The sequence below is a fragment of the Streptomyces sp. NPDC093071 genome, from assembly GCF_044754545.1.
GTDB lineage: Bacteria > Actinomycetota > Actinomycetes > Streptomycetales > Streptomycetaceae > Streptomyces.
In genome coordinates this window covers 225,825-453,320 of sequence record NZ_JBIVPH010000002.1, presented here as the reverse complement: position 1 = coordinate 453,320, position 227,496 = coordinate 225,825, and the positions used below count along the sequence as shown (strand labels likewise).

General features: G+C 74.3%; 194 protein-coding genes, 5 pseudogenes and 3 riboswitches (2 of these 202 running past the window's edge). Of the genes and pseudogenes, 104 read left to right on the top strand and 95 right to left on the bottom strand.

From position 1 onward, the window contains the following. Positions 1–591 carry the start of an NAD(P)/FAD-dependent oxidoreductase gene (locus ACIQD7_RS07875; RefSeq protein WP_402440503.1) on the bottom strand. The gene continues 789 nt to the left of window position 1, outside the view, so only the first 591 of its 1,380 coding nucleotides appear in the window; the start codon lies at positions 589–591; its stop codon lies off the left edge, out of view. A gap of 52 nt (positions 592–643) precedes the next feature. Here ACIQD7_RS07875 and ACIQD7_RS07870 point away from each other — a divergent pair, with 52 nt between their 5' ends. After that, positions 644–2,230, top strand: a complete 1,587-nt coding sequence (locus tag ACIQD7_RS07870) for a TrkA C-terminal domain-containing protein (protein WP_391054227.1) — start codon at positions 644–646, stop codon at positions 2,228–2,230. Positions 2,231–2,254: 24 nt separating this feature from the next. Here the strand turns inward: ACIQD7_RS07870 and ACIQD7_RS07865 are convergent, their stop codons facing one another. After that, entirely contained in the window at positions 2,255–3,421 is a 1,167-nt protein-coding gene (locus ACIQD7_RS07865) for a YncE family protein (protein WP_402440501.1), read from the bottom strand. Between the two features lie 204 nt (positions 3,422–3,625). Between ACIQD7_RS07865 and ACIQD7_RS07860 the strand changes: the two genes are divergently transcribed. Then, on the top strand, positions 3,626–4,057 hold the full coding sequence (locus tag ACIQD7_RS07860) for a protein phosphatase (protein ID WP_121833353.1): 432 nt from the start codon (positions 3,626–3,628) through the stop codon (positions 4,055–4,057). A 163-nt stretch (positions 4,058–4,220) separates the two neighbouring features. Here the strand turns inward: ACIQD7_RS07860 and ACIQD7_RS07855 are convergent, their stop codons facing one another. Together ACIQD7_RS07855 and ACIQD7_RS07850 are read right to left on the bottom strand one after the other, a co-directional pair. Beyond that, a complete protein-coding gene (locus ACIQD7_RS07855) occupies positions 4,221–4,793 on the bottom strand; it encodes a dienelactone hydrolase family protein (RefSeq protein WP_402440498.1) in 573 nt (190 codons plus the stop codon). A gap of 112 nt (positions 4,794–4,905) precedes the next feature. Continuing rightward, positions 4,906–5,253 (bottom strand): hypothetical protein, encoded by a 348-nt coding sequence (locus ACIQD7_RS07850; RefSeq protein WP_402440496.1) that lies wholly within the window; start codon positions 5,251–5,253, stop codon positions 4,906–4,908. Between the two features lie 194 nt (positions 5,254–5,447). On the opposite strand from ACIQD7_RS07850, the gene ACIQD7_RS07845 reads away from it, so the two are divergent. From ACIQD7_RS07845 to ACIQD7_RS07820, 6 genes are all read left to right on the top strand, one after another. Then, positions 5,448–6,656, top strand: coding sequence for an RNA ligase (locus tag ACIQD7_RS07845; protein WP_402440494.1), 1,209 nt, complete (start codon positions 5,448–5,450; stop codon positions 6,654–6,656). Between the two features lie 2 nt (positions 6,657–6,658). Next, on the top strand, positions 6,659–7,576 hold the full coding sequence (locus tag ACIQD7_RS07840; protein WP_402440492.1) for an AAA family ATPase: 918 nt from the start codon (positions 6,659–6,661) through the stop codon (positions 7,574–7,576). A 54-nt stretch (positions 7,577–7,630) separates the two neighbouring features. Then, complete coding sequence (locus ACIQD7_RS07835; RefSeq protein ID WP_402440490.1) at positions 7,631–8,335, top strand: RNase H family protein; 705 nt, start codon at positions 7,631–7,633, stop codon at positions 8,333–8,335. A 287-nt stretch (positions 8,336–8,622) separates the two neighbouring features. Beyond that, entirely contained in the window at positions 8,623–9,306 is a 684-nt protein-coding gene (locus ACIQD7_RS07830) for a GNAT family N-acetyltransferase (protein ID WP_121833972.1), read from the top strand. A gap of 110 nt (positions 9,307–9,416) precedes the next feature. Beyond that, a complete protein-coding gene (locus tag ACIQD7_RS07825) occupies positions 9,417–10,505 on the top strand; it encodes an enoyl-CoA hydratase/isomerase family protein (protein ID WP_402440488.1) in 1,089 nt (362 codons plus the stop codon). Then, positions 10,502–11,425 carry a glutaminase gene (locus ACIQD7_RS07820; RefSeq protein ID WP_402440486.1) on the top strand — a complete coding sequence of 308 codons (924 nt, stop codon included), beginning with the start codon at positions 10,502–10,504 and terminating at the stop codon, positions 11,423–11,425. Before ACIQD7_RS07825 ends, ACIQD7_RS07820 begins: the two co-directional genes overlap by 4 nt. A gap of 27 nt (positions 11,426–11,452) precedes the next feature. Here the strand turns inward: ACIQD7_RS07820 and ACIQD7_RS07815 are convergent, their stop codons facing one another. Then, positions 11,453–12,160, bottom strand: a complete 708-nt coding sequence (locus tag ACIQD7_RS07815) for a lysophospholipid acyltransferase family protein (protein WP_402440484.1) — start codon at positions 12,158–12,160, stop codon at positions 11,453–11,455. A 211-nt stretch (positions 12,161–12,371) separates the two neighbouring features. Here ACIQD7_RS07815 and ACIQD7_RS07810 point away from each other — a divergent pair, with 211 nt between their 5' ends. From ACIQD7_RS07810 to ACIQD7_RS07800, 3 genes are all read left to right on the top strand, one after another. After that, the gene (locus ACIQD7_RS07810) at positions 12,372–12,989 is read left to right on the top strand and encodes a hypothetical protein (RefSeq protein ID WP_402440482.1); all 618 of its coding nucleotides are present in this window, start codon (positions 12,372–12,374) and stop codon (positions 12,987–12,989) included. A 149-nt stretch (positions 12,990–13,138) separates the two neighbouring features. Beyond that, positions 13,139–15,427 carry a protein translocase subunit SecD gene (gene secD, locus ACIQD7_RS07805; RefSeq protein ID WP_402440480.1) on the top strand — a complete coding sequence of 763 codons (2,289 nt, stop codon included), beginning with the start codon at positions 13,139–13,141 and terminating at the stop codon, positions 15,425–15,427. 55 nt (positions 15,428–15,482) lie between these two features. Continuing rightward, positions 15,483–15,881 (top strand): DUF6193 family natural product biosynthesis protein, encoded by a 399-nt coding sequence (locus ACIQD7_RS07800; RefSeq protein WP_402440478.1) that lies wholly within the window; start codon positions 15,483–15,485, stop codon positions 15,879–15,881. A gap of 7 nt (positions 15,882–15,888) precedes the next feature. On the opposite strand, the gene mgt is transcribed toward ACIQD7_RS07800, so the two are convergent. Further along, the gene (mgt, locus tag ACIQD7_RS07795; RefSeq protein WP_402440476.1) at positions 15,889–17,085 is read right to left on the bottom strand and encodes a macrolide-inactivating glycosyltransferase; all 1,197 of its coding nucleotides are present in this window, start codon (positions 17,083–17,085) and stop codon (positions 15,889–15,891) included. 277 nt (positions 17,086–17,362) lie between these two features. On the opposite strand from mgt, the gene ACIQD7_RS07790 reads away from it, so the two are divergent. From ACIQD7_RS07790 to ACIQD7_RS07780, 3 genes are all read left to right on the top strand, one after another. Continuing rightward, entirely contained in the window at positions 17,363–18,130 is a 768-nt protein-coding gene (locus ACIQD7_RS07790; RefSeq protein ID WP_402440474.1) for an NPP1 family protein, read from the top strand. Between the two features lie 84 nt (positions 18,131–18,214). Continuing rightward, on the top strand, positions 18,215–20,200 hold the full coding sequence (locus ACIQD7_RS07785) for an NAD-binding lipoprotein (protein ID WP_402440472.1): 1,986 nt from the start codon (positions 18,215–18,217) through the stop codon (positions 20,198–20,200). A 94-nt stretch (positions 20,201–20,294) separates the two neighbouring features. Then, positions 20,295–20,738 (top strand): ATP-binding protein, encoded by a 444-nt coding sequence (locus ACIQD7_RS07780; protein ID WP_121832652.1) that lies wholly within the window; start codon positions 20,295–20,297, stop codon positions 20,736–20,738. 38 nt (positions 20,739–20,776) lie between these two features. Here ACIQD7_RS07780 and ACIQD7_RS07775 read toward each other — a convergent pair whose 3' ends face one another. After that, complete coding sequence (locus tag ACIQD7_RS07775; protein WP_351972205.1) at positions 20,777–21,547, bottom strand: response regulator; 771 nt, start codon at positions 21,545–21,547, stop codon at positions 20,777–20,779. Between the two features lie 107 nt (positions 21,548–21,654). Between ACIQD7_RS07775 and ACIQD7_RS07770 the strand changes: the two genes are divergently transcribed. Both ACIQD7_RS07770 and ACIQD7_RS07765 read left to right on the top strand, forming a co-directional pair. Then, positions 21,655–23,262 (top strand): ATP-binding protein, encoded by a 1,608-nt coding sequence (locus ACIQD7_RS07770; protein WP_402440469.1) that lies wholly within the window; start codon positions 21,655–21,657, stop codon positions 23,260–23,262. Continuing rightward, a complete protein-coding gene (locus ACIQD7_RS07765) occupies positions 23,259–24,461 on the top strand; it encodes a PP2C family protein-serine/threonine phosphatase (RefSeq protein WP_121832655.1) in 1,203 nt (400 codons plus the stop codon). The genes ACIQD7_RS07770 and ACIQD7_RS07765 overlap by 4 nt, the downstream gene beginning before the upstream one ends. 7 nt (positions 24,462–24,468) lie before the next feature. Here ACIQD7_RS07765 and ACIQD7_RS07760 read toward each other — a convergent pair whose 3' ends face one another. Continuing rightward, positions 24,469–25,239 (bottom strand): class I SAM-dependent methyltransferase, encoded by a 771-nt coding sequence (locus ACIQD7_RS07760; RefSeq protein WP_402440466.1) that lies wholly within the window; start codon positions 25,237–25,239, stop codon positions 24,469–24,471. A 137-nt stretch (positions 25,240–25,376) separates the two neighbouring features. On the opposite strand from ACIQD7_RS07760, the gene ACIQD7_RS07755 reads away from it, so the two are divergent. Further along, on the top strand, positions 25,377–26,543 hold the full coding sequence (locus ACIQD7_RS07755) for an alpha-hydroxy-acid oxidizing protein (RefSeq protein ID WP_402440464.1): 1,167 nt from the start codon (positions 25,377–25,379) through the stop codon (positions 26,541–26,543). Positions 26,544–26,561: 18 nt separating this feature from the next. Here ACIQD7_RS07755 and ACIQD7_RS07750 read toward each other — a convergent pair whose 3' ends face one another. Further along, on the bottom strand, positions 26,562–27,839 hold the full coding sequence (locus tag ACIQD7_RS07750) for an aromatic acid exporter family protein (RefSeq protein ID WP_402440462.1): 1,278 nt from the start codon (positions 27,837–27,839) through the stop codon (positions 26,562–26,564). Between the two features lie 254 nt (positions 27,840–28,093). On the opposite strand from ACIQD7_RS07750, the gene ACIQD7_RS07745 reads away from it, so the two are divergent. Next, positions 28,094–28,771 (top strand): HAD family hydrolase, encoded by a 678-nt coding sequence (locus ACIQD7_RS07745; RefSeq protein WP_121832659.1) that lies wholly within the window; start codon positions 28,094–28,096, stop codon positions 28,769–28,771. On the opposite strand, the gene ACIQD7_RS07740 is transcribed toward ACIQD7_RS07745, so the two are convergent. The 5 genes from ACIQD7_RS07740 to ACIQD7_RS07720 all read right to left on the bottom strand — a co-directional run bounded on the left by ACIQD7_RS07740 (position 28,702) and on the right by ACIQD7_RS07720 (position 35,317). Beyond that, complete coding sequence (locus tag ACIQD7_RS07740) at positions 28,702–31,329, bottom strand: LuxR C-terminal-related transcriptional regulator (protein ID WP_402440460.1); 2,628 nt, start codon at positions 31,327–31,329, stop codon at positions 28,702–28,704. The two genes, ACIQD7_RS07745 and ACIQD7_RS07740, sit on opposite strands and share 70 nt — an antisense overlap. 120 nt (positions 31,330–31,449) lie before the next feature. Further along, the gene (locus ACIQD7_RS07735) at positions 31,450–32,328 is read right to left on the bottom strand and encodes an alpha/beta hydrolase family protein (protein ID WP_402440458.1); all 879 of its coding nucleotides are present in this window, start codon (positions 32,326–32,328) and stop codon (positions 31,450–31,452) included. A gap of 185 nt (positions 32,329–32,513) precedes the next feature. Continuing rightward, entirely contained in the window at positions 32,514–33,341 is an 828-nt protein-coding gene (locus ACIQD7_RS07730) for an aldo/keto reductase (RefSeq protein WP_402440456.1), read from the bottom strand. Positions 33,342–33,379: 38 nt separating this feature from the next. Further along, a complete protein-coding gene (locus ACIQD7_RS07725; RefSeq protein ID WP_402440454.1) occupies positions 33,380–34,579 on the bottom strand; it encodes an MFS transporter in 1,200 nt (399 codons plus the stop codon). 357 nt (positions 34,580–34,936) lie between these two features. After that, positions 34,937–35,317: a hypothetical protein gene (locus tag ACIQD7_RS07720; RefSeq protein ID WP_402440452.1), complete on the bottom strand. Its 381-nt coding sequence runs from the start codon at positions 35,315–35,317 to the stop codon at positions 34,937–34,939. A gap of 263 nt (positions 35,318–35,580) precedes the next feature. Between ACIQD7_RS07720 and ACIQD7_RS07715 the strand changes: the two genes are divergently transcribed. Together ACIQD7_RS07715 and ACIQD7_RS07710 are read left to right on the top strand one after the other, a co-directional pair. Next, the gene (locus ACIQD7_RS07715) at positions 35,581–36,702 is read left to right on the top strand and encodes a hypothetical protein (RefSeq protein ID WP_402440450.1); all 1,122 of its coding nucleotides are present in this window, start codon (positions 35,581–35,583) and stop codon (positions 36,700–36,702) included. 60 nt (positions 36,703–36,762) lie between these two features. Continuing rightward, a complete protein-coding gene (locus ACIQD7_RS07710) occupies positions 36,763–37,422 on the top strand; it encodes an MSMEG_1061 family FMN-dependent PPOX-type flavoprotein (RefSeq protein WP_402440448.1) in 660 nt (219 codons plus the stop codon). Between the two features lie 61 nt (positions 37,423–37,483). On the opposite strand, the gene ACIQD7_RS07705 is transcribed toward ACIQD7_RS07710, so the two are convergent. Next, entirely contained in the window at positions 37,484–37,822 is a 339-nt protein-coding gene (locus ACIQD7_RS07705; RefSeq protein WP_402440446.1) for a thioredoxin family protein, read from the bottom strand. Positions 37,823–37,918: 96 nt separating this feature from the next. Between ACIQD7_RS07705 and ACIQD7_RS07700 the strand changes: the two genes are divergently transcribed. Beyond that, the gene (locus tag ACIQD7_RS07700; RefSeq protein ID WP_402440444.1) at positions 37,919–38,461 is read left to right on the top strand and encodes a GNAT family N-acetyltransferase; all 543 of its coding nucleotides are present in this window, start codon (positions 37,919–37,921) and stop codon (positions 38,459–38,461) included. A gap of 61 nt (positions 38,462–38,522) precedes the next feature. On the opposite strand, the gene ACIQD7_RS07695 is transcribed toward ACIQD7_RS07700, so the two are convergent. Further along, on the bottom strand, positions 38,523–39,461 hold the full coding sequence (locus ACIQD7_RS07695) for a GlxA family transcriptional regulator (RefSeq protein WP_402440442.1): 939 nt from the start codon (positions 39,459–39,461) through the stop codon (positions 38,523–38,525). A 215-nt stretch (positions 39,462–39,676) separates the two neighbouring features. Here ACIQD7_RS07695 and ACIQD7_RS07690 point away from each other — a divergent pair, with 215 nt between their 5' ends. The 3 genes and pseudogenes from ACIQD7_RS07690 to ACIQD7_RS07680 form a co-directional block, all read left to right on the top strand. Next, positions 39,677–40,366: a DJ-1/PfpI family protein gene (locus ACIQD7_RS07690; protein ID WP_402440440.1), complete on the top strand. Its 690-nt coding sequence runs from the start codon at positions 39,677–39,679 to the stop codon at positions 40,364–40,366. Between the two features lie 57 nt (positions 40,367–40,423). Next, positions 40,424–40,741: a hypothetical protein gene (locus ACIQD7_RS07685; RefSeq protein WP_402440438.1), complete on the top strand. Its 318-nt coding sequence runs from the start codon at positions 40,424–40,426 to the stop codon at positions 40,739–40,741. After that, positions 40,738–41,046, top strand: a pseudogene (locus tag ACIQD7_RS07680) (hypothetical protein); the annotation flags it as partial. The gene ACIQD7_RS07685 and the pseudogene ACIQD7_RS07680, both read left to right, overlap by 4 nt. Before the next feature lie 133 nt (positions 41,047–41,179). Here ACIQD7_RS07680 and ACIQD7_RS07675 read toward each other — a convergent pair. Both ACIQD7_RS07675 and ACIQD7_RS07670 read right to left on the bottom strand, forming a co-directional pair. Next, positions 41,180–42,097, bottom strand: a complete 918-nt coding sequence (locus tag ACIQD7_RS07675) for a recombinase family protein (protein WP_402440436.1) — start codon at positions 42,095–42,097, stop codon at positions 41,180–41,182. A 249-nt stretch (positions 42,098–42,346) separates the two neighbouring features. After that, positions 42,347–43,837 (bottom strand): SulP family inorganic anion transporter, encoded by a 1,491-nt coding sequence (locus tag ACIQD7_RS07670; protein WP_402440434.1) that lies wholly within the window; start codon positions 43,835–43,837, stop codon positions 42,347–42,349. A gap of 414 nt (positions 43,838–44,251) precedes the next feature. Between ACIQD7_RS07670 and ACIQD7_RS07665 the strand changes: the two genes are divergently transcribed. Beyond that, a complete protein-coding gene (locus ACIQD7_RS07665) occupies positions 44,252–44,665 on the top strand; it encodes a MerR family transcriptional regulator (RefSeq protein WP_402440432.1) in 414 nt (137 codons plus the stop codon). 8 nt (positions 44,666–44,673) lie between these two features. Here ACIQD7_RS07665 and ACIQD7_RS07660 read toward each other — a convergent pair. Continuing rightward, positions 44,674–45,849 (bottom strand): annotated as a pseudogene (locus tag ACIQD7_RS07660) (transposase). Positions 45,850–46,000: 151 nt separating this feature from the next. Between ACIQD7_RS07660 and ACIQD7_RS07655 the strand changes: the two are divergent. Together ACIQD7_RS07655 and ACIQD7_RS07650 are read left to right on the top strand one after the other, a co-directional pair. Continuing rightward, complete coding sequence (locus ACIQD7_RS07655; protein WP_402440430.1) at positions 46,001–47,194, top strand: ABC transporter permease; 1,194 nt, start codon at positions 46,001–46,003, stop codon at positions 47,192–47,194. A 103-nt stretch (positions 47,195–47,297) separates the two neighbouring features. Continuing rightward, on the top strand, positions 47,298–47,801 hold the full coding sequence (locus tag ACIQD7_RS07650) for a hypothetical protein (RefSeq protein WP_402440428.1): 504 nt from the start codon (positions 47,298–47,300) through the stop codon (positions 47,799–47,801). A gap of 25 nt (positions 47,802–47,826) precedes the next feature. On the opposite strand, the gene thpR is transcribed toward ACIQD7_RS07650, so the two are convergent. From thpR to ACIQD7_RS07630, 4 genes are all read right to left on the bottom strand, one after another. Beyond that, on the bottom strand, positions 47,827–48,471 hold the full coding sequence (gene thpR / locus ACIQD7_RS07645; RefSeq protein ID WP_402440426.1) for an RNA 2',3'-cyclic phosphodiesterase: 645 nt from the start codon (positions 48,469–48,471) through the stop codon (positions 47,827–47,829). 143 nt (positions 48,472–48,614) lie between these two features. Next, on the bottom strand, positions 48,615–50,045 hold the full coding sequence (locus ACIQD7_RS07640; RefSeq protein ID WP_402440424.1) for a choice-of-anchor A family protein: 1,431 nt from the start codon (positions 50,043–50,045) through the stop codon (positions 48,615–48,617). A gap of 54 nt (positions 50,046–50,099) precedes the next feature. Further along, positions 50,100–51,038, bottom strand: a complete 939-nt coding sequence (locus ACIQD7_RS07635) for a peptidoglycan-binding protein (RefSeq protein ID WP_402440422.1) — start codon at positions 51,036–51,038, stop codon at positions 50,100–50,102. 266 nt (positions 51,039–51,304) lie between these two features. Then, the gene (locus ACIQD7_RS07630; protein WP_402440420.1) at positions 51,305–52,279 is read right to left on the bottom strand and encodes a helix-turn-helix transcriptional regulator; all 975 of its coding nucleotides are present in this window, start codon (positions 52,277–52,279) and stop codon (positions 51,305–51,307) included. Positions 52,280–52,411: 132 nt separating this feature from the next. On the opposite strand from ACIQD7_RS07630, the gene ACIQD7_RS07625 reads away from it, so the two are divergent. The 3 genes from ACIQD7_RS07625 (at position 52,412) to ACIQD7_RS07615 (ending at position 55,629) form a co-directional block, all read left to right on the top strand. After that, the gene (locus ACIQD7_RS07625; protein ID WP_402441373.1) at positions 52,412–52,807 is read left to right on the top strand and encodes a RidA family protein; all 396 of its coding nucleotides are present in this window, start codon (positions 52,412–52,414) and stop codon (positions 52,805–52,807) included. A gap of 146 nt (positions 52,808–52,953) precedes the next feature. Next, positions 52,954–55,020, top strand: coding sequence for an NAD-dependent DNA ligase LigA (gene ligA / locus ACIQD7_RS07620; RefSeq protein ID WP_402440418.1), 2,067 nt, complete (start codon positions 52,954–52,956; stop codon positions 55,018–55,020). A gap of 150 nt (positions 55,021–55,170) precedes the next feature. Continuing rightward, positions 55,171–55,629 (top strand): SRPBCC family protein, encoded by a 459-nt coding sequence (locus tag ACIQD7_RS07615; protein ID WP_402440416.1) that lies wholly within the window; start codon positions 55,171–55,173, stop codon positions 55,627–55,629. On the opposite strand, the gene ACIQD7_RS07610 is transcribed toward ACIQD7_RS07615, so the two are convergent. Next, complete coding sequence (locus ACIQD7_RS07610) at positions 55,592–56,428, bottom strand: YqjF family protein (RefSeq protein WP_402440414.1); 837 nt, start codon at positions 56,426–56,428, stop codon at positions 55,592–55,594. The genes ACIQD7_RS07615 and ACIQD7_RS07610 overlap by 38 nt on opposite strands. Before the next feature lie 244 nt (positions 56,429–56,672). Beyond that, the gene (locus ACIQD7_RS07605) at positions 56,673–57,659 is read right to left on the bottom strand and encodes an MBL fold metallo-hydrolase (protein ID WP_402440412.1); all 987 of its coding nucleotides are present in this window, start codon (positions 57,657–57,659) and stop codon (positions 56,673–56,675) included. 245 nt (positions 57,660–57,904) lie between these two features. On the opposite strand from ACIQD7_RS07605, the gene tsaD reads away from it, so the two are divergent. The 5 genes from tsaD (at position 57,905) to ACIQD7_RS07580 (ending at position 66,266) form a co-directional block, all read left to right on the top strand. Then, positions 57,905–58,966: a tRNA (adenosine(37)-N6)-threonylcarbamoyltransferase complex transferase subunit TsaD gene (gene tsaD / locus ACIQD7_RS07600; RefSeq protein ID WP_402440410.1), complete on the top strand. Its 1,062-nt coding sequence runs from the start codon at positions 57,905–57,907 to the stop codon at positions 58,964–58,966. 53 nt (positions 58,967–59,019) lie between these two features. Then, on the top strand, positions 59,020–61,665 hold the full coding sequence (gene alaS, locus ACIQD7_RS07595; RefSeq protein WP_402440408.1) for an alanine--tRNA ligase: 2,646 nt from the start codon (positions 59,020–59,022) through the stop codon (positions 61,663–61,665). A gap of 420 nt (positions 61,666–62,085) precedes the next feature. After that, on the top strand, positions 62,086–63,033 hold the full coding sequence (locus tag ACIQD7_RS07590) for an isopenicillin N synthase family dioxygenase (RefSeq protein ID WP_402441372.1): 948 nt from the start codon (positions 62,086–62,088) through the stop codon (positions 63,031–63,033). Between the two features lie 108 nt (positions 63,034–63,141). Continuing rightward, the gene (locus ACIQD7_RS07585; RefSeq protein WP_402440406.1) at positions 63,142–64,635 is read left to right on the top strand and encodes an amidohydrolase family protein; all 1,494 of its coding nucleotides are present in this window, start codon (positions 63,142–63,144) and stop codon (positions 64,633–64,635) included. A gap of 185 nt (positions 64,636–64,820) precedes the next feature. Beyond that, positions 64,821–66,266 carry a nucleobase:cation symporter-2 family protein gene (locus ACIQD7_RS07580; RefSeq protein WP_402440404.1) on the top strand — a complete coding sequence of 482 codons (1,446 nt, stop codon included), beginning with the start codon at positions 64,821–64,823 and terminating at the stop codon, positions 66,264–66,266. Between the two features lie 54 nt (positions 66,267–66,320). Here the strand turns inward: ACIQD7_RS07580 and ACIQD7_RS07575 are convergent, their stop codons facing one another. The 5 genes from ACIQD7_RS07575 to ACIQD7_RS07555 are packed head-to-tail and all read right to left on the bottom strand — an operon-like array spanning position 66,321 to position 71,785. Then, on the bottom strand, positions 66,321–67,094 hold the full coding sequence (locus ACIQD7_RS07575; RefSeq protein WP_402440402.1) for an enoyl-CoA hydratase: 774 nt from the start codon (positions 67,092–67,094) through the stop codon (positions 66,321–66,323). Beyond that, on the bottom strand, positions 67,091–68,056 hold the full coding sequence (gene mmsB, locus ACIQD7_RS07570) for a 3-hydroxyisobutyrate dehydrogenase (RefSeq protein ID WP_402441371.1): 966 nt from the start codon (positions 68,054–68,056) through the stop codon (positions 67,091–67,093). Before mmsB ends, ACIQD7_RS07575 begins: the two co-directional genes overlap by 4 nt. Beyond that, positions 68,053–69,135: an enoyl-CoA hydratase/isomerase family protein gene (locus tag ACIQD7_RS07565; protein WP_402440400.1), complete on the bottom strand. Its 1,083-nt coding sequence runs from the start codon at positions 69,133–69,135 to the stop codon at positions 68,053–68,055. Before ACIQD7_RS07565 ends, mmsB begins: the two co-directional genes overlap by 4 nt. Beyond that, the gene (locus ACIQD7_RS07560; protein WP_402441370.1) at positions 69,132–70,268 is read right to left on the bottom strand and encodes an acyl-CoA dehydrogenase family protein; all 1,137 of its coding nucleotides are present in this window, start codon (positions 70,266–70,268) and stop codon (positions 69,132–69,134) included. The genes ACIQD7_RS07565 and ACIQD7_RS07560 overlap by 4 nt, the downstream gene beginning before the upstream one ends. 17 nt (positions 70,269–70,285) lie before the next feature. Next, positions 70,286–71,785, bottom strand: coding sequence for a CoA-acylating methylmalonate-semialdehyde dehydrogenase (locus tag ACIQD7_RS07555; RefSeq protein ID WP_402440398.1), 1,500 nt, complete (start codon positions 71,783–71,785; stop codon positions 70,286–70,288). A 210-nt stretch (positions 71,786–71,995) separates the two neighbouring features. Next, positions 71,996–72,181: riboswitch (cobalamin riboswitch) on the bottom strand. Positions 72,182–72,261: 80 nt separating this feature from the next. Between ACIQD7_RS07555 and ACIQD7_RS07550 the strand changes: the two are divergent. Then, positions 72,262–73,017 (top strand): annotated as a pseudogene (locus tag ACIQD7_RS07550) (short-chain fatty acyl-CoA regulator family protein); the annotation flags it as partial. On the opposite strand, the gene ACIQD7_RS07545 reads toward ACIQD7_RS07550, so the two are convergent. From ACIQD7_RS07545 to ACIQD7_RS07520, 6 genes are read right to left on the bottom strand one after another with little or no spacing between them, the layout of a single operon-like run. Beyond that, positions 72,982–73,470, bottom strand: a complete 489-nt coding sequence (locus tag ACIQD7_RS07545; RefSeq protein WP_351974339.1) for a DUF4430 domain-containing protein — start codon at positions 73,468–73,470, stop codon at positions 72,982–72,984. The pseudogene ACIQD7_RS07550 and the gene ACIQD7_RS07545 overlap by 36 nt on opposite strands. 33 nt (positions 73,471–73,503) lie before the next feature. Continuing rightward, positions 73,504–74,259, bottom strand: coding sequence for an ECF transporter S component (locus ACIQD7_RS07540; protein WP_402441369.1), 756 nt, complete (start codon positions 74,257–74,259; stop codon positions 73,504–73,506). Between the two features lie 53 nt (positions 74,260–74,312). Continuing rightward, positions 74,313–75,971: an ABC transporter ATP-binding protein gene (locus ACIQD7_RS07535; RefSeq protein WP_402440395.1), complete on the bottom strand. Its 1,659-nt coding sequence runs from the start codon at positions 75,969–75,971 to the stop codon at positions 74,313–74,315. Then, positions 75,968–77,158: an energy-coupling factor transporter transmembrane component T gene (locus tag ACIQD7_RS07530; RefSeq protein ID WP_402440393.1), complete on the bottom strand. Its 1,191-nt coding sequence runs from the start codon at positions 77,156–77,158 to the stop codon at positions 75,968–75,970. Before ACIQD7_RS07530 ends, ACIQD7_RS07535 begins: the two co-directional genes overlap by 4 nt. Positions 77,159–77,162: 4 nt before the next feature. Then, a complete protein-coding gene (locus tag ACIQD7_RS07525) occupies positions 77,163–78,122 on the bottom strand; it encodes a hypothetical protein (RefSeq protein ID WP_402440391.1) in 960 nt (319 codons plus the stop codon). Beyond that, the gene (locus tag ACIQD7_RS07520; protein ID WP_402440389.1) at positions 78,119–80,908 is read right to left on the bottom strand and encodes a prenyltransferase/squalene oxidase repeat-containing protein; all 2,790 of its coding nucleotides are present in this window, start codon (positions 80,906–80,908) and stop codon (positions 78,119–78,121) included. Before ACIQD7_RS07520 ends, ACIQD7_RS07525 begins: the two co-directional genes overlap by 4 nt. A 122-nt stretch (positions 80,909–81,030) precedes the next feature. Then, positions 81,031–81,104, bottom strand: a riboswitch (cobalamin riboswitch). Between the two features lie 151 nt (positions 81,105–81,255). Next, positions 81,256–81,331: riboswitch (cobalamin riboswitch) on the top strand. Positions 81,332–81,455: 124 nt separating this feature from the next. Here ACIQD7_RS07520 and ACIQD7_RS07515 point away from each other — a divergent pair. Continuing rightward, positions 81,456–82,868 carry a hypothetical protein gene (locus ACIQD7_RS07515; protein ID WP_402440387.1) on the top strand — a complete coding sequence of 471 codons (1,413 nt, stop codon included), beginning with the start codon at positions 81,456–81,458 and terminating at the stop codon, positions 82,866–82,868. Positions 82,869–82,889: 21 nt separating this feature from the next. On the opposite strand, the gene ACIQD7_RS07510 is transcribed toward ACIQD7_RS07515, so the two are convergent. After that, positions 82,890–83,180: a hypothetical protein gene (locus ACIQD7_RS07510; RefSeq protein ID WP_402440385.1), complete on the bottom strand. Its 291-nt coding sequence runs from the start codon at positions 83,178–83,180 to the stop codon at positions 82,890–82,892. Between the two features lie 81 nt (positions 83,181–83,261). Beyond that, positions 83,262–83,846 (bottom strand): helix-turn-helix domain-containing protein, encoded by a 585-nt coding sequence (locus ACIQD7_RS07505; protein ID WP_402440384.1) that lies wholly within the window; start codon positions 83,844–83,846, stop codon positions 83,262–83,264. A 167-nt stretch (positions 83,847–84,013) separates the two neighbouring features. Between ACIQD7_RS07505 and ACIQD7_RS07500 the strand changes: the two genes are divergently transcribed. Beyond that, on the top strand, positions 84,014–84,850 hold the full coding sequence (locus ACIQD7_RS07500) for an EamA family transporter (RefSeq protein ID WP_402440382.1): 837 nt from the start codon (positions 84,014–84,016) through the stop codon (positions 84,848–84,850). 61 nt (positions 84,851–84,911) lie between these two features. Continuing rightward, positions 84,912–85,619 (top strand): B3/4 domain-containing protein, encoded by a 708-nt coding sequence (locus ACIQD7_RS07495; RefSeq protein ID WP_402440380.1) that lies wholly within the window; start codon positions 84,912–84,914, stop codon positions 85,617–85,619. Positions 85,620–85,642: 23 nt separating this feature from the next. On the opposite strand, the gene ACIQD7_RS07490 is transcribed toward ACIQD7_RS07495, so the two are convergent. Together ACIQD7_RS07490 and ACIQD7_RS07485 are read right to left on the bottom strand one after the other, a co-directional pair. Beyond that, the gene (locus tag ACIQD7_RS07490; RefSeq protein WP_402440378.1) at positions 85,643–86,689 is read right to left on the bottom strand and encodes a mechanosensitive ion channel family protein; all 1,047 of its coding nucleotides are present in this window, start codon (positions 86,687–86,689) and stop codon (positions 85,643–85,645) included. Positions 86,690–86,777: 88 nt separating this feature from the next. Beyond that, positions 86,778–88,175 (bottom strand): MFS transporter, encoded by a 1,398-nt coding sequence (locus ACIQD7_RS07485; RefSeq protein WP_402440376.1) that lies wholly within the window; start codon positions 88,173–88,175, stop codon positions 86,778–86,780. Between the two features lie 120 nt (positions 88,176–88,295). Here ACIQD7_RS07485 and ACIQD7_RS07480 point away from each other — a divergent pair. The 4 genes and pseudogenes from ACIQD7_RS07480 to ACIQD7_RS07465 all read left to right on the top strand — a co-directional run bounded on the left by ACIQD7_RS07480 (position 88,296) and on the right by ACIQD7_RS07465 (position 91,191). Next, a pseudogene (locus tag ACIQD7_RS07480) lies at positions 88,296–89,213 on the top strand (LysR family transcriptional regulator). A gap of 84 nt (positions 89,214–89,297) precedes the next feature. Next, positions 89,298–89,570, top strand: a complete 273-nt coding sequence (locus ACIQD7_RS07475) for a hypothetical protein (protein WP_402440375.1) — start codon at positions 89,298–89,300, stop codon at positions 89,568–89,570. Between the two features lie 143 nt (positions 89,571–89,713). Then, a complete protein-coding gene (locus tag ACIQD7_RS07470) occupies positions 89,714–90,733 on the top strand; it encodes a metallophosphoesterase family protein (RefSeq protein WP_402440373.1) in 1,020 nt (339 codons plus the stop codon). Positions 90,734–90,840: 107 nt separating this feature from the next. After that, the gene (locus tag ACIQD7_RS07465) at positions 90,841–91,191 is read left to right on the top strand and encodes a serine protease inhibitor (protein WP_402441368.1); all 351 of its coding nucleotides are present in this window, start codon (positions 90,841–90,843) and stop codon (positions 91,189–91,191) included. Here the strand turns inward: ACIQD7_RS07465 and ACIQD7_RS07460 are convergent. Next, positions 91,188–91,844 carry a hypothetical protein gene (locus ACIQD7_RS07460; RefSeq protein ID WP_402440371.1) on the bottom strand — a complete coding sequence of 219 codons (657 nt, stop codon included), beginning with the start codon at positions 91,842–91,844 and terminating at the stop codon, positions 91,188–91,190. The two genes, ACIQD7_RS07465 and ACIQD7_RS07460, sit on opposite strands and share 4 nt — an antisense overlap. A 206-nt stretch (positions 91,845–92,050) precedes the next feature. Here ACIQD7_RS07460 and ACIQD7_RS07455 point away from each other — a divergent pair, with 206 nt between their 5' ends. The 3 genes from ACIQD7_RS07455 to ACIQD7_RS07445 are packed head-to-tail and all read left to right on the top strand — an operon-like array spanning position 92,051 to position 96,103. Continuing rightward, on the top strand, positions 92,051–93,532 hold the full coding sequence (locus ACIQD7_RS07455; protein ID WP_402440369.1) for a sugar porter family MFS transporter: 1,482 nt from the start codon (positions 92,051–92,053) through the stop codon (positions 93,530–93,532). Then, a complete protein-coding gene (zwf, locus tag ACIQD7_RS07450; RefSeq protein WP_121831772.1) occupies positions 93,529–94,959 on the top strand; it encodes a glucose-6-phosphate dehydrogenase in 1,431 nt (476 codons plus the stop codon). Before ACIQD7_RS07455 ends, zwf begins: the two co-directional genes overlap by 4 nt. A 52-nt stretch (positions 94,960–95,011) precedes the next feature. Then, complete coding sequence (locus ACIQD7_RS07445; protein ID WP_402440367.1) at positions 95,012–96,103, top strand: aromatic acid exporter family protein; 1,092 nt, start codon at positions 95,012–95,014, stop codon at positions 96,101–96,103. Positions 96,104–96,133: 30 nt separating this feature from the next. On the opposite strand, the gene ACIQD7_RS07440 is transcribed toward ACIQD7_RS07445, so the two are convergent. The 3 genes from ACIQD7_RS07440 to ACIQD7_RS07430 all read right to left on the bottom strand — a co-directional run bounded on the left by ACIQD7_RS07440 (position 96,134) and on the right by ACIQD7_RS07430 (position 99,992). Then, positions 96,134–98,524, bottom strand: a complete 2,391-nt coding sequence (locus ACIQD7_RS07440; RefSeq protein ID WP_402440365.1) for a SpoIIE family protein phosphatase — start codon at positions 98,522–98,524, stop codon at positions 96,134–96,136. A gap of 176 nt (positions 98,525–98,700) precedes the next feature. Then, on the bottom strand, positions 98,701–99,759 hold the full coding sequence (locus ACIQD7_RS07435) for a hypothetical protein (protein ID WP_402440363.1): 1,059 nt from the start codon (positions 99,757–99,759) through the stop codon (positions 98,701–98,703). After that, the gene (locus ACIQD7_RS07430) at positions 99,756–99,992 is read right to left on the bottom strand and encodes a hypothetical protein (protein ID WP_402440361.1); all 237 of its coding nucleotides are present in this window, start codon (positions 99,990–99,992) and stop codon (positions 99,756–99,758) included. Before ACIQD7_RS07430 ends, ACIQD7_RS07435 begins: the two co-directional genes overlap by 4 nt. 139 nt (positions 99,993–100,131) lie before the next feature. Between ACIQD7_RS07430 and ACIQD7_RS07425 the strand changes: the two genes are divergently transcribed. Then, positions 100,132–101,004: a maleylpyruvate isomerase N-terminal domain-containing protein gene (locus tag ACIQD7_RS07425; protein WP_402440359.1), complete on the top strand. Its 873-nt coding sequence runs from the start codon at positions 100,132–100,134 to the stop codon at positions 101,002–101,004. Positions 101,005–101,013: 9 nt separating this feature from the next. Here the strand turns inward: ACIQD7_RS07425 and ACIQD7_RS07420 are convergent, their stop codons facing one another. Beyond that, positions 101,014–101,493, bottom strand: a complete 480-nt coding sequence (locus tag ACIQD7_RS07420; protein WP_402440357.1) for an HIT family protein — start codon at positions 101,491–101,493, stop codon at positions 101,014–101,016. Positions 101,494–101,504: 11 nt separating this feature from the next. Further along, positions 101,505–102,182 (bottom strand): VanZ family protein, encoded by a 678-nt coding sequence (locus ACIQD7_RS07415; RefSeq protein ID WP_402440355.1) that lies wholly within the window; start codon positions 102,180–102,182, stop codon positions 101,505–101,507. Between the two features lie 181 nt (positions 102,183–102,363). Here ACIQD7_RS07415 and ACIQD7_RS07410 point away from each other — a divergent pair, with 181 nt between their 5' ends. Continuing rightward, on the top strand, positions 102,364–103,044 hold the full coding sequence (locus ACIQD7_RS07410) for a DUF4230 domain-containing protein (protein WP_402440353.1): 681 nt from the start codon (positions 102,364–102,366) through the stop codon (positions 103,042–103,044). A gap of 181 nt (positions 103,045–103,225) precedes the next feature. After that, positions 103,226–104,332, top strand: a complete 1,107-nt coding sequence (locus tag ACIQD7_RS07405) for a glutamate--cysteine ligase (RefSeq protein ID WP_161373982.1) — start codon at positions 103,226–103,228, stop codon at positions 104,330–104,332. 82 nt (positions 104,333–104,414) lie between these two features. Here ACIQD7_RS07405 and ACIQD7_RS07400 read toward each other — a convergent pair whose 3' ends face one another. From ACIQD7_RS07400 to ACIQD7_RS07385, 4 genes are all read right to left on the bottom strand, one after another. Beyond that, positions 104,415–104,681, bottom strand: a complete 267-nt coding sequence (locus ACIQD7_RS07400; protein ID WP_402440351.1) for a DUF4235 domain-containing protein — start codon at positions 104,679–104,681, stop codon at positions 104,415–104,417. Positions 104,682–104,749: 68 nt separating this feature from the next. After that, positions 104,750–105,523, bottom strand: a complete 774-nt coding sequence (locus tag ACIQD7_RS07395; protein WP_402440349.1) for a hypothetical protein — start codon at positions 105,521–105,523, stop codon at positions 104,750–104,752. Beyond that, positions 105,520–109,878, bottom strand: coding sequence for an SNF2-related protein (locus ACIQD7_RS07390; protein WP_402440347.1), 4,359 nt, complete (start codon positions 109,876–109,878; stop codon positions 105,520–105,522). The genes ACIQD7_RS07395 and ACIQD7_RS07390 overlap by 4 nt, the downstream gene beginning before the upstream one ends. Positions 109,879–110,007: 129 nt before the next feature. Continuing rightward, entirely contained in the window at positions 110,008–111,243 is a 1,236-nt protein-coding gene (locus ACIQD7_RS07385) for an NAD(P)/FAD-dependent oxidoreductase (RefSeq protein WP_121832539.1), read from the bottom strand. 268 nt (positions 111,244–111,511) lie between these two features. On the opposite strand from ACIQD7_RS07385, the gene ACIQD7_RS07380 reads away from it, so the two are divergent. Further along, positions 111,512–112,639, top strand: coding sequence for a serine/threonine-protein kinase (locus ACIQD7_RS07380; RefSeq protein ID WP_402440344.1), 1,128 nt, complete (start codon positions 111,512–111,514; stop codon positions 112,637–112,639). A 9-nt stretch (positions 112,640–112,648) separates the two neighbouring features. On the opposite strand, the gene ACIQD7_RS07375 is transcribed toward ACIQD7_RS07380, so the two are convergent. Both ACIQD7_RS07375 and ACIQD7_RS07370 read right to left on the bottom strand, forming a co-directional pair. After that, positions 112,649–113,563: an oxygenase MpaB family protein gene (locus tag ACIQD7_RS07375; protein ID WP_402440342.1), complete on the bottom strand. Its 915-nt coding sequence runs from the start codon at positions 113,561–113,563 to the stop codon at positions 112,649–112,651. A gap of 49 nt (positions 113,564–113,612) precedes the next feature. Further along, a complete protein-coding gene (locus ACIQD7_RS07370; RefSeq protein ID WP_161372465.1) occupies positions 113,613–114,035 on the bottom strand; it encodes an SsgA family sporulation/cell division regulator in 423 nt (140 codons plus the stop codon). An 818-nt stretch (positions 114,036–114,853) separates the two neighbouring features. Here ACIQD7_RS07370 and ACIQD7_RS07365 point away from each other — a divergent pair. From ACIQD7_RS07365 to ACIQD7_RS07355, 3 genes are all read left to right on the top strand, one after another. Continuing rightward, positions 114,854–115,072, top strand: a complete 219-nt coding sequence (locus tag ACIQD7_RS07365) for an MbtH family NRPS accessory protein (protein ID WP_053642736.1) — start codon at positions 114,854–114,856, stop codon at positions 115,070–115,072. A gap of 404 nt (positions 115,073–115,476) precedes the next feature. Further along, complete coding sequence (locus ACIQD7_RS07360; RefSeq protein WP_402440340.1) at positions 115,477–130,140, top strand: amino acid adenylation domain-containing protein; 14,664 nt, start codon at positions 115,477–115,479, stop codon at positions 130,138–130,140. Next, the gene (locus ACIQD7_RS07355; protein WP_402440338.1) at positions 130,137–137,690 is read left to right on the top strand and encodes an amino acid adenylation domain-containing protein; all 7,554 of its coding nucleotides are present in this window, start codon (positions 130,137–130,139) and stop codon (positions 137,688–137,690) included. Before ACIQD7_RS07360 ends, ACIQD7_RS07355 begins: the two co-directional genes overlap by 4 nt. Here ACIQD7_RS07355 and ACIQD7_RS07350 read toward each other — a convergent pair. Then, complete coding sequence (locus tag ACIQD7_RS07350) at positions 137,687–138,205, bottom strand: 2'-5' RNA ligase family protein (RefSeq protein WP_402440337.1); 519 nt, start codon at positions 138,203–138,205, stop codon at positions 137,687–137,689. The genes ACIQD7_RS07355 and ACIQD7_RS07350 overlap by 4 nt on opposite strands. Before the next feature lie 232 nt (positions 138,206–138,437). On the opposite strand from ACIQD7_RS07350, the gene ACIQD7_RS07345 reads away from it, so the two are divergent. Beyond that, positions 138,438–138,842 (top strand): SRPBCC family protein, encoded by a 405-nt coding sequence (locus ACIQD7_RS07345; RefSeq protein ID WP_402440335.1) that lies wholly within the window; start codon positions 138,438–138,440, stop codon positions 138,840–138,842. A gap of 20 nt (positions 138,843–138,862) precedes the next feature. Next, a complete protein-coding gene (locus tag ACIQD7_RS07340; RefSeq protein ID WP_402440333.1) occupies positions 138,863–140,041 on the top strand; it encodes an ABC transporter permease in 1,179 nt (392 codons plus the stop codon). Between the two features lie 84 nt (positions 140,042–140,125). Here the strand turns inward: ACIQD7_RS07340 and ACIQD7_RS07335 are convergent, their stop codons facing one another. The 3 genes from ACIQD7_RS07335 to ACIQD7_RS07325 all read right to left on the bottom strand — a co-directional run bounded on the left by ACIQD7_RS07335 (position 140,126) and on the right by ACIQD7_RS07325 (position 142,536). Further along, positions 140,126–140,851, bottom strand: a complete 726-nt coding sequence (locus ACIQD7_RS07335; protein ID WP_402440331.1) for a hypothetical protein — start codon at positions 140,849–140,851, stop codon at positions 140,126–140,128. A gap of 19 nt (positions 140,852–140,870) precedes the next feature. Continuing rightward, entirely contained in the window at positions 140,871–141,428 is a 558-nt protein-coding gene (locus ACIQD7_RS07330) for a hypothetical protein (RefSeq protein WP_402440329.1), read from the bottom strand. A 76-nt stretch (positions 141,429–141,504) separates the two neighbouring features. Further along, the gene (locus ACIQD7_RS07325; RefSeq protein ID WP_402440327.1) at positions 141,505–142,536 is read right to left on the bottom strand and encodes a GlxA family transcriptional regulator; all 1,032 of its coding nucleotides are present in this window, start codon (positions 142,534–142,536) and stop codon (positions 141,505–141,507) included. Positions 142,537–142,662: 126 nt separating this feature from the next. On the opposite strand from ACIQD7_RS07325, the gene ACIQD7_RS07320 reads away from it, so the two are divergent. The 3 genes from ACIQD7_RS07320 (at position 142,663) to ACIQD7_RS07310 (ending at position 145,539) form a co-directional block, all read left to right on the top strand. Then, the gene (locus tag ACIQD7_RS07320) at positions 142,663–143,586 is read left to right on the top strand and encodes an NADP-dependent oxidoreductase (protein WP_402440325.1); all 924 of its coding nucleotides are present in this window, start codon (positions 142,663–142,665) and stop codon (positions 143,584–143,586) included. A 109-nt stretch (positions 143,587–143,695) separates the two neighbouring features. Beyond that, positions 143,696–144,466 carry an SDR family NAD(P)-dependent oxidoreductase gene (locus ACIQD7_RS07315; RefSeq protein WP_402440323.1) on the top strand — a complete coding sequence of 257 codons (771 nt, stop codon included), beginning with the start codon at positions 143,696–143,698 and terminating at the stop codon, positions 144,464–144,466. Positions 144,467–144,642: 176 nt separating this feature from the next. After that, positions 144,643–145,539, top strand: a complete 897-nt coding sequence (locus ACIQD7_RS07310; RefSeq protein ID WP_402440320.1) for a DMT family transporter — start codon at positions 144,643–144,645, stop codon at positions 145,537–145,539. 15 nt (positions 145,540–145,554) lie between these two features. Here the strand turns inward: ACIQD7_RS07310 and ACIQD7_RS07305 are convergent, their stop codons facing one another. Continuing rightward, a complete protein-coding gene (locus ACIQD7_RS07305) occupies positions 145,555–146,937 on the bottom strand; it encodes an STM4012 family radical SAM protein (protein ID WP_402441367.1) in 1,383 nt (460 codons plus the stop codon). 264 nt (positions 146,938–147,201) lie between these two features. On the opposite strand from ACIQD7_RS07305, the gene ACIQD7_RS07300 reads away from it, so the two are divergent. The 4 genes from ACIQD7_RS07300 (at position 147,202) to ACIQD7_RS07285 (ending at position 150,114) form a co-directional block, all read left to right on the top strand. Further along, complete coding sequence (locus ACIQD7_RS07300; RefSeq protein WP_402440319.1) at positions 147,202–148,299, top strand: DUF1152 domain-containing protein; 1,098 nt, start codon at positions 147,202–147,204, stop codon at positions 148,297–148,299. An 82-nt stretch (positions 148,300–148,381) separates the two neighbouring features. Next, complete coding sequence (locus ACIQD7_RS07295; protein WP_402440317.1) at positions 148,382–149,203, top strand: alpha/beta fold hydrolase; 822 nt, start codon at positions 148,382–148,384, stop codon at positions 149,201–149,203. Continuing rightward, positions 149,200–149,709, top strand: a complete 510-nt coding sequence (locus ACIQD7_RS07290) for a hypothetical protein (protein ID WP_402440315.1) — start codon at positions 149,200–149,202, stop codon at positions 149,707–149,709. Before ACIQD7_RS07295 ends, ACIQD7_RS07290 begins: the two co-directional genes overlap by 4 nt. A 168-nt stretch (positions 149,710–149,877) precedes the next feature. Next, positions 149,878–150,114, top strand: coding sequence for a hypothetical protein (locus ACIQD7_RS07285; RefSeq protein WP_402440313.1), 237 nt, complete (start codon positions 149,878–149,880; stop codon positions 150,112–150,114). Positions 150,115–150,129: 15 nt separating this feature from the next. Here ACIQD7_RS07285 and ACIQD7_RS07280 read toward each other — a convergent pair whose 3' ends face one another. The 5 genes from ACIQD7_RS07280 to ACIQD7_RS07260 form a co-directional block, all read right to left on the bottom strand. Then, positions 150,130–150,933, bottom strand: coding sequence for a phosphatase PAP2 family protein (locus ACIQD7_RS07280; protein ID WP_402440311.1), 804 nt, complete (start codon positions 150,931–150,933; stop codon positions 150,130–150,132). A 48-nt stretch (positions 150,934–150,981) separates the two neighbouring features. Then, complete coding sequence (locus ACIQD7_RS07275) at positions 150,982–151,959, bottom strand: YihY/virulence factor BrkB family protein (protein ID WP_402440310.1); 978 nt, start codon at positions 151,957–151,959, stop codon at positions 150,982–150,984. After that, positions 151,925–153,670 carry a diacylglycerol kinase family protein gene (locus ACIQD7_RS07270; RefSeq protein ID WP_402440308.1) on the bottom strand — a complete coding sequence of 582 codons (1,746 nt, stop codon included), beginning with the start codon at positions 153,668–153,670 and terminating at the stop codon, positions 151,925–151,927. The genes ACIQD7_RS07275 and ACIQD7_RS07270 overlap by 35 nt, the downstream gene beginning before the upstream one ends. Before the next feature lie 130 nt (positions 153,671–153,800). Beyond that, positions 153,801–154,553, bottom strand: a complete 753-nt coding sequence (locus tag ACIQD7_RS07265; RefSeq protein ID WP_390756784.1) for a D-Ala-D-Ala carboxypeptidase family metallohydrolase — start codon at positions 154,551–154,553, stop codon at positions 153,801–153,803. A 295-nt stretch (positions 154,554–154,848) separates the two neighbouring features. After that, positions 154,849–156,033: an AI-2E family transporter gene (locus ACIQD7_RS07260; protein WP_402440306.1), complete on the bottom strand. Its 1,185-nt coding sequence runs from the start codon at positions 156,031–156,033 to the stop codon at positions 154,849–154,851. 166 nt (positions 156,034–156,199) lie between these two features. On the opposite strand from ACIQD7_RS07260, the gene ACIQD7_RS07255 reads away from it, so the two are divergent. Next, the gene (locus ACIQD7_RS07255; protein WP_402440304.1) at positions 156,200–157,054 is read left to right on the top strand and encodes a DMT family transporter; all 855 of its coding nucleotides are present in this window, start codon (positions 156,200–156,202) and stop codon (positions 157,052–157,054) included. Positions 157,055–157,188: 134 nt separating this feature from the next. Continuing rightward, complete coding sequence (gene ppk2, locus ACIQD7_RS07250) at positions 157,189–158,184, top strand: polyphosphate kinase 2 (protein WP_402440302.1); 996 nt, start codon at positions 157,189–157,191, stop codon at positions 158,182–158,184. A 15-nt stretch (positions 158,185–158,199) separates the two neighbouring features. On the opposite strand, the gene ACIQD7_RS07245 is transcribed toward ppk2, so the two are convergent. Further along, entirely contained in the window at positions 158,200–158,526 is a 327-nt protein-coding gene (locus ACIQD7_RS07245; protein ID WP_402440300.1) for a helix-turn-helix transcriptional regulator, read from the bottom strand. 103 nt (positions 158,527–158,629) lie between these two features. On the opposite strand from ACIQD7_RS07245, the gene ACIQD7_RS07240 reads away from it, so the two are divergent. Next, positions 158,630–159,025, top strand: a complete 396-nt coding sequence (locus tag ACIQD7_RS07240; protein ID WP_402440298.1) for an STAS domain-containing protein — start codon at positions 158,630–158,632, stop codon at positions 159,023–159,025. Here the strand turns inward: ACIQD7_RS07240 and ACIQD7_RS07235 are convergent. Further along, a complete protein-coding gene (locus ACIQD7_RS07235) occupies positions 159,022–160,209 on the bottom strand; it encodes a phosphatidylserine/phosphatidylglycerophosphate/cardiolipin synthase family protein (RefSeq protein WP_121829175.1) in 1,188 nt (395 codons plus the stop codon). The genes ACIQD7_RS07240 and ACIQD7_RS07235 overlap by 4 nt on opposite strands. Positions 160,210–160,564: 355 nt before the next feature. On the opposite strand from ACIQD7_RS07235, the gene ACIQD7_RS07230 reads away from it, so the two are divergent. Further along, entirely contained in the window at positions 160,565–161,875 is a 1,311-nt protein-coding gene (locus tag ACIQD7_RS07230; RefSeq protein WP_402440295.1) for a phytase, read from the top strand. 76 nt (positions 161,876–161,951) lie between these two features. Here the strand turns inward: ACIQD7_RS07230 and ACIQD7_RS07225 are convergent, their stop codons facing one another. Beyond that, a complete protein-coding gene (locus tag ACIQD7_RS07225) occupies positions 161,952–162,992 on the bottom strand; it encodes a vWA domain-containing protein (protein WP_402440293.1) in 1,041 nt (346 codons plus the stop codon). A gap of 75 nt (positions 162,993–163,067) precedes the next feature. Further along, complete coding sequence (locus tag ACIQD7_RS07220; protein WP_402440291.1) at positions 163,068–163,379, bottom strand: hypothetical protein; 312 nt, start codon at positions 163,377–163,379, stop codon at positions 163,068–163,070. A 126-nt stretch (positions 163,380–163,505) separates the two neighbouring features. Here ACIQD7_RS07220 and ACIQD7_RS07215 point away from each other — a divergent pair, with 126 nt between their 5' ends. Together ACIQD7_RS07215 and ACIQD7_RS07210 are read left to right on the top strand one after the other, a co-directional pair. Further along, positions 163,506–163,799 (top strand): hypothetical protein, encoded by a 294-nt coding sequence (locus tag ACIQD7_RS07215; protein WP_402440289.1) that lies wholly within the window; start codon positions 163,506–163,508, stop codon positions 163,797–163,799. Between the two features lie 118 nt (positions 163,800–163,917). Continuing rightward, entirely contained in the window at positions 163,918–164,226 is a 309-nt protein-coding gene (locus ACIQD7_RS07210) for a hypothetical protein (protein ID WP_121829170.1), read from the top strand. A 28-nt stretch (positions 164,227–164,254) separates the two neighbouring features. On the opposite strand, the gene ACIQD7_RS07205 is transcribed toward ACIQD7_RS07210, so the two are convergent. Then, positions 164,255–164,479 carry an EF-hand domain-containing protein gene (locus ACIQD7_RS07205; RefSeq protein WP_402440286.1) on the bottom strand — a complete coding sequence of 75 codons (225 nt, stop codon included), beginning with the start codon at positions 164,477–164,479 and terminating at the stop codon, positions 164,255–164,257. Between the two features lie 243 nt (positions 164,480–164,722). Between ACIQD7_RS07205 and ACIQD7_RS07200 the strand changes: the two genes are divergently transcribed. Beyond that, positions 164,723–165,547 carry a class I SAM-dependent methyltransferase gene (locus ACIQD7_RS07200; RefSeq protein WP_402440285.1) on the top strand — a complete coding sequence of 275 codons (825 nt, stop codon included), beginning with the start codon at positions 164,723–164,725 and terminating at the stop codon, positions 165,545–165,547. On the opposite strand, the gene ACIQD7_RS07195 is transcribed toward ACIQD7_RS07200, so the two are convergent. Then, positions 165,507–166,064 carry a TspO/MBR family protein gene (locus tag ACIQD7_RS07195; RefSeq protein ID WP_402440283.1) on the bottom strand — a complete coding sequence of 186 codons (558 nt, stop codon included), beginning with the start codon at positions 166,062–166,064 and terminating at the stop codon, positions 165,507–165,509. The two genes, ACIQD7_RS07200 and ACIQD7_RS07195, sit on opposite strands and share 41 nt — an antisense overlap. Positions 166,065–166,212: 148 nt before the next feature. On the opposite strand from ACIQD7_RS07195, the gene ACIQD7_RS07190 reads away from it, so the two are divergent. From ACIQD7_RS07190 to ACIQD7_RS07170, 5 genes are all read left to right on the top strand, one after another. Continuing rightward, on the top strand, positions 166,213–166,812 hold the full coding sequence (locus ACIQD7_RS07190; RefSeq protein WP_402440281.1) for a lytic transglycosylase domain-containing protein: 600 nt from the start codon (positions 166,213–166,215) through the stop codon (positions 166,810–166,812). Between the two features lie 106 nt (positions 166,813–166,918). Further along, positions 166,919–167,371 carry an SRPBCC family protein gene (locus ACIQD7_RS07185; protein ID WP_402440279.1) on the top strand — a complete coding sequence of 151 codons (453 nt, stop codon included), beginning with the start codon at positions 166,919–166,921 and terminating at the stop codon, positions 167,369–167,371. A 187-nt stretch (positions 167,372–167,558) separates the two neighbouring features. Continuing rightward, a complete protein-coding gene (locus ACIQD7_RS07180) occupies positions 167,559–167,885 on the top strand; it encodes a WhiB family transcriptional regulator (protein ID WP_402440277.1) in 327 nt (108 codons plus the stop codon). Between the two features lie 240 nt (positions 167,886–168,125). Next, a complete protein-coding gene (locus ACIQD7_RS07175; protein ID WP_402440275.1) occupies positions 168,126–168,947 on the top strand; it encodes a response regulator transcription factor in 822 nt (273 codons plus the stop codon). Positions 168,948–169,165: 218 nt separating this feature from the next. After that, the gene (locus ACIQD7_RS07170) at positions 169,166–171,034 is read left to right on the top strand and encodes a glycosyl hydrolase family 18 protein (protein WP_402440273.1); all 1,869 of its coding nucleotides are present in this window, start codon (positions 169,166–169,168) and stop codon (positions 171,032–171,034) included. 106 nt (positions 171,035–171,140) lie between these two features. On the opposite strand, the gene ACIQD7_RS07165 is transcribed toward ACIQD7_RS07170, so the two are convergent. After that, a complete protein-coding gene (locus tag ACIQD7_RS07165) occupies positions 171,141–171,800 on the bottom strand; it encodes a DedA family protein (RefSeq protein ID WP_402440271.1) in 660 nt (219 codons plus the stop codon). Between the two features lie 273 nt (positions 171,801–172,073). Here ACIQD7_RS07165 and ACIQD7_RS07160 point away from each other — a divergent pair, with 273 nt between their 5' ends. Together ACIQD7_RS07160 and ACIQD7_RS07155 are read left to right on the top strand one after the other, a co-directional pair. Continuing rightward, positions 172,074–172,307, top strand: a complete 234-nt coding sequence (locus ACIQD7_RS07160) for a DUF5133 domain-containing protein (protein ID WP_383410333.1) — start codon at positions 172,074–172,076, stop codon at positions 172,305–172,307. 174 nt (positions 172,308–172,481) lie between these two features. Next, positions 172,482–172,682, top strand: coding sequence for a cold-shock protein (locus tag ACIQD7_RS07155; RefSeq protein WP_383410330.1), 201 nt, complete (start codon positions 172,482–172,484; stop codon positions 172,680–172,682). A gap of 126 nt (positions 172,683–172,808) precedes the next feature. Here the strand turns inward: ACIQD7_RS07155 and ACIQD7_RS07150 are convergent, their stop codons facing one another. Next, the gene (locus tag ACIQD7_RS07150; protein ID WP_402440267.1) at positions 172,809–173,237 is read right to left on the bottom strand and encodes an SRPBCC family protein; all 429 of its coding nucleotides are present in this window, start codon (positions 173,235–173,237) and stop codon (positions 172,809–172,811) included. Between the two features lie 801 nt (positions 173,238–174,038). On the opposite strand from ACIQD7_RS07150, the gene ACIQD7_RS07145 reads away from it, so the two are divergent. The 7 genes from ACIQD7_RS07145 to ACIQD7_RS07115 all read left to right on the top strand — a co-directional run bounded on the left by ACIQD7_RS07145 (position 174,039) and on the right by ACIQD7_RS07115 (position 181,054). Further along, complete coding sequence (locus tag ACIQD7_RS07145; protein ID WP_402440265.1) at positions 174,039–174,488, top strand: subtilase-type protease inhibitor; 450 nt, start codon at positions 174,039–174,041, stop codon at positions 174,486–174,488. Positions 174,489–174,666: 178 nt separating this feature from the next. Next, a complete protein-coding gene (locus tag ACIQD7_RS07140) occupies positions 174,667–175,875 on the top strand; it encodes a serine hydrolase domain-containing protein (RefSeq protein WP_402440263.1) in 1,209 nt (402 codons plus the stop codon). Between the two features lie 161 nt (positions 175,876–176,036). Then, positions 176,037–177,722, top strand: a complete 1,686-nt coding sequence (locus ACIQD7_RS07135) for an ABC-F family ATP-binding cassette domain-containing protein (protein ID WP_402440261.1) — start codon at positions 176,037–176,039, stop codon at positions 177,720–177,722. Positions 177,723–177,825: 103 nt separating this feature from the next. After that, positions 177,826–178,638, top strand: a complete 813-nt coding sequence (locus ACIQD7_RS07130) for a universal stress protein (RefSeq protein WP_402440259.1) — start codon at positions 177,826–177,828, stop codon at positions 178,636–178,638. Positions 178,639–178,888: 250 nt separating this feature from the next. Next, entirely contained in the window at positions 178,889–179,557 is a 669-nt protein-coding gene (locus tag ACIQD7_RS07125) for a hypothetical protein (RefSeq protein WP_402440257.1), read from the top strand. A gap of 58 nt (positions 179,558–179,615) precedes the next feature. Continuing rightward, positions 179,616–180,377, top strand: coding sequence for a hypothetical protein (locus ACIQD7_RS07120; protein WP_402440255.1), 762 nt, complete (start codon positions 179,616–179,618; stop codon positions 180,375–180,377). 62 nt (positions 180,378–180,439) lie between these two features. Further along, entirely contained in the window at positions 180,440–181,054 is a 615-nt protein-coding gene (locus tag ACIQD7_RS07115) for a hypothetical protein (RefSeq protein WP_402440253.1), read from the top strand. Here the strand turns inward: ACIQD7_RS07115 and ACIQD7_RS07110 are convergent. The 3 genes from ACIQD7_RS07110 to ACIQD7_RS07100 form a co-directional block, all read right to left on the bottom strand. Continuing rightward, positions 181,047–182,252, bottom strand: a complete 1,206-nt coding sequence (locus ACIQD7_RS07110; protein ID WP_402440252.1) for a VWA-like domain-containing protein — start codon at positions 182,250–182,252, stop codon at positions 181,047–181,049. The genes ACIQD7_RS07115 and ACIQD7_RS07110 overlap by 8 nt on opposite strands. Positions 182,253–182,410: 158 nt before the next feature. Beyond that, positions 182,411–183,697 carry an AAA family ATPase gene (locus ACIQD7_RS07105; protein ID WP_402440250.1) on the bottom strand — a complete coding sequence of 429 codons (1,287 nt, stop codon included), beginning with the start codon at positions 183,695–183,697 and terminating at the stop codon, positions 182,411–182,413. 111 nt (positions 183,698–183,808) lie between these two features. Then, a complete protein-coding gene (locus ACIQD7_RS07100) occupies positions 183,809–185,269 on the bottom strand; it encodes a hypothetical protein (protein WP_402440248.1) in 1,461 nt (486 codons plus the stop codon). Positions 185,270–185,537: 268 nt separating this feature from the next. On the opposite strand from ACIQD7_RS07100, the gene ACIQD7_RS07095 reads away from it, so the two are divergent. Next, on the top strand, positions 185,538–186,083 hold the full coding sequence (locus tag ACIQD7_RS07095) for an EF-hand domain-containing protein (RefSeq protein ID WP_402440246.1): 546 nt from the start codon (positions 185,538–185,540) through the stop codon (positions 186,081–186,083). 24 nt (positions 186,084–186,107) lie between these two features. On the opposite strand, the gene ACIQD7_RS07090 is transcribed toward ACIQD7_RS07095, so the two are convergent. Next, entirely contained in the window at positions 186,108–187,025 is a 918-nt protein-coding gene (locus tag ACIQD7_RS07090; RefSeq protein WP_402440244.1) for an alpha/beta hydrolase, read from the bottom strand. Positions 187,026–187,284: 259 nt separating this feature from the next. Here ACIQD7_RS07090 and ACIQD7_RS07085 point away from each other — a divergent pair, with 259 nt between their 5' ends. Continuing rightward, positions 187,285–187,620: a metalloregulator ArsR/SmtB family transcription factor gene (locus ACIQD7_RS07085; RefSeq protein ID WP_121833116.1), complete on the top strand. Its 336-nt coding sequence runs from the start codon at positions 187,285–187,287 to the stop codon at positions 187,618–187,620. 131 nt (positions 187,621–187,751) lie between these two features. Beyond that, complete coding sequence (locus ACIQD7_RS07080) at positions 187,752–188,126, top strand: hypothetical protein (protein WP_030207566.1); 375 nt, start codon at positions 187,752–187,754, stop codon at positions 188,124–188,126. A gap of 206 nt (positions 188,127–188,332) precedes the next feature. On the opposite strand, the gene ACIQD7_RS07075 is transcribed toward ACIQD7_RS07080, so the two are convergent. Next, positions 188,333–188,548, bottom strand: a complete 216-nt coding sequence (locus tag ACIQD7_RS07075; protein ID WP_402440241.1) for a ferredoxin — start codon at positions 188,546–188,548, stop codon at positions 188,333–188,335. A gap of 5 nt (positions 188,549–188,553) precedes the next feature. Beyond that, a complete protein-coding gene (locus ACIQD7_RS07070; protein WP_402440239.1) occupies positions 188,554–189,747 on the bottom strand; it encodes a cytochrome P450 in 1,194 nt (397 codons plus the stop codon). Positions 189,748–189,865: 118 nt separating this feature from the next. Here ACIQD7_RS07070 and ACIQD7_RS07065 point away from each other — a divergent pair, with 118 nt between their 5' ends. Beyond that, the gene (locus tag ACIQD7_RS07065; RefSeq protein WP_402440237.1) at positions 189,866–190,537 is read left to right on the top strand and encodes a TetR family transcriptional regulator; all 672 of its coding nucleotides are present in this window, start codon (positions 189,866–189,868) and stop codon (positions 190,535–190,537) included. A gap of 16 nt (positions 190,538–190,553) precedes the next feature. On the opposite strand, the gene ACIQD7_RS07060 is transcribed toward ACIQD7_RS07065, so the two are convergent. Both ACIQD7_RS07060 and ACIQD7_RS07055 read right to left on the bottom strand, forming a co-directional pair. Continuing rightward, positions 190,554–190,955: an NTP pyrophosphohydrolase gene (locus ACIQD7_RS07060; protein WP_402440235.1), complete on the bottom strand. Its 402-nt coding sequence runs from the start codon at positions 190,953–190,955 to the stop codon at positions 190,554–190,556. A gap of 73 nt (positions 190,956–191,028) precedes the next feature. Beyond that, a complete protein-coding gene (locus tag ACIQD7_RS07055) occupies positions 191,029–192,285 on the bottom strand; it encodes an extracellular solute-binding protein (RefSeq protein ID WP_402440233.1) in 1,257 nt (418 codons plus the stop codon). Between the two features lie 207 nt (positions 192,286–192,492). Between ACIQD7_RS07055 and ACIQD7_RS07050 the strand changes: the two genes are divergently transcribed. Then, entirely contained in the window at positions 192,493–193,374 is an 882-nt protein-coding gene (locus ACIQD7_RS07050; protein ID WP_402440230.1) for an aldo/keto reductase, read from the top strand. A 157-nt stretch (positions 193,375–193,531) separates the two neighbouring features. On the opposite strand, the gene ACIQD7_RS07045 is transcribed toward ACIQD7_RS07050, so the two are convergent. Next, positions 193,532–194,065 carry a DoxX family membrane protein gene (locus ACIQD7_RS07045; protein ID WP_402440227.1) on the bottom strand — a complete coding sequence of 178 codons (534 nt, stop codon included), beginning with the start codon at positions 194,063–194,065 and terminating at the stop codon, positions 193,532–193,534. Between the two features lie 207 nt (positions 194,066–194,272). On the opposite strand from ACIQD7_RS07045, the gene ACIQD7_RS07040 reads away from it, so the two are divergent. Further along, positions 194,273–194,509 carry a DUF2283 domain-containing protein gene (locus tag ACIQD7_RS07040; RefSeq protein WP_402440225.1) on the top strand — a complete coding sequence of 79 codons (237 nt, stop codon included), beginning with the start codon at positions 194,273–194,275 and terminating at the stop codon, positions 194,507–194,509. 21 nt (positions 194,510–194,530) lie between these two features. On the opposite strand, the gene ACIQD7_RS07035 is transcribed toward ACIQD7_RS07040, so the two are convergent. The 3 genes from ACIQD7_RS07035 to wecB all read right to left on the bottom strand — a co-directional run bounded on the left by ACIQD7_RS07035 (position 194,531) and on the right by wecB (position 197,401). Continuing rightward, on the bottom strand, positions 194,531–195,910 hold the full coding sequence (locus ACIQD7_RS07035) for a glycosyltransferase (RefSeq protein ID WP_402440222.1): 1,380 nt from the start codon (positions 195,908–195,910) through the stop codon (positions 194,531–194,533). A gap of 88 nt (positions 195,911–195,998) precedes the next feature. Continuing rightward, complete coding sequence (locus tag ACIQD7_RS07030; protein WP_161371850.1) at positions 195,999–196,172, bottom strand: hypothetical protein; 174 nt, start codon at positions 196,170–196,172, stop codon at positions 195,999–196,001. An 89-nt stretch (positions 196,173–196,261) separates the two neighbouring features. After that, positions 196,262–197,401 carry a non-hydrolyzing UDP-N-acetylglucosamine 2-epimerase gene (wecB, locus tag ACIQD7_RS07025; RefSeq protein ID WP_402440218.1) on the bottom strand — a complete coding sequence of 380 codons (1,140 nt, stop codon included), beginning with the start codon at positions 197,399–197,401 and terminating at the stop codon, positions 196,262–196,264. A 435-nt stretch (positions 197,402–197,836) separates the two neighbouring features. On the opposite strand from wecB, the gene ACIQD7_RS07020 reads away from it, so the two are divergent. Then, complete coding sequence (locus tag ACIQD7_RS07020; RefSeq protein WP_402440215.1) at positions 197,837–198,268, top strand: hypothetical protein; 432 nt, start codon at positions 197,837–197,839, stop codon at positions 198,266–198,268. Between the two features lie 166 nt (positions 198,269–198,434). On the opposite strand, the gene ACIQD7_RS07015 is transcribed toward ACIQD7_RS07020, so the two are convergent. Next, positions 198,435–199,235, bottom strand: coding sequence for an SGNH/GDSL hydrolase family protein (locus ACIQD7_RS07015; RefSeq protein ID WP_402440212.1), 801 nt, complete (start codon positions 199,233–199,235; stop codon positions 198,435–198,437). Positions 199,236–200,032: 797 nt separating this feature from the next. On the opposite strand from ACIQD7_RS07015, the gene ACIQD7_RS07010 reads away from it, so the two are divergent. The 3 genes from ACIQD7_RS07010 (at position 200,033) to ACIQD7_RS07000 (ending at position 201,828) form a co-directional block, all read left to right on the top strand. Next, complete coding sequence (locus tag ACIQD7_RS07010) at positions 200,033–200,944, top strand: S1 family peptidase (RefSeq protein ID WP_402440210.1); 912 nt, start codon at positions 200,033–200,035, stop codon at positions 200,942–200,944. A 123-nt stretch (positions 200,945–201,067) separates the two neighbouring features. Beyond that, positions 201,068–201,277, top strand: coding sequence for a helix-turn-helix domain-containing protein (locus ACIQD7_RS07005; protein ID WP_078968169.1), 210 nt, complete (start codon positions 201,068–201,070; stop codon positions 201,275–201,277). Then, entirely contained in the window at positions 201,277–201,828 is a 552-nt protein-coding gene (locus ACIQD7_RS07000; RefSeq protein ID WP_402440206.1) for a Clp protease N-terminal domain-containing protein, read from the top strand. Before ACIQD7_RS07005 ends, ACIQD7_RS07000 begins: the two co-directional genes overlap by 1 nt. 158 nt (positions 201,829–201,986) lie before the next feature. On the opposite strand, the gene ACIQD7_RS06995 is transcribed toward ACIQD7_RS07000, so the two are convergent. Further along, positions 201,987–202,421, bottom strand: a complete 435-nt coding sequence (locus ACIQD7_RS06995; RefSeq protein ID WP_402440203.1) for a DUF6892 domain-containing protein — start codon at positions 202,419–202,421, stop codon at positions 201,987–201,989. A gap of 328 nt (positions 202,422–202,749) precedes the next feature. Here ACIQD7_RS06995 and ACIQD7_RS06990 point away from each other — a divergent pair, with 328 nt between their 5' ends. Both ACIQD7_RS06990 and ACIQD7_RS06985 read left to right on the top strand, forming a co-directional pair. Then, the gene (locus ACIQD7_RS06990) at positions 202,750–203,166 is read left to right on the top strand and encodes a hypothetical protein (RefSeq protein WP_402440200.1); all 417 of its coding nucleotides are present in this window, start codon (positions 202,750–202,752) and stop codon (positions 203,164–203,166) included. Further along, on the top strand, positions 203,058–204,224 hold the full coding sequence (locus ACIQD7_RS06985) for a protein kinase (RefSeq protein WP_402441366.1): 1,167 nt from the start codon (positions 203,058–203,060) through the stop codon (positions 204,222–204,224). Before ACIQD7_RS06990 ends, ACIQD7_RS06985 begins: the two co-directional genes overlap by 109 nt. 115 nt (positions 204,225–204,339) lie before the next feature. Here ACIQD7_RS06985 and ACIQD7_RS06980 read toward each other — a convergent pair. Continuing rightward, positions 204,340–204,678 (bottom strand): annotated as a pseudogene (locus ACIQD7_RS06980) (TetR/AcrR family transcriptional regulator C-terminal domain-containing protein); the annotation flags it as partial. Between the two features lie 412 nt (positions 204,679–205,090). On the opposite strand from ACIQD7_RS06980, the gene ACIQD7_RS06975 reads away from it, so the two are divergent. Then, on the top strand, positions 205,091–205,240 hold the full coding sequence (locus ACIQD7_RS06975; protein WP_158718995.1) for a hypothetical protein: 150 nt from the start codon (positions 205,091–205,093) through the stop codon (positions 205,238–205,240). Positions 205,241–205,987: 747 nt separating this feature from the next. Here the strand turns inward: ACIQD7_RS06975 and ACIQD7_RS06970 are convergent. After that, complete coding sequence (locus ACIQD7_RS06970) at positions 205,988–206,494, bottom strand: DinB family protein (protein ID WP_402440196.1); 507 nt, start codon at positions 206,492–206,494, stop codon at positions 205,988–205,990. Between the two features lie 442 nt (positions 206,495–206,936). Here ACIQD7_RS06970 and ACIQD7_RS06965 point away from each other — a divergent pair, with 442 nt between their 5' ends. Further along, a complete protein-coding gene (locus ACIQD7_RS06965) occupies positions 206,937–207,644 on the top strand; it encodes a peptidase inhibitor family I36 protein (RefSeq protein WP_402440193.1) in 708 nt (235 codons plus the stop codon). Next, positions 207,641–209,236, top strand: coding sequence for a phosphodiester glycosidase family protein (locus ACIQD7_RS06960; RefSeq protein WP_402440190.1), 1,596 nt, complete (start codon positions 207,641–207,643; stop codon positions 209,234–209,236). The genes ACIQD7_RS06965 and ACIQD7_RS06960 overlap by 4 nt, the downstream gene beginning before the upstream one ends. Positions 209,237–209,897: 661 nt before the next feature. Here the strand turns inward: ACIQD7_RS06960 and ACIQD7_RS06955 are convergent. Continuing rightward, the gene (locus ACIQD7_RS06955) at positions 209,898–210,446 is read right to left on the bottom strand and encodes an RNA polymerase sigma factor (protein WP_402440187.1); all 549 of its coding nucleotides are present in this window, start codon (positions 210,444–210,446) and stop codon (positions 209,898–209,900) included. 714 nt (positions 210,447–211,160) lie between these two features. Between ACIQD7_RS06955 and ACIQD7_RS06950 the strand changes: the two genes are divergently transcribed. From ACIQD7_RS06950 to ACIQD7_RS06930, 5 genes are all read left to right on the top strand, one after another. Then, the gene (locus ACIQD7_RS06950; RefSeq protein ID WP_402440184.1) at positions 211,161–211,496 is read left to right on the top strand and encodes a hypothetical protein; all 336 of its coding nucleotides are present in this window, start codon (positions 211,161–211,163) and stop codon (positions 211,494–211,496) included. A 668-nt stretch (positions 211,497–212,164) separates the two neighbouring features. Beyond that, a complete protein-coding gene (locus tag ACIQD7_RS06945; protein WP_402440181.1) occupies positions 212,165–213,208 on the top strand; it encodes an acyl-CoA dehydrogenase in 1,044 nt (347 codons plus the stop codon). Next, positions 213,201–214,010 carry a PIG-L deacetylase family protein gene (locus ACIQD7_RS06940; RefSeq protein WP_402440178.1) on the top strand — a complete coding sequence of 270 codons (810 nt, stop codon included), beginning with the start codon at positions 213,201–213,203 and terminating at the stop codon, positions 214,008–214,010. Before ACIQD7_RS06945 ends, ACIQD7_RS06940 begins: the two co-directional genes overlap by 8 nt. Then, positions 214,007–214,660: a class I SAM-dependent methyltransferase gene (locus ACIQD7_RS06935; protein WP_402440175.1), complete on the top strand. Its 654-nt coding sequence runs from the start codon at positions 214,007–214,009 to the stop codon at positions 214,658–214,660. The genes ACIQD7_RS06940 and ACIQD7_RS06935 overlap by 4 nt, the downstream gene beginning before the upstream one ends. Continuing rightward, positions 214,657–215,391: a glycosyltransferase gene (locus ACIQD7_RS06930; protein ID WP_402440172.1), complete on the top strand. Its 735-nt coding sequence runs from the start codon at positions 214,657–214,659 to the stop codon at positions 215,389–215,391. The genes ACIQD7_RS06935 and ACIQD7_RS06930 overlap by 4 nt, the downstream gene beginning before the upstream one ends. Before the next feature lie 282 nt (positions 215,392–215,673). Here the strand turns inward: ACIQD7_RS06930 and ACIQD7_RS06925 are convergent, their stop codons facing one another. The 6 genes from ACIQD7_RS06925 to ACIQD7_RS06900 form a co-directional block, all read right to left on the bottom strand. Then, entirely contained in the window at positions 215,674–217,890 is a 2,217-nt protein-coding gene (locus ACIQD7_RS06925; protein ID WP_402440170.1) for a GAF domain-containing SpoIIE family protein phosphatase, read from the bottom strand. Further along, positions 217,887–218,297, bottom strand: a complete 411-nt coding sequence (locus tag ACIQD7_RS06920; protein ID WP_402440167.1) for an STAS domain-containing protein — start codon at positions 218,295–218,297, stop codon at positions 217,887–217,889. Before ACIQD7_RS06920 ends, ACIQD7_RS06925 begins: the two co-directional genes overlap by 4 nt. 187 nt (positions 218,298–218,484) lie before the next feature. Beyond that, entirely contained in the window at positions 218,485–218,766 is a 282-nt protein-coding gene (locus tag ACIQD7_RS06915) for an STAS domain-containing protein (protein ID WP_402440164.1), read from the bottom strand. Beyond that, positions 218,766–222,878, bottom strand: a complete 4,113-nt coding sequence (locus ACIQD7_RS06910; protein WP_402441365.1) for a SpoIIE family protein phosphatase — start codon at positions 222,876–222,878, stop codon at positions 218,766–218,768. Before ACIQD7_RS06910 ends, ACIQD7_RS06915 begins: the two co-directional genes overlap by 1 nt. Before the next feature lie 442 nt (positions 222,879–223,320). Then, the gene (locus ACIQD7_RS06905; protein ID WP_402440161.1) at positions 223,321–223,932 is read right to left on the bottom strand and encodes a transposase; all 612 of its coding nucleotides are present in this window, start codon (positions 223,930–223,932) and stop codon (positions 223,321–223,323) included. Positions 223,933–224,135: 203 nt separating this feature from the next. Next, complete coding sequence (locus ACIQD7_RS06900) at positions 224,136–224,837, bottom strand: TetR/AcrR family transcriptional regulator (RefSeq protein ID WP_402440158.1); 702 nt, start codon at positions 224,835–224,837, stop codon at positions 224,136–224,138. Between the two features lie 116 nt (positions 224,838–224,953). On the opposite strand from ACIQD7_RS06900, the gene ACIQD7_RS06895 reads away from it, so the two are divergent. Continuing rightward, complete coding sequence (locus ACIQD7_RS06895) at positions 224,954–226,165, top strand: saccharopine dehydrogenase family protein (RefSeq protein ID WP_402440156.1); 1,212 nt, start codon at positions 224,954–224,956, stop codon at positions 226,163–226,165. A gap of 106 nt (positions 226,166–226,271) precedes the next feature. Here ACIQD7_RS06895 and ACIQD7_RS06890 read toward each other — a convergent pair whose 3' ends face one another. Beyond that, complete coding sequence (locus ACIQD7_RS06890; RefSeq protein ID WP_121828594.1) at positions 226,272–226,541, bottom strand: GlsB/YeaQ/YmgE family stress response membrane protein; 270 nt, start codon at positions 226,539–226,541, stop codon at positions 226,272–226,274. Positions 226,542–227,235: 694 nt separating this feature from the next. Next, positions 227,236–227,496 carry the 3' portion of a hypothetical protein gene (locus tag ACIQD7_RS06885; RefSeq protein WP_402440152.1) on the bottom strand. It continues 27 nt past the right edge of the window, so the window shows 261 of its 288 coding nt (coding positions 28–288); its start codon lies beyond the right edge, outside the window — the gene reads right to left on this strand; its stop codon occupies positions 227,236–227,238.

Genomic DNA, 227,496 nt, shown 5'->3' with positions numbered 1-227,496 from the left:
CGGGTCGAGCCGGGGGTAGCGCTTGACCGCGTTGTGGGTGAGCAGTTGGAGGCAGGCCGCCGTCTCCGTCCCGGCGTAGCCGCCGCCGACCACCACGAACTGCAGCCGCGCGGCCCGCTCCGCGTCGTCGTTGCTCGCGTCCGCCAGGTCCAGCTGGGCGATGACGTGGTCGCGGACGTACACGGCCTCCGCCAGCGTCTTCATCCCGCGCGCGTGCTCGGTGAGCCCCGGGATGTCGAAGGTCCGGGTCACGCTGCCGGGCGCCAGCACGAGATGGTCGTACGGCTCGTTCACGTACTCCCCGGAGATCGTCCGCACCACGCAGACCTTCGCGGCCGTGTCGATGCCGACCACCCCGCCGGGGACGATCCGGGTCCGGTGCCGTTCGCTGCGCCGCAGCGACAGGGCGACCGACTGCGGGGTCAGCACCCCCGCCGCGACCTGGGGGAGCAGCGGCAGATAGAGCTGGTACGAGAACGGCGAAAGGAGCGTGATGACCGCCTCCCGCTCCGCCAGCCGCCGTTCGAGCCTCCGTACGCAGGCCACTCCGGCGAAGCCGGCGCCCACCACGAGAATCCTCGGTCGCGTCACGCTGTCCGCCCTTCCGTATGAGCGTGCAAGGAGCCACTGGTTGTGGCTGAGTATGACCATGTGGCAATTTTTCGCTGACTATCCTTGGTTTACCCTTTTTATCGTCATTGCTGCAGGATCGCTCTTCGGCATGGTCCGCTTCGGTCCCGTGCGGCTCGGGGCCGCCGGAGTCCTCTTCGCCGGACTGCTGCTCGGCGCGCTCGACCCCGACATCGGTCCGGCCGTCCCCGCGGGCCTCTCCGTCCTCGGCCTCGCCCTGTACGTGTACACGGTCGGCCTGGAGGCGGGTCCCGCGTTCTTCCGCGAACTCCGCCCGCAACTGGCCGTGATGACCGGAGCCGTCGTCGCCCTCGTCCTCACCGCCCTCGCCGTCGGCTTCCTCGGCAGCACCGTCTTCGGCATCGACGGCCCCTATCTGGCGGGCGGCTACGCGGGCATCGGCACCACCACTCCGGGTCTCGCCGCCGCCCAGGCCTCCTCTCCCGATCCGGCCCAGCCCGCCACCGGTTACGCCATCGGCTACCCCCTCGCGGTCGTTCTCACCATCCTTTTCGTGGCCGGTGTCGCGGCCGTGCGGAACTGGCCCTCCCGCCGCGACCCCGGCAGCGGCCTCCCGGCGGAGTTGATCACCCGTACCGTCGAGGTCACCCGGCCGGTCCGCTGGGCCGACGTCCCCGGCGCCGCCGACGGCCGGCTCCTCGCCAGCGCGGACCGCCCGGCGGGCGGCGTCCCCCGGGTCGCCCGCTCGCTCGACGCCCTCGCCCCGGGCGACCAGGTCGTGCTCGTCGGCGGCCCCGAGGCCGTCGCCGCAGGCGTCGAGGCCCTCGGCACCCTGGCCCCCGCCCACCTCCTCGACCGGCGCGACGTCGTCGACTACCGGCGCGTCCTGCTCACCAACCCCGACCTCGCCGGCCGGACCGTGGCCGAACTGGGCCTGGGCGACCGCTACGGGGCCAAGGCCACCCGCGTCCGCCGCGGCGACCAGGACCTCTTGGCCCACGACGACCTGTTGCTCCGGCTCGACGACCGGATCCGCGTCGTCATGCCCCGCGAACGCACCGCCGAGGTCACCGCCTTCCTCGGCGACACCGAGGCCAGGGTCAGCGAGGTCAGCGCCGTCAGCATGGGCCTCGGTCTGGCCGCCGGATTCCTCATCGGCATCCCGAAGCTCACCGTCGGCTCCACGGTCCTCTCCCTCGGCACCGCCGCCGGACCCCTCGTCATGGCGATGGTCCTCGGCCGCCTCCGCCGCACCGGCCCCCTGGTGTGGGTGCTCCCCACCCGGGCCAACCTCACGCTCCGCCAGATCGGCCTGCTGCTCTTCCTCGCCTGCGTCGGCCTCACCTCGGGCTACGCCTTCCGCCGGGAGGCCTTCTCCCTCTTCGGCCTGAAACTCCTCGCCGTGCTCTTCGTCGGCGCCCTGCTCAGCTACGCCCTGATGGTCCTCGTCGCCCGGCTCCTCGGCCAGAGCAGGCCCCGCACCATGGGGCTCCTCGCCGGCTACGTGGGCAACCCCGCCATCACCGCGTACGCCAACAGCCGCGTCTCCGACGGGCGGGTCAACACCGGCTACGCGACCCTCTTCGCCCTCGCGATCATCGTCAAGATCATCTGCATCCAGTTGATCGTCGGCCTCTGAGGCCCGCCCCGGACCCGGCGCCGCTCAGAAGACCACGATCCCCAGCGGCCGCGACCCCGCCGCCAGCCGGTGGGAGTCGCCCGAGGCGAGGTCCACGACCGTCAGGCCGTCCCAGGAGCCGTCCCGGGTGAACCCGCCGGTCACATAGGCCGTGCGGTCGTCCCGGGACACGGCCACGCTCTCGTGCGGCCCCTCCAGCGGATACACCCGCTCCGTCCCGTCCGGCGCGCGCACCGTCAGGGACGGACCCCGGTCCGCGTCCGGGTCGATCGGCCCCGTGCCCACGGCGAGCAGCGTCCCGCCGGCCGTCACGGCCACCCCGTGCTGATGGGTGTTCGCGGTCATCGGCTCGATCTCCGTCCGCCCCGTCCGGGGATCGACCACGGCGAGCCGCTCGCCCTCGAACGGCAGCAGCAGCCTCCCGTCCGAGGGCCGCACCGCCGCGTAGTGCGGCTTGAGCCAGGAGCCGAGCCCGCCCTCCGTGCCGTACGGGGCGACCTCCACCCGCCGGGGCTCCAGCGTCCCCGCCGCGATGACCGTGACGTCGAAGGAGTCGTGGTTCGTCGCGTACACCTCGGCGCCGTCCCGCGACACGTCCACGTCGAACGGGCGCCGGCCGACCGGCACCGCGTCCGTCACCCGCAGGGCCGCCGTGTCCACCACCTCCAGGGCGCCGTTCCCGCCGGGCACGTTGACCCCCACGTACGCCCGGCGCCCGTCCGGCGCGAGCGCGATGCCCATGCCACCGCCCCGGTACTCGCCGGTGGTCACGGGCCCGGTGTCCGTCCGGTACGGGATCAGGGCGAGCCGCTTCCGGGCCGCGGTGTCCACCACCGCCACCCCCTCGGCGGTCGCCACCCACGCGCGCCCGTCGGCGCCGAGCGCCAGACCGTACGGCGCGGTGCCCACCTCCACGGACCCGGTGGCCCCCCGCGCGGGATCGACGAAGGTGACCGTGTCGGAGCCGAAGTCGGTGACGAGCAGGGTGCCCGGGGTGGGCCCGCCATCGGGGGAGGACGTCGCGGTCGCGGGGGAGGAGGCCGCCTTGCCGGGCGTCGCTTCGCCGGACCCCGACGGGCCCGTCCCGGCCGCGCCCCCGGAGCCCTGGGCGCATCCGGTGAGCAGGGCGGCGGCCAGTACGCCGGGCAGCAGGACCCGGGCGGTACGGGACGGACGGCGGGACTTCGTCATGACGGACTCCTCGGTACGGCGACCGCGCGGACGCCCCGGTGAGTCGGCGGGTCCGCGCCCTGTACCGATCCTCCGCCCGGCCCCGCCCCCGTACGGTCCGCCGGGCGGCCCCCGTCCGGTGGCGGGTCGGACGACACCGGGGTCGGCCGAACGGACGATCCCGTTTCGGCCGTGGAGGCGCGGTTCCATGGTTACGGTGGCGCGATGACCGAGCTTTGGCAGGAGTCCGCCCCCGGCGTCCTGAGGCTGCCCTCCGGGCGCCTGGTGCGCGGCCGGGGCCTGCGCCACCCGCTGCCCGGGGGCCCCGCCCCGACGTACGCCGTCCACCTCCTCGGCCGGACGCCCCCCGAAGTGCCCTGGGAGTCCGTCTGGCTGCGCTGGCCGGACTTCCGGCTCCCCGCCGACCGGGACGCGGCCCGTACCGTCCTCGCCGGGGCGTGGGAACGCGCCGCCGGGGAGCGCGTCGAGGTCGCCTGCGGCGGCGGCCGGGGCCGTACGGGCACGGCCCTGGCGGTCCTCGCCGTCCTCGACGGGGTCCCGGCCGGGGAGGCGGTCGCGTACGTGCGCCGCCACTACGACCGGCACGCCGTGGAGACGCCCTGGCAGCGCCGCTATGTGAGCCGGTTCACGGTGTGATACAGGTCCCGGGCCGGATTACGGGGTGAGACGGGGCCCGGGCCGGATTACGGGGTGAGACAGGTCCCGGGCCGGATTGCGGTGTGAGACAGGTCCCGGGCCGGATTGCGGGGTGAGACGGACCCCGGGCCGGATTGAGGGGTGAGACGGACCCCGGGCCGGTTCACGCCCCGATGTCCTCCAGGAAGGACAGCGCCCGCTCGGCGCACAGCGCCGTCGCGTCCGGCACGTGGGACGGCGTGCCGCGCTCCGTGAACAGGTGCGCGGTCCCCGGGTACAGGAAGAGCTCCCGGTCCGCCGCGCCCGCCACCAGCTCGCGCGCCGCCGCCAGGTCCCCCTCGCCGGCGAAGTAGGGGTCCGCGTCCATCCCGTGCACCTGCACGGGCACGCCCTCCGGCCACTTCTCCGCGAAGACGTCCACCGGCAGACAGGCACTGATCAGAAGGGCGCCGAGCGCCCCGGGGCGGGTCTGCGCCAGTCGCTGGGCCGGCATCACGCCGAGCGAGAACCCGGCGTACACCAGGGCTTCCGGCAGCTCTGCGGCGATCCGGTCGGCGCGCTCCGTGAAGCCGGTCTCCGAGGAGTGGGCGACCCCGGTCTCCAGGTCGTCGAAGACGCGCCCGTCGTACAGGTCGGGCGCGTGCACCGTGTGCCCGGCGCGCCGCAGCCCGTCCGCGAAGGCGCGGACGCCCTCCGTCAGCCCGAGCGCGTGGTGGAAGAGCAGAACCTCGGCCATGTCGTCGTCCCCTGGTCGCCGTGCACGGCCCGCGCCCTCGTGGCGCGAGCCTCCCGGGAGGCAGCATGGCGCACGGCACCGACAACGCCCCGGCACGGGGCGAGGGGGACGGTTACCGCTGCGGCCGGTGCGCGACGACGGCGCCCGCCGCCTGGCCCACGACGCCCATGGGGCCGGTGACGCCCATCGGACCGCCCGCACCGCCCGGACCGCCATGGCCCATCGGACCCCCGGCACCCATCGGACCGCCCTGACCCATCGGGGCACCGGCCCCGGCGTGCGGCGCGCCCGCGTGCGCGACGCCGCCCTGGGGCGCGGGGGCGCCCTGCGGAGGAACCCGGATGACCCGGCTCAGGTCCCGCAGGACCTCCTCCGCGGTCTGGCGGACGTCACCGGGAACATCCCCCCGTTCCCGTATGAGCTCGGCGTAGATCGGTGCCGTGCCGTCCGCGTGGTTCATGGGGCTCGCTTCCTTCGTCTGCGCCGGCGTCCGTCACCGACAGGGCGACGGCGAGTCTACGGGGCACCACCGACACGACCGGGCCCGGGAGCCCGCTCGTCACCCCGACGGACGCCTCCCGGTCCGATAATCACTGTTCTTCGTGTCCCTTCCGTCCGAGAATGGATCATCGAACACCACGGGAGGGGACCCCCATGAGCCAGGACACCCTGACTCTGCACGACCTGATGCCGTCCGACGAGCTCGCCGCCGCCCTCGCCGACGGGCACGTGACGCGGAAACCGCACCCCGAGCTGCCGCTGTCGATCTACACGTACACGCGCGCGTGCCAGTACGCCCAGCACTGGAACCGGGCCACCCTCCGCTGCCGCGGCCTCGTCGCCGACGACACCACCGGGCGGATCGTCGGACTGCCCCTCCCCAAGTTCTTCAACCTCGCCGAGCACGCCACCGGCAGCCCCTACGCGCCCCCGCTGCCCGACGAGCCCTTCGAGGTGTACGACAAGGTCGACGGCAGCCTCGCCGTGGTCTTCCACTACGCGGGCCGCTGGCACGCCGCCTCCAAGGGCTCCTTCACCAGCTCCCAGGCCGTCTGGGCGCAGCGCCGCCTCGACGCCGCCGACACCACGGGCCTGGTGCCCGGCACCACGTACCTCGCCGAGATGCTCTACCCGGGCAACCGGATCGTCGTGAACTACGGCGAGCGCCGCGACCTCGTCCTGCTCGCCGCCTTCGGCCCGGACGGCACCGAGGTGCCCCTCGCCGGGGCCGCCGCCTCCTGGGCACCCCTCGGCAGCGTCGTCCGCACCTGGTCCGTCGCCACCCTCGACGAGCTCGTCGCCCTCACCGAGTCCAACACCCTGCCGGGCGGCCGCCCCGCCACCGGCACCGACGCCGAGGGCTTCGTGCTGCGCTTCGCCTCCGGTCTGCGCGCCAAGGCCAAGCTCAGCGAGTACGTCCGGCTCCACAAGGTGCTCACCGGCGTCACCGAACGGGACATCTGGCGCGGCCACGGCATCCAGCGCTTCGCCGGCCTGCCCGCCACGCAGGTCGCCAAGGGCCTCGGCTGCTCCGTCGCCGACGTCGAGGCCTCCGGCGGCAAGCCCCTCGACGCCCTCCTGGAACAGGTCCCCGACGAGTTCGACCAGTGGGTGCGCGGGGTGATCGCCGGCCTGGAGACGGCCGCCGCCGACCGCGAGCGGGCCGTCGACGAGGCCTACGCCCGCCTGGCCCACCTCACCGGCGACCGGGCCGCCTTCGCCCGCGCCGCCGCCGCGCTGCCCGACAAGGGCCTGCGCGCCGCCCTCTTCCAGCGCCTCGACGGGCGCCCCACCGACCTCCTCCTCTGGCGGCAGGTCCGCCCCGAGGCCACCGACCCCTTCGCCCACGACCAGGAGAACTGACCGTGCCCGTCATCCACGTCATGACCGGCCTTCCCGCCTCGGGGAAGACGACGGCCGCCCGCGCCCTGCAGGCCGACGCCGAGGGACGCGTGCGCCGCGTCAACCTCGACGACCTGCGCACCATGCTCGACCTGCCCGACCCCGAGCGCGGCCGCTCGCACACCCGGGAGCAGACCGTCCTCGCCGTCCAGGACGCCGCCGTCCGCGCGGCCGTCGACGGCGGCTTCGACGTCGTCGTCGACAACACCCACCTGACCCCGCACATCCCCAAGCGGCTCAAGGCCGCCGTCGCGGGCCTCGACGTCACCTTCGCCGTCCACGACTTCACCGGCGTGCCCGTCGAGGAGTGCGTCCGCCGCGACGCCGCCCGCGAGCGGCCCGTCGGCGAGGAGATCATCCGGATCCTCGCCGACAAGCACGCCAAGGCCACCCGGAGCGGCTGGCGCCTGACCGCCGACTGGCTGAACGACCGGCCCGCCACCGAGCCCTACGTCGCCGACCCGGCGCTCCCCACCGCCGTCATGTGCGACATCGACGGCACCCTCGCCCTGCGCGTCGACCGCGGCCCGTACGACTTCACCCGCTGCGACCGCGACGTCCTCAACGTCTCCGTGCGCGACGCCCTGCGGGCCTTCCGAAGCGCCGAGCGCGACCGGATCGTCCTGCTCTCCGGACGCAGCGAGGACCACCGCGCCCTCACCGAGGAATGGCTCGCCCGCCACGAGGTGCCGTACGACGAGCTGTGGATGCGGGCCTCCGGCGACGGCCGGGGCGACGACCTCGTCAAGGCGGAGCTCTTCGACGCCCACGTCCGCCACCGCTACGCCGTCCGCGTCTCCCTCGACGACCGCGACCGCGTCGTGGCCCTCTGGCGCCGCATGGGCCTCCCCACCTGGCAGGTCAACTACGGCGCCTTCTGACCGGCGGCCCGGGGGCGGCACCGGCCGCCCCCGGCGCCGTGTCAGGATCGTGGGATGGTGGAAAAGATCATCGCGGCGTGCGACGGCGCGTCGAAGGGAAACCCCGGCCCCGCGGCCTGGGCATGGGTCATCGGCCGGGCCGACGGATCGGTCGACCGCTGGGAGGCCGGACCGCTCGGCCGGGCGACCAACAACGTGGCCGAACTCACGGCCCTGGAAAGACTCCTGGAGGTCCTCGACCCCGGCGTGCCCGTCGAGGTCCGCATGGACTCGCAGTACGCCATGAAGGCCGTCACGACCTGGCTGCCCGGCTGGCGCCGCAAGGGCTGGAAGACCGCCTCCGGCAGCCCCGTCGCCAACAAGGAGCTGGTGGTCCGCATCGACGCGCTCCTCACCGGCCGCGACGTCGACTTCGTCTACACCCCGGCCCACCAGGTGGACGGCGACCCCCTCAACGACGCCGCCGACCGCGCGGCCAGCCACACCGCCCGCACCCAGGAGGCCGCGAGCTCCGCCGCGGGCACCTCGCTGCCCCCGCCGGAGGCGCCCGCCAGGGCCTCCGCGCCCCGCCCGCGCTCCTCCGCGCCGTCCGGCTCCCGGACCGGGTCCGCGAGCGCCTCCGCCACCCGCCGGACACGCCCGTCCGGCGGCACGCTCAAGGCGAGATTCGCGGGCCGCTGCCGCTGCGGCAAGGCCTACGACAAGGGCGAGACCATCAGTAAGAACCCCGACGGCTGGGGCCATCCCACCTGCGTCTGAACGACGGGGCCGTCCGACTGGCGGGCGGCCCCGTCCGTTGCGTGAGACCGGCGCGTCCGGGGCGCGCGAGAGGCTTCACCCACCCGTGTACGCGGGTTCGTCCGGGGTTCTGTTCTCCGAGCGGCCGGGGCTGCATACTGTCCTCCTCGCACCGGTGACGAACCGCTCCCACCTGCTCATTCGTCGTTCTCACGACATGGTCGGCACCGGCGAGAACCTCCCTCCAGCTACCGCCGCGGACCCTCCGCGACGGGAGCCTTCCCTGCCCGTGAAAGACCCGAGGTTCCGTGCCAGTACCTGTTCTCCTGACCGGGCGTTCCGTGCGCCTGGAGCCGCTGGCGATGCGGCACGCCGAAGCCCTCGCCCGGGCCGGCGGGGCGGACCGATCGGCCTACGCCTTCACCCCCGTGCCCGACGGCCTCGAATCGGCCCTCGACTACATCGCCCGCGCCCTCGCGGACCAGGCGGCGGGCCGGTGCCTGCCCTTCGCCGTGGTCAGTACGGCCGACGAACGGGTCGTCGGATCGACCCGCTTCCTCGAACTCGACTACTGGCGGGGCCCGCTGGTCTGGCCCCCCGTCCCCGGGATGCCCCACGGCGATCCGCTGACCGCCGTCCCGGACGCCGCCGAGATCGGCAACACGTGGATCGCGGGCGCGGCCCGGGGCACCGGCATCAACACCGAGGCCAAGTACCTCATGTTCCGGCACGCCTTCGAGGTCTGGGGGGTCCGGCGCATCACCCTGCGCGCCGACGCCCGCAACACCCGCTCCAGGGTCGCCATCGAACGCCTCGGCGCGACCTGCGAGGGCGTCCGCCGCGCCCACTCCCGCGGCCTCGACGGCGCCGTCCGCGACACGGCCTTCTACTCGGTCCTCGACGACGAGTGGCCCGCCGTCCGCGACATCGTCGAACTCCGCCTGTCCGCCCCGCGCCGGGTCCGCGTCCCCCAGGACCTGCTCCCGGCCTGAGGCCGTGACGCCGGACGCCCGCGACCGCCGCCCCGGCTCTCCGGGGCGGCGGTCGCGGGCGCCCCGGTACGGTGGCCGGGACAGCGAGCCGTACCGCCCGAAGGGACCGAGTGACCGTGCCGACCGCAACCACCGACGTACTCCTGCGGACGGAGGGCCGCGCCGGGTTCGTCACCCTGAACCGGCCCCGCGCCATCAACGCGCTCACCCACGCCATGGTCCTCGCCGTCGACGCGGCCCTCACCGCCTGGGAGCACGACCCGGCCGTCGAGACGGTCGTGATCGAGGGGGCGGGCGAGCGCGGTCTGTGCGCGGGCGGCGACATCCGCGCCATCCACGACGACGCCCGCGCCGGAGGCTCCGCCTCGGCGGACTTCTGGCGCGACGAGTACCGGCTCAACGCCCGGATCGCCCGCTACCCCAAGCCGTACGTGGCGCTCATGGACGGCATCGTCATGGGCGGCGGCGTCGGCCTCTCCGCCCACGGCTCCCACCGCGTCGTCACTGAACGTTCCAGGGTGGCCATGCCCGAGACCGGCATCGGCTTCGTCCCCGACGTCGGCGGCACCCACCTCCTCGGACGCGCCCCCGGCGAACTCGGCACCCACCTCGCCCTCACCGGCGGCCCCGTCGGCGCCGCCGACGCGATCCTCACCGGCCTCGCCGACCGGTACGTCCCCGCCGCCGAACTCCCCGCCCTGGCCCGGGACCTGACCCGCCTCCCGGCCGACGAGGCCCTCGCCCGCCACGCCGCCACGCCCCCGCCCGGCGTCCTGGACGGACAGCGGGAGTGGATCGACGCCTGCTACGCCGCCCCGACCGCCGAAGAGATCGTCGAGCGCCTCCTCGACACCGGCGTGCCCGCCGCCAAGGAGACCGCCGCCACCCTCCTCACCAGGTCCCCCGCCGCCCTCAAGGCGACCCTGGCCGTCCTCCGCCGCTCCCGCGCCCTCGCCACCCTGGAGGAGGTCCTGGACCTGGAGTACCGCGTCTCCTGCGCCGCCCTCGCCACCCCCGACCTCGTCGAGGGCATCCGCGCCCAGGTGATCGACAAGGACCGCGACCCGCACTGGACCCCCGCCACCCTCGAAGAGGTCACGGACGAGGACGTCGCCCGCTACTTCGCCCGGCCGGCCGGCGGAGACCTGGGCCTCGCCGCCGAGGGGGCGACCGGCCGGGCCCCCGGGGCCCGCGCATGACCACGACCACCTCCTTCCAGCCCGTACTGGACCGCATCGCCGAGGAGGTCGCGGAACTCGCCGACCGGGGCACCCCCGCCGACTACATCCCCGCCCTCGCCGCGGGCGACCCGGCCGACTTCGGCATGGCCGTCGCCGAACTCGACGGCACCGTCTACGGGGTGGGGGACTGGCGCCGCCCCTTCTCCACCCAGTCCGTCACCAAGGTCTTCACCCTCGCGCTCGCCCTCGCCGGAGAGGGCGACACCCTCTGGACCCACGTCGGCCGGGAACCCTCGGGCGACCCGTTCAACTCCCTCGTCCAGCTGGAGTACGAGAACGGCATCCCGCGCAACCCGTTCATCAACGCGGGCGCCCTCGTCGTCACCGACCGGCTGCACCGCCTCACCGGCGACGCCTCCGGAAGCCTCCTCGCCTTCCTGCGCGCCGAGAGCGGCAACCCGGACCTCGCCTTCGACGCCGGCGTGGCCGCCTCCGAAGCCGCCCACGGCGACCGCAACGCGGCCCTCGCCCACTTCATGGCCTCCTACGGCAACATCACCGGCCCCGTCCCCGACCTGCTGCGCGAGTACTTCCGCCAGTGCTCCCTGGAGGCCTCCTGCGCCGACCTGGCGCTCGCCACCGGCTTCCTCGCCCGGCACGGCCTGCGCGCCGACGGCGCCCGCCTGCTCACCCGCAGCCAGGCCAAGCAGGTCAACGCGGTCATGCTCACCTGCGGCACCTACGACGCGGCCGGGGAGTTCGCCTACCGCGTCGGGCTCCCGGGCAAGAGCGGCGTCGGCGGAGCCGTCGTCGCCGTCGTCCCGGGCCGCTGCACCCTGTGCGTCTGGAGCCCCGGCCTGGACAGCCGGGGCAACTCGGTGGCGGGCGTCGCCGCCCTCGACCGGTTCACCACCATCACCGGCCTGTCCGTCTTCTGACCCGGGGCCGGACGGCGAGCACGGGCCTCAGCCCCGGCGGCGCGCCCGCGGCGACTCGACGGGCCTCCCGCAGGCACCCAGGGCGGCCGGCTCGCCCAGCGCCCCGGCCGCCGTCCGCCAGGCCTCGGTGACGGCCCCGTGCGCGAGCGCCGTCGCCTCCGCGACGTCGGCGGGCAGCGTCAGCGGCGCCCCGATGTGGACGTGCAGGCCGGGCCTGCGGACGGGCGCCGTGAGCACCCCGGCGAGCTGCTTCGTCCGCCCGCCGGAGGTGATCCGCCGGGCCCCCGCCTGACCGATCGGCACCACCTGCGCCCCGGTGGCCAGGGCGAGCCGGGCGAGCCCGGTCCGGAACGCCTCCGGCGGGTTCTCGGCGGAGTCCCGGCGCGGCGGGATGCGCCCCTCCGCGTACAGCATCACGTGCCGCCCCGACGCGAGCGCGACCGCCGCCCGGTCGAGGGCGGCCGCCGCGTGGGCCGTGCCCCGGTGCACGGGCACGTGGCCCTCGCGGGTCAGCGCCCGGCCGAGGACCGGGATCCGCCAGAGTCCCGAGGTGGCCATCAGGACGGGCTCGACCGCGAGCCGCCGGCGGAGCGCGGCCAGGACGAGCGCCGGGTCCGCGAGCGAGGTGTGGTTCACGACCAGGATGCTGCCGGGCGCGAGGGACGTCCCCGGGTCGGCGGTGACGGTCAGTCGCCCGAAGAACGGGACGACGCGGGCGGCGATGCGGCTGAGCACGGACGGGCCCCCTGGAGCCGAGGACGATGTGTTGACCCCGTCATCGTCGCGGGACCGGGGCGGCCCCGGCATGGGCGGCCGTACTCAGCCGTCGCGCCCCGTCGTACTCAGGACGGGAGCCGGTGCCCGGGCGCGCTCCCCGCCGGTCTACGCTGAGCCGCGGACGGCCCGGCGCGACGGGCCGCCACGGACGAGGGGGAGGTGCCGGACGGTGGAACGCTCCGCGCGACGCCTCGCGGCCCTCGTCCCCGCGCTCCTCTGCGCGATCTGGTCCCTCCTCCTGACCCCTCCGGCGACCGCCGGCCCGGCCACGCCCCGTACGACCCAGGCCTCTCCGCCCGGGGCCGGGGCCACGACCCCCGCCTCCCCGGACCGGACCCCCGGGGCCCGTACGGCCCCGGTCTCCCCGCGCTCGGACCCGACCCGTACGGACCCGGCCGCGATCCCCCTCCTCCCGGATCCGACTCCGGCGGTCCGTACGGCCCCGGCGTCCGCTCCGGCCTCCCCGAGCCCGGCCCCCGTCCCGGCCCCGGCCCGTACGGCTCCCGCCCTTCCGGTCCCGGTTCCGGCCCCCGTCCCCGTCCCCGTCCACCGGTTCGTCCCGCCGGAGCCGCACCTCGCGCCCGCCGCCGTCGTGGGGCTTCCGGCCGTCGTCGAGCACTCCGTACGGTTCCCGGCGGCGCCCGCCGCCCCCGCGGCCGTACCCGTCGACCTCTCCCTCCCGCCGCGCGGCCTCCTCGCCGGCGATCCCCGCCGCGAGCGGGCGCCGCCCGGCGGGCCGCACGTCCCGAGGGACCCCCGGGGCCCTCCCTCCACCCGGCACCGCTGACGTTCCCACGCGTCGCCGTCCGGGACCCCGGCATGTCCACGGACCGGTCGCCGACGCGCTTCCGACCGTACGCCCGCCACGGGAACGGCCCCCGCGCGCGTCCTCAGGGACCGCGTCCGCCGACCCGTGCGCCGCCCGTGGAGACACCCATGTCCTCTCGTGCCACCCTCTGGCGCGCGCTCCTCGCGCTCGCCGTCGTCGCGCTCTCCCTCTGGATCGCCCTGACCACCCCGCCCCGCCTCGGACTCGACCTGCGCGGCGGCACCCGCATCGTCCTGCAGACCGAGGACGGACCCACCGTCCGCGCCGACGCCGCGGCCACCGACCGCGCCCTGGAGGTGCTCCGCAAGCGCGTCGACGGCCTCGGCGTCGCGGAGCCCTCCCTCGCCCGCTCCGGCGAGCGCCGCATCGTCGTCGAACTCCCCGGCCTGCGCGACCCGCGCAAGGCCGCCGAGACCATCGGCCGCACGGCCCAGCTCACCTTCCACGCCGTCACCGGCGGAACGGAGGGACCGGCCGGACCGGCCGCCGCAGACGGCACCCGCGTCCTCGCCGACCCCGACGCGCCCGGCCGCTTCCTCGTCCTGGCCGCCCCCGCCCTCACCGGCGACGGCGTCGAGAACGCGGAGGCCGTCCTCGACACCACGAGCGGCCGGGGCTGGACCGTCGACCTCTCCTTCCGCGACCGGGCCGCGGGCGACTGGGCGCGGATCACCGGCGCCGCCGCCTGCGCGTCCCCCGGCGACCCGGCCCGCAGGGTCGCCATCGTCCTCGACGACCGGATCGTCTCCGCGCCCGCGATGCAGACGGGCGTCCCCTGCGGGGCGGGCATCGGCGGCGGCTCCGCGCAGATCACCGGCGGCTTCTCCGGCCAGGAGGCCCGCGACCTCGCCGCACTCGTCCAGGGCGGCGCGCTGCCCGTCCCCGTGACGACGGTCGAACAGAGCACCGTGGGCCCGACGCTCGGCGCCGAGGCGATCCGGGCCAGCGCCCTGGCGGCGCTGATCGGCCTCGCCTGCACCGGCCTCTTCGTCATCGCCGTCTACCGGCTCCTCGGCCTCCTCGCCACCGTCGCCCTGCTCCTGTACGGCCTGATCTCGTACGCCGCCGTGGTCGCCCTGGGCGCCACCCTCACCCTGCCCGGCCTCGCCGGCTTCGTCCTGGCCATCGGCATCGCCGTCGACGCCAACGTCCTGGTCTTCGAACGGGCCAGGGAGGAGTACGCGGCCCTGGGCAGGACCGCCGGGCGCGATCTGCGGCGGCCGGTGACGACCGCCTTCGGCAAGGTGTGGAGCGCGGTCGCGGACTCCCACGTCACCACCCTGCTCGCCGCCGGACTCCTGTTCGTCTTCGCCACGGGGCCGGTCAAGGGCTTCGGCGTGACGCTCGCCGTCGGCGTCGTGACCTCGCTCCTCACCGCCATGGTGATCACCCGGCTGCTCGCCGACGCGACGCTCCGCCTGCCCGCCGTGCGCAGGCGGCCGGCCGTGACCGGCATGGCCGGACTCGGCCGGCTGCGGACCCGGCTCACCCGGCGCGTCCCGCGCCTGACGGTCCACCGCCGCCGCTGGCTGACCGGCTGCGCCGCGCTCCTCCTGGTGGCCCTGGCCGGAATCGGCGTCCGGGGCATGGAGTTCGGCGTCGAGTTCACCGGCGGCCGGGTCGTCCAGTACGCGGCCGACCGCCCGGTGGACGCCGACGCGGCCCGCGCGGCGGTCGCGGACGCCGGCTTCCCCGACGCCGTCGTGCAGACCACCGGCGACGGGGACGTGTCGGTACGGGTGAAGGAGACCGGCGACGGCGAGCAGCGGGAGATCAGGGAGGCGCTCACCGGGGTCGCCGGACCCGTCACGGTCGAGCGCGACGACCTGATCGGCCCGAGCCTGGGCAGCGAGCTGCGCACCCACGCCCTGCTCGCGCTCGGCCTGGCGGTCGCGGCCCAGCTCCTCTATCTGACCGTGCGGTTCCGCTGGACGTACGCGACGGCCGCCGTCGCCGCCATGACCCAGGACGTGCTGCTGGTGATCGGCCTGTTCGCCTGGCTGGGCAAGCCCGCGGACAGCGTGTTCCTGGCCGCGCTGCTGACCGTCGTCGGCTACTCGGTGAACGACTCCGTCGTGGTCCTCGACCGGCTGCGGGAACTGCGGCGGCGCGGCGGCGGCACACCGCTGACCGACCTGGCCGACCGGGCGGTCGCCCAGACCCTTCCGCGCACGGTCAACACGGGCATGGGCGCGCTCTTCGTCCTGGTGGCGCTCGCCGTCCTGGGCGGGGACTCGCTGACGGACTTCTCGGTCGCGCTGCTCGCCGGCGTCGTCCTGGGCATGGCGTCCACCGTCTTCACCGCGATCCCGCTGGCCGTGACCCTGGAGACCCGCCGTCCGGCCCCCGCCCCGAAGGCCCCCGCGCCGCACCGCCGTACGGGCGCCGTCGTCTGACCCCCGTCCCCGTCGCCCCGCCGTCCACGGCGGGGCGACGGGGGAGAATCGGGCCATGACGACGAACACCCCGAGCGCCTCCGTCGTGGAGGCGGCGTGGCGCGAACTGTTCGCCTCCGACCGGGTGAGCGCCGACCTGGTCGCGGCGGCGTACGCCGAGCCGCGGCTGCGGCAGCTCTTCCCCTGGACCGGCATGTGGGAACTGCACTTCAGCCGCTGCACCGAGCAGCGCTGGACGTGGGACGTGCCCTACATCGGCCCGACGGCGGCCGGCCCGGATCACACCGGGCCGTACTACGTCGAGGGCCCCTCGCGGACGCGGAGGGTCGGCGAGGTCGGCACGGCGCGGGAGGCGGTCGCCATGGTCGTCGAGCGCCTCCCGCCCGGCTGCGGCCCGGCCTTCGTCGGCACGCCCGGGGAACTCGCCGCGTACGAGAGCGGGCAGGAGGCCTGACCGCCCGTCACCTCGGCAGTTCGGTCTCGATCAGGTCGGCGGCGTGCCGGGCGCCGCCCTCGCGGGCCATCGACTCCTGGATCTCGCGCGCCCGGCGGGCCACCTCGGGGTCGCCGGCGAGCGCGAGGACGGACTCCCGCAGCCGCTCGGGGGTCACCTCCTCCAGCGGCAGGTGCCGTGCCACGCCCAGGGACCGGAGCATGTCGGCGTTCCCGAACTGGTCGGTGGCCAGCGGCACGGCCACCATGGGGGTGGCGGTCGCCAGGCCCTCCTGGCTGCCGCCCGCGCCCGCGTGGGTGACGAAGGCGTCGGCCTGCCGCAGGATCGACAGCTGGGGCACCCAGGAGTGCACTTCCACGTTGTCGGGCAGGGCGCCCAGCTCGGACGGGTCGACGAACTTGCCGATCTGCAGGACGACGTGCCAGCCCGGCAGGTCGCCGAAGGCCTCGACGCAGGCCCGGTAGAAGCCGGGCTGCTTGGTGAAGGCGGAGCCCAGGGAGACCAGGAGCACCTTCTCCGCGCCGGCCGGCCGCCGCCACTCGCCCTGGTCGGCGCGCTCGCCCTGGCAGGCGCCGACGAAGGTGTAGACGGACTCGTCGACCCGGTCGGCCTGCGGCTGGAGCGCGCGCGGGATGAGGACGATCGCGCGGCGCGGCCGGGCGACGAACCGGTCGGGGTGGGTGTCGATGCCGTGCCCGGCGAGCCACTCCTCGAAGCGGGCGTAGTACGCCTTGCCGCGCGGCGAGACCTTGAGCTCGGCGTACATCGGCTCGGCGACCTCCTCCTCGTACCCCTCCCACGGCACGAGGTTCGGCCAGAGGGAGACGGCGGGGACGCCCCACGCGTGGGCGAGGACGGGGGCCGGGTACGAGGTGATGTCGTGGAGCACCAGGTCCGGCCGGTCCCCGTCGAAGGCCTCGGCGAGCTGGGGGAGCGCCTGCACGGCGTCGGCCAGGAACGGCTCGATGTTGTCGATGAGTTCGGTGCCCCAGGCCTCCGGGTCCGCGTCGGTGGGCAGCGTCGAGGTGTAGACGACGGGGGTGGCCCCGGTCTCCGCGACCTTCGCGGCGAAGGAGGCGGGGACGGCGTAGCTGACGCGGTGGCCCCGGGCGACGAGCTCGCGGATGACTTCCAGGCTGGGGTTCACGTGGCCGTGGGCGGCGATGGAGAACATGGCGATGTGGGCGGGGGAAGCGGTGGTCATGACGCTCACCTTAGACGAGACGATACGTATCGTCTAGACATTTTCTCGAAAGGCCGGGTCTGCCGGTCCGGCGTCCGGCGGGTTTCTTTCGGCAGGTGCCGTCGGACGGCCGGCGTTCACCGTCCCGAGCGGTCGACGTCTCCCCTTATTGACGAGGTCATGCCACGATGGCGCGTGCCGTGCGGCGCCCCGCGACGCCGTACGCCCCCGCAAGACCCCGCACGCCCGCAAGACCCCCGCACCCCCGCCCGACGCCGTCCGACCCAAGGGGACGCAGTTGAAGACACCCGCGTACGCCGCCCGGGGCGCCCTCGCCCTCGCCGGCGCCCTCGCGCTGATCGTCGCCCTCCCGAGCAGCGCGCTCGCCGCACCGCCCCCGGCCCTGCCCGGCAACGCCGACGCACTGGAGCAGGCCTTCCAGCCGGCCTTCGACTATGACACGGACGGCTGCTACCCCACCGCCGCCATCGGCCCCGACGGCACCCTCAACGGCGGCCTCAAGCCGTCCGGCGCCCTCAACGGCCAGTGCCGCGACGCCTCCGACCTCGCCGCCACCAACGGGTACTCCCGCGCGAAGTGCGACAACGGCTGGTGCGCGATCCTCTACGGCCTCTACTTCGAGAAGGACCAGGCGGTGGCCGGCAGCGGCCTCGGCGGACACCGCCACGACTGGGAGCACGTCGTGGTGTGGGTGCGCGACGGCCGGGCGGAGTACGTCTCCACCTCCGCCCACGGGAAGTTCCACGCCTACGCCCGCGACCGGATCCGCTGGGACGGCGACCACCCCAAGGTCGTCTACCACAAGGACGGCATCGGCACTCACTGCTTCCGTCCCGCCAACGCCAACGACGAACCGCCCGAGAACCACCGGGGCACCTGGCAGTTCCCGACCCTGGTCGGCTGGAACGGCTACCCCGCCGGCATCCGCGAGAAGCTCGTCTCCGCCGACTTCGGCAGCGCCCACTTCGGCCTCAAGGACGGAAGCTTCGCCGACCACCTCGCCAAGGCCAAACCCGCCGGGATCACCTTCGACCCGAACGGCTGACCCGCCTCCCTCCGGACGATCACGAAGGGATGAATCCACGGCGATGGCGCCCCGCCGGGCACGACGGGGCGCCACGCTGCCGACGTGCGCAAAGAAGGCAGCAAGGTCGTTCCCGGACAGCGGAACGCCGCACGGGGGCCCGGAGCGGACCGGGCCGCGAACACCGCGAACGCCCGGCCCCGGCCGCCGTACCCCGCCCCCTCCGCGGAGGCGCGCCTCCGCTACTGGTTCGACACCACCCTCGCCCGCGGCATACCGGCGCTCTGCGGCTGGCTCGCCCTCGGCTGCCTGGCGCTCGTCGTCCCCGTCAGCGCCCTCCTCGTCTGGACCGACCAGCGCGCCCCCGCCACCCTCGGATCGAGGATCGCGGCGGTCTGGCGCAGCACCGGACAGACCATGCGCCTGGGCGGCGAGGTCGGACCGCCCCTGCGCGTCGCCCTGTCCGTGCTCCTCGCCCTCATCGCCCTCCTCTACGTCTCCACCCTGGTCAGCCTGATCACCACCGGCCTCACCGACCGCCTGATGGCCCTCGACCGGGGCCGGGCCGTGATCCTGGAGCGCGGCCACACCGTCGTCCTCGGCTGGTCCGAACAGATCCCGACCGTCGTCTCCGAACTGGTCGCCGCCCGCACCGGCCGGTACCGCCGCGTGATCGCGGTCCTCGCCGACCGGGAGAAGGCCGCCATGGAGGAGGACCTGCACACCACCGCCCGCGCCGCGGGCCGCACCCGCGTCCTGTGCCGCACCGGCCGTCCCGCCGACCCCGTGGCCCTCGCCCGGGTGAGCCCGGCCACCGCGGACTGCGTCCTCGTCCTGCCGCGCGACGACCCCCGGGACGACGCCGAGACCGTCAAGACCCTGCTCTCCCTCTCGGCCGCCCTGGGGGAGGACCGGCGGGTCCGCGTCGTCGCCGCCGTCCGCGACGACCGCCACCTCACCGCCGCCCGGCTGGCCGGCGGCCCCCGGACCACCGTCCTGGACGTGGACGACATCTCGGCCCGGCTCGTCGTCGACTGCGCCCGGCAGCCGGGGCTCTCCCTCGTCCACCAGGAACTCCTCGACTTCGCCGGACACGAGTTCCACACCCTGCGCGACCCCCGCCTGCCCGGCCTGACCTTCGAGGAGGCCGCCGGGTCCTGCCCGGAGTCCATCGCCGTCGGCATCGCCCACGACGACGGCACCGTGACGCTCAACCCGCCCCTCCCCGCCCGGTTCCGGGACGGCGACGACCTCCTCGTGATCGCCCGGGACGCGTACTCCACCCGGCTGACCGACCTCCCCGTGCCCCACGACCCGAGGGCCCTCACCCACGCCCCGCCCCCGGCCCCCGCCCCGGCCGAACGCGTCCTCCTCCTCGGCTGGAACCGCAGGGCGCCCCGGATCCTCGACCAGCTGTCACGGCGCACCCCGCCCGGCTCGACCCTCGACGTCGTGGCCGCGCCGCGCGCCGCGACGACCGCCGCCGTCCGGTCCGCCGCCGAGGCCCTCGCCCCCCGCACCCGGGTCCGCCACCACCCCGGGGACCCCGCGCTGCGGTCGACCACCGACGCCCTCGACCTCACCGGCTACGACGTCGTGATCGTGCTCGGCCCCGACCCCCGCCCCGGCCGCGGCGACCCGGACGACCGGACGCTCGTCACCCTCCTCCACCTGCGGGCCCGGGAGGAGGAGAACGGCCGCTGCGTGCCCGTCGTCACCGAGATGACCGACGACCGCAACCGGCTGATCGCGCCCCGGTCCTCCGCGGCCGACTTCGTCGTCAGCGGCAGGCTCGTCGGCCTCCTCATGACCCAGATCTCCCAGAACCCCCACCTGACCGCCGTGTTCGAGGAACTCCTCTCCCCGGCTGGCAACACCCTCCACCTCCGCCCGGCCGCCCACTACGTCACCACCGGCCGGACGACCTCCTTCGCCGCCGTCGCCGCGTCGGCCGCCCGCCGCGGCGACGGCGCCATCGGCTACCGCTCCGCGACCGCGCCCGACCACGGGATGCGCCTCAACCCGCCCAAGACCCGCGTACGGTACTGGCACGCGGGGGACCAGGTCGTCCTCATCGCGCCGGGCGACTGACACCCGGACCGGCCCCCTCGGCCGCATCCGGGAACACCTATGGTGGACGACGACGTCATGGCGGGTGGACGCGCGCGTGAACACGGGGGAAACGATGACGACGAAGGCCGGCGACGGCGACGACTGTGCCGTGCCCGAGGGCGGCCTCATGCAGGTCGGATACGCGTGGGACGAGGGCGAAGGGCTCATGGCCGAGGCCCGCGACCGTGCCACCGCCTTCCTGGAGAAGGCCCGCACGGTCTGGGGCGTGCCCGTCTCCCCGCGCGCGACGGAGCTGACCCAGCTGGTGGTCAGCGAACTGGTCACGAACGCCCGCAGGCACGCCCCGGGCCCGGTCCTGCTGCAACTGCGCATCGGCGCCGGGACCGTGGACGTCGTGGTGTGGGACAGCGAGCCCACGGTACCCGAGGCCCACGGCGCCGATCCGGACCGGGTCGGTCAGCACGGCCTGGAGATCGTCAAGGCCGTCGCCCTCGACCTCCGCGTCCGCCGGGAGCCGGTCGGCAAGCGCATCACGGCCCGTATCGACCTGGCCTGAACCCGCCCCCTCCCGGACGTCGGGAGCGGGGACGGACGTCAGGGACGCGGACGGGCGGCGGTGTCGAGGTAGAAGGCGTCGATGCTCTGGACGGCCTGCTCGAACTCCTCCAGGTTGACCGGCTTGGTCACATAGGCGTTGGCGTGGCTGCTGTACGCTCCGGTGACGTCGTCGGGCGCCGTCGACGTGGTCAGGACGACCACGGGAATGGTCTGGAAGCTCTCGTCGGACTTCAGGACCTTCAGCAGCTCCCGGCCGTTCATCCGGGGCATGTTCAGGTCGAGGACGATCAGGTCGGGCCGCGCCGTGTCCGGGGCGCGCAGGTGCTCGAGGGCGGCGACCCCGTCGGTGACCTGGACCAGGTTGCGGGCCCCGCGCTCGGAGAGTGCCTCCTCGATGAGCATGGCGTCGGCGACGTCGTCCTCGACGAGCAGGACGTCGAAGGGGCGGGCGGGGGTGGTCATGATCGGTCGCTCCGTGGGTTTGTCGTGTGAGTGGTCGAAGAGCCCGGGCCAGCGGCGGCGGGCACCCTGGCGGGTCATGCCGCAGGCCGCGCCGAGCTGCGGATAGCCGGCTCCCGCACGGGCACCGGCCTCGACCGCTTCCTGCTGGAGCCGTTCGGCGGCCTTCTGGACGTGGTCCAGGACGTGGAGCAGGGCCAGGGCCTGCGCACGGTCGTCCGGTGCCGGGCGCGAGTGATCGTTCAGGAGACGCTGGACGAGGCGCTGCGCGAGCTCGCCGACCGCCGCCTCCGCTGCGGCGGCCGTTTCCTGCGGAGTGGTCCGCAACACGAAGTTCTTGCCTGGCACACCCGGCACTCTAGGTCCCCGGGCCGCCCGGCGACAACAACCGTTGTCGCCCATTACAGTGATCGCGCCGCACCTTCGGCGGCTTTCGCAGTGAAGGAGTCCACACCATGACCGGCGATGGGAAGCGACCGCGCGAGCGGGGACTGTCCGCATGGACGACCCGGCGGTGGCTTCGCGTGGGCGCGGCCATATCCCTGGTCGTCCTGACCCTGCTCGGAGTGACGGGCGGCTGGATCCTTCTGCGCACCGAGTCCCTCAGCAAGGAGCTCGTGGACGTGCGGTCCCCCGCGCTCACCACGGCCATCCGCCTGGAATCGGCGGTCCTCAACCAGGAGACCGGGATCCGCGGCTACGGCCTGACCGGCACCCCCGGCTTCCTCACCCCCTACCGGGAGGGACTCGCCGAACAGGAGTCGCGCACCGCGCAGCTCTCCGAGCTCCTCTCCGGCGAGCGGGCGGCCCTGGCCGACCTCGGGACCGTGCGCGATGCCCTGACCAGGTGGCAGGAGCGGATCGCGCGGCCGATCGCCGCCGCCCCGCCCGGCTCGTCCTCCCCGCTGGCCGTCGAGCGGGCGGCGGAGGGCAAGAAGACCTTCGACGCCGTACGCGCCGCCCTGGGCGCGCAGCAGGAGCGCCTGCGGGCGGACCGCGTCCGCACCAGGGACGACCTCATGACCATGATGGGCGTCCGGAACTGGGTGTTCGGCGCCATCGGGGTGCTCATCGCCGTCCTGACGGCCCTGATCTTCGAAGGGCTGCGCCGGGGCATCAACGAACCCCTCGACCGGCTCGGCTCGGACGCCCGGACCATCGCGGGCGGCGACTTCGAGCACCCCATCACCCCGTCCGGCCCCGCCGACCTGCGGCGCCTCGGCGAGGAGATCGACTCCATGCGCCGCCGCCTGGTGCGGGAACTGGCCTTCACCGAGGAGGCCCGGATGCGCCTCGACGCCCAGGCCGCGGACCTCCAGCGCTCCAACGCCGAACTGGAGCAGTTCGCGTACGTCGCCTCGCACGACCTCCAGGAGCCGCTGCGCAAGGTCTCCAGCTTCACCCAGCTCCTCCAGCGGCGCTACGGCGGACAGCTCGACAGCCGGGCCGACCAGTACATCGACTTCGCCGTCGACGGGGCGAACCGGATGCAGATCCTCATCAACGACCTGCTCGACTTCTCCCGCGTCGGACGCCTGCACAACGCCCACCAGAGCGTCGACCTCGACGACGTCCTGGAGCGGACCCTGTCCGCGCTGAGCGTCGGCATCGAGGAGGCCGGGGCGACGATCACGCACGACCCGCTGCCGGCCCTGGTCGCCGACCCCACCCAGATGGGGATGCTCTGGCAGAACCTGATCGGCAACGCCGTGAAGTTCCGCCGCCCGGACGAGGCCCCGCGGATCCGCGTCACGGCGGCCCGGGAGGGCGAGCTGTGGCGGTTCACCGTCACCGACAACGGCATCGGCATCGCCCCGGAGTACGCCGACAAGGTCTTCGTGATCTTCCAGCGGCTGCACACCAAGGACGTCTACTCCGGCAGCGGCATCGGCCTCGCGATGTGCAAGAAGATCGTCGAGTTCCACGGTGGCACCATCGCCGTCGACACCGAGTACCGCGACGGAGCGCGCATCACCTTCACCCTGGCGCCCGAGCCGCCGGAGGCGTCCGCCCCGGCCGTCGTGGCGCAGGCCGACCGCTCCGGCACGGAGCACAAGCGATGACCACGACCGCGATCGGCCGGGCCACCGCGCCCCACGAGCCGACGTACCGCATCCTCCTGATCGAGGACGACCTGGGCGACGCCCTGCTCGTCGAGGAACTCCTCCACGACACGGGGCTGCGCTTCGAGCTGACCACCCGGACCTCCCTGGCCGAGGCCCGCGCCGAACTGGCCGGAACGCCGATCGACTGCATCCTGCTCGACCTGCACCTGCCGGACGTGTCGGGCACCGACGCGGTCACCACGGTCCGGGCCATGGCCCCGCACACCGCGGTCATCGTCCTGACCGGCCTCGCCGAGGCGCAGGCGGGCCCCGACGCCATGGCCGCCGGAGCCCAGGACTACCTCGTCAAGGGAAAGGTCGAGGCGGACCTGCTGCACCGGACGGTCCGCTACGCCGTCTACCGGAGCGAGACCGAGCGCGCGAGCTCCGAGGCCCAGGCCGCCCGGCTGCGGGCGGAGGAGAACGCCCGCCTGGAACGCGGTCTGCTGCCCCAGCCGATCCTCGACACCTCCGCCGTGAAGGTGACCTCCCGCTATCTGCCCGGCGCCTCCCTGGCCCTGCTCGGCGGTGACTTCCTCGACGTGGTCGAGGGGGACGACGGGCTGCTGCACGCCGTCGTCGGCGACGTCAGCGGACACGGGCCCGACGCCGCCGCGCTCGGCGTCTGCCTGCGGATCGCCTGGCGCTCCCTCGTGCTCGGCGGCCACCGCGGCGACGACCTGCTGCACCTGATGGAGCGCATCCTGCTCGCCGAACGGGGCGGCCAGCAGATGTTCGCCACCTGCACCCTCCTCACCCTCGACCAGAACGCGGGCACCGCCACCCTGCACCTCGCCGGCCACCACGAGCCCCTCCTCACCACGCCCGAGGGGACCCGGGAACTGGAGGCCGCCCACGGCATCGCCCTGGGCATCTTCCCCGGGCCGCACCGCTGGCCCGCCACGGTCGTCCCGCTCCCCGCCACCGGCGCCCTGACCCTCTACACCGACGGCCTCACCGAGGGCCACAGCGGGACGGCGAACGAGCGGCTCGGCGTCGAGGGGCTGCTCGACCTGATCGCGACCCTGCCGGCGGAGGACCCGGCCGTCCAGGTCGACCTCCTCATCAAGGAGACCCACGAGCTGAACGCCGGCCGGCACTCCGACGACCTCGCCGTCCTGCGCCTCGACTGGGGGATCCCGCCGCCGCGCGCCTGAGCGGGTCTCACCCCCGCCGTACGGTGGGCTTCCGCGCCTCGATCAGGGTCCGGGCGGAGTGGGCGACGAACGGCCCCTCCGCCCGGATCAGGGCGTCGAGCTCGCGCAGCCGGGACAGATGGGCGTCGACCGTGAACCCGGGCACGATCCAGATCACCTTGCGCAGGAACCAGACGACCGCGCCGACGTCGTGGAACTCCATCCGCAGCCGCTCGGTGCGCAGGTCCACCACGTCCAGCCCGGCCGCCCGCGCCGCCGCGGCCTCGTCGTCGGGGTGGCGCGCCCGGGCCGCCTCCGGCTGCGGACCGAGGAAGTACTCCACCACCTCCCAGACGCTCGCGGGCCCGACGTGCTGCGCGAAGTAGGTGCCGCCCGGCCGCAGGACGCGGGCGATCTCCGACCACCACACGGTCGCCGGATGCCGGCTGGTGACCAGGTCGAAGGCGGCGTCCCCGAAGGGCAGCGGCGGCTCGTCGGGATCGGCCACCAGCACCACCCCGCGCGGATGGAGGAGTGCGGTGGCCCGGGCCACGTTCGGGGGCCACGACTCGGTGGCCGCCGTCGTCGGCGGCAGCACCGGCATCCCGGCCAGGACCTCACCGCCGCCCGTCTGGACGTCCAGCGCCGCCGAGGCGGCGGCCAGCCGCTCGGCCAGGAGCCGGTGGTAGCCCCAGGAGGGGCGCCGCTCGGTCGCCCGCCCGTCCAGCCAGGAGAAGTCCCAGCCGTCGACCGGGGCCTCGGAGGCCTCCGCCACGAGTTCTTCGAAGGTGCGCGTCATCCCCTCATCATCCGCCGGGCGGCCCGGACGGGGGACACAGGGCCGACCCATGGTCACGGAGGCCCGCGACGGGCACCCTGGACGGCACCGCGGCGGACGGCCCGAGCGCCCCGCCCACGACGGGAAGGGACGGCCCCATGCCCCCGCACTTCGGCGACTACCAGAACGAGATCTACTTCGAGGGCCTCTTCGGCACCGTCCCCGCACTGCCGATGACCTTCGCCGAACTGGAGTCGAAGGCGCGGGCCGCCCTGCCGCCCTCGCTCTGGTCGTACGTGGCCGGCGGCGCGGGCGACGAGCACACCCAGGAGGCCAACGCCGCGGCCTTCCGCAGGTGGGGGCTCGTCCCGCGCATGATGGTGGGCGCCGCGCGGCGCGACCTGTCGGTCGACCTCTTCGGCATGACGCTGCCCTCGCCGCTGTTCATGGCCCCCGTCGGCGTCATAGGCCTCTGCGCCCAGGACGGACACGGCGACCTGGCGACCGCCCGCGCCGCCGCCCGCACCGGAGTGCCGATGGTCGCCTCCACGCTCACCGTCGACCCCCTGGAGGAGGTCGCCGCCGCGCTCGGCGACACCCCGGGCCTCTTCCAGCTCTACACGCCCACCGACCGGGCCCTCGCGGAGAGCCTGGTGCACCGCGCCGAGGCCGCCGGCTTCCGGGGCATCGTCGTCACCCTCGACACCTGGATCACCGGCTGGCGCCCCCGCGACCTCGCCACCAGCAACTTCCCCCAGCTGCGCGGGCACTGCCTGGCCAACTACACCTCCGACCCCGTCTTCCGGGCCCGGCTCCCCAAGCCCCCCGAGGAGGACCCGCGCGCCGCCGTCGTGGAGTGGGCCGGGATCTTCGGCAAGCCGCTCGTCTGGGACGACCTCGCCTGGCTGCGCTCCCTCACCGACCTGCCGATCCTCCTCAAGGGCATCTGCCACCCCGAGGACGTCCGCCGCGCCCGGGACGGCGGCGTCGACGGCGTCTACTGCTCCAACCACGGCGGACGCCAGGCCAACGGCGGCCTGCCCGCCCTCGACGCCCTGCCCGGGGTGGTCGAGGCCGCCGACGGCCTGCCCGTCCTCTTCGACTCCGGCGTCCGCACCGGCGCCGACGTCGTCAAAGCCCTGGCCCTCGGCGCCACGGCGGTCGGCGTCGGCCGCCCGTACGCGTACGGACTCGCCCTCGGCGGTACGGACGGCGTCGTCCACGTCCTGCGCTCGCTCCTCGCCGAGGCCGACCTGATCATGGCCGTCGACGGCTACCCCGCCCTCGGCGACCTGCGCGCCGACGGAGCCCTGCGCCCCGTCTGACCCGCTCCGGGGGAGGGGTCAGGAGGAGCGGCGGACGCGGCGGCCCGCGAGGGAGGCGACCTTGCGCCGCCGCGCCTCGCGCTCCCGCGTGTGCCGGTCCAGCTCCTCCATGAGGCGGCGGCCCCGGTGGTCCGGGTCGAGCTCGTTCAGGACGCGGTCGATCTCGGCCAGCAGGGCGCCGTACAGCTGCCAGCGCCCCGGGTCGTCCGCCGCCTCCGCCCGCAGCATCCCGGCGACCCGGTCGCGGGCCTCGCGGGCCGCGTCGAGCTGCTCGGCGAGACGGTTCTCCGCCGTCTCCGCGCCGGAGCTGGAGTGCGAGGTGACCAGGACCGCGAAGCTCACCAGGGTGTCCCCGAGGTGCCGCACCGCCTCCTGGAGGGTGCGGGCCGTCTCCGGGCGGAAGAGCGCCGCCCCGTCCCGCTCCCGGGCCAGGTCCGTCAGGGTCCGGGTGAGGACGCGCAGCACCACGGCGGAGATCTCCAGGGTGTCGAGCCCCGTCCGCAGCACGATCCGGTGCAGCAGCCCCTCCTTCACGCGCGGGTTCAGCCGCAGGCTGTCCTCCGCCTGCCGCAGGGCCGCGTCCACGTCGGCGACGTCGTTGTCGAGGCGCCGCGCCTCGTAGAGCCGTGCCGCCGCCAGGTCCACGGACGTCGGCCCGTCGAAGTCCCCGAACGGATCGGGCTCGCGGGGCACGGCGGGATCCGTCAGCTCCTCCCCGAGGCCCAGGAGGAGCTGGCGCATCCGCCGGGCCAGGTCCACGATCGAGTCCCCGGCGGTGTCCACCCAGACCGGCGGCACGAGCACCATGTTGAAGACCATGCCGACGATCGCGCCGATCAGGGTCTCCAGGACGCGGTCCCAGGCCGTGTCGGCGACCTGGGTGACCCCGAGGACCAGCATCGCGCTGATCGCCACCTCGGCGACGAACTCCTCCACCCGGACGAACCGCCCCACCACGAGGGCCGCCAGGATGACCATCGCGAGGCTCCACCACGTCAGACCGACGAGCACGCTGAACGCGATGGCGATGAGGACGCCGACGACGACGGAGTTCACCCGCCGCAGACTCGTCACGAGCGTCGAGTACAGCGTCACCTGCACCACGAGCAGCGCCGTCAGCGGCGCGGTCAGCGGCGCCGGTTCGGAACTGAGCTGGAGGGCGACGACGTACGAGATCGTCGCCGCCGCGGTGGAACGCAGGGTCTGGACCACGAAGGGGTCCCGCCGCTGGCGCTCCCACCACTGCCACAGACGCCCTTGGCGCAGCGAGGCGAGCGATACGGAGCGGTGGGGCATGAAGTACTCCTCCTCCGGTGGGCGAGGGACGCGTCCCGGGTCGGGCGCGATCTTGTGCGCGCCTACCCGCCCGACGCCTCCGCACCGCGATGCTCCGTGCTGCCGCCCCGCGAAGGCGCTCCGACGCGCCGACGGGCCCCGAGGAATCCCGCGGGCGGAGAGGCGGCCGGGGCGGCGACTGAACGGAGGCGTTCCGGGTAGCCGCCGGGTGCCCGTCCCGCACCACACCCGCGCCCCGTGAGGAGACCCCGACCATGGACCGCGACCGCGCAGCGCTCTTCGACGTCGACGGCACCCTGGCCGACACCAACCACCTGCACGCCGTCGCCTGGTGGGAGGCGCTCCGCCAGGGCGGCCACCGGGTCACCCTGCACGCCGTGCACCGGTCCATCGGCCTGCCCGGCGGGCGGCTCCTCGACCACCTGCTCGGGCAGGACCGCGACCGCTCGGACGACGAGCGCCTGAGCACCGCGCACGACACCCTCTACGGGACGTACTTCGAGCGGCTCCAGGCCTTCGACGGAGCCGCCGACCTGCTGCGCGAGCTCGCGGGCGACGGCTGGAAGGTGGTCCTGGTGACCTCGGCCAAGAGCCGGGAGCTGACGGCCCTGCGCCGGGCGATCGACGCGGACGACGCCCTCACCGACACCGCCACCTCCGACGACGTCGACGAGGGCAAGCCCGCCCCCGACCCCGTCGAGCACGCCCTCTCCCTCGTGGACGTGCCGGCCGACCGGGCCGTGTTCGTCGGCGACAGCGTCTGGGACATGAAGGCCGCCACCCGCGCCGGAGTGACCGTCGTCGGGGTGCTGTGCGGCGGCATCCCCGAGGCCGAGCTGACCGGGGCGGGCGCTGCCGCCGTCTACGACGGCCCGGCCGACCTCCTCGCCCGGCTCGACACCAGCCCCTTCGCCTCCGTACCGCCGGCCTGAGCCGGGAGGCCCGCGCCGACCATCCCCGGGAGCTCCACCCGGGAGCGGATGCCCAGCCGGGCGAACACGCCCCGGAGGTGGTGGTCGACCGTGCGCGGGCTCAGCGTGAGCCGGCCGGCGATCTCCCGGTTGGTGGCGCCCTGCGCGGCCAGCCGGGCGATCCGCTGCTGCTGCGGCGTGAGCAGCCCCCACGCCGTCGGATCGGCGGCCCCGCCGCCCGCGCCGCCCGTGGCGCGCAGCTCCGACCGGGCGTGGTCGGCCCAGCCGTCCGCCGCCGCCCGCTCGAAGGTGACGAGCGCGTCCCGCAGCGGCCCCCGCGCCGCGCCCGGACGCCGCCGGAGCCGCAGCCACGTCCCGTACGCGAGGAGGGTCCTGGCCCGCTCGAAGTCGTTGCCGCAGCCGTCGTGACGGCGGACGGCCTCCCCGAACCAGTACGCCGCCTCCCCGTCCTCCCCGGCCTCCCCGCCCCCTCCGCTCCGGGCGAGCAGCGCCCGGCAGCGGGCCAGCAGGGCCGGTGCCGCGCCGTCGACGCCGTACGCCGCCCAGCCCGCGTACTCCCCGGCCGCCGCCCGGGCCTCGGCCGTCCGACCCGCCGCGACGGCCGCCTCCACGAAACAGGGCACCACCAGCATCCGCAGCGCGAAGTGACCGCCCCGGGGCCCGGCGCGGACGAGCGGGGCGAGCCGCGCGGCCGCCTGCGCGGCCGGTCCGCGCCCCCGCTCGTCCCGGGCCAGCGCCCACTCCGCGAGCGTCGCCGCCTGGGCGAGGCCGTGCGTCCGCGCCGTGTCGAGGGCGAGCCCCGCGTGCTCCGCCACCGCGTCACCGTCGCCCGTCACCGAGGCCACCAGGGCCAGGACGGCGTGCTGGTGGGCGGCGACGTTCCGCTGCCCCGTGCGCTCCGCCGCCCGCAGCCCCTCCCGGGCCGTGCGCGCGGCCCCGCTGTACCGCCCGTCCCGCAGCTCGGCGTACGCGAGGTGTTCGAGGGCGCGCGGCAGCAGGGCCGTACGGTGCTCCGCGCGGGCCCGGGCGAGCGCGCGGGCGTGCACCCGGGCGGCCGCCGCGGTGTCGCCGAGCACCAGCGCGGCCGACCCCGCCCGCAGCAGCAGCCGGGGATCGTCCTCGGCGCCGTCCCGCGCGACCACCCGCGCCAGGGGCGGACGGGCCTCGTCGAACCGCAGGGTCAGGGCGGCGGCGAGCCCGTCGAGGAAGTCGCGCTCCGTCCCCCCGGCGTCCCCGCCGAGGCCGAGCGCGGCCAGGCAGGCGTCGGCGTCGCCCCCGGCCCAGGCGGCCTCCATCGCGAGGAACCGGGCGTCGGACGCCTCCGCCGGGGCCCGGCCCCGCAGCAGCTCCGCCGCCCGCAGGAGCGCCTCGTGCGCGTCCATGACCGGCCCGTCCGCCAGCGCCGCCAGACCCCGTACGAGGTGCGAGCGGCCCCGGACCACGGGGGTGAGGGCGCGCGCGGCGGCGGGCGGTCCGAGCCGGTCGGCGCGGTGCCGCTCGCCCCGGGCGAGCGCCGACGCCGTGCGGGCCGCACCCGCCCGCTGGGCCCTGTGGTGCGGGGAGGCCGGGGCCGCCGCGAGGACGGCCCGCCCGAGGAACGGGTCCTCGAAGCGGAGCAGTCCGTCGGCGCGGCGCAGCAGCCCGTCCGCGACCAGGCCGTCCAGCGGCTCCACGGGGGTGCGCGTCGCCCGCGCGCCGTCGAGGACGGCGTCGACGGCGACACCGCCGGGCCGGACCGCCGCGCGACCGGTCCGGCCCGCGAGCGCCACCACCGTGAGCAGCCGCCGGGAGTCCGCCGGCAGGTGCTCCAGGAAGCCGCCGTACACCTCCGTGAGGACGGCCCCGTCGACCGGCGGTTCCGGGAGGGGCGCGGTGCCCGCGAGCCGGGCGGCGCCGAGGCGCCGCACCGCCGCGACGAGGACGCCGGGGTGCCCCGCCGCCTCCTCGACGAGGCGCCGTACGACCGGCGGCGCCGGGGGAGGGGCGCACAGGTCGCCGAGGAGGGCCCGCGCGCCCTCCGGACCGAGTCGCCCGAGCCGTACGGTCTCCGCCCCCGGCACGCCGGGCGGCCGGTGGTGGCGGGCGGCCGACACGAGCCAGCGGGGCCCGGGGCGGCCCGGCAGGGGCCTCCGCCGCCACGCCGCGGCGAGCGCGGCGCGCGAATGGGCGTCCCAGAGGTGCAGGTCGTCCAGGCAGAGCAGGACCGGACGGTCCCCGAGGAGCCCGGACACGGCCGCGGCGACGCCGTCCTCGCCCCGCGCGGTCCGCAGCGCCCGGCGTGCGTCCGCGGCGCCGGGCGCGAGGGCGGCGAACAGGGCCCGCGCACCGCTCCACGGCACCCGGTGGCCGGGCGCGGCGACCCGGTGCGCGGCGCCGGGGAAGTCGTCGGCCGCCCGGGCGAGCAGGACGGAACGGCCCTCGCCGGGGCCTCCGGTGACGAACAGGATCCTGCCGTCCCCGGTACCGGGGGGCTCTGAGAGGCGGGCCACCGCGGCGAGTTCGGCCGCGCGGTCGTACAGGCGCGGGCCCGGGGCGGTGCCGTGCGTCGTTCCGCTCACCCCGGTCACGTTACCGATCCGTACGGTACGGACCGGCGGAAGGCTCCCGGGTCTGGTCGGCCGCCCAGACCCGGGAGCCCCGCCCTGTGACGGCGCACAGACGACGGTGTGCGGGGCCTGTCAGGAGCCGAGCGGGCAGCTGCCCCGGTACTCCTCGATGGTGAGGCTCGGTCGCGGCAGCGGGCAGAGGAACTGCTCGTAGCGGGTGTCGTCGTCGACGAAGCGCTTGAGCCACGCGATGCTGTACTTCGCGATCGTCGTGTTCGAGGTGTTCGGCGTGAAGTGCGTGGCGCCGTTCAGCTCCAGGTACGCCTTGTCGAGCGAGTTCGGCAGGCTCTCGTAGAAGGGCTCCGAGTGGGTGGCGACGGGCGCGACCGTGTCGCCGTCCGCGCCGATGACCAGGGTGGGGGTCTTGATCTCGGGCCAGGTCTTGTCGGTGTTCCAGCCGGTGAGGGGGACGGCCGCCTTGAGGGAGGGCCGGCTCTTGGCGGCTTCGAGGCTCCCTCCGCCGCCCATGGAGTGCCCCATCACCCCGAGGCGACCCGCGTCGACCCGGCCCCGCACGGCGCTGCGCTGCGTCAGGTGGTCGAGCGCGGCGAGGAGCTGCCGGCCCCGGCTGTCGGGCTGGTCGAGCGTGGTGAGGGTGTCGATGGTGAACACCACGAACCCCTGCGAGGCGAGGCGGGGCCCGAGCCAGGCGATGGAGGACTCGTACGCGGTGAACCCCGGCGAGATCACCACCGCGCCGAAGGTGCCGTCGGCGGTGGACGTCGGGTAGTAGATGGTCCCGCCTCCGAAGCCGGTGGCGGAGAGGGAGGAGACGGTGGTCTGCGAGACGGCGTAGGGGCCCCGCAGGGCCTCCACGCTCGCCTGGGTCGGCGCGGGGCCGCGCTCGTACGGATTGGCCGCCGAGGCGTCGGCGGCCTGGACGCCGGGGGCGAGGAGCAGGGTGAGGGAAGCGGCGGTGGCGGCCGCGATTGCGGGAAGGTGTCGTCTCACGACGGAGTCGTCCTCTCGTGTCGTGCGGCGGCCGCCCTCCGACGGGAACGTGAACGGGAGCGAGAACGGAGGGCGGCCGGGCCTTGGACTGGCCCGGCCACTCTCCGCGTCCGGCGCCCGGCCGGCATCGGCGGAACCACCGGCCTTCGCCGCCGGTTCCGCCGGTTCCACCGGCCCCGCCGGGCTCAGTTCAGGGTGTCGGGGTCCGGCCCGGTGCGCAGGCCGCGGTCGAGGCCCGCCATCGCCGTCATCTCCTCCGGGGAGAGGACGAAGCCGAAGACGTCGAGGTTCTCGCGGATGCGGGCGGGGGTGACGGACTTCGGGATGACGACGTTCCCCAGCTGGAGGTGCCAGCGCAGCACCACCTGGGCGGGGGACTTCCCGTGCCGGGCCGCGATGCCGGTGATGACCGGGTCGGCGAGGACGGCGCCCTGGGCGAGCGGGCTCCACGCCTCGGTGACGATCCCGTGGGCGGCGTGCAGCTCGCGGAGCTCGCGCTGCTGGAGCCCGGGGTGCAGCTCGATCTGGTTGACGGCGGGCACGGGGCCGCCGTCGAGCAGCCGCTCCAGGTGCGCGGGCTTGAAGTTGGAGACGCCGGCGGTGCGGACCCGTCCGTCCGCGACCAGCGTCCCGATGGCGCGCCAGGTGTCGACGTACAGGTCGCGGGCCGGGGTGGGCCAGTGGATCAGGTACAGGTCGACGTGGTCGAGGCCGAGCTTGGCGAGGCTGTCGTCGAAGGCCCGCAGGGTGGCGTCGTACCCCTGGTCGGCGTTCCACAGCTTGGTGGTGACGTACAGCTCGTCGCGGGCGATGCCGGAGTCGGCGAGCGCCCGGCCGACACCGGCCTCGTTCCCGTAGACGGCGGCGGTGTCTATGGAGCGGTATCCGGCGTCCAGGGCGTGGGCGACGGCGGTGGTGGTCTCGTCGTCGGGCACCTGGAAGACGCCGAAGCCGAGCTGGGGGATCTCGGTGCCGTCGTTGAGGGCGACGGTGGGCACGTGGGGGAGGGACATGGGGGGTGCGGCTTTCTCTCGGGGTGATGGAACGGAGGTCAGTGGTGTACGGGGACGCGGGCGCCGGCCTCGACGGCCTCGGCCTTGCCTGCCGGGGCCCGGCGCTCCAGCGCGGCGGACCAGAGGGCGAGGCCGAGCGCGGCGGCGGCGAGGAGCGCGCCGACCCAGTTCGGGGCGGTGTAGCCGAAGCCGGCGGCGATGACGATGCCGCCGAGCCAGGCGGCGAGCGCGTTGCCGAGGTTGAAGGCGCCGATGTTGACGGCGGAGGCCAGGGTGGGCGCGCCGTGCGCCTGGTCGAGGACGCGCTTCTGCAGCGGCGGCACGGTGGCGAAGCCGAGCGCCCCGACGAGGAGGACGGAGAGCGCGGCGAGGACCTTGTCGTGCGCGGTCACGGTGAACAGCGCGAGGACGACCGCGAGCCCGCCGAGGGTGGTGTAGAGCAGGGGCATCAGGGCACGGTCGGCGAAGCGGCCGCCGAGCAGGTTGCCGAGGAACATGCCGGTGCCGAAGAGGACGAGGAGCCAGGTGACCGCGCCCTCGGAGTAGCCGGCGATCTCGGTCATCATCGGTGCGATGTAGGTGATCGCGGCGAAGACGCCTCCGAAGCCGAGCACGGTCATCGCCATCGCGAGCAGCACCTGCGGGTTGCGGAAGGCCTTGAGCTCCCCGCGCAGACGGGTGCCTTCGGGCCGGGGCATGGCGGGCACGAGCCGGGCGATGCCGAGCAGCCCGACCACGCCGAGCGCGGCGACGATCGCGAAGGTGGTGCGCCAGCCGATCGCCTGCCCGATGAGGGTGCCGAGCGGCACGCCGACGATGTTGGCGACGGTCAGCCCGGTGAACATGGTGGCGATCGCGCCGGCCTTCTTGTCCGGGGCGACGAGACCTGCGGCGACGACGGACCCGATGCCGAAGAACGAACCGTGGGCGAGCGAGGCGACCACGCGGCCGGTCAGCATCACCCCGAAGCTCGGGGCGAGCGCGGAGAGCAGGTTGCCGACCACGAAAAGCCCCATCAGCAGCATGAGCATCCGCTTGCGGCTCACCTTGTTCCCGAGGACGGTCAGCAGCGGCGCACCGACGACGACACCGAGCGCATAGCCGGTGACCAGCAGGCCCGCGGTGGGGATGGAGACCCCGTAGTCGGCGGCGATCCCAGGCAGCAGACCCATGATCATGAACTCGGTCGTACCGATGCCGAAGGCCCCGATGGTCAGAGCGAGTAGCGCGAGCGGCATGGCTCGCCCCCTTCCAGAATTGCTTGAGCGATCCCTTTGCACGCCTTCACAATAGTTGCACACGCGCTATATATGCAAACGCGGGTAGGGGGTGTGATCTGGATGGAGGTGGTCGCGGGCGAAACCGGATCGAGGGGTGCGAGGCCTGCGCGGCATTAATGCGGGCGGGGAGTGATCACCTGTACGACTTCTCTGCGCGGCCAGTACGTACCGGGGTGGCGCGCTGAGTCGTTTCCCGCGTGCGGGGTACTGGTCGCGGACATGCGTCGGCGGCCGCGGTCAGTACGGTCGCGCACTGTCGAATCCGCTCGCGCGCCCGTCGGATGCCGCGCCGTATGGTCGGCGACCGGCCGGCCGTCAGGCCGACCAGACGAGTCGGCCGTCCACGACGGCCGGGAGGGACGTGGGCATCTCGTCGGTGACCCAGGCGAACTCCAGGGCCGCGAGCGTGGCTCCCCGGTCCGTCCATACGAGGACCTCGCCGACGTAGGCGCCCGAAGGGTCGTGGACGTGTGCGTCCACGTGTACGAGGGCCTCCGGCAGTGCCGCGTGCTCACGGGGTTCCCGGACCCGCAGGTCGACGCTCACGGATCCCGGCCCCCAGACGGCGATCACCTCGGTACAGTCCAACTGGCTCCGCAGGCTTGATGCGCCGGCGAACTCCGCCGACAGGACGTGTTCGAGCACTGCGCGCTCGTCGGCGTTCAATGGGCGGGGGTCGATGGGAAGAGGAGCCATGCCCTCATTCTGGGGTGGGAGCGACCATCCCAACCGCCCGTAGTGCCCTCGGCAGGGCGCCGCCGCCCCGGTCGACGGTTCAGGAACCTGCGGGCGAAGAAGGGCCCCTTCGCAGAACAATCGCGCGGGACGCGCTGGAGGGCAGCCCAACGGGGCCTGTCCCGAACGAGGTTCGGTTACCAAGTTGCTTTGCCAAGAGGGCAGCGGCAGCGCCCGGGACCTGGGAACCTTGCTGGACACCGACCCGCCCAGGAGGACCGATCATGACCGACACCCTGATGGACGCCGTTGATGCCGGTGGTGACGACGACGCCGACCGGGAAGAGGTCGAGCGCGAGCGGGCCGAGATGCGGGACTTCGTCAAGGGGCTGAGCCCGGACGACATCAAGTCGGGCAACTGGTTCACCCGGCTCCTCACCCAGGCCATGAGTTCCTACACCGAGAAGGTCGACTGGCAGTACTTCCAGGAGCGGTACGAGGGCGTGCCCGCGGACGCCGTCGTCGATCAGCGCATCAAGATGGCGGCCCGCTACGCCGCGCTCGAAGGCGGGCTGTCCGCCGGGGCCTACTCGGCGGCCGTCGCCGCCACCATCGGGAGTCTGGGAGGCGCCTCGCCGGCGACCGTCCCGGCCGCCGTCGCGACCTTGATGGTCGACGTCGTGTTCATCACCCGGCTCCAGCTCCGCCTGGCCTATGACATCGCGGTCCTCTACCGCGTCCCGCTCGACCTGTCCGACCCCGAGGACATGTGGAAGCTCATTCGGGTGGCCTTCACGATCAAAAGCGGGGAAGTGGCCCGGGGGAGCGTGGGCAAGGCGGTCCCGCTCGTCGTACGGCCGCTGGTCAAACGCTTCTACTCCGGAGCGGTACTGGGCGCCGCGAGGAGCTTTCCCGTCGTCGGAAGGTACCTCCTGCAGCGGAACATCATCAAGATCGGCATCCCCGTGATCGGTGTCCCCCTGGCGGTGGTGCTGAACCGCTACACGACACTGCTCGCGGGACGACACGCGCAAGCCGTCTTCCGGAACGAGGCGCGGGTGATCGAGATCGCCGAGGAGCTGAGCGAGCGGAGCCGGCACCCGCAGTCGATGCTGTGGGTGGCGTGGCTCGTCCTCAGGGCGGAGCAGAAGATCGCCGACGACGAGGCGCTGCTGATGAGGCACTTGGTGAGGCTGGTCCGGGACCGGCATCAGGTGGTCGACGAACGGCTCGCCCGCCTCGTCGACATCGATCCCGCCGAGGTGTGGCGGCGCCTGGCCGCCGAGCCGGGAGACCTGAGCGACCTCCTCGACGCGGCCGACCGGGTGGCCGCGGTGGCCGGTGACGTCAGCACGCGGCGGAAGACCGTCCTTTCCGAACTCCGGGACCGCTGCCGCCGAGTGTGACGTCGACCTGCTTCGACGGCGGAAGGGCCTCGATACGAGCGGCCCCATAAGGTCGGAGGCATGACGACATCCCTCACCGGCAGTGCCTTCGACTCGCTCCACATCGACGCCGTCTCCGACCAGGAGGCGCTCCGCCGGGTCTACGAGCTTCCCAAGGACGCGGCGCTGCGCAAGCAGATGACCGAACTCACCGGGCAGACGAGGCGGTTGATCGGGTGTTCGTCGCTGGTGCTGGTCGCCAGCGCGGACGCCGAGGGCAACTGTGACGTCTCCCCGCGCGGCGGCCCCGCCGGATTCGTCGCCGTTCTGGACGCGCGGACGGTGGCGATACCGGACGCGACCGGCAACAAGCGCCTGGACACCCTGCGGAACGTCGTCGCCACCGGGCGGGCCGGGCTGCTGTTCGTCGTCCCGGGGCGCACCACGACGCTCAGGGTGAACGGCCGGGCCTGCGTCTCCACCCGCCCGGAGCTGCTGTCGCAACTGACCGCCGTGGGCAAGCCGCCGGCCAGCGCGCTGGTGGTGGGGATCGAGGAGGTCTACCCGCACTGCCCCAAGTCGCTCCTGCGCGGCGGCGCCTGGAAGCCGGAACAGTGGCTGCCGGCGGACGCCCAGCCGACCTCCGCCGAGGTGACGCTGGCCCAGCTGCGGATGCCGGAGCTGACGATCGCCGACATCGAGCGGGCGGAGGCGGAGTCGCTGAAGTACCGGTACGAGTGACGGGCCGGTCGGGGATCGGCAGGCCGCCTGTACGCCCCGGGGCCGGTCGTGGAATGGCCCGTCAGAGGTGGGCGGCCAGGAGCTCCCGGATCTCCGTGGTGGTCATGATTCCCGTGCCGTGCGCCACCGCCTCCCCCTCCTTCAGGAGGACGTAGGACGGGGCTCCGGTGATCCCGTACCGCCCGGTCGAGGCCGGGCAGCGCGTGATGTCGGCGCGGACGGCCGTCAGGCGGCCCGCGTACTCGTCGGCGATGCCGCCCACGACGAGGTCCATCGCCCGGCAGGCCTCGATCGCCTTGGGCCACGTGCCGATGAAGTACGCGAGGACCGGGACTCCGCTCATCCTGAGGATGAAATCGAACTCGGCGTCCTCGCGGGGCTGGTGAACCCGCTTCGCCATGGAAGCTCCTGATCTCGTGCCGCCTTCTTCCGCCCCCATCATCCCCCGCCCGGCCCGGACGGCCGCGCCCGGCGGGCGCGCGATAGGTTGCCCGCCATGACCGGACCGCTCCCCGTCACCTGGCCGCCCGCTCCGATCGGGACCGCGCGGCTCGTGCTCCGTACGTCCGAGGCCCGGGACCGCGCGGCCTTCCTCGAACTGTTCGCGTCGCCGGAGGTGGGCACCCACATCGGCGGGTCCCGGCCGCGCGAGGAGCTCGAAGGCGCGATGCCCGAGGTGCCCGGACGGCGCCCCGGCCTGTTCGTGGTCGACCTCGGCGGAGCGATGATCGGCGTGATCACGCTCGACCGGCGCGACGTGGAGCGCCCGGGAGCCGGAGGGGTCAGAGGGGTCGAACTCGGCTTCATGCTCCTGCCGGAGGCGTGGGGACACGGGTACGCCGCCGAGGCCTGCGCGGCGGTCCTCGACTGGCTCGCCGGGGAGCTTCCCGGCGAGCCGGTGGCGCTCCGCACCCGGGCCGCCAACGACCGCGCGATGCGCCTCGCGGCAGAACTGGGGTTCACCGAGGTGGAACGGTTCGAGGAGTACGGCGCCGAACAGTGGTCCGGCCTGCGGTCCCCGGCCGTGCCGTCCGGCTGAACCCGATCGGCCGTGCGGATCCACGGGGCCGGCGCCCGGCCGTCGACCCCCGCGCGCCGGTTCAGCCGAAGGTGCGTCGGTAGGTCTGCGGGCTGACGCCGGTGGTGCGTTTGAAGCGGTCGCGGAACGTGGTGGGCGAGCCGAAGCCGACCTGGCCGCCGATGCGCTCCACGGAGTGCTCCGTGGTCTCCAGCAGGTGCTGTGCCTGGCGGATGCGGGCCCGGTGGAGCCACTGGAGCGGGGTGGTGCCGGTCTGGTCGCGGAACCGCCGGATCAGGGTCCGGGTGCTGGTCCCGGCGCGCGCGGCGATGTCGGCCAGGGTGAGGTCGCGGGACAGGTTCTCCCGCAGCCAGGCGAGCAGCGCCTCCAGCTCGGAGCCCTGCGGCGCGGGGGCGTGGTCGTGGACGATGAACTGCGCCTGGCCCCCCTCGCGTTCGAGCGGCATCACCGACAGGCGGGCGGCGTCGGCCGCGACCGCCGACCCGTAGTCCCGGCGGATCATGTGCAGGCACAGGTCCAGGCCCGCCGCCGCGCCCGCCGAGGTGAGGAACTGGCCGTTGTCGACGTAGAGGACGTCCGGGTCGACGTCCACGTCCGGGTGGAGGGAGGCCAGCAGCCCGGCCGCCCGCCAGTGTGTCGTGGCGCGCAGCCCGCCCAGGAGCCCGGTGGCGGCCAGGGGGAAGGTGCCCACGCAGAGGGACGCGATCCGGGTGCCGTCGGCGGCGGCCGACCGCAGCGCGTCGCGTACGGCGGGGGAGAGCGGAGCCGCGGGATCGGCGACGCCAGGCACGACGACCGTGTCCGCGTCCCGGAGGCCCTCCAGGCCCCAGGGTGCCCGCAGGGCGAAGGCCCCGGCGTCGACCTCGTCGCGCTCGGCGCACACCCGCACCTGGTAGCCGGGCCGCCCGTCGGGCAGGCGGGTCCGCGAGAACACCTCGATCGGAGTGGACAGGTCGAACGGGATGACCTGGTCCAGCGCGAGAACGGCGACGGTGTGCATGGCCAGAACCTACCTCTTCGCCGTACGCCGGACCTGGGACGGTATCCGGACATCCCCATGTCACCGTACGGGCAGACCCTTCGAAAGCTCGTGGCGATTTCCCGTTGAAACCTGTCACTCCTGCCACTGGGCGGCCGGACCGGCGGACGGTTGACTTCAGCGTGCCGGAAAGCCGGAAAGAGAGAACGGCCCCGAACAACCCCGGAGGAACGCCCGTGCACGTCCAGATCGTCCTGTTCGACGGGTTCGACCCGCTCGACGTCGTCGCCCCCTACGAGGTGCTGTACGCCGGCGGCACGGCATCGGGCGGGGCGGTGACCGTCGAGCTGGTCTCCGCCGAGGGCCCCCGCGAGGTGGTCGGCGGCACCGGAGGGCTGGCGCTGCGCGCCACCGGCACCCTCGACCCGGGGCGGGCGGACGTGGTGCTGGTGCCCGGCGCCTCGGGCCGCGTGGGCGAGCCCGGCGAGGTGCCGGAGGAAGAGGCGGGCGCCGACGAGCGGCGGCGGGACGAGTTCGTTCCGGTGCTCCTTGCCCGCACTCTGACCACCGGCCTCCCCGCGCTCCTCAAGCGGGCGATGGACGACCCGGACGTCACCGTCGCCGCCGTCTGCGGCGGCTCCCTCGTCCTGGCCATGGCAGGACTGCTGGAGGGCCGTCACGCCACCACCCACCACCTGGGCCTGGACATGCTGGACGCCACCGGCGCCCGCGCGATCCGCGCCCGTGTCGTCGACGACGGCGACCTGGTCACCGGCGCCGGCGTCACCTCCGGACTCGACCTGGGTCTGTACCTCCTCGAACGCGGCCCGGGCCCCCGCATCGCCCACGCCGTCGAGGAGCTGTTCGCCCACGAGCGGCGCGGCACCGTCTGGAGCGCCCGGGGCCCGGCCCCCGCCGCCCTCTGAACCCCACCCGCTTTTTCCCTTGTCCATCCGCGTCGCACCGTCAGGAAGAACGACACCATGTCCGTCGAAGGCACCTGGAATCTGTCCGTCTCCACCCCCATCGGCACGGTGAAGGCCGTGGTCGAACTCCGTGAGCGGGACGCCGTCCTGACCGGCGTCGCCCACGGAGCGGGCGAGGAAGTACCGCTCCACGACCTCGCCCTCGACGGCGACCGGCTCACCTGGAAGCAGTCCGTCACCAAGCCCGTGCGGCTGAACCTCGCGTTCGACGTGACGGTCGACGGCGACACCCTCCGGGGGACCTCCAGGGCCGGCCGCCTCCCGGCCTCGAAGGTCACCGGCGAGCGCCGGACCGCCCCGGAGGACCGGGCGTGACCGACCTCCTCCTCTCCCTGCACGTCCTGGCCGCCCTCGTCGCCGTGGGCCCGGTCACCGTCGCCGCGAGCATGTTCCCCGCGACGCTGCGCCGCGCCCTCGGCGACCCGGTCGACGGCGACGCCCGGACGACCCTGCGCACACTGCACCGCATCTGCCGGGTCTACGCCGGAGTCGGCACCGCCGTCCCCGTCTTCGGCTTCGCCACGGCCGGCGTCCTCGGCGTCCTCGGCGACACCTGGCTGATCGCCTCGGTCCTGCTGACCGCGGCCGCCGCCGGCGTCCTCGTCCTGCCCGCCCAGGACCGCCCTGCTCTCGTATAGCTACGGCCAACGGACATGTAGCGCTGCGTGACGCTCGGGGCCGGCCTCGCTGTGAAGGCCGGCGGTACACGGCCTCGGACATCGGTACAGCGGTTGGCGCTGAGAAGGATCATGGTCAGGGTGTGAGTGCGCTGACCCGGTTCTCGTACTCGCGGCGGGCCTTGCGCTGGGCCGGGACCGCGGGGATGCCCTGGCCGCCGTCGAGCGGCTGGCAACGGACGAGGAGCTGGCGGTGGACGGCGGGGACGGCGCTGACGCGCAGGGTGTAGCCCTGGCCGCGCCGTACGGCCACCCCTTGGTCGAGCGCGGCCCGCTCGGCGGGCTCCAGCTCGGTGCTGCGGAGGTGGTCGGCGACCTTGCCCGGCATGTCGAGCGTGACCGGCAGCTCCGGGGCGGCGGCGTCCTCCTCGCTGGCGGTGTGCTCGGGCAGGAGGTCGGCGACGGCGGTACGGATAGCGCCGCGGCTGACCTGGTGCTCGCGGGCGAGGGCGGCGATGGAGCGCCCTTCCAGGTACGCGGTGCGCACGTCGGCGGCCGTCGCGGCCGCCACCGCAGGGCGGCGCCCGCCCTTCGCTCCCTTGGCCTCGGCGGCGCGCAGACCGTCGTACGTCAGCTCGCGCTGGAGGTCGCGCTGTAGTTCGCCGGCGGCGGCGAGGGTCCGCACCATGAACTTCACGGTGGACAGCAGCTCGCCGGTGCGCGGGTGGCGGGCGGTGAGGTCCATGGCGGAGAACGCGCCGTCGTGGATGCGCAGGGCGAGGCGGTCGCGGTGCAGGACGTCGAGCACGTCGAGGATGTGCTGGTTGCCGCGCACGAGGCGGAACATCTCGGAGATGTGCACGGTGTCGCCCGGCCGCGCGTAGGTGAGCAGCTCGCCGAACTTCGGACGCTGGAGGGGGTGGAGGCGGCTGGAGGTGCCGGCCTGCTCCTCGAAGACGACCGGGTCCTCGATCCCGGCCTCGCCCAGGACGAGGTCCTGCCGGGCGGTGGACCGCTGGTCGGTCGAGACCCGCTTGTAGACCAGGTTCGCCACCGAAGGTCCCCTTCCGTACGGAGGATCGGACCCTATCTGTCGTCAAACCCTGTCAGCAATCGCCATCGGATCTGATGGGATTCGGGCCGCCTCGAACCCCCTGATTGCGTGGGTTCATTGGACGCGCGGCTTGCCTGTCGTCAAACGAATCGTTTGACGACAGTGCCTTGTCTTGTGCAGCGCGATGGCGAAGCGGAAGGACCCCGCCCTGTTGGGTCGGGGTCCTTCCGCTGGTGCGTGTGACGGGGGTCAGTGGCTGCCGGCGAGCTCGCCGGTGAGCTTGCCGTGGAGGTCGGCGCTGGGGTCGTTCAGGCCGGTGATCTCGACGGTCTTGCCGCGCTGCTTGTACTTGGTCTCGATGGCGTCGAGGGCGGCGACGGAGGAGGCGTCCCAGACGTGGGCGGCAGACAGGTCGACGATGACCTTGTCGGGGTCGCCTGCGTAGTCGAACTGGCCGACGAGGTCGTTGGAGGAGGCGAAGAACAGCTCGCCGGTCACGCTGTAAAGGACGCTCGTGCCGTTCGGGGCGACGAGCCGGGTGACCTCGGCGAGGTGGGCGACGCGCTTGGCGAAGATGACCATGGCGGTGATGGAGCCGACGACGACGCCGATGGCGAGGTTGTGGGTGGCGACGACCGCGGCGACGGTGATGACCATGACGCCGATCTCGCCCGCGGGCATCCGCTTGAGGGTCTTGGGCGCGATGGAGTGCCAGTCGAAGGTGGCGAAGGACACCATGATCATGACGGCGACGAGGGCGGCCATGGGGATGTCGGAGACGACCGGGCCGAAGGCGATGCACAGCACCATCAGGAATGCGCCGGCGAGGAAGGTGGACAGGCGGGTGCGGGCGCCGGAGACCTTCACGTTGATCATCGTCTGTCCGATCATGGCGCAGCCGCCCATGCCGCCGAAGAAGCCGGTGACGATGTTGGCGGTGCCCTGGCCGATGGACTCGCGGGTCTTGTTGGAGTGGGTGTCGGTGATGTCGTCGACCAGCTTGGCGGTCATCAGCGACTCCATGAGGCCGACCAGCGCCATGGCGAACGCGTACGGGGCGATCGTCGTCAGCGTGTCGAGCGTGAACGGCACGTCGGGAAGGCCCGGCACCGGGAGGGACGAGGGCAGCGCCCCCTTGTCGCCTACGGTCGGCACCGCGATGGCCGCGCCGACGGTGATCACGGTCAGGATGACGATGGAGACGAGCGGGGCGGGGATCACGGTGGTGATCTTCGGGAAGAACACCATCAGTGCCAGCCCGCCGATGATCAGCGGGTACACCGCCCAGGGGACGTCGGTCATCTCCGGGACCTGGGCCATGAAGATCAGGATGGCGAGGGCGTTGACGAAGCCGACCATCACCGAGCGGGGGATGAACCGCATCAGCTTCGCCACGCCGACTGCGCCCAGGATCACCTGGAAGGCGCCGGCGAGGATGACGGCGGCGATCAGGTAACCCAGGCCGTGCTCTCGGTTGAGCGGGGCGATGACCAGGGCGATGGCGCCGGTCGCGGCGGAGATCATCGCCCGTCGGCCGCCGACGATCGAGATGACCACGGCCATGGTGAAGGACGCGAACAGGCCGATCGCGGGGTCGACACCGGCGATGATCGAGAACGAGATCGCCTCGGGGATCAGCGCCAGGGCGACGACCAGGCCCGCGAGGACCTCGGTGCGCCAGACCTTGGGGTTGTTGATCCAGTCGGGCTTGAGGCCGCGCAGCCGCGCGGCGGGAGACACAGCAGCAGAAGACAAGGAAACGCGTACCTGTCGTGCTCGGGCACACCCCTACGGCAGGCCGGGGCGTGCGGGAAGGACATGCGGGGGCCGGGCCGGCACCCCACGGACGGCCCACTGGACGGGGCCGGAAGTCGTGGAAGGCAGATGTGAGGCAGCGCACGGAGGCGGTCGGCTCACATCGGAGGGCGAAGGGTCACGGCGGGCAGGCGGCGGCGGTCGGCGTCATGGGCTCGCGCACGCTCTCTCCTGCAAGAATCGGATCTTCGCCGGGGGCGCCATCGGCCCCGGAAACGGCAGCGGCGGGGCAGCCGAGCCGCCCTCGCCTTCATCAACTCTACCCTAACGTTAGAGTAGAGGGCGGTGGGGTCGCACGGGACGCGGCCAGCCACGACGGGAAGGGTCAGGGACACGGGCGTGGACGACAAGCACATGCAGATCGGCGAGGTCGCCGCGCGGACGGAGCTGTCCCTGCGCACCATCCGGCACTACGAGGAGACTGGCCTGGTCATCCCCTCCGCCCGCTCCCAGGGCGGCTTCCGTCTCTACACCGAAGCCGACGTCGCCCGCCTCATGGTCATCCGCCGCATGAAGCCCCTCGGCTTCACCCTGGACCAGATGCGCGACCTCCTGGACGCCACCGACCGCCTCGACGACGGCACCGGCCTCGACGCCGACGAGCGCGAAGCCCTCCAGGAGCGCGTACGGACCTACCGGCAAGCCGCCACGGAGCAGGTGGAGAAGCTCCGCGTCCAGCTGGCCCGCGCTGAGGACTTCGCCGACACCCTGGGTGCCCGCCTGGAGCAGAAGGCTTCGGCCGCCCGTGCCTGAACCGGGCATCACGTCCCGGCCGGTGCCGCCTCGTCCTGTGGGCGGCGTGGGCCGGGCACCGACCTGGCCGTGGCGGTCAGGTCCAGCTCCAGACGGCTGTTCATGTCCAGCTCGAACCGGCCGTAGGGGTTCACGTGCGTCCAGAACAGCGCGGACAGGGCCCGCCGGTCGGCGTCGGTGAGCATGTCGGCCCACTTCGGATCGGCGAGGAGCTGCTGCATCAGCAGTGTGTTGACGTGCACGGGGGCGGACTGGAGCAGGTGCAGGGCGAGCATGGGCACCTCCTGGGACTCCTTGTCCGCCCCGGCCAGGTCGCCGTCCTTGCCGTAGAAGAGGTCCTTGTTCGCCGAGTTCCAGTTCTCCACGACCTGCAATCCCTCGTGGACCTCCTGGCGCAGTTCGACATCGGCGAGGTAGTCGCAGACGAATGCCGTACGCACCGTCCGGCCGAGTTCCTCGATCGCCTGGTAGGCGGGGTGCTTGGGGCCGCCGCGGGTGAAGCGGCGCAGGACCTGCTCGGCCTCGGCGGTGCCCAGGCGCAGGGCGGTGGTGTACTTCACGATCTGGTCGTACTGCTGGCGGATCAGGTCCCAGTTGATCGTCTTGGTCGACAGCACCGGCGCGAGGTTCGGCCAGTTGTCGTCCTCGCCTGCGGCCGGCCGGTACAGCCGGGCGGAGCCGATGTTCTTCAGCCTGGGCATCAGCTTGAAGTCGAGCATGTGGGCGAAGGCGAAGCCGACGATGGACGCGCCGTGGGTGTCGGTGTACTGCCGGTCGACCTCCATGTCGGTGCAGTGCCGCAGCACGCCTTCGATCATCGAGGCGACCTCGGAGGTCGAGCAGGACGTGAGCTGGGAGTAGATGCACACCGACTTCCGCTCGACGTGCCAGTAGATCATCACGCCGGGGCCGCGGTAGCGCTGGTGCCACTCGGTCATCAGGTTCGAGGACCAGGCGCCGAACTTGCGGCTGTCGGACGCGCACGCGGTGCTGCTGCCCTACAAGATCTCGTCGCGGGCGGCGAAGGTGGCGTTGACCAGTTTCACCAGCGCGGCGCGCATGTTGGCCCGGTTGACGAACAGGTGCCGCACCCGGCGCAGCGTTGCCTCGGACTCGCCGTGCCTGTCGGTGACCGCGACGCGCTTGATGCCCATGTTGGTGCCCAGGCCGAACAGGACCAACAGCAGCTGACCGGCGCAGGACGTCCTTGGATAGGTTTTCGCGGAACGAGATCGCGGCCTCGCTGCCGCGCCGGATCCGCTTCAGGGACGGCGGGATCGTCTCGGACATCCGCGCCGCCCACCGCCCCGGCCCCCGTACGGAGGTGGCCGGTCCATGAGGAACGACCCCAGGCCCTCCCGGCTCGCGCCCGGAGACGTCCTCCGCGTCGGCGCGGTCGGCCTCCGCGCCCGGCGCGCCCGCGTGGTCCTCTCGGCGCTCGGCATCGCCCTCGGCATCGCGACCGTGGTCGCGGTCGTCGGCCTGTCCGAATCGAGCCGCGCCGACCTCATGGCCCGGCTCGACCGCCTCGGCACCAACCTCCTCACCGCCGAGGCGGGCAAGGACGCCACGGGCAACAGGGTCCGGCTGCCCCGGAACGCGGTCGCGATGGTCGAGCGCATCGGGCCGGTGCGGCACGCCACCGCCACGGCCGACGTCGACGCCCGCGTCCGCCGCAGCGACATGGTCCCCGAGGAGCGCACCGCGGGCGTCACCACCCAGGCGGCCCGCACCGACCTGCTGACCGCGCTCGGCGGCGAGGTCGACCGGGGCGTCTGGCTGGACCGGGCCCGCGAGCGCCTCCCCGTCACGGTCCTCGGCGCGGTGGCGGCGGACCACCTCGGCGTCACCCGGCCCGGCGAGACGATCATGATGAACGACACGCGCGTGGTCGTCGTCGGCATCCTCGAGCCGATCGAACTGGTCCCCACCCTGGACCGGGTGGCCCTGATCGGATTCCCCGCCGCCGAACGCCACTTCGGCTTCGACGGGCATCCCACCACCGTCTTCGAACGGTCCACGGACGCCTCGGTGGAGGACGTACGGGCGGTCCTGGCCCGCACCCTCAGGCCCGGGGACGAGGCGGGCGTCACGGTCTCCCGCCCCTCGGACACGCTCGCCGCCAGGGCCGCTGTCGACGAGGGCCTGACGGCCCTGATGCTCGGCCTGGGCGCGGTCGCCCTCCTGGTCGGCGGCGTGGGCGTCGCCAACACCATGGTCGTCTCGGTCCTGGAACGGCGCCGGGAGATCGGCCTGCGCCGCGCGCTCGGCGCGACCCGGAGCGCGATCCGGCTCCAGTTCCTCACCGAGTCGCTGCTGCTCTCGGCGCTGGGCGGGGTGACGGGCGCGGTCCTGGGCGCGGCGGCGACGTACGGCTTCGCCCGCTTCCAGAGGTGGACGCCGGTGGTCCCGCCCTGGTCCCTGGCGGGAGGACTGGCCGCCACCCTCCTGATCGGCGCGGCCGCCGGCCTCTACCCGGCGATCCGGGCCTCCCGCCTCCACCCGACGGAGGCCCTGAACGCGACGTGAGCCGGCCCCGGGGTCCGTCCGGCCACGGGCCCCGGTTCACTCGTCACGGTGATACGGGCCGGGCCGCCTCCCCGTCCCGTACGGGCTCGGGCAGCGTGGCCCCATGCACGCCCGCCGCACCGCGTACCTCCTGACCGCCGCGCTCCTCACGGCCGGCTGCGTGGCCGTCCCGCACGGCCCCGCGCCGCGCCCGCCGGACCGCCCCGCCGCCCTCGCCCCGGCCGCCGAACGGGCCCCCGCGCCGCTGCCGACCTGGCCGGCGCCCACGCAGGCGGCCCCGCGCGAGGCGCTCGCCACCACGGAACCCCGGGGCGAACCCGCGCGAACGCCGGCCTCCGACCGCCCGGCACCGAAGAAGAAGGAGAAACCGAAGCCGACGAAGAAGAGCACACAGCAGAAGAGCACACAGCAGAAGAAGGGGACGCAGAAGAAGGGGACGCGAGCCGTTCCCCGTACCCCGAAGAAGAAGCCGTCCCTCCGCACCCACCGCCGCCCGTCCGCCCCCGCCGCCGGACAGCCCGAGATGCGCCGCCTCTGCCGCCAGGCCGAACGGATCGGGGCCCCGATGGGTGCGGCCGACCTCTGCCGGGGAATGTATGGCCCATGAGCACCCGCCCCCGGACAGGGCGGGTTCAGACCCCGGCGAAGGGCCAGGACTCGATGTCGCGGTAGCGGATCGGCCCCGGGCCGCGCCCGAAGTCGCTGCCGACCAGATGCAGGCGCGCGGCCCGCCACGGGCGCCCGGTGAACCCGGCGAGCCCGGTGGCGATCTCCGGCACGGAGGCCGGATCGTCGCGGCGGGCGCGGGCCAGCGTCAGATGCGGGCGCAGCGGCCGGTGCTCGAAGGGGATCCCGCACGCGCCGACCACGGCGCGCACCTCGGCCGCGAGCCCGTGCAGCCCGTCCAGGTCCCCGTCGATCCCGGTCCACAGCACCCGGTCGTCGAAGTGCCCGCCGCCGCGCAGCGCCAGTTCGACCGGCCGGCGCGCGGCCGCGAGGTCCGCGAGCGGCGGCCGGAGGGGCGGAACGGCCGCGACCGGCAGCTCGCCGAGGAACGCCAGCGTGATGTGCCAGTCCTCGATGCGGTTCCACCGCAGGCGGGGGTACGCCGCGTAGGCCGGGCCCAGCACCTCGGCCAGCTCGTCCTTCGCGTCGTCGGGCGGCGCGAGCGCGATGAACACGCGTACGGTCGCGGACCGCCCCCGCACGTCCCCGCCGGGCTCGGTGTCCCCGACGGACTCGGCGGCCCGTGTCCTCTGCCCGGGCTCCTCGCCCATCTTCCGTTCCCCACTCGTCGTGCGTCCGGCCGCCGCGCCCCGCCGGAACGGGACGGAGCGCCGCTCCGGGGCGAGGGTACGCGGCCGGGGCGCCGCTCCCGGCACCGGCCCCGCTCGGTGCCGGTGCCGGGAGCGGCTTCGCCTCAGTGCCGGCCGAGGGCCCGGCGACGCCGGGTGAGCAGCAGGATCCCGGCGCCCGCGGCGGCGAGGACTCCGGCGGCCACCGCGTACGGGGTGAACTGCGCTCCCGTGGTCGCGAGCGAGCCGTCACCGGTGCCGGTGGCGGACGGCGAGGGCGCCGTCGTGCCGGGCGCGGCAGGCGCGGAGGCGTCCTCGGTGGGCGGCGCGGAGGGCCCGGAGGTCCCCGGAGCCGTCGTCCCCGGCGCGGCCGGAGTGGTGCCCTCGCCGGTGGGCGGCGCGGTGGAGGGCGCCGGGGCGGAGGGCTCGGTCCCGGGCCGCGTGGACGTGGGCGTGGGCGTGGTGCCCGGGCCGCCCGGCGTCGGCTTGCAGGAGAAGGTCGAGGAACCGTTCCACGGGTAGTTGTGGGTCTCGTTGCCCGAGCCGTGGGTCCGCAGGTCCCCGCCGACGTAGACGCGGCCGTTCGTGCTGGCCGTCAGGTCGGCGGACGCCACGGGCGCGAGGATCGAGCCCATGAAGTTCCCGCCGCCGCCGAGGGTGAGCGACGGGGACGCCTCGAAGTTGTAGAGGATCCGGGACGCGGCCTCGCCGAAGCGCGCCGAGCCGTACGCGTCCACGCGGTCGCCGTTGAAGCCGACGGACAGCGGGGAGATGCCGACCGCCCGGTCGCCCGTCACGTTCACCACGACCGGGGCCCCGTCGGGGATCGACCGGAAGTCGAAGGACGAGGCGCCGTCGAGCTTCCCGGCGGCGATCTCGAACACCTGCGGGCTGCCGGAGCCGCCGCCCTTGAAGGAGACGGTGTCGCCCGAACGCTCGCTCGTGCCGGTGGGCTTCAGCGCGCCCAGGGACGCCGACTCGCCCCGTATGGTCTCGCCGAAGGCGTCGTACGGGGCGAGGGCGGCCCGCGCGCCCAGGTCCGAGGCGCGGCTGCCGCCGTTCGTCTCCAGGTCGCCCTTGTCGTCGATCTTCCCGCCGACGCGGACCGCGCCGCCGTAGCGGGGGCCGGCCGTGAGGCCGTGGCCGACGTCGACCCGGGTGCCCCGGGCGATCGTCAGGTTCCCGCCCACGGAGAGCATGACCGCCCCGGAGTCCGGCAGGATGCCGGAACCGGCGCCGACGCGGCCCACGTTGAAGGTGCCGCCGGAGGCCTTGGCGAAGGTGGCGTTCCCGCCGATGACGAGCAGGCCCTCGGCCTCGGCGGTGCCGCCGTCGGCGGTGTAGTCGCCGCCGGCGTAGAGGGCCACGTTGGCGTCGAGGAAGCGCGGCTCGTGGCCGATCCCGGGCTCCTGGCCGGGAGCCGGGCACGTCCGGGCGGTCCCCGGCGCGGGTTCCCGGGGCGCGGCCAGGGCGTCGCCCGCGCCGGTGAGGCCGAGGACGAGCGCGACGGCCACGGCGCCGCTCAGCCGCGTGCCTGCTCTTCCGGTGTAGCTCATGTGCGTGAACCTTTCTGGTTTCCTGTGAGGGGGGTGGGTGGTCCGGGGGTGGGGTCAGTCGGTCTCGGCCCGCAGGACGGCGCGGGTCAGGGGGCCGTAGACGCCGTCCTCCTGGGGGATGTTCCGCGCCACCTGGTAGCGGCGCAGGGCCACTTCCACGGACTCGCCGAAGACGCCGTCGGCCGGGCCGATGTAGAGCTGGAGCCGCTGGAGCCGCCGCTGGAGGTCGACGACGTCGGGGCCGGTGCTTCCCCGCCGCACCCCGTCCCGCCCGCTCCCGTCCCGGTCGTTCCACCCGTCCCGGTCCCGGTCGTCCCGGTCCCGTCCGTCCTCGTCCCGTCCGTCCTCGTCCCGGTCGGGGTGCGAGGGGCGGTGGCGGCGGTCCGACGGCGACAGCGTGGGCGCCGGAGCGCTCGCGGCGGCCGAAGAGGGCGTGGCGCCGGGGGAGGCGGCGCCCGTGGGGGAGGCGGTGGTGGGGTCGGGGGACGGCGTCCCGGACGCGGAGGGACCGGCCGGGGGAGAGACGGAGCGCGACGTCGGCGCGGCGCCCGCCCCGGCGGACGGCGGCGCGCCGGACGCGGTGTCCGGGGCGGGAGGCGGGACGTGCGTCGCGAGGACGGGGAGCGAGACGGACGGGTTCGACGCCGGTACGGCGTCGGGTTCGGCGGAGAGCCACACCGCAAGGGCGGCACCGAGCCCCGCGGAGAGCGCGCCCGCGAGCATCAGGGGGAGCGGCATGGACCGCCACGCCGGAGCTGCCGGGCGGGCACGCCGGGACCGCCGTGACGCGGGGGCGGGCGCGGTGTCCCCGGCGGGGACCTTCGGCAGCCGCACGGTCGCGTCGAAGAGCTCGATGTCCTGCCCCCGCGCCCCCGTCTCGCCCCGGTCCGGCTCCGCGACCTTCCCGAAGACGCGGTCGCCCCGGTGTTCCGCGCCCGCCGATCCACCGGTGGCGGAAGTGACCGCTGTGATCGGGGCAGCCCTGTTGCGCATCAAGTGCTCCAGATGAGGTGAAGCCGAGGGAGGTGTGGCGAAGTCGTGGAGATCTTGACCGCTGTTCAAAGCAAGCGTCAACTGTGCTCGAACTGGTGCAAATTGGGCCTTCTGAGACCTTGTTTCTTAAAGGACTTTTAACGCGTGACGCAGGTCACAGGGGGAGGGGCGTCGGGACGGCCCCTCCCGCCGGTGACGCGACCGATCCGGCGATCGGTCCGGCGCCCGGTCCGGCGCCCGATCCGGCCACCGGTCCGGCGGTCGTCTCAGGACGAGGGGCCGTACCGGGCGGCCAGCGCGACGGCACGGTCGTGCAGGGAGGCGCGCAGCGTCCGCGGGCTCAGGGCCTCCGCGTCCGTGCCGAGCCGCCACAGCGCCCACTCGGCGTGCCGGAGGTCCTGGAAGGTCACTTCCAGCCGCAGCCGTCCGTCCGCGTCGGGCTCTTCCGCGCGGACGGCGAGCACGGTGTCCAGCAACTCCTCCCGTCGCGCCGGGTCCACCCGCACCGACACGGCGACGTGGTCGCCGCCGGCGAGGAACCGCGCGGAGCGCTCCCGCCAGATCCGGTCCAGGTCGACCCGGCCCGGCCGCCGCGCCGCCTCGGGGAGTTCCTCGGCGGTCAGCACCCGCGACAGCCGGTAGGTGCGGTCCTCGCCCGAGCGCGTGGCCAGCAGATAGGCCCGGTCGCGCACGGTGACCAGGCCGATCGGGTCCACCGTGCGCCACCGCGGTTCCTGGCCAGCGGCCGCGTAGTGGATGCGCAGCCGGTGTCCGGCGAGCACGGCGCGCCGGACCACGGTCATCGTGGTGTCGGGCACCCCCTCGGTGACCGGCCGGCGGGAGAGCAGATCGGTCTCCGGGTCGACGAGGAAGCGCTGGGCCGCGTCGTCCGCGGTGGCCCGGTGGCTCTCGGGCAGCGCGTCGACCACCTTCCGCAGGGCCGAGGCGAGCGCCGGGCCGAGGCCGAACACCTGCTCGCCGCGCCCCGATCCGGCGGCGAGGAGGGCGAGCGCCTCGTCGTGGTTCAGGCCGGTGAGCTCGGTCCGGAAGCCGGGCAGCAGCGCGAAGCCGCCGTGCCGGCCGCGCTCGGCGTAGACCGGGACGCCGGCCGCGGACAGCGCCTCGATGTCGCGCAGCACGGTGCGGGTGGACACCTCCAGCTCGCGGGCCAGCGCCCCCGCGGTCAGCCGGCCGTGCCGGCGCAGCAGGAGCACCAGCGAGACCAGCCGATCCGCGCGCATGGCGGGAACCGTACCGAATACGTGACGGGGGGTGTCACGTTTCGCTGGAAGGCTCCTGATCACGACGCCGAAGCCCGGCGGCCGCCCGGCCGCCGGGTGCGCGTACCCCTACCGAAACGAGCTGATGTGACGATGGAACGAACGGCGGTCAACCCGGTGACGTGGTCCAAGGAACTGGGGTTCAACCAGGGCGAGCTGGTGTCCGGACACACCCGGACCCTCTACGTCTCGGGGCAGACCGCGACGAGCCGCGAGGGCAGGCCCGAGCACGACGGCGACATGGCGGCGCAGTTGGCGCTCGGCATCGACAACCTGGAGGCCGTGCTCGCCGAGGCCGGGATGTCCCTCGCGAACCTCGTCCGCCTCAACGTCTACACGACCGACGTCGACCTGCTCTTCCCGCACTACGGCGTGCTGGCGGCGCGGCTGGGCGCCGCCGGGGTGGCACCGGCCACCACGATGCTCGGGGTGACGCGACTGGCGATCCCCGGCCAGATGGTCGAGCTGGAGGGGACCGCCGTGGCGTGAGGCGACCGCGCCGCCCGCGCTCCCCGTTCCGGAAGGGGGAACGGGGAGCGCGGGCGGCGCGCGGAACGGCCTCGGCGGCGGCGCGAAGTCCTCGGGCCGGGAACGCCGTTCCGGGCGTTGTCAGACCCATGGGCAAGGATGTTCCCATGACGAACGTTTCCGCCGCTGAGGCGTCTTTCCGCATGTCCGGCCGCGCCGAGTACGAGGCCGCCGTCCAGCGCCTGCGCGAGGCTTCCCACACCTATTACGGCGCGGGCTACAGCCTCATGGACGACGCCGCGTACGACCGGCTGCGCCTGGCGGTGCTGGACTGGGAGGCGGAGCACCCCGACGAGACCGCCCCCGACTCGCCCACGGACCTGGTCGCCGACGGCGCCGCCCCCGCCGGAGACGTCGCCCACACCTCGCGCCTCCTCAGCCTCGACAACGTCTTCGCCCCCGAACAGCTCGTGGCCTGGGGCGCCTCGCTCCAGCGCCGCCTGGGACACGAACCGGAGGGCGGGTTCACCGTCGAGCCGAAGATGGACGGCGCCGCCGTCGCCGCCCGCTACCGCGACGGCCGCCTCGTGCAGATCGTCACGCGCGGCGACGGCACCCACGGCGAGGACGTCAGCCACGTCATCGGCACCGTCGTCGGCCTCCCCGAGCGGTTGCCCGTGCCCGCCACCTTCGAGGCCCGGGGCGAAGTCCTCTTCACCCAGGAGCAGTTCGAGGCCGCCAACGAGACGCGCACGGCGCACGGCGCCACCGTCTTCGCCAATCCGCGCAACGGAACGGCCGGCACCCTGCGGGCGAAGGACCGCCCGTACCGGCTCGCCATGACCTTCTGGGCGTACGGCGCCGTCGAACTGGACGGCGTGCCCTTCCTGCCCGCCGGGACCGGCCACGCCGAGACCCTCGCCGCCGTCGCCCGGACCGGCGTGCGGACCACGGCCGACACCCCGGCCGGGCTGCACACCGTCGCCACGCTCGCCGAGGCGCAGGAGAGGGTCGACGCGATCGCCGCCCTGCGCGCGAGCCTGCCGTTCGGCATCGACGGCGTCGTCGTCAAGGCCGACAGCGCCACCGAGCAGGCCACGGCCGGCTTCGGCACCCGCTTCCCCTACTGGGCCGTCGCCTACAAGCTGCCCGCCGTCGAACGGCAGACCGTGCTCCAGGACGTGTTCTGGGAGGTCGGCCGCACGGGCGTGCTCGCCCCCACCGCCGTGCTCGCCCCGGTGGAGCTCGACGGCTCCACCGTCACCCGCGCCACCCTCCACAACCCGGCCGACATCCTCCGGCGCGACCTCCACCTCGGCGACACCGTGACCGTCTACAAGGCCGGCGACATCATCCCGCGCGTCCAGGCCGCCGTCGTCGAACTCCGCCCGGAGGGCGCCGTCCCCGTCCCGCTGCCCCAAGCGTGCCCCCACTGCGGCGGCGGGATCGACAAGAGCCAGGAGCGCTGGCGCTGCGCGAAGGGCACCGCCTGCGCGCTCGCCCCGCTCATCGAGTACGCCGCCGGCCGCGACATCCTCGACATCGACGGCCTCGGCAGGAAGTACGTCGACGCGCTGATCGCCTCCGGTGACGTCGCCGACGTCGCCGACCTGTTCACCCTCACCGAGGAGCAGCTCACCACCGCCTCCGGCAGCGCCAAGCGCGGCGCCAAACTGGCCGAGCAGATCCGCACCGCCAAGTCCCGCCCCCTCAGCCGCGTCTTCTGCGCCCTCGGCATCCCCGGCACCGGCCGCAGCATGTCCCGGCGCATCGCCGCCCACTTCGGCACCATGGACGCCATCCGCGCGGCCGACGCCGACACCCTCCAGGACGTCGAGGGCATCGGCCCGGAGAAGGCCCCGGTCGTCGTCGGGCAGGTCGCCGCGCTCGCCCCCGTGATCGACAAGCTGATCGCGGCCGGCGTCACCATGACCGAGCCGCGCCCTGAGCGGGACGAGGACGCCGTCGAGGGGCCGCTGAGCGGGAAGACCGTCGTCGTGACGGGGAAGATGACCGGCCCCCTCGACGGCTGGGGGCGTTCCGAGATGGGCGCGCTCATCGAGAGGGCCGGCGGCCGCATGGGCGGCTCCGTCAACTCCCGGACCGCCTTCCTGGTCGCCGCCCCGACCGCCGGAGGCAAGCCGAGCTCCAAGGCGGTCAAGGCGCGGGAGGCGGGCGTCGAGGTCCTCACCCCGGAGGACTTCGCCACCCTGGTCGCCGACCACCTGGACTGAGTACGACCTCCGGGCCCCGGGGCACGACCGGCCGGGCCGCCGCTCGCCGTGCGGGCGGCCCGGAGGTCGCATAGGGTCGCGGTGCCGTCGCGACCGGACCGGAGGCACGACGCGGGGGAGGGGCACGGCCGGGCCGACCGGAGGAGACCCGTGTCAGGACAGTTCGAAGCGACGACCGAGATCGACCGGCCGGTCGAGGACGTGTTCGCGTACCTCGCCGACGGACGCAACGACCCCCAGTTCAGCCCCAGGGTCCTGCGGATCGACCGCATCCCCGACGGCCCCACCGCCGTGGGCACGGTCTTCCGCAGCACCGTGAAGGACGCCGGAATGAAGTCCGCGCGGGAGTTCCGCATCACCGCCCTCGACGCGCCGACGCGGATCCGGTGGGCCGAGGTCTCGAAGAACAGCGTGACGGCCCGCGAGGGCGGCTACGACCTGGAGCCGCTCCCCGGCGGGGGAACGCGGGTCCGCATCTTCAACGTCCTGGAGGGCCACGGGCTCGGCAAGCTCCTCGTCGGCCTCGCGCTCGCCGCCGTCCGCAAGGACGCCGACGCCTTCGCCGCCCGGATCAGGGCAGCGGCCGAGGCGGCGATCCCTCCCCGCTGACCGGCCGGTCCCCGTCCCGCCGGGGCCGCGGCACGACCGGCCCGGCCGGGAGCCGGGGCGGAGCGCCGAACCGTACGGGCACGCCCGGCGAGTAGAGCACGCTGACGGGCTCCCCGAGGGACCCGCGCAGACCGGCGGCCGCGAGCAGCGTCTCGTCGCAGTGCAGCAGCCGGGCCCGGTGCAGCGGCCACCGGGGATGGGTGTTGGGCAGGTAGAGCGGACGCCCCCGGAACGCGCTGTGCATCCCCCAGCGGGCCGTCAGGAAGTGTTCGAGCGGGGTGGGTTCCCCGACCCGCTCCCCGACCTCCACGGCGAGCGAGCTGCGCGCCCCCCGGGGCCCGGGCCACCGCCGGCTGCTCTCGTACGCGACGGTCGTCCCGTCGTACCGGACGGACATCCGCGACCACACGTACGGGATGCGGAAGGCCCACCGCCCCACGGCCACCGGGATCAGCCGGGACGCGTCGAGGGACCGGAAGACGACGCCCCGGCGCCCGTGGGCGTCCACCGAGTACAGCCGCACGTTGGTCTCCGGGAAGCTCCCGAGGTAGGGGAGCCCCGGCAGCCGGAACCACCCGACGCGATGCATCCGGAAGGCGACGAGCCCCACGTACGTCACTCCGTCGAGGGTGTCGGGCACGGTCCCGGCCGGCAGCAGCGGCGCCACCTCGGCGGGCTCCACCGGCCAGTGCAGGAACGCCAGGTCGAGCCAGGACTGGGTGAGCAGGGTGCGGCCCGCACGGGACGGGGGATCGGCGGAGACGGGCTCGGGCTCGGGGGCGGTCTGCGTCGGCGGCATCGCAGAAGTATCCGGCAGGACGGGCGGCCGGGGAAGCGGCGACCCCCGGGGCGCACGGCGCCCGCACGCCCGGGCCCCTCACCACACGGCACCCGCGCGCCCGGGCCCCTCGCCGTGCTCGACCGTCCGCGGGAGCCGGAGGCCTCTGCCGTGCCGCTCGGCGACGGCGAGGCGGTGCCCGCGACGGCGAGGCGCTGCCGCGCCGGGCGACCGCCCGAACCCGGCCCTCGCCGCGCGGCGCCCGTCAGCGCGGCTCCGGGACCGGCCACGCGCGCGGGTACGGCACCCGCAGCGACCCGGCCGGTACGGGGGTGTGGTCGGCGGACGCGTACAGGCGCCCGTCCCGCAGGACGACGGCGCCGCTGCCCCGCATGGAGGTGACCAGCTCGGTGGCCAGCGCCTCCGGCGCGAGGTCCAGGAGCCGGGCCGCGTCGGTCAGCCAGGCCCGGGCCCGCAGATAGGGCTCGACCTCGCCGGCCGGGATGCCGTCGCGGATCATCAGGGCGAACGCGAAGATCCGCCGGGCGCCGTACCACACGGCCCCGGCGGGATCGTCGACCAGGCGCCGCGCCCGGCGCAGGGCGGCGGCGAAGGCGGCGGCCGGGTCGGCGGGGACCGGGCCGTGGGACGGCAGGACCACGCGGGCACCGAGACCGGCCATCCGTTCGAGGGAGGTGAGCGCGGTGGCGGCCGCCCCGGGGCCGTCGAGGGCGGGGTTCACCCAGCCGACGTCGTAGTCCGACAGCGCGTCCCCGACCACGAGCAGCCCCTCGTCCGGCTGCCACAGGGCCAGATGGCCCGGCGTGTGCCCGGGCGTGCGGACGACCTCCCAGTCGGCGTCCCCGAGCCGGAGCACCTGCCCGTCGTCGAGCGACACGTCGACGGTGTACGGGGCCACCGGCTGGTCCAGGTACTCCGCCGCGCAGCAGCCGGGGTCCCGGCGCGCGAGCGCCTCGGCCTCCGGCGCCCCGGCGGCGATGCCCGCGCCCCGCGCCTGGAGGAGCGCGTTGCCGCCGACGTGGTCGGAGTGCCAGTGGGTGTTGACCACCAGGTCGACGCGGCCCGCACGGGCGCGGACCCAGTCGGCGGTCTCCTCGGCGTGCCCCGTGAAACCGGAGTCGACCAGGGCCAGCCGCCGCCCGTGGAGCAGCAGCGTGTTGGCGTCGGGGAAGGGCCGCTGCCACCAGGTGACCCAGGAGGGCAGCGGGGGCGGGGCCTGTCGCGCGCTCACCGTCCGGCCCCTTCCTGCCGTATCCGGTCTTCCACGTGCTCTCCTCCGATGGCAGCCGACGGACGTCACGGACGACGGGCGGGCGGCGGCACGGGCCCACCGGCCCCGGGCACCTGCCCGTGACGATCATCATGTCATCGCACGCCGCCGGGATCCGGGCCTTCGACGGCCCCGGTCCGTTCGTCCCCGCACCCCTTGTTGCACATATATTGCAAGTGCAGAGATAGTGCAGAAGGAGTGGAACGGTGAGCGGACCAGTAGTCCTCGGGATCGAGTCCTCGTGCGACGAGACCGGGGCGGGAATCGTGCGGGACGGGAAGCTGCTCGCGCACGTCGTCGCGACCAGCATGGACGAGCACGCGCGGTTCGGCGGGGTCGTGCCCGAGATCGCCGCCCGGGCGCACCTGCACTCCTTCAACCCCGTCGTCCGGGAGGCCCTCGACCGGGCCGGGCTGCGGCTGGGCCAGATCGACGCGGTCGCCGTCACCACCGGCCCCGGCCTCTCCGGCGCCCTCCAGGTCGGACTCGCCGGGGCGAAGACACTGGCCTACGCCGCCGGAGTGCCGCTCTACGGAGTGCACCACCTCGCCGGACACGTCGCCGCCGACACCCTGGAGCACGGCCCGCTGCCCACCCCCTGCGTCGTCCTCGTCGTCTCCGGCGGCCACACCTCCCTCCTCCTCGTCCGGGACCTGGTCCGCGAGCCGATCCTGCACCTGGGCGACACCCTCGACGACGCGGCCGGGGAGTGCTTCGACAAGGTCGCCCGCATCCTCGGCCTGCCCTACCCCGGCGGGCCCGCCGTCGACCGGGCCGCCCGGGACGGCGACCCGCGCGCGGTGGCCTTCCCCCGGCCGCTGACCCGGGGCGGGGACGACCCGTACGCCTTCTCCTTCTCCGGCCTCAAGACCGCCGCCGCCCGCTGGGTCGAGAAGCACCGCCTCCAGGGCCTCGACGTGCCCGTCGCCGACGGCGCCGCCGCCCTCCAGGAGGCCGTCGCCGACGTCCTCAGCCGCAAGGCCCTCGCCGCCTGCGAGGCGTACGGCGTCAAGACGCTGATCGTGGTCGGCGGCGTCGCCGCGAACTCCCGCGTCCGCGCCCTCACCGAGCGGCGGTGCGCCGCCGCCGGGATCGAGCTGCGCGTCCCGCCCATGACCCTGTGCACCGACAACGGCGCCATGATCGCCGCCGTCGGCGACCTCCTCGTACGCTCGGGAGCGGAGCCCGCGCCGCTGGACGTGTCCATCGACCCGTCCGCGCCCCTGGAGTACGCCTCCCTGACCCCGCTCCCCGCCCGGGCCGCCTGACCGCCCCCCCGCCGGAACCCGATCGTCCCCCTCCACCGGAAGCAGTGAGAACCTTGCGTACCGCCGACATCCGCCAGCGCTTCCTCGATTACTTCGCCGCCCGGGGGCACACCGTCGTACCCAGCGCGCCGCTGCCCACCCCCGACCCCACCCTGCTGTTCGTCAACGCCGGCATGGTCCCCTTCAAGCCGTACTTCACCGGCGAGGCGGCCCCCCTGTGGCAGCGGGCCGCGAGCGTACAGAAGTGCGTGCGGACCCTGGACATCGAGGAGGTCGGCAAGACCACCCGGCACGGCTCCTTCTTCCAGATGAACGGCAACTTCTCCTTCGGGGACTACTTCAAGGAGGAGGCCATCGCCTTCGCCTGGGACCTCTCCACCAAGCCGTGGACCGAGGGCGGCTACGGGCTCGACCCGGAGAGGATCTGGGTGACCGTCCACCACTCCGACACCGACGCCCGGGGCATCTGGCGCGAGGTCGCGGGCCTGCCCGACGAGCGGATCGTGGCGCGCGGCGACGAGGACAACTTCTGGTCCATGGGCGTCCCCGGCCCCTGCGGCCCCTGCTCCGAGCTGTACTACGACCGGGGCCCGGCCCTCGGCCGCGAGGGTGGACCCGCCGTCGACGAGGACCGGTACATGGAGTTCTGGAACCTCGTCTTCATGCAGTACGAGCGCGGCGAGGGCCCCGGCAAGAGCGGCTACCCGATCCTCGGCGAACTGCCCCGCCGCAACATCGACACCGGCATGGGCCTGGAGCGGATGGCCACCCTCCTCCAGGGCGTCGACAACCTCTACGAGATCGACGAGACCCGCCCCGTCCTCGACCGGGCCGCCGCCCTCGCCGGCGTCCGCTACGGCGACGACGAGCGGGCGGACGTACGGCTCCGCGTGGTCGCCGACCACGTCCGCACCGCCCTCATGCTCCTCGCCGACGGCACCGCCCCCGGCAACGAGGGCCGCGGCTACGTCCTGCGCCGCATCCTGCGCCGCTCGGTCCGCTCCATGCGCCAGCTCGGCTTCCAGGACCCCGCCCTGCCCGAACTGCTGCCCGTCGCCCGCGACTGCATGGCCCCCGGTTACCCCGAGGTCGTCGCGTCCTACGCCCGGATCTCCGACCAGGCGTACGGCGAGGAGGACGCCTTCCGCGCCACCCTCAAGCAGGGCACTACCGTCCTGGACACCGCCGTCGCCGGGGTGAAGGCGGACGGCGGCCGCTCGCTGCCCGGCGCGCAGGCCTTCCTCCTCCACGACACCTACGGCTTCCCCATCGACCTCACCCTGGAGATGGCCGCCGAACAGGGCGTCGAGGTCGACCGCGAGGGCTTCACCGCCCTCATGAACGAGCAGCGCGAGCGGGCCCGCGCCGACGCCCGCGCCCGCAAGTCCGGCGGCACGGCCGACACCGCCGCCCTCCGCACCGTCCTGGACGCGCACGGCCCCACCGACTGGCGCGCGTGGGACACCCTCACCACCGAGTCCCGCGTCCTCGCCCTCCTCGGCACCGGGGGACCCGTCCCGGTGGCCCGCACCGGCGACCTCGTCACCGTCGTCCTCGACCGCACCCCCTTCTACGCCGAGTCCGGCGGCCAGGACAGCGACGCGGGCCTGCTCTCCGGCGCCTCGGCGGAGGCCGAGGTCGTGGACGTCCAGAGGCCCCTGCCCGGCCTCGTCGTCCACCGGGTCAGGATCACGGCCGGAGAACTGGCCGTGGACGACACCGTGCACGCCGCCGTCGACCCCGAATGGCGCCTCGGCGCCCGCCAGGCCCACTCCGGCACCCACGTCCTGCACGCGGCCCTGCGCGAGGTCCTCGGCCCCACCGCCCTCCAGTCCGGCTCCTACAACCGGCCCGGCCACCTCCGCCTCGACTTCCCCTGGCGCGGCGCCCTCTCCCCGGCCGTCCGGAGCGAGGTCGAGGAGGCCGCCAACCGGGCGCTGCGGCGGGACCTCCCGGTCGGCGTCCGCTGGATGACGCTGCCGGAGGCCAAGGAGCAGGGCGCCCTCGCCCTCTTCGACGAGACGTACGGGGAGAAGGTCCGGGTCGTGGAGATCGGCGGGGCCTGGTCGCGCGAGCTGTGCGGCGGCACCCACGTCGACCACGCCTCCCAGATCGGCACGGTCGCCCTCACCGCCGAGTCCTCCGTCGGCGCCGGAATGCGCCGCCTGGAGGCGGCCGTCGGCATCGAGGGCTTCGGCTACCTCGCCCGCGAGCGGGACCTCGTGGGCCGGATCGCCGAGCAGCTGAACGCGCCCCGCGCCGAACTCCCCGAGAAGATCGCCGGCCTCCTCGACCGGCTCAAGGCCGCCGACCGCGAGAACGCCCGCCTCAAGGCCCGGGCCACGGCCGCCCACGCCGCCGAACTCGCCGGGCAGGCCGTCGAGGCGGGGGACGCGCTCGTCGTCACCACGACCGTCGACGGCCCCGCCGACGAGGCCCGCGCCCTCGCCCTCGCGGTCCGCGACCGCCTCCCGCACGAGCGCCCCGGCGTGGTGGCCGTCGCCACCTCCTCGGGCGGACTCGTCCTGACCGTCAACGCCCCGGCCCGCGAGACCGGCCGGGACGCCTCCGCGACCGTCAAGCGGCTCCTCGGCGGCCGGGGCGGCGGCTCCCCGGAGATCGCCCAGGGCGGCGGCGTCCCCGCCGGGGACCTGGCCGCGATCCTGGCGGACCTGCCCCGGGTCGTGGCCGGCGGCTGAACGAGCGGCCCCGGCTTCCGCGCCCGGCCCCGGGCGCGGAAGCGGGACCGAGCCGGGGCCGGGCGGCCTTCTCCACGGGCGAGCCTTGACGCGCGTGACCATTTACGCGTGTGACACCGGGCGTAGCAGGCCCGTAACACCGGGCCGGGAGACTTCTCGGCATCGCGCAGCACCCGGAGGCCCCGAGGAGGGCCGGGGGGCTGCCAGTTCACGACGCGTCGGCAGCAAGGCCGTACGCGAGCGTGCCCGGTCCGCCGCGAGCGGACCGGTGGAAGCGCCGGGGGCGGTGACCGCGCTTCGTTCCCCCGCGCGTCCGGCACGGCCCGGCACGCGCCCCGAACAGGGAGAACCACGTTGACCACCCAGCACCACGACCCGCGCACCCCGAACGCCGAGGCGGAACTCGACCGGGAGCGGCGCATGGGCCGCGCCACGGGCACCGCGACGGCGGCCCGGGAGATCAAGGTCGTCGATCTGACGGACTTCGAGGACCGGCGCGCCCGGATCACCGAGGAGCTGTGGCAGGCCGCCACGGAGACCGGCTTCTTCCAGCTCTCCGGCCACGGACTCACCCGCGCCGAGACCGACGCCGCGTTCGCGGCGGCCGAGGCCTACTTCGCGCTGCCGGAGGAGACCAAGCGCGGACACGCGCTGAAGAAGGGGCTCAACGCCGGCTGGGAGTACCGCAGCCAGGTGCGCCCCTCCACCGGCACGCCGGACGAGAAGGAGTCGTACCAGCTCACCCGCCCGCACATGGCGGGCCTGTGGCCCGGCGAGGAGGAACTGCCCGGGTTCCGCGACACGCTCCTGTCCTTCGAGGCGCGCTGCCACGCCCTCGCCCAGCGGGTCCTGTCCTGCTTCGCCGAACGCCTCGGATTCGAGCGGGACTTCTTCGCCGAGCGCCACGACCCGGCCGGACCGCTGCACCAGAGCACGCTGCGGCTGCTGCACTACTACGCGGTCCCCGAGGCGGCCCGCGGGCGGTCCGACGGCACCTGGCGGGCCGGTGCGCACACCGACTTCGACTGCCTGACCCTGCTGTTCCAGCGGGACGGACAGGACGGGTTGCAGGTCTGCCCCGGCGGCGAGGCCGACATCCGGGCCTGGACCCCGGTGCCCGCCCGCGCCGACCTGGTCACCTGCAACATCGGCGACATGCTGATGCGGTGGAGCGGCGACCGGCTCCTGTCCAACTTCCACCGCGTCGCCCCGCCCGCGCCCGACGGCGACCAGGGGCCGCGCTACTCCATCGCCTACTTCGCGCAGGCCGACCGGGACGCCGTGATCACCTCGCCGGACGGGCGTCACGCGCCGATCACCGCCGAGGACTACCTGCGGCAGCGCATCGCCGCCAACTTCGGCGGCTGAACCTCCCCTTCCTCCGTCTCCCCTCCCGGAGACCGCCGCCGCGCCCGCGGTCACGCGCGGGTCGCGGCGGCGGTCCCGGCACCCCCGGACCGAAAGCGGGGCACGCCCATGCCCGAACAGTCTCCCGATCCCCTGTCCGATCCCCTGCTCGGCTCCCCGGCCGGCTCTCAGCTCCCGCCGCGCCCCTGCGCGCTCCTGCTGTCCGGCGCCCAGGTCGTCACCGTCGACGACGAGCGGACCGTATACACCTCCGGCTCGGTGGCCGTCGACGGCGACCGGATCGTCGACGTCGGCCCGGCCCGCGAGGTCGAGGCCCGCTGGCGCCCCCGCCGCACCGTCGACTGCCGGGGCCGCGCGATCCTGCCCGGCTTCACCGACGCCCACACCCACCTCTTCCAGTCCTTCGCCCGCGGCATCGGCGACGGCGAGCCGATCCGGCCCTGGCTCAACCACTTCATGTGGCCCTACGCCGTCCACCTCGACGCGGAGGACGCCCTCACCGCCGTACGCCTCGGCGCCGTCGAGGCGGCCCGGGCCGGCATCACCACCGTCGTCGACCACCACTACGCGCCCGCCGACCCCGAGACCGTCCTCGCCGTGGCCGACGCGATCGAGGAGGTCGGGCTGCGCGGCGCGGTCGCCCGGGGCATGACCGGCGACCGTACGAAGATCGCCGACGCGCGCGGCCTGCCCGACGCGCTGTACCGCCACGGCACCGCCGAGGACCTGGAACTGACCCGGCAGTGCATGGCGGCCCGCGGCCCCGACGCGCGCGTCCGGGTCTGGCCGGGCCCGCTCAACCTCTCCTACGGCGACCGGGACCTGGTGCGCGGCGCGGTCGCCCTGGCCCGGGAGCACGGGGTCCGCTGGCACACCCACTGCAGCGAGGGCGCCGGGGACCCGCTGGGCTACCTGGAGGCCCACGGCGTCCGCCCGGTGACCTGGCTGGCGCGCGAGGGCCTGCTCGACGCGCGGGCGACGCTCGCCCATGCCGTCTGGCTGGACGAGGAGGAGACGGCCGCGGTCGGCGCGGCGGGTGCCGGCGTCGCCCACAACCCCTGCTCCAACGCCTACCTGGCCTCCGGCACGATGCCCTGGCTGCCGCTGCGCGAGGCGGGCGCGGTCGTGGCCCTGGGCACGGATGGGCCGAGCGCCGGCGGCCGGCAGGACATGTTCGAGGTCATGAAGCAGACGCTGTTCGCGCAGCGCCTGGCCTCGCTCGACCCGGCCGGGGTGCGCTGCGAGGACGTCCTGGAGGCGGCCACCCGCGACGGGGCCCGGTACGCGGGCGTCCGGGACGCCGGTGCCGTCCGCCCCGGGGCCCTCGCGGACCTGGTGGTCGTGGACCTCTCGGGGACGGCGGTCCAGCCCGTGCACCGGGCCGTGTCGACCCTGGTGTACGCGGCCCGGGCGGGCGACGTGGTGATGACGCTGGTCGGCGGGAGGGTCGTCTACGAGGACGGCCACTGCCCCGGCATCGACGAGGAGGCACTGGGCGCGCGGGCCCGCGAACGGGCGGCCCACCTGGTGGAACGGGCCGGCTTCGGCCCACTGACCGTGCCGTGGCGGCACCGGGAGCGACGACTGGGGAGGACCTCATGACGGATGCGACACGAGCGCCGGGCGGGAGCGCCACGGCGGATGCGGCGCGGTCACTGGGCGGCACCGCTGCGGCGGGAGTGACGGGGCCACCGGCCGGGAACACCACGACGGATGTGACGCGGTCACCGGATGGAACTGCAACGACGGACGGGACGCGGTCACTGGGCGAGACCGCCACGGCGGATGTGACACGAGCACCCGGCAGGACCGCCCCGGCGGACGTGGTCCAGCGGCCGGGAGGCGCCGCTTCTCAGCCCGCCGTGCGCGGCGCGGACACCGCGGGCCCGGCCCCCGCCTACGCCCCGCCCGCCTGGTGGCGGCTGGTGGCGCTCGGTCTGCAGCACGTGCTGGCCTTCTACGCGGGTGCCGTGGTCATGCCGCTCCTGGTGGCGCAGGGCATGGGGCTGTCCGAGGCCGACACGGCCTCGCTGGTGAACACCGCGCTGGTCGCCTGCGGCGTGGCGACCCTGCTGCAGACCGTGGGCCTGCCCGGCGTCGGCATCCGGCTGCCGGTGGTGCAGGGCATGTCGACGGCGGCCGTGCCGTCCCTGGTGTCCGTCGGCGTGGCGGCGGGCGGTGCGCGCGCCGGGCTGCCGACGGTGTTCGGGGCGGTGATCGCGGCCGGGCTCGTGCTCTTCCTGGTGGCCCCGGTCTTCGGCCGGCTGGTGCGCTTCTTCCCGCCCCTGGTCACCGGCACGATCGTCACCGTCGTCGGGGTGACCCTGATGGCGGTGGCCGCCCGGCAGGTGGGCGGCGGGAACCCGGACGCGGCCGGCTTCGGGGCTCCCGTCCAGCTCGGTCTGGCCGCCGTCACCCTGGTGGTCGTGGTCGTGCTGTACCGGTTCGCGAAGGGCTTCGTCGCCTCGGTCGCCGTCCTGCTCGGCCTGGCGGCGGGCACGGTGGTCGCGGCACTCGCCGGACGGGCCGACTTCTCCCGCGTCGGCGACGCCGCCTGGTTCGGGATACAGGCCCCGCTGCACTACGGCGCGCCCCGCTTCGACGTGATGGCGGTCCTCGCGATCGTCCTCGTCATGGTGATCATCGCGGTGGAGTCGATCGGCCAGTTCTTCGCCGTCGGGGAGATCGCCGGACGCGAGGTGGACGAGCGGTCCGTCGTCCGCGCGCTGCGCGCCGACGGCCTGGCCACGGTGGCGTCCGGGCTGCTCAACTCCTTCCCCACCACGGTCTACAGCCAGAACGTGGGGCTGCTGCGGCTGACCGGGGTGACGTCCCGCCGGGTCGTCGCGACCGGCGGGGTGATCATGCTGGTCCTCGGCACGGTCCCCAAGGTGGGCGCGGTGGTCGCGGCGATGCCGCCGGCCGTCCTGGGCGGTGCCACCGTCGTCCTGTTCTCGACGATCGCCGTCGTGGGGATGCAGATCCTCGTCAAGGCCGACCTGTCGGGCGCGCGGAACACGGTCCTGGTGGCCGCGAGCCTCGGCGTCGGCTTCCTGCCCACCGCGTATCCGCAGTTCGCCGAGCACATGCCGACCCGGCAGCTCCAAGTCTTGTTCGAGAGCGGCATCATGCTGGGGACGCTCACCGCGGTCGTCCTCAACCTGTTCTTCCACCACCTCCCGTCGTGGCGCGGGCCCCGCCGCGGCGCGGCGCCCGCGACTGACGCGGTCTAGGAGCGGAAGGACGACCGGCCGGGCGGGGGAGGCCCCCGCCCGGCCGGTCACGCGTCAGCCGTGGACGAACCCCGGAGGCCGCTTCTCCACGAACGCGGACATGCCCTCCTTCTGGTCCTCCGTGGCGAACACCGCGTGGAACAGGCGCCGTTCGAAGCGCACGCCCTCGGCGAGCGTGGTCTCGAAGGCGCGGTTCACGGACTCCTTCGCCATCATCGCGACCGGCTTGGACATCGCCGCCACTGTGCCGGCGACCTCCCACGCCTCGGCGAGGAGTTCGTCCGCCGGCACGATCCGGGACACCAGCCCGGCCCGCTCGGCCTCGGCGGCGTCCATGGTCCGGCCGGTCAGACACAGCTCCATGGCCTTCGCCTTGCCGACGGCCCGGGTCAGCCGCTGGGAGCCGCCGATGCCGGGGATCACGCCGAGCTTGATCTCCGGCTGTCCGAAGACCGCCGTGTCGGCGGCCAGCAGGACGTCGCAGAGCATCGCCAGCTCGCAGCCGCCGCCCAGCGCGTACCCGGCGACCGCCGCGACCGTGGGCGTACGGACCTGTCCGAGCCGGTCCCAGGCCGTGAACCAGTCGGAGAGGTACATGTCCATGTAGCTCCGCGGGCGCATCTCCTTGATGTCGGCGCCCGCGGCGAACGCCCTCTCCGACCCGGTCAGGACGACGCAGCCCACGCCGGGGTCCCGGTCCAGCTCCTCGAAGGCCGCCACGACCTCCTCCATCACCCGGAGGTTGAGGGCGTTGAGCGCCTCGGGCCGGTTGAGCGTGACGAGCGCGACGCGGTCCTTGCGCTCGACCAGGATGGTCTCGTAGGTCATGGGGCCGTTCCGTCCGTAGTCGTTTCCTTCGTGGATGCCGCAGGTGCCGCAGATGCTGCGGACGCCGTGGCCGCCCCGGACCCCCGGATCGTCCGTACGATCGCCGAGAAGTCGAGCCCGGCGCCGTCCCCCTCCGCGAAGGCCGCGTACAACTCGGCCGCCTTCAGGCCGAGTTGCGCGTCCACGCCGCCGGCCCGCAGGGCGTTGGCGGCGAGGTTCAGGTCCTTGGCCATCAGGGGCGCGGCGAAGCCCGGCCGGTAGTCGCGGTTGGCCGGGCTGCCCGGCACCGGTCCCGGCACCGGGCAGTTGACGGTGAGCGCCCAGCACTGCCCGGAGGCCGTGGACGCCACGTCGTACAGCGCCCGGTGGTCCAGGCCCAGGCTCTCGGCGAGGACGAACGCCTCGCTGACGCCGATCATCGAGATCCCGAGGATCATGTTGTTGCAGATCTTCGCCGCCTGCCCGGCCCCGGCCGACCCGCAGTGCACGACCTTCCCGCCCATGGCCGACAGGAACGGCTCGGCCTCCGCGAACTCCTCCGCGCCGCCGCCCGCCATGAAGGTGAGCGTCCCGGCCTCCGCCCCCACCACCCCGCCGGATACGGGGGCGTCGAGCGCCCGGTGCCCGGCGGCGCGCGCCGCCGCGTGCGCGGCGCGGGCGTCGGCCACGTCGATGGTGGAGCAGTCGACGAACAGCGTGCCGGGCCGCGCCGAGGCGAGCAGGCCCCGCTCGCCGTAGAGCTCCAGGACGTGCCGGCCGGCCGGCAGCATGGTGATCACCACGTCCGCCTCGGCCGCGGCCTCCGGCGCGGATCCGGCGGGCTCCACCCCGGAGGCGGCAGCGGCGGCCAGGGCCTCCGGCACCACGTCGTACCCGAGGACGCGGTGTCCGGCCTTGACGAGGTTGGCGGCCATCGGACCGCCCATGTGGCCGAGTCCGACGAAGGCGACGGTACGGGTCACCACGGTACCTCCTGGAGGGATCCGGGCCCGGCGAGCCGCAGTTCGCGGTCGCCGAGCGGGGCGAAGAAACGGTCCACGTCCGCCGCGCCCACCCCGGCGAGCGTCGCGGGGGACCAGCGGGGGGCGCGGTCCTTGTCGATCACCTGGGCCCGGATGCCCTCCACCAGGTCGGGGGAGGACAGGGCGGCGCAGGAGACGCGGTACTCCTGCTCCAGGACCCGCTCCAGCGGGCCGAGCCGCCGGGCCCGGCGCACCGAGGCCAGGGTCACCTTGAGCGCGGTCGGGGACTTGGCCAGGAGCAGGTCGGCGGCCTGCTTGGCCGCGGGGACGCCGCTGTCGGTCAGCCGGGCGAGGACGTCCTCCACGGTGTCCGCCGCGTAGCAGCGGTCGATCCACTCCCGGGCGGCGGCCAGTTCGCCCGGCGGGGGCGTCTGGACGTGCCGGGCGAGGGCGCCGTGGACGGAGGTCCGCGCGAGGTCGTCGGCCAGCTCCGGCAGCCGCTCCGAGGGGACGAAGTGGTCCGCGAGCCCGCACAGCAGGGCGTCGGCCGCGCCGACGACGGCACCGGTCAGGGCGAGGTGGACGCCCAGCTCCCCCGGCGCGAGCCCGAGGAGGTACGTGCCGCCGACGTCGGGCACGAAGCCGATGCCGGTCTCCGGCATGGCCACCCTGGAGCGCTCGGTGACGACGCGGACCGTGCCGTGGGCGGAGACGCCGACGCCACCGCCCATGACGATGCCGTCCATGAGGGCCACGTACGGCTTGGGGTAGCGGGCGATCCGGGCGTTGAGCCGGTACTCGTCCCGCCAGAAGTCCGCCGACGCCGTCCCGCCCGTACGGGCGTCCTCGTGGATGGCGCGGATGTCGCCGCCCGCGCACAGACCGCGCTCGCCCGCCCCCCGGATCACGACCGTCTCCACGGCCGGATCGCGCTCCCACGCGGCCAGGGCCCCGTCGAGACGGAGGACCATCGCGTGGGTGAGCGCGTTGAGCGCCTTCGGACGGTTCAGGGTGAGGTACCCGGCCCGCCCCTCGACCCGGACGAGGACGTCCCCGGAATCGTGCTCTCCGGCGCTCACCGCAGCGCCTCCGTGAGCCCCCGGGCGACGATGACCTGCATGATCTCGTTCGTTCCTTCCAGGATCCGGTGCACCCGCAGATCGCGGACGATCTTCTCGATGCCGTACTCGTTCAGATAGCCGTAGCCGCCGTGCAGCTGGAGCGCCCGGTCGGCGACCGCGTACCCGGTGTCCGTGGCGAACCGCTTGGCCATCGCGCACAGCCGAGGGGCCTGCGGGTCGCCCCGGTCCAGGGCGTCCGCCGCCTGCCGCACCAGAGCGCGGGCGGCGGCCAGTTCGGTGGCCATGTCCGCGAGGCGGAACTGCAGCGCCTGCGCGTCGAGCAGCCGGGCCCCGAAGGCCTCCCGGTCCGCGAGGTGCGACAGGCTGCGGTCCAGGGCGCTCTGCGCGCCGCCCAGCGAGCAGGCGGCGATGCCGAGCCGGCCGCCGTTGAGGCCGTGCATGGCGATGCGGAAGCCCTCGCCCTCGGCGCCGAGGCGCCGGCCGGCGGGGATCCGCACCCCGTCGAGGACGACCTGCCGGGTGGGCTGCGCGTTCCAGCCCATCTTCCGCTCGTTGGCGCCGAAGGAGACCCCCGGGTCGTCGCGCTCGACGACGAAGGCGGTGATCCCGCCGGGCCCTTCGGCGCCCGTACGGGCCATGACGACGTACACGTCGGAGGCGCCCGCCCCGGAGACGAACTGCTTCACGCCCGTCAGGACGTAGTCGTCGCCGACGCGCTCGGCCCGGGTCCGCAGCGCGGCGGCGTCGGACCCGGCGCCCGGCTCGGTCAGGCAGTAGCTGCCGAGCCTGCGGGCCGAGCACAGGTCCGGGAGCCACCGCCCGCGCTGGGCGTCGTCGCCGTACCGGTCGATCATCCAGGCGACCATGTTGTGGATGGAGAGGTATCCGGCGATGGAGGGGCAGCCGGTGGCCAGGGACTCGAAGACGAGGACGCCGTCGACCCGGCCGAGACCGGAACCGCCGTGCTCCTCGCGGACGTAGACGCCCCCGAGGCCGAGCTCGGCGGCCCTGCGCAGGACGTCGACCGGGAAGTGCTTGTCCCGGTCCCAGGCGACGGCGTGCGGGCTCAGCTGCTCCTGCGCGAAGTCGAGGGTGACCTCCGCCAGGGCGAGCTGGTCCTTCGTGAGCATGGTGGTGGACACTCCGCTCACCCCATCGTCGGCATGGTGAAGCTCGCGCCCTCCTTGACCCCGGAGGGCCAGCGCGAGGTGACGGTCTTGGTGCGGGTGTAGAAGCGGATCGAGTCCGGCCCGTGCTGGTTCAGGTAGCCGAACCCGGACGCCTTCCAGCCGCCGAAGGTGTGGTACGCCACCGGGACCGGGATCGGCACGTTGACGCCGACCATGCCGGTGTCGACCCGGCGCGCGAACTCGCGGGCGGTGTCGCCGTCCCGGGTGAAGACGGCGACGCCGTTCCCGTAAGCGTGCTCGCTGGGCAGCCGCAGCGCCTCCTCGAAGTCGGCGGCGCGCACAACGCACAGCACCGGGCCGAAGATCTCCTCGCGGTGGATGCGCATCTCCGGGGTGACCCGGTCGAAGAGCGTGGCCCCCGCGAAGAAGCCGTCCTCGTGGCCGGGGAGGGTGAAGCCGCGTCCGTCGACGACGAGTTCGGCCCCCTCCTCCACGCCGATGTCGACGTAGCGGGTGACCCGCTCCAGGGCGTCCCGGCTCACCAGCGGCCCGAAGTCGGCCTCCGGGTCGTCGGAGCGGCCGATCCGGAGGGCGGCGACGCGCTCCTTGAGCGCGGCCACCAGCCGGTCGGCGGTCTCCTCGCCGACCGGCACGGCGACGGAGATCGCCATGCAGCGCTCGCCCGCCGAGCCGTAACCGGCCCCCACCAGGGCGTCGACGGCCTGGTCGAGGTCGGCGTCGGGCATCACGATCATGTGGTTCTTGGCGCCGCCGAAGCACTGGGCGCGCTTGCCGTGGGCGGCGGCCGTCGCGTAGATGTGCGCGGCGATCGGGGTGGACCCGACGAAGCCGAGGGCCTGCACCCTGGGGTCTTCGAGGAGGGTGGTGACGGCCTCCTCGCCGCCGTTGACGACGTTGAGGACACCGGCCGGGAGCCCCGCCTCCAGGAACAGCTCCGCGAGCCGCAGCGGCACGGAGGGATCGCGTTCGGACGGCTTGAGGACGAAGGCGTTCCCGCAGGCCAGGGCGGGCGCGGCCTGCCACAGCGGAATCATCGCGGGGAAGTTGAACGGGGTGATGCCGGCGACGACGCCGAGCGGGCTGCGCAGGGAGTGCACGTCGATGCCCGTTCCGGCGTTGTCGGTGAACTCCCCCTTGAGCAGGTGGGGGATGCCCGCGGCGAACTCCACGACCTCCAGGCCGCGTTGCAGGTCGCCGTGCGCGTCTGCGACGGTCTTGCCGTGCTCGGCCGACAACAGCCGCGCCAGCGCGTCGCGTTCGTCCTCGACGAGCTGGAGGAACCGCAGCAGCACGCGGGCCCGCCGCTGCGGGTTCCACGCGCCCCACTCGCGCTGGGCGGCGACCGCGTCCGCGATCGCGTGCTCGGTGTCGGCACGGCCCGCGAGCGGGACGCGGGCCCGGACGGTGCCGGTGTTGGGGTCGTACACGTCGCCGAAGAGGCCCGACGTGCCGGCGGTGTGCTTGCCGCCGATGAAATGGGTGAGTTCACGGACCATGGGGGCCTGCTCTCGTCAGGTCGGATCCGGGGATGGCACGGCGGACCGCCGGTCGCACCGGGTGGGTGCGCCGAGGGGGAACGCCGTGGGACGGGGCGGCGCGGGGCCGCCGAAGAGCTAGGTGAGAGCGGGGGTCGCCGCTCGCTCCGCCGGATCACCAGGGTCGTGGGTACGGACCGGTGCCATGCGTGTCTGCTCCATCCTCGTGGACAACACGGAACGTTCCGCGGCCGGTATCCTGACTCCCGGATCTCCGCGTGCCGCCCGTCTTCCCGACAGACCTCGTCAGTGACGTGTGGACGGCGGCACGCTCCCCGGTCACAGTGGCGGGACCGTGCCGGATTCACACCGGCTTCCCTGCACCGCGGACCTTGTGCCACGAACATATAGTTGGACGTCCTAGTAAGTCCACCCCCTCATCCCGCCGATGGCGCGTGTCGGACCGGAGTCGGCCCGCGCCGGCGGCGGTGGTCGGCGGCCACCACCACGACGCCGCCCGGGGCCTGCTGTTCCTGTCGCCCTGGCTCAGCGACGGACAGCGCGCCTTCCGGCTCGCCACCCAGCTCGCCCTGCTCGAACGGGGCGACCCGATCGACGAGGCGATCCGCCCGGCCGCGTTCTCCTCCGCACGGGCCACCGGCCTCGCCCGCATCGGACTCGCCACCTACTTCGCGGGCGCGCTGCTCCTGCCGTACACGGCCTTCCGCGACGCCGCCGAAGGCGTCCGCTACGACGTGGAGCTGCTCCAGCGGCCCGGCCACCGGGGCGTGCCCTTCTCGTTCCTGCGCGTGGACCGCGCCGGCGACATCTCCAAACGCCAGTCCGCCACCGACTTCCACTTCTCCCGGCTCGGCGGCACCTGCCCGCTGTGGACGGTGTACGAGGCGTTCTCCTCGCCCGGCCGCATCCTCACTCAGGTCGCCGAGATGCCCGACGGCAAGCGGTTCTTCCGGGTCGCCCGCACCGTCCACAGGGGCGGCCACGGACACCGTGCCGCACGGGCCGAGTTCGCCGTCGCCCTCGGCTGCGAACTCCGCCACGCCCACCGGCTCGTCTACGCGGAGGGCGTGGCGCTCGACGACCCGCGCGCCGCCACCCCGGCCGGCGCGCCCACGTGCCCTATCCGCTGGTCACGGACGGCTGACGGACGACCCCGGAGGCCGGCACCGGTGCCGGCCCCCGGGGGAGGGCGAACGTCAGAAGGACGTCCAGGTGAACGTCACCTGGTCCCCGTTCTCGATCTCGAACTGGCAGCCGCCGACCGGCGTCGACACCCCGTTGACCGAGATGTTCCAGTACGCGGAGCCGCCGCCGCTCACGCCCTTGACGGTCTCCACCGCGTAGTCGTCGAAGGACGCGTACCAGGTGCCGTCCCACGAGAAGGAGTTGCGCTTCGCCGCGTGGTCCAGGGCGGCCGTCGGCGTCGGGACCTTCGTGGCGTGGGCGCCGCCGTTGGTGCCGTCGCACTTGTGGGTGCCGCCGGTCGCCGTGGTGACGTCGTGGCCCCACGTGAAGATCTTCTTCTTGAAGAGCAGCCCGTCCGGGCCCTGGACGGTGACGGTCACCCGCACCGGCGCGTTCGTGAACGCGGCGGGGGAGTGGGCCTGGGCGGCCGGGGCGGTGGTGAGGGCGAGGCCGAGGGCCGCGGTGGTCACGGCGGCACGGCGTAGCAGGGTCTGGCGCACGGATTTCCTCTCGGTGAAGGGATGGAGCGGGAATCAGCCGGTCGCGTCGCCCCGGCCCGCGAAGCGGACCGGAGCCTGGAAACGGGCCTTGCGGGCGGCGCGGCGGAAGACGGTGAGGACGGCGGGGCCGGCCAGGGTCACGCAGACGAAGTTGGTGACGGCCCGACCGGTGTCCCACCCGAGCGAGGTCGCCAGGTCGAACGCCAGATAGCGCTGGAACTGCTCGGTGAACGGCAGCCCCGGCAGGTACGCGATCGAGCTGTTCGGATCCAGCGAGAACGGCCAGAACGACAGGTTGAGCAGGAAGCCGAACAGGTACCCGGAGAGCGAGCCGTAGACGGCGAGCATCAGGACCTCCCGCCGGCCGGTCGCCTTCGGGAGGAACCCGGCGAGCATCCCCACGAAGGCGCAGCCGAACATCTGGTACGGCATCCAGGGCCCGACCCCGCCGGTGATCAGCGCCGAGGCGAACAGGGACGTGCAACCCAGGGTGAAGCCGAACCCGGGGCCGTACACCCGCCCCGCGAGCACCAGCAGGAAGAAGACCGTCTCGATGCCGGCCGTGCCGGCGCCGAGCGGCCGGACGGCCGCGTTGACGGCGGACAGCACCCCCAGCATGGCGAGCGCCTTGGAGTTGATGCCGCCCTCGGCGATCTCGGAGATCACCACGCAGAGCACGATCACCAGGAGCACGCCGAAGATCAGCGGCGGGGCGTAGTGCGACCCGAACTTCCCCGGCGCGACGAGGAACGGCCAGAAGAACGCGACGAGCCCGAGGAAGGCGGCCATCGCGATGACGATCCCGGCGCGCGGCCCGATCCGGATGGCCGTGACCTGCCCGCTCACGCGCCGCGCTCCGTCCGGGGGGCGTCCTCGAGGACGGCGGCCACCTGCGCGACCGTCAGATAGGGCAGCGGGCCCAGGATCTTCGCGGTCTGCGGGGCGAAGACGGGCGAGGCCACGATCACCTCGGCGGTCGGTCCGTCGGCCACCACGTCCCCCTCGGCCATGACCACGACCCGGTCGGCGGCGCGCGCGACGAACTCCACGTCGTGCGTGGAGACCACCACCGCCCGCCCCTCGGCGGCCAGGTCGTCGACGATCCGGATCAGCTCCTCCTTGGCCCGGTAGTCCAGGCCCCGGGTGGGCTCGTCCAGGAGCAGGACCCTCGGCGCGGCGGCCAGCTGCACGGCCAGGACGAGCGCGAGCTTCTGCCCCTCGGACAGGTCCCTCGGATGGGTGGTGTCCTCGATGCCGGGGGCGAGCCGGTCCAGGATCTCCCGGGCCGGGGTCCCGCCCGCCGAAGTCCCCGACTCGGCGTCCGCCTGGTCCAGCTCCTGCTTCACGGTCTCCAGGTAGAGCAGGTCCGTGGGGGTCTGCGGCACGAGGCCCACCAGCCGCCGGGCCTCGCCGGCCGGCAGCTTGCGCGGATCGGCGGACGCCCCGGGCTCCGCCCCCGGTATCCGCACCGAACCCGCCGCGCGCGAACCCGAGCCCTGGAGCGCCCAGAGCAGCGAGGACTTCCCGGAGCCGTTGCGGCCCATCAGGGCGGTCACCTCCCCGCCGTACAGCCGCAGGTCCACCTCCCGGACCGCGGGGACGCCCCGGTAGGAGACCGTCACCCCGCGCGCGGTCAGCAGCTCCGGGCGTTCCTCCGGCAGCGGCGGGCGGGCCGGTCCCGGCACGGTCCCGGCGAGGCGGGCGCGCAGCGGGGCGGCGGCCCGGCGGGCGTCGCGGATGGTCAGCGGGAGCGGGGACCAGCCGGCGGCGCGGCCGAGCTCGACGACGGGCGGGGCGATGGACGTGGTGCGGAAGACCTCGGCGGGCGGCCCGGAGACCACGCGTCCGTCGCCGGGCAGGTGCAGGACCCGGTCGGCGTACTGCACCACCCGCTCCAGGCGGTGTTCGGCGAGGAGCACGGTGACGCCGAGGTCGTGGACGAGCCGGGTGACGGCGGCGAGCACCTCCTCGGCGGCGGTCGGGTCGAGCGCGGAGGTGGGCTCGTCGAGGACGAGGACCCGGGGGTGGGCGGTCAGGACGGAGCCGATGGCGACGCGCTGCTGCTGCCCGCCGGAGAGCTCGTGCAGGGCCCGGTGGCGCAGATCGGCCAGACCGAGCAGATCGAGGGTCTCCTCCACCCGCTTGCGCATGGTCGCCGGAGGAACCGCCAACTGCTCCATCGTGTAGGCGAGTTCCTCCTCGACGGTGTCGGTGACGAAACCGTCGAGGGGGTCCTGTCCGACCACGCCGACCACGTCGGCGAGTTCGCGCGGCGGATGGTCGGCGGTGTCCCGGCCGTCGACCGTCACCCGGCCGTACAGGGTGCCGCCGGTGAAGTGCGGGACGAGGCCGTTGACCGCCCCGAGGAGGGTCGACTTGCCGACCCCGGTGTGGCCGACGACGAGGCAGAGCTCGCCCTCCTCCACGGTGAGGTCCACGTCCCGCAGGACGGGCGCGTCCGTGTCCTCGTACCGGACGGTGACCTGGTCGAAGGTGATCACTCGGTTTCCTCGGTGCGCTGTGCCGGGACGGCCGGCCGGACGGGCGGGCTCGGGGGAGGGGACAGGAATCCCGCGGTCCCCGCCAGGAGGATCGCGGCGGCCGGCACCAGGGGCAGGGTGGGCCAGCTCAGCGGATAGATGGACGGGTTGAGCTCGGCCGCGTCGAAGCCCGCGTTGCTGAAGAGCAGCACGGCCGAGAGGACCCCGCAGCCGGCGACCGCCCACTCCGGGAACCGCCACGGGTCGGGCCGGTAGGTGGTACGGGTCACCCGCCGCCCGCCGAGCCGCAGCCCCCCGAAGCAGAGCAGGATCCCGACGCCCGTCGCCGGCAGGCCGAGCAGGGTCGGCGCCGTCGCGTCCAGGAGCCCGTACGCCCCCGCGCACAGACCGCACATGCCGAGCAGCATCAGGGCCCCGGTGGCGCGGCGCGAACCCCGGGTGGCGGTCCCGGCCCGGCCGTAGCCGCGCGAGTCCATGGCGGAGGCCAGCCGCAGCGAACGCTCCAGGGCGTCTTCGAGGACGGGCACGACGAGGGAGCGCAGGGCCCGGAACCCCTTCGCGCGCCCGGCCCGCAGCCGGCGCGCCCGGTGCACGCGCTGGACGCTCTGCACCAGTTGGGGCGCGACGCTGATCGACACCGTGACGGCGACGCCCAGTTCGTACAGGGCGCCGGGCAGCACCCGCAGCGCGCGCTTCGGGTTGGCCAGGGTGTTGGCGGCGCCGATGCAGCACAACATGCACGCGAGCCGCAGCCCGTCGGTGGCGGCCGAGAGCAGCGCCTCCAGCGACACCGGGCCACCGATTCGGATGCCCGCGTACCAGTTGGGCGTGGGGAGGTGCGGCAGGGAGAAGAGGAAGTGGTCGTGCGGGGTGATGCCGGTCGCGAACACCGCCCGGAACACCACCCGGATCGCCACCACGGTCAGCGCCAGGTAGAGGTAGTACTTGAAGCCGCGCGCCCAGGGGGCCTCGGTGCGGCGCACGGTGATGACGTAGCCGAGGACCGCGAGGACGAGGAAGAGCAGCAGCGGGTTGTTGGTGCGGCTGACGGCGGTGGCCAGGGCGAGCGCCCAGATCCACCAGGCCACCGGGTGGAGCGTACGGGGCAGCCGCCGGCCGCCCGTGTCCGGAGCGGTGTCCGGACGGGACGGCCCGGCGGTGGCCACCGGGGGCGCGGTGCGGGGCACGCGGCTACTCCGTGGGGCGGCGCTTCGCCGCGTACCAGGCGGCGCCGCCGATCAGCAGGACCAGCGCGCCGGTCGCGACGGCGGGCAGGAAGGAGCCCGCGTCGTGCTTCGCGTCGGCGCTGGGGGCCGCGTCGACGACCCGGGGCCCGGAGGCGGCCGCGCTCGCCGTGGGCGCGGGGGTGCTCGGCGCCGGAGTGGTGGCGGGCGGAGCGCTCGGGGTCGTGGACGTCGCCGTGGGCGTGGGCGTCGGTGCCGGGGCGCTGGTGGGCGGCGGGGTGGTGGGCGCGGGCGCGGTGGTGCGGGGCGGGTCCGACGGCACCGGCCGCCCGGGCGCGGGCCCGGTGTCGGTGCCCGGCGGCAGCGGGGCCGCGGTCCGGGTGTCCCGGGGGGCGGGGGCGCTCCCGCCCGTCGGCCGGGTGTTGCGGGCGCGCAGCTGGTCCGGGGTGACGGTGGGCCGTCCCTGGGTGCCCTCGATGTTCGTCCCGCCGAAGATCCACAGGTCGACGCTGCCCGGCTTCGGCTTGTAGAGCATCGCGCCGAGCTGGCTGTACGTCCAGGTGTTCTGCCCCGGGTCCGCGTGCCAGTACGACCAGTACGCGGAGGCCGGCGGGGTGAGGACGCAGTCGTCCTGCTGGGGCGTCGGGTACTGCCTGCCGCCCTGGTGGCCGCTGTAGCCGATGCGGCAGATGAAGGCGGGGCCGTCGTGTCCGGTGCCCGTGGTGCGCCAGCCGCCCTGGTTGAGCAGCTCGTACCCGGTGGTGGGGGTGGTTCCGCAGGAGCGGTAGATCGGGCCGCCCCAGTGGCTGAAGTCGACCGCGAGGACCACGCCGGAAGCGGTCGTGCACTGCCCCATGGGCTGCGGGGCCGCCGCGGCGGGGGCCGCGGTGGCGGCCAGGGCCGCCACCGTCAGGCCCAGCGCTCCGGCCGCCCGTCCGAGGAGCGCGCGGAAGGAGGGGGTCCTCATGCCTGCTCCCCGGGGGCGGTGCGGCGCCGGCGGGCGGCGCGGGTGGTGCCGTATCCGGCGAGGACGAGGAGGAGCGCGGCGGCGGCGAGCGCCGTGGCCCGCGTGCCGGTCGCGGCGAGGCTGCCGCCGGTGCCGTTGCCACCGGTTCCGCCGTTGCCACCGGTTCCGCCGGCCTCGCCCGGGGTGACGATCACGGGCGTGGTCGGGCTGCCGCTGGGCGCGGGCGGCGCGGTGGTGCCGTCCAGGCTGCGGCTGAGGGTGCCGAAGGAGATGCCGGTGGTGCCGCCGAGGGCCTGCGTGGAGGCACGGACGTCGGAGCCGGGCTGGCCGCCCTTCGCCACGTTGAAACCGCCGTCGGCGTTCTGCTGGGAGGCGAGGAAGGCACGGGCCTTCGCCATGTGCTTCTCGTACGACGGGGCGTCGAGGGCGAGGCCCTGGATCGCGAGCGCCGCGGAGTTGACCGAGTTCCCGGAGGCGCCGGGGAAACCGCCGTCGGTCTTCTGCTGGGAGGCGAGCCAGACCAGCGCCTTGTCCACGGCCGCCTGAGAGGCAGCGTCGGGGAGCAGGTCGAGGGCCATGGCGGCCATCGCCGTGGAGTCCACCTCGACCCCGCTCGGCTCGCCGATCAGGCTCGGCCAGGCGCCGGACGGCTCCTGGAGGCTCCGCAGATAGGCGGCGGGGTCGGCGGCGGCCGCCGACTCGCCGGCCCGAACCTGGGCGATGACGCCGAGGGACTGGGAGAAGACGGAGGTGGCGTAGGCGTAGTTGCCCCTGGCCGCGCAGGAGCGGTCCGGCGCGGGGGTCTTGGCGGCGCAGACCGCCTCGGCGAGCGCCGCGATCAGGTTCCGGCCGCCGAAGTTCCGGGGGTCGCGGCCCACGGCCTCGGCGAGCACCGCCGCCTTGCCGATCGAGCCGCCGCCCGCGTACTCCGTGCCGATGCCGGTCCAGTCGTGCAGGCCGCGGCCGGTGCCGTCCCGGCCGTTCTTGTCGAGGAAGTCCACGACGGCGCGCAGGGCGTTGTCGTCGGTGCCGGTGGCGGCGAGCGCGTAGGCGCCGTCGATGGTCAGGCCGAAGTCGGCCATACCGGTGCCCGGGGTGTTCTCGTAGTACCGGCCCCGGAGGAGCCGGGACGGGTCCGTGAGGTAGGCCGTGCCCTTCGCCAGGTCGGGGGAGGGGCCGGACGGCTCGTTCGGCCCGGTCGGCGTCGGGCGGGTCGGGGTGGGCTCGGTGGGCTCCGTGGGCGTCGGCTCGGGGGTCCCGCCGGTCAGCGTCACCAGGTCGCTCTTGGCGCCCGCGATCACGGCCGGGGTGGTGGCGTAGAGCAGGGCGTCGCCGCCCTCCTCGAAGGGGAAGCCGCCGTCGCCGAGCTGCTGCCGGGACAGCCAGGACACGGCGGCGTCGGCCCGGGCCGTGTCGCCGAGGGCCCGCAGGGCCTGCGCGGCGAAGCCCGTGGCGTACGGGCTGCCCGTGGTGTTGTACCAGACGGCGGGCAGCGCCCCGGTCGGCAGCTGGGCCTTCCGCAGGTAGGCGCGCGCGTCCTTCACGACGGTGTCGTGGCCGCCGGCCCGCTGGAGCGCGAGCACGGCCAGGCCGGTGGCCCCGGCCTCGCTGTCGCAGGCCCCGAGCGGCGGGATCAACATGCTGCTGAAGCCGCCGTCCTCGCACTGGAGCTCGGTCAGCCGGGTCACCGGCCCTGCCGGGGGCGTGACCCCGCCGCTCAGCAGGGCGACGAGGGCGAGGGCCTGTCCCTCGGCCTGGTCGTTGGTGGTGCGGAAGTCGCCCTCGTGGGCGCAGCCGGGCACCGGCGCCGGCGCGTCCGAGCCGGTCTCGCAGACGTTCTTCAGCAGGTCGGCGAGGAGGTCGCGGCCGCCGAAGGAGCGCGGGTCGCCGCCGGTCGCCTCCGCGACCAGCGCGAGCCGGGCCGCGGCCGTCGTGTCGGGCGCCGCCTTGTCACCCTCGGGATGGAGGTACGCGTCGGTGACCTCGGGCCGGGCGAGGTACGCGGCGGCCTTGCGGGCGGCCGGGCTCTGGGCGTCGACGGCGGTCAGCGCGAGGGCGATCTCGGCCGTGGCCTGGTGGTTGCGGTACTCGCTCGGCTCGTCGCTGACGCGCTCGCCGTCGGTGAGCCGGCCGGCCAGCCAGCGGGTGGCGTTCTCCAGGGAGACCGCGCCCGGCGGGACCTGGGGGACCGACGGGTCCGTCGGCTCGGGCGGGGTGACCGTGCCCGCCCGCACGTCGGCGGGGGTGAACTTCGGCCGGCCCTTGGTGCCGTCGATGCTGGTCGCGCCGAACACCCACGCGTCGACGTCGCCGTGCTTCGGCTGACGGGCCATGGCGCCGAGCGGGCTGTAGGTCCAGTTCTTCTGGCCGGGGGAGGCGATCCAGTACGACCAGTAGGCGCTCGCCGGCGGGGTGACCTTGCACGCCTCGGCGGCCGGGGTCGGGTACTGCGTACCGGAGTTGAAGGAGGGCTTGCCGATGCGGCAGATGAACGCCGGGCCGTCCTTGACGGTTCCGGCGGTCGTGAACCCGGCGTCGCGGAGGAGCTCGTAGCCGGTGGTCGGCGTGGCGTCGCAGCCGCGTTCGAGCTTCCCGCCGAACGGGCCGAAGTCGACGGCCACGATCGCGCCGGTGGTCGCCGTGCACTTCTCGAGGGGGTCCGCGCTCGCGGGCGCGGCCGGAGTGAGGAAGGTCACCGCCCCGCCGGCGGTGAGCAGCCCCGCCACCAGGGCGGTCGGCCGCCGTCTCCCGCCCGTCCGCCGACTGCCCCACCGCTCGGTCCCCACGGCCCCTCGTCTCTGCCGGGCGGCCGGACGCGTGGCGATACGACCCCCCGGAGACGCCCGGAGGGACGGTGACGACCACGCCGTAGTCCGCGACGGCGTTCTGCGCTCGTTCACATCGCTCCGGGCAATCCGGCTCGCCCGGGACGGTGCCGGGCCTACGGTTGCGGGTCAGCGCCGGAATTCGACCGGCTTCCCCCAGAGGTGAGTGCTTATCAGCGGGTCATGGAACACGCATCCGGAGACCGCGTCAAGGTGAGCCGCGTCTCAGCCGCGCGGCGCCCGTTCCGCGCTGTTCACGCGGCTGGCGGACCGGTGACCGCTCGGGTAGCGTCCGGTCCCGCCAGATGGGGGAACCCGGTGCGAATCCGGGGCTGACGCGCAGCGGTGTGGAACGGCGGGGGCCGTGTCCGAGCCCGAATGCCCATACGGCGCAGCAGCAACAGGAAGCCGTACCACGCGACTCGGACGGCGGCCCCCGGCTCCGTGTGCCCCGGCACCCCGTCCGAAGCCCGGTGCGGTCGGCGTCCGCCGATTCCAGGAGCAGGCCATGTCCCGTCCCCGCACCCCCCGTCGCCTCGCGCTCACCACGACGGCGGCGCTCGGCGCCCTCGTCCTCACCGCGCTGCCGGCCTTCGCGACCTCCACGCCCGCCCAGATCGCCACCTCCAGGGCCAACGGCGTCGCCTACCTCAAGTCCCTCCAGGCGGCGGACGGTTCCTACGCCGGTTCGGGGCTCTCCAACGAGTGGGCGTTCAGCGCCTTCGCCGCCGCGGGTACGGCCGTCGTCGACGTGGCGCCCGGCGGCGACACGACGAAGAACGCGCGCACCGTCTACCGCAACCTGCTCTCCACGTCCGGCTGGCCCTCCGCCTCCCCGGTCGTCACCGACTACGAGCGCGGCGTCCTCAACGCGTACGCCGCAGGCATCGACCCGGCCCGCGTCTCCGCCTCCCGCAACCTGATCGCGCACGTCTACGGCTACTGGCAGACCGCCGAGCCGGGCTACTTCGGCCCCTCCGGCAACTTCAACGGCACCGTCTTCGCCGCCCTCGCCCTCGGCGGCGCCAAGACCCAGGCGGGCGGCGCCCGGGTGCCGCAGGCGCTCACCGACGCCCTGGTCGCCCGCGTCCGCGCCAACCAGCACAACGACGGCGGCTGGACGTACCAGAAGGTCGAGGGCGACCCCACGGCGCTCAACACCGCGAGCGACATCGACATGACGGGCGCCGCCATGGCCGCGCTGTGCGCCTCGGGCGTCCCGAACACCGACACCGACGTCGTCCAGGCGAAGAACTTCCTCAAGGGCAAGCTCGTCTCCTCCAGCGGCGCCTTCAACTCCCTGTACGGGGTGAACACCAGCTCCAACGGCTGGGCGGTCTCCGGCCTCAACGCCTGCGGCATCAACCCGCAGTCCGCCGACTTCACCACGGTCCCCGGGAAGACCCCGATCGACTTCCTCCTCGCCAACCAGTACAACCCGGGCGGCGGGTTCAAGTACAAGCCGGCCGACACCACTCCTTCCGCCTACTCCTCGATCGACGCCCTGCGGGGCGTGGTCGGCGGGGGCTTCACCGCCGCCCCGCCCACCCCGGTCACCCCCGGCGCCCCGAAGTGGGTCGCCCAGTCCTCCTTCACCGCCGGTACGGCCACCAAGCTGGCCCTGACCGTCGACGACGGCGCGGGGAACCTGAAGGTCTGCTCGGTCTCCTTCACGCCCACCGGCACGACCACCACCCTCGGCGACGTCCTGGGCGCCGCGACGACCGGCGCCACCCCCGCCGGCTGCGTCACGAGCGTCACCCCCGCCTCCGGCACCGGCACGATCACGGCCGTCAACGGCAAGGCGAACAGCGGCTCCCAGACGTGGAAGGTGAGCGTCGACGGCTCCGCGTTCGCGGGCGCCACCCGCGACAAGGTGATCAACGTGGGCGACACGATCGCGCTCCGCTGGGGCGCGTGACCCCGGGCCGGGGCCTCTTCCCTAGGAGGCCCCGGCCGCGTTCCTGAGCCGCCGGGCGCGGATCTCGCGCACCGACAGGAGGACGGCCGCCAGGTTGAGGGGGAAGGCGACCGCGTCCGCGACCTCGCGGACGCCGACGGAGCGCAGGAGGCTCGCGGCGAGCGCGAGCAGGAAGAGGGCCGGCGGCAGGAAGCGCCGCCACGCCGGAAGCTCCCGCATCCGTGCGACGGTCACGGTGCACAGGACGAGCGAGCCGAACACGGCGATGCCCGCGAGGGCGACGAGGACGAGCACCGGGACAGCCTCGCCCACCGGACCCCTTCCGTCATGGGTGCCGCCACCCGTCTTCGGCACGGGTCGGAACGCGGAGGCCGGTCGGGACGTGGAGACCGGTCAGGGCGCGGAGGCCGGGCCCGGCGGCAGGTGGACGGTCATGATCAGGTGGCAGGTCCCGGTGCCGGCGCCCCGGTAGGCGTGGGCGGCGTCGCCGTCGAAGACGGCGGTCTGGCCGGCCCCAACCGGGTGCTCGACGCCGTCGACGACCAGGACCATCCGGCCCGAGGTCACGCTGACGGTCTCGACGACCCCGGCCTGGTGGGGGTGGCTGGGGTACTCCTCGCCCGGTTCCAGCCTCCAGCGCCAGACCTCGACCGGCGCCGGGCCCGGGGTCGTCAGCATGAGCCGGGCCTCACCGCCCTCCGGACCCGTCCACAGCGGCGTGACGCCGGCGGAGTCCACCACGCGGACGCGGTCCTCCGCCGGACCCTCCAGCAGGGCGGACACCGAGACCCCGAGGGTGTCGGCCAGCCGGACCAGGGTGGCGAAGTTGGGGTTGCCCTGGGCCTTCTCCAGGCCCACCAGGGCGCCCTTGCTGACCTTGGCGCGCCGGCCGAGCTCGTCGAGGGACAGGCCCGCGCGGACGCGCGCCGCCCTGACGTTCTGCGCGAGCGTCCGCAGGGCCGCCTCTGTCTCGGCCAATCCGATCACCCTTTCCGCTCCCCGCGAGCCGCTCCCCGCGAGCCGATCCCACGAGCCGATTCCCGCGAGTGGATCACTGGAATGTACCGCCCGGTCGATCGGTTGACACATGGCGGTCGTTTTGTTGTACGGTGCGGTCGTTCCAGTGAAACAGTGAGGAATGTTCCGTGATCGCTCTGCTGCTGGCCCTGGGCAGCTCCCTCGCCTACGGCTGCGCCGACTTCCTCGGCGGCCTGGGGGCCCGCAAGGCCCACGTCCTGCGCACCGTGATGGTCGCCGCCCCCGCCTCCCTCGCGGTCGAGCTGCTGCTGTGGCCGTTCCTCGGCGCCTCGTTCAACGCCGGGGCCCTCGGCTGGGGAGCCGCCTCCGGCGTCGCCTCGGCCGCCGCCTTCGTGCTGCTCTACCGGACCCTGGCCCTCGGCCCGATGAACGTCCTGTCGCCCGTGACCGCCCTGGTCTCCGCCGTCCTCCCGGTCGGCGTGGGCCTCCTCCAGGGCGAGCACCTGGGGGTCGCCGGCCTCCTCGGCCTGCCGCTCGCCCTGGTGGCCGTGGTGCTCGTCAGCGCCGGGCACGGCGCCGGATCCGCCCGCCCCTCCCGTACGGCCCTGCTCCTCGCCCTCGGCGCGGGCGCCGCCATCGCCCTGCAGCTGGTCTTCCTCCACCAGGCGCCCTCCGACAGCGGGGTGGCCCCGCTGATCGTGGGCCGGGCGGTCTCCTCGGCCGTCACCCTGACCGCCGCCGGACTGATGTACCGCAGGCTGGGCCCCGAGAAGCCCGCGTACGCGGTGTCGGCCGCTGCCGGGGTGCTCGACTCGGTGGCGAACCTGCTGTTCCTGCTCGCCGCCCGCGGCGGGGACCTCGCCGTCGTGGCCGTGGTCACCGCCCTCTACCCGGCCGGCACGGTGCTGCTCGCCCGCGGCGTCCTCGCCGAACGCGTCCACCGGGGCCAGCTCGTCGGCCTCGGCACGGCCGCCGTCGCCGTCAGCCTCCTCGCCCTGACCTGAGCACCCGGGCCGCACCGACCCCGTACGCACCCGCACCGACCCCGAAGGAAACGAGCCTCCCATGGTCACCTTCCGCCTCGCCCCCGCCGTCGCCGACGCCTTCCCCGGCACCTGCGTCGCCCTGGTCACCGCCACCGGCCTGCGCGGCCGCGAGCCCTGGCCCCGCACCGCCACCGCCGTGGAGGAGCTCGAACGGCGGCTCGCCGACGGCACCTGGAGCCCCGCCGACGAGACCGACCCCCGCGTCGAGGCCTGGCACGCCGCGTACCGCTCCTTCGGCACCAACCCCCGCCGCGTCCGCCCCAGCGTCGACGCGCTCGGCCGCCGCCTCGCCAAGAAGGGGGTCCTGCCGCGCGTCAACCCGGCCGTCGACTCCTACAACGCCGTCTCCGTCCGCCACGGCCTGCCCGCCGGAGCCTTCGACCTCGACCGCGTCACCGGCGACGTCGACATCCGCCCCGCCCACGGCACCGAGACCTTCACCCCGCTCGGCGAACCCGACGCCGTCGAGACCCCGAAGCCCGGCGAGATCGTCTACGCGGACGCCGCCGGGATCCTCACCCGCCACTGGAACCACCGCGACGCCCACCGCACCCGCGTCACCGAGGACTCCGCCCGGGTCGTCTTCGTCCTGGAGACCCTCCGCGCCGACCGCGACGGCGGCCTCCTCGACACCGCGGCGGACGAGCTGCGGACCCTGCTCGCCCCGCACGCGGAACGGACCGCGGTCCACCACCTGGACCCGGCCCGCCTCCACGCCACCGTCTGAACTCCGCCCGTACACCCGCCGGGTCAGGCCGCCTCGCCGGGCGCGGGAGCGGTGACGACCCGGGGCAGGGCGCCGGGGTGCTCCCGGGCGAGCCACCGCACGAGCTCCTCCCGTACGGCGCAGCGGGTCGTCCACAGGTCGTCGGCGTCCTTGGCGGTCACGATCGCGCGGACCGTGATCGAGGTCGGCGACGTGTCGGTGACGGCGAGGTCCCAGCCCCGCCCGTCCCAGCTGGAGCAGCCGGCCAGGAACTCGCGCAGGTGCGCCCGCATCAGCGCGACGGGCGTCGAGTGGTCGCAGTGGACGAAGACCGACCCCGTCATCTGGGCGCCGCCCCGCGACCAGTTCTCGAACGGCCGGGAGGTGAAGTACGAGACGGGCAGCGTGACCCGGCGCTCGTCCCAGGTCCTGACGGTGAGGAAGGTCAGCGTCACCTCCTCCACCATGCCCCACTCGCCGTCGACGACGACCGTGTCCCCGATGCGGACCATGTCGCCGAAGGCGATCTGGAAGCCGGCGAAGAGGTTGCCGAGCGTCGACTGCGCCGCCACGCCCGCCACGATGCCGATGATTCCGGCCGAGGCGAGCAGGGACGTGCCGAGGGTGCGGAAGGAGGGGAAGGTGACGAGGGCGGCGGCGCCCGCGAGCACCCCGACCGCGACCGACACCACCCGCATGATCAGCGTGACCTGGGTACGGACCCGGCGCAGCCGCGCCGCGTCCCGCGCACGCCCGGCGTAGCGCGCGTACGAGGACTCGACGACGGCCGAGGTCGCCCGGATCGCCAGCCAGGCGCTGCCGCCTATCAGGCACAGCAGCAGCACGTGGTCGACCAGCCGGGCGTGCTCCTCCAGCACCGAGAAGGTCGATGCCGGATAGGTCCAGCGGAGCAGGGCGGTCAGCAGGACGACGAACAGCGGTGTACGACAGCGGCGCAGTAGCCCCCACAGCGGCGTCTCGTGGTGCCGCGCGTCCGCGTGACGCGCCAGCAGGTCCGCCGCGCGGACCACGACGAACGCCACGAGGGCCGAGCCGCCGACGGAGGCCGCCAGCCGAAGAACGCTCTCCATGTGCTCCCCACTAGATGAGTCGGACGGGTTCGTCGAGGACGCCTGACCGCCGACCGGCACCCCAAACATCCCGCCGGTGTCGCCGGGGTCACCCCACCGGGACCTTCCGCGCCCCGCCGCCGCGCCACCACGCGAGGGCGACGAGGGACCCGGCCAGGACGAGGCCCGCGACGACCCGGAAGCCGAACGACATCGCGGCGGAGAAGACCTCCGAGCCCTGGGAGGACAGGGACGTCCCCATGACGGCGACGCCCAGCGCGCTGCCGATCTCGCGGGTCGCGCCGTTCAGGCCCGAACCGAGACCCGCCCGGTCCTGCGGCAGGGAGGACATGACGGCGGCCGACAGGACGGGCACGCACAGGCCCATGCCCAGGGAGAGGGCCACCAGGCAGAGCGCGTAGAGGACGTACGGGGTGGAGGCGGTGGCGAAGGACATCAGGACGAGCCCGGCGACGATCCCGGCGAGACCGGCGGCGACGACACCGTCGCCGAAGCGGGCGGCCAGCCGGATGCTGTGCCGCGAGGCGACCATCATGCCGACCGCGAGGGGGACGATCGCGCAGCCCGCGACCAGCGGCGAGTACCCCTTGGCGTACTGGAGGTACTGGGCGTTGACGTAGAAGAGGGAGAACAGGCCGAAGAACGCGACCCCGACGCCGAGCGCACCGGCCCGCAGCCTGCGGACGCGGAAGACGCGCGGATCGAGCAGCGGACGCTCCGCGCGCAGCGAGCGCGCCGTGAACAGCGCGAGCAGGGCGGCCGAAAGCAGCAGCCCGCCGATCACCCGCACGGACGCCCAGCCGGACGAGGGCCCCTCGATGATCCCGTACAGCAGGGCTCCGACGCCCGCGACGAGCAGGGCCGAGCCGACCGGGTCCGGGGCGGCGGGCCGCCGCTCGCCGCGCGGCGCGAAGCGGGCGGCCAGCAGGCCGAGGACGGCGGCGAGCGGCGCGACCGCCAGGAACAGGCCCTGCCACGGCAGGTACTGGAGGGCCAGACCCCCGCCGACGTTCCCGACGACACCCGCGATGCCGGTCGCGGCCGTCCAGACGGCGACCGCCTGCGGCCGCCCGGCCGGTTCGGTCACCTCCAGCATCAGCGACAGGGTGGCTGGCATGACGAGCGCCGCCCCGACGCCGGTGACGGCCCGCCCGGCGATCAGGACGGCCGTGCCGGGGGCCGCCGCCGAGACGAGGGCACCGGCCGCGACCAGCGCGAGACCGGTCAGCAGCGCGCCCTTGCGGCCGTACCGGTCGCCGAGCGCGCCGGCGGGGATCAGCAGACAGCCGAACACCAGCACATAGGTGTCGACGATCCACAGCAACTGGCCGGGGGAGGGCGCGAGCGCGCTCGCCGCCAGCTTCGGTATCGCGAGATTGACCGCCGCCACCAGCGACACCACCAGCACGGAGCACGCCGCCATGACGGCGTACACGGCCCGGCGGCCGACGGGATGCGGCGCGGAACGCACTTCGTCCAGGGACATGGGAAGGATCTTTCGTTCGAGGAGAACCGAAGGAGGAGGGGCCGGCCGACCGCACCGCCACGGTAGGGTCGCAGCGGACTTGCCTTCAAATGCAACTTCACGAAGAGATAAGTGCACGCCATGCAACTGAACCTGGACCTGAACCTGCTGGTCGCCCTGGACGCCCTCCTGGAGGAGGGCAGCGTCGGCGGCGCCGCCGACCGGCTCAACCTGTCGTCGCCCGCGATGAGCCGGACCCTCGGCCGCATCCGGCGCGCCCTCGGCGACCCCGTCCTGGTCCGGTCCGGGCGGGCCATGGTCCCCACCCCCCGCGCCCTGGCGGTACGGGCCGAGGTCCACGAACTGGTCGTACGGGCCCGCGCCGTCTTCGCGCCGGCCGGCGAGGTCGACCCGGCCCGCCTCGAACGGGTCTTCACCGTCCAGGCGGACGAGTCCCTCGTCGTCCGCCTCGGCGCGCCGCTCCTGACCCGGATGCGGGCCGAAGCGCCGGGCGTCTCCCTCCGGTTCCTGGGGGAGGGGCCGCAGGACGTGCAGTTCCTCCGCGAGGACCTGGCCGACCTGGAGATCGGCAACATCGCCGGAACCGGCCCCGAGACCCGGATCGAACCGCTCCTGGAGGAGCGCTTCATGGGCGTCGTCCGCGCCGGACACCCGCTCCTGGACGGCGGGGTCACCCTCGCCGGGTTCGCCGCCGCCGACCACCTCAACCACTAGCGCCGGGGCCGGTTCACCGGACCGATCGACACGGCACTGGCCGCACACGGTCTGACGCGAAGGGTCGTGGCCGTCTACCCGACCTTCGCCTCGGCCCTCCTCGCCCTGCTCGACACCGACTTCGTCGGCATCCTCGGGGAACACGTCCACGCGGCCACGGCCCGCCGCTTCGGCCTGGCCACCTTCCCGATCCCCCTCGACCTGCCACCCCTCCGCCTCTCCCTCGCCTGGCACCCCCGCTACGAGGCCGACCCCGCCCACACCTGGCTGCGCGGCCTGGTGACCGAGGTCGTCAGGAGCGAACTGGGCCCCGCCCCCGCCTGAACCCGCCCCGCTCCAACGAGAGTTGGACCCGAGTTAACCCTCCGTCCATTTGGGCCGATCACCCTCCGGCGTACATTTCGGCGCATGGACGTCCCCGTCGCATTCCGCTGGATCTTCGCCGCCCTGGCGGTCCTGCACCTCCTCACCCTCATCCCCGTCATGCGCCGCCTGCGCGCCCCCGAGCCGGGCCCCCGCGCCGAAGCGCGCTTCACCCTCCTCGACGCGGCCTGCAGCCTGACGGCCTTCGCCGGCATCGCCTTCGAGGTCTTCCCCCTCACGCTGTGCGGCCTGACCGCCCTGGCCCTCCTCTACGCGGTGAAGGGAATCCGCTGGTACCGCACCCGCGAACGGGCCTGACCCCCGGAGCGGCCTCCCCGCCTCCCCGCCGCGACGCGTTCACCCCGCCGACACCCGAAGCCGGACGGCGGTCCAACAAGGTCGCGTACACATAACGGGTCCGGTCCGAAGCGCGGCGTCGCCGCAATCGAAAGGAACCCCCTGTGGATCGCAGGTCTCTCCTCACCGCCGCGACGGGAGCGGTGGGCGCGGTCGCCGCCTCCCAGGTGCCGGCGGGCGCGGCGTCCCCCGGGTACGCCGGGCCGGGGCGTCCCGTCGCCGTCTTCAACGTCATCAGCGACATCCAGGGCGACCTCCGGGACCTCGGCACGGCCCTGGAGGACATGAACCGGACCAATCCCCGGAGTTCGGGGCTCGCCGTCGCCGGGGACATCACCCCGCGCGGGTACGACGCCGAGTACGCGGAGGTCGCCGCCGAACTCGCGCGCCACACCCACGCCCGTACCGTCGCCTGGGCCGTGGGCAACCACGAGTTCTACGTCCCCAAGTGGCGCGACCCGTCGACCCTCGCGCAGGACACCTGGCCCAACGGCACCACCGAGGACTCCCTGTTCCGCGGCTTCTACCGCTTCGCCCGGCGCGGCACGGTGTACGCCGAGCACTCCTTCGGCGGCGTTCCCGTCCTAAGCCTCGGCACCGAGAAGTACATGCACTACCACGACCCGAAGCTCTGGGACGAGGTGTGGCTGAGCGAGGCGCAGCTCACCTGGCTCGAACAGCGCCTCGCGTACTGGGCGCGCCGCCGCAAGCCCGTCATGGTCGTCACCCACCACCCCCTGCCGAACACCGTCTCCGGCAGCCACAACCGGCTCTACTCCCGCGACTACCTCCAGGCGGACCGGCTCCTCGGGATCCTCGGCCGCCACCGCGACGTCTTCCTCTTCTGCGGGCACACCCACTGGGACCTCGCCCTGTCGGACTGGTACGTCCGCAGGGTCGTCCCCGGCACCGCCAACCTCGACGGCTTCTCCGTCGTCAACACGGGCGCCGTGCAGACCGGGTACACCAACGACGGCAAGGGCGGCGAGGTCTCCGTCCCCGGCACGTTCAACCAGGGACTCCAGGTCGAGGTCTTCCACGACCGCGTCGTCGTCAAGGCGCGCGACTTCGCCGCCGGCCGCTGGCTGAAGCGGATCACGGTCCCGCTGTCGACGGGCATCTGACGCCCCGGGCCCACCCGGCGCCGCCGCCGGGTCGGCCGTACAGGTGATCGAAAGTCCGTCCGCGGTGACCGCCGGAGCGGCGAATCGTTCTGCCGGACGTGAAGAAGATGCTCCTCGCGGCCCTCGCGGCCGCCTCCGCCACCGCCCTGATCGCCCCGGCCGCCGCCACCGCGGCCCCGGGCACCGCCGACGCCACCGCCACCGTGGTCCCCGCCGCCCCCGACGCGGCCGTCCCGCCCGCCCGCACGACCGACCCCGCCGAGACGAGGACCGAGTGGCCCGAGACCCTCGGGCTGCCGAAGGCCTGGGCCGAGAGGGTGATCCTGCGGGACCGGCCCGACCTGGAGATCGTGCACGTCCCCGAGGGCGCGCTGGTCACCATGGAGTACAACGAGAAGCGCGTGCGGATCGTCCACAACGCCTTCGGCCTCGTCACCCAGGTCCCCGCCGTCGGCTAGAGACCGTCCGGCCAGTCCAGGCACTCCTCGTGGAACCGCCCCGCGAAGGCGTTCCGCGCGTGGGTCCGCATCCGCGGGCCGTACACGGGATCCGCGGCGAGCGAGGAGTAGCCCCCCTCCGCCCGTGCGACGAGGCCCGCCGTCTCCGCCAGGTAGACGTCCAGGCCCGGGTACATCAGCTCGACGCACGGCAGGTCGTCCACGTCGAGCGCGAACACCGGGTACTCGCCGTACGCGTCCGGCTCGCCCGTGGCGAGGACCCGGCGCGAGTCGGAACCGCCCGGGAGCAGGAAGCACTCGCCGAAACGTTCCGACAGCGCCTCGAACGGCGCTCCCCAGCCGTCGCCGAACTCGTCGCGGCCGATCCGCCCCAGCGTCCGGGGGGTGAAGCGCGACTCCCCGTCGAGCCAGCCGAACCGGCGCAGCAGACCGCTGTCGAACGCCAGCCACCGGCGCAGACTGGGCGGCAGCGGACGCCCGCTGGGGAAGACGGCCTTCGCGAGCACGTCGTCGGCCAGCGGCTCGGCCGCCCCCGTCACCCAGGGACCCGCCCACGCGTTGTAGTCCAGCACCGGCCGCCCCGGATCGGCACGCACCGAGGCGATGACGCGGTCGGTCAGCGGAACGCCGTGCTCGGCGGAGGGGTTTCCCATGGCGGATCGTCCTGTTCGCGGGTACGGCCGGCCGGTGCCGGTTCGGCCCCAACCTACGGCCACCCACCGACACGCGACGCGCCTTCCGCGTCACCCGATTGCCCGCACAGATGTCGTCACCGCCACCGCGCGGTGACGATGACCGCATCGGGCATCGAGAAGACGGTCGCCGAGAAGACCGGTCATCGAGGAGACGAGGGCGTCGCATGGTTCAGGGCTTCTCCAGGGAACCGGGGACCCACGGTCCGCTCACCGAAGTCGCGCCGGAGGGCATCCGGAGGATCACCCTCTGGGCGGCCGCCATCGCACTGGGCGGCTTCCTGTTCGGCTTCGACACCGGCGTCGTCTCCGGCGCGCTGCTGTACATCAAGGAGGACTTCGACCTCAACTCCTTCGAGCAGGGCAGCGTGGTCAGCGTCCTGCTCATCGGCGCCGTGGTCGGCGCCACCTCGGCGGGCCGCCTCGCCGACCGGCTCGGCCGGCGCAAGGCCCTGCGCCTCATCGGCGTCGTGTTCGTCGTCGGCACCGCGATCGCCGCCCTGGCGAACGGCTACCTGACGCTCATGGCGGGCCGGATCGTCCTCGGCCTCTCCGTCGGCGCCGCCTCCGCCACGGTGCCGGTCTACCTCTCGGAGATCTCGCCGACGAGGATCCGCGGCCGGCTGCTCACCATGAACCAGCTCATGATCACGATCGGCATCCTCGTCGCGTACCTCGTCAACCTCGCCTTCGCGAGCAGCGAGGCCTGGCGGGCGATGTTCGCCGTCGGCGCGATCCCCGCCCTCCTCATGATCGCCGCCACGCTGTGGCTGCTGCCCGAGTCGCCGCAGTGGCTGATCGCCCACGGCCAGGAGGACGTGGCCCGCCGGGGCATCGCCGACCTGACCGACGAGGCGACCGCCGACGAGCTGATCAGACGGGGCCGGCAGCGCATGGCCGAGGACCGCGAGAAGCAGAGGCGCAACGAGGCGGCGGGCGGAAAGGGAACCCGGCGGCTGCTCGCCCCCGACGTGCGGCCCGCCCTGATCGTCGGACTCACCCTCGCCGCCGTCCAGCAGTTCGCCGGCATCAACACGATCATCTACTACGCGCCAACCATCATCCAGCAGACCGGCCTCGACGCCTCGAACGCCATCCTCTACTCCGTCTTCATCGGCCTCATCAACCTCGTCATGACCCTGGTGGCGATCCGGCTCGTGGACCAAGTGGGACGACGGCCCATGGTCCTCGTCTCGCTCGCCCTGATGACGGCCTCGATCTTCATGCTGGGACTCGCGTTCGTCGTCGGCATGAACTCGGAACTGACCCTGGTGTTCATGGTGATCTACATCGCCGCCTTCGCGGGCGGCCTCGGCCCCGTCTTCTGGACGCTGATCGGCGAGATCTTCCCGCCGTCCGTCCGGGCCGAGGGATCGAGCCTCTCCACCGCCGTCAACTGGGTGTCCAACTTCGTCGTCAGCCTCGCCTTCCTGCCCCTGGCCAACCTCATCGGCCAGGGCGAGACCTTCTGGATCTTCGCGGGGATCTGCCTGTTCGCGTTCCTCTTCGTCGGCCGCTACCTGCCCGAGACCCGCGGCCGCGACCCCGAGCAGATCGAAGAGGCCCTCGACGCCCGCTTCAAGCACGAGCCCGACCACCCGGACCGCCCAGGGAAGACGGCATCCCCGCAGAAAGGACGCTCGCGATGAGCGACACCCTCCTCGGTCCCGACGACCTCGAGACGGCCGACGCCCTCGTCCTCTTCGGCATCACCGGCGACCTCGCCAAGAAGATGCTGCTCCCCGCCCTGTACCGGCTCACCGAGGACGACCGGCTCACCGTCCCCGTCATCGGCGTGGCCGCCGGGGACTGGGACGACGAGGCGCTGCGCCGGCACGCCCGGGAGGCGGTCGCCGCCGCCGTCCCCGACCTCGACGAGGAGGTCTTCGCCCGGCTCGCGGCGAACCTGTCGATCGTCACCGGCGACTTCACCGACAAGGCCACCTTCGAACGGCTCCGCGAGGCCGTCGCCGGACACGGCTTCGTCACCCACTACCTGGCGATCCCGCCCTCCCTGTTCACCACCGTCGCCCGCGCCCTCGCCGAAGCGGGCCTCAACCGCGACGCCCGCCTGGTGGTCGAGAAGCCGTTCGGCCACGACCTGGACTCCGCGCGCACGCTCCAGGAGGAACTGAACGCCTGCTTCGACGACCACCACCTGCTGCGGGTCGACCACTTCCTCGGCAACGCCGCCGTGGAGAGCCTGATGGTCGCCCGCTTCGCCAACACCCTCCTCGCCCCGATCTGGCACCGCGCCTACGTCGACAACGTCCAGATCACCCTCGCCGAGGACTTCGACGTCGCCGACCGCGGCTCCTTCTACGACGCCGTGGGCTGCCTGCGCGACGTCGTCCAGAACCACCTGCTCCAGGTCCTCGCCTTCCTCGCGATGGACCCGCCCAGCGCCTCCAACGCCCGCGCCCAGGGCCTGGAGAAGTGGCGGGTCCTGCACGCCGCCCGCACCATGGAGCCCGCCGCCACCGTCCGCGGCCAGTACGAGGGCTACCTCGGCGTCGAGGGCGTCGAGCCGGACTCCACCACCGAGACGTACTTCGCCACCCGCCTGTTCATCGACAACTGGCGCTGGGCCGGCGTCCCCTTCTACCTGCGCAGCGGCAAGGCGCTGGCCGTCACCGCCACCGAGGTGATCGTCCAGCTCCGCACCCCGCCGCTCGAACTCTTCGGCGGCGACGCGACGGAGACCCCGCCCAACCTCATCCGCTTCCGCATCGACGGCGACACCGGCATCCGGGCCGACCTGATGCTCCGCAAGCCCGAGGAGGGCGTGGAACGCCCGGTGACCGTGCCCATCGGCGTCGACTTCGCGAAGGTCCTCGGGCGGCAGGAACTGCCGTACGAGAACATCCTCCGGGGCGCCGTCGTCGGCGACCCCGAGACCTTCGCCTTCTTCCCCACGATCCTGGAGTGCTGGCGGATCGTCGGGCCCGTCCTCGACCCCGCCGAGCCGCCCCTGCCGTACGCCCCCGGCACCTGGGGCCCGGAAGCCGCCGACCGGCTCCCCGAGCTGACGCACTGGCACCAGCCGGGCCGCCGCCTCTTCGAGGACCTCGGCTGACGGACCGCCACCCCACGGGCGAGGGCGGCGGGAAACGGACGGGAAGGGGACGATGGCCAAGGCCCTGAGGCGCGTGGGGGACAACCTGTGGCCGGTGCTCCAGCAGGCCGTGGCCGCCGCCCTGTCCTGGTGGATCGCGGACGACCTCATCGACCACCACGTCCCCCTGTTCGCCCCGATCGCCACGCTCGTGGCCCTCAACACCCCCCTGGGCGGACGCGGCACCAACACGGTGCGGGTCCTGGTCGGCGTCATCAGCGGCGTCGTCGTCGGCCAGCTCGCCTTCACCCTCCTCGGCCACGGCTCCGTCACCGTCGGCGTCGCCGTGCTGTGCGCGCTCCTTGCCGCGCTCGTCCTCGACGGCCAACGCATCACCATGGCCCAGGCCGCCGTCGGCGCCGTCATCTGCGTCGCCGCCGGACAGCAGGCCGGCACCGACCGCGTCCTGGACGCCCTCGTCGGCGGCGCCGTCGCCCTCGTCTTCAGCCAGCTCCTCTTCCCCGTGCACCCCCTCACCCTGCTGCGGAAGGCCGAGTCCACCACCCTGTCCGGCCTGGCGGACGCCCTCGCCCTCACGGCGCGCGAGATGGACGCCGAGGACGACGAACGGACCGTCCGCACCTGGGACGAGGTCCGCACGGTCTACACGCTCCTCGACGACCTGGGCCGGGCGCGCGCCGACAGCGTCGCCGTCGCCGGCCGCACCCTCCACCGGCGCGGCGGCAGGGAACCCCTCACCCGGGAGACGGCCACCGCGCTGCAACTGGACCTGCTCGGCAACAGCTGCTTCACCCTCGTCCGCCGCGCCCTCGCCCTGGACACCCGGCACCGTCAGGAGTTCGCCCCCACCCTGCGGGCCCTGTCGGGCGCCCTGGACGCGCTCGCGGCGGCGCCCGGCAGCCGCGCGGTCCGCCGGCACGCGACCCGCCGGGCCCTCGACGCCGTCCGGGACGCCCCGGACGCCGGACTCACCTCCACGGTCACCGTGTGGGAGACCGTACGCCTGGTCGCCCAGGACGTCCTGGTCTTCGCGGGCGTCGACGCGGAGGAGGCCGGACGGGCCGTCCACGAGGGCGTCACCGAGGTCGCCGTCCCCGAACCGCCGCACCGCCGCCGCGCCCCGTCGCTCCGGCGCCGCCCGTGACCGGACGGAGGCCGGTGGCCCCCGCCGCTCCTACCGCGTCGGGTCCGTCCCCTCCGGGATCTCCTGCTCCGCCCAGATCGTCTTGCCGTGCCGCGTGTAACGGCAGCCCCACCGGGTGGTGAGCTGCGCGACCAGGTACAGGCCCCGGCCGCCCTCGTCGGTGAGCAGGGCCCGGCGCATCCGGGGCTGGGTGGCGCTCGGGTCGGAGACCTCGCAGACCAGACGGCCCGCCCGGATCAGACGCACCTCCACCGGACCGCCGGCGTACCGGATCGCGTTGGTGACCAGCTCGCTCAGGACGAGCTCGGTGGTGAAGGCCAGCTCCGCCAGGCCCCAGTCGTCCAGCTGCCGCGCCGCCGCCCCGCGCACCTCGGCCACGGCGGCCGGATCGGCGGCCACCGGCCAGACGACGTGGTCGTACGACGGGACCGCGCGGGTACGGGCGAGCAGCAGGGTGATGTCGTCGGTGAGGTGATGGGCGGGGCGGCCGGCGACGATCTCGCGGCCGAGCCGCCGCAGCGGCGTGTCGAAGACGCCCGGCTCCGCGAGACGGCGGGCCAGGTCGGCCATGCCCTCGTCGACGTCGCGCTCCCGGCTCTCGATCAGGCCGTCGGTGTAGAGGGCGAGGATGCTCCCCGGCTCCACGTCGACCTCGGCGATCTCGAAGGGCAGCCCGCTCACGCCCAGCGGAGGCCCGGGGTTCAGCGGGACGAAGGCGACGGTCCCGTCCGGGGCCGCCACGGCCGGCGGCGGATGCCCGGCGGAGGCCATGGCGATCCGCCGGGACACCGGGTCGTAGATCGCGTACAGACAGGTCGCGCCGATCGGATCGGTCCGGGGCCGGGCGGGCCCCGTCGCGTCGTCGGACTCGTCGCTCCCGTCGGTCTCCACGCCCAGCTGGGAGACCAGGTCGTCCAGGTGCACGAGCAGCTCGTCCGGCTCCAGGTCCAGGTCGGCGAGGGTGCGGACCGCGGTCCGCAGCCGGCCCATCATCGCCGTGGCCGAGAGCCCGTGGCCGACGACGTCACCGGCGACCAGGGCGACCCGGGCGGACGAGAGCGGGATGACGTCGAACCAGTCGCCGCCGACCCCGGTGCCCGTGTCGGCGGGCAGATAGACCCCGGCGGTGGTCACGGCGACGTTCTCGGCCTCCGAGGGCGGCAGCAGACTGCGCTGGAGCCCCACCGACGCGCGGTGCTCGCGGGTGTAGCGGCGGGCGTTGTCCAGGGCGAGCGCGGCGTGGCCGGCGATCTCGTGCAGCAGATGCAGGTCGGCCGCCTCGTACGGCGGTTTCCCGGCGTCGCGGTGGACGGTCATGCGCCCGAGGACGCTGCCCCGGGCACGCAGCGCGACGGTCATCGAGGTCAGCGGGTCGGCCGGCTGCGCGGGGGCGTCGGGCCTGGCCAGGACGACGTGGTCGAGGGGGGCCTCCGCCGTCCTGTGCCCGGCCACGGCGGTCCGGCGCAGCGGCATACTGCCGTCCGGGCCGGGAGTGGGCTCCTCGCCGGTGAACACCTCCTCCGCGATCTCCACCACGGCGAGGTCGCCGACCGCGGGCACCAGCGCCGCCGCCAGGTCCTCGGCCGTGCCGACGACCGACAGCGAGCCGCCGACGGCCGCGGTCACGCGGTGCAGCACGGACAGCCGCTCGCTGGTGCGGCGCAGCTCGGTGACGTCCGTGAACAGCGCGGTCACCCCGAACACCTGCCCGTCGGGCGCCTGCAGCCGGAACGCCGAGATGGCCATCACCGCCCCGCCCCCGGGCTCCCGGAGGGTGCGGACCGTCTGCTCCGCCCGCACGAGCGGCAGCCCCGTCCGCAGCACCTCGTGCAGCTGCCGCTCGATGGCCGCCGCGTCCTCCGCGTACAGGAAGTCCATGAGCCGCCGGCCCCGCAGGTCCGGCGCGAGCCCGGTGTACGGGAGGAGGTGGGTGTTGGTCCTGACCAGGCGCAGGTCCAGGTCGAAGACGGCGAGACCGAGCCGGTCCTGGAGGAACAGCTCCGTGGTGAACGCCTGGTCCTGCCGCCAGCGGGCCGCCGTCCCCTCGGGGGCCGCCAGGACGAAGTACCGGGCCGCCCCGGCACACGCGCCGGCGTCCGTGAGCGGCAGGACCTGGAAGTCGACCCTCAGCTCCGCGCCGCCGCCCGTGAGCACCTCGGCCACGCCCGACCAGGCCTCCGGCCTCCCGCCGGGCGGCGGAGAACTCCGGGTGGCCGGGTCCTTGAGCAGGTCCCCGATGTGCCGCCCGCAGGCCCGGTCGGCGGACAGCGAGAGCAGCTCCTCCGCCGCGCGGGTCCATCCGATGATCCGGCCCCCGGCGTCGAGCAGCGCGCCCGCGGCCTCACCGGCGAAGGGCAGCCCCCGGTACTCCGGTGCGAAGGGCGGGATCTCGTCGTCCACCTCGTGCTCTGCCTCCCTCACGCGGCACGGCACCCGCCGCGCGGGCTCACCCCGAGCGTTTCCGCCATGCCGCCACGGGCCCCCTGCTGCGCGGGGCCGGACCTCCATCATCCCTCCGCGCGCCCCGCCCGCCAGTCGACCGGACCCGTCCGGCGGACCGGGCACCGGGGCTCGGGGCCCGCCCGGCGGACCGGTCCCTAGTCGCCGCCGCCCCCGCCTCCGCCGTCACCGCCGCCGTCGCTCCCGCCGGAGTCCCCGCCGCTGCCGCCGTCCGATCCCCAGCCGTCGTTGCCGCCGGGTTCGTTGTCCTCGCGCCCGCCGCCGAGGTTGCTGTACCAGGGGCGGTCCCAGCACGCGTCGACGACGATCGGCTCGGCCCCGTCCGATGCGGCCGGCCGCGACCGGAAACGGGCCGTGCCCGTGGTGTCCCCGAGGCCGAAGGCGGTGGCGAAGAGATGCGCCACGGCGGCGTCCAGCGGGTCGGAGGTCTCGTACCGCACCGGGGCGAGCGGCAGCAGGAGCGTGCCCGGTGCGAGCACCGGCCGGGACGGCGGCCGGGTCAGCAGGGCGACGCGCCGCCCGTCGCGCAGCAGCCGGGAACCGCCCGAGCCCTCGCGCCGCAGCTCCCAGTGCTGTCCGGGCAGCCACGCCTCCACCGAGCTCCTGGACTTGCGCAGCTTCTTGGTGAGGACGAGCCTCGCCTCGGCGTCGCCGACGGTCAGGGACAGGCCCTTGGACGGGTCGGGGGAGTCGGCCCGGAAGCCCCCGGGCGCCCGGAGCCGTACGACGGGGGCGTGCGCGCCGAACACGTCCACGCGCACCAGGCGCCGGTCCACGGCGACGACGACCGGCCCGGCGGGCCCCTCCGCGTACCGCCGCGCCATCCACAGCGGCACGTCCTCGGCCCGGGCCCGGGCCGCCAGCTCGGCCACCCGCTCCGGCCCGCCGCACCGCCGTACCGCCAGCCCGCCCAGGGCACGGGCGAACTCGGCGGCCCGGCGCACCTTCACCGGCGTGCTGGTCCCGGTGACACGGGTCACCGGCACTATCCCCGGCCCCTCCGGCAGCCCGTCCAGCGGGCGTTCCGCACCGCCGCCCCCGAGCCACCGGCCGCGCAGGAAGGCCTCGGCCGTCGCGGCGAGGTTCAGCTCCTCCAGGGGAGTCGTCCTGCCGCCCCTGCGCAGACCGTCCCCGGACAGCCCGACGACCCGTGCCAGCGGATTCCACGACTGCTCGTCATAGAGCGCCTCGCTCACGACAACCCCCCGTACGTCCGTTGTCCGACCGAGGCTACCGGCCGGGGTACCGGCGACTGGAGGCGCTTCGAGCTGCGCGGGGTCTTGGCGTGGTAGCCGTTGCCGTCGAGCCGGGAGACGCCGCCGACGTCGCCGACGGTGGGTCCGTTCTGCGCCGCGACACCGGTCAGCGGCAGGACGTCCACGCCCTGGCGGGAGCGCGCCGTGCCGTCACCCGACCTGTCCGAGGACAACAGGGGGTGGCGCGCGGTAGCCCAGCACCGTCCGCACGGAGCCGGAGCAGTCCAGTCGTCCTCCTCGCTCCCGGAGGGCTGTCGCAGCCGTGCTACCCGGCGGTAATCTGCGGCTCCGTACGCGACTTGGGGGAGTGGTATGGGCACCGTCACGACGTTCGATCCCGTCACCGAGCACGAGAGGGCCCGCGCCGCGCTGGCCGCCGCGATCCCGCGCCTGGTCGGGCTGCTCCGCGCCGTGCCCGACCCGGACGTGGGATCGGGCGTCCCCGTCTGGTCGGTCGGCGACGTCGGCACGCACCTGGCGGCCGTCTACCTCGCGTACACCGCCCTCGTCTCGCCCGAAACGGCAACGGAGTGGAAGGACGTTCTGGCGTCCGCCGAGGGGGCGCTCGCCGGGGGTACGTTCGTCGAGCGGATCACGGCCATGAACGCCCGCTCCGTCACCCTGTTCGGCCGTGAGGAGCGCGCCGGGACGGCCGACTTCGTCGCGGAGCGGGGCGAGACGTTCCTGCGCGTCACCGAGGGCCTCGCCCTGGACACCCCCGTCTCCGCGCCCTGGTACGGGGACGTGCCGGTCACCCTGGCCACGGTGACCGGCCTGATGCTCAGCGAGACCCTCGTGCACGGACTGGACATCGCGCGCGGCGCCCGCCTCCCCTGGTCGATCGGCCGGGACGAGGCCCGGCTCGTCCTGGGGCAGTCGATGCCGACGATGATGGCGGCGGCCCTGGACCCGGTGAAGGCGCGGGGCGTGCGCATCGCCTTCGACCTCGCGATCGAGGGGGGTCCGCGCCTCGCGGTCGTCGTCGACGACGGGACGGCGACGGTGACCCGCGACGCCCCGCCGCGCGCCTACGACTGCCGGATCGTCGCGGATCCGGTCACCTTCCTCCTGGTCTCCTTCCGGCGCACGCCGGTCTGGAAGGCGGTCGCGAGGGGGCGGATGCGGGCCGGTGGCCGCAGGCCGTGGCTGGCCGCGCGGCTCGGCCGGCTCGTCGCCGGCCCCTGACCCCGGCCGTCAGACCGCCGCCCGCAGCCGGTCCAGCTCGCCGCCGATCGCCTCCCGCAGCACGTCGTGCCGGGGACCGAGCCGGAACCGCTCCTCGCTCCACCGGCCGGGCGGGTACAGCCACACCGGCTTGCCCGCCAAGCCGGCCGGTTCCCACGCGAACCGCGGCCACACATGGGCGTGCAGGAACGGATCGGTGTTCCCCAGGATCTCCAGGTTGACCCGGCGGAAAGCCGGATCCAGCCGCAAGCAGACCCGCTCGACGGCCTCACCGAGCCGATCCATCTCGGTGAGGAACGCCAGCCGCTTCGCCCTCGGCAGTTCGGACAGCCGCCGGACCCCCGGATCGTCCACCAGGAGCACCGAGTAGCCCGGCAGGAACTGCACGTCGCCGATCACCGCGAATGACGCGTCGAGCCGCCGCAGCACCGTCGGGTTCTCGCCCCGCAGCGCGGCCCCGATCCGGTCCGCCCGCCAGTCGTCCGTCATGCCGGGGGAGCCTACCGGTCGGTGGCCAGGACCTGTTCGGACCCCTTCTGCCGGGCGGGGCGCCGCTGCCACCACCGGCGCCGGACCCGCGGGTGCACCGCGCGGCCCAGACGCCGTCCGACGAGCAGATAGCCGAGCAGCGCGCCGGTGGTGTTGAGCAGGACGTCGTCGATGTCGAAGGCGCGTCCCGTGATGAGGGCGCCCTGCACCAGCTCGACGAGCAGCATCGTCACGATCGTGAGCAGGGCCACCCGCACCAGCCCGCGCGTCTTCCGAGAGAACAGCGGCAGCAGCACGCCGAACGGCACGCCGAGCAGCACGTTGCCGCCGAGCTGCTTCACCGTCTCCAAGAACGCCGGCTGCTCCAGGTACGCGCGGATGGAACTGCCCGGCGTCAGATTGCTGTGCGTGAGGGGCACGGACGCCGGCGACGCGTTCAGGGTGAGCTTGGCCAGGACGATCGCGAACGCCACCATGCCCACGAGGGCGACCAGCGCCACCAGCGCCCGGACCGCCCGGCCGGGCCCCCGCCGCTCCTCCGCCTCCGCCTCGCGGACCGGCCCGCGCGGCTCCTCGGCCTCGCGGAGGGCCTCGCGGGGCGGCTCTGGCGGCGGCACGGGTGCGGCGGGCACGGAACCGCCCGCCTTGGTCGCCACGGCGCCGTCCGCGCTCCGGTCACGTCTCCACATCCTCATGTTCCGCCCCCATCGTCGGCCTCTCCGAGGGAAAGCGGCTACCCGGGAAGCGGCGCCGCAACCCACGCGCGCCGGGGCCGGCACGACAACGGCCACAGCCGCCCCGTACACCCCAACGAGCCGTGAACCGGGGCGGGTTCCGCATGGGCGGAGGCGCAGCGGGCACGAGACGCGCATGGAACAAGACACGGAGAGCAGACCCTCGCGCGAGCCCCGGCGGTCCGGACGCGCCACCCGCGGGTGGCCCCTCGCCGCCGTGCTCCTCACCCTCATCCTGGTGCTGGTCCTGCTGGGCCGGTTCTTCCAGCCACCCGGCCTGGGCGACCTGTTCGGGAGCAACACCAAGGACCGCACCGGCCCCGCCGTCCTGAAGTCGATCCAGGACATGAACCGCCACGAGGGTGCCGCCGGCGCCTACCAGGTCGTGGTCGACCTGGAGAAGGACGCCCGGTTCCTGCCCGACGCGATCCGCGGCACCCGCACGCTGTACGTCGCCAGCGGCAGCGTCAGCGCCTACGTCGACTTCTCGGGCCTCGGCGAGAACGCCGTCACCGTCGACGAGGAACGCACCACCGCCACCCTCCGGCTGCCGCACGCGCGACTGGACCGGCCGTTCCTCGACCCCGAGCGCTCCTACACGGTGTCCAAGCAACGCGGCCTCCTCGACCGGCTCGGCGACCTCTTCTCCGACAACCCGGCGGGCGAGCAGGCCGTCAACGTCCTCGCCGCCCGGCACATCGGCGACGCCGCGAAGGAGAGCGACCTCACCACCCGGGCGGAACGCAACACCACCGCCATGCTCCAGGGCCTCCTGCGCGCCCTCGGCTTCGAGAAGGTCACCGTCACCTACGGCTGAGCCGGCCCGGACTCCGTCCCGTAACCGCGGAGTTGAAAACTCCTGCTGAGAGGGGTGGTCCCAGGTGCGTCACGGACGCGGAAGCGGGCATACGCGGGAGAGAGAGTTCCCGTCTCGCACCGCTCACGGCCCCTTCCGGCGGCCGGCGGCGCGGGACGTTCACCGATGTAGGGGAGAGTCGATGCGCACGGTAGGAGTCGAAGAAGAGCTGATGCTCGTCAACGCCAGGACGGGCGAGCCGTTCGCCGTGTCGTCGGCGGTCCTGGCGTCGGCGGCCCTGCGCGGCGACGAGGCGGGGGAGGTCTTCGAGAAGGAGCTGCACCAGGAGCAGCTGGAGTTCTCCACCCAGCCGCTGACGGACATGGCGGAGATGCGGAAGGAGATCGTACGGTGGCGGGGCGAGGCCCTGCGCTACGCCCGGGAGTCCGACGCGGTCGTCGCCGCCCTCGCCACCTCGCCCGTCCCCGTCGAGCCATCCCGCCACCGGGGCGAGAGGTACCGGTGGATGGCCGAGCAGTTCGCCCTCACCACCAAGGAACAGCTGACGTGCGGCTGCCACGTCCACGTCGCCGTCGACTCCGACGAGGAGGGCGTCGCCGTCCTCGACCGGATCCGGCCCTGGCTCTACCTCCTGAACGCGCTCAGCGCGAACTCCCCCTTCTGGCAGGGGGAGGACAGCGGATACAGCAGCTACCGCAGCCGGGTCTGGAACCGCTGGCCGTCCGCCGGCCCGTACGAGCTGTTCGGCAGCCCGGACGTGTACCACCAGCAGGTCGAGGCCATGGTGGAGACCGGCGTCCTGCGCGACCCCGGCATGATCTACTTCGACGCCCGCCTCTCCGCGAACTACCCGACCGTGGAGATCCGGGTCGCCGACGTCTGTCTGGAGGCCGACACCACCGTCCTCATCGCGACCCTCGCGCGGGGGCTCGTGGAGACCGCCGCCCGCGCCTGGCGCAAGGGCGAGCCCCCGGCGCCCGTCTCCGCCGGACTCCTGCGGCTCGCGTCCTGGCGCGCCGCCCGGTCCGGCCTCCGGGGGCCGCTCCTCCACCCCCTCACCCTGAAGGAGACCTCCGTCGAGGCGGCGTACGAAGCCCTCCTCGACCACGTCGAGGAGGCCCTCGCGGACACCGGCGACCTCGACGACGCGCGGAAGGGGATCGCCGCCCACCTGGCCCACGGCGGCGGGGCGGACCGCCAGCGCGCCCTGCGCGACGAGGGCCTCGACCTCCACGAGGTCGTGAAGGCCTGCGCCCGGATCACCACCGCCACCGAGGAGACCGAGTAGGTAGATGGAAGGGCCCGAACGGACCGGAGCGCCGCCCCCGTGGAAAAGGGGCGGCGCTCCGGTTCGTCCGTGCGGTACGGAATCAGGCGGGCCAGCTGCCCGTCACCCGGCGCACCGCCGTGGCCCCGCCCCGGTCGACGGCGGCCTTCACCAGGGCGAAGATCGCGCCGTGCAGCGCCGCGGCGAGCAGGACCTCGCCCCAGCCACGGTGCTCGTCGGTGGCGTCGGGGGTGTCGTCGTCGTGCCCCAGGATCTGCCACGTCTTCTTGAACGCGGCTCCCGCGAGCACACCGGTCCCGGCGCTCACGGCGAGCGAGAGCGGCTTGAACACGAGACGTGACGGTTTCATGGTGGTTTTTCCTTTCCTCCGGTCACTGCCCCGGCTACCCCGGCGGCCGGTCCACATGCGCCCCGCGATCAGCGCCGCTGCCGCAGGGCGAGACGGGCGGCCCGGTACGCGCGGGCGGGGTCCCCGTGCGGTCCGGCGACCGGCTGCCAGGTGCCGTGGAGGTCGGCGTACGGATACCAGCGCCCGTCCGGGCCGTGGCGCAGCTGCACCCCGGCGGGCGGGTCGGTGAGCCGGTCGCGGTGGCGTTCGAGCGGGGCGCCGGGGGAGGGGCGCAGCGGCCGGATCGCGGCCTCCGCCGCGGCGAGCGCGGCCGGATGGGCGGGCCGGGGGGAGAGGCAGGCGGCGGCACCGTGCGGACCGCCGTGGTGGTAGGCGGCGGTGAGGTGCCGCATCCGGAGCGGCGTGAGGCCGAGGTGGGCGGCCGCGGTCTCCAGGTGGTCGCCGCCGGCGCCGACGGTGAAGCGGACGATGTCGGCGACGGTGTCGTGGGCCTCGGGGACGTGGCCCTGGAGGAGTGCGGCGGCGCGCCGGGCGGCGTCCCGGACGAGCGCGCGCAGGACGGCGAGCTCCGGCAGCGGGGCGGGCGGTTCGGCGGTGACCGCGTCGAGGACCGGCACGGCTCCGTGGAGGTCGAGCGGCGGGAGCGGCGGCAGGGCCCCGGTCCGTACGCCCTGGGTGGGAAGGACCGGCGCCCCGGCGGCCTCGGCCGGGGTTGCCCCCGGGACTGTACGGGCGTCGGTCGCGGTGCCTCCCTCCGGGGCCTCCACGGGAGGGCGCGTACGAGAGGGATGTTCGGCGGTGGCGGTGGTGGTGGCGCGCCGACGGGGCGGGATCGTGGTCATCCGGGTGCTCCCAGGCGGACGAGTTCCGCGAGTTCGTGGTCGGTGAGGCGGGCGAACCCGGTGCCGCCGGAGGCCAGGACCGTGTTCTGCAGGGTGCGCTTGTGGGCGAGGAGCTGGTCGATCCGGTCCTCGATCGTGCCCCGGGTGACGAGCCGGTGGACGGTGACGGTCCGCCGCTGGCCGATCCGGTGGGCGCGGTCGGACGCCTGGTCCTCGACCGCCGCGTTCCAGCTGCGGTCGAAGTGGACGACGTGGCTGGCCCGGGTCAGGTTCAGGCCGGTGCCCCCGGCCCGGAGGGAGAGGACGAGCAGGGGCGTCCCGCCGCGCTGGAAGGCGTCCACGACCTCCTGCCGCCGCCCGGCGTCCAGACCGCCGTGCAGGGACAGCGGGCGGTGCCCCAGGTGCGTGAGGTGCTCCTCCAGGAGCCGGCCCATGGCGACGTAGCTCGTGAAGACGAGGGCGGCCTCGCCGCGCCGGGCGATCGTCCCGGTGAGTTCGGCGAGCGCCTCCAGCTTGGCCGACCGCCGGCCGAACCGCCGTACCTGCGCCAGGCCGGGATGCGCCTCCCGGAGGTAGTGGGCGGGGTGGTTGGTGATCTGCTTGAGCGCGGTGATCAGCTTCAGGACCAGACCGGAGCGGGTGGCGGCGGAGGACCCGGCGATCTGGTCCATCGTCTCCCGCACGACGGCCTCGTACAGGGCGACCTGCTCGGGCGTGAGCTCGACGATTCTACGCGTCTCGACCTTGGCGGGCAGCTCGGGCGCGATGCCCGGGTCGCTCTTGGTGCGGCGCAGCACGAACGGCGCGACCAGCCGGGCGAGCGCCTGGGCGGCGGGCCCGCCGGGCTCGCGCTCGGCGGCGGTCGCGTAGCGGGCCCGGAACGCCTTCAGCGTGCCGAACAGGCCCGGGTTGGCCCAGTCGATCAGCGACCACAGCTCGGAGAGGTTGTTCTCCACGGGCGTTCCGGTCAGGGCGAGCCGGGCCGTGGAGGTGAGCGCGCGCAGGGCCCCGGCCGTCGCCGACGCGTGGTTCTTGGTGTGCTGCGCCTCGTCGGCGACGACCAGGTCCCAGGCGGTGGAGGCGAGTTCCGCGTCCCGCCGCAGCACGCCGTAGGTGGTGAGGACGACCGTGCGCCCGCCGACGGGGTCCAGGCTCCGGCCGGCGCCGTGGTAGCGGACCACGTCCAGGTGCGGGGCGAACCGGTCGATCTCCCGCTGCCAGTTGGTGACCAGGGAGGACGGGCACACCACCAGGACGGGACCGTCGTGCCCGGTCTCGTGGCGGTGCAGGACGTACGCGATGGCGGTGAGGGTCTTGCCGAGGCCCATGTCGTCGGCGAGCACGGCGCCGAACCCCGCGCCGCCGGTGTGGGCGAGCCAGGCCAGGGCGCGTTCCTGGTAGCCGCGCAGCACGGCCCGCAGCCGGGCCGGAACGGCGACGGGGGAGACGTGCTCGCCCCGGCGCAGCGCGGCGACGACCCCGGCGAGGTCCCCCGCCGCCCGGCAGGCGACCTGCCGGCCGTCGACGCCCACGGTGCCGGTGAGCGCGGCGGCGAGCGCGTCGATCCCGGCCAGCCGGCCGATCTCCCGGCGGCGCGCGCGGGCGCGCACGGTGGGATCGAGCAGCACCCACCGGCCGCGCACCCGGACCAGGGGGCGGGCGGCCTCGGCGAGCGCGTCCATCTCGGCCTCGCTCAGCGTGTCGTCGCCGAGCGCGACCTGCCACCGGAAGTCCAGCAGGGCCCGCAGGTCGAACCGGGGCGCCCCGGCGCCCCCGGCGTCCGTCGCGGTGCCGACGACCGCGTACGAGGTGAGCCCCCGGCGCAGGCGGTCCGGCCAGCGCAGCCGCATCCCGGCGGCGGCCAACTCCTCCTCCGCCCGCAGGAGCCGGGTGGTCCCCGTCGCGTCCACGGTGAACGCCTCGGGCCGCGAGGCCAGTCCCGCGAGGCCGGGGCACAGCCGGTCCAGCCGCTCCAGGAGGCGCCCGACCCGCTCCCGCGACCGGTTCCGGTCGACACCCCGGAGGAAGGCGCGCCCCGACCACAGCGGACCGGCCGCGACCTCGCCCCCCTCCCGTCCGGGCCCGGCGTCGATCAGGAGGCGCCCCGTCAGACGCCCGTCCAGGGCCTCGCGTTCGGAGGGCTCCCGCATCTCCAGGACGAGGCCGGGCGGCGGGCCGTCGTCCAGCCGGTCCTCGACCGCGTCGAGCCAGGGCCGCACCGCCCCGGCCACGGCGTCCGGAACACGGCCCCCGGCGGGGCCCGTGAACGGGCCGGAGCCGAACATGACCGCCGCGGGTGTCCGCACCAGGCCGTCGGCCACGGCGTCCAGGAAGACCAGGACCGCCTCCCGCGCGGGCAGGGCCTCCTCCCGCGCCGACGGGGCGGACCCGCCGCCGGTGACGGCGTGGGCGTGCGGCGACATGTGGTGCGCCAGCTCGTCCACGGCCTGTAAGGCGGCATCCGGAAGGGGGCCGACCCGCCACCGGCCGACCCCGTCCGGGCCGAGCGCCGGACGGACGAGCCCGGCGGCCACGAGCCGTACGCCCAGGCGCGCCGCCTGCTCCCACTCCACGGCCGTCGGGTGCCACGCGGCGAACCGGGACCGGCCGAGCAGGAGCGGCACGGCCTCGGCGAGGGGCAGCCGCCAGCCGGTCACCTCCACGGGCCCGTCGGCCGCCGGCACGACGAGCCGGCGGACGGTCGCGGCGAGCGGCGCGGGCAGCGGCACCTCGGGCATCGGCGCGCCGTCCGCCCGGTACAGCAGCATCCCGGCCACCGGCTCGCCGCCGGTCGGCGGGACGAGGGAGAGCGCGCACCCGGCCGCGAGCGCCTCACCGGCCACGGCACCGGCCGACAGCCCCTGCCCCGGCGGCTCCGGCACGTCCGGCGGCGCGGGGTTCTCCGTGCGCGGCGCGGGCAGGACGACCGCCGGCCGCGCGGGCCGGGGCCTCGGGATCACGACGGGCACGGCGGGACGCGGCGGTACCGGAGGCGCGGACCGCTCCGACCGTACGAGCTGCTCCTCCCGTACGGGCTGCTCCTGCCGTACGGATTGCTCCGGCCGTACGGACCGCCCCTCCCGTACGGGCCGTTCCGGCCGCCTGGCGGTCTCCGCCTCCAGCCGGGCCAGTTCCTCGATCAGGGCCGCGGCCGCCTCCCGGCGCGCGTCCCCCTTCACGCGCGCCGTGCCCGTCGCCCGTACCGTCGTGCCCGTCGCCACGTGCCGGCAGGTGTACGCGCAGACGATGCGCCTGGGCGAGGAGGTGACGGTCGGCTCCGGCTTCGTGATCACCTCCAGCTGGGTGTACTTGTTCAGGTACTTCACCGGATCCGCGCCCCGCGGAACCGGCTGGATCCGGGGCGGGGCCTTCCGCGGCTTCTCCTCGACCAGGTCCCGGGGCTCGGGCAGCCCGCACAGCAGGGCGAGGAGGGCGACCGCGGCGCCGTGCAGGGACGTGCGCCGGTCGTCGGAGACCCGCTCGGGGCCCGTAAGGACCCGGCCGTCGGCCTCCTCCCAGCTCCACGCCGAGGCGAAGCCCCCGGGGCGCTCCACCGTCGTGTGACGGAGTCCGGCCCGGCAGGCCTCGGCCCGCCACTGGAGCAGGGTCGCCGCCGACGGCGGCATCCGCGCCGTGTGGTCGAGGGCGAGCAGCCGGACCTCCTGCCAGCCGGGGGCCGTCGTGCCGAAGAGCAGCCGCAGGGCGTCGCGGTGCCGCAGCCGCGAGGCGGTCGCCCGCCGCACGAGTTCGGCGTGGAGCTCCTCGCCCGGCTCCGCCGCGCTTTCGAGGCGCGTGCCCAGGAGCGAGTCGAACAGCTCCGCCGTCATCCCCGGAAGCCGCAGCCGCTCCGTCCCGACGCCGGCCAGGGCCCGGAGCACGGCGTCGGCCGCCGCCCGGCGGGCCGACCCCGCGGAAGGGGCCGTGCGGACGGGCCCGTTCGCGACCGCGTCGGCCGGACCGATCCGGAGCTCCGCCCGGTGGAGGGTCTCCCCGTCCGGCAGCGGCTCCGAGGACTCCGCGTACGCGGGCGGCGCCCACGCCTCCAACTGCGCGTGCAGGGCCAGCACCTGCTGCGGCACCTCCGGACGCTCCCCCAGGGCCGCGACCGCGCGCCTCCGGGCGGGAAGCCACCCGGGGTGGTCGTCCGTCAGGAGGAGCAGGGCCCGGAGGTCCCGCGCGCTCAGCCCGCCCGCGAGCGCCAGCTCCTCCGCCTCCGCCGCGAGGCGCGGATCGAACCCGCCGAACGCGACGACGTCCCGGGCCCGTTCGTGCCACGGCGCTCGGGAACCGTCGGGCGGAAATGAGGAGGGGGGTGAGGAGGAGCCGACACCGGCCGTCCGGGACTGCGTACCCAACAAGAGACTCCCTGCACAGTGCGTGACGCGACGAACACGTAAAGGATACGAACCGTCACCCCCGGCTCGCTCCGATACGGCACTCGAAAAGCGCCAACCCTCGGTGCGGGTCAAGCCATGGGGCGCGCGTCACAGGTCGGCCAGGACCTCCCGGGCCGTGCGGGTGCCGGAGGCCAGGGCGCCCTGGACCGAGCCCGTCGCCCGGTGGTCCCCGCACACGTACCGGCCGGGGGAGACGCGGCCGGTGCGGGAGAGGGGGAGGGGCGGCGGCATGGCCGGGAGGGCGTCGCGCACCACGACGCGGTGCACCGGCTCCCAGGCCCCGGCGTCCGTGCCGTAGACCTCGGAGAGGGCGGCGAGGACCGCCCCCTCCCGCTCCGCGTCCGGGTCCCCGAGGACGGAGGTCGATACCAGCGCCCGGCCGTCCGCGGAGAAGCCGCGGTGCACCTCGGTCAGGACGCAGGTGTTGAGGAAGCGGCGCCGCGCGTCGACCACCAGGGTCGGCTCGGACAGCGGAGAGCGTTCCGCCGCGTGGTACAGGGTCGTGACGACGCGTCCGTCCGGCACGTCCGGGCCGGGGAGCAGCCGGGCGGCGTCGCGCGGACCGGTGGCGACCACGACCGCGCGGGCGGACACCTCGCCGCCCCCGGCCAGGGCCACGCCCCGGTCGGTGAGCGACGCGACCGGCTCCCCGGTGCGCAGCACGCCGCCGGGCAGACCGGACGCCAACTGCGCGGGTACGGCCCCGATGCCGTCGGCCGGCAGGCACAGGGTGCCGCGCAGCATGGTGCGCCAGACCAGGTGGAAGAAGCGGGCGGAGGTCTCCAGCTCGTCCTCCAGGAAGACCCCCGACAGGAACGGCCGGAAGAAGGTCTCCACCAGTTCCGCCGAAATCCCGGCGTCGGCCAGGGCGGTGAGGGTGGTGGCGTCGGGCCGGTTCCGCAGGTACCGGACCGGTGCCAGGACGTCCCTCGCCGACAGCACGCCCAGGGCGGCCAGGTCCCGGGCCGAGGCCAGCCGGCCGGGCAGCAGGTCCCGGCCCTCGCGGGGCCGCCGGGTGGGGTCGACGAAGCGGCGGAACCCGTCGTCGGTGTGCACGAGCACGCCCGGCGTGAACGGCCTCAGCCGCAGGGCCCGCAGATCCAGCCGCCTCTTCACCTGCGGATAGGAGGTGTTGAACACCTGGAAGCCGCGGTCGACGGTGAAGCCCGCGACCCGGTCGGTCCGCATCCGGCCGCCCACGGCGTCCGAGGCCTCCAGCAGCCTCACCCGGAGCCCGCCCGCGACCAGATCGGCCGCACAGGCCAGACCGGCCGCCCCCGCGCCGACGACCACCGCGTCCACGTTCTCGTCCCTCTGCCCCATGAACGTCGTCACTCCTCAACGGACCGCCGGACTCCGGCCCGCCACGTTACGGCGGACCCCCGGCCGGGGACGGGAGGGCGCGCCGCTCTTCCGGGGACCCGCCCCCCTCACCGAATCGCCCGGCGCCGCACGGGGATGGTCCGGCGTTCCCGGGGCACGCGTACTCCCGTGCCCGCGCACGGACGGGGCCCGGAGCGTACGGCCGCCGGGTCCGGCGCGTACCGGCGGGCGAGCGGCGGAAGACGGCAACGGAACGCAGGGAGCGTCGATGATGGTCCGTCCATGGTCGGTCCGACCGGATCTCCGGCTCACGGCCCACGCGGTCGCCGGGCGGTACCGGCTGGACGGTCTGCTGGGGAGCGGGGGAGCCTCCGACGTGTACGAGGCGCTGGACCTGCGGTTGCGGCGACCGGTGGCGGTCAAGATCTTCCGTCCGGGCGGCGAGGGCCGCACGGAGGAGCGCTTCGACGACGAGGGCCGCCTGCTGGCCCGGATGCGGCACCCCGGCCTGGTGACCCTGTACGACTCCGGACGCGAGGAAGGGCGGCCCTACCTGGTGATGCAGCTCGTCAGGGGAACGACCCTGCGCCGCCGCATCGCCGCGACCCCCCTCACGCTCCGCGAGACCGTCCGGACCGGCGCCGCGCTCGCCTCCGCGCTCGCCCACGTGCACGCGGCCGGCGTCGTGCACCGCGACGTGAAGCCGTCGAACGTCCTCCTGGACGGGGAGGGTTCCCCGTACCTGACCGACTTCGGCATATCCCGGCCGTTCGACCCCGAGGCCCGCGTCGAGACCGGCCCCGTGGTGGGAACCGCGGCCTACATGGCGCCGGAGCAGGCCCTGGGCAGGGGAGCCGGCCCCGCGGCCGACGTCTACAGCCTCGGCCTGGTGCTCCTGGAGTCCCTGAAGGGCGAACTCGAGTACGCGGGCGCCCCCTTGGAGTCCGCGCTCGCGCGGCTGCACCGGCCTCCCGTGATCCCGCCGGGCCTTCCCCCGGCCCTCGCCGAGCTGATGGCGGCCATGACGGACCCGAACGAGGGCGGCCGGCCCGACGCCGACGCCTGCTTCCGCGTCCTGACGGCCGTGCCGGACGAGGTGCCCGCGCCCGCGACCACGTCCACGTCCGTGCCTGCGTCCGCTTCCGTGCCTGAGCCTGCGCCTGTGCCGCCCCGTGAGCCCCCGCTTCCCGGCGGCCGCCGCCCGGATTCTGTGTCCCGCCGCTCCGGCCGCGCCCTCACCGCCTGCGCGGCGCTGACCGTGCTCGGAGCGACGCTGACCGGCTCGATCGGCGCCCCGACCGCGAGCGGGGAGACGCCGACCCGGTCACCGCACCGGCCCGCGATCGCGTCGCCACCGCTGGGGACCGCGACCGTATCGCCGTCTCTCGGGAACTGACGCCGTCCGTCACCCGAGCCCGGCTCCGGGCGGTCCGTCGTGCCGTCTCGGCGGAACGGCGGGCGGAGGAGGGCGCATCGCCCAGCGGATCCCCCCGGTCGCCAGCCGTCCGCCCGTCCGCGCCGCCGCCCTCGCGGGCCGGGAGAGCGACGGAAGGCCCAGCTCCCCGAGGGCCCATGGCGGCAGCAGCTCCACCGCGGCCGCCGTGAGCAGGGCGTACGGCACGCGGGCCGGGCGGGGGATCGGCGGGTCCCGGAGCAGGAAACGGGCGGTCTCCCGGGCCTCGGGGGTGCCGCCGAGCTCGTGCCGGTACGACTCCAGCCGCCGGGCGAGCCCGGCCAGGCTCCGGGGCGGGTCCTCCGCTCCCAGCTCCTCGGCGATCCGGGCCGCGTCCGCCACGTAGCCGTCGTAGTCCGCCCGGGTGAGCGGCGAGGCGCCGTAGCGCAGGTGCGCCCGCAGGAAGCCGTGGACCTCCGCCACGTGCACCCAGCCCAGGAGGTGCGGATCGGAGGCCCGGTACGACCGTCCCTCCGACGTCGTGCCCCGCACCCGCTCGTGGACCGCGCGGACGCGCTCCACCGCGTGCCGCGCGTCGTCGGCCGTGCCGAACGTCGTGACCGCGAGGAAGGTGCTGGTCCGCTGCAGCCTGCCCCACGGGTCGCCCCGGAACCCCGAATGGGCCGCCACGGCCGCCATGGCCGACGGGTGCAGCGACTGGAGCAGCAGCGCCGTCAGGCCCCCGACGAACATCGACGCGTCGCCGTGGACCGTGCGGATCGGCCGGTCGGGGCCGAACCACCGGGGCCCGGGGGTGCCGTGGACGCGGGCGCGCGTCTTCTCGCCCGAGGGCCCGGCGACGCGTCGGAAGAGCTCGCTCCCGAGCCGTTCCCTCAGGTCGTCCACGAAGGGCGGCGACCATTCCACAGGGCCAGTATGCGCCCGTCCCGGTGGAGGCCCCCGCCGCCCGCCGGGGTCAGTCGGCGAGGACGTCGAGGAGCGGCCGCCAGTCGATGTGGGAGCTCTCGCTCCCGGCGGGCACGACGGTGTACGTCGTGTTCAGCCAGCGCAGCGCCGGGCCGCGTCCGAGGCCGATCAGGGCGGCGCGGGAGGGGTCGCCCAGGCGCAGGACGACCTGGTCGTAGGGGGCGGGACGGATGTGCACCTCACCGATGCCGACCGGCTCCTCGGTGCCGGCGAGGAACATGTCGCGGTCCAGGTGCCACACCGTCTCGCCCGCCGGGGTGTGGAGGGTGAGCTCGATGACGAAGGGAGAGCGGGACCGGTAGCGGACGGTGGCGCCGAGCGGGACGCGGCAGGAGTCGGTGATCAGGAAGGCGGTGGTCCTCCACTTGATCTCGCGGCAGACCGGCGGGACGGGGGAACTGGAACGGGACACGGAGGCTCCAACCTCGGACGCCACCCGGGGCGGTGACGCTTCACCACGCGGTTACCCCGTGAGCCGTGATCACTCCCCGAAAGTGTGTGATGACGGAGGGGAGTGTGTCGAGGACTTGTGAGGAGCGTCAACCGACCGCGACGGATGTCCTCCTCCCGGGTGGCCCGACCGGGGCGGGGGAGGCGGCCGAGGCGGGGGAGGCGGGGGGCGGCCGTGCGGATGATGGCCGACGGCTTCCGGTTCGGCGCTCCGGAGTGTCGTCAACCGGCCGTCCGGAGGGCGTCGTGATGGCCGGACGGACCACTTTTTCCGGCTGGAGGTTGCCTTTCGGGCGGGGCGCATGGACGGCGCATGGGAGCGCGGCACGCTTCCGGGGGGCGTACCGGGGAACCGGAGGGTGCGTCGGGCGGTCAGCCGGAATGGTGCGGGTGATAAGCGGGCGAGTAGGGATTAAGCGGACTTCGGGTGGCTGGATATCCGATCGGGAGCCGCTCTTGGCATATGACCCTCGCCCTTACCGAGCTTTCCACTTGATGAATTACTCGAAAGTAACATGAAGGCTCGCATCCTTGGCCGAGGAGGATCCTTTAATGTGACCGGAGTGAGTTCGGTTTTAGGGGGAAGTCTTGGCCGGGGGTGCTCGTCTCCCCCGTCCGGAGCGGAGCGGACCGCCCGCCTCCGGGGTCGTGCCGGGCTCCCCTCGGAGGAGCGGCGTACGCGCCGCGCCGTACGGGGAAATCCCGTTTCGGTCGCCCGGTGAAGCCGGGTGGGCCGCGCGTGAAAAAGACTGGAACAAGATATCGAGAACGGGTGGGAACGTGAGCAATCCCTTCGATGACGAGTCGGGTCGCTTCGTCGTGCTGGTGAACCGCGAAGCCCAGTACTCCCTCTGGCCCGCACATCTCGACGTCCCCGGCGGCTGGGACCGCGAGGGCGTCGAGGGGTCGCGCCAGGAGTGTCTGGAGCGGATCGAGAGCGTCTGGACCGACATGCGTCCCGCCGGCCTGGTGGCGGCGATGGAGGCCGAAGCGCGCTGACGCGCCACCGGGGCCACCGGGGACGCCACGCAGGTCAGGCGGCCCTTCCGGTGGTCCGGGTGTCAGCTTCGTTCGCGTAATGAGCAGTTCCGCTCAAAAATAATCCCCTGTCGGTCATGTGTGGTCGACAGGTGTCCGTGGCGCCCTGGAAGCCCCCTCCGGAAGCCGGTGGTGGGGCGCCCCGCGACCTCCTTCTTCTCCCGTACGGATCGCACGGACCGCGCGATCCGTACGGGGCGGGCACGTCCCCGCGCGAGATCTCCACAGCACCCGCGGTGAAATCCGCGCGGTGTCTCCCCCTGTGTGCCGCCCCCGCGCGAAAAGGGCCGTCCACGATCTCGGCGCGCCGAATGCCCGCCCTCCGCTCACCGTCCCCGTGAAACCTCACCGAAGGTGTCGTCGGCATGTCTGAAAACCTCGCCTTTCCGTCGGAAGAATCATCCCCCGAATACCTCGAACTGACTACGGCCCAGCAGGGTGTGTGGTACGGGCAACTGGTCGACCCGGGCAGCCCGAAATACAACATCGGGGAATGCCTGGAGATTCGCGGGGGGCTCGACGAGAGATTATTCTCCGCCGCGTTCAACCGGGTGGCGCACCTCTGCGACAGCCTGAACCTCGCGTTCGTCACCGACGACGGGCCGGTCCGGCAGCGCGTCGTCCGCCCGGTGGCCGAGACGGACAGGCTGCGCCGGGTCGACCTCACGGGAGCCGACGACCCCGTCGCGGCGGCGGAGCGGTACATGGCCGACGACATGGCCGCCGTCGACCGCCTCGAAGCGCCGTCCCACCACTTCGCGCTGCTGCGGCTCGGCCCGCGGCTCCACTACTGGTACGTCCGCTACCACCACATCGCCGTCGACGGCCTCGGCGGAGCGCTCCTGGCCCGGACCGTGGCCGATTTCTACGCGCGTGCGGCACGCGGCGAGGACCTCGCGGAGCTGGAGCCGCCCACCGGCCCCCTGCGCGACCTCGTGGCCGACGAGGCCGCCTACCGCGCCTCCGGCCGGCTGGAGGCGGACCGCGCCTACTGGACCGGAAGATTCTCCGACCGTGCCGCCGACGGGCACGGGGCCGAGGGCGGCGACGCGGGCGGGAGCCCCCTCCTCAGGAGGCGCACGGACCGCCCCGACCGCGCCGACCTGCCCGGAACCACCGCCCTGCCCGACCCCACCGCCCTGCCCGACCCCACCGCCCTGCCCGGACCCGCCGGCCGGTCCGGGAGCGACGACCGCCCCGAACCCGTCGACCGGTCCGGCCCCGGTGCCGTCGACCTGCACACCGGCGAGACCCTCCCCCCGGCCGTGCTCGACGGCCTGCGGCGCCTCGCGACCGGCAACCGCACCACCTGGAGCGCGGTCCTCGTCGCGGCCGTCGCCGCCTACACGGCGCGGGTCACCGGACGCCGCGAGGTCTGCGTGGGCCTCGCCTCCCACGGCCGCCACGGCGCGCTCCGGCACGTGGTCGGCATGACCTCCACCGTCCTGCCCCTGAGGCTGGCCGTCGACCCCGGCACGACCGTCGGGGACCTCGTCCGGAGCGTCGCCGCCGAGATGCGCGGAGCCCTGCGCCACCGCCGCTTCTCGCGCGAACAGCTCGCCCGCGAGCTGAACCTGGCCGACGGGGCGGCCCGCCTGACCGACCTCGTCGTGAACGTCATGGGGTACGACTATGACCTCGACTTCGGCGGCAGCCCCGCCACCTCCCGCCTGCTGTCCATCGGCCCCGTCGACGACGTGTCCCTGTTCGTCTCCGAACGGGCCGAGGGAACCGGCCCGCTGATCGGCTTCGACACCAACCCGGCGCTCTACCACCCCGACGACGTCCGGCTCCACCAGCAGGCCGTGGTCGGCTTCCTCGCCGCGCTCGCCGGAGCGGACTCCGGCATACCCGTGCGCGACCTCCCGCTGCTCGACGCGGAGGCCGCCGAGACCCTCCTCGACCACGGGCGCGGCGCGGCGCTGCCGGCCGGGACCACGGCGACGAGCCTGCCCGAGGCGTTCGCCGCACGCGTCCGCACGGCCCCGGGCGCCCCCGCCGTCGTGGACGGCCCCACCACCCTCTCGTACGGGGAACTCGCGGAGCGGACCACGGCCCTGGCCCGCGCCCTCACCGGCTGGGGGCTCGGCCCCGAGGACGGCGTCGGCGTCCTCGCGGCCCGCTCGGCGGCCGTCGTGACCGCCTCGGTCGGCGCGGCGGCCGCGGGCACCGCGTACGTGCCGATGGACGCCGACTGGCCGGCCGAACGCCTCGACCGCGTCGCCGGGACCGCCCGCGTCCGGGCCCTGGTCGTCGACGAGGAGGCCGCCGGACGCGACTGGGTGAAGGTGGCCGCCACCCGGCTCCCCGTCCTCGTGGTCGACGCCACGGGCACCGTCCTGAGGGGCGGCCCGGACCGGCCCGGCCCGCTGCCGGGCCCCGTCCACGGCGACCGGCTCGCCTACGTCATGTTCACCTCGGGCTCCACCGGCCTCCCCAAGGGCGTCGGCGTCCGCCACGCCGACGTCCTCGCCCTGGCCGCCGACTCCGCCTGGACCGGCGGCACCTGCGACGCCGTCCTCATGCACTCGGCGTACGTCTTCGACGCGTCCACGTTCGAGATCTGGGTGCCGCTCCTCACCGGCGGCCGGATCGTCGTCGCCCCCACCGGACTCCTCGACGCGCGCAGGCTCAAGGAGACGACCGCCACCCACGGCGTGACCGCCGTCTTCCTCACCACGGCCCTCTGCAACGTCATCGCCGAGACCGACCCGACGGCCTTCGACGGCCTGCGCCTGGTCGCCGCGGGCGGCGAGGCCGCCGCCCCCGACCTGATGGGACGGATGGCCGCCGCCGCGCCCGGCACCCGCGTCCTGCACGTGTACGGACCCACCGAGACCACCACGTTCGCCTCCCGCCACCCGGTCCCGGCCGGCGCCCCGGGCGTCCCGCCCATCGGGCGGCCCCTCGACGGAACGCGCCTGTACGTGCTCGACGACTCCCTCCGCCCCGTGCCCCCCGGCGTCGTGGGCGAGCTGTACGTGAGCGGCGCCGGCGTCGCCCGCGGCTACCTGGGCCGGCCCGGCCTCACGGCGACCCGGTTCGTCCCCGACCCGTATGACGGGGACGGCGGCCGGATGTACCGCACCGGCGACCTGGCGCGCTGGACGGCGCACGGGGACGTCGAGTACGCGGGACGGACCGACGGACAGATCAAGCTCCGCGGGTTCCGGATCGAACCGGCCGAGATCGAGAACGCCCTGCTCGCCCGCCCCGGCGTCCGCGACGCCCGCGTCCTGGTGCGCGAGGACGCGCCGGGCGACCGCCGGCTCGTCGCCTACGTCGTCCCGGCCCCCGGGGCGCGGCGGCCGGACGGCCCGGAGCTCGCCCACGCCCTCGCCCGCGTCCTGCCCGCGTACATGGTGCCCGGCGCGTTCGTCCTCCTCGACGCGCTGCCCCTGAACGCCAACGGCAAGGTCGACCGGCGGGCCCTGCCCGCGCCCCAGGCCCCCGCCGTCCGGGGAACCGCCCCGCGCACCCCGCAGGAAGAGCTCCTCGCCGGCCTGTTCGCCGACGTCCTCGGGGTGCCCGCCGTGGGCGCCGACGACAACTTCTTCTCCCTGGGCGGCCACTCCCTGCTCGCCACCCGGCTCGTCGCACGGATCAGGGCCGCCACGGGCGCCGACACCGAACTGCGCGACCTCTTCGAGCACCCCACCGTGGCCTCCCTCGCCACCACCCTCGGAACCACCGGGGAGGCCCGGCCGGCCCTCGTCCCCAAGGACCGGCCCGACCCGCTCCCGCCGTCCTTCGCCCAGCAGCGGCTGTGGTTCCTCAACCGTGCCGAGGACGCGGGGGACACCTACAACGTGCCGCTCGTCCTCGACCTCGAAGGCCCCCTGGACACCGACGCGCTGCGCGCCGCCCTCGCCGACGTCGTCGCCCGGCACGAGAGCCTGCGGACCGTGCTCGCCGAGCACGACGGCACGGCCCGCCAGGTCGTGACCGACGCCCGGACCGCCGCGTCCCTCGTCCCCCTCGCCGTCGAGACGCCCCCGGCGGGCGAACCGGCCGGGGACTGGGCCGAACGGACGGTGCGCCGCCTGACCTCCGCGCCCTTCGACCTCACCACCGACCTCCCCGTACGTGCCGGGCTGCTCGCCACCGGCCCCGACCGGCACGTCCTGGCGCTCGTGCTCCACCACGTCGCCGCCGACGGCTGGTCGCTGGCCCCGCTCTGCCGCGACCTCGGCTCCGCCTACCGCGCCCGGACCACGGGCACCGCCCCCGACTGGCCCGAACTGCGCGTCCAGTACGCCGACTACACCCTCTGGCAGCGCGAACTGCTCGGCGACGACGGCGACCCGCAGAGCCCGGTGGCGCGCCGCCTCGACTTCTGGCGCGACGCCCTGCGCGGCGCCCCCGACCTCCTCGAACTGCCCCTGGACCGGCCCCGCCCGACGGTCCCGGACCACCGGGGCGACGCGGTGCCGTTCGACCTGCCCGCCGACGCGTACGCCCGGCTCGGCGCGCTCGCCCGCGACGCGGGCTGCACGCCCTTCATGGTCCTCCAGGCGGCGCTCGCCGTGACCCTCCGCGCGCACGGCGCGGGCACCGACATCCCGCTGGGGACCGCGGTGGCCGGCCGGACCGACGAGGCCCTGGACGAACTGGTGGGCTTCTTCGTCAACACCGTCGTGCTGCGCACCGACCTCTCAGGAAACCCCACCTTCCGCGAACTGCTGCGCCGCGTCGCCGCGTTCGACCTCGCCGCCTTCGACCGGGCCGACCTGCCGTTCGAGCGGCTGGTCGAGGAGCTCAACCCGGACCGGTCCGGCGGCCACCACCCGCTCTTCCAGACCATGCTGGTCCTCCAGAACCAGCGGGGGGCCGAACTCGACCTGCCCGGCGTCACCGTGCGGGACAGGTCCCGGCACACCGGCATCAGCAAGTTCGACCTGACGTTCTCCCTCGTGGAGGTCCCGGAAGCCGACGGAGCCTCCCGGCTCGGCGGCCACCTCGAATACGCCACGGACCTCTTCGAGGACGCCACCGCCCGCGCGCTCGCCGACCGGTTCGCCCGCGTCCTCGCCCACGCCGTGGCCGAACCCGACCGCGCCGTCGACGACTTCGACCCGCTCACCCCGGACGAGCGCGCCGGCCTCCTGGAGCGGGGGCGCGGCGAACGGCGCCCGCTGCCCGCCCTCACCGTGCCCGAGGCCGTGGCGGAATGGGCCGCCCGCACCCCGGACGCGCCCGCCGTGCGCGACCCGCGCACCACCCTCACGTACGCGGCCCTGCACGCACGGGCCGATGCCCTCGCCCGCGTGCTGCGCGAGCGCGGCGCAGGCCGCGACACCCTGGTGGCGCTCGCGGTCCCCGCGTCGGCCGACACCGTCGTCGCCATGCTGGCCGTGCTGCGGGCCGGAGCCGCGTACGTGCCCGTCGACCCCGAGTACCCCCCCGCCCGCATCCGCCAGATCCTGGACGACGCGCGCCCCGTACTGCTCCTCACCGGGACGGACGTCCCCGACGGCATACCGACGGGCGGCATACCCCGGCTCTCCTTCAACGACCCGGTCGTACGAGCCACCGACCCGCCCGTACGAGCCGGGGACGAGGCCGTACCCGCCGCGCCCCTACCGGCCGACGCCGCCTACGTCATCCACACCTCCGGGTCCACCGGCCGCCCCAAGGGCGTCGTCGTCCCCCACGTGGCCCTCGCCAACCACATGGCCTGGATGGCGCGCCACCTGGACCTCACCCCGGACGACCGGGTCCTCGCCCGCACCTCCACCAGCTTCGACGCCTCCGTCTGGGAGCTGTGGCTGCCGCTCGCGCACGGCGCCCAGGTCTGCGTGGCACCTCCCGGCGCCAACCGCGAACCGCGCGAACTCCTCTCCTGGATGCGGCGCTTCGACGTCACCCTGGCCCAGTTCGTGCCCTCCCACCTCGAACTCGTCCTCGCCGAGGAGACCGGCACGCCGCCCCCCGCCCTGCGGGCCGTCCTGTGCGGCGGCGAAGCCCTCCCGCGCGCCCTCGCCGACGCCGTCGCCGCCCGGTGGCACGCCGCACCGCACAACCTGTACGGGCCGACCGAGGCCACCATCGACGCCACCGCCCACCGGGTGGACCCGGCGGAGCCCGCCCGCCCGGCGCCCGGCGGCTCCGTGCTCATCGGACGGCCCGTCGACGGGATGCGCGCCTACGTCCTCGACGAGCGGCTGCGCCCCGTCCCGCAGGGCGTCACCGGCGAGCTGTACCTGTCGGGCCCCAACCTCGCCCGCGGCTACCTCGACCGCCCGGGACTCACCGCCGCCCGTTTCGTCGCCGACCCCTTCGACGCGCCCGGCGCCCGCATGTACCGGACCGGCGACCTGGTCCGGTGGAACCGCGACGGCCTCCTCGACCACGTGGCCCGCGCCGACGACCAGACCAAGCTGCGCGGCTTCCGCGTCGAACCGGGCGAGGTGGCCGCGACCCTCCTCGGCCTGCCCGGCGTCACGGCCGCCTGCGCGGTGGTCCGCGAGGACGCCCCCGGACGGCGCCGGCTCGTCGCCTACGCCGTCACCGCCGACCCGGCACCGGGGGCCACCGCCCTGCGGGACGCGCTCGCCGGGACGCTGCCGCACCACCTGGTGCCCGAGGCGGTCGTCGTCCTCGACGCGCTCCCGCTGCTGCCCAACGGCAAGATCGACCGGGGCGCCCTGCCCGCGCCCGACGAGGACCCCGCGCAGACGCCCACCGGCCCGCGCACCCTCCGCGAGGACCTGATCGCGGGGATCTTCGCCGACGTCCTGGAACGCCCGGCGGTCGGACCGCACGACGGCTTCTTCGACATCGGCGGACACTCCCTCCTCGCGATGCGCGTCGTCAGCCGCGTCCGCTCCGTCCTCGGCGCCGACCTCGCCGTACGGACCCTCTTCGAGCACCCGACGGCCGCCGCCCTCGCACGGGTCCTGGACTCCGAGGGACCGGCCCGCCCTGCGGTGACGCCCGTCCGGCGGCGCCCCGACCCCCTGCCGCTGTCCTTCGCGCAGAGCAGACTGTGGTTCCTCAACCGCTTCGAAGGGCCCAGCTCCACCTACAACGTCCCCCTCGTCCTGGAGCTGCGCGGCACCCTGGACGCGGGCGCCCTGCGCGCCGCCCTGCGCGACGTCGTGGAGCGCCACGAGTCGCTGCGCACGGTCTTCCCCGAGCGGGACGGAGTGCCCCACCAGACGGTGCTGCCCGCCGCGACCACCGCGCCCCGGCCGCCCGTCGAGAGCACGGCCCCCGCGGACCTGGAGGCCGCCGTCCTCGCCGCCGTCCGCGAACCGTTCGACGTCCTCACCGACCCGCCGCTGCGCGCCCGGCTGCTGCGCGCCGCCCCCGAACACCACGTCCTGGTCCTGGTCCTCCACCACATCGCGGGCGACGGCTGGTCCCTGGGGCCGCTGACCCGGGACCTGGGCGACGCCTACCGGGCCCGGCTCGCCGGCCGGGCGCCCGAACCCGCGACCGGCACCCCGCTCCAGTACGCCGACTACGCCCTCTGGCAGCACAACCTCCTCCAGGAGGACGGCGACGTGCTGGAGCGGCAGCTCGACCACTGGCGCGGTGCGCTCGCGGGCCTGCCCGAACTGGTCGACCTGCCCCTCGACCGGCCCCGGCCCGCCGTCGCGGACCCCCGGGGCGCCGTGGTCGCCTTCGACGTGCCGCCCGCCCTGCACGCGGACCTCCTCGACCTGGCCCGCGCCTCCGGCAGCACCCTCTTCATGGTGCTCCGGGCGGCCGTGGCCGCGCTGCTGCGCCGGCACGGCGCGGGCGACGACATCCCGCTCGGATCACCGGTCGCCGGCCGCACCGACGAGGCCCTGGAGGACCTGGTCGGCTTCTTCGTCAACACGCTCGTCCTGCGCACCGACCTGTCGGGCGACCCGACCTTCCGCGAACTGCTCGGACGGGTGAGGGAGTTCGACCTCGCGGCCTACGCCCACCAGGACGTGCCGTTCGAGCGGCTCGTCGAGAGCCTCAACCCCGTCCGCGCCCGGGACCACCACCCGCTCTTCCAGACCATGCTGGTCCTCCAGAACCAGCGGCCCGTCCGCCCCGACCTGCCCGGCCTCACCGTGGAACACCGCCTGGTCCACAACGGACTGAGCAAGTTCGACCTCACCTTCGCCTTCGGCGAGGACGAGGAGGGCGGCGGTCTGTCCGCGGGCATCGAGTACGCCACCGCGCTGTTCGACCGCGCCACCGTCGAGGCGCTCGCGGCCCGGCTCGTCCGGCTGCTCGAACAGGTCGTCGCCGCACCGGACCGGCGCCTGTCCGGACACGACCCGCTCACCCCGGAGGAGCACCTCCGCGTCACCCGCTGGGGCACCGGCCGCGCCCTCCCCGCCGAAGCCGGAACGGGAACGGGAACGGGAATCGAAGTCGGTGCCGGTGCCGGTGCCAAGACCGGATCCGGGCTCACCGACGGCACCCTGCCCGCCCTCTTCGCCCGGTGGGCTCGCCGCACCCCCGGCGCCCCGGCCGTCGTGGACGGCGCCACCACCCTCTCCTACGCCGAACTCGACCGGACCTCCGCCGCCCTCGCCGCCGCCCTCGCCGGTCTCGGCGTCGGCCCCGAGGACTCCGTCGGCGTGCTCCTGGGCCGGTCGCCCGCCGTGGTCGCGGTCTCCCTCGGCACGGTCCGCGCGGCCGCCGCCTACGTGCCGCTGGACGCGCGCTGGCCCGGCGAACGGCTCGACCGGGTCGCCGCCGTGGCGGAGCCCCGCGTCCTGGTCGTCGACGAGGAGAACGCCGCCTCCGCCTGGGTCACCGCACGGGCCGGCGGCCTGCCGGTCCTCGTCGTGGACCGGCTCGGACGCGTCCTGCGCGGCGCCCCGGACCGCCCCGGCACCCCGGTGCCCGTACCGGCCCCGGACGCCCTCGCCTACACCATGTTCACCTCCGGCTCCACCGGCCTCCCCAAGGGCGTCGGCGTCGGCCACGCGGACGTCGTCGCCCTTGCGCACGACGCGGCCTGGGCGGACGGCGCCGCCGACGCCGTCCTGATGCACTCCGCGTACGTCTTCGACGCCTCCACCTTCGAGATCTGGACCCCGCTCCTCAACGGCGGCCGGGTCGTCGTCGCACCGGAAGGACTCCTGGAGGCCCGCACCCTCGACGCCGCCGTCCACGAACACGGGGTGACGGCCGTCTTCCTGACGACCGCCCTGTTCAACGTCGTCGCCGAGACCGACCCCGGGGTCTTCGCCGGACTCCGCACGGTGTGCGCGGGCGGCGAACTCGCCTCCCCCGACGCCATGCAGCGGGTCGCCTCGCTCGCCCCGGACACCCGGGTCCTGCACGTCTACGGCCCCACCGAGACCACCACCTTCGCCACCCGGTACGCCGTCGCCGCCGACCTCCCCACCGGACCGCCGCCCATCGGCCGCCCCCTGGACGGCATGAGCCTGTACGTCCTGGACGACGCCCTCCGCCCGGTCCCGCCCGGCGTGACGGGCGAGCTCTACCTCGCCGGACGCGGCGTGGCGCGCGGCTACACCGGGCGCCCCGGCGCGACCGCCAACCGGTTCGTCGCCGACCCCTTCGCGGCCGACGGCGGCCGCATGTACCGCACCGGCGACCTCGTGCGCTGGACCCCGGACGGCCACATCGCCTACGTCGCCCGCGCCGACGGCCAGGTCAAGCTGCGCGGCCACCGCGTCGAACCCGGCGAGATCGAGAACGTCCTCGCCGGACGCCCCGAGGTCGCCGACGCGTTCGTCCTGGTCCGCGAGGACGTGCCCGGCGACCGCCGGCTCGTCGCCTACGTCGTCCCGGCCGCCGGAGCGCGCCCCGATCCCGGCGAACTGGCCCGCGAGGTCGGCCGCGCCCTGCCCGCCTACATGGTGCCCGGCGCGATCGTCCCGCTGGATGCGCTCCCGCTCACCCCCAACGGCAAGGTGGACCGGGCCGCCCTCCCGGCGCCCGCCCACGACGCCCCGGGCCACGGCCGGGCCCCGCGCACCGCCCGCGAGGAGATCGTCTGCGGCCTCTTCGCCGACCTGCTCGGCCTGCGGACGGTGGGCGCCGACGACGACTTCTTCGCCCTCGGCGGCCACTCCCTGCTCGCCACCCGCCTCGCCGCCCGGCTGCGCACCGTCCTCGACGTGGAGATCGAGGTCAGAACGGTCTTCGAACACCCGACGCCCGCCGCCCTCGCGGCCGTCCTCGACGGTGCGGGCGCGGCCAGGGCACGGCTCGAACGGGTCGCCCGCCGACCCGACCCGATGCCCCTGTCGTACGCCCAGCAGCGCCTGTGGTTCCTGCACCGCTTCGAGGGCCCGAGCCCCACGTACAACGTGCCGCTCGTCCTGCGCCTCGACGGCCCGCTCGACCGGGACGCCCTGACCCGCGCCCTCACCGACGTGGTCGAACGGCACGAGAGCCTGCGGACCGTCTTCCCCGACACCGGGGGAGTGCCCGGTCAGCGGGTGCTCGACGCCGCCGGAGCCGACATCGACCTGACGCCCCGCGACGTCGCACCGGACCTGCTCGACGCGGTCCTCGGCGCCGAGACCGCGTACGCCTTCGACGTCGGCGCCGAACGGCCGGTACGGGCCCGGATGCTCCGTCTCGGGGACGACTCCCACGTCCTGGTGCTCCTCGTCCACCACATCGCGGGCGACGGCTGGTCCCTCGCCCCGCTCGCCCGCGACCTCGGCACGGCCTACCGCGCCCGCGCGGTGGGGGAGGACCCGTCCTGGACCGAACTCCCCGTCCAGTACGCGGACTACACCCTCTGGCAGCGGGCGCTCCTCGGCGACGAGGAAGACCCGTCCGGCACGGCCGCACGCCAGCTGAAGTTCTGGCGGACCGCGCTCGCCGGACTGCCCGACCTCCTCGACCTGCCGCTCGACCGGCCGCGCCCGGCCGTCGCCACGCACCGGGGCGACGCGTTCGCCTTCCCCGTCGACGCCGCGACCCACCGCGCCCTCGCCGACCTCGCCCGGTCCCGGGGATGCAGCCTCTTCATGGTGCTCCAGGCCGCGCTCGCGGTCCTGCTCCGCGCCCACGGCGCCGGGGAGGACGTGCCGCTGGGCACGCCCGTCGCGGGACGCACCGACGAGGCCCTCGACGACCTGGTCGGCTTCTTCGTCAACACCCTGGTCCTGCGCACCGACCTGAGCGGCGACCCCACGTTCGCCCAGGTCCTGGACCGGGTGCGGGAGTTCGACCTCGCGGCCTACGCCCACCAGGACGTGCCCTTCGAACGGCTCGTGGACGCGCTCGACCCCGAGCGGGCCCAGAACCGCCACCCGCTCTTCCAGACCATGCTCGTGCTCCAGAACCACGCCGGGGCGAGCGTGGACCTGCCGGGCCTCACGGTGACGGAGCAGCCGGTCCGCACCGGCATCAGCAAGTTCGACCTGACGTTCACGTTCACCGAGCGCCGGGACGGGGAGGGCCGCCCCGCCGGCCTCGACGGGAACCTGGAGTTCGCCACCGACCTCTTCGCCCACCCCACCGCGCACGCCCTCGCCGCCCGGCTGACCCGGCTCCTCGGCGCGCTCGCCGCCGCCCCGGACCGGCCGATCCGCGCGGTGGAGGTCCTGACGGCGGACGAGCGGACCGCACTCGTCCGCGGCGGCCACGGCCCCGCCCGTACGGTACGGGCCCGGACCGTGCCCGAGGCGTTCCGCGCCCAGCGCGACCGCACCCCCGGGGCCGTCGCCGTACGGGACGGCGAACGGAACACGACCTTCGCCGAACTGGACGAACTCTCCGACGCCCTGGCCCGGCTCCTGCGCGGGCGCGGGATCGGCCGCGGGGACGTGGTGGCGCTCGCGATGCCCGGCACCACCCACCAGGTGGTGGCCATGCTCGCGGTCGCCAAGGCCGGTGCCGCGTGGCTGCCGGTCGACCCGGAGTACCCCGCCGCCCGGCTCGGCTTCGTGGTCGACGACGCCCGGCCCGCCCTCCTCGTGACCACGGCGGCGACCCTGCGGACGCTGCCGGACCTGCCGGTGCCGGTCCTCGCGGTCGACGGCCCGGAGGCCGCGGCGGAGCCCGTACCCGCATCCGCATCCGCATCCGTACCGGACGCCGTGCCGGACCCGCGGGACGCCGTCTACGTCATCCACACCTCGGGCTCCACCGGCCGCCCCAAGGGCGTCGTCGTCACCCACGCCGCGCTCACCAACCACATGGCCTGGATGGCCGGCCACCTGTCCCTCACCGACGCCGACCGCATCCTCGCCCGCACCTCTCCGAGCTTCGACGCCTCGGTGTGGGAGACCTGGCTGCCGCTGCTGCACGGCGGCGCCACCTGCCCGGTGCCGCCGGCCCTCAACCACGACCCGGCCGGGCTCGTCGCCCGGATGCGCCGGGAAGGGGTGACCGTCGCCCAGTTCGTGCCCTCGCTGCTGTCCCTCGTCCTCGGCGAGACCGAACGCGAGGAACCCCCGGCCTCCCTCCGGGCCGTCCTCTGCGGCGGCGAGCCGCTGACCGCGTCCCTGGCCGAACGCGCCGGACGCGCCTGGGGCGCCGAGGTGCACAACCTGTACGGGCCGACCGAGGCGACCGTCGACGCCACCGCCCACCGTCACCGGCCCGCCGACGCGACGCCGTCCGACGCCACGACGTCCGGCACGCGGGACACGGGCACGGTGCCGCTCGGCCGCCCCATCGACAACACCCGCGCGTACGTCCTCGACGACACGCTCGCCCCGGTCCCGCCGGGCATCGTGGGCGAGCTGTACCTGGCGGGCGAGGGCCTGGCACGCGGCTACCTCGGCCGCCCCGGCCTGACCGCCGAACGGTTCGTCGCCGACCCCTTCGGGCCCCCGGGAACACGGATGTACCGCACGGGCGACCTCGTCCGCCGCGCCCCGGACGGCCTCCTCGCCTACGTGTCCCGCGCCGACGACCAGGTCAAACTGCACGGCCTGCGCATCGAACCCGGCGAGATCGAGGCCGCCCTCGCCGCGCTCCCCGGCATCGCCGCCGCCTCCGTCCTCGTCCGCGAGGACCGCCCCGGCGAACACCGCCTCGTCGCCTACACCGTCCCCGCACCCGGCGGCCCCGGCTTCCCGGACGCCCGCGAGCTGCGGGAACGCCTGACCGCCGCCCTCCCGCCGTACATGGTCCCTGCCGACTTCGTCGCCCTGGACGCGCTGCCGCTGCTGCCCAACGGCAAGACGGACCGGCGCGCGCTCCCGGCCCCCGCCCGCCCCGCCGCCGAGGCCGGGCGGAAGGACGGCGGGAAGCCGCGCACCGCGCGGGAACGGATCCTGTGCGACGTGTTCGCCACCGTGCTGCGCGTGCCCGAGGTCCGCACCGACGACGACTTCTTCGCCCTCGGCGGCGACAGCATCCTCTCCATCCAGCTGGTCAGCCGGGTCCGCGAGAACCGGCTCGGCATCACCCCCCGGGACGTCTTCCTGCACCGCACGCCCGAGGCCCTCGCGGCGACCGCCGAGGAGCTCGACGGACGCACCCCGGCACCTGCCGACGACGGCGTGGGCACCATGCCGCCCACCCCCATCGCGGCCTGGTTCCTGGACCGGCCCGGACCCACGGACGGCTACAACCAGTCCGCGGTCCTGCGGACCCCCGAGGACGCCGACGAGGAACGCCTGGCCGCCGCGCTCCAGCTCCTCGTCGACCACCACGACATGCTGCGGGTGCGGGTCACCCGCACCGCCGGGGGCGAACCGGCCCTGGAGACCCTGCCCCGGGGCACCGTACGGGTCCGCCCCCGCCTCACCCGGATCGACGTCGCGGGACGGGACGCGGACGGGATCCGCGCCGCCCTCGCCGAGGCGGGCGAGCGGGCCAGGGAACGGCTGCGGCCCGCGCACGGCGAGGTGTTCGAGGCGGTGTGGTGCGACGCCGGCCCCGGGACGCGCGGCCGCCTGCTGCTCGTCGTGCACCACCTGGCGGTCGACGCGGTGTCCTGGCGGGTCCTCGCCGAGGACATGGTGACGGCCTGGCGCGCCGTGTCCGCCGCCACCGACCCGGCACGTGCGCACGCCGACCACGACCCCGCCCCTGCCCCAGGGACCGCCCCCGGCTCCGTACCGGCCCCGGAGACCCCCGTCCTCCCGCCCGTCACCACCTCCTACCGGTCCTGGGCGCGGCTCCTCGCCGCCCAGGCACGGGAAGGCACCCGGGCGTCCGAACTCCCGCTCTGGGAGACGGTGGCACGTGCCTCCGACCCGCCGCTCGCCGACCGGCCCCTCGACCCCGCGCGGGACACGGCGGGCCGGACCCGGACCCTGACCACCCACCCGGCGGCCACCCGCACCGAAGCCCTGCTCACCACCGCGCCCACCGCCTTCCACGCGGGTGTGGACGACGTCCTGCTCACCGCCCTCGCCCTCGCCGTCCGCTCCTGGCGGACGGGCCGCGCCGACCGGACCGGCGCACCGCGCCCGGAGGGCACCGGCGTCCTGATCGACCTGGAGAGCCACGGCCGCGAGCAGATCGCCGCACACCTCGACCTGTCCCGTACGGTCGGCTGGTTCACCAGCCTCTACCCCGTCCTCCTCGACCCCGGCCCCCTCGACCCGCGCGATCCGGACCGCTTCGACGCCGGCCTCGTGGACCGGGCCGTCAAGCGCGTCAAGGAACAACTGCGGGCCGTGCCGCACCACGGCATCGGCCACGGCGTGCTGTACCGCCTCGACCCCGGGGCGCGGGCCCGCCTCGACGGGGCGGCCGAACCCCAGATCGGCTTCAACTACCTCGGCCGGTACGCGGCCGGTGACCCGGCGGACGGCGGGGAGGCCGACTGGCAGGTGGTGCTCGACGGCGGCGGCCCGGCCGCCCAGGACCGAGACATGCCGGTCCACCACGTCCTGGACATCAACGCCCACACCGAGGACCGGCCCGGCGGGCCGCGCCTGGTGACGCGCTGGACCTGGCCCGCCGACCTGCTCGACGAGGAGGACGTGACGGCCCTCGCCGACGCCTTCGACCGGGCCCTGGGCGCGATCGCCGAACACGCCGCACGGCCCGACGCGGGCGGCTGGACGCCGTCCGACCTTCCCCTGGTCTCCCTCGACCAGACCCAGCTCGACCGACTGAAGAACAAGTGGGGTGGACGCAAGTGACCGGGTTCCAGCTGGAAGACGTACTGCCGCTGACGCCGTTGCAGGCGGGGATGCTCTTCCACGCGCTGTACGACTCCGACGCCGTCGACGTCTACACCGCGCAGTTCGTCTTCACCCTCGAAGGGGCCGTCGACCCGACCGCCCTGCACGCCGCCGTCGGCACGCTCCTGCGCCGGCACGCCAACCTCCGCGTGGGCTTCCTCCACGAGGACCTCGACGAGCCCGTGCAGGCCGTGGCCGCCGACGTGCCGGTGCCGCTGGAGCGGCACGACCTCACGGCGCCGGACGACGGGCGGACGGTCGAGGAGCGGGTCCGCGCCTTCCTCGCCGCCGACCGCACCCGGCGCTTCGACCTCACCACCCCGCCGCTGATGCGGTTCTCCCTGCTGCGCACCGGGCCCGACCGCCACCGCCTGGTGATGACGAGCCACCACATCCTGCTCGACGGCTGGTCGATGCCGCTCCTCGTGCGCGAACTGTTCGAGCTGTACGCCCACCGGGGCGACGACCTCACCCTGCCGCGCGTCACCCCGTACCGCACCTACCTCGCCTGGCTGGCCGGACAGGACGGGCCCGCCGCCCTCGACGCCTGGCGCACCGCCCTGGCGGGCGTCGAGGCGCCGACGCTGCTCGCCGGGCGCGGCGCGGCCCGGGCGGCGCGCCCGGACGAACTGCCCGAGACCCTGGTCCTCGAACTCGACGCGGTCACCAGCGAGCGGTTACGGGCGACCGCCCGCGCCCACCGCCTCACCCTCAACACCCTCGTCCAGGGCGCCTGGGGCCTGCTGCTCTCCCGGCTCACCGGCCGCCCGGACGTCCTCTTCGGCACGACCGTCTCCGGACGCCCGCCGGAGCTGCCCGGCGTCGAGTCGATGATCGGCCTCTTCATCAACACCGTGCCGGTGCGGCTGACCCCCCGCCCCGGCGACACCCTCGCCGCACTCCTCACCCGGCTCCAGGACGAACAGGGCCGGCTGCTCGGCAGCCAGCACGTGGGACTGACCGAGATACAAGCGACGACCGGCCTCGACACCCTCTTCGACACCCTCGCCGTCTTCGAGAACTACCCGCTCGACGAGGAGACCCTCCGCACCGCCCGGCAGGGGCTGCCCGGCCTGACGGTCACCGGGTTCGAGGGCACGGACGCCGCCCACTACCCCCTCACCCTCACCATCGCCCCCGGCACCACCCTGCGCATCACCTTCGGCTTCCGCCCCACCGCCCTGGACCGCGAGGAGACAGCCCGCACGGTCGCCCGGATGCGGCTCCTCCTGACGACGCTGGCCGACGGCCTCGACCGCCGGGCCGACACCGTGTCCGTCCTGCTCGACGGCGAGCGCGAGACGCTGCTCGCCCGGGGCGAGGGCGCCGCGCTCCCGGCCGCCGTGCTCACCACGGGCGTCCCGGACGCCGTCGCCCGGCACGCCGCCGCCCACCCGGACGCCGTCGCGGTGTCCGGGGCCGGCGAACGGCTCACGTACGGGGAGCTGTGCGCCCTCGCCGACGACCTGGCCGGCACCCTGACGGGCCTCGGCGCGACCGCCGAGGAGGGCGTCGGCCTCCTCCTCGGCCGCTCGGCCGCCCAGGTCACCGCACCGCTCGGAGTCCTGCGCGCGGGCGCCTCCTACGTCCCCCTGGACCCCCGCTGGCCCGACGACCGGCTCTCCCGGGTGACCGGGGCCGCCGCGCCCCGGCTCCTGATCGTCGACGAGGGAACCCGTACGCACCCCTGGGTGCGGGCGCTCGGCCCCGGGACGCGGATCGTGACCGTGGACGCCGCCGGCCGCGTCCGGGAAGGCCGCCCCGCCGCCCCCGGCCCGCTGCCCGCCGCCGTCGGCGGCGCCCGGCTCGCGTACACCATGTTCACCTCCGGCTCCACCGGCCTGCCCAAGGCCGTCGGCGTCACCCACGCCGACATCGCCGCGCTCGCGGCCGAACGGACCTGGGGCGACGGCGCGACCGACGCGGTCCTGCTGCACTCGGCCTACGTCTTCGACGCCGCCACCTTCGAGATCTGGGTGCCGCTGCTGCGCGGCGGCCGGATCGTGGTGGCACCGGACGGCGTGCTCCAGCCCGAACGGCTCAGGGAACTCGTCGCCCGGGACGGCGTCACCGCCGCGTTCCTCACCACCGCCCTCTTCAACGTCTTCGCCGAGACCGACCCCGGCGCCCTCGGCCTGCTCCGGCTCGCCGCAGCCGGAGGGGAGGCCGCCGCCCCCGGAGTGCTCCAGCGGCTCGCCGCCGCCCACCCCGGCACCCGCGTCCTCAACGCCTACGGGCCCACCGAGGCCACCACCTTCGCCCTCCTGCACCGGGTCACCGCCGACGAGGACCCGGACGGCACGCCGCCCGTCGGACGCCCCCTCGACGGGGTGCGCGCCCTCGTCCTCGACGCCTCGCTGCGGCCCGTACCGGACGGCGCCGAGGGCGAGCTGTACCTGGCGGGCCCGGGAGTCGCGCGCGGCTACCTCGGGCAGCCGGGCACGACCGCCACCCGGTTCGTCGCCGACCCCTCGGACCCGGCCGGCGGCCGCATGTACCGCACCGGCGACCTCGTGCGCCGCACCCCCGACGGGAACGTCGTCTACGCGGGCCGCGCCGACCAGCAGGTCAAGCTGCGCGGCCACCGCATCGAGCCCGGCGAGATCGAGGCCGCCCTGCGCGCCCACCCGTCGGTGCGCGCCGCGTGCGTCGTCGTCCGCGAGGACCTGCCCGGCGACCGCGCCCTGACCGCCTACGTCGTCCCCGCCCCCGGCCGCGCGACGCCCGACCCGGCCGCCCTCGCCGCGCACGTGGGCAGCCGCCTGCCCGCCTACATGGTGCCCTCGACCGTGCTGCTCCTGGACGCGCTGCCGCTGACGCCCAACGGCAAGCTCGACCGGGCGGCCCTGCCCGCGCCCGCCGCCGTACCGGCCATCGCCGGCCGTGCCCCGCGCGGCGCGCGGGAGGAGATCCTCGCCGGACTGTTCGCCGACGTGCTCGGCCTGCCCCGGGTCGCCGCCGACGACAACTTCTTCGCCCTGGGCGGCCATTCGCTGCTCGCGACCCTGCTCGTGGGCCGGATCCGCACCGCGCTCGACGCCGAGACCGAGATCCGCACGCTCTTCGAGCACCCCACCGTCGCCTCGCTCGCCACCGCCCTGGAGGACGCCGGCCGCCCGGCCCGCCCGCCCCTGACCGCGCGGCGGCGGCCCGACGCGCTCCCCCTGTCGTACGCCCAGCGGCGGCTGTGGTTCCTCCACCGCCTCGACGGCCCCTCGGCCACGTACAACATCCCCTTCGCCGTCCGCCTCGACGGCCCGCTCGACACGGACGCCCTGCGCCTCGCCCTCCACGACGTCGTCGCCCGCCACACCCCCCTGCGCACCGTCTTCCCCGAACGGGAAGGGCGTCCGGTGCAGCACGTCCTCGCGCCCGGCGACGCCCGGCCGGTGCTCCCCGTCGACTCCGTCGACGAGGACAAGGGCGCGGACCGGATCGCCGAGGCCGTGGCCGAACCGATCGACATCGAACGCGAACTCCCGCTGCGGGCCACCCTGCTGCGGCTCGCGGACGAGTCCCACGTCCTCGTCCTCGTCATCCACCACATCGCCGCCGACGGCTCCTCCCTCGCCCCCCTCGTCCGCGACCTGGGCACCGCCTACCGCGCCCGCCTCGCCGGGGCGGCCCCGGCGTGGACCCCGCCGCCCGTCGACTACGCCGACTACACCCTGTGGCAGCGGGAACTCCTCGGCGACGAGGAGGACCCCGACAGCCCGGTCTCCCGGCAGCTCGCCTTCTGGCGGGACGCCCTGGCCGGACTGCCCGCCTGCGTCGAACTGCCCCGGGACCGCCCGCGTCCCCCCGCCCCCCGCCACGAGGGCGCCACCCACCCCTTCGCCGTCGACGACGCCACGGCCCGGCGGATCGCCGGACTCGCCCGCGAGAACGGGTGCAGCGTCTTCATGGTCCTCCAGGCGGCCCTGGCGCTCCTGCTCTCCCGGCACGGCGCGGGCGAGGACGTCCCGCTGGGCACGGCCGTCGCCGGACGCACCGACGAGGCGGCCTCCGACCTGGTCGGCTTCTTCGTGAACACGCTCGTCCTGCGCACCGACCTCAGCGGCGACCCGACCTTCCGCGAACTCCTCGACCGCGTCAAGGAGTTCGACCTGGCCGCCTACGCCCACCAGGACGTCCCCTTCGAACGGCTCGTGGAACTCCTCAACCCCGCCCGCGCACAGCACCACCCGCTGTTCCAGACGATGCTGGTGCTCCAGAACCACGCCCCCGCCGACCCCGTCGACCTCCCCGGCCTCACCTCCTGCGGCGTCCCGGTCGACCTCGGCGTCAGCAAGTTCGACCTGGCGTTCACCTTCGTGGAGACGTCCGGCGACGACGGCGCCCCCGGCGGCCTGCGGGCCTCCGTCGACTACGCGACCGAACTCTTCGACGCGGCCACGGTCCGGGGACTGGCCGACCGGCTCGTCCACCTGCTCGGCGCCGTCACCGAGGACCCGGGCCTGCCCCTGCACGCCTACGACGCGCTCGGCGACGCCGACCACGCGCGGCTCGCCCGCTGGGGGACCGGCCCGCGCGCGGACCTGCCGGCGGAGACCTTCCCCGCCCTCTTCGCCCACCGGGTACGGCGGACCCCGGACGCCCCGGCCGTCCGCGACGCCCGCACCACCCTGACCTACCGCGAACTCGACGCGCGCGCCGACGCCCTCGCCCGGCGGCTCGCCGCACGCGGCATCGGCCCGGAGGACCGGGTCGCCGTCGCCCTGCCCCGCGACACCGGCCTGGTGGTCGCCCTGCTCGGCGTGCTCAGGGCCGGAGCGGCCTATCTGCCCCTCGACACCGACTACCCGGCCGCCCGCCTCGCCCACATGCTCGACGACGCGGCCCCCCGCCTGCTCCTCACCACCCCCGAACTGCACCGGAGCCTCCCGCCGACCACGGTCGCGCACCTGTACCCGGCACGTCCGGAAGACGGCGGACCGGACGCCGACCCGTCCGTCCCCCTGCCCGTCCCGGACCCGGCCCACCCGGCGTACGTCATCTACACCTCCGGCTCCACCGGCCGCCCCAAGGGCGTGGTCGTCACCCACCGGGGCGTCGGCGCGATGGCCGCGACCCAGCGGGAACGGCTGCGGCTCACCCCCGACAGCCGCGTCCTGCACCTGGCGTCGGTGAGCTTCGACGCCGCCTTCTGGGAGCTGTGCATGGGCCTGCTGTCCGGGGCCTGCCTGGAGATCGACGCCCGCGACGCCCTGCTGCCCGGACCGGCCCTCGCCGCCCGGGTCCGCGACCACGGCATCACCCATCTGACGCTCCCGCCGGCCGCCCTCGCGGTGATGCCCCCGGATTCGCTGCCCGCCGGGACCACGATCGTCCTGGCCGGCGAGGCCTGCCCGCCCGCCCTCGCCCGGACCTGGGCGCGCGGACGGCACCTCGTCAACGCGTACGGCCCCACCGAGACCACCGTCTGCGCCACCATGAGCGGCTTCCAGCACCCGGACGGGCCGCTCGCCCCGCACCGCACGGTGCCGATCGGCGGACCCGTCGACGGCACCCGGGTCCGGGTCCTCGACGACCGGCTCGCACCCGTACCGCCCGGAGTGGTGGGGGAGTTGTACGTCTCCGGCGAAGGCCTGGCCCGCGGCTACCACGACCGGCCCGGGCTCACCGCCTCCCGCTTCGTGGCCGACCCGTTCGACCGGGCGGGCGGCCGCATGTACCGCACCGGCGACCTGGCCCGCTGGAACCACCGGGGACAGCTCGAATACGTCGGCCGCGTCGACGACCAGGTCAAGCTGCGCGGCTTCCGCATCGAACTCGGCGAGATCGAGGCCGCCCTCACCGCGCTGCCCGGCGTCGCCGCCGCCTGCGCCGTCGTACGGGAGGACCGGCCCGGCGACCGCCGCCTGGTCGCCTACACCGTGCCCGCCGAGGGGACGACGGGCCCCGACGGCCCGGAGGTGCGGGCCCGCCTCGCGGACGTCCTGCCCGCCCACATGGTGCCCTCCGCCCACGTGAGCCTCGGCGCGCTCCCCCTCACGCCCAACGGCAAGACCGACCGCAAGGCCCTCCCGGCGCCCGAGGAGTCGCGCACCGGCGGACGCGCGCCGCGCACGGACCGGGAACGGGCGCTGTGCGAGGTGTTCGCGGAGACGCTCGGAGTGCCCCGGATCGGCGTCGCGGACGACTTCTTCGACCACGGCGGACACTCCCTGCTCGCCGTGACCCTCGCCCAGCGGATCGAGGAGCGGTGCGGCCGGCGCCTGTCGCTGCGCGCCCTGTTCGCCGCCCCGACGGTCGAGGGCGTCGCCCGCCTCCTGGACGACGCGGAGGACGGCACCGCCCCGCCGGACGGGCCCGGACCGGTCGACTGGACGGCGGAGGTCCGCCTCGCCGAGGACGTCACCGGCACCGGCCGGACACCCGCGCAGGCCGACCCGGGACGGCCGCGCCCCTCCCGCCCCGCGCCCCGGCCCCTCCTGACGGGCGCCTCCGGTTTCCTCGGCGCGTTCCTGCTGCGCGACCTGATCGAGACGACCGGCGAACCGGTCGACTGCCTGGTCCGCGCCCGGGACGAGGAGGACGGCGTACACCGGCTGCGGGAGAACCTGCGGCGGTACGGCCTGTGGCGCGACCGCTACCGGGACCTGATCCGCGCCGTCCCCGGCGACCTCGCCGCCCCGGGCCTCGGCCTCGCCCCGGAGACCCGCGCCGCGCTCGTACGAGGCCTCGGCCCTCTGCTGCACAACGGCGCCCGGGTCAACTTCGCGGCCGGCTACGGCGACCTGCGCGCCGCGAACGTCGCCGGGACCGAGGAACTCCTGCGACTCCTCGCCGACTCCGGCTCGCCCGGGATGCACTACGTGTCCACGACGAGCGTCCACGCCCCGTCGGCCGGTCCCGTGACGGTCACGGAGACGACGCCGACCGGCCCGGCCGGGGACCTCCCCGACGGCTACGCGCAGAGCAAATGGGTCGCGGAGGGCCTGATCGGCGCGGCGCGCGAACGCGGCCTCCCGGTCACCGTCCACCGGCCCGGCCGCATCAGCGGCGACACCGCCACCGGGGCCTGCCAGGACCGCGACCTGCTGTGGCAGCTCATCAAGGGCTGCCTCCAGGCGAAGGCGGTCCCCGACCTGCCGCACGGCTCGACCGGCTGGGTGCCCGTCGACTACGTCAGTGCGGCGGTGGTGGCCCTCGCCTCGGCCGGACGCGACGGCACGGAGACCTTCCACCTCACCCATCCGGACGCACCGGACCTGGAACGGGTCTTCGCCACCGCCGGGACGCTCGGCTACGAGCTGCGCCGGGTGCCCGCCGAGGAGTGGCGGGCCCTCGTCGCGGCCCGCCCCGACAACGCAGCCCAGCTGTTCCTCGGCGAGGGCGGGAACGCCGGGGGAGCGGTGGACGGGCGCCGCTTCGACTCCCGCCGCACGGCCGCCGCGGCGGCGGAACTCGGCGTCCGGCCGCCGGCCCTGACGGAGGAGGTCCTCGTGCGCTACCTGGCCTACTTCCGGGGGACGGGCTTCCTGCCGGCCCCGGACGCCCTCTAGGGGGCCAGGAGTTCCACCGTACGAGTGACCGAGTCGTAGCTCCGGGCGGACGTCCACGCCCCGGCCGACGGGGAGACCACCCCGTCGGCCGGTACGTCCCAGGAGGCGTCGCGCCCGCGGCCGAGCGTGACGTGGGGGACCCAGCGGGCCGGATCGAGGAGCGGGTTCGGCCTTCCGCTCTCCGGCGCTTCGCGCAGGGTCCGCCACACCTCCTCGTGCAGCCGGAGCAGGGCGTCGTCGGGCCGTACGGCCCACGCCAGGACGCGGACCCGGCCGGAGAACCGCACGAGCCCGTCGAGCCGTAGGGGAACGGGCAGGGCCTCCGCGAACACGCGGAGCAGCCGGGCGCGCACCTCCGCCGGCAGGTCCTCGGCCGAGGCCAGGGTGAGATGGGGCCGGTTGGTCGGATGGCGGTGCCCGGCCAGACTGGGCAGACCGGCGTCCGCCAGCCGTCGCCACGCGTCCCGGACGGCCCGCTCGGTCGACGGGTCGGGCAGCAGTTCCACGCTGTGCACACGGGCAGCCTACGGTCGCGCGCCGCGTGCGGGGGCGCGGCGGCGGTGTGACGATGGCGGTCCCGGACGGCGGTGCCCCGTACATGGGGCATCACCGTTCCGCCGGTCTTCCCGTCGAGGAGTGGGTGCGTCGCATGGACAGGTCCGCACGGGTCGAGGCGGTTGCGGGCGAGGCCCGCGAAGGGCCGTCCACGATCGGGTCGGCCGGGGGCCGGGCGGACCGATGGCGGTCATGACGCTGCGGGCCGCGGGCCCGGCGCCCGCGGAGGACGTCTGGGCGCGTTACGCCGTACCCGCCCTCTGGCCGACGTGGTCGCCGCAGATCAGGGCGGTGCGCGCGGACGGCGGGCGGATCGCGCCCGGCCTGCGGGGCGAGGTCGTCTCGTTCCTCGGCGTCTCCGCGAGGTTCGTCGTGGAGTCCGTCGACGAGGAACGGCGGCGGTGGACGTGGCGGGTCGCCCTGGGCCCGGTGCGCCTGAGGCTCCGTCACGAGGTCCTCGCCCGCCCGACCGGATCGGCCACGATCCTGCGGGTCGAGGGCCCGGCCGTGGCCCTCGCGGCCTACGCCGGTCCGGCCCGGTGGGCCCTGGGGCGTTTGGTCGCCGGGCGGGGTGGAGATCCCCTTGAGGGTGATTAGTCCGGATTAGTCTGGCGAGCATGTCCGACACGCACGAAGACGACCCTCCTCCGCACGGCGACCCCGGGCCTCCGCACGGCGACCCCGGGCCTCCGCACGGCGACCCCGGGCCTCCCCACGGCGACCCCGGGCCTCCCCACGGCGACTCCGCGCCGCCGCACGGCGCCCACGGCCGGCCGCCGAGCCGGTCCGAGCGCTGGACGGTGTTCACCCGTTCGCCCTTCTTCCCGGCGACCGTGCTGGTCCTGATCCTGGCCGCGGCCGCCGCCCTGTTCGCCGGCTCGTACACGTACACGATGGCGAACCCGACCCCCCGTCACATCCCGACGGCCGTCATCGGGGCGGCGGACTCGCCGACCGGCAGGACGTTCACCGAGGGGATGGAGCGGGCGCTGGACTCCTCGCTCGAACTGCGGCCCTACCGGACGCGTGCCGGGGCCCTGGACGCGGTGAACGAGCAGAGGGTGTTCGCCGTCATGACCCTGCGGGACGACCGCGTGGCCTTCGACGTCGCCGGGGCCTCGGGCGCCTCGGTGGCCCAGCTCCTCGCGGAGGCGGCGGTGGAGGTGGGCCGGGCGACGGGAGTGCCGGTCACGGTGGCGGACGTCAAACCGCTGCAGAAGGGCGACCCGCGCGGGCTCGCGCTGTTCTACATCTCGCTCGCCGCCGTGATCATCGGATTCGTGGGGGCCATCCAGCTCAGCGTGCACGCGAGGCCGCTGAACCCCGCCGAACGGATCGCCTTCACCGCGCTCTACGCCCTGCTGGGCGGATTCGCCATCGCCGCGACCGTGGACTGGCTGCTCGGCGCGCTCGACCTGCCGTTCGTCGAGTCGTGGCTGATCCTCGCGCTGACCATGTTCGCCTCCGGCATGGTCTTCTCCATGTTCAACACCCTGATCGGGCGCTGGGCGATGCTTCCCACCTGGGGGCTGATGGTGCTCCTCGGCAACCCCTCCTCGGGCGGCGCGGTGTCCTGGCCGCTGCTGCCGTCGCCGCTCGGGCACATCGGCCAGTGGCTGCCGCCGGGCGCCTCGGTGAACGCACAGCACACGGCGGTGTACTTCGGCGGCCACCAGCACCTCTTCCCCTTCGTGGTGCTGGCCGGGTGGGCGCTGGTGTCCTCGGCGGTCTTCTGGGTCTGGCGGCACCGGCACCCGGGCGGCCGGGAGAGGGGCGGGGCGCACGCGGCGCCATGAGGCCCGCGCCCGGCCCGGAACCGACGCGCGGGGGCCGGCCCGCCGCGCCGTGCGCGGCCGACCGGCCCCCGGATGCCGTCGGGCTCAGTGCTGAGGGGTGGAGGTGGTCAGGAGCCGGTTGAAGAACGAGCGGTACTCGCGCAGCGCCACGCGGAGGGCCTCCGTGTCGGCGTCCCGGCCCTCGCCCCACTGCCCTTCGAGGGTGTGCTTGTGGTCGGCGAAGGCGGCGGCCAGCGTCTTCATCACGTCGGCGACGAGCTCGTCGGCCGAGTGGACCGCCTCGCGCGGGTCGTCGACGAACCGGCCCTGGATCTCGCGCCAGCGCTTGCGGTACGCGTCGCCGTCCTCCTGGCCGAGCAGGTCCGGGACGTGCTCGTCCTCCCCGCGTCCGGCGACGCCCGACAGCGGTCCGGGACGGGCCTCGGACTCCCCGGCCGCCGTACCTGCCGTACCCGCCGGGGATGCCGTACCTGCCGGGGACGCCGGAGACGTCGGGGACGCCGGGGACTTCCGGCCCTCGGGGGCCGTGACGGGAGTGTCCGTGGACGTCGTCGCTTCCGTCGTCGTCGCCGTACTCCGCTCCGCGGTGGCGGGGTCGGGGGTACGGTCGGCGGTCTCGCGCCGTTCCGTCGCTCCGTGCGGGCCCGTCGCTTCGCGCTGTTCCGCCGCTCCGTGCCGGTCCGCTATTCCGTGCCGGTCCGCGACTCCCGGCCGTTCCACCGCCCGGGGGCGGTCCGTCGTCTCGTTCCGGTCCGTCGTTCCGTGCTGGTCGGCCGTCGTCTCGCGCTCGGCCGTGTCGTGGTCACGCATGTGTTCCGCCTCCGCGTCGTCAGGACCGGCCGGAGCCGGTCGGGGTGCCGTCGGTGAGCAGGTCGCCGAAGAGGGCGCGGTAGTGCACCATCGCCTCCCGCAGCTGTTCGGTGGTGGCCGACCGGGAGGAGCTCAGGGCGTGCACCTCCTGGGCGGCCCGGTAGTGCTCCAGCGTGCGGCCGTGCCGCACGGACAGGTCGCGCATCCGCTGCTCGTACCCCTCGGTGGGGTAACCGCGTTCGTGCATCAGGGCCGTCACCAGCCGGTCGGCCTCGTGCACCGCGCCCTCGGGCGCGTCGACGAACTCCTCCTGGAGTTCCTTCCACCGCTGCGCGTACCGCTCCTTCGTGCCGTTCGGCAGCGGCTTGATGTCCAGCTCCTGGTAACGTCGCTCCCGGGCGTCGAGGTCCTGCTCGGCGGCACGCCTGCTGCCCGTCTCCTCGACGGCGCGGTCGTACTCGGGTCCGAACCGGTCGCGCAGACGCGCCCGTCGCCGGTGGTTCACCGCGGCGACGGTGACGAGCGCGACCACCACGACGGCCGCAATGACGATGGCCAGGACGATTCCGGTCGACATCGACTCGCACCTCTCGCTCTGTCTTGTCCGTAGGACCTCGGGTGCCCTGCGCCCCGTGCTCCAAACGGACGGGACGTCACGTCCCCCGCGCGGCGTGGGCGCCGAAGGCGCGGCGGTAGGCGGCGGGGGAGACCCCGAACGCCGTACGCATGTGGGCGCGCAGGGAGTTCCCGGAGCCCAGGCCGGCGCGGTGGGCGACGAGGTCGATCGGGAGGTCGGTCGTCTCCAGGAGCTGCTTGGCGAGCTCCAGGCGCTGGGCCGTGAGCCATTGCACGGGGGTCATGCCGACCTCGTCGCGGAACCGGCGGGTGAAGGACCGCAGGCTCATCCGGGCGTGCTCGGCGAGCCGCGCGAGGGAGAGCGGCTCCGCGAGGTGTTCGAGCGCCCAGGCGCGGGTGGCGGCCGTGCCGGCCAGGGCGGGCTCCGGGACCGGCCGGTCGATGAACTGGGCCTGTCCGCCGTCCCGCCAGGGAGGCACCACGCAGATGCGGGCGGCCCGGTTGGCGGTCGCGGCCCCGTGGTCGCGGCGGATCATGTGCAGGCACAGGTCGACGCCCGCCGCCACGCCCGCGGAGGTCAGGACGTCGCCGTCGTCGACGAAGAGCACGTCCTCGTCGAGCTTGACCTTCGGATAGGCCCGGCGGAACTCCGGCGCCAGGTTCCAGTGGGTGGTGGCCGGACGCCCGTCGAGGAGCCCGGCGGCGGCGAGCACGTAGGAACCGGTGCAGATGGACACCAGACGGGTGCCGGGCCGGATGCCGGCGATCGCCGAGGCGACCTCGGGCGGCAACGGGCCGCCGCGCCCCAGCTCGGGCATGGCGTGCGTGGGCGGGACGATCACGGTGTCGGCGGCCGCGAGGGCCTCGGGTCCCGCGGTCGGCTGCACGGTGAAACCGGCGTCGCTGGCCACGGGGGCGCCGTCGACCGTGCAGACCGTGACCTCGTAGAGGAGACGGCCGTCGGCCTCCATGGCGCTGCCGAAGACCCGGGAGGGGATGCCGAGCTCGAACGGCGGCACGCCGGGGAGCGCGAGCACGGCGATCCGGTGCGGCGCCGCCCGCGCCCCTTCCCGCTCGTTCCACACCGTCCGGTCGCGTGTCGCCCTCATGGCCGGATCCTGTCACATAGTGGCCGCCCGGCCAACACCGTACGGGGGCGCCGCGACGGATGGTGGACCCGTCGCCACCGGAAGGGTTCCGGGGCGCACCGATCGATACGGAAAGAGGCGGACGACATGCGCGCGATGGTCGTGGAGCGGTGGGGCGGTCCCGAGAACATGGTCGAGCGGGACGTGGAGCGCCCCGAACCCGGCCTGAACGAGGTCCTGGTGCGGGTCCACGCGGCCGGGGTGAACCCCGTCGACTGGAAGACCCGTGCGAGCGGGTCGATGATCGACTGGGGCGCCCTCCCCGTCGTCGGCTGGGACGTGTCCGGCACGGTGGAGGCGGTCGGCCCCGGCGTGGGCGTCTTCCGCCCCGGTGACGAGGTCTACGGAATGCCGCTCTTCCCCCGCCAGGCGGGCGGATACGCCGAGTACGTGGTGTCCCCGGCCCGGCACCTCGCCCCCAAGCCCGCCTCCCTGACCCACGTGGAGGCCGCGGCGCTGCCGCTGGCCGGGCTCACCGCCCGGCAGGCCCTCGTGGACGCGGCGGACGTCCGGCCGGGGGAGCGCGTCCTCGTGCACGCGGCGGCCGGCGGCGTGGGGCACCTCGCCGTGCAGATCGCCAGGGCCCGCGGGGCGTACGTCATCGGTACGGCGAGCGCGGCCAAGCACGACCTGGTGCGGGAGCTGGGCGCGGACGAGGTGGTCGACTACCGCGAGGCCCGCTTCGAGGACGTCCTCTCCTCGGTGGACGTCGTGCTGGACGGCATCGGCGGGGAGACGGGCGAGCGCTCCCTGAAGCTGCTCCGCCCCGGGGGCAGGCTGATCACCCTGCTGTCCCCGGACGGCGTCCCCGCCGCTCCGGACGGCGTGCGCGCGGCCTGGATCCTGGTCGAACCCGACCACCTCGGCCTGCGCGAGCTCACGGCCCTGGTGGAGCGCGGCGAGCTGAGGCCGGTGGTCGACACCGTGCTCCCGCTCGCCGAGGCGGCGAAGGCCCACGCGATCGGCGAACAGGGCCGCACCACGGGGAAGATCGTCCTGACGGTCGCCTGACCCCACGGCGCGCGTGCGGTCCACCGCCGCCCCGGTGCCGTACGCGCGCCGCCGCCGGGCCCGGCGTGCAGAATGCCGGACGGCACGTCCCCGACCGGAAGGCACCTCCATGAACCCCCTGCCCGCAACAGGCCGCCGCGTCCTCGTCAGCGGCGCCTCCCGGGGCCTCGGCGCGGAGGTCGCCCGGGCGTTCGCGGCCAACGGCGACCGGGTCGCCGTCCACTTCGCCACCCGAGCCGAAGAGGCCCGGACGACCCTGGACTCCCTCCGGGGGACGGGCCACGTCCTCGTCGGGGGCGACCTCGCGGACCCGGGGACGGCCGCGACCGTGGCCGACACGGCGGCCGAGGCGCTCGGCGGGATCGACGTACTGGTCAACAACGCGGCGGTGAACCTCCGCCACCCCCTCGCCGAGACCCCGTACGACGAGTGGGCGGAGGTCTGGCGGCGGCACGTGGCGGTGAACCTGCTCGCGACCGCGAACCTGAGCCACCTCGCGGCCCGGCGGATGATCGACCAGGGCACGGGCGGCCGGATCGTCAACATCGGCTCCCGGGGCGCCTTCCGGGGCGAGCCCGACCACCCGGCCTACGGCGCGACCAAGGCGGCCGTCCACGCGCTGGGCCAGTCGCTCGCGGTCTCCCTCGCCCCCCACGGGATCGGCGTCGCCTCGGTCGCGCCCGGCTTCTTCGCCACCGAGCGGGTCGCACCGCGCCTGGAGGGACCCGAGGGGGCCGCGATCCGCGCCCAGAGCCCCTTCGGCCGGGTGGCCGCCCCCGCCGAGATCGCGGCGGCCGTCCTGTGGCTCGCCTCGCCCGACGCGGAATGGGCGTCCGGTTCGATCCTCGACCTCAACGGAGCTTCTCACCTGCGGAGTTGACCGCCCGCACCCCTCGCCGGAACACCGATCCGGAGGAGCCGGAGGGAGGGGGAGTGGTGCGAAGACACGGGATCGGCGGCGCACGCGGCGCGGATCTCATGGTTTTCACCAGGGGCCACCGCCCCGCGCGCCCGGATACGTTCGCGCCGTCCGTGCGTGGTGGGAGGGGAATCGGTGTGAAGGCTGTGGCGTCCGTACTGGTGGCGGCGGTCCTGTGGGGCACCGTGGGACCGGCGCAGGTCTGGGCCGACACCGGGGCGCACCCGGTGTCGCTCGGTGCCGCCCGGATGCTCCTGGGCGGGCTCGTCCTCACCGCCCTCATGGCGCGCCCGGCCGGACTGCGCACCTTACGGCTGCCCGGGGCGCGGCGGTGGCTGGTGGTGAGCGTGCTCGTCACGGCCTCCTTCCAGGTCTGCTTCCTCCAGGCGGTCGAGCGCTGCGGGGCGGCCCTGGCGACGGCGGTCGCCTTCGGGACCGTGCCCGCGGTCGGCGGGGCGTGCGGGCGCCTGCTCTCCGGCGAACGGCCCTCGCCGCGCTGGGCGGTGGGCACGGCCTGCGCCGTCGCGGGCATCGGACTGCTGCTCCTCCCGAGCGGCGGAGGACGCGCGGACGCGCTCGGCGTCGCGTACGGGGCGGCGGCCGGAGCGAGCTTCGGCGTCTACATCGCCGCCACCAAGGAACTGGGCGCGCGCGGGGCCGACCTGGACGCGGCGGCCCCGGTCAGCGTCCTGTGCGCCGGACTGCTCGTCTCCCCGTACCTCCTGATCGCCCCCGGGGGCCTGGCCACGGCACACGGTGCCGCCCTGGTGGGCTGGCTGGGACTCGGCACGACCGCGCTCGGCTACCTGCTCTTCACCCGGGGGGTCGGCGGGCTCAGCGCCGCCACGGTGGGGACGCTGAGCCTGACGGAACCGCTGGTCGCCACGGTGCTCGGCGTGGCGCTGCTCGGCGAGCGGCCGGGGCCTCTCGCCACCGCCGGCGCCGCGCTGCTCCTCGGCGGCCTCGTCACGGTCTCCGTGCCGGAGCGCCGCCGGACTCCGGAGGAACCCCTGCCGGAGCCGGCCGGGCGCTGACCGCGGCGGGCGGTGTCACCGGTCCCGGTAGGCGCTCATGTTCTCCCGCACGGTCGCGGAGAAGAACATCGGCCCGATCCCGTCGGCCCTGGCCATTCCCTCCGGCGTCAGCCGCAGGACGCCGCCGCCGTCCCGTAGCCAGCGGCGTCCCAGGAGGACGTCGAGCTGCGGGGCGAAGTCGTCCTCGAAGCGGCTGCCGAACCGCCGCTCGTAGCGGGCGGTGTCCAGCCCCGACGATTCGAGCAGGTGCTGGAGGACGTACATCCTGCGCCGCTCGTCCCCGTCCATGCGGAACGCCCACTGCGCCCGCCGGAACCGGTCGCTCGGGGTCGCGATGTAGTCGTCGATGATGCGGCGCACCTCGGGGACCGCGACGGCGTAGTCGGTCGTGTAGTGCAGGTCGGTCGTGAAGGAGCGGGCGCCGACGCCGAGCCCGACCATGCCGGCCTGCTGGTTGTACTCGCTGATGCTGCTGCCGTCGGTGTCCTCGGCGGCGGCGGTGCCGATCCGGCGGAATACCCGCATCGAGGTCTGTTCGTAGCCGGCCGAGAGGAGGTGGTCGCGACCGAAGCGGTACAGGCGCAGCCGCTGGTCGTCCCACGCGTCGGGGGTGGCCGCGTGACGGGTGCTCAGCCCGGTCAGCGGGCGCACGTACAGGGGGTAGAGGTAGATCTCCTCGGGCTCCCAGGCGAGGGCGGCGTCGAGCGAGACCCTGAAGGTGCGTTCGGTCTGGCCGTCGATGCCGTAGATGAGGTCGATGTTGAGCACGGGGAACCGCGCGTCCCTGAGGCGGGCCAGGGCGGCCTCGGCCTCCTCCCGCTTCTGGGGGCGGACGGCCGCGCGCGCCTCCTCGTCGAGGAAGCTCTGCACGCCGATGCTCAGCCGGGTGGCGCCCCGCTCCGCGAGCACGGCGAGGCGGTCGGCGGTCGCGGTGGCCGGCGAGGTCTCCACCGACCAGGACACCGCCCGCAGGTCGACGCCCATGACGTCCTCGGAGATGTCGCAGAGCCGGACGAGCTCGTCGGCCGTCAGATAGGTCGGAGTGCCGCCGCCGAAGGCCGCGAGCGTGAACCGTAACGGCCGGCCCTGGGCGTCGAGGGCCTCCCTGGTGACCCGGGCCTGTCTCTCCAGGGTGTCCAGGAACGCCTGCGTCACCTCCTCGGGGGCGCCGGTGCGGGTGAAGAGGTTGCAGAAGCCGCACCGCATCTCGCAGAACGGTATGTGCGCGTAGAAGGAGAGGGCGTCGAGGCGCTCGCCCGCCCACAGGTCGCTCAGGAGCGGACCGTCGTCGAGAAGGCGGTAGGCCTTCTGGTGCGGATAGGCGTACACGTACTGCTGGTAGGGACTGTCCTCCCCGACGGCGGGGAGGGAGGGCCGGGTCGACGGCGACGGAAGCATGACTGGCTTGCCCATGGCGCGGTGTGACTCACTCTCGGACGACGGCGTCACGTGGTGTGACAGACCGGGACCCTAGGGCGACGACCGCGCCGACATCTGTAGTGCGAACGCCAAAAGTTCGGTTTCGTCGCATGGAGTTTCGTATGCACTTTTCGCGGAGAAGGTTCTTTCCTGCCAAATGCCTTTGTTTGTACGGTGGTCGGGGCGGCGGAACCGGCCGGTCCGGGTGGCGGGAGGAGGGGCGGGTGGAGTTGGGTGTCCGCCATGAAGCGACTTCTCATCGCCGCGGGCGGTGGCGGTGACGCCATCACGGCGGCCATGGTGCACGCGGCGCTGTACGGACCGGACGCCCCGGCACTGGTGCTCACCTACGCCTGGGAGAGGCTGGTCGTCGACCCCGTTCCCGGCCCGCGCGGCGCCGCGGACTTCACCGGTACCCTCGCGCCCGCGCCGGGCCTGACCCTCATCACCCCGCGGACCGTGCCGAAGGCGCCGGCCGGATCGCTGCTGCCCCGGCTGGCCGCGCGGTTGCGCCCCGCCCTCGGGCTGCTCGACCCCTACGGCGGCACGCTCGGCCTCGCCCGCCAGATCGGCGCGGCGGCCCGCTGGTGCGGAGCCGACCGGATCGACCTCGTGGACGTGGGCGGGGACATCGTGGCGCGGGGGGACGAACCGACCTTGCGCAGCCCCCTCGGCGACGCGCTGGCCCTGGCGGCCTGCGCCGCGACGGGCATCCCCACGACCGTGTACGTCGCGGGGCCCGGCCTGGACAACGAAGTGCCCCTGCCCCTCCTGATGCCCCGACTGGGCGAGCCGGCCCTCACGCTCGCCCCCGAGGACACCGAGGGCGTCCTCGCCGTCTTCGACTGGCACCCGTCCGAGGCCGGCGCCGTGCTCGTCGCGGCGGCCCGGGGGGCGCGGGGCGTCTGCGGCACCCGCGACGCCCCCCGCCCCCTGGTCCTCGACGACTCCGCACGCCAGGTGCACCGGCTCACCTGCGAGGAGGCGCTTCGGCTCAACCCGCTGGCGGGGGCGCTCGAACGGTGCTCCGGTCTGGAAGCCGCCGAGGAGGTGTCGTACGAGGTCTGCGGCTTCTCCGAGATCGCGCGCGAGCGCCGGCGGGCCGAGGCGGCGCCCGCCGTGCCGTCCCCGCGCCCGCCGGAGGACCCCGAGGCCCTCCTCGCCCGGTTCACCGCGTGGGAGCGGTCCCGGCTCGCCGAGGGCCTCGACTACGTCACCACCCGCAGGATCACCGAGGAGCTCGCCCTCACCCCTCCGGAGGCCGCCGGCCTCTACCGGACCCTGCGGGCGGGAACGCCACCGCGCCGCGTACCCCCTCTCTGGCGCCTGGCGGGCGCCTGACCCCCCACCCGGTCGACGCCGTTTACCGGCAGCCCCCCGGGGCAGCCGCGCTCACGCGCCGTACGACCGGGAGGGAACCGACATGACCGAGCAGACCGCCCCCGACGCCGCCCTGCCCGACGGGGCCCGGCGGAGGCGGGAAGAGGGGTTCCGCGCCGGTCTCTTCACCCGCTCCTTCGGCCCTCCGCCACGGGCGGGCGGGACGACCGTGGTCCTGGTGCACGGACTCGGCCTCTCGGGACGGTACTTCGCTCCGCTGGCCCGGCGCCTCGCGGCGAACGGGGCCACCGTGCTCGTGCCGGACCTGCCGGGCAACGCGCGGTCGCGGGCCGCCGCCCGCCGAATGCCCGACGTGGAGCGGGCCGCCGACGCCCTGGCCCGCTGGCACCGGCGGCTCTCCCCGGGGCCGAGCCTGCTGGTGGCCAACTCGGTCGGCTGCCAGGTGGCCGCGGCCCTCGCCGTCCGCCACCCGCGGCTCGCCCGACGGCTCGTGCTGCTGGGTCCGGCGCTCGAACCGGGTGTGTCGGGCCTCCGCCACTGCCGCCGGCTCCTCGCGGACGTGCCCCGGGAACCGCTCTCCCTGCTCGGGACGGCCGCGACGGACTACCTGCTCACCGGCCCCCTCCGCTTCGCCGCGTCCCTGCGGCACGCCCTGCGGGACGCGGCCGGGGCATTCGAGGGGCATCTGGCCCGGGTCGCCGTGCCGACGCTCGTGATCCGCGGCGCCGGTGACACCATCGCCTCCCGCGCCTGGGTCCGGCACGCGGCCCGGCTGGTCCCCGACGGGCGCGCGGTCGACGTCCCGGGCGCAGCGCACGCGGCGCACTACAGCGTGCCGGAGGCCGTGGCCGGGCTGATCGAGGAATTCGCGGCCGAAGAGACGAAGGAGACGGAGAACGCGTGACGCCCTCGCACATCCCGCGGTCACCCGACCGCCCGCCGTCCGCGCGCCCGGCCCACCGGTCGCCGTGGCTGCGCCTCCTGCCCGGCATCTCCTCCGAGCGACGCGGCTTCGTCCTGGCGTGGTGGGGCTTCGCCCTCACCTTCGGCGGAATGCGCCTGCTCACCTGGCTGATCCACATCGACGTGGCCGGCATCGGCGACGTGCAGGCCGGCGGGGTGCACATCCACCACTACGTGTGGGGGATCCTGCTGCTCGCCGTAGTGGGCGCGGCGGGGCTCGTGGAGCGCTCGGCACGCGCGCGTGCCTGGATGGGACTCGCCTACGGCGTCGGCACGGCCTTGATCGTCGACGAGGCGGCGCTGCTGATCAGCCTGGAGGACGTCTACTGGGACACCGAGGGGTGGGTGAGCATCGCCTTGGCCCTCGCGGTGATCGCCGTCGTGGGAGGGGTGCTGGCGTCGACCCGGGGCCGGCGGTCCCCGACGCGGGACCGGGACGGCGGCTGAAACGGCCCGGTGTCCGGAACGGTTCGACCGCGCCGCGCGCTTCTTGCCCGGTCGACCCGTCCCCTGCGTCCTGTCCGTCGGTCGACGGGGCTTGAAGCGCACGACGCCGGGTACCGGCACGTTTGCAAAAGATGTCGTACGCCAACGAAACGTGAGGAAGAGGGACGCATGTCGCAGCACCGCGCCACCGAGGGGAACGCCGACCACCCGAGGACCGCCGTCGAGGAGGTCCTGAAGGAGTTCGAGGAGGCCGAGACGGACGTACGGGAAGAGCCGCGCCCCGACGAGGACGGCGAGGCCGCGGAGGCCCTCACGCCGAGCCGGAGCGCGCAGGAGGACGCCCGGCGGCGTGCGGCGGGGGGCCGGGGGAGCGGGCGGGCCGACGGGTCGGACGACGACGCCTGACCCGGCGCCCCCTCGTCACTGGGACCCGGACCGGCCCGCCGGCTCCGGGTCCTCCGTCGTGATCTCGGGCTCCAGGCCCTCGGCGGGCGTGGTGCGGGGACGGCCGACGTCGCCGCGCCACGCCTCGAAGGCGAGGGTGGTCGCGGTGACCACGGCGAGGCCGAGCAGCCAGCCCCCGATCACGTCGCTCACCCAGTGCACGCCGAGGGCGACGCGCGTGTAGCCGACGCCGACCACCGCCACCGCGGCCAGGACCCACGGCAGCGGCCGCCACGCGCGCGGGACCAGCGGCAGCAGGACGAGCAGCAGGACGGCGCAGGAGGTCACGGCCGTCATGGAGTGCCCGGAGGGGAAGGAGAAGCCGGGCGCGTGGGCGACCGGATCCGGCAGGTGCGGCCGGGCGCGCTCGACCACGTTCTTCACCAGCAGGCCCACGAGCCCGCCGGCGATCGCCGTGACGGCCGCCCAGGCGGCCAGCCGGAAGGCCCGCCGCCACAGGAGCCACACCACCACCCCGGCCACCAGGATCCGCATGGTCGCCGGCCCCCACGCGACGTGCGTGAGGAGGTCGAGCACCCGCACCCAGGCGGGGTGGTCGAGCGCGGAGCGGTGCAGCCGCTCGGCCACGCCCTGGTCGAGCCGGTGCAGCGGTGCCCAGTGCGACTCCACCAGGACCAGCGCGAGGGAGAACGGGACGGCCGCCAGGGCCGTGAGGGCCGTGCCCGCCAGCAGCCTCGCGCCGAACCGCGCGTCGGGCCCGCCGTGCCCGGCCACGAGCCGCCCGAGGAGGCGCCGGGTGCGGGAGGAACGCTCTGTCATGGTCGGTACGGTTCCTTTCCTTGGTACGAGGAGGGGGCGAGGAGCGGTTCAGACCCCGGGATCCTCGCTGATCGGGGCGTCCACCCCCGCCCGTACGGCCTCCAGTTGGGCCGCGAAGGACAGGCCCAGGAAGAGCGAGAGCGACGTGAGGTACGACCACAGCAGCAGCGCCACGAACGCGCTCAGCGGGCCGTACACGGTGGTGAAGGAGCCGCCGGAGCCGACGTACAGGCTCAGCGCCCAGGTCGCGCCCAGCCACAGCAGCAGGTGGACGGTGGCGCCGAAGGCCAGCCAGGTGTGGCCCGGCTGGGGGCGCCGGGGCGAGCGGCGGAAGACGACGCTGGTGGCGAGCACGGCCAGCAGGATGCCGACGGGCCAGCGCAGCAGGTCCCACGCGAGGCGGGTGCCCGGGCCGAGGTGGTAGACCTCGATGAGGGCGTGGCTCAGGTCGGAGCCCAGGACGGTGACGCAGAAGCTCAGCCCGAGGGGCAGCCCGGCCAGCACCGACATCACGAGCCCGCGCGCGTACTTGTGGAGGAACGGGCGGTCGCGCTCGACGCCGTAGATGCGGTTGGCGCCGCGCTCCACCTGGCACATGCCGGTGGTGACGTTGGAGACCGAGAACAGCAGGCCGAACCAGAGGGCCACCGCGCCGCCGTCCCCGGCGTGCCGCCGGCTCGCCCGCAGGGCGTCGTCCACGACGTCCTGGCTGGGGCCGCTGATCCGGCGGATCAGCAGCTCGGCGATCCGCCCGACGTCCTCGGTGTGCAGCACCCCGGAGAGCCCTATGACCGCGATGGCGAAGGGCAGGATCGCCAGGACGGTCTGCAGGGCGAGGGCCCGGGAGTGGCTGAACCCGTCGGCGTAGCGGAACCGTACGAAGGAGTCCCGTACGAGCGCCCAGCCGCCGTAGCGGCGGAGCGTGGCCCAGGCGTCCTCTCCGGACAGGGTCTCGCCCTGGAGGCGCAGCTCGGCCTCCACGGCCCTGACCTCACTGAGCCGCGGTACGCGCGTCGCGGTGCCCATGCTCCGCCACCTCCTTCCCGGTCCCGGCCGGTATGCCGGTCCGCGCCGGCGCGGGCAGGCACACCCGCAGCGCCCCCGGCTCGACCTCCGCCGTCAGCCGGGTGCCCGCCGGGAGGACGTCGCCGTCGAGCTCGCGCGGCTGGGGACGGGCGAAGCGGAGGTCGACGCGGGCCGCGCCGAAGTACTCCAGCGCGCCGTGCGCGGCGGTCCGCTCCCGCGTGCCGGAGGCGGGGGAGGTCCGTCCGCCCGGCAGGCGGGAGACCAGGTATCCGGCGGTGGCGAGCCAGCCGGTCACCCCGCGCGGGTCGAGCAGGACGACCTCCAGGCGGCCGCTGTCGGGCCGGGCGTCCGGCAGCAGCGGCAGCCCGCCCTGGAGGGAGCCGACGTTGCCGATGACGACCATCCGGGCCCGCCGCTCCAGCGGGGCGCCCCCGTCGAGACGGATCGACAAGCGCATCCGGGGGTCCCGCAGGTGCCGCGCGGCCGAGAGGACGTACGCGGCCCAGCCCAGGCGCTCCTTGAGCCGCGGCGAGGCGTCGCGGACCATGGCGGCGTCGAACCCGGCGCCCGCCATGACCGCGAACCGGGTCGGCGCGAGCCCGTCGCCCTCTATGCGCGCCACGTCGAGCCCGGCGGCCCGCCCGGACAGGGCCTCCCGCAGGGCGGCCACCGGTTCGACCGGCAGCCCCAGGTTGCGGGCGAGGAGGTTGCCGGTGCCGCAGGGGACGATCGCGAGGGGGACCCCGGTCCCGGCCGCCACGTCGGCGCAGGCGCGGACGGTGCCGTCGCCGCCGCAGACGACGACCAGGTCGACCGGGCCGCCCTGGCCGAGCGGGTCCGGGGCCGGGTCCGTCCCGGTCAGATGCGCGGCCAGGGCGCCGGACGGGTCCTCGGGGGTCGTCTCCGTCCATCGCTGCTCCGCGTACCCGTGCCGCCGCAGTACGTCTCGTACCCGGGCGGCGGTCTCCTCGCCGCACGCGTGCGGGTGGCGGACCACGACGGCCCGCCGCGTGCCGGGGGCGGCCGGCTCCGGCTCCGGGGCCGGCTCGTCCTTCCGGGCGCCGGGCAGCAGCGCGACCCCCACGAGCAGCAGCGTGCAGGCGCCGTTCAGGAGGCCCACCACCACGTCGGAGGGGTGGTGCATCCCCCGGTAGAGGCGGGAGAACGCCACGGCCGGGGGGATCAGCAGGAGGAACCCCACGACGAGGTTCCGCCGGACGCCCCGCAGGTGCCGGAACGCGAGCACGGCCAGGCCTCCGTAGAGCGCCATGGAGGCCCCGACGTGACCGGAGGGGAAGCTGGACGTCGGCGGCGCCCCGTCCAGGCGGGGCACGTCGGGACGGTCGCGGTTCACGACGAGGGTGACGAGCAGGAAGATCGCGGACTGCGCGGCCACCGACACGGCCAGGAACCCCGCCTCCCACCACCGGGGCGCCCGGGGCACGAGGAGCAGCCCCAGCACGCAGAGCAGGGTCAGGGCGATCACGGTCTGGGTGTTCGCCACCAGCGACATCCAGTCGGTGAGCGCGGTCGCGGAGGGGTCGCGGTGGTCGGCCAGCGCGCGGTTGACGCCGTCCTCGGCCGACAGCGGCCAGTGGTGCGTCAGGGGCCCGGTCGCCAGCAGCCCCAGGGCGGCCACCAGAGCCGCCTGCACGGGCAGCAGCAGGAGCGCGCGGCCGGGTCTCGCTCCCACGTCGTGTGCGTTCGTCATTGACGCCGTGTTACCCGCCGGGCGCGGGTCATGCGCGGGCCTTCGCGGACCGTCGCGGGGCCGGCCGCCGGGGCCTTCGCGCACGCCGTGGCCCGCGTCCCCCCGGGGGAGAACGCGGGCCGTTCGCGGGTCAGATCCCGCAGCTGGAGGCGGACCAGAAGCGACTGGGCCGGTGGTCGACATGGGCGTGGTCGCCGTGTCCCGGGTAGCCGGGCCCGAGGATGCCGTTGAAACCGTGGTTGCGGGCCTGCTGGGCGATCCGGCACAGCGAGTGGGGACCGGCGCCGAGGTCGGCCGCGTCACCGTACAGATGACGGCTGGAGGAGGCGCCGCCGACCGCGCTGTTGCAGGCCTGGCTCCGGAAGCCGCTGGTGACGCGGAGGGGCTGGTCACCGAGGGCGTGCCGCAGGGCCTCCAGCTTCCACATGGTGCGCAGGGCGTTGGACTTGGCGGTGGCCGCGCTCACCGCGCCCCCGGCCCAGGTGCTGTTGCAGTTGTTCAGCTCCGCGTAGGAGAAGTGGACGGGGGTGCAGTCGTCGTCCTGGAGCGCGTAGATCTTGCTGAACGTCGCGGGGCCCGCGACCCCGTCGGCGGCCAGTCCGTACGCGGCCTGGAAGCGTTTGACGGCGGCGGCGGTCGCCGGGCCGTAGGAGCCGTCGATGCCGAGCACCGCGCCGTGACCGGGGTAGCCGGCGACGCGGATCTGCAGGGCCGTGACGTCGGCGCCGGACGCCCCCTGGGAGAGGGTGCGCGACCAGGTGTAGCAGCCGTCGGCCTGAGCGGTGCCCGCGGTGGCCACCACTCCGGCCAGCGAGGCGGACAGGAGCATGACAAGGGAAAGGAGAAAGCGCAGGGGCAGGGAACGTACGGTGCGTCCGGCCATCGGGCCTCCAGTGCCTCACGAATCGGATGTGGTCCCAGGTGCGGGCACTCAGAGACTGGCGGGCCGTGTGACGCGCGTCAACCCGCCCCGGCCACCGCCATTTGTCGGCCCAATGACGGTGAGGGAACGGCGCCCCGCCCGCCCTCGCCGGCCTCCGCCCGCCCTCGCCGGCCTCCGCCCGGCCCCGCCGGCCTCCGCCCGCCCTCGCCGGCCTCCGCCCGCCCTCGCCGGCCTCCGCCCGCCCTCGCCGGCCTCCGCCCGGCCCCGCCGGCCTCCGCCTCTGCCCGCTCCCGCCTCACGCCGCCGGGCTCCCGCCTCCGTCCGGCCCCGTGCCCGTCTCCGGCGTCGTATCCAGCCCCGTCCCCGTCCCCCTCCCTGTCCCTGGCCCCGTTCCCGCAGACGGATCGGTCCCGTCCAGGAGTCGTTCCGTCGCGCGGGCCTCCCGCAGGGCCGTGATCACCGACCACACCACCGACACCAGCGGCACCGCCACCACCGCGCCCACGATGCCGGCCGCGATCGAGCCCGCGAGGACCGAGACAGCCACCACCAGCGGGTGCAGCCGTACGGCCCAGCTCATCACCAGCGGGTGCAGCAGATGCCCCTCGATCTGGCCGATCACCACGATCAGGGCGATCACGACCGCCGCGACGAACGGGCCCTTCGCCGCTAGGGCGACGACCGCGGCGACCGCGAGGGCGACCGGCGAACCGATCAGCGGGACGAACGCGGCCACGAACTCCAGCAGCGCCAGCGGGACCGCGAGCGGCACCCCGAGCAGCCACAGCGCGATCCCCACGAGCACTGCGTTCGTCGCGGCCACGAGCACGATCCCGTGCGTGTAGCCGGTGAACGTGCGCCACGCCGCCCGCCCGCCGATCTCCGCCCGCCCCCGCAGGGACACCGGCAGCTGCTCACGGAACCACGCCCACTGGCGGTCGCCCGAGTGCAGGAAGAACACCGAGGAGAACAGCGCGAGCGCCAGCGTGGCCAGCACCGCCACCAGATGGTGCGCCCCGCTCACCGCGTCGCTGACCAGCGTCGAACGGTGGTCCGAGAGGAACTGCCCGATCCTCTCCTGCGCGTCCGACAGCGCCTCGGGGTTCAGCCGGAACGGCGGCCGCTCCAGCCACTGCTCGATCCGCCCGACGCCGTCCCGGAACTCCCGCACCAGCGTCGTCCGCTGCCCCGCCACCGCCTCGCCGACCAGCGTGAGCACGCCCAGGACCAGCGCGATGCCGCCCAGCAGGGTGAGGGCGACCGCCGCCGACCGGGGCAGTCCCCGGGCGACGAGGTCCGCGACCGGCCGCAGCAGCGCGGTGACGACCAGACCGAGGAACAGCGCCACCCCGATCTCGTGGAACCGCCCGAGCAGGGCGAACAGGGCGTAGACGAGGGTGCCGACGACCAGCAGCCGCCACGCGTACGCGGCGGCCGTGCGGAGGAACGGGGCCACCTGCGGTGGGGAGCCTGGCTGCATGACCGACGACGTACCACCGCGGCGGCGCCGGGCCACACCGGCGGGCCCGCATTCGCCCGACCAGGACCCGGCATTGGCCCGACCGGGTCCCCGGCCGGTTCCCCCGTACGGGCGTCCGGCCGGTGTCGCCGCCCCCGTACGGCCGCCGCCCGGTCAGGATCGGTGCATGGGCGTCGTCCTGCCGGTCCTCTTCTCCCTCTTCGCCGCGTTCAGCAACGCGCTGGCCACGGTGCTCCAGCGGCGTGCCGCGCTCACCGTCCCGCAGTCCGACTCCTTCCGGCCCGGACTGATCCTCGACCTGCTGCGCCGCCCGCTCTGGCTGGCGGGCATCCTCGCCGTCATCGCCGCCGGCGTCGGACAGGCGGCGGCCCTCGCGACCGGGCCGCTGGCCCTCGTCCAGCCCCTGTTCGTCCTCGAACTGCCCCTTGCCCTCCTCATCGCCTCCCTCATGGCGCGCGAACGGCTGCCCGGCCGCCTCTGGGCGGCCGTGGCGGCGGTCGTGGCCGGACTAGGAATCGCCCTCGTCGCCGCCTCGCCCACCGGCAACCGCACCCACGTCGCCCTGGACCGCTGGGTTCCGGTCCTGGCGGCCTGCGCCGTCGCCGTGGTGGCGCTCACCGCCACCGGACTGCGCCGCCCGCCCGGCCGGGCCAGGGCGGCCTGCCTCGGCGCCGCCACCGCGATCTGCTACGCGCTGACCGCCGCCCTCATGAAGACGTCCATGCACGTCCTCGACGACGGCGGACTCGGCGCCTTCCTGACGGCCTGGCAGACCTACGCCTTCTGCGCGGCGGGCATCGCGGCCCTCCTGCTGCTCGAACACGCCATGCAGGGCGGCCCGCTCGTGGCCTCGCAACCCGCCCTCACCCTCGGCGACGCCACGGTCAGCCTGAGCCTGGGCGTCCTGCTGTACGAGGAGCACGTCCGTACGGGCTGGTGGCTGCTGCCCCAGCTGGCCGGGGTGGCGCTCGTCGTCCTCGGGGTGTTCGCCCTGGCCCGCGGCGGGGTCAGCGCCTCCTGACCCCGAACCCCGAGAATCCCGGCCCCCGGCTCCGGACGCGGGACCGCACCGGCCGGGACGGCCGACCGGGTGAGACCGGCACCAGCGGGTAGAGGCAGGGTCCGAGAGGACGTGCGGAGGAAACGGAGTACCCGATGACCGGCGTGAACGGCACCGGCGGCGAGGACCGCGAAGAGGACCGGGAGACCGCACCGGACCTCCTCGAAGGGCTCAGCGTGGACACCAGCAGGCCCGAGCAGCCGCTCCTGCTCGACGCCGGGGGCGAACCCATCCGCACGTGGCGGGAGAACTACCCGTACACCCGCAAGGTGCGCCGCGCCGCGTACGAGCGGGAGAAGCGGATACTGCAGATCGAGCTGCTCAAGGTGCAGCGCTGGGCCAAGGAGACCGGCGCCCGGATCACGGTGCTGTGCGAGGGGCGGGACGCCGCGGGCAAGGGCGGCACCATCCAGCGGTTCACCGAGCGGCTCAACCCGCGCGGCGCCCGGATCGTCGCCCTCGACAAGCCGACCGAGCGCGAGGCCGGACAGTGGTACTTCCAGCGCTACGTGGCCCACCTGCCGGGCCCGGGCGAGATCGTCTTCTTCGACCGCTCCTGGTACAACCGGGCCGGGGTCGAGCGGGTGATGGGATTCTGCACCGACGACGAGTACGAGCTGTTCCTCCACCAGTGCCCGCTGTTCGAACGCATGTTGGTCGAGGACGGCATCCACCTGGTGAAGTTCTGGTTCTCCGTCTCCCGGTCCGAACAGCGCACCCGCTTCGCCATCCGCCAGGTCGACCCGGTGCGGCAGTGGAAGCTCTCGCCCACCGACCTCTCCTCCCTCGACCGCTGGGACGACTACACCGCCGCGAAGGTCGCCATGTTCAGGGCGACGGACACCGAGCACGCGCCCTGGACCGTGGTCAAGAACAACGACAAGCGACGCGGCCGCCTCGAAGCCATGCGCAGCCTCCTGTCCCGCGTCGACTACACGAACAAGGACGAGGAGGCGGTCGGCACCCCCGACCCGCTCGTCGTCGGAGCGGCGGACACCCTGCTGGAACCGGGGGAGGAGACGACCGTCCTCTCTCCCACGCCCCTGGCCCCCGCCCGGCAGGGCCCGGGGGAGCACCCCCAGGCCCGCTGAACTCCCTGCCCCTACCTACTCCTCCGGCCGTACGGCGCGGGCGGTCTCGTCCTGGACGAGCAGGGAGAGCAGGGAGGCGACGGACAGTCCCGCCTCCGCCGGGTGCCGCAGCACCTTGTCCGGCTCGATGCGGTACGTGTTGCCGCGCCCGTCACGGGTGTGGGAGAGGTAACCGTCCTGTTCGAGGTCGGAGATGATCCGCTGGACGGCCCGCTCCGTGAGCCTGCAATGGGCCGCGATGTCGCGGATGCGGACGTTCGGGTCGTCGGCGATCGCCGCCAGCACGCGCGCGTGGTTGGTGACGAACGTCCAGCCGCTGTGTGATCCGGGCACTCCCGCCATGGTCGGCATCCTAGGGAAAGGCATTGCCGGACGGCAAATACGTGACATACTTTTCGTGTCACAGATGACGTGTTCCCGTGGAAGCCGCAGGAAGGGTCCGAAGATGTCCTTGGGCGAGGCCGTCATGACAGGGCGCGAGAGCGATCTCGGCGGGAGCGGGGACCGGGGGGCCGGACCACGCGACGCGGGAACTCCGGAGCGGTACGAGGCGCACGGAGTCCCGGTCGTCGTCGCGCGCGGTTCCTACGACATGCAGACGATCACCCCCCTGGCGACCGCCCTGCGCGCCGCGGCCGAGGGCCGTCCGAGGGTGGTCCTGGACGTCTCCGCCGTCACCTTCGCGGACTCGTCCTTCCTGAACCTGCTGATCCTCACCCATCGGACGACGGACCTGCGCCTGGCCGGGCCGACGGCACCGGTGCGCCGGATCCTGGAACTCACCGGGGTCGACACCGTCCTGAAGGTGCGGCGGACGGTGGAGGACGCGGCCACCTGCTAGAGGAACCGGCGGATGGGCAGCACGGCCTTCTCTCCCAGCCGCTGGAGCGCGGCACGGCGCCGCCAGCGGGCCGGATCGACGGGGGTGCTGCGCCGCAGGTCCTCCTCGAAGTCCCGGTCCAGACCGGCGGTGAACTCCTCGTCGAGGACGGCCAGCATCACCTCCTCGTCATGACTCATGGAACGCCGGTTGAAGTTCGTCGAGCCGGTCAGCGAGGCCACGCCGTCGACCGTCATGATCTTGGCGTGCATCATCGTCGGCTGGAACTGGTGGATGGTCACCCCCGCCTCCAGCAGCCGTTCGTAGTGGTACTGGCCCGCCAGGCGACAGGCCCGCTGGTCGGTGTAGGGCCCGGGCAGCAGGATCTCCACGGTCACGCCGCGCCGCGCGGTCGCGCACAGCAGGTCCACGAAGTAGGTGTCCGGCGCGAAGTAGGCGGTGGCCAGCCGGAAGCGCTGCTCGGCGCTGGTGAGCATGACCCGGATCAGGGTCTGCATGTCCTGCCAGCCGATGCTCGCCGAGCCGCGGATCACCTGCACGACGGAGTCCCCGGGCTGCTCGTGCTCGGTGAACCGGTCCCGGTCGTCGTACAGCTCGTCGTGGCACTCGGCCCAGTTCTGCGAGAAGGCCGCGGCGATGCCGTCCACGGCCGGACCGCGGACCTTGACGTGAGTGTCGCGCCACTCGCCGGGATTCCGGGCGTCGCCGCACCATTCCTCGGCGATGCCCACGCCGCCCGTGAACGCCGTGTGCTCGTCGACGATCAGCGCCTTGCGGTGGCAGCGGTGGTTCTGCTTGAGCGGTGAGAGCCACAGCGGCTTGCGGAACCAGGCGACCCGCACACCGGCCTCGTCCATCCGGTCGAGGAGGTCCTGCTCGATCCGCATGGCGCCGAAGCCGTCGAGGAGCAGCCGCACCCGCACCCCGGCGGCGGCCCGTTCGGCGAGGGCCTCGGCGAAGTCCCGGGCGATCTGCCCGCGCCAATAGACGAAGGTCATCATGTCGATGGTGTGCTCGGCCGCCTTGATGGCGTCCAGCATGGCCGGAAAGATCTGATCGCCGTTGCGCAGCGCGATCAGCTCGTTCCCCTCGGTCGCGGCGACGCCCATCAGCCGCTCCAGCCGCCGGCGCAGGTGCCGTATGCGGGCCTCGGCGGGTCTGGGACGCTGTTCCACGGAAGTCATGCGATTCCCCTTCGAGCCGTTCGGAAAGCCTGTGGTGTGCGTCCCGGCCCGATCGGCTCGGGAGTGGTGAACGGCAGGCTTTCCAGGCCTCCCGATCGAACTGGCTTCCGTTTCCATGGTGCTCACATGCCCAGCAGCCGGAACCGTATCCGGATGTGCGGGCAAGATCTCACCGACCGGTCCGCGACCCCGCCCGGCGAGCCCGCGTCACGCCGTCGAGCCCGTCACCGCGGCTCCGGCCTTCAGCTTCCGTACACCCGCCGTCCGGGCGGCCGTTCGCCCGGCGGTCGCCGTGCCGTCACCGGCGGGCGCCAGGCTCGCGCGAGACCGATGGACGCCCTTCCCAGGAGACCACGTGACCCGTTCCCCGTTCGTCCGGCCGACCGTACTGGCCCTGAGCACGGCCCTCGCGGCAGCCGCCCTCGCCGTACCCGCCGAGGCCCGGCACCGGCACCCCGGCGGCCCGCTGCCCGCGGTCACGCCCCGCGCGGAGACGCCGGCGCTGCACGACGACGACGCGGGCGGCAACGCGGACGCGGACGACCCCGCCATCTGGCGCAACGCCGCAGCCCCCGAACGCAGCCTGGTCGTCGCGACCGCCAAGGAGGGCGGCCTGCGCGTCTACGACCTGGACGCGCGACCGGTCCAGTCGATAGCCGCGCCGCCCGCCACCGCGCCGGGCGGCGCTCCCGGCCGGTTCAACAACGTGGACCTCGTGCGGGGACTGCGGCTCTCCTCCGGGCGGGCCGACCTCGCCGTCACCACCGACCGGGGCCACGACCGGCTGCGCCTCTACCGCATCGACCGCGACCGCCCCGGCGGCCCACTCACCGACGTCACCGACCCCTCCGCGCCCGCCGTCTTCTCCCGCGACCAGGCCGAGATCGACGAACAGCGGACCGCCTACGGCCTGGCGACCTGGACGGACCCGGCGTCCGGAAAGGCCTACGCCCTGGTCAGCCGTCGCGAGCGCACGACCGTCGCTCTCCTCGAACTGCTCCCGGCGAAGGGCGGCCGGGTGACCTACCGCAAGGTCCGCACCCTGGACCTGCCCTCCGCCTTCCGGCTGCCGAACGGCACCTCCTGGTCGCCGTGCGCCGAGCCCGGCGAACTGCCCCAGGTCGAGGGCATGGTCGTCGACCCCGCGAACGGCACCCTGTACGCCGGTCAGGAGGACGTCGGCATCTGGCGGCTGCGCGCCGACCTCACCGGCACCCCCCGGCTGATCGACAGGGTCCGCGAGTACGGCGTCCCCGGGACGTACGACGAGGAGACCGAGGAGTGCGCGCCCGGCGCCGACCCCGGCTACGGCGGCACGAGGCTCTCCGCCGACGTCGAAGGCCTGACGCTGGTCACCGAACCGGACGGCGACGGACACCTCCTGGCCTCCAGCCAGGGCGACGACACGTTCGCCGCCTATGACCGCGAACGCGAGGACGGCAACGCGTACGAGGGCGGATTCCGCGTCGCGCCCGCGCGCACCGGACCGGACGGCTCGGAGGAGTGCGACGGAGCGGCCGCCCTGAACGCCCCCCTCGGCCCCACGTACCCGAGGGGACTCCTCGTCGTCCAGGACGGGCACGACGCGCCCGGCGACGGCGGGCGCCCGTCGACCGACTTCAAGTTCGTCGACCTCGGGAAGGTCCTGGACGCCCTCGACGACTGACCCGACGACTGATCCGAAGCCCGGCCCGCCGCCCGTGCCCCGCCGGGCCGTCCGACACCGACCGGACGGCCCGGCGTCAGACCATCACCAGGAGCCGCGTGTTCGGCACGAGCTTCCGGTTCACGCTGGTGCTCTGCACGAAGATGGTGAAGTCGTCGTTGTGGTCGGGCCTGACGCGCACCTCCACGTCCGGCAGGCCGAGCAGGGCCCGGGCCTCGGGCCCCGTGTACACCCGGTCCGTCTTCTTCTCCAGCACCGCGATCTGCTTCCGCGCCTGAACCTTCTCCGACTTGCTCAGCTGGTAGAACGCGCAGCCGGTGCGGTAGGCGTGCCCGGACTCCACGACCCGGTCCCGGATAGCCGTGTCCTGGGCCACCGGCACCAGCCGGTACGCCGACGGGTCCGCGGGGGTGAGGCCGGCCGCCGCGACCGTGTCCTTGTTGACGGCCTCCGCGCCCGTGGAGAACACCGCCCGCGACCCCCGGATGCCCTTGGTGCGGCCCACCATGAACTTCTCAGTGGCCTCCTGGATGACCTGCCCGGCCTCCTCCAGGCCCCGTGTGCTCGTGGCGTCCCAGACCGCGACGTTCTCCTTCGGGAAGCCGCACTGCACGGCCTCGCGCTTCCCCACCTGGTCCGGCACGAGGACGGCCAGCGTCCAGTTGTCCTGCTGCGTCTCGATCATCCCGGCCACGGCCTTCACCAGCTCGCGCGGATCCCTCGACGGGGCGTCCGGGCAGCGGTGGCTCGCGTTCTCCTGGCCGTCCGTCAGCACGAACGTCAGGAAGCTGTGGTCGCCGTACAGCTGGGCCGTCCGCGCCAGCTCCGCCTGCGACTTCAGCGTGGCCGCCAGCAGGGACGTCATCCCGCCGACCCGGTACAGCTGCTTCAGGGACGGCATCCGCAGCACGTCCTTGTCGTAGATGACGCACTCCACCTTGTCCGCGAAGACGTACACCGTGACCCGGGTCTCCTGGTCCAGCTCCTCAGACCGGCGGGCGAGGTAAGCGATCTGCTGGTCGGCGACCTCCACGACCTTGCCGCTCAGGTGGTGCATCGACGAGCTGGCGTCCAGCACGAGCGCCACGTGATTGATGTAGTTCTGGTTCCCGGACATGACGGTTCCCCCTCGTTTCCAAGTCTCCGACCGGATGCTCCTACCGTCCCACCCACCACTGACAATCGGTCCCCGTCACCCGCCCAGGGCTTCCAGACCCCGGCTCCAACGGGCCTTCCGCTCCGCCGCGTTCTGCTCCCACCACGGCTCCCCACGCTCCCCGAGGGCCACCTTCGCCGTGTGCACCCGCGCCCGCGCGGCCCGTTCGGCCCGCACGTCGTGCTCCCGCCGCGCCGCTCCCACGGCACGACGGGCCGCCATCAGGAGGAAGCGCAGCCGCGCGGCCGCCTCCGGAGGGATGTCCGGGTCGGTGGCGCGCCACCGGCGGCCGCCGACGACGACGTAACGCCCGTCGGGCGTGTGCTCCGGACCAGACCCCGACGTCATCGGCACCGGCTCCCTTCGGTTCCGCACCATCCTGCGACGGAAGCCGCGCCCCCGCCTCCCGGCCGGGTCCGAAAAGGGCCGTGCGGATCCCTGGTGAATCGTTCGGCACGGGGTATACGGGGCCGCATGGCAGCGAAGACCGATCACCTCACCCCCTTGCGGGCCACGCGTCAGTTGCGCCGGATCCGCACCTTCTACGCGGCGGCCGCCCTGCTGTGGGCCGTCGCGGCGACCTGGACGGCGTGGACGCACCCCGGGTCCCGGCAGATGTGGGTCTCCGTGGCCCTGCTGGCGGTCTTCGTCGCCCTGCTGGGCACCGTCGCCCTGTGGCTGCGCGGCCTGCGGGCCGCCGCCGGACGCCGTCCGGCGCACCACGCCGCACCGCGACGGGCGTCCGCGCCCCGTCACGCGAACGCCTGAGGCCAGCCCCGCGCGGAGCCGTTCCCGGCATGTCGCGGGAACCCTCCGGTACGGCTTCGTCAGGAGAATGAGGAGGACCCGGCCCGACGGTCGGGCCGGGTCCCGTTGAGGAGCAGCCATGACCACGTTCGTCATCACCGTCCCCGGTACGTTCACCTCGGGCATCAGCGACTCGGCCCGCTCGGCCCTCGAAAGGGAGCTGTCCCCCCAGCACACCGACGTGAGCGAGAGCGAGGGCCTGGACCTCCTCACGCTGAACGAGGGCGGCACCTTCTCGATCCGTCTCGAAGTGGAGGCCCCGGACCGCTACGAGGCCGAGCTGGACGCCGTCCGGATCGTCTCGCGGGCGCTGGGGAAGGCGGGAGTGGCGGAGGCCGACGCCCCTCTCGGTCCGCCGACCGTCACCGGCATCGACAGCGACCTCTGAGCCGCACCGGCCCGCCTTCCCCGGCGGGTCACACCTCCTTCAGGCTTCCCTCGAACTCGGGGAGCGAGACCAGGCCGTCGCCGTCGACGTCCGCCCTGCGGAAGAGCCGCCGCAACGCGTCGTCGTCGAGGTCCCGCCCCGTCAGCCGTTTCACGGCACCGCCGAACTCGTGGACGTCGAGCAGCCAGTCGTCGTCGGTGTCGAACTCCCCGAACACCGTCCTGGTCCCGTCCGGCGCGTTCGCCTCGACCATGTGACACCCCCTCCTCGTCCCCGGACCTCCGCCGGGGAGGACCGTCCGCCTGCCCGCCCTCCGGGTGCCCAAACGGCCCGGCACGGCGCGCCTCGGCCGGACGGGCGCCCGCCGGTGGACGATGGCGGGGCGACGGCCCGGCCGGCGCTCTCCCGGCGCGTGAGGAGGATCTGCCATGGACCGGCCCGATCGGTCGGAACCCGGCCGGCACGGAGGCCTCCCCGGCGCCGGGACGGCGACGGCGTGACCGCCGCGCCGCAGGAGGAGCCCGGGGACGGCCGCTACGGCGAGGCCGTCTTCCGGCCCGACCGGACCGGCGAGGACGCGCGCATCGACCACGGCGCGCTCGCCTACGACGACCTCACCATGCACCGGCTGCGGGCGCTGGGAGTCGGCCCGGGATGGCGCTGCCTCGACGTGGGCGCCGGCACGGGCACGATCGCCCGCCGCCTGCTGGACGAGGCCGGGGTGACGAGCGTGCTCGCCGTGGACCGCGACGTACGGTTCCTCGCCGAACGCCCCACGGCCGGGCTCGACCTCCTGGAGGCCGACGTCACCGCCCCGGACTTCGCCCCCGGCCGGTTCCGGCTCGTCCACGCGCGCTTCGTCCTGATGCACCTGCCCGAGCACGACCGGCTGATCGGGAAGCTGGCCGAGCTGCTCGAACCCGGGGGAGTGCTGGTGCTCGCCGACGCCGTGGACCTGACGAGCGACCGGGCGCCCCGTACCCCGTACACCACGGCCATGCGGGCGATGTGGCGGGGACTGCGGGACACCATCGGCACCGACGTCTCCTGGGTGCCGTCCTACCCGCACCTGCTGCGGGAGGCGGGGCTCGAGGCCGTCGCGGCCGAGATCCACGTGCCGCCGCTGCTGCCCGGCAGCCCCCTCGGCCGCTTCTGGGCCGACACCTGGGAGCGGAGCAGGGCGGCCATGACCGCCACCGGCCTGGTCGACGACGAGGCCGTCGACGCGGCGGTCCGGTACCTGGACTCCGGCGACTGCGCGGCGCTCTCGGCCGGGATGCTCACCGCCTGGGGGAGAAGGCCCCCGGAGCCGCCGCGCTGACGCCTCCCGGCCCGGGGGAGGGGTTGCGCCGCGCGAGGGACAGGTTCAGGGCGGTGGCGAACAGACACCAGGCCGCATACGGGAGGAGCGCGCGACCGGCGGTGCGGTCCACGGCGGACGTCCTCCGGAGGAGCTGGACGTTCCCGACGTCCAGGAGGACGGTGCCGACCACCCCCGCCCACGGGCTGCGCCTCCGGAAGAACAGGTGGTTCCAGGCCGCGTTCAGCACCAGGTCCGCCCCCAGGGAAGCCGCCAGCGCGGTGCGCCGCGCGCCGCGCGCCCGGGCGAGCCCCCGTCCGCCGGCCCAGGCGAGCGACACGTACAAGGGGGTCCAGACGGCCCCGAACGCCCGGGGCGGCGGCTGCCACGGCGGCTTGTCGAGCGACGCGTACCACGGGCTGTCCGCGTCCACGGCGCGGGCGCCGACCACGGCGGTCGCGGCGACCGCCACGGCCGAGGCCGCGTAGGGCTTCCATCCGCCGACGGCGGGCTTCGTCTTCTCACCGGTGATCCTCACACCGTGGCGTGTGCCCGCGTTCCCGCCTCCCGACCCCCCGCGCGCGGGAATGGCCGCGGATCCGCAGGGCACGCGAACCCCATGACGGCGCGTGTCCGGTTCTGCCGGGCGCGGCCGAGGACGGAACAGGGAACGAGGGAGAGCGCGCATGACCGGACGGACCGTGCCGGGACGGGAACGACGGCTGAGGCTGGTGGACCGCGGCGACGTCCCGACACCGCCGCTCAGGCCGGGCGGTTACGATCCGGCCGCCTACGCCGCGTGCGTCCTGCGCAGCGCGGAGGAGACCGGCGTCTCGCCCCTGCTGGTGATGACCGTGCTCCACAACGAGGCGTACAAGCCGCACCACCCGCTGCTGGAACGGCTCTGGCAGTGGTGGAAGCCCGGGGCCTCCTTCGGCCTCGCCAACATGCACCGCGCGGCCTTCGAGCAGGTCCGCCGGACGCACGGCCTGGCGGAGCGGTGGCAGGACCTCCGCGACGACCCCGCCTTCGCCGTCCACGCGGCCGCCCTGCACCTGAAGGACCTCGACCGGAGCCTCCCGGAGCGCCACGCGCGCCGCTACACCCGCGACGAACTGCTAGCCCTCGGCTACAACACGGGCGCGCGCAACATGCGCCTCTTCGCCCGGGGCGTCCCGCCCGGCCCCATGGCCCGCTCGTACCTGCGCCGCTTCCGCGACCACCGGACCAGGGCGGCCGGGATCCTGGCGGACCACCACGAGCCGTACGACAGCGCCGTCGGCTGATTCCGGGCGCATAAACCCGCCCATAGGTGGCATACGGGACCGGAAGCCGTTCATCGGACCCACTGCCGCACGGGGCCCACCGGCCCCGCCGGAAGAGGAGGACAGCATGTCGCAGGTCGAAGAGTCCGTCGAGGTCGACGTCCCGGTCACCACCGCGTACAACCAGTGGACCCAGTTCGAGGAGTTCCCCGAGTTCATGGAGGGCGTCGAGCAGATCGAGCAGCGCACCGACACCCTCACGCACTGGGTGACCAGGATCGACGGGGTCCGCCGCGAGTTCGACGCGGAGATCACCGAGCAGATCCCCGACGAGCGCGTCGCCTGGACCACCGTGGGCGGCGAGGTCAGGCAGGCGGGAGTGGTGACGTTCCACCGCATCGACGACCGCACCACCAAGGTGATGCTGCAACTCGACCACGACCCCGAGGGGCTGGCCGAGACCGTCGGCGACAAGCTCGGCGTCGTCAGGCGACAGGCCGTCGGCGACCTGAAGCGGTTCAAGAAGTTCATCGAGTCCCGTGGCGGTACCGAGACCGGCGGCTGGCGCGGCCAGGTCTGAAGGAGCGCGACCCCCGCGGCGCCCGGCCCGTGATCCGGACGCCCGCCCGCCGGCCCCGGAGCCCGGCCGTCCCCCGACGGCCGGGCTCCGCCGTGTTCCGGGCGCGACTCGTCCGCATCGATGTCCCCGCACGGGTCATACGGACGGTGCCGCGAGGCGTGCCGAACAGGGAGAGGGCGGGGACGGGATGGACGGACACGAACGGGAGAGCTGGAGCGAGCGGGCGGCGTGCCGGACGGCGGACCCCGACGAGCTCTTCGCCGACGGCGCCGCCCAGAAGCAGGCCAAGGCGCTCTGCTCGGCCTGCCCCGTGCGGACCGAATGCCTGGCCCACGCCCTCGACCGGCGCATCGAGCACGGCGTGTGGGGCGGCATGACCGACCGGGAGCGGCGCGCCCTGCTGCGTCGGCGCCCCGCCGTGACGTCCTGGCGGCGCCTGCTGGACGCGGCGCGGGCGGAGCACGAACGACGGGCGCGCCGCACGGACGCTCCGCCCCTGCACGCGGCCCGCTGACCACCGGTACGGAGGACGCGCGCGAGCGCGGCCGTTCGCGTCCTGCTCCGCGAAGCAGGCGCGCGACCGGTCCGTCGACTCCCGCCCACCGTGCTCAGCCCCGTCCAGCACGGTGGCGCGGTGCGCCGGTGACCGATCATGGCCCGGGTCCGGTGGCCGGGCCATGGGGAGAAGTACGTATGGACAGCGGCCCGTTACCGTGGACCGGCAGGGTTCGCCGGGGCTCCGGGAGAAGAGGTCATGAGGGATCGGTACGCGCGGATGCTGGACCTGGCGGTCGGGGTGATGGACGCCGACGACCCGGAGCGCGTCTGGTCCCTGCTCACCGAGGAGCTGCTCACGGCGCTCGACGCGACCCTGGTCGTGGTCAAGGAGGAGCCCTGGACGCGGGAGCGGGGCCGCGTCGAACTCCGGTCGTACGGGACGGAGACGGCGGACCCGCTCGACGAGTCGGTCCGGCGCCGCATCCGGGAGGGCTATCCCTTCGCCGGGTACTACGGGGGACACGGGGAGCGGATCCCGCAGAGCGCCGCGCGCATCGCGGGAGGCCGGGTCTGGCGGCACAGCGCGACGGCCGACGCCCTCCACGGGGCCTTCGGGACGCGGCACATGCTCGGCATACCGTTCCCGGGCACGGGCCCGCACGTCAGCGGGTTCATGGTGCACCGCCCGGGCGGGGACTTCTCCGTCCACGACGTGCGGTACGCCGCGCGCGTACAGCCGCTGCTCAAGGCGGCGGCGAACCACCGGTCCCTCCTGAACGCGCTGCGGGAGGCGTCGGGCGGCGACCGCGGAGGGCGGGCCGACCGGTCGTCGGTCGAGCCGCCGACCCCCCGCGAGCTGAACGTCCTGCACCTGCTCGCCGCCGGCCTATCGGCCGACTCCATGGCGCGCCGCCTCGGCATCTCGCCGCGCACCGTGCACAAGCACCTGCAGGCCCTCTACCGCAAGCTGGGCGCCGTCGACCGGCTCGACGCGGTGCTGCGCGCCCAGCGCGCCGGTCTGCTCGCCGGGGCCGGCGGCCTGCGCGAGCCGGGCGTCCGGCCCTTCCCGGGCCGGTGACCCGGCGCCGTTCAAACCGCTCCTCCCGCGGGGTACTTGGGACCGCCCGCTGATCGGAAAACTGGTCCAGACCTCTTGACGATTGGTCCAGACCTTCTTAGTGTCGCCGCAACGCACTGCGGTGAGCGCAGGGCAGGGCACCACGTACTCAGGGCCATGCAGGGCGTGCGGGTCACGGATCACCCCCTGCGGCACCGGATCCCATCCGAGGAGCATCGTTGAGCACCGAAACACCCCGCCGCCGAATCCGGTCGCCGCGGAGCGTCAACCGGTCCGGCCGGGCCAGGGCCGTCGCCGGCGTCACCGCGCTGGTCCTTCCCCTGGCCGCCATGGTCGGACTCGCGGCCCCCGCGGAGGCGGCCGCCTCCGCCACCGCGACCTACACCAAGAAGTCCGACTGGGGCTCCGGCTTCGAGGGCCAGTGGACGGTGAAGAACACCGGCACCACCACGCTCTCCTCCTGGACCGTCGAGTGGGACTTCCCCACCGGCACCAAGGTCACCTCCGCGTGGGACGCCACCGTCACCAACTCCGCGAACCACTGGACCGCGAAGAACCTGGGCTGGAACGGCACCCTCGCCCCCGGCGCCTCCATCTCCTTCGGGTTCAACGGCACCGGCACCGGCGCCCCCTCCGGCTGCAAGCTCAACGGCGCCTCCTGCGACGGCGGCACCACCAACCCCGGTGACAACGCCCCCTCCGCGCCCGGCAAGCCCACCGCGAGCGACATCACCGACACCTCGGTGAAGCTCACCTGGGCGGCCGCCACCGACGACAAGGGCGTCAAGAACTACGACGTCAAGCGCGACGGCGCCACCGTCGCCACGGTCACCGGCACCACGTACACCAACACCGGCCTGACCGCCGGCACCGACTACAGCTACACGGTCGTCGCCCGCGACACCGCCGACCAGACCGGCCCGGCCTCCGCCGCCACGCCGGTCCGCACCACCGGCGGCGGTGGCGGCGGCGAGAACCCCGGCGGCAACGGGAAGATCAACCTGGGCTACTTCACCAACTGGGGCCCCTACACGGTGAAGAACCTGGTGACCTCCGGCTCCGCGTCGAAGATCACCCACATCAACTACGCCTTCGGCAACGTGCAGAACGGCAAGTGCACCGTCGGCGACGCCTACGCCGACTACGAGAAGTCCTTCACCGCCGACCAGTCGGTGGACGGCAAGGCCGACGTGTGGGACCAGCCGCTGCGCGGCCACTTCAACCAGCTGCGCAAGCTGAAGGCGCAGTACCCGCACATCAAGGTCCTGTGGTCCTTCGGCGGCTGGACCTGGTCCGGCGGCTTCGGCCAGGCCGTGCAGAACCCGACCGCCTTCGCCCAGTCCTGCTACGACCTGGTCGAGGACCCGCGCTGGGCCGACGTCTTCGACGGCATCGACCTGGACTGGGAGTACCCCAACGCCTGCGGTCTGACCTGTGACACCAGCGGCCCGGCCTCGATCAAGAACATGATGCAGGCCATGCGCGCCAAGTTCGGCGCCAACAACCTGATCACCGCGGCCATCACCGCCGACGGCTCCAACGGCGGCAAGATCGACGCGGCCGACTACGGCGGCGCCGCCCAGTACATCAACTGGTACGACGTGATGACCTACGACTACTTCGGCACCTGGGCCGCGCAGGGCCCGACCGCCCCGCACTCCCCGCTCACCTCGTACCCCGGCATCCCCGCCCAGGGCTTCAACTCGGCGGACGCGATCGCCAAGCTGAAGGCCAAGGGCGTCCCCGCCTCCAAGCTGCTGCTCGGCATCGGCTTCTACGGACGCGGCTGGACCGGCGTCACCCAGTCCGCCCCCGGCGGCACGGCCACCGGCCCGGCGGCCGGCGTCGAGCCGGGCAACCAGTACTACAAGGTCCTCAAGACCACCTGCCCGGCCACCGGCACCATCGCGGGCACGGCCTACGCCCACTGCGGCACCGACTGGTGGAGCTACGACACCCCGGCCACGGTCACGTCCAAGATGGGCTGGGCCAAGACCCAGGGCCTGGGCGGCGCGTTCTTCTGGGAGTTCAACGGCGACACCGTCGACGGCGAGCTGGTGAACGCGATCAGCAACGGCCTGAAGTAGGGCCCGGCGGTCGCCTTCGCACCGCACCACTGAAAAGTCCCGCCCGCCCCCTCGCGAGGGGGCGGGCGGGGCCGTTCTCCGTCGAGGCCGCCTCCCCGGGCCCGGGTCAGGGGGTGCGGCGCCCGCCGTCCCGGTCGCGGCCGCGCACCCGTACGGTCACGTAGACCACGAGGGCGAGGGCGCCCAGGACCAGGACGGCCTTGGAGACGAGGCCCACGTACCTCCCGACCACGTCCCACTGGTCCCCCAGCCAGTACCCGGCCAGGATCAGGGCGGCGTTCCAGATCAGGCTGCCGAGCGCGGTCAGCGCGACGAACAGGGGCAGTGACATGCGCTCCACCCCCGCCGGAGCGGAGACGAGACTGCGGACGACGGGCACCATGCGGCCGAGGAAGACCGCCTTGGTGCCGTGCCGGGCGAACCACTCCTCCGTACGCTCCAGGTCGGAGGTCTTCACCAGCGGCAGCCTCGCCCAGAGGGCGTGCACGCGCTCCCGGCCGAGCAGCGCCCCGAGCCAGTAGAGGACCAGGGCCCCCACGACCGAGCCGAGCGTGGTCCAGAACAGCGCCGAGAACAGCGTGAGGACGCCCTGCCCGGCCGCGAACCCGGTCAGCGGCAGGATCACCTCGCTCGGCAGGGGCGGGAAGAGGTTCTCCAGGGCGACGGCCAGGCCGGCCCCGGGACCGCCCAGGGTCTCGACGAGGCCGATCGCCCAGCCCGCGAGACCGTCCGAGGGCTGCCGTGCCGTCGCGTACGTGAGGTGCATGGTCGTCTCTCCAAGCCGCCGGGCCGATCGGTCACCCGGGGGCCGCGCCCCGCCACCGCAGCGGCAGGACCGCACGGACCGGTGACGGTCCGAGGCCCGGGAGTGCCTTCCCTGCTACCCGCTCCGCCGCGATCCCCACGCGCGGATCCGGAATCGTCGCGGACCGTCCACCGGGCCCGGCCGGGGCGTCACGGGATTCCGGTCCGGGGCAGGCATGAGCGGACGCGTCCGGGGAAGACGGAAACCACTTGTTGGACCGTGAAAGGCCGGCCCGTGCTGACTCCCGATCCCCGCACCCTCCGTTCCCTGCTGACCCGTTACGCGGACCTGCGCATCGCCGAGGCGCGTGGCGAGAAGAGGGACGGGCAGCCGCTGGAAGACGTCTCCCGCGCCCTGTGCGCGGCCACCGGCACGACCCGCGTCGAGGACGCCCTGGCGGCCGCCGACGCCCTGCTGGCGGCCGCCCGCGCGCGGGGCGCCCGGACGGCACCGGGACTGGCCGCCTGAGACGCCCCCGGCCCCGTCGCCGGCCGGTGGGGCGGCTTTTCCGTGACCCGAAGGGCGCAAGATCGATTGACGGGGTGAAGATCGGGGTAGGGCGGTGACGGGTGTCTTCCCCCGGTGGGCGGCACCGTTCTTTTCACCCCGGCCGGGAGTCCCGGCGCGATCGAAGGATGCAGCATGGCCAGCGGTACCGTGAAGTGGTTCAACGCCGAGAAGGGCTTCGGTTTCATCGCCCAGGACGGCGGCCCGGACGTCTTCGCCCACTACTCCAACATCTCCGGCAACGGCTACCGGGAGCTGGTGGAGGGCGAGGCGGTCACCTTCGACGTGACGCAGGGCCAGAAGGGGCCCCAGGCCGAGAACATCGTCCGCGGCTGACGAGCACCGGCCGCGAAGGACCGGCGGGGCGCCCCGTGGGGCGGTGAACGCCGGTGTACGGGGGAGGGGCCCGGCGACACCGGGCCCCTCCCGCGCGTGAGACGACCGTCTCCGGCCGTCTCCGGCTCAGCTGCGACCGGCCTCGTGCTCGGCCATCCGCTGGAACTCGCCCAGGTCGTAGTTGGCCAGGGTCGCGTCGAGGTTCGTCACGGCACCCAGGTGTTCGACGAAGCCCTTCGGCTCGTACTCGACCTGGAGCGTCACCCGGCTTTCCGTATCGCTGAGCCGGTGGAAGGTGACCACCCCCGCGTGGTGGACCCCCTCCGTCGTCCGCCAGGCGATCCGCTCCTCCGGGACCACCTCGGTCAGTTCGGCCACGAAGGCCTTGTCGGCGCCCGGCAGGGAGACCTGCCAGGCGAACGTCCCGGCGTCGATCCGGTCGACGCGCCTGACGTGGCTGAGGAACGTGGGCCAGCGCTCGACGTCGGCCCAGAGGGACCAGCTCACGGCCACCGGTGCCTTGATGTCGACCGCTTCCAGCAACGAGGACGCCACGGACGTCTCCTCCTCCTGTGGGAAAGGACGGGTTTCTCCGTCCGTACCCCCGAAGACGCGTTTCACCGTCCGCGTTCCCGGATCCCCGCCGCACGGAGGGCGACGGCGGCCGCGGCGTCGAGGGGGATCTCGCTTTCAGGCCGTCGGGGACGCACGCGGCCGCGCGCGAGACGGCGCCCTCGCCCTCGAAGCGCCAGGTCCCGCCGGGCGCCCGGCGACCATCCGGACGTGGAGGACGTCGTGTTCCCCGCCCTCCTCGGCCAAGAGGACGCCGGCCGCGTGCAGCCGGTGTACGGTCTCGCGGATCTCCTCCGGCCCCTTTCCCGGCACCGGCTCACCAGGTTCTCCACGGGGAACGACGTACCGTACCGTCCGGGCCGACGACGGGGAGGGCACCGGTGTCGATCAGCGGGTCCGGTCCGTTCGCGGAGTGGAACGCCGTTCCCGGTCTTCCGTGACGGGCGCGCTCGACGCCGTATGGACCCGGCGGTGGTACGTCGCTAACCGGCCGTACTGAATGGCCGTTCGGTAAATCGGACGCGTCTTCGAGCAGGTCGGCGGCCGGTGGGGGAGGGGAACGGCCCGGCGCGGGGCGCGTACGGGGCCGTGCCGAAGGCCCTCCGCACCGCGTCTGAACTGCCACGACACCCCTCGAGCCACCGGTAATCGTGCTCCGATGTCCGAATAACGGTCATGAAGGTGCGGTAGCTCTGCGTGTCAGACACACTCCGAAGCGCAAGATGGGCAGGAATCGCAGGAGAAAGACCGCTCATTTCCGTCGATCAGAAAGAGAATCTTCCCGTGCTTCGTCGTTCTGCCGCAACTTTCGCGGCCACCTTCCTCTGTCTCGTCGGCACCGCCGGTACGGCCGGCACCGCCGCCGCCGTGGAGACCGGAGCCACCAGCCTGTACGCCCCCTCCGCCGTCGTCCTCTCGATCGGCAGGGGCGCCGACGCCGGTCCGGTCACCGTCCTCCGCGCCGCCACGCTCAGCTGTATGCCCGGACCCGGCGGAACGCACCCCGCCCCCGAGGCCGCCTGCGCCGAACTCGCGTCGCGGTTCGCGGGGAACGGGTTCGACGGACTCCTCGCCTCTCCCGATCCCGACCGTGCGTGCCCGCAGCACTTCGACCCCGTCACCGTCACCGTGGACGGCGTCTGGGCGGGGACCCGCACCTCCTGGCAGCACACCTTCTCCAACGCCTGCGTCATGGGCGCCACCCTGAACGGCGGAGAAGCCTTCGCGTTCTGAGCCCGCGTCGGACCGTGACGCGAGGCGGAGCCGGGCCGGGGGTGCCCGGCCGGGGCCCGTGGGGATCTCGGCCGGATGGAGCAGCGGAAAGGCGCGGGGCGGCCGCGCGGTCGATGCTGGGGCGAACCCCCCTCGCCGGGCGCCCGTCCGCCCCGCGTCACCCCGAGAAGGAGCCCCCGTGTCGGCACGCCCTGGAGGCCGTTCCCGCTCGCGCGCACGTCTGCGCCTGTCCGTCGCCACCCTCGTCGGCGCCCTGGCGCTGGGCGCCGCCGGCCAGTCCGCGCGGGCGGCCGGAACGCCCCCGCCTCCCTCCCCCTCCCCGTCCTCGGCCGAGGCCCTGCGGAAGCAGCTGGACGACCTGGTCCGGACGCCCGGCGGACCGCCCGGCGCGATCGCCCTGATGCAGGTGGGCGACCGGACGACGGTCCACCGGGCCGGCGTGGCCGACACGAGGACCGGCAGACCGCCCCGTGCCGACGAGTACATGCGCCTCGCGAGCGTCTCCAAGGCGTACAGCGGGGCGGTCGCCCTGCGCCTGGTCGACCGGCACCGCCTCGCCCTGGACGACACGATCGGCCGACGCCTCCCCGCCCTGCCGAAGGCCTGGCACAAGGTGACCCTCCGGCAGCTGCTCAGCCACACCAGCGGACTGCCCGACTTCTCGACCGCCCCGTCGTTCCTGGAGATCCTGATCGCCGACCCGAGGCACCGCTTCGACTCGCGCCGGCTGCTCGACTTCGTCGCCGACCGGAAACTGCTCTTCCCGCCGGGATCGCGCTACGCCTACTCGAACTCCGACAACATCGCCGTCGCCCTGATGGCGGAGGCGGTCACCGGCCGGCCGTACGAGCGACTGCTCGAACAGCTCGTGTACCGGCCCCTCGACCTGCGGCAGACCGTCCTGCCGCAGGGCTACCGGATGCCGAGGCCGTACCTGCACGGCTACGACGTCACGCCGCCCGCCCCGCCCGAGGACATCAGCGAGGCCCTCAGCGCCTCCGGCGTGTGGGCCTCCGGCGGCATCGTGGCCACGCCCAAGGACCTGAACGCGTTCGTCCGGGCCTGGGCGGGCGGCCGCGACTACCTCTCCGAGGAGGTCCGGAACCAGCAGCGGCGCTTCATCCCGGGCGCCGCCTCGGAGCCCGCCGGACCCGGAGCCAACGCGGGGGGACTGGCGATCTTCCGCTACACGACCCGGTGCGGCACGGTCTACGGCCACACCGGCAACTTCCCCGGCTACACCCAGCTGGCCGTCGCGACGGCGGACGGCAAACGGTCCCTGACGTTCTCGATCAACACCCAGACCAGCAAGACCCTCAAGCCGGAGCTGCTGACCAAGGTCCGGGCCGTCCAGGAGGACTTCGTCTGCGCCCTCCTGCGGCGCTGAGACCCGGCCCCACCCGGGGCGAGCGAAAACGGCTGGGGGCGAGACGGTACGTCTTGTTATGGTGAGGACATGGCTTTCCTCTTCTTCTTCGTCTGAGTCCGGGCACGGCCGACGCCGCCGTCTCTGCCGCCCGTAGACCCTTCGTAGCCCGGGGAAAACCCATGCGCGACCGCGCCCGTACCGTCCTGCCCACCACCGCCTCCGGCACCGCTTCCGCCGCCGTGGCGCAGTTGTCCGTCAAGGACGTCACCAAGTCCTACGGCACCCGTACCGTCCTCGACCAGGTCTCCCTCACCGTCCGGCCGGGGGAGAAGGCCGCCGTCGTCGGTGAGAACGGCTCCGGCAAGTCCACCCTGCTGCGGCTGCTCGCCGGAGCCGAGACGCCGGACGCCGGGGAGGTCATCGTCGGCTTCCCCGGCGGCACCGGCCACCTCGCCCAGACCCTCGGCCTCGACCCGTCCCGCACCGTTCAGGACGCCGTCGACCTCGCCCTGACCGAGCTGCGCGCCATGGAGCGAAGGCTCCGCACGGCGGAGGAGACCCTCGGGAACGCGTCGGACGGGGAACTCGCCGCCTACGGCGAACTCCTGATCGCCTACGAGGAACGCGGCGGATACGAGGCGGACGCCCGGGTCGACGCCACGGCGCACGCCCTCGGCCTCACCCGGATCACCCGCGACCGCCCGCTCGGCTCCCTGTCCGGCGGCGAGCGGGCCCGGCTCGCGCTCGCCTGCGTCCTGGCCGCCGCCCCCGAACTGCTGCTCCTGGACGAACCGACGAACCACCTCGACGCGGCGGCCGCGCACTGGCTGGCGGCACACCTGAGCGCCCACCGCGGCACCGTCGTCGCCGTCACCCACGACCACGAGTTCCTGGAGCGCGTCGCCACCACGATCCTGGAGGTCGACCGGGACGAGCGCACCGTGCGCCGCTACGGCGACGGCTGGACCGGCTACCGCGCCGCGAAGGCCGCCGCCCGGCGCGGCGCGGAGCAGCGGTACGCGGACTGGACGGAGGAGGTGACCCGTACGGAGGAACTGCTCGACGCCGCGACGAGACGGCTCTCCACCACCGGCCGCGACCCCGGGCAGGGCTTCGGCAAGCACCGCAGGTCCAGCGAGGCGAAACTCGGCGGCCAGGTGCGCTCTGTCCGGGAACACCTGGCCCGGCTGCGACGCGACCCCGCGCCGAAGCCACCGGCACCGCTCCGCTTCACGACGACGCCGGCGACGACGCTGGCGACGGCGACGGCGACGGACGGTCCGGCGCCTGGCCCCCTCGCCGAACTCGACGGCGTACGGGTCGGGGAGCGGCTGCGTCTGGACGGCCTCCTGACGCTCGCGCCCGGACAGCGGCTCCTCGTCACGGGCGGGAACGGGGCGGGCAAGACGACGCTGCTGCGCGTCCTGGCGGGCGACCTGGAACCGGACGCGGGCACCGTACGCCGCCCCGCCCGGATCGGCTACCTCCCACAGGAACCGCCCGCGCGCTCCCCACGGCTTCCGCTGCTCGCCGCGTTCGCCGTCGGCCGGCCCGGACCGCCGGACGAGCACGCCGAACGGCTCCTGTCCCTGGGCCTGTTCCGCGAGGAGGACCTGCACGTCCCGGTCGACCTCCTCTCCGTGGGACAGCGGCGACGGCTGCAGATCGCGACCCTGGTGACCCGGCCCGCGGACCTCCTCGTCCTCGACGAGCCGACCAACCACCTCGCCCTCGACCTGGTCGAGGACCTGCGGACCGCGCTCGCGGCGTACCCGGGGGCGGTGGTCGCGGTCTCGCACGACCGGGGCTTCCGCGCACGCTTCGAGGGGGAACGGCTGGAGCTGCGCGCCGGCCGAGGGAGCTGACCCGCCCCACCGCCCCCGCGCCCTCCGCGGCGGCGCAGGAATTGCAGCGGCATGGCGACGGGGCGAGGCTGGGAACCCGCACCGTGAAGGGGAGCAGCCAGCTATGAGCAATCTGGTCGTGGTCGGGGTGGACGGCTCGCCGACGAGCCTCACCGCAGTGGAAGCGGCCGCCGCGGAGGCGGCACGGCGCGGCGCGAAGCTGCGCGTGGTCCACGTGGAGGTCCCGATCAAGCCCAGGTACGTGGTGCCGGAACCCGCCTCCGCGACCCTGGTCCAGGAGGCGGCGGCCCACGCCCTCGGCACGGCGCCCGGCCTCGCGGTCACCAAGGCCGTGGTGACGGGAGACGTGGTGCACGTCCTGGAGGCCGAGTCGCGGGGCGCGGACCTGATCGTCGTCGGCTCCCGGGGGCTGGGCGGCATCACGGGCGTGCTCCTCGGCTCCACCCCGGTGTCCCTGGCCGCCCGCAGCCACTGCCCCGTGATGACCGTCCGCGAGGAACACGGCACGTCCGACGGAACGGGGCCCGTCCTCCTCGGGGTCGACGGCTCCCCGGACGCCGATGAGGCCGTCGACGTCGCCTTCGCCGAGGCCGCGTGGCGCCGGGCCGAGCTCGTCGCGGTGCACGCCTGGCAACCGGACAAGGCCCCGCCCGGCACGACCCCCGAGTCCGAGGCGCGGTCCCTGGCCCGGGCGGTCGCCGGCCGCGCGGACACCCATCCGGACGTCACCGTCCGGCGCGAGCTGGTGGACGGCAAGCCGCACGAGGTCCTGATCGAGGCGAGCGGGACGGCCCGACTCCTCGTCGTCGGCGCCCGAGGCCGCAGCGGCATCGCCGGGCTGCTCCTGGGCTCGGTGAGCCAGGCCGCGATGACGTACGCCCACTGCCCCGTCGTCACCGTGCGCGGGACGAGATGAACGACGCGCACGGAATCACGTGAACGACGCTCACGGAACCACCTGAGCGACGTTCACGGAACCACCTGAGCGACGTTCACGGAACCACCTGAGCGCCCGAGAAGCACCGGTTCGTGAAACACAGCCCGTGACCTGCCCCGTCCATGATCGTTACCCGCTGTGTCGCCCCTTTACGGCGGCGACGCCTCCGCCCCTCCCGGACCTCCCGAGGGGCGCACGAGAACAGGTCGTAGCGGGGAAAGGACTGCGCGTGGGCAGCTGGATCGGTGTCGGTCTGGGAGCCGCGGCGGCCCTGTGCCCGCTGCCTCAGCACGGCGACGCCACGGTCGTCATGGAGCACACCCCGACCACCGACCGCCTGGTGGTCTGCGCCCCCGACGTATGGGTCGACATGGGCTACGGCGACCCGGAGCCCCCGGGGCCCGCGTCCACCCCTCCGTCCGAATGCCGGCCCCCGGCACCGCCGTCGCCGGTGCCTCCGCCCGCACCGTCACCGCCCCCTCCCGCACCGCACCGCCCGGCACCACCTTCGCCCGCGCCGGGGTTCGAGCCGGAGCCCGTACCGGCCGTGACGCCCCCGCACCGGCCGGCCCCGTCGCCCGCCCGTCACGCGGCGCTCCGGGCCGCCGACCCGAAGGCCGCCGAGCGTCCCGGGGAACCCGCGCCACCGGCCGACCCGGAGCCCGGCACCACCCCGGCCTCGACTTCCTCTGCGTCCCCGGCCCCGATCCCGGCCGAGGCTCCGGCGAAGGCCCGGCAGGCCTTCCGCTGGGTACCCCGCCCCCACTACACCGGCGGCCCCACCCGACCGGTCCCGGCCGGACTGTCGACGACCATGACCACGGTCGTCGTCACCCTCCCGGGCGTCCTGGCCGCCGCCGCCCTGCGCCCCGGCTCCCGCCGCCGCAACCGCGGCTGACGCCCGCCCCTTCCTCCCCTCTCCCTGTCACCCGTCTCACCCGTCCTGGAGTTGCGCTGTGCCGGAATGGCTCGTCTACACCCTCGCCTCGGTCCTGGTCTGCTTGCTCGTCATCACGACCACCGTCATGCGGCACCGCCGGGCGGACGCGGACGAGGACACCTCGGAGACCCCGGACGTGCTGGAATACATGGTCATGATGGTCGGCGTCGTCTACGCCATCGTCCTCGGCCTGGCGATCGCCGGCGTGTGGGAGGCCCGCGGCGCGGCCGAGGACACCGTCCAGCGCGAGGCCCAGGCCCTGTACGAGATCGACCAGCGCCTGGACGTCTACCCGGTGGCCTTCCGCACCCAGGTCAAGGAACACATCGACGCCTACGCCCGGCACGCCGTCACCACCGAATGGCCCGCCATGAAGGAGGACGCGCCCGTCGGCTCCACCGGCGCCGACCTGCTCGGCCGCATCCGCAGCGACATCGCCCACCACACCCCGGCCGACGAGCTGCAGGCCCAGGCCTACCAGCCCCTCCTCGACCAGGTCGCCGCCGCGGACAACGCCCGCCACCAGCGCCTGGACAGCGCCGGCACCACGCTGCCCGGCGCGCTCTGGTTCGGCCTCGTCGCCGGTGGCGTGGTCACCCTCGGCCTGCTCTACACCCTGCAGATCCGCCGCTCCGCCCGCGAACTGCTGCTGGCCACCACCTTCAGCGCCCTGGTGGTCTTCCTGCTCTTCCTCGTCTGGAGCTTCGACGCCCCCTTCGGCCACTCCGGCACCGACTCCGCCCAGCCCCTGAGCGACCTGATCACCCCGACCGCCTGAACCCCTCCGCCCCGGGGCGAGGGGCTTGACCTCAACCGCGGTCGAGGTCGGAGGCTGGTGCCGTGAACGCCACCGTCTCCGGCCTCCGGCCGGTCGCACCGCCCGATCCCGCCCGCCCCGACGCGGGCCTCGTCCTGGCCTCCCTCTGGCACACCGAGGGACCCGAACAGCAGCGGAAGGTCATGTCCGGCGTCATGGACGCCTGGGAGGCGACCCGGCTGCCGGCCGCGTACCTCTCCCGCCACTGCCTGGCGGGGTCCGACGGCCGGACCGTCCTCAACTTCGCCCAGTGGACGGACTCCGAGGCGCACCGGACCTTCGCCGCCGCCCCCCGCAACCAGCAGACCCTCGGCAGCGCCGTCCAGGCGCTCTACTCGGCCGGTCCGCCGGGCCGTTACGCGCCCCACCGCCTCGCGGCCCGCCACGGGGGAGCCGCCCTCGGCTTCACCGCGACCTGGCACGACACCGAGGACGCCGGAGCGGCCCGATCGCTCGCCGACGAGCTGGCCGGGCGCGACACCGCCGCCCCGGCGGAGTGCTTCTACGTCGCCGAGAACGGACGGCAGCTCCTCGTGCTCGCCGGGTTCGAGGACGAACCCGGCGGCGCCGAGCTGTGGTTCCGCCCGTTCCGCGGGCTGGTGCGGCCGACGGGCCGGGAAGGGTCCCCGCTCAGCTGATGGAGACGACCCGCGCCCAGGCGGGCGGCGTGTCGGGCACGTAGTCGGGATCCCTCTCGTCCACGGCGCGTCCGGGACGGGGGAAGAGGCCGACGACGGTGCGGCAGGACGGCTGCGCGGACGGCCAGGGCGTCTGGCCGTCCGTCAGGGCGACGATGACGTCCGGGCGCGGCCGGGAGCGGAGCGCCCGGGCGAAACCGGAGCGCAGGTCCGTCCCGCCGCCGCCGACCAGCTCGATGTTCTCCGCGCGGCAGAGCGGCACGGCGACCCCGGCCGCCGCGTCGCAGGAGATCACCGAGACCAGGTCGCGCCGCCCGCCCACCGCCCGCGAGATCGCCGCCACCTCCAGGAGCGCGCTGCCCAGCTCGGCGTCGCTCACCGACCCGGAGGTGTCGATCACCACGCAGACCTTCGGCGGCGTACGGCGCAGACTCGGCAGCACCACCCCGGGAAGGCTCGCCGAGCGCCGGGACGGACGCCGGTAGCTGTGGTTCTCGCCCGCCCCCGGCCCTCCCGCCGCCGAACGGATCGCCGCCCCCAGCAGGCGCCGCCACGGCTGCGGCGGATGGAACGCCTCCTCCGCCCACCGGCGCCACCCCTCCGGCGCGTCGCCCGGCCGGCCCTTGATGCCCTCCGCGACCCGGAAGCGGACCGCGTCCCGTTGCTGCCTGCTCAGCCCGTGGGCCCCGTCGGGCCCCAGCTCCCACGGCCTTTCGTGGCCGTCGGCGCCGCTGCCGCAGTCCAGCCAGGCCAGACCGGCGGCGAGCCCGGACATCGACGCCGTCCGCAGGTACTCCTCCATCAACTGGCCCTCGGGAAGCCGCAGCATCGACGGCAGCGCCGCCCCGGCCGGCCGGGGCAGGCCGTCGCCGTAGATGTCGTCGTTGATCTCGAAGTCGGCGGCGATGTTGCGCCGCAGCCGCCCTCCCGGCCCGTGCTCGCCGTACTCCTTCGCGTACCGCTCGCCCCGCCCGTGGTGGTCCCGGAGCAGATGGGAGACCTCGTGCACCCAGACGCCCGCCAGCTCCTCCACCGGAGTGGACGCCACGAAGGCCGGGGAGGCGTAGCAGCGCCAGTACGCGTCCACCGCCATCGTCGGCACCGACCGGTCCTCCACCACGTGCAGGGCGAAGAGCGCCCCCGCCAGATAGGGGCGCACCTTGACCGCGTGCAGCCGCGCCGCCATCAACTTCTCCATGTCCAGCGGGACTTCGGGCCCACCGGCCGGCCTGCCGGAGGGGGCCGGTGCCGTCGGTACGGTGGCGCGCACCGGGCGCGGCGGCGGTGGCGGGGCCATCGGGCGGGGGAGCGGGGGCGGGACCTTCCGGTGCGGCGCGCGGGGCCGCGCGGCCCCCGTCACCGGCGCGCCCCCGCCGTACGCCCGGTGCCGTCCGCCGCGGTGGCGCGTCCCACCGACCGGTCCGCGCGCCGGGCGAGGCCGATCACCCCGGCCAGCCGTTCCACCGACTCGGGGACCGCCCAGTCGTCCCGGCGCAGCGCGGCCAGCGTCGTCGCCGGGGCGACGAGCAGGTCCGGCGCGCCGGTCTCCAGGGCCCGGACCAGTACGGCCCAGCCCGCCTCCCACCGCTCCCGCTCCGGGCGCGCCCCGACGGCGGCCACCACCGCTTCGAGCGCCGCCTGGCGCAGATCGCCCCGCTCCGGCAGCTCGGCGGAGGCCGGATCGGCGAGCAGCGACTCGGGGTCCGGCAGGTCCATCCGGTCCAGGTGAGCCATCAGTTCGAGCCCGGGGCCGTCGCCCACCGCTCCCCGCACCAGCAGCGCCAGCACCTCCCGCGAGACGGAGGCCGCCGTCCCGAAGGCCAGCAGGGTCAACGCGGCCTCCCAGCTCCGGGGCGAGGGCCAGGCGCCCCCGCGCTGCGTCTCGGTGGTCGGCAGCCGGTGGATCAGCGTCGGCCGGGCCTTCAGGAAGCCGCAGACCGCGCGCCGGGCGAGGACCACCGCCTCCGGAAGCCGCTCCGGGGCGAGCCGGGGCAGCTCCGCCCGGGGCCAGACCCCGCCGAGGCCGCGCACCACCACCTCCCGGTCGTGCACCCAGTGCAGGTGCACGAACCGGTTGGCCAGCGGAGGACTCAGCTCCCACCCGTCCGCCGCCGACGCCCGGGGGTTGGCGGCGGCCACGATCCGCACGCCCGGCGGCAGCCGCAGCGTGCCGACCCGCCGCTCCAGGACGACCCGGAGCAGCGCGGCCTGCACGGCGGGGGTGGCGGTGGAGAGCTCGTCCAGGAAGAGCAGGCCCCGCCCGGCGCGCACGAGCTCCACGGCCCACTGCGGGGGCGCCATCGGCACCCCCTGGACGGCCGGGTCGTCGCCCACGATCGGCAGCCCGGCGAAGTCGGACGGTTCGTGGACGCTGGCGATGACGGTCGTCAGGGGCAGGTCGAGGGAGACGGCGAGCTGCGTCAGGGCCGCGGTCTTGCCGATGCCCGGCTCGCCCCAGAGCAGTACGGGCAGGTCGGCGGCGACGGCCAGGGCGAGCGCTTCGAGCTGCTCGTCGGGGCGCGGCTCGGTGGTCGTCGTCCGCAGCAGCCCGAGGAGCTCGTCGGCCGGGGCGAGGCGGCCGACGGTACCGGACGCGGCGGAGGAGACGGGGGTGGGGGCGGACACGAGGGTGCTGAACGTCATGGGCATCACCTGGGGAAAAGGGGGAACGGGGCGACCCGTCCCGGAGGGCGTGAAGCGTGGAAGGGCGCGGAGTGCGCCGAGTGGGGAGGAGAGTTCAGAGGGCCGGGCGGGTCACGGGGACAGGCCGGTACGGGGCCGGGCCAGACCGCCGCGCTTGCGGCGCATCGCGGTGGGCGTACGGCGGCCGATCCGGGGACGGTGGTTCGCTCCCACGGCCCCCGTCCCGGCGGGCACCGCGGCGGCGGGATGCTCGGCGACCAGCCCCGCGCGGAAGAGGCCGTGGTCGACGCGGCGGGCCGCGGCGGTCACCAGTTCCTCCCGCAGCGGACCGTCGCGCAGGACCGCGCCGGGACCGAGGAGCCCCGCCACGACGGCCAGCGCCCCGGAGACGTCGCCGTGGCCGAGCCGCTCCCGGACCGCGGGCAGGGCCTCCGGATTGCGGTGCGCCGTGTCGATCACCCGCAGGCAGGGCAGCGCCGGCCCGCCGAGGGCCACCAGCAGTTCCTCCCGGCGCAGGGTGACCGGGTCGTGGTCGATCGCCGACAGCACCCCGTCCCGCAGCGCGATCCGGTGGACCTCGCCCCCGCACTCCACCCGGTGCGGATCACCGGGGTTGTGGGAGGGCCCGGACACCGGGACGGGGGCGGCGGGCACGGGCGCCGCCAGGGACCCGGCGACGAGCGGATGCAGCCGCTCCGCCGTGATCAGCCCCGCGCGCAGCAGCTCCAGGTCGGGAAGGATCCGGGCCGCCGCTTCGGGCAGCACGGGAAGCGCCGCCTCCTCCTGCGGCGGCAGCGGCTCCCGCAGCGGTCTGAAGACGGGTGCGTGGCTGTCGTCGGGAGCGACGAGCTCGAACACGGCCCGCCGCCCCGCCCCGAGCCGTACGGTGAAGGCCCCGCGCGGAGGGAGGCCCTCGGCCCGCAGCAGCGCCTCCGCCTCGGCCGCCCACCTCGCGACCGCCCACGGCCCGCTCCCGGGGGAGGGACCGTCCGGCCGGTCGGGTGGGACGTGCGGGCCGAGCGCGCCGCACCGCCGTGCCAGGTCACCGCTCCGCTCCGCGTCCCAGAGGTGCCGGTGCAGGTCGAACCGGAAGCGCCGTTCGGGATGCGGATGCGGATGGGCGTACGGAGGGCCGCCGGGAACGTCGTTCCCGGCCCCCTCCCACAGGGCGAGCGACATCCGCTGCCCGGCGTCCGCCCGGACCGGAGGCGTCCGCACCACCAGACTCAGCGGCACGGCGCCGGGATCCCCGTAACGGGCCAGCGTCATGGTGAGGCCGGGGCGGAGCCGCCCGTCGGGGGCGATGCGGGGCATGTGCCAGCGGAGCAGATCCGGCGCCAGGCGGCGCAGATCGGCGCGGAGCCGCGCGGCGAGAGGGGTGCCGTGGCGGTCGGCCACGGCGCGCAGATCGAGATCGGCGTCGATCCGGGCGGCGGCGCAGGCCCCCGCCCAGTCCCCGACCGCACGCCGTGCGGTCGCGGTCTCGATCATGGACGGTGGCACGGCGTACTCGCGTACGCGCCGCCACATCGACAGGTGGGTCGGAATCTCGTTCACGAGGTGATGTGCCATCAGCACTCACCTTGTGCGAACGAGTCCCCCAATCGGTACGAGGAGAAGTTCATCATCTCCGTGATCGTAACCCACTGTTGTTCTCTCTCCCAGAGGATTTAGTGGAGGGACAGGGAGCGGGGGAGAGGCACGGGCGGGGGCCCGGTGGGGCGCGCAGAACATGGGGCGTACGGACGGGGGCGCGCACGCCCCCGCGCACCACCGGGCGCCGTTGGGACGCGGCCGCCCGCGGGCAGGATCGCCGCGAACACCGACAGAAAGGCCGACCGTGGCAAGTGAGTTCCAGCGCGACAAGCTGGTCAATATGTTCCGCGCGTTCGACGCCGACGCCAACGGCTACCTCGACCGGCGCGACTTCCAGGCCCTCGCGGAACGCTGGAGGAACCTGCCCCGCGTACGGCCGGGATCCGAACTGGCCGCACGCGTGGACGCGGTCATGCTCGGCTGGTGGGACCACCTCGCGACCCACGTGGACACCGACGGGGACGGCAGGATCGACCTGGACGAGCTCCTCGCCATGGTGGACCTGCTGCCCACGATGCGCGAGACCGTCGCCGAGACCGCCGAGACCGTCTTCGACGCCGTCGACGAGAACGGCGACGGCCGGATCTCTCCCGCCGAGCATCGGAGACTGGTCGACACGTGGCACGGCGAGCGCGTCGACGTCGCCGACGTCTTCGACCGCCTCGACCAGGACGGGGACGGCTACCTCGGCCGCCCCGAGTTCACCGAGCTGTGGATCCAGTTCTGGATCAGCGACGACCCGTCCGAACCGGGCAACCACCTGTGCGGCCCCGTCCCGACCCGCACCTGACGACCGTCCTCCGGCCCCGGAGCCCTACGGTCGCGCGATCCGGTCCCGCAGCCAGGAGTCGACACCGTCGAGCGCCGTCCCCGCCATGGCCGTGGGATGGCCCGTGAAGCCGTGGGGCGCTCCGGGATAGATCCGGAGCTCGACGTCGTTGCCGGCCGAGGACAGCCGGCCCGCCAGCGCCAGGTTGTCCTCCAGGAGCACGTCCTCGTCCCCGACGACCAGCAGGACGGGCGGAAGGCCGTCGAGAACCCCGTAGACGGGGGAGACGTCGGGAACGGTGCGGTCCTCCACGTGGCCGGCGTACGCCCGGAGGAAGTACTCGTCCGCGATGCGGCGCCCGGCCGGGGTCCGCGCGCTCAGGTCGTAGGTGCCGAACTGGAGGGCGGCCCCGGCGAACCGGCCGGCGGCGCCCCTGTCCCTCAGCCGGAGCAGGGTCACCAGGGCCAGGGTGGCTCCCGCCGAGCTTCCGCCGATCGTGAGCCGGGACGTGCCGAAGCGGGCCCCGGCCTCCTCGGCGAGCCAGAGCGCCGCCGCTTCGCAGTCGTCGGGGGCCGCCGGCCAGGGGTGCTCGGGGGCCAGCCGGTAGTCGACACCGACGACGGCGACCCGCAGGGCGTCCGCGAGCGCGCGGTTGCGCCGGTCTCCGTGCGCCGCGGAGTCCATGAAGAAGCCGCCGCCGTGCACGTCCAGGTGAACGCCCCGAGGGGGACCGCCGGCAGGGGTGAGGATCCTGACCGGGACGCGTCTCCCCGCGGCTTCGACGGTCTCTTCGACGGCGGCCGGATCGACGACGGCCGGAACGGACCTCCTCGCCCGCGCCTCCCTCAGCTCCTCCGGCGTGCCGGGCCCGCGACCCGCCTTCCGCGACCGGTAGAAGTCGCGGGCCGCGTCGACCTGCTCCGCGGGCACGTCGGCGTACAGTGCGTCCAGCGCGAACCGCACACGGCCTCCTCGTCGTCGTCCGGATCCGGCCCCCACGCTATCCCCGCCCCGCCCCGCCGGATCCACCGCACGAGCCGGGAAGCGCCACGGTGGGGCCGGGAGCGGCTCCGATGTGCGAAGACGGGTGTGCCGTGGTGCGGGAGTCTGGGATCGTGGGGCAACACACCGGCGGATCGACGACGGCCGCCCGTAGCCAGGAAAGGGGCCCACCGTGCCGACACGCGCACCCAGGGCGGCGGGCGGCGAACCGGCCACCGAGGTGAGCACACCGCTCTACCAACTGAAGGCCGAGTTCTTCAAGACCCTCGGGCACCCGGTCCGCATCCGGGTCCTGGAACTGCTCAGCGTCCGCGAGCACGCCGTCTCCGAGCTGCTGCCGGAAGTGGGCGTGGAGCCGGCCGCGCTGTCCCAGCAGCTCGCCGTGCTGCGGAGGTCGAACCTCGTCCTGACGCGCCGCGAGGGCGTCAGCGTGTACTACCGCCTGGTGAACGACGAGGTCGCGGAGCTCCTCCGGGTCGCGCGCGGCATCCTCACCGGAGTGCTCCAGGGTCAGGCCGCGCTCCTCGCGGACCTCGACGCCTCGACCCGTCGCTAACCGGCCGAAACGGGACCGCCGCACCCACGTGTTCGGGCAAACCGCCCCCGCCCGGCGGGCGGGATGGGTAGCGTCGCACCGACCGGGTCCGCAAAGGCGCCCGGCATATCCACTACGGAAGGCGGCAGCCCATGGCGAACGTGGAAGTCTCTCTCAAAGAGATCATGACCCGGGTGGAAGGCAGCCTCGCCGCCGCTGTGGGCGACTACACCAGCGGCATGGCCCTGGGATCCCTCGGCGGCGGACGCGACTTCGACGTCCACGTCGCGGTCGCGGGGAACACCGACGTGATCCGGGCCAAGCTCCACACCATGGAACTCCTCGGCCTCCAGGAGCAGATCGACGACATCCTCATCACCCTGGGCAACCAGTACCACCTCATCACCCTCGGAAAGGGACGCGGCAAGACCAATCTCTTCCTCTACCTCGTCCTCGACAAGCACAAGGCCAACCTCGCCATGGCCCGGCACCAACTGCGCCGTGTCGAAGAGGAGATGGAGGTCTGACCCCTCCCTCCTTTCGCGCGCCCAAGACTTGCAGAAATTTGAAATTCTCTACGAAGCGATTTTCTGAAGTCTGAACGCCCGGGTGACACGTGTCCGCCCACGACGGCGCGAAGCCGGGCCGGACGGCCCGCGCGCCTTTCCCGCCGGCCCGCCTCGCGGCGGCCGACAGGAAAGGCGCGTGTCGTCCCCTTGGGCGTCCGGTTCCGTCAGCGGCGCGGGCCCACCGTCCGGGCGCCCGCGCGGACGGTGATGGCGAGCGCGGGACAGGAGTCGGCGGCGTCCAGGGCCCGTTCGTCCTCGGCGATCTCCGGACGCACCGGCTCGGCGACGTCACCCTCCAGCCGGTACAGGTCCGGGGCGAGCCCGGCGCACATGCCCGAGCCCATGCACATCTCCCGGTCGACGGCGGTGGTCCAGCGCACCCCGCTCACCAGCCCACCGGCATCTCGCGCGGACCCCGCACCAGCATCTGGTCCTTCCAGCGGACGTCCCCCGCCAGACGCAGGTCCGGGAAGCGGGTGAGGAGCGCCAGGACCGCCTCCTGGAGTTCCAGGCGGGCGAGCGGCGCCCCCAGGCAGTGGTGGACGCCGTGCCCGAAGCCGAGGTGCTGGACCCCGGTGCGGGTGACGTCGAGCCGCCCGGGACCGGTGAACTTCAGGGCGTCGCGGTTGGCGGCGCCGATCGCCACGAGCACCGGCTCTCCCGCCCGCACCAGCGTGCCGCCCACCTCGACGTCCTCGGTGGCGTACCGGGGGAAGGCGGCGCCGCTGCCGAGCGGGACGAACCGCAGCAGTTCCTCGACGGCGCCCTTGATCAGATCGGGCCTCTCGCGCAGCAGGGCGAGCTGCTCCGGATGGTCGAGCAGGGCGTGCACGAAGTTGGGGATCTGGCTGGCCGTCGTCTCGTGCCCCGCGACGAGGATGCCCACGCACAGGTCGACCAGCTCCAGCTCGGTGAGCCGGTCGCCGGTGTCGCGGGCCTCGATCAGACCGGTCATCAGGTCGGGGCGCGGACGGGCCCGGTGGTCCTCGATGAGCTCCGCCATGTAGGCGCGCAGTTCCTCGCGGCTGCGCCAGAACTCCTCGGCGGTCAGCGAACTCGTCGACAGGGCCGCGTCGCTCCACACCCGGAACTTCGGCCGGTCCTCCTCCGGCACGCCGAGCATCCGGCAGATGACCGCGACCGGGATGGGCAGCGCGTACGACTCCACGAGGTCGGCCGGCGGCCCCGCGGCCTCCATCTCGTCCAGGAACCCGTGCGCCAGCTCGCGCACCTGGGGCCGCAGCTTCTCGACCTGGTGGACCGTGAACGCCTTGGCCACCAGGGTGCGCAGCCGGGTGTGGCCGGGCGGGTCCATGCCGAGGATGCCGGTGTCCTGCTGCGCCTCGGACTGGCGGGGCTCGTCGTGCTTGATCGCCTCGGCGCGGCTGAAGCGCCGGTCGCCGAGGACCAGACGGGCGTCGGCGTAGCGGGTGGCGAGCCAGGCGGGTTCGCCGTACGGCATCCGGACGCGTAACAGTCCGGGCCGCTCCAGCGCTTCGCCGTACGCCTCGGCGAGGCCGAGTCCTTCGGGCTCGTTGAACGGATAGTCCAGGGGGGTGTGGTCCGCCGTCGCGGTCATGGAACGCCTCCGTTGTGTAAGCGGGTGCTTACAGAACCTAGGCTGGTCTCCGGAGGCGGTCAATGGGGCCGTTTGCGCCGTTCGGGTGGCCGACGGCGGGGGTGTGGAGGGGGCGGGGATGGCACGGACGAGCGTCGACGGAGCGGAGACGGCGGAGCGGGCGGCCGTACGGCGGGAGGGCGCGGGGGAGCGGTCCGTTCCGGACGGCGGCGCACGGGGCGGCGACACCCGGGAACGGCTGCTCGCCGCCGCCTCGGCCCTCTTCGCCGAGCGGGGCTACGACCGGGCGACGGTACGGGAGATCGCCTCCCGCGCCGGGGTGAACCAGGCCCTGCTGTTCCGGCACTTCGGCTCCAAGCAGGCGCTGTTCGGCGAAGTGGTCGCACAGGGCGGGTACGAGCAGCTGCGGAGCACTCCGCCGGAGCGGCTGGTGGAGGCGGTGCTGCGCAGCCTGCTCCATCCCCCGGCGGACCCGGCCGGGGCTTCGGGGGCGAGCCGCTCGCTGAAGACGATGCTGCGCTCGGTGGGCGGCGGCGACGAGGTCTCGACGGCGGTGGCCGGGCTGGGCGAGGCGTACGCCAAGGCCCTGGCGGAGCTGAGCACCCGGCACGACGCGGCACTGCGGGCGGACCTCGCCCTGTCGTGGCTCCTGGGCATCGGCCTGACCCGGGTGGTCGCGGGCAAGCGGCCCCTGGCGGACGCGGACCCGGACGAGGTCTGCCGCCTGGTCCTCGGGACGCTCGGCCACCTCCTGGACGGCCTTCCCGAAGGCGGAACGCCCCGGACGTGAGCTCCTTGCCGAACGATCAGGGGGCGGGCGCCGGAGGGAGACCGCGGGGACCCGTGCAGCGGGCGCCTTCCTCCTCCACCCGGCGGCGCAGCTCCCGGTCGGCCGTGACGACCAGACACGGCCGGTCGGCCGCGCGCCGGGCCAGCTCGACGATCAGGTCGTCACCGCTGCCGGGAGCCTCCTCGACCCGCACCCCGGGCACGGAGGCGACGCCCCGGGCACGGCCCTCGACGACCAGGACGATCTCGTACGGCCCCGGGTACGGGCCGTCGGCCGGACCGCCGGTGGCGGCGAGCCGGTCGCGCAACCGCTCGGCGGCCCCGCGCCGGTCGCGCCACCAGCCGTCGGGCACCGAACCCACGACATTGGCCCCGTCCACCACCAGCAGGGGACGGAGGGCAGGATCCTCAGGACGCATGGCCCCAGGATGCCAGGCCGCTGATCCGGCTGTGCGGCTACTCCGACTGCGCGCTGCTGCTCCGGCTGCGCCACTACTCCGGCTGTGCCGCTTCCTCGGCCTGCCGGGCGATCTGCTCCAGCACGGCCTTCGGATCGGCGGACGGCTCCACCGCCTTGCCGATGTTCCGCTTGATGGTGTTGCTGACCTGCAGCCAGGACGGTTCGTTGACCGGGTAGAGCCGGGCGCCGCGCAGGGCGATCAGGAACTGCTCGGCGCTGGGGTCGGCCGCCGCGCCCCGGGACGCCTGGGTGGCGGACACCGTCGACGGCAGCAGCCGGTAGCGCTCGGCGAACTCGTTGAGGTTCTCGTCCTCGTAGACGAAGTCGAGGAACGAGCCCACCAGTTCGCGGTTCCCCTCCCGCTTGAAGGCCATCATCCAGTCGGCGACGCCCGCCGCCGGCGGGGTCTCCTCGCTGTCCAGCGTGTCCGACACCGGCATACGGAGCGTGCCGACCTTCATGCCCTTCTTCCGCGCCTGGTGGAGGAGCGAGGGGTAGCCGTTGAGCATTCCCACGTCGCCGCGCAGGAAGGCGTCGAAGGCGTCCTGCCGGTTGAGCCGCCCCGGCGGGACCGGACCGGTCAGACCCGGCCCGACCAGGTTGTCCTTGAGCCAGCGGAACGTCTGCGCATTCCGCTCGGAGGCGAGGCTGTACTCCCCGCGTATGTCGGTGTATCCGCCGCCGTTGCTGAGCTCCCAGATCAGGGCCTCGGCATGGGCCTCCTCGGGACCGAGCGGCAGCGCGTACGGGTAGACCACGCCCTCCTCCTTCAGCGCCCGGGCCGCGCCCTTCAGCTCCGACCAGGTCTTCGGCGGCTTCGCCCCGGCCTCGTCGAACAGCTCCTGGTTGTAGAAGAGCAGCCGGCTGCTGGCCACGAAGGGCAGGCCGTAGAGGGTGTCGTCGACCGAACCGGCCTTCACCAGCGGCGGCAGGAAGTTCGCCTCCGTCCTGATCGACAGCACCTCGCCGGCGGGGTGGAGGCGGCCCTGCGCGGCGAAGTCGGAGTACGCGCCCAGGAGGGCCACGTCCGGGGCGTCGCCCTCCTCCACCATGCGGGTGACCTCGCGGTCGACCTCGGCCCACGGGTAGAGCGTCACCTCGACCTTCTTGCCGGGGTGGGCGGCGGCGAAGGCGATGGCCAGCCTGTCCCAGTACGCCTTGGAGCTGGTCGCCGGGCCGTCGCCGTACTCGGGAACCACCAGACGCAGCGTCGTCCCGCCGCTTCCGGGGGAGCCGCAGGCGGTGACGAGGGACCCCAGCAGTCCGAACGCGGCCAGGGAAGCGGTCATGCCGAAGAGTCTTGGGCGCACGGGTTCTTCCTCTTGATCCTTGGGGTGGTGCGACCGGAATTCTCTCCTGATCAGGCCGTATATCGCGCCCCCTACCGAACGGTTGTGCCATATCTCCAAGCGGGGTGATTTCGCATGGTGCTTTCGAATATGCGACGGCGTCGCGTTCGAGCCCCTCGCGAGGAGGGACTGGGTATCGTCGGGCCGATGAGCGGAAAACCGATGACGTCGAGCACTCCGGGCGCGGCGGGGACGTTCTCCATCGGAGGCGAACACCGCGTGAATCGGCTCGGATTCGGCGCCATGCGCCTGCCGACCGAACCGGCCCCCGACCGGGAAGCCGCCCTCGCGGTCGCCCGGCGCGCCGTCGAACGGGGCGTCACCCTGATCGACACCGCCCACCTGTACGGATGGGGCGCCAACGAGGAACTCCTGGCCGAGGCCCCGTACCCGTACCCGGACGGGCTGCTGATCACCACCAAGGTCGGGATCCTCCGGACCGGCCCGGAAGGGTGGGCGTACGACGCCCGGCCCGAGAGCCTGCGCGAACAGGTCGAGCAGGGCCTGCGCCGCCTCCGGATCGAGCGCGTCGGTCTCCTGCAACTGCACCGGATCGACCCGAAGGTCCCGGTCGCCGAACAGGTCGGCGCGCTCCGCGAACTCCAAGAAGAGGGAAAGATCGGGCACATCGGCCTGTCCGAGGTCACCACCGCGCAGCTCGCCGAGGCCCGGCGGACCGCCGAGATCGCGAGCGTACAGAACCGCTACAACCTCTTCGACCGGGAGCACGAGCAGGTCCTGGAGGCGTGCGAGGCCGCCGGCATCGCCTTCCTCCCCTGGCGCCCCGTCGCCGCGGCGGCCGAACCCGACCGGCCCTCCGCGCTCACCACCGTCGCCACCGACCTCGGCGCCACCGCCGCCCAGGTCCTCCTCGCCTGGCTCCTCGCCCGCTCCCCGGTCGTCCTGCCGATCCCCGGCACCGCCTCGCTCGCCCACCTGGAGGAGAACCTCGCCGCGGCGGACCTCCGGCTCACCGACTCCCAGCGCGCACTGCTCGACCGCACGGCCACGCCCACCGACCACCATTGACCGCCGCCCCGCTCGCCCTCGTACGGCGATCACCGCGCCCGAGCCGCCCGGCTCCGGACTCTCCTGTGGGAGCCTGCCCCCTGGTCGTTCGGCTCCTGGCGGCCACCGGCGCCCTCGCGGTCCTGAGCGGCCGGAACACCGCCGACGGCGCCGGGGCTCAGATGCCCAGCTTGGCCCGGCCGCTGCCGACCGCCGCCGCGGTGGGCGCGGTGGCCCGGACCGAGCGGCGCACCAGACAGGCGTCGTGCCGCAGGTCCTGGGCGGCGTGGCGGCCGCGCCACAGGAGCGAGGGAGCGCTGCCGGTGTCGTCGGCGGTGATCAGCAGGCCGCCCAGCATGGACACGTTCTTGAAGAAGTGGACGCGCTGCTGGGCCCGGTCGGCAGGGTCCTCGACCTCCCAGTAGCGGTGCGCCGCCAGCGTGGTGGGCACCAGCGTCGCGGCGAGGGCCAGCGCCGACAGCCGGGGGCAGCGGCCGAGCCCGAGCAGGACGCCGCTCACCACCTGTACGGCACCGTTGAGCCGGACGACCCGCTCGGTGTCGTCCGGCAGCACGGAGATCCGTTCGGTCACGGCCCGCACGACGGGTTCGGCCACCGGGGCCACCCGCCGAGGATCCCGTAGGGAACTCAAACCGCCGACGACGAACATCGAAGCGAGCATCGGACGGCCGATGACACGGAGAAGACTCATGACGATGCCTCCGGAACAACAAGTGACGCGGTATCTGCTGGAAGTATCAGGTGCCCCGCCGAACCACCGCCATTCGCCCTTCGGCATCCGGCGGAACCACGACGACCACCCGAACCGGTCTCCCGCGCCCGGGCGATCTCCCCGTCGGTAGGCTGTCGGCGCTCCGGGGCCCGACGCTCCGGGCCGGTGAGCGGCGGAAAGGCGGCAATGCGGGTCGAATGCGACGCCTCGGCGGACATGGCGTACATCTGTCTCGTCGACGGGATCGCGCCGGGGGAGGCCGTCCGGCAGGTGCCCGCCGAGGACGATACGGCGGTGCTCGACCACGACTCGGCCGGGCGTCTCCTGGGGATCGAGGTGTTCGGCGCCGGGCGCCGGTTGCCCCCCGAGCCGCTGGAGTCCGCGGAGAGGATCGACCGCGAGCCGGGTCCGCCGGGCGGGTGAACCGGCCGGGTGGCACCGCGGTCAGGCCTCCTTGGCGACGGGGCCGCCGGTGGGGGCCTCGGCGTTGCGGCGGGTCTTGGCCCAGCCGTTGCGGCCGCTGATCATGCGGCCGACGGCGCGCCAGGAGACGACGTAGAGGAACAGCAGGTAGAAGGGATAGGTCAGGCCCCAGCCCAGGGAGCGCCAGAAGCCGGTGCCGGGCTCGCATTTGCGCCGGTAGATGGGGCCCCAGATCACGAACTGGCCGAGGGCCATGGCGGCGTAGAGGACGATTCCGCGCCATCCGCCGTCGGCGAGGTACGCGGCGGCCGCCTCGGGGTGGCGGCTGTAGGAGGCGACGAGGGCGATCAGCGGGATCGGGTAGAGCAGCGCGCCGATGAGCTGGAGCCAGGGCTGGCTGAGGAAGAAGGTGAGTTCCAGGAAGCCGACGTTCGGGATCTTGTTGCTGCGCCAGATGGCGGGGATGTAGCCGACGCACTGCATGACCCCCTGGGCCCAGCGGGTGCGCTGCGTCAGGAAGCGCTTGGTGTCGAACAGGGCCTCCTGCTCGACGTGGGTGTCGGCGCAGAAGGCGTTGATCCAGCCCGCCAGCATGAGATGGATGCCGAGCTCGAAGTCCTCCAGGAGCCGCCCGGTCCAGGGCCGGCCGCGCTCGGCGTCGAGGTCGTCGAGCGCCGAGAGGCGGACGAACTGCCCGTTGCCGCCGAGGCAGACGGTGCGGGAGGTCTTGCGGGCGTGCTGGAGCGCGGCCACCGGCGCGCGGAACTCCAGGTCCTGCATACGGATGAGCAGACGGCTGTAGAAGTTGCGGCCGGCGCCCTTGCCCCGGGCGGGCCGGCGCTCGCCGCGGTTCATCATCCGCACCTCGATCTGGACGCCGCCGATGTCCGGACGCCCGAAGAACCTGCGCGCGGCCACGTGGTCCAGACAGCCCGGCGCGGGCCGGCCGTCGGCGTCGAAGACACCGACGACGACGCGGTTGCGGTCGGTGCCGGGCGGAAGCAGCGAGCTGAGCGTGTCGTACGCGGCGTTGAGCGCCTCGCCCTTGCCCAGGCGGGCGTTCGGTCGGCGCCGCTGGACGAGGTGCACGCCCGGGTCGACGGCCGCCGCCCGCCGGACGATCTCGCCGGTGCGGTCCTCGGAGTCGTCGTCGATGACCCAGATGTGCGCCTCGGGGCAGGAGGCGCGCAGATACGTGAGGGTGTCCCCGATGACGGCCTCCTCGTCGCGGCACGGCACGAACAGGTGCCACTGGTAGTCGCTCGCCTTGCCGTGCCTGCGCTTGCGGCGCACGAGGAGCGGCAGCACCAGGCCGAGGAGGTAGAGGGGGAAGAAGAGGCTCAGGACGAGGCTGAAGTCGGCCAGGAGGCCCAGCAGGCCGGAGGGCTCGGAGGACGTCACGAAGGTTCCTGGTTCCAGAGGGGCGGGTGCTGCGGAGAGGGCCGGTCCGGCCGGCGGGTGAGCGACGGCCGGACCGGCCGGGCCCGGGTCAGGCCCTGGCGGCCTTGAGGCGGGCGGAGCGCATCATCAGGGCCCCGCCGACCACGAGGGCGGCGGCGAGCAGGGTCACGACGAGGCCGGGCATCCCGCCGGTCACGGCGAGCTGTCCTCCGCCGACCACCACTCCGGCGCCCACGGCGCCCTTTCCTACCGACCCGTACACGGGTCCTCCTTTCGTCGGGGAGCCCTGCCGGCCGATCCGGCGGGGCTCCGCTGGTCACCGGCGCGCGGCGCGCTCCGGCTGCTGCGGGGTCAGCGGACCGGCGCCGCGCCGGGCAGGGGCGCGCGGTCGGCGAGGGCCGTCGCCAGGGCGTGGATCTGCCGGGAGGCGCTGCCGTCCCCGTACGGGGACGCGGTGCCGGCCAGCCGGGCGTGCAGGTCCGGGTCGTCGAGCGCGGCGCGGGCGGCGTCCAGGAGCGGCCGGCCCGGCTCGACCAGACGGCTGAACCCCGCGGCGACCGCCTCGGGCCGTTCGGTGCTGGTGCGGACGACCAGCAGCGGCTTCTTGAGCACGGTGGCCTCCTCCTGGACGCCCCCGGAGTCCGAGACGAGCAGCCGGGCGCGGTCGGCCAGGGTCAGGAAGGTGGGATGGTCGACCGGGTCGATGACGTCGAGCCGGTCCAGGAGGTCGTCGAGCCCGAACTGCTTGGCCTTGGCGCGGGTCCGGGGGTGCAGCGGCATCACGACCCGCTCGCCGATCCCGGCGAGGGCGGTGAGCAGCGCCCGGAGGCGCTCGGGACTGTCGGTGTTCTCGGGGCGGTGGACGGTCGCGAGGACGAACGGCCCGTGGGCACCGTGCTCGCGGGCGATGCGGTCGCGTTCCCCGGGCGCGGGCAAGGACATCAGGGTGGCCTCGACGACCGTGTTGCCGGTGACGCGGATCCGCTCGGGCGCCGTTCCGGTCGCCAGGAGGTTGGCGGCGGCCCGGTCGGTGGCGGCGCAGTGGACGTCGGCGAGCACGCCGACGACGAGCCGGTTGATCTCCTCGGGCATCGCCCTGTCCCCCGAGCGCAGCCCCGCTTCGACGTGCACGACGGGTATGCCGCAGTAGTGCGCGGCCTGCGCCCCGGCGGAGGTGCTGTTGGTGTCGCCCTGTACGACGACCGCGCGCGGCGGGTCGGCGACGAAGGCCCGCGCGAGTTCGGACGTCAGCGAGCCGATCTGGTCCCCGCGCCCCCACGGCCCGGTGGCGCCGTCGAGCAGGAGGTGGGGATGCGGCAGGCCGAAGTTGGCGAAGAACGTGCCCGACAGGGAGCTGTCGTAGTGCTGACCGGTGTGCACGATGCGCGCCCGCTCCCCGAGGAGCCGGATCAGCGGCGCGAGCTTGATGATCTCCGGGCGGGTGCCGAGCACCACGGCCACGTCGCGCCCGCCGGACGGAATCCCACTCATGTCTGGTCCTGCCGCGCACGCCGAGCGACCGGTGCACGCGCGCGCGGCCTGGTACCCGGAGCCGCACGCGGTCGACGTGGCAGCCGAACGAAGCCTATGAGCCACCGGATGGCCGAAAATGCCACCATCGACGTTTGTGATGGAATTGTGTTCAACCTGAGGAGTTCTGGTTCGCCGTCTCATGGGGTCTCTGCGCACCCGACTCTACGAATCGCGAGAAAAAGGCGAATAGCCCCATCTGTGCACCTGATCGGCTCGCGGGAGGACTCGTCCCGGACGAACGCAAGCGGATCCCCAGCGGGACGTGAGGGGAGAGGTCGAGGATGGTGACTCGCCGGGGGATGCCGGGGAGTGCCGAGGGCGCCGGGTCACGCCGGAGGTGCCGGCCCGCCCCCTCCCCGGCACGACCACGCCACTCGGCAAAGGAACACGGACATGCGCGGAATCAAGAGTGCCCTCGCGGCGGTTGCGGCCCTGGCCGCCTTCGCCGGGGTGGGCGCCGGGGCGGCACCGGCACAGGCGGCGACTTCCTGCACGACCAAGGGGCAGAAGTACTTCTGCGAGTACGGCGTCACGACCACCAGGTTCCCCAACGGGACGAAGCAGGAGTTCGTCGTCGGCACGGATCACGGGGTGTGGACGAACTGGACCCGCACCGACGGCTCCTGGAACGGCTGGACGTCCATGGGCGGCTGGGTGAAGAGCCGGGTCGAGATCGACTACTTCCAGGACAGCCCCTTGAACTTCTCCATCGCGGCCATAGGCGGCGACGGCAACTACTGGTTCCGGATACGCCGCTCCGACGGCTCCTGGACCGACTGGCAGGTGAGCTGCGTCGTGGATCCGAACGGCGCGAACTGCCCGTGACGGCCGCGGGGGAGCGGGGCGGGCCGGACGGCCCCGAAACCCCGCTCCGGGGGTGAACCCCGACCCGCCGGAGTACCGGCGGAACCGCTCACCGGCACCCGGTGAGCGGTTCCGCCGACGAGGCCACACCCCGCTGGATCGCGTAAGAGGGGTTGCGTACGAGAGGTCAGGCGACGGAGCGGAAGGCCGGCAGGTACCCGCCGGAGTGACCCGTCGCGGTGGGGTGGTAGCTGTTGGAGACGGGCACCGTGACGCTGTGGATCCAGGCGTTGCCGGAGCAGATCTCGTGACCGGTGAACTCGTCCACGACGCTGGAGTACGCGAAGCCCGCGTTGGCGGCCTGCTTGGCGAGCATGGCGTTGAGGGCGTCGCTGCCCCGGTTGATCGCGGCGCGCTCGGTCTCGCTCAGGCCGACGACACAGTTGCCGTTCAGCTGGTAGAAGCGCGGATAGCCGAGGACCACCACGCGGGCCTGCGGCGCGCGGCTGCGGATCGTGGAGTAGAGCGACGAGAGGCTGCCGGGAAGGGTCCCGTTGACTTGCGCGATGGCGTTGTTCACCGCGTTGACGCAGGTCGCCTCGCTCTGCAGCACACAGGTCTGCATGACGTCGGCGAAACCGACGTCGTTGCCGCCCGCGGTGACGCTGACGAGCGTGGTGGAGCTGTTGAGCGGGGCCAGCTGACCGCTCTTGACCGTGCCGGTCGTCGCTCCCGAGCAGGCGGTGAAGGAGAACGAGGCCGGGGCGTTGGCCGCCGCCCACAGGGACGGGTAGGCCTTGCTGCTGCGCTGACAGCTGCCGCTGTCGGACAGGTAGCTGCCGGCGCCCACCCCCGAGGAGTAGGAGTCACCGAGCGCGACGTAGCGCTCCCCGGCCGACGCGGCGGAGGCGGGCTGGGCGAGGCCCACGGTGACGGCCGGCACGGCCAGGAGCGCGGACAGAACCCATCTCAATTTGGTTGCGCGCATGACAAGGAGCTCCTTGGAGGTGAGGGGGAGTCACTCTTCTAGCAGGCCGCGTGGCTCACGGAATAGATGTGTGAAGTGGTTTTCTTCTGTTCGCATCACACGCCGAGGCGCGGAGCGTTCGACCCCCGGATCGCCCGGGAGGACCTGTCGTACGGCTCGGCGCGCCCCGCGCCGGAGAGGTGTCGATCGTCCCGCGTACGGAACGGACGGCCCGGGCGCGGTGCGGCCCCTGTCATGCCTACGGACGTATGAATTCAGCCATCTGGCAGATCGGGTGAATGCCCATCATTGCCGTGTACGCGCGCGACCGGCGTGATCGCTTCTCCGTTCTCGGCGTCTGGACCTGGAAGTTCGAGGCGGCGGGAAGGGGGCTTGCGCGGCCGCGTCCACGGCTCCGTACACCTCTCGGGCGTTGCGCCCGTGTCCGATTGCTTCCCGGTCCCGGAGTGCGGGGTCGGCGAAGCCGCATCCGAGCGGAGCTGCGTCTTCCGCCTCCTCCCGCCTCGGCGGACCGGTCCCGGAAGGCGGAGCGGAGTTCTGGATCGCAAAAGCCTTCTGCAACTTACTGACGGCTCTTCAGGCGCCAGTGAACCCTCAGACGCTATTTGTTCGATCCTGTTGGATTCGCCTCGTGGTGCGGACGCGCGTAGAGCGGCTGAAAGGGCACCTTGTGGCGGCCCGGCACGGAGTCAATGATTCCCCCAAGCAGTTGACAGGTTCATGGCGGCCACCGCCGCCGATTCGTGCTCCACGGGCCGTTCACCCCAGCGGCCCGATCACCCCCACCGGAGGATGCAGTGAACCGTTCGTCCCGTCGTGGCAGGATCGTCCGGGGCAGCCGGCTGATCGCCGTGCTCGGCGCCTTCGTGGCCGCCTCGGCCCTGACCGCCCCCACCTCCTCTGCGCAGCAGGCCGGCACCGCGCAGGCCTCGGCCGTCGCGCTGGCCTCCACCAGCGACGCCGTCCTCCGGGCCGACGTGGCCGGCTCCGCCTGGTACACCGACCGGGCCACCGGGAAGGTCGTCGTCACCGTCGACTCCACGGTCTCCCAGGCCGAGATCGTGACCCTGCGCAAGGCCGCCGGCGACAACGCCGGGAACCTGAGGATCGAGCGGACCGCGGGGAAGATCAACAAGCTCATCGCGGGCGGCCAGGCCATCTACGGCGGGGGAGGCCGGTGCTCCCTCGGCTTCAACGTCCGCAGCGGCAGCACCTACTACGCCCTGACGGCCGGCCACTGCACCAACGGCGGCAGCACCTGGTACACCAACTCCGCCAACACCGCCGTCCTCGGCACCCGGGCCGGAACCAGCTTCCCGACGAACGACTACGGCATCATCCGCCACTCCAACGCCTCCGCCGCGGACGGGCGCGTCTACCTCTACAACGGCAGCTACCGCGACATCACCGGCGCCGGCAACGCCTACGTCGGGCAGTCCGTCCAGCGCAGCGGCAGCACCACCGGCCTGCGCGGCGGCACCGTCACCGGCCTCAACGCCACCGTCAACTACGGCGGCGGCGACGTCGTCTACGGCCTCATCCAGACCAACGTCTGCGCCGAGCCCGGCGACAGCGGCGGCGCCATGTTCTCCGGGACGACGGCCCTCGGCCTGACCTCCGGCGGCAGCGGCAACTGCTCCAGCGGCGGCACGACGTTCTTCCAGCCCGTCACCGAAGCCCTCAGCGCCTACGGCGTCAGCGTCTTCTGATCCCTGATCCACCGTGCCTGAGGGGCGCCTCCGCAGACGGAGACGCCCCTCAGCCGTGCGCGCCGCACCCCCCTCGCGTCAACCATGGTTGACACGCGTCGCATGTCAACGTAAGTTGACGTCATGAGTGATGCGACCGATCTCGCCGAGCGGGCGGGCGACCGCGATCCACGGATCGGACTGCGTGCCGTCTCCGCGCTCCGGCGTCTCCTGGAACAGCTGGAGGCCGTCCAGGTGCGCAGCGCGCGCGCCCAGGGCTGGTCGTGGCAGGAGATCGCGGCCGAACTGGGCGTGAGCCGCCAGGCCGTCCACAAGAAGCACGGGAGGCATTGATGTTCGAGAGGTTCACGAAGGGCGCGAGGGCGGTGGTGACCGGAGCGGTGGCGGTGGCCGAGCGCGAGGGCGCGCCCGCGGTCACGGGGGAACACCTCCTCCTGGCGCTGCTCGACGCCGAGGACACCAGGGCGGCCTCCGTACTGCGGACCCTGGGAGCGACGGAGCGGCGCCCGTCCCTGGAGGCCGCGCTCACGGCGGCCCGCCGCAGGGGTGGTCTCTCGGCGGTCGAGGTGGACGCGCTGGCGGACCTCGGCATCGACGTGACGCAGATCGTCACACGGGTCGAACAGGCCCACGGCCCCGGCGCCCTTACCGCCGGCCCCGACCGCCGGCCCCGAGGCTCGAAACGCCGCCCCTTCACCCGCGAGAGCAAGAAGGTGCTGGAGCAGTCCCTCCGCGTCTGCCTCGGCCGACGCGAAAAGGAGATCGGCGACGAACACCTCCTCCTGGCCCTGACGGCCCGCCCGGGAGTCGTCTCCGAAACCCTGGCGGACCACGGGGTCACCTACACGACGGTGGAGCACGCGCTAGGCCGGGCCCAGGGCTGAGCACCGGACGGACGCGGGGCATGACGAACGGCCCGGAGCCGGGCTCTGCTCTTCACGCCCGAGGGGATGGACCCGATCGGAAGTCCCCGGACCAGCTCCCCGGCGGGGCCCCTGAGGGGCCCCGCCGGGGAGCTGGGTGACGAACGGGTGCCGGAGGATCAGTCGGTGTCGACGCCGCGCGCGGCGAAGACCTCCGCCGCGTCCGGAACGGCCAGGACACCGTCTTCCACGAAGGTGACCTCCCGCAGGTTGGGCAGCAGGGCGAGGTCGTCGAGCGAGCGGACGTCGAACAGGTCGTCCTCGCCGTCCCAGGCGGGGGCGCAGTGCCGGAAGACGTCCGCCCCAGCGTCGAAGCACAGCTCCTCGACGCGGGCGAGCAGCTCGGCCGGGATCTCCAGGGCTTCGAAATGGGCCCGGGCCTCCGGCAGCACCTCCGCGTGGAGGCCGTTCTCCAGGACGTAGGACGCCGGGTCGCCGATCCCGCGCTCGGCCAGCTGCGCGGGCAGGTCGTAGACCGGGAGGAGCGGCTCGGGGCCGTACATGAGCTCCTCGATGACGAGCAGCTTGAGGTTGAAGTCGCGGAACTGGCTCATGGCACATGAGTACCACGGAGGTACGACACGGGTCCGGACCAGGCCGTACCGCGTGATCCTCGACGAGCCCGGGGCGCGAGGCGAGTCGGACGACAGCCCGGGCACGGACGGCGCGAGGACCGGGCGGCGAGAAGCCGAGCCGCCGACCAGAAGGTTCGCCGACACGGGTCGTCCTGCCTGCGTTGACGCTCGGCGAGTGGTGCGGGCCGGCGGGCCGCACCCGCACGTACGGCGGCGGCGACTACGACGCCGTGGCCGCGGAACAGCACGCCGGTTCGGTTCCGCGAGCGGCCCCCGTCCGGTGCCTCCGTCGTTACAGTACGGCGGTGTGAACCCACTGCAGGCCGGTCAGGCCCCTTCGCACATAGGCGGCTACGCACTCGTCGGCCGCCTCGGAGCCGGCGGCATGGGCCAGGTGTATTTGGCCCGGTCGGCGCGGGGCGAGCTGGTGGCGGTCAAGGTGATCCGCGAGGAGATCGTGGGACACCCGGAGGCCCTGCCCCGGTTCCGGCGCGAGGTCGCCACCGTCCGGACGATCCGTGACGCCCGCACCGCACGCCTGGTCGACGCGTCGCTGGACGAACCGCCGTACTGGCTGGCCACCGAGTACGTGCCGGGCCCACGCTCCGTCAGGCGATCGGCGCGGAAGGCCCCTTCCCGGCGGTACGGGTCCGGGCACTGGGCGCGGAGCTGGCCCGCGCCCTGGCGGGCGTCCACGCGCACGGCGTCACCCATCGGGACCTGAAACCGCAGAACGTGATCCTGGGGCCCGACGGCCCGCGGCTGATCGACTTCGGCATCGCCCGGGGCGCGGACGACACCCGGCTCACCGCGACCGGCACGGCGCCCGGCACCCCCGGCTTCACCGCACCGGAGGTCCTGCTGCGCAACGAGGTCTCTCCCGCGGCCGACGTGTTCGCGCTCGGGGCGACGATGGCGTACGCGCTGACCGGACGGCCCCCTTTCGGCGGCGGCGCCGCCGAGGCGGTCTCCTACCGGGCCGTCCACGAGGACATCGACCTCCGGGGAGCGGCCGGCGACGACCCGGAACTCCTCGCTCTGGTGCGGGCCTGCGTGGCCAAGGACCCGGCCGCACGCCCGGCACCGGCCCACGTCGCCGCCCGCTGCGAAGCCCCGGGCGACACCCTGCCCCAGACCCTGCCCGAAGGGGCGCCGCGACGGCGTTTCCCCCTGAGGAGGGCGATGGCCACGGCGCTCCTGACGGCGGTGGTCGCCACCGCCGGCGTCACCACGACCCGGTGGTGGGCGCGGAACGGCGGCGAGGACGGCGCTCGGGCCCAGGAGCCCGGCGGCGGGACGACGGGTACGAGTGCGGGGGGCTGGACCCTGGAGGGGAGCCGGAGCCTGGACATCGGCCCGGACCCGGCGCGGGACGGCGCCGCCGAAGACGTGCGCTGGAAGATCTCCGCCGACACCGAGGAGGCGCGGATGGGGATCGGGAACTGCGATCGTCCGCCCCAAGGACCCGCTCGCGGCTCGACGTCGACGTCCGTCTCGTACCGCAGTGGCGCGAGGACGGCGGACGTACGGTTGTCGGCGGAGGGCGCCGGGCCGTACCGGGTGGTGGTGGGCGTCAAACCGCCGGGGACCGAAGGATTCGGTCACACGTCCGCACCGGTGCGCGTCGCCTCGGAACGCACGGCACTCGCCTACCCCGCCGACTTCGCCGGGGCACCGGCGGTGACGGCGGCCGGCGACTGGACCGTCGTCGTCTACCACGCCGAGAGCGACGACCGAAGCCGCTGGCGCCGCCTGGGCTGCACCGGCTTCCACGCTCGCTGACGGCCCGCACGGTATTGCTTCCGGGACCTTCACGACCGGGGGACACCCGTGCCGATCGACAAGATCGTGTGACGAACTCCGACCCGCAAGGACCGCCCCGGGCGTGACGGTCGGCTCAGTCCGTCCGGAGCGTTGCCGCCGCGCTGTCGAGCAGCATCTCCAGGGCGGTCGGGTAGGCGCTGTGGTTCATGCGGGCCACCAGCAGGGGTGCGGTGGCCGCGATGTGCGGGTGGGTGTCGGGGGAGAGGCGGGCGTAGGTGGCGTGCCAGACCTCCTCGTCGGCGGCGCGGGCCGCGGGGGGCAGGGCGAGGCCGGCGGCGTCGAGAGCGGCGAAGGCGAGGGTCTGGTCGATGAAGGCCTGGTAGATGCGGACGGCGTCGGGATCGGAAAGGCCCGTGGCGCGCAGGATGCCCAGGACGGCCTCGTCGGTGGCGATCTCGTTCGCCCGGCCGGCGGTCACGCGTCGCGTCCGACGACGGAGGCGACGCGCAGCACACCGACGATGTGGTGACGCGCGTACGCCGACCACGCTCAGCGCGGTCATCGGGGCTTTCTGTTCGGCACGTACTCCCCGCACGGACAGGTGCCGCTCGGCGTGAACTCACCGGCAGGGAAGTCGTCTCCCGTGCATCCTCCAGTGCCGTCCCTGTGGTCGTAACTCTGGTGCTTGCAGGTGCGGCACCACTCCTTGGGCGCTCCGATGACGAGCATCGGGAGGAGGGACATGAGCAGGAGTCCTGCGAACGCGCCTATGACGACGAGGAATTGCATCAGGGGGTCAACCTCCGATCCTTGCGGTTAAGTTGACGGCAGAGCCCATTGTGCGCCCTGCGGGTCGCCGAGACGTGGTCAAGGAGGCGGGCGTGGTGGTCACCGTATTGCTGGCAGTCGTCATACCGGTCGGTCTGCTGGCGCTGGGCACGGGCGCCTACCTGCTGTGGGTCCGCTTCGGGACGGAGGAGCCGTGGCGGCATGGCGGTGGAGGGGACTCCGGTGACACCTGGGGCGGTGCCTAGGGTCGGTCCGGCGGATCGTGCGACCGTTTCGCTTCCGGCTCGTCGGCATGTTCACGGGCAGGGAGATCCCGCAAACGCGGAGCGGGCCCGTTTGAAGCCGGGCCTTGGCCCGGACCACTTCCCGGATCCGTCCGGCCGGGTCGGTCCGGCAGCCGCTGCGGATACCGCGCAGCAACGGCCCCCGCCCGAGGCGGGCGGCGAGTCCCGGCACGTCCGCACTGCCCACGGTCACCATGGTCATGGCCACGTCGGCAGCCGGATCACCAGCGCCCGCATTGCACCGGTCGATCACCACCGGGCCCCGCCGGGTCAGAACGACGTCGCCTGGACGCAGGTCCAGGCGCAGCACCCGGTCACCGTCCGCCGTGCCGAACCGCCCGGGCGGCCACTCCGGCGCCGGCAGCGCATGCAGCCGGTCGTGCAGGCGGCCCAGCTCACGGCCGGGAGCACCCACCCGCCACGGGCGCCGGGCCAGGACATCCAGCATCGTCGGCCCGGCCGGCCGCTCAAGAACCATGTCCGTGTCGGTGATCTCGTACACCCGCGCCACCGGACACCCACATGCCGCAAGGTGCGTCATCAAGCGTGGCTCCAGACCGGCGGGCCCCCGTACCGGTACCGCCGCGGCACCCTGGACCCATCCAGGGCACACATCGGCATCCCGGCCCTGCGCGATCAACTCCATGGGGCGCAGTCCGCATCGACGGCTCAGACCTCGCCAACGGGGTGAACGTCGCCGGACAGGCCCTAGCAGCCGGTCGTGCCGTCGAGCATCTCGCGCAGGATGTCCAGGTGGCCGTTGTGGCGGGCGGTCTCCTCGGTGAGGTGGAGGAGGATCCAGCGCAGGTCGACGTGGAGGCCGTTGCGGATGGTTCTTCGGGATCGCTCGTCCAGGTCGTTCCCGGCGATCAGTTCGCGGTAGCGGGCGCTCTGTTCGGCGTATTCGTCGAGCAGTTGCGTGAGCGGGAAGTCGACGGCGATCCGCATCTCGCGGTCGGGGTCCTCGTCGGTCATGGGGGCCCGGTCCTCCTCGCCGAGGAAGACCACCTGGAACCAGTAGTACTCGACCCAGCGGAGGTGGTTGATCACTCCGCTCACGGTCATCAGCGGTGAACCCGGCAGGAGCGCCTTGCGGGCGTTCTCCGCGGAGACGCCTTCGCACTTGGCACGGGCGGTGTCCCGTGCGTAGTCGAGGAACGTGGTGAGCTGGGTGCGCTCGTCCCACGCGGGCGGTGTGTCGTCGATTCTCGTCATCGGGCGAAGCGTCCCCGATCACCGCAACCCGTGTCGAGGGATTTGTCGACGGCCCCAACCTGCCGCACCCGGCTCCTTGTCCGGCGGGTCGGTACGGCGATCCCGCGCCGGTGGGCCACCCGGCACGATTCACCGGACAGACCCTCGTCGCACGGTTCGACGGAAAGCCCCTCGCACCCGGGGCAGACCCGTTGAGTCCTGCGCATCGCTCATTGACGAAGCCACTTGTCCCGGGTACCCGAGCGAACGACAATGTGCCTGTTCACACGGCCCGCGCCGCGCCTCGCTGCCGATGTCGTCCCTTCGCCGGCCGCGTACGCGCAGTTCCCGCCGCGCGCTGCGACCACACGCCGCGTGCCGCTCACCGCGGTGCGGCTGGGTCCGTCACGGGTCCTGCCGGACCTGGCTCGTGCGAACGCCTCGCAACCCACGTAGGAGAATCTTGAAGATCACCACACTGCGCGCCGTCCTGACGGCGAGCGTCCTGGCGCTGTTCGGATCGGCGCTGGTGGCCTGGCCCGCGAGTGCCGCCGGCTACGAAGCCTGTCCGACCGCCTCCCTCTGCCTCTACAGTGCCGCTGACGGCGTCAGCGACGAGGGCGACGCGGTGCACGCGTACGGAGTGACCGCGAACGCCGATGCCCAGTCCTACGGCGCGTGGAGCGACCGCGCCGAGTCCCTGTACAACAACTCGCCCTACTGGGCCTGCCTCTATGCCGAGTCCCGCTCCGGAGGTGAGGTGAAGGCCGTGGCGCCCGGGGCCAAGGGCAATCTGGCGGCCCTCGCCCCGAACCTCGGCGGCAAGGTGAACTCGCACAAGCTGGCCCCCTCGCAGGGCCACTGCTTCACCGGGTTCGAGCGCTGCGCCGACGACACACTGTGTCTCTTTCAGGAGCCGTCCGGCCGGGGCCGGACGACCGGCGTCACCCAGGACTACCGCGCCTACCACCCCGACGTCTGGGCCAACCAGGTCGAGTCGGTCGTGAACCGCACCGAGAAGACGGCGTGCTTCTACACCAAGCACCTCGACCGGCTCACCGCGGCGGACCGGCCCTTCCGCGTGCTGCCGGGCGACGCGACCTCGATCAGCGGGAGCCACGCCAACACCTTCAACTCCCACCGGTTCAGCGCCGAGGAGGACTGCTCGTGAACACGGTCCGCCGCCGCACCGCCGGGAGCGGCACCCGCCGTACCGCGCTGGCCGGCGTCACCGCCCTGGCGACCGCCCTGCTCGCCGTGACCCTTCCCGGCCCCCTCGCCGCCGTCGCCACCACGGCCGCCCCGCCGCTGGCCGGCTGGGAAGCGATCACCGACGCGGACGGCGACAAGGTCCTCGCCCCCGGCGTCGAGCACTTCCGCTACCGGGAGACCACCCCGCCGCCGGGCGACCTCCGCCACGGAAAGCCGCGCCGCGAACTCAACGTCCTGCGCATCGACCCCGCCGGGGGCGCCCTGCGGATCGAGAGCTCGTACGGACGTGCCGCCGGCGACGCCGAGATCGTCCGCGACCAGCTCAACCGCAACAAGAACCTCCCCGTCGCCGGGATCAACGGCAGCTTCTTCTCTCCCGAGGGCCGTCACGCCCAGGCCGCCGCGGGGGAGGAGGAATCGGTGCAGAGCTACGGCGCGACGGTCCGGGACGGGGTCCTGCTGGGCGCGGCCTGCAACCCCGACAAGGCCGGCCGCCGGTCCCTCGTCCTCCAGTACGGCATCCCGTACATCACGGAGGTGTCGACGAGCATGGCCGTCACCAGCGACCGGGCCCCGGCGGCCGGGGGACCCGTCCGGCAGGTCGTCGACGACGTCAACCGCAACCCCGGCGGCGCACTGGCCTGCCCGCGCGACGAGACGGACGGGGTCGGCGACAAGGACCCCGACGACCCGAACGACGCGGAGGGGCGCAAGTACACCGACTCCGAGGGCCGGTCGATGACCGTCTACCAGGACCCGACGGAGTTCGTGCTCTTCAACGACCGGTACGGGATGAAGACCCCGAAGCCGGACCTGAACCCCGCGATCGGCTCGGACAACTCCGAGGGCTTCGAGGTCGTCATCGAGCCGGACGGCAGTCTGACCCGGCCCTCGACCTGGAGCACCGTCCGCGGCGGCAAGGACGTTCCCAAGGGCAAGCACGTCCTCCAGGTCGTCGGTACGCAGCCGACCGCGTGGCTGAAGGAGATGTACGCCGCGGGTGCCAAGCTCACGCTGGAGCAGAAGGTCACCGACACGTTCGACGGCCGTGACATACCGCTCGACGAGTCCGTGGACATCGTCTCGGGCGGGCACCGCCTGATCATGAACGGGGTGAACAAGTTCCCGGGCAACCGTGACGCCCAGGGCAACCCGACGTCGTGCGCGCGCCTGGTGAGCCAGGGCGAGCAGATCATCTGCAAGGACTCCCGGACGGTCGTGGGCGTGGACGACCGGGGCCGCACCGTACTCGCGACCCTCACCGGCCCCCGCGACGAGAACCCCGTGACGGGCGAGGCCGACATCACGGTCTACGACGGCGGTTTCTTCGCGGACGTCACCAGGCCGCTGACGCAGCTGGGCGTGATGGACGCGATCAACCTGGACGGCGGCGGCTCCACCACCCTCCTCATCCGCCAGAAGAACGACAACCCGGCCGACACGGCGGCGAACTACCGCCGCTACAGCGGCCTGACGGACCTCAAACACCGCCCGGTCTTCGACACCGTGTACGTCGGCCTCGGCGGAGAGGTCGTCACCCCGGGCGGCTGAAGCCCCCCGTCTTCCGCCCCTTCCGTTGCACGGAGAAGCGCGCAGCCCTCATCGGATCACCGGTGGGGGCTTTCACCGCGCGGCCTCACCGCCGCGGAGCCCCGTGTTCACGCCCCGCACGGCCCGGCACCGTCGGCGTCGCCCGCGTGAAGGCCGGGCACGGGCCCGCTCCTCGAACCCCGGCGACGGCGCCGCTCTCCGCGCGATCCAGGCGTGCCCCGGCGACCGCCCAGGCCTTCAGCGCCGTGACGAACTCGCCCGCACGCCCGGGCCCGGAACGCCTCCGGGCGGCCGTTCCCGCCTCCTCCGGCGCCGGCGGGTCCGAGCGAGCGGCGCGCAAGAAGAAGGCCCGCGGTCTGTTCGGCCGCCACCGGCAACCGGCACGGGGCCCGGCGACCGCAAGACGGCCAGGAGCCGGTTCCTGCGGACCGGCCGGCACGTCCTGTACGACCCGCGCCCCGGCGACCCCGCCCACCGGGTCCAGGAGGGCGACGGCGCGCGCTGTGTCCGGTCGTGGCAGGAAACCCCGACCGGGAGACCGCCCGGCGCTTCACCCGCGAAATCGACGAGATGGCGCAAAACCGTCACACGCGGCACGGACCGGTCCCGCGAGACCTCGACCCGAACGGGAGCGCACTGAGCGGCACCGTCCCCGCCCTGCTCACACGGACAAGGACGCGGACGCGACAGCGGGGTGGCGCGTCAGGCGCCGCAGGGCGCGCCGCGCGTGGCTCTTGACCGTGCCCAGCGGCATCCCGAGCTGGGCCGCGACCTCCTGATGGCTGTATCCGTGGTGATAGACCAGGTGGAGCACCTGGCGCTGAGAGGGCGGCAGCGAACGCAGGAGCCCGTCGGCGTGCAGGCGTCCGGCGACCTCCTGCGCCATGGCGTCCTCGACGTACTCCGGAAGGGTGCGTTCGGCAAGCCGCTGCTGGCGGGCCTGCCGACGGTAGTGCGCATCGAGAGCATCATGAATCTTGTGACTGGTAATACCGAACAGCCAGGCCCTGACCGTGCCACGACCCGTACGGTAGGTGTCCCGGGACTGCCAGGCGGCAATGAAGACCTGCTGGACGACATCTTCCGCCTCGTGCTCGTCCCGCAACCGCCCCCGCGCCCACACCCGCACCTCCGGACGCCAGCGGGCGTAGAAAACGCTGAAGTCCTCACCATCACCCATGCACGGCCGCCTGTCGTCGTCCCGGATCATCGATGATCGGCTACCCCGAACGAAACGAAGCACCAGCGCGCCGGTGACCCCACGGTCGCTCCGCCGGGCGGAATCCGCCGGGACGCCGGGCCGCGGGTGGAGGACACGGCCGCCCCGGCCGCATGGGGCGACGGCGCGTGATGCCCGGCTCCGACTCCGGTTCTTCGGCACACAGGCCGCCTTCCCGACCCCGGGGCCTGTGGCACCGGACTGCCGGAGGGGCGGGCCGCCCGGGCAGCGACCGCAGTCACCGGCGAGCACGATCAAGGGGCCGACGTCCTCGGCGCCGACCCCGGACCGCTGCCCGTCACCAGCCCGGCATTCACTTCGAACACATGCATCGGTCCACGGTGTCACCGCCCTTACGGGCCGGCGCGCCCGAGCCGGTAAGGGGGACGCGCCCGCCGCACTCTCCCGCGCTCTCCCCACTGCCGGTTCCCCCGGCCGGCGGGGAGCGTGTCGGGCCGTGGAAACACCCCTTCCGGCCCGCGCCGGTGACCGTGTGACCTGCACCGCTTCACGCGTGAGGGCAGGTGTGGGACGCTGAAGGGACACGAGACCGGCCGGCGCCACGGGCGTCGGCCTTTGGGATACGGGAATCGCCCCCACTCCGGGCACCCGGATCCCGCCATCGTCGTCCACCCCTCCTCCCTCGCGGATTCGGGGCGTTTCGTCTGTGGGCTCATCAACCCCCGGGAAGGGGGCGCGCCCCGCATGAACATCACCACCACGATCACCGACGCCACCGCTCGCATCACCCCGTACGGGGAGATCGACCTCGACACCCTGCCCTCGCTCCGCGCGGCCGTGGACCGGCTGCCTCCCTGCGTGACCGGCCTGCTGTGGGACCTGGAGCACCTGTCCTTCACCGATGTCGCCGGCCTGCGCCTGCTCTTCGCGCCCGTCCCGCACCGCCGGACGACGGTGACCGGACTGCGGGACCAGCCCTTGCAGCTCCTCATGGTGGCCGCCGACCTTTTCCCCACGACCTACGACCTGGCGCGGCTGATCCCCGACACCCCCGCCGGCCTGATGAGCCGCAGGCCCTGACTCCGCACCGAGGCCGGACTCCTCCCGACCGGACGGCCTCGGCCCCGCACCGCCTGACGCGAAGCGCACCAGCGGTGCCTCAACGCTCCCCGACCCCTCTCGGCGATGCCTCTCTTCTGGTCCAGGAACAGGCGTGTGGGCGGCGGGACGGCGGGCGGGTCGGGTCCTGTTCCCGTCTCGTCCCGGGACGTCCGGCCCTCGTGGCCCGGCGTGCTTCCCGCGCGGCGGCCGCGCGCCTGGGGGCACTCGGTCTGCGGTGGTGCGAAGGAACCGTGTTGAAGCGACGTCGGCACCTGCGAGGTCTGGGCGGACGGCGGCGGCCGCCGGCACCTGGTCGAGCACGCCGCCCCCTCGGCATCGACGTGGAAATCACCGCCCGCACCCCCGGAACCGGGGATTCACCCCGATCCCGTGAGCCCCGAATCCTGCGCGGCGCGGGCCGGTCGGTGGCTCCGTAAGCCTTGCCGGCCCGCCACCGGTGCGCTCCGGGAGGACGGTGGGACACGGAACGTCGATCGCATCCGAATGGCGGTGGACCGACTCCGACTGTCGCAGAAGTGCTGTCGGCCGTCCCGCACGGCCGGTGACCCGTCATGGGCGCGCGAGCGGACCATCAAGATGGTGTGTTCGTGATGCATGAGAACGGACTTCGGGTGTACCCGTAGGTCATGGTGACCTCTCTGACATCCCAGAACTCCGGCCGGATCCCGGACTCGGTCGAAGCGGCGGGGCGCGTCGCCGCCGAGCGCTTCGCCCGATGGGTGGAAGACGGAGCCGGGCGGTTGCCGCTGCCCGGCTCGGGCGGGACGGGGGAACGATTCACAGCGCTGCAGTCGCTCGGCCGGGCAGACCTCTCGCTCGCTCGGCTGGCAGAAGGACACGCGGACGCCACGGCCATCCTGCACGAGCTCGGCGCACCCGCGCCGGCGGTGGGAGAACGCTGGGGGGTGTGGGCGGCCCGGCCGCCCGGGACCACTTTGCGTGCCCGTCCGGACGGAAACGGCGGCTGGCTGCTCGACGGGCTGAAGGGGTACTGCTCCGGTGCACACACCTGCACGCACGCTCTGGTCACCGCTGACACCGACGACGGCCACCGGCTGTTCGCCGTCGCGACCGACCACCCGGGCTACGCCCCGGTCGCCGGCACGTGGCGCGCGGTCGGCATGGCGGGGAGCGACACCCCGGACGTCCGGTTCACGGCGGTGCCGGCACGGGCGACGGGCGGCGTGGACGCGTACCTGCGGCGCCCCGGCTTCGCCCACGGCGGAGTGGGAGTCGCCGCGTGCTGGCTGGGCGGCGCCCGGGGCGTCGCCGACGCGCTGTTCGCGGCGGCACGTCACCGCGTGCAGGACCCGCTGGTGGCGGCCCACCTGGGCGCCGTGGACGTCCTGCTGCACAGTGCGCAGTGGGCGATCGACGTCGCTGCCTCCGAGATCGACGCCGATCCGTTGGAGGACGGGCCGCCCGCCCGGCTGCGCGCGGCCCGGGTGCGCGCCCTGGTGGCCGACGTCTGTGCGCGCGTACTGGACGAGGTCGGCCGGGCGCTCGGTGCGGGGCCGCTGTGCCACGACTCCGAACATGCCCAGCGGGTCGCCGACCTCACCGTCTACATCCGCCAGCACCATGCCGAACGCGATCTCGCCGCGCTGGGCCGTCTGGTGACGGAGGAGACGACGGACGCGGTCGGCGCGAAGGAGGGGACCGATGGCTGAGCAGCCCGCCACCGGTCCTTCCCCCGCGCACTCTGCCGACCGGCGACGGGCCGCCGACGCCATCGATGCCGCGGGCACCTCCGAGGAGGTCTGGGCCGCATGGGCCGCGCGGGAACGTCGGTCCGAGGCGGTACCGCCCGACGGACCGGTGCTCGTGGTGGCGGCCCACCCCGACGACGAGGTCCTCGGATTCGGAGGAACCGCCGGCCGGCTGGCGGCGGAGGGACGGCAAGTGCACGTGCTGACCGTGACGGACGGGGAGGCCTCCCATCCCGGAAGCCGGGTGTTGCCTCCGCCCGAACTGGCTCGCGTACGACGGGGCGAACTGGCCGAGGCGCTGGACGTGCTCGGTCTCGGCTCCGCTTCCCGGCACCGGATGGGCATCGCGGACACGCGCGTCGACGAAGCGGAGGATCTGGTCGCCGCGCGGGTGGAGGAGTTGGTGCGGCAGACGGGCGCGGGGCTGTGCGTGGCTCCGTGGAGCGGCGACCTGCACGCCGACCACGAGGCGACGGGCCGGGCCGCGGGGAAGGCCGCGGCGACGGCGGCCGTTCCCCTGTGGGAGTACCCCGTGTGGATGTGGCACTGGGCCGCTCCCGGTGACGCACGCGTGCCCTGGGACCGCCTGCGCCGCCTGCCGCTGACCACGGAGCTGCTGAGCCGCAAGAAGGCCGCCGTCCGGTGCTTCCGCACGCAGATCGCTCCGCTCGCCGACCACCCGGGCGTGGTGTTGCCGCCGGACGAACTCGACCACCACCAACGCCTCTTCGAGGCCGTCTTCGTCGAAGGAGACACCGCATGAAGGACGCGGACCCACCGGTGCGCGACACCGGTTCCTCCACGCCGGGAGGCTACTTCGCCCGCATGTACGCGGACGCGTCCGATCCCTGGGACCTGGCGAACCGCTGGTACGAGCGGCGCAAGTACGCGCTGACCCTGGCCGCCCTGCCCCGGCGCCGCTACCGCCGCGCGTTCGAACCGGGCTGTTCCGCCGGAGTGCTCACGGGGATGCTGGCCGAACGGTGCGACGAGGTGGTGGCGGCGGACCGGGTGGAACGAGCCGTGGAGACGGCGGCGGCGCGGAACCGCGACCATCCGCACGTCAGTGTCGAACACCTCGTCGTACCGGACCAGTGGCCCACGGGCCGCTTCGACCTCGTGGTGCTGTCCGAGCTGCTGTACTACTTCGACGACACCCAGCTGCGGAAGGTCCTGCACCGCACCGTCGCCTCCCTGGAGCCGGGGGGCTCGCTGGTGACCGTGCACTGGAACCACCCCGTACCCGAGCACCGGCTGACCGGCGAGCAGCTGCACCCGTATCTGGAGACCGTGCCCGGGCTCGTCAGCGGACCCGGCTTCGCCGATCCCGACTTCACACTCGGCACGTACACCCGGCCCCTGTCCGACGGCACCTCGCCACCTTCACCGGCCGCCGCCGAGGGCCTGGTGTGACCGCCACGATCAACGCACTGGTCGTGGCGGTACCGGCACACGACGAAGCCGCGGCCCTTCCCGCGGCGCTCGACTCGATCCACCGCGCCCGGAACCTCACCCCGCTGCCGCCCTGCACGGTCGTGGTCGCGGCGGACGCCTGCACGGACGCCACCGCGGCCACGGCGGCCCGGCACGGAGCGGACGTGGTGGAGGTCTCGCACCGCATGGCCGGTGCCTCCCGGGCCGCCGCCGTGGCCCGAGCTCTGCAGACCTGCGGAACGCGCCCCGAGGAAACCTGGATCACCACCACCGACGCCGACTGCCGAGTCCCGTCCGACTGGCTCGCCCACCACCTGCGCCACGCCCTCCAGGGATGGCAGTGCCTGCTCGGCACCGTCCGCATCGCCCCCCACCCGTCTCTCGCACCACCGGTGCGGGCGCTGCACGACGCGCACTACTTCGCCGGCCGCGACGGACCCGGCTGGGTACACCCCCACGTGCACGGAGCCAACCTCGGAATCCGCGCGGACACCTACCTGCGCGCCGGCGGCTTCCCCGCCGTGCCGTACGGAGAGGACCACGCCTTCGTCGCGGCACTGCCACCCGGCACCCGCGTACTGCGCACTGACGCCTGCCCCGTGATGACCTCCGGACGGACCACTCCGCGCGCGCCGCACGGATTCGGCGCGTTCTTGAAAGCGCTGGGCGAACTCGCCGAAGACGTCGAGACGGAAACCAGCAGCTCATGACGGACCGGTGGCGACTGCGGACACGAGCGGGCCGACGGGCGTCAGGCCGACCGCCGCGTGGTCGACGCCTTCCGCGAGGACCTCTCGGGCGCTCGTCGGTCCGTGACGGAGACGGTGCCGCCGCAGTCGCGAGCGTGCTCCTGCCCGTTGCCATGGGCGCTGGGCGACCGACGGCATCGGGCCGTTCCTTGCGGGCGCCCTGCCGGGCGATGCCCCGGACCGCTTCCCATCCGCTCGGCGGCCCTCCTCGTGCCCGGACGAGGACGGCGGTCGGGACCGGCGTCACTCCTCCGGACGGGTGGCCGTCAGCACGAGGACGGCCTGGTCGTCGTCGATGTCGTGGTCGCCGGTGAAGGCCCGTACGGCCCGGGTCAGGGTCTCGATGACGTGGTGGGGGCCGGTCCCGGGCGGGACGTCGGCCAGGGCCGCGACGAGGCGGTCCTCGCCGAACTGCTCGCCGTCGGCGTCACGGGCCTCGGTGATGCCGTCGGTGTAGAGCAGGAGGCTCTCGTCCGGCCGCAGGAGGAGGCGGTGGGCGGTGAGATGGGTCTCGGGCCCGATGCCCAGCAGGGTGCCGGGCACGTCGACGGTGCGGACGGTTCCCCGGGCGTCCAGGTGGAGGGGCATGGTGTGGCCGGCGCGGACGAGTTCGACGTCCAGACCGTGTTTCGTGGGGGTGAGGCGGCCGTGGACGAGGGTGACGAAGCCGGTGCCGTGTCCGGCGGGCCGGTTGATCAGGGCCTGGTTGACCGCCGCGACCACGGCCTCGGGGTTGGGCAGGAGGGGGGTCACGGCGCGGGCGGTGTGCCGGACCAGGGCGGTGGTGGTGGCGGCGATGGCGCCGCGCCCGCAGACGTCACCGAGCAGGAACGCCCACCGGCCCCCCTCCAGGGGGAAGACGTCGTAGAAGTCGCCGCCGATGTCGAGTCCCTCACCGGCGGGGTGGTAGTAGGTGGCCACCTCGGCGCCGGGCACCCGGGGCAGATCGGGCAGGAGGAGTCCGGCCTGCAGGTCACGGGCGAGGGCGGCGCGGTGGGTGTACTGGCGGGCGTTGCGCGCGGCCAGGGCGGCACGCCGGGTGAGTTCCTCGGCCAGGGCGACGGTGTGTCCGTCGAAGGCGTGCTCGCCGGTGGACAGCAGGGTCACGGCGCCGAACGCCGTGCCCCGGTCGAGGAGGGGGAGGCACACGTAACCGGTGACGCCCAGCTCGCGCCAGGGACCGGGCCCGGAGGGGGCGCGGCGGGCCACTTCGGTCATTCCGGAGGACAGAACGCGGGCGACGGCGTCGGTGTCGTGGACGGGGGTGTGTGAGGCGAGGAGGTCCTGCTGGTGCGGGGTGGGGGCGGCGGTGGCGACGCGGCGCACCCGGCCGCCCTCGACGACGTCGACCGTGCCCAGCGGGGCCAGTCTCGGCACGCATGCCGTGGCCAGGCGGTTCAGGGTCTGGAGGGCGTCCAGCTCGGAGGAGAGCGCGGTACTGGCGTTCAGGAGGAAGGCCAGGTCGTCGCGGGCGGCCTGTTCGCGGGCCTCCGCCGTCCTGCGTGCCTGCTCGGCCCTGTGGCGCTCGATGGCCAGGGCCGCGGTGTCGGTGAAGAGCCGGGCGAGCGCGAGGTCGGCCTCCCGCGGGGTCCGCGGGGTGCGGTGATACATCGCGAAGGTGCCCAGGAGCGAGCCGTCGCGGGCCAGGATCGGGGTGGACCAGCAGGCGGCCACGCCCGCCTTGTCGGCCAGGTCGCGGAAGTCGTCCCAGAAGGGGTCGGTGGCGATGTCGGTGACGATCACGGGCCGGCGGCGGTGCGCGGCGGTGCCGCAGGAGCCCACGCCCTCGCCGGTGGCGATGCCGTCGATGGCCCGGTTGTAGAAGTCGGGGAGGCTGGGGGCCGCGCCGTGGCGCAGGTGGCCTCCGTCCTCGTCGGCGAGCAGGACCGACACCAGCACCTCTTCGGGAGCGAGGTCCTCGATGGCGCGGGTCATGCCCTCCAGGACCTCGGGCAGGGGAGCCTGACGGGCGATCTGCTCGAGGAGCGCCCGGTGCTCGGCCGTCAACCGCTGCGCGTGCTGGACCTGGGTGGTCTCCACCCCGATCACCCTCACCCCCGTGACGTTGCCGCCGGCGTCCAGGCGGGGCTCGTAGGTGAAGTCGAAGAACGCCTCGCGCGCCTCTTCGCCCTCTCCCAGGATCACCCGGGCGTTGCGACCGACGTGGGCCTCGCCCGTGCGGTAGACCCGGTCCAGCAGACCGATGAAGCCCTGGGCGACCAGCTCCGGCATGAGCTGCCCCAGCGGCACCCCGGTGCGGGTGCGCTCCGGTCCGCCGATCGCCGCGAAGAAGGCGGGATTGGCTGCCTCCAGCATGTGTGCCGGCCCGGACAAGGAGGCGAACACGGCCATCGACTGTCCGAACAGGGCCCGCAGGTCGCCCTCCGCGCCGCTGTCGGCGGCGCGTGCCGCCGGCACCTGGGCGGACAGGGGCGTCCGCCGTCCCGAGGCTCCCGTCATCCGACGTTTTCCCCGCTCGGGCGTGCCGGTTCCTCGGTGCCGGCGGCGAGTGCGCCGCGGTCGGCCGCGTGCGCGGCCAGGGCCTCGTCCACGTCGGTGTGGAGGGAGAAGATCTGGTCGAGTCCCGTCAGGGTGAACAGGCGGTCCAGAAAGGCGGGCACCGCCGCCAGGCGCAGGGACCCGCTCTGCTCGGAGAGCTGGTTGTACAGCTTCAGCAGAGCGGTGATACCGGTGGAGTCGCAGTACGTGAGGCGGGAGCAGTCGATCACCACCGCACCCGTTTCCCCTCCCGTGCCCAGTTCCCTGTCACCGGCCTCGTACAACTGCACCGCGCTGTGGAAGTCGAGGTCCCCGCGCAGCACGAATACCACTCCTCGCGTGTCCCGTCTGACGTCTACCGCGAACACCCTCGGTTCCCTCCGTATGCGGTTCCCGGCGGGAACCCGTAGTAAAGATCAGGAAAATGATACTTTCATCCGGGTGTGCCCGGAATCCCGTTCCCGCACCGGCGCTCCACGGCCTCGTCACCGCCGGGTTCGAACCGGACTCCTGCCCCCTCTTCGGCGTGGCACACCGGGCCCTCCGGCACGGGTGTCAGTGGCGGGTGGTCAAGCCGGTCAGCCCGGAGATGGTCAGGACCGGGGCCAGGAGCGGACCGGCGACGAGTTCGAGTCGGTCGGCGTGGGAGAAGAGGACGCTCAGGCCGGCGCTGTCGAGGTAGTCGACGGCGGTCAGGTCGAGGACGAGGGGCCCCGGGGTGCTGTCGAGCGCGTCCGCGAGGCTGCTCGTATTGCTCATGTCGATCTCGCCGACCGCGGTCAACACGGCCGTGCCGTCCGCTCGTCGACCGGACGTGAGGGTCAGGGGTGTGGTCATCAGGCGATCCTTGTGTGCATGTCGACGGTGGTCCCGGTGGGGCCCTGGGTGACGGTGACCTGTTGCATCAGGGCCCGCATCAAGGCCATGCCGCGGCCGCGGTGGGCGTTGCGTTCGGGTTGGGGGACCTTCCACCGTCCGGTGTCCGTGACGGTGAGGTGCAGGTTGTCGACGGAGGCCTCGGCACGGAAGTAGACGGTGTCGCCGGGGGCGTCGCGGTGCCCGTGCTCGATGGCGTTGGCACACGCCTCGCCCGCCGCCACGAGGATGTTCTGCACGGTGCCGGGTGGCAGGTCGCACTGGTCGAGCCAGCCGCGCAGAGCCTTGCGGACGGGGGCGAGCTGGCCCGATTCCGCGGGGAAGGACATCTCCAGCGGGGCCGGGTGCCGGTAGAGCAGCAGGGCGACGTCGTCGTCGTAGCCGTCGGCGGGTGCCAGCCGGGACATGACGTCGGTGGCGAGTTCGTCGATCGCGGTGTCCCGGCCCTCCTGGAGCGCTTCGCCGGCCTGGTCGATGCCCGCGCTGAGCGGACGGCGGCGGCGTTCGACGAGTCCGTCGGTGTACAGCAGCAGGGTGGAGCGGGCCGAGATGGTGCAGTGGCCCTCGGGGCGCGGGGTGCCGGTGCGGACGGCCAGGGGGAGGGAGCGCCCGTCTTCGAGGAGCCGGGTGGTGCCGTCGGGGCGGACCAGGATGCCCGGGGGGTGTCCGGCGCTGGAATAGGTGAGTCCTCCGGTCTCGGGGTCGAGGACCCCGCAGAAGACGGTGGTGCACATCGCGCCGGGAACACCGGCGGCGAAACGGTCCAGGGCCATGAGTGCCTGGGCCGGGCCGGCGTCCTGCAGCAGCAGGGCGCGGCAGGCGCTGCGCAACTGGCCCATGACGCTGGCCGCCTCCAGGCCGCGGCCGACGCAGTCGCCGACGACGATGCCGATGCGGCCGTCGGGCAGGGTGACGGTGTCGTACCAGTCGCCGCCGACCTCCAGGGGCCGGGTGGCCGGCTCGTAGCGGACGGCGAAGCCGTCGGGCAGGTGGGACGGGCCGAGGATGGCGCGCTGCAGGGCGATGGCGGTCTCGCGCTGTTGGTCGATCTGGTGCGCGCGGGCCAGGCCCTGGGTCAGGCGTCCGGCCAGGAGGGACAGCAGGAGCTGGTCCTCGCCGGTGAAGGGGCGCTGTTCGTCCAGTTCGATCCGGAGGGCGAGCGGGCCGTCGGGGTGCTCCAGGAGGACGGCGGCCCCGCTCGGGTCGGTGACGGGGGTGAGCTCCGGCTGCCGGCACAGGTCGGTGAGCGCGTGACGGTGTTCGGCGGACAGTCCCCGCCAGGTGAGGGAGGGGTCGGTGGCGGTGAGGACGGGTTCGTCGCCGTGGCCGAAGACCACGGCCGCGACGTTCCGGGCGCGCCACACCTCCTTCAGCTCCTCCACGGCGCCGGTCATGGCGTCGGACAGGCTGGTGGCCTGGGACAGGCGGGCGCCCAGGGCGGCCAGGGCGGTCTCGCGCTGGACGGCGTAGTGCTCGGTGGTCACGTCGCGGAAGGTCCCGACGATCACGGTGCGGTCGGTGTCGGGGTCCTGGACCTGGTTGAAGGTGGCGGTCACCCACAGGCGGTGCCCGTCGCGGTGGGTGACGGGGATGGTGTAGCTGCCCCGTTCCCGGCCGGTCAGCGTGGCGAAGGCCTCGGCGACCTGACGGTGGGCCTCGGGGTGGACGGCGGCGTCCGGCCACCAGGGGTGGATCGGCCGGTAGGGGAGGTCCTCGGGGCCGTAACCGAGGATGGTGGTGAAGGAGGTGTTGATCTCGACGACCGCGCCGTCCTCGTCGCAGACGAAGAACGCCTCCTGGAGGGAGTCGACGAGGGCGGTGCGCCACCGGGCGTGGTGGTTGCGCAGCCGGGCCAGCTTCACGTTGGCCTCGACCCGGGCGAGGAGTTCGGCCGCCGCGAACGGCTTGACGAGGTAGTCGTCCGCGCCCGCCCGCAGGCCTTCGATGGAGGCCTCCTGCCCGGCGCGGGCGGACAGGAGCAGGACCGGCACCGAGGCGGTGCGCGGGTCGACGCGCAGTGCCCGGACCAGGTCCAGGCCGTTCAGGCGCGGCATCATGACGTCGCTGACCACCACGTCGGGGGCCTGCGCCCGGATGGCGTCGAGGGCCTGCCGGCCGTCGTCGACCGCGTGGACCAGGTGGCCGGCGCCGCGCAGCAGTCGGGTGAGGTACTCACGCATGTCGGCGTTGTCGTCGGCGATCAGCACCCGCGCCGGGGCCGCCGGGCGGGAGGGCCGCGCCTCGTCGCCGGTGTCCGGGGCGACGCCGAACGCGGGAACGGCCTCCTCGGTCCGTTCGCCCGGCAGCCACCGCAGGGCTTCCTGGACGAAGGGATCGGCGGCGGAGGGGGCGGTGGTGCCCGTCTCGGGTCGGACGGCGTCGGCGGGCAGGTGGGCGGAGCCGAAGGGCAGCCGGATGGTGAAGCGGGTGCCCTCCCCCTCGGTGGAGACGGCGGTGATGGTGCCGCCGTGCAGGCCGACCAGTTCCTTGACCAGGGCCAGGCCGATGCCGCTGCCCTCGCCGGAACGGGAGCGGGCGTTCTCGATGCGGTGGAACCGTTCGAACAGCCGGGGCATCTCCTCGGCGGCGACGCCGATCCCGGTGTCCACGACCGTCACGACGGCCTCGCCGCCCTCCGCGCGCACGCCCACGCGGATCATGCCGTCGAAGGTGAACTTCAGCGCGTTGCTGAGCAGGTTGAGGACCACCTTCTCCCACATGCCGCGGTCGACGTACACCGGCTCGGGCAGGGGCGCGCAGTCGACCTGGAAGTCCAGGCCGGCCTTGTCGACGGCGGACCGGAACACACTGGCCAGTTCGCCGGTGATCGCGGCCAGGTCGACCGGTTCGTAGCTCGCCCGCATCCGGCCCGCCTCGATGCGGGAGAAGTCGAGGAGCGTGTTGACCAGCTTGCCCAGCCGCAGTCCGTTGCGGTGAATGGCCCTCAGTTCCTCCCGGACGCGCGGCTCCGCGTCGGTGAGCTGCTGCTGCAGCTCCTGGACCGGTCCCATGATGAGGGTCAGGGGGGTGCGGAACTCGTGGCTGATGTTGGAGAAGAAGGTCGTCTTGGCGCGGTCGAGTTCCGCGAGCTCCTCGGCCCGGCGTTGCTGCGCCTGGTAGCTGCGGGCACTGGAGATCCCGGTGGCCACGTGTCCGGCGACCAGTTCCAGGAAGCCGCGGTAGCCCTCGTCCGGGGCGCGGTAGCGGTTCAGACCGGTCACCATGAACCCGTAGGGTGCCGCGCCCTGTTGGTGCAGGGGAACGACCAGCGCCTGCGTGGGAACCTCTTCCCACGCCCCGGAGGGCAGGTCCCGGAAGGGCTCGCCGTCCAGCGGTACCAGCAGGGCCTCCCCGCGGGTCGGGGCGTCCGTCGGCCACACGTGCGCGGAGTCCGCGGGGAGCGTCTCCGTCGCCATCGGGTGGCCGACCGGCACTCCGGTGGCGGAGGAGAGGCGGGCGGAACCGTCTTCCTGGAAGAGGTAGGTCAGGGTGAAGGGGAGGTCGTGGGGATTGCGGCCGAGCTGTTCCGCGACGAAGTCGAACATCTGGGGTTCGGTGCGGATGACGCTCGGGTCGGAACCCAGGTCGCGCAGGGTCGCCATGCGGCGCTCGCCGATGACCCGCTCGGTGTCCTCGCTGACCACGCACAACATGCCCACCACGGCGCCGTCGTCGTCGCGCAGCGGGCTGTAGGAGAAGGTGTGGTAGCTCTCCTCGGGGTAGCCGGAGCGCTCCAGGAACAGGAGCAGCGCCTCGTCCCAGGTCGCCTCGCCGCTGGCCAGGACGGTGTCGATGCGCGGACCGATGTCACCCCAGATCTCGGACCACACCTCCCTGGACGGTCGGCCCAGTGCCCAGGGGTACTTCTGCCCCAGGGTGTCGCGCCGGTAGGCGTCGTTGCAGAAGAACGTCAGTTCGGGTCCCCAGGCCATCCACATGGCGAACTTCGACGACAGCAGGATGCTCACGGCGGTCCGCAGACTCTGCGGCCAGTCCTGCGGCGGCCCCAGCGGCGTCGCCGACCAGTCCACCCGGGCGAGGTCCTCGCCGATCCCCTTGTCGGCGCCGAACACCCCGGTCACAGCCGTCGACGGTGGGGCGGACCCACCGTCCTCCCAGCGCGTCACAGGCCATCCTTTCGTTCGTCCCGGCCCCCGCGCGGAGCGCTGCCGCGGACCGCTCCCGAGAGCCGTCGAGCACCCGACACCAGGGATCCGGTACCCCGGATGAGTCGCCGGAGTCCTTCTGTACCGCCTGGGGATCCGCTGGTGCGTTCCGTAGGATAAGACAATCACACGCGTCGTAGCCGCCACGGGAGTCGACGGCGAGCGGGGAGGGGAACGGCGACCACGGGGACGGCGGAGTCGCGGCGTGCGCGGGGGCGGTGTCCGGGAAGCAGCGCAGGCCTGCCGCCCCGGCGTCGGCGCGGCCGGCCCGCCGGTCCTTCGGTCCGGGGGGCGCCCGATCCGACGGAGTCTCGGACGGCGCGGGTTCCGGCGGGAGGCGTAGGCCGTGTCACCCTCGAAGCGGTCGTGGCGGGCGCAAGGACGTCCGCCGCCAGGTCGTTCGTCCCGGCTCCGTTCGAGCACCGGGAACGTCTGCGGGCCGTCGCCCCACCGGCCGGGCGCGATCAGCGGCGTCGGCGACCGGAACCCGCCTTCGCCGGCGAGGTGGACCTCGCGGATCGGGCCGTCCCGGGAGCGTCCGGGTCCTTCGTCCGGGCCGTACTGCCGAGACGTCGATCTCCTTACGGGACTCGCGGTGTTCTCCCCGGGGCGCCGACGACATGCTGACGGGCCCGTACGGGGCCGGGTGGACGCCGACCGTGCTCCGGTCCAGTCCACCGAGGACGTCGACGCCGGCCGGGACCGCCCGGCAGATCCTCTCCCGGATCCCATCGGCGGACCGACGCCGACGCCGCTCGCAGGCGGTCTTCCCGTCGCCGCAGCGCTCGGGCGAGTCACGCCACGGCACTCCGGCGCGGACCCGAAAAGGTGTCCCGTCGGCCACCTGACGGTGGTCGCACACCGTTCGCCCCGACCTTCCCCCCCCGCGACGAGACCCGCGCCCGCCGACCGCCGCGCACCCGACGGCACCACGACGACGCCCTGACGGCGGTCGGACCATTCACGGCCGGTGGCCCGTCCGCAGCACCCCTGTCGGCGGTGGTCGCCACCGCCGGCGTCACCGCGACACGCCGGTGGGCGCGGAACGGCGGCGAGGACGGTGCCCGGGTCTCGGCACCCGGGCGGCGGAACGACCGGTACGAGCGCGGGCTGCGGGACCCCGGACCCGGCGCGGGTCGGTGCCGTCCGAGCGTGACGGTCGGCTCAGTCCGTCCGGAGCGTTGCCGCCGCGCTGTCGAGCAGCATCTCCAGGGCGGTCGGGTAGGCGCTGTGGTTCATCCGGGCCACCAGCAGGGGTGCGGTGGCCGCGATGTGCGGGTGGGTGTCGGGGGAGAGGCGGGCGTAGGTGGCGCGCCAGACCTCCTCGTCGGCGGCGCGGGCCGCGGCGGGCAGGGCGAGACCGGCGGCGTCGAGAGCGGCGAAGGCGAGGGTCTGGTCGATGAACGCCTGGTAGACGCGGACGACGTCGGGATCGGGAAGGCCCGTGGCGCGCAGGATCCCCAGGACGACCTCGTCGGTGGCGATCTCGTTCGCCCGGCCGCTGACCCGGCTGGCGGTCAGGACGGCGGCCTCCGGATGGTCGAGGTAGGCCGCGTGGATGCGGAGGCCGATGTCACGCAGGTCGCCACGCCAGTCGCCGGTGGCCCGCCAGTCCCGCATCGCCCGCCCGATCAGTTCGTCGGCGATGGCCAGCGTCAGGTCGTCGGTGCCGCGGAAGTAGCGGTACAGGGTGCTGGGATCGGCGCCGAGCGCCACGCCCAGCCGCCGCACGGTCATCCCCTCCCTGCCGTGCTCGCGCAACATGCGCAGAGCGGTCTCCACGATTAGCTTCTGGGTGAGGACGACACCCTGTTTCGTGGGTCTTCTGCGGCGCCGGTCCGTCTCCGGCACCACTTCCTTCGCCATGCGGCCCTCCCTCTCCTCCGCCACGACCTTATGCCAACACCGTTGACGATTCTCGGCCCGCCCCGTTTCATGACGCATCCAGGGCTCCGGCCTCCCCGTCGAAAGGCACCCTTGTCATGCGAGTACTTCTCGTGGGCGCGGGCGGCGTGGGCACCGCGATCACCAAGATCGCCGCCCGCCGCTCCTTCTTCGACCACATGGTCGTGGCCGACTACGACGTCTCCCGCGCCGAAGCGGCCGTGGCCGCGCTGGGCGCGGACGACACCCGATTCAGCGCCGCGCGCGTCGACGCGTCCGACCGGGAGGCGGTCACCGGCCTGCTCCGGCGGGAGCGGTGCGACGTGCTGCTCAACGCCACCGACCCGCGGTTCGTGATGCCGCTGTTCGAGGCCGCGCTGGCGGCCGGCGCGCACTACCTGGACATGGCGATGTCGCTGTCGTCCCCGCACCCGGAGCGCCCGTACGAGGAATGCGGGACCAAGCTCGGCGACGGCCAGTTCGAACGGGCCGCCGCGTGGGAGGAGGCCGGGAGAACGGCGCTCGTCGGGATCGGTGTGGAGCCCGGCCTCTCCGACGTCTTCGCCCGCTACGCCGCGGACGAGCTGTTCGACGAGATCGAGGAGATCGGCGTACGGGACGGCGCGAACCTGACGGTCGACGGCTACGACTTCGCACCGTCGTTCTCCATCTGGACGACGATCGAGGAGTGCCTGAACCCGCCGGTGATCTGGGAGAAGGACCGAGGCTGGTTCACCACCGCCCCCTTCAGCGAGCCGGAGGTCTTCGACTTCCCCGAGGGCATCGGCCCCGTCGAGTGCGTAAACGTCGAGCACGAGGAGGTCCTGCTGATCCCGCGCTGGGTGGACGCCCGGCGGGTCACCTTCAAGTACGGCCTCGGCGACGAGTTCATCGACACCCTCAAGACGCTGCACAAGCTGGGCCTGGACCGCACCGAGAAGGTGACCCTGCCGGGCGGCGCCGAGGTCTCGCCGCGCGACGTCGTCGCGGCCTGCCTGCCCGACCCGGCGACGCTCGGCGACCGTATGCACGGCAAGACGTGCGCCGGCACGTGGGTGAAGGGCACGAAGGACGGCCGGACGCGGGAGGTGTACCTCTACCACGTCGTCGACAACCAGTGGTCGATGAAGGAGTACGGCTCCCAGGCGGTGGTCTGGCAGACCGCGATCAACCCGGTCATCGCCCTGGAACTCGTCGCGAACGGCACCTGGACCGGCACCGGCGTCCTCGGCCCCGAGGCCTTCGCCCCCCGGCCCTTCCTCGACCTGCTGACCGCGTACGGGTCCCCCTGGGGAATGCGCGAGCAGTGACCCCCCGCGCGTCTTTCCGTCTCCGTGCCGTCGGAGACGGGCGCCTCGGACACGGCGAACGGCTCCGCCCCTGAAAGGAAGGGGGGAGCCGTTTCGCGGAGGCCACTCAGGCGTGTCGTCGGTTACCGGTGACGAGGCGGTAAACGGCCAGCAGGATGACGGAGCCGATGATGGCCGCGATCCAGGTGGAAAGGTCGAAGAAGCCGTCGATGGAGTCGACGCCGAATATCACCTTGCCGAGGAAGCCGCCCAGCAGACCGCCCGCGACGCCGATCAGGATCGTGATGATGACGCCGCCCGGGTCCTTGCCCGGCATGATCGCCTTCGCGATGAAACCGGCGATGAGGCCGATCAGAATCCACGCGATGATGCCCATAATGCGTCTCCTACCTGCTGATATAAGGTTTGTGTCAATACGTCGTATGCGCGCCCCGGCGCTTTCCAAACCCCCTCGTGCCCCCCGCGCGTGAAAAGCCGTGCCCGGCCCGTGCGTCGGCCTCGACGAGGAGGACGGCGGCGCCGGGACCGGATCGGGGCCGGGACTCCGCCCGCGCCTGAGACCATCTCCGCAGCCCGTACACCGACGCGTCCCGCCTTGTCTCCCGTCGACGGTTCACCCGTCGCAACGGGCGAACCTCCTTCCCGCCGCCCCTGAGCCGGATGAGGACCGGGGCGCGCGGATCACACCCGTGGGCCGGGCCCCGGCCGTGGTCACCGACGCCCCTGCCTCCACTCGCGACCGCGCCAGAGGGGCGGGCACTGCGGTGTCGCGGTCGCCGAGACGTCGGTCACCGGCGCGGGGAGGCTTGGCAGGGCCGGTACGGCGTGGAGAACACGGACCGCCGCACCGGCCGACCGGTCCTGCTCCGGTTCGATTCCCTGGGCGCAGCAGGGGGCCGGTCGCCCGGGGACTCCTCGGGCGGTTGCCCTCTTCACGCGTCCCGGCCCCTGCGCCCGGGGAACGGGAGGCGCTGATGCGGCCGTCCGCCGGATGCGTGAACCGGGGGTCCGCCGACCGGTGCCGCGCCCCCTCGCCCGGCACGTGACGTCGACGCCGCCCGTCCGCGCGTTCAGCAGGCCTCCGCAGCCGCATGGGGGAACGGCTTGGTCGGCGCCACCCGAACGCGGTGCGCCAGTCGGCGGGCGGCGTGCACACTGCGACGCGTCAGGCAGAGCTCGCCCGCCGGGACGTGGCAGGTCGGACAGGGTTCGGCGAAGGCGCCGTGCCGGAAACGACGGTGCGTCTCATAGGTGGCGTCCAGCATCGCGTCGAGCGCCGAGGGCGGAAGAGCGACGGACGCACGGGTGGCCGTGCGCACCGGCCGGTGAGG

Excerpts from the sequence above, each read along its gene's own strand:
- ACIQD7_RS07650 (WP_402440428.1), top strand. The coding sequence starts at position 47,298 with ATGCACGCCCGCCGCACCGCGTACCTCCTGACCGCCGCGCTCCTCACG.
- ACIQD7_RS07410 (WP_402440353.1), top strand. The coding sequence starts at position 102,364 with ATGGAACAAGACACGGAGAGCAGACCCTCGCGCGAGCCCCGGCGGTCC.
- wecB (WP_402440218.1), bottom strand. The coding sequence starts at position 197,401 with ATGAGTGGGATTCCGTCCGGCGGGCGCGACGTGGCCGTGGTGCTCGGC.
- ACIQD7_RS07265 (WP_390756784.1), bottom strand. The coding sequence starts at position 154,553 with ATGGCCGGACGCACCGTACGTTCCCTGCCCCTGCGCTTTCTCCTTTCC.
- ACIQD7_RS07865 (WP_402440501.1), bottom strand. The coding sequence starts at position 3,421 with ATGACGAAGTCCCGCCGTCCGTCCCGTACCGCCCGGGTCCTGCTGCCC.
- ACIQD7_RS07850 (WP_402440496.1), bottom strand. The coding sequence starts at position 5,253 with ATGAACCACGCGGACGGCACGGCACCGATCTACGCCGAGCTCATACGG.
- ACIQD7_RS06950 (WP_402440184.1), top strand. The coding sequence starts at position 211,161 with ATGAACATCACCACCACGATCACCGACGCCACCGCTCGCATCACCCCG.
- ACIQD7_RS07725 (WP_402440454.1), bottom strand. The coding sequence starts at position 34,579 with ATGCCGCTCGCGCTACTCGCTCTGACCATCGGGGCCTTCGGCATCGGT.
- ACIQD7_RS07715 (WP_402440450.1), top strand. The coding sequence starts at position 35,581 with ATGACCGACACCCTGATGGACGCCGTTGATGCCGGTGGTGACGACGAC.
- ACIQD7_RS07685 (WP_402440438.1), top strand. The coding sequence starts at position 40,424 with ATGTCCGTCGAAGGCACCTGGAATCTGTCCGTCTCCACCCCCATCGGC.
- ACIQD7_RS07640 (WP_402440424.1), bottom strand. The coding sequence starts at position 50,045 with ATGAGCTACACCGGAAGAGCAGGCACGCGGCTGAGCGGCGCCGTGGCC.
- ACIQD7_RS07485 (WP_402440376.1), bottom strand. The coding sequence starts at position 88,175 with ATGTCCCTGGACGAAGTGCGTTCCGCGCCGCATCCCGTCGGCCGCCGG.
- ACIQD7_RS07330 (WP_402440329.1), bottom strand. The coding sequence starts at position 141,428 with ATGTCGACCGGAATCGTCCTGGCCATCGTCATTGCGGCCGTCGTGGTG.
- ACIQD7_RS07385 (WP_121832539.1), bottom strand. The coding sequence starts at position 111,243 with ATGGGGCAGAGGGACGAGAACGTGGACGCGGTGGTCGTCGGCGCGGGG.
- ACIQD7_RS07040 (WP_402440225.1), top strand. The coding sequence starts at position 194,273 with ATGCGGGTCGAATGCGACGCCTCGGCGGACATGGCGTACATCTGTCTC.
- ligA (WP_402440418.1), top strand. The coding sequence starts at position 52,954 with ATGACGAACGTTTCCGCCGCTGAGGCGTCTTTCCGCATGTCCGGCCGC.
- secD (WP_402440480.1), top strand. The coding sequence starts at position 13,139 with ATGTCCTCTCGTGCCACCCTCTGGCGCGCGCTCCTCGCGCTCGCCGTC.
- ACIQD7_RS07845 (WP_402440494.1), top strand. The coding sequence starts at position 5,448 with ATGAGCCAGGACACCCTGACTCTGCACGACCTGATGCCGTCCGACGAG.
- ACIQD7_RS07575 (WP_402440402.1), bottom strand. The coding sequence starts at position 67,094 with ATGACCTACGAGACCATCCTGGTCGAGCGCAAGGACCGCGTCGCGCTC.
- ACIQD7_RS07175 (WP_402440275.1), top strand. The coding sequence starts at position 168,126 with ATGAGGGATCGGTACGCGCGGATGCTGGACCTGGCGGTCGGGGTGATG.
- ACIQD7_RS07860 (WP_121833353.1), top strand. The coding sequence starts at position 3,626 with ATGACCGAGCTTTGGCAGGAGTCCGCCCCCGGCGTCCTGAGGCTGCCC.
- ACIQD7_RS07610 (WP_402440414.1), bottom strand. The coding sequence starts at position 56,428 with ATGCCGCCGACGCAGACCGCCCCCGAGCCCGAGCCCGTCTCCGCCGAT.
- ACIQD7_RS07380 (WP_402440344.1), top strand. The coding sequence starts at position 111,512 with ATGATGGTCCGTCCATGGTCGGTCCGACCGGATCTCCGGCTCACGGCC.
- ACIQD7_RS07770 (WP_402440469.1), top strand. The coding sequence starts at position 21,655 with ATGACCGGCGATGGGAAGCGACCGCGCGAGCGGGGACTGTCCGCATGG.
- ACIQD7_RS07555 (WP_402440398.1), bottom strand. The coding sequence starts at position 71,785 with ATGGTCCGTGAACTCACCCATTTCATCGGCGGCAAGCACACCGCCGGC.
- thpR (WP_402440426.1), bottom strand. The coding sequence starts at position 48,471 with ATGGGCGAGGAGCCCGGGCAGAGGACACGGGCCGCCGAGTCCGTCGGG.
- ACIQD7_RS07420 (WP_402440357.1), bottom strand. The coding sequence starts at position 101,493 with ATGACGGACGACTGGCGGGCGGACCGGATCGGGGCCGCGCTGCGGGGC.
- ACIQD7_RS06995 (WP_402440203.1), bottom strand. The coding sequence starts at position 202,421 with ATGAGCCAGTTCCGCGACTTCAACCTCAAGCTGCTCGTCATCGAGGAG.
- ACIQD7_RS07325 (WP_402440327.1), bottom strand. The coding sequence starts at position 142,536 with ATGAGGGCGACACGCGACCGGACGGTGTGGAACGAGCGGGAAGGGGCG.
- ACIQD7_RS07065 (WP_402440237.1), top strand. The coding sequence starts at position 189,866 with ATGGCACGGACGAGCGTCGACGGAGCGGAGACGGCGGAGCGGGCGGCC.
- ACIQD7_RS07855 (WP_402440498.1), bottom strand. The coding sequence starts at position 4,793 with ATGGCCGAGGTTCTGCTCTTCCACCACGCGCTCGGGCTGACGGAGGGC.
- ACIQD7_RS06890 (WP_121828594.1), bottom strand. The coding sequence starts at position 226,541 with ATGGGCATCATCGCGTGGATTCTGATCGGCCTCATCGCCGGTTTCATC.
- ACIQD7_RS07730 (WP_402440456.1), bottom strand. The coding sequence starts at position 33,341 with ATGTCCCTCCCCCACGTGCCCACCGTCGCCCTCAACGACGGCACCGAG.
- ACIQD7_RS07340 (WP_402440333.1), top strand. The coding sequence starts at position 138,863 with ATGTCCGACACGCACGAAGACGACCCTCCTCCGCACGGCGACCCCGGG.
- ACIQD7_RS07705 (WP_402440446.1), bottom strand. The coding sequence starts at position 37,822 with ATGGCGAAGCGGGTTCACCAGCCCCGCGAGGACGCCGAGTTCGATTTC.
- ACIQD7_RS07000 (WP_402440206.1), top strand. The coding sequence starts at position 201,277 with ATGTTCGAGAGGTTCACGAAGGGCGCGAGGGCGGTGGTGACCGGAGCG.
- ACIQD7_RS07780 (WP_121832652.1), top strand. The coding sequence starts at position 20,295 with ATGACGACGAAGGCCGGCGACGGCGACGACTGTGCCGTGCCCGAGGGC.
- ACIQD7_RS07270 (WP_402440308.1), bottom strand. The coding sequence starts at position 153,670 with ATGACGAACGCACACGACGTGGGAGCGAGACCCGGCCGCGCGCTCCTG.
- ACIQD7_RS07540 (WP_402441369.1), bottom strand. The coding sequence starts at position 74,259 with ATGGCCGCCTTCCTCGGGCTCGTCGCGTTCTTCTGGCCGTTCCTCGTC.
- ACIQD7_RS07525 (WP_402440391.1), bottom strand. The coding sequence starts at position 78,122 with ATGAGGACCCCCTCCTTCCGCGCGCTCCTCGGACGGGCGGCCGGAGCG.
- ACIQD7_RS07755 (WP_402440464.1), top strand. The coding sequence starts at position 25,377 with ATGCCCCCGCACTTCGGCGACTACCAGAACGAGATCTACTTCGAGGGC.
- ACIQD7_RS06925 (WP_402440170.1), bottom strand. The coding sequence starts at position 217,890 with ATGACGGGAGCCTCGGGACGGCGGACGCCCCTGTCCGCCCAGGTGCCG.
- ACIQD7_RS07635 (WP_402440422.1), bottom strand. The coding sequence starts at position 51,038 with ATGCGCAACAGGGCTGCCCCGATCACAGCGGTCACTTCCGCCACCGGT.
- ACIQD7_RS07460 (WP_402440371.1), bottom strand. The coding sequence starts at position 91,844 with ATGGGAAACCCCTCCGCCGAGCACGGCGTTCCGCTGACCGACCGCGTC.
- ACIQD7_RS07050 (WP_402440230.1), top strand. The coding sequence starts at position 192,493 with ATGAGCGGAAAACCGATGACGTCGAGCACTCCGGGCGCGGCGGGGACG.
- ACIQD7_RS07225 (WP_402440293.1), bottom strand. The coding sequence starts at position 162,992 with ATGTCCGGGAACCAGAACTACATCAATCACGTGGCGCTCGTGCTGGAC.
- ACIQD7_RS07070 (WP_402440239.1), bottom strand. The coding sequence starts at position 189,747 with ATGACCGCGACGGCGGACCACACCCCCCTGGACTATCCGTTCAACGAG.
- ACIQD7_RS07760 (WP_402440466.1), bottom strand. The coding sequence starts at position 25,239 with ATGACGCGCACCTTCGAAGAACTCGTGGCGGAGGCCTCCGAGGCCCCG.
- ACIQD7_RS07490 (WP_402440378.1), bottom strand. The coding sequence starts at position 86,689 with ATGGAGAGCGTTCTTCGGCTGGCGGCCTCCGTCGGCGGCTCGGCCCTC.
- ACIQD7_RS07180 (WP_402440277.1), top strand. The coding sequence starts at position 167,559 with ATGGACGGACACGAACGGGAGAGCTGGAGCGAGCGGGCGGCGTGCCGG.
- ACIQD7_RS07405 (WP_161373982.1), top strand. The coding sequence starts at position 103,226 with ATGCGCACGGTAGGAGTCGAAGAAGAGCTGATGCTCGTCAACGCCAGG.
- ACIQD7_RS06905 (WP_402440161.1), bottom strand. The coding sequence starts at position 223,932 with ATGGTCCGACCGCCGTCAGGGCGTCGTCGTGGTGCCGTCGGGTGCGCG.
- ACIQD7_RS07820 (WP_402440486.1), top strand. The coding sequence starts at position 10,502 with ATGACCACGACCACCTCCTTCCAGCCCGTACTGGACCGCATCGCCGAG.
- ACIQD7_RS07110 (WP_402440252.1), bottom strand. The coding sequence starts at position 182,252 with ATGGAGAAGTTGATGGCGGCGCGGCTGCACGCGGTCAAGGTGCGCCCC.
- ACIQD7_RS07305 (WP_402441367.1), bottom strand. The coding sequence starts at position 146,937 with ATGCTTCCGTCGCCGTCGACCCGGCCCTCCCTCCCCGCCGTCGGGGAG.
- ACIQD7_RS07590 (WP_402441372.1), top strand. The coding sequence starts at position 62,086 with ATGGGCCGCGCCACGGGCACCGCGACGGCGGCCCGGGAGATCAAGGTC.
- ACIQD7_RS07425 (WP_402440359.1), top strand. The coding sequence starts at position 100,132 with ATGGGCACCGTCACGACGTTCGATCCCGTCACCGAGCACGAGAGGGCC.
- ACIQD7_RS07835 (WP_402440490.1), top strand. The coding sequence starts at position 7,631 with ATGGTGGAAAAGATCATCGCGGCGTGCGACGGCGCGTCGAAGGGAAAC.
- ACIQD7_RS07260 (WP_402440306.1), bottom strand. The coding sequence starts at position 156,033 with ATGCAGCCAGGCTCCCCACCGCAGGTGGCCCCGTTCCTCCGCACGGCC.
- ACIQD7_RS07205 (WP_402440286.1), bottom strand. The coding sequence starts at position 164,479 with ATGGTCGAGGCGAACGCGCCGGACGGGACCAGGACGGTGTTCGGGGAG.
- ACIQD7_RS07515 (WP_402440387.1), top strand. The coding sequence starts at position 81,456 with ATGTCCCGTCCCCGCACCCCCCGTCGCCTCGCGCTCACCACGACGGCG.
- ACIQD7_RS07750 (WP_402440462.1), bottom strand. The coding sequence starts at position 27,839 with ATGCCCCACCGCTCCGTATCGCTCGCCTCGCTGCGCCAAGGGCGTCTG.
- ACIQD7_RS07415 (WP_402440355.1), bottom strand. The coding sequence starts at position 102,182 with ATGTGGAGACGTGACCGGAGCGCGGACGGCGCCGTGGCGACCAAGGCG.
- ACIQD7_RS07055 (WP_402440233.1), bottom strand. The coding sequence starts at position 192,285 with ATGACCGCTTCCCTGGCCGCGTTCGGACTGCTGGGGTCCCTCGTCACC.
- ACIQD7_RS07005 (WP_078968169.1), top strand. The coding sequence starts at position 201,068 with ATGAGTGATGCGACCGATCTCGCCGAGCGGGCGGGCGACCGCGATCCA.
- mgt (WP_402440476.1), bottom strand. The coding sequence starts at position 17,085 with ATGACCACCGCTTCCCCCGCCCACATCGCCATGTTCTCCATCGCCGCC.
- ACIQD7_RS07800 (WP_402440478.1), top strand. The coding sequence starts at position 15,483 with ATGACGACGAACACCCCGAGCGCCTCCGTCGTGGAGGCGGCGTGGCGC.
- ACIQD7_RS06935 (WP_402440175.1), top strand. The coding sequence starts at position 214,007 with ATGAAGGACGCGGACCCACCGGTGCGCGACACCGGTTCCTCCACGCCG.
- ACIQD7_RS07135 (WP_402440261.1), top strand. The coding sequence starts at position 176,037 with ATGCGCGACCGCGCCCGTACCGTCCTGCCCACCACCGCCTCCGGCACC.
- ACIQD7_RS07630 (WP_402440420.1), bottom strand. The coding sequence starts at position 52,279 with ATGCGCGCGGATCGGCTGGTCTCGCTGGTGCTCCTGCTGCGCCGGCAC.
- ACIQD7_RS07765 (WP_121832655.1), top strand. The coding sequence starts at position 23,259 with ATGACCACGACCGCGATCGGCCGGGCCACCGCGCCCCACGAGCCGACG.
- ACIQD7_RS07020 (WP_402440215.1), top strand. The coding sequence starts at position 197,837 with ATGCGCGGAATCAAGAGTGCCCTCGCGGCGGTTGCGGCCCTGGCCGCC.
- ACIQD7_RS07345 (WP_402440335.1), top strand. The coding sequence starts at position 138,438 with ATGACGCTGCGGGCCGCGGGCCCGGCGCCCGCGGAGGACGTCTGGGCG.
- ACIQD7_RS06955 (WP_402440187.1), bottom strand. The coding sequence starts at position 210,446 with ATGATCCGGGACGACGACAGGCGGCCGTGCATGGGTGATGGTGAGGAC.
- ACIQD7_RS07280 (WP_402440311.1), bottom strand. The coding sequence starts at position 150,933 with ATGACAGAGCGTTCCTCCCGCACCCGGCGCCTCCTCGGGCGGCTCGTG.
- ACIQD7_RS07210 (WP_121829170.1), top strand. The coding sequence starts at position 163,918 with ATGACCACGTTCGTCATCACCGTCCCCGGTACGTTCACCTCGGGCATC.
- zwf (WP_121831772.1), top strand. The coding sequence starts at position 93,529 with ATGAGCGACACCCTCCTCGGTCCCGACGACCTCGAGACGGCCGACGCC.
- ACIQD7_RS07870 (WP_391054227.1), top strand. The coding sequence starts at position 644 with ATGACCATGTGGCAATTTTTCGCTGACTATCCTTGGTTTACCCTTTTT.
- ACIQD7_RS07320 (WP_402440325.1), top strand. The coding sequence starts at position 142,663 with ATGCGCGCGATGGTCGTGGAGCGGTGGGGCGGTCCCGAGAACATGGTC.
- ACIQD7_RS07695 (WP_402440442.1), bottom strand. The coding sequence starts at position 39,461 with ATGCACACCGTCGCCGTTCTCGCGCTGGACCAGGTCATCCCGTTCGAC.
- ACIQD7_RS07395 (WP_402440349.1), bottom strand. The coding sequence starts at position 105,523 with ATGACCACGATCCCGCCCCGTCGGCGCGCCACCACCACCGCCACCGCC.
- ACIQD7_RS07240 (WP_402440298.1), top strand. The coding sequence starts at position 158,630 with ATGTCCTTGGGCGAGGCCGTCATGACAGGGCGCGAGAGCGATCTCGGC.
- ACIQD7_RS07275 (WP_402440310.1), bottom strand. The coding sequence starts at position 151,959 with ATGGGCACCGCGACGCGCGTACCGCGGCTCAGTGAGGTCAGGGCCGTG.
- ACIQD7_RS07215 (WP_402440289.1), top strand. The coding sequence starts at position 163,506 with ATGGCAGCGAAGACCGATCACCTCACCCCCTTGCGGGCCACGCGTCAG.
- ACIQD7_RS07475 (WP_402440375.1), top strand. The coding sequence starts at position 89,298 with ATGGACGTCCCCGTCGCATTCCGCTGGATCTTCGCCGCCCTGGCGGTC.
- ACIQD7_RS07015 (WP_402440212.1), bottom strand. The coding sequence starts at position 199,235 with ATGCGCGCAACCAAATTGAGATGGGTTCTGTCCGCGCTCCTGGCCGTG.
- ACIQD7_RS07300 (WP_402440319.1), top strand. The coding sequence starts at position 147,202 with ATGAAGCGACTTCTCATCGCCGCGGGCGGTGGCGGTGACGCCATCACG.
- ACIQD7_RS07080 (WP_030207566.1), top strand. The coding sequence starts at position 187,752 with ATGGCGAACGTGGAAGTCTCTCTCAAAGAGATCATGACCCGGGTGGAA.
- ACIQD7_RS07060 (WP_402440235.1), bottom strand. The coding sequence starts at position 190,955 with ATGCGTCCTGAGGATCCTGCCCTCCGTCCCCTGCTGGTGGTGGACGGG.
- ACIQD7_RS06940 (WP_402440178.1), top strand. The coding sequence starts at position 213,201 with ATGGCTGAGCAGCCCGCCACCGGTCCTTCCCCCGCGCACTCTGCCGAC.
- ACIQD7_RS07745 (WP_121832659.1), top strand. The coding sequence starts at position 28,094 with ATGGACCGCGACCGCGCAGCGCTCTTCGACGTCGACGGCACCCTGGCC.
- ACIQD7_RS07100 (WP_402440248.1), bottom strand. The coding sequence starts at position 185,269 with ATGGCACATCACCTCGTGAACGAGATTCCGACCCACCTGTCGATGTGG.
- ACIQD7_RS07315 (WP_402440323.1), top strand. The coding sequence starts at position 143,696 with ATGAACCCCCTGCCCGCAACAGGCCGCCGCGTCCTCGTCAGCGGCGCC.
- ACIQD7_RS07185 (WP_402440279.1), top strand. The coding sequence starts at position 166,919 with ATGTCGCAGGTCGAAGAGTCCGTCGAGGTCGACGTCCCGGTCACCACC.
- ACIQD7_RS07190 (WP_402440281.1), top strand. The coding sequence starts at position 166,213 with ATGACCGGACGGACCGTGCCGGGACGGGAACGACGGCTGAGGCTGGTG.
- ACIQD7_RS07155 (WP_383410330.1), top strand. The coding sequence starts at position 172,482 with ATGGCCAGCGGTACCGTGAAGTGGTTCAACGCCGAGAAGGGCTTCGGT.
- ACIQD7_RS07045 (WP_402440227.1), bottom strand. The coding sequence starts at position 194,065 with ATGAGTCTTCTCCGTGTCATCGGCCGTCCGATGCTCGCTTCGATGTTC.
- ACIQD7_RS07720 (WP_402440452.1), bottom strand. The coding sequence starts at position 35,317 with ATGGCTCCTCTTCCCATCGACCCCCGCCCATTGAACGCCGACGAGCGC.
- ACIQD7_RS07400 (WP_402440351.1), bottom strand. The coding sequence starts at position 104,681 with ATGAAACCGTCACGTCTCGTGTTCAAGCCGCTCTCGCTCGCCGTGAGC.
- ACIQD7_RS07700 (WP_402440444.1), top strand. The coding sequence starts at position 37,919 with ATGACCGGACCGCTCCCCGTCACCTGGCCGCCCGCTCCGATCGGGACC.
- ACIQD7_RS06970 (WP_402440196.1), bottom strand. The coding sequence starts at position 206,494 with ATGACGAGAATCGACGACACACCGCCCGCGTGGGACGAGCGCACCCAG.
- ACIQD7_RS07585 (WP_402440406.1), top strand. The coding sequence starts at position 63,142 with ATGCCCGAACAGTCTCCCGATCCCCTGTCCGATCCCCTGCTCGGCTCC.
- ACIQD7_RS06895 (WP_402440156.1), top strand. The coding sequence starts at position 224,954 with ATGCGAGTACTTCTCGTGGGCGCGGGCGGCGTGGGCACCGCGATCACC.
- ACIQD7_RS07655 (WP_402440430.1), top strand. The coding sequence starts at position 46,001 with ATGAGGAACGACCCCAGGCCCTCCCGGCTCGCGCCCGGAGACGTCCTC.
- ACIQD7_RS07560 (WP_402441370.1), bottom strand. The coding sequence starts at position 70,268 with ATGCTCACGAAGGACCAGCTCGCCCTGGCGGAGGTCACCCTCGACTTC.
- ACIQD7_RS07245 (WP_402440300.1), bottom strand. The coding sequence starts at position 158,526 with ATGGCGGGAGTGCCCGGATCACACAGCGGCTGGACGTTCGTCACCAAC.
- ACIQD7_RS07220 (WP_402440291.1), bottom strand. The coding sequence starts at position 163,379 with ATGACGTCGGGGTCTGGTCCGGAGCACACGCCCGACGGGCGTTACGTC.
- ACIQD7_RS07255 (WP_402440304.1), top strand. The coding sequence starts at position 156,200 with ATGGGCGTCGTCCTGCCGGTCCTCTTCTCCCTCTTCGCCGCGTTCAGC.
- ACIQD7_RS07105 (WP_402440250.1), bottom strand. The coding sequence starts at position 183,697 with ATGACGTTCAGCACCCTCGTGTCCGCCCCCACCCCCGTCTCCTCCGCC.
- ACIQD7_RS07710 (WP_402440448.1), top strand. The coding sequence starts at position 36,763 with ATGACGACATCCCTCACCGGCAGTGCCTTCGACTCGCTCCACATCGAC.
- ACIQD7_RS07335 (WP_402440331.1), bottom strand. The coding sequence starts at position 140,851 with ATGCGTGACCACGACACGGCCGAGCGCGAGACGACGGCCGACCAGCAC.
- ACIQD7_RS07295 (WP_402440317.1), top strand. The coding sequence starts at position 148,382 with ATGACCGAGCAGACCGCCCCCGACGCCGCCCTGCCCGACGGGGCCCGG.
- ACIQD7_RS07130 (WP_402440259.1), top strand. The coding sequence starts at position 177,826 with ATGAGCAATCTGGTCGTGGTCGGGGTGGACGGCTCGCCGACGAGCCTC.
- ACIQD7_RS07625 (WP_402441373.1), top strand. The coding sequence starts at position 52,412 with ATGGAACGAACGGCGGTCAACCCGGTGACGTGGTCCAAGGAACTGGGG.
- ACIQD7_RS06945 (WP_402440181.1), top strand. The coding sequence starts at position 212,165 with ATGGTGACCTCTCTGACATCCCAGAACTCCGGCCGGATCCCGGACTCG.
- ACIQD7_RS07360 (WP_402440340.1), top strand. The coding sequence starts at position 115,477 with ATGTCTGAAAACCTCGCCTTTCCGTCGGAAGAATCATCCCCCGAATAC.
- ACIQD7_RS06900 (WP_402440158.1), bottom strand. The coding sequence starts at position 224,837 with ATGGCGAAGGAAGTGGTGCCGGAGACGGACCGGCGCCGCAGAAGACCC.
- ACIQD7_RS07495 (WP_402440380.1), top strand. The coding sequence starts at position 84,912 with ATGGTCACCTTCCGCCTCGCCCCCGCCGTCGCCGACGCCTTCCCCGGC.
- ACIQD7_RS06915 (WP_402440164.1), bottom strand. The coding sequence starts at position 218,766 with ATGACCACACCCCTGACCCTCACGTCCGGTCGACGAGCGGACGGCACG.
- ACIQD7_RS07455 (WP_402440369.1), top strand. The coding sequence starts at position 92,051 with ATGGTTCAGGGCTTCTCCAGGGAACCGGGGACCCACGGTCCGCTCACC.
- ACIQD7_RS07165 (WP_402440271.1), bottom strand. The coding sequence starts at position 171,800 with ATGCACCTCACGTACGCGACGGCACGGCAGCCCTCGGACGGTCTCGCG.
- ACIQD7_RS07465 (WP_402441368.1), top strand. The coding sequence starts at position 90,841 with ATGCTCCTCGCGGCCCTCGCGGCCGCCTCCGCCACCGCCCTGATCGCC.
- ACIQD7_RS07445 (WP_402440367.1), top strand. The coding sequence starts at position 95,012 with ATGGCCAAGGCCCTGAGGCGCGTGGGGGACAACCTGTGGCCGGTGCTC.
- ACIQD7_RS07285 (WP_402440313.1), top strand. The coding sequence starts at position 149,878 with ATGTCGCAGCACCGCGCCACCGAGGGGAACGCCGACCACCCGAGGACC.
- ACIQD7_RS07235 (WP_121829175.1), bottom strand. The coding sequence starts at position 160,209 with ATGACTTCCGTGGAACAGCGTCCCAGACCCGCCGAGGCCCGCATACGG.
- ppk2 (WP_402440302.1), top strand. The coding sequence starts at position 157,189 with ATGACCGGCGTGAACGGCACCGGCGGCGAGGACCGCGAAGAGGACCGG.